This window comes from Streptomyces endophyticus (genome assembly GCF_035798155.1).
Taxonomy (GTDB): domain Bacteria; phylum Actinomycetota; class Actinomycetes; order Streptomycetales; family Streptomycetaceae; genus Streptomyces; species Streptomyces endophyticus.
In genome coordinates this window covers 1-224,648 of sequence record NZ_JAOZYC010000149.1, presented here as the reverse complement: position 1 = coordinate 224,648, position 224,648 = coordinate 1, and the positions used below count along the sequence as shown (strand labels likewise).

The following is a 224,648-nucleotide window of genomic DNA, read 5'->3' as shown; positions in this document are numbered from 1 at the left end:
GCTGCGCGTAGTCGATGACCGTGACGCCCGGCTCCGGCTTCGTGGGCACACCGAGCCGGTCCGTGTCGGCGGCGCGCGCCGCGAGCGTCTCGGTGATCGCCCTGTCGGTGACCGTCACGTTCAGGAAACCGGGGCCCGAGACCTCGACGTCGGCGATCAGCCCACCGTTCGCGATCTTCTCGACGACCTGCGTGGCCAGCTCCCGCGGGTTCGCCTTCGCCTTCTTGGCGAGGGCCAGGATCCCGTTGGCCTGGTAGTCGGCCCGGTCGCTACGTCGCAGCAGCGGGTCCGCGCCGCCGGCCTCCGGCAGGGCGGAGGTCAGGGCGTCGGCGAGGCGTGCGTTGACGGAAGCGGTGATGGACGGGACCGGGGCCATGGGTAAGGGCTGCCGTTCTGGTCGGGGCTGGGTTGAAACAGTCCCGGCCAGTATCCCACGGGGCCGCAAAGCGATTTTTCGGCGCGTACCCGCCCCGCCGATACCCCGCTGATAACGCGTTTTTCCCCAGCAGCCAGTAGCTGGGACAATGGCAGCGCGCGGAAACCAGCCGCGCGTACCCGAAGCAGGAGAGAAGGACGAGCCGACAGTGGCCCAGAGCACCGGAGCGGAGACCCCAGAGAACGCGGACTGGGTCTCCCGATACGCGGACGATGTCATCGCCGAGTCCGAGCGGCGTGCTCCGGGCAAACCCGTTGTCGTCGCCTCCGGCCTCTCCCCGTCAGGACCGATCCACCTCGGCAACCTCCGCGAGGTCATGACCCCGCACCTGGTCGCCGACGAGATCCGCCGCCGCGGATACACCGTGCGACACCTCATCTCCTGGGACGACTACGACCGCTACCGCAAGGTCCCGGCCGGCGTCCCCGGCACCGACGAGTCCTGGGCCGAGCACATCGGCAAGCCGCTCACCTCCGTCCCGGCCCCCGCCGGATCGGAGTACCCGAACTGGGCGGAGCACTTCAAGGCCGCCATGGTCCAGGCCCTCGCCGACCTCGGCGTCGAGTTCGACGGCATCAGCCAGACCGAGCAGTACCAGGCCGGTACGTACCGCGAGCAGATCCTGCACGCGATGAAGCACCGCGGCGACATCGACGCGATCCTCGACCAGTACCGCACCAAGAAGGACCCCGCCAAGAAGCAGCAGAAGCCTCTCGACGAGGCCGAGCTGGAAGCGGCCGAGGGCTCCGGCGCCGCGTCCGAGGACGACGGCAGCGGCGGCGCGGGCGGCTACTACCCGTACAAGCCGTTCTGTGGCCAGTGCGGCAAGGACCTCACCACCGTCACGTCGTACGACGACGAGACCACCGAGCTGTCCTACACCTGCACGCTCGACGGCTTCACCGAGACGGTCCGCCTCTCCGAGTTCAACCGCGGCAAGCTGGTCTGGAAGGTCGACTGGCCGATGCGCTGGGCCTACGAAGGCGTCATCTTCGAGCCCTCCGGCGTCGACCACTCGTCCCCGGGCTCGTCGTTCCAGGTCGGCGGCCAGATCGTCGACCAGATCTTCGGCGGCAAGCAGCCCATCGGCCCGATGTACGCCTTCGTCGGCATCTCCGGCATGGCCAAGATGTCGTCGAGCAAGGGCGGGGTCCCGACCCCCGGCGACGCGCTCCAGATCATGGAGCCCCAGCTGCTGCGCTGGCTGTACGCCCGCCGCAGGCCCAACCAGTCGTTCAAGATCGCCTTCGACCAGGAGATCCAGCGGCTCTACGACGAGTGGGACAAGCTGAGCGCCAAGGTCGCCGACGGCACCGCGCTGCCCGCCGACGCCGCCGCGTACAGCCGCGCCGTCGGCGTCGCGGGACGCGAACTCCCGCGCACCCCGCGCCCGCTGCCGTACCGCACACTCGCCTCCGTCGCCGACGTCACCGCCGGGGACGAGGAGCAGACCCAGCGGATCCTCTCCGAGCTCGACCCGGCGAACCCGGTCACGGACCTGGACACCGTCCGCCCCCGGCTCGACAAGGCCGAGGCCTGGATCACCAAGTACGTACCCGCCGAGTCCCGCACCATCGTGCGCACCGAGCCCGACACCGAGGCGCTCGCCGCACTCGACGAGCAGGGCCGCGAGTCCATCCGCCTGCTCCTCGAAGGACTCGACGACCACTGGTCGCTCGACGGCCTGACCCACCACGTGTACGGCGTTCCCAAGGTGCAGGCCGGCTTCCCCGCCGACGCCACCGCCAAGGAACTCCCCGCCGAGATCAAGGTCGCCCAGCGCTCGTTCTTCGCGCTGCTCTACCACCTGCTCGTCGGCCGCGACACCGGGCCGCGACTGCCCACGCTGCTCCTCGCCGTCGGCGCGGACCGCGTGCGCAAGCTGCTCGGGGCGTAACGGGTCACCGGACACACGTGAGGGGCGGCACCGAACGGTGCCGCCCCTCACGCATGCCTCCAGGGCACTACGCCTCGCTCATCATGTCCTGCTCGAAGCGGACCGCGAACTGGTTCATGTACCGGCTCACGTCCTCCGAGGCCATCCGCTGCCCGTACTGCGCCTCCACGTTCGCCGCGAAGGCCTTCGGCGTCGGCAGCCCCTCACCCTCTATCGAGCCACGGAACACCACATACAGCTCGTCGTCCGTCGGCTCGATGTCCGGGACGCCCTCACCCATCGGCCGCGTCCCTCCCGCCCCGTTGGGCACCGGGAACTGCGGCTCCTGGAACTGCGGTTCCTGATACCGCGGTTCCTGATACCGCGGTTCCTGATACTGCGGTTCCGGCTCGGGCTCCGGGGCACGGGGAACCGGCACCGGCACCTGGGCCTGCGGCGACCGCTCCTCGTACCGGCCCTGGTGCTCCGGCTCCGGAACGGACACCGGCGGCTCGAAGTTCGGGTCGTAGTCGCCCCGGTACTCCTTCCGCGGCTGCCCGTTGAACGCCGGCGGGACATAGCCCACGTTCTCGGAGGGCGGCTCGGGCCGCGGCTGCGCCGACGTGAGCTGCGCCGACGTGAGCTGGGCCGGCGCCTCGCGCGGAACGGGCGCGACAGGCGGAGCCGGCGGCAGCAACTGCGGGTCGATGCCCGCCGCCGCGAGACCCTCCGGCGCGGTCTGCGCCAGCGGCACCCCGTACCGCGCGAGCCGCAACGGCATCAGCGACTCCACCGGAGCCTTCCGCCGCCACGCCCGCCCGAACCGCGAACGCAGCCGCGCCCGATAGACCAGCCGCTCCTGCTCCAACTTGATGACCTCGTCGTACGAACGCAGCTCCCACAGCTTCATCCGCCGCCACAACAAGAACGTAGGCAGCGGAGACAGCAGCCAGCGCGTGATCCGCACACCCTCCATGTGCTTGTCCGCGGTGATGTCCGCGATCCGCCCGATCGCGTGCCGGGCCGCCTCGACGGCCACCACGAACAGGATCGGGATCACCGCGTGCATGCCGGTACCCAGCGGATCCGGCCAGGCCGCCGCGCCGTTGAAGGCGATCGTGGCCGCCGTCAGCAGCCACGCCGTCTGACGCAGCAACGGGAACGGAATCCGGATCCACGTCAGCAGCAGATCAAGCGCCAGCAGCACACAAATACCGGCGTCGATACCGATCGGGAAGACGTACGAGAAGTTCCCGAAGCCCTTTTCCAGGGCCAACTCCCGCACAGCGGCGTACGAACCGGCGAAACCGATGGCGGCGATGACCACCGCCCCGGCGATGACCACCCCCACGAGTATCCGGTGCGTCCGTGTCAGCTTCAGTGGCGCGGCCACTCCACTTCCCCTCCAAGTTCCGGCTGTTGCGGCCAACAGACTGGCACATGCGTGCGCGGGGGCGCGGGCCGGTACGCGCGGAAGCCCGGCCCTCCAAGGGGGACCGGGCTTCCGTCAGGAGGTCAGCGGGCCGCGATCACGCGCCCTTCTTCGACTCCTCGGGCTTCTTCGACTCCTCGGACTTCTTGGAGTCCTTCGAGTCCTTGGACTCCTTGGCGGGGGCCGACGGCTTCGCCGAACCGGCGGCGTCGCCGCCCTTGGCGGACTCGATGACCTTGGCCACCGCTTCCTTCGCCGCCTTCTGCGCGTCCTTCGACAGCGAGCTCGCGGTGGGGGCGGCATCGCCCGCCAGACCCGAACCGTTGTAGTCGACCGTCACCACGACGTTGTCCACGCGCGAGACGATCGTCTGCTGCTTGGACGTGACGGTGTCCTTCTTGTCCTTGTACTTACGGTCGTAGCTGATCTGCGTCGCCGCGTCGCCCGTCTTGGACACGGACGCCGTCTTGACGTCCTTCGCGCCCTTGGTCGCCTTGGCGTCCTTGATCTGCTTCGCGTAGTAGGTCTCGGCCAGCTTGTCGCCGCTGCCCCGGTTCACATCCGAGTCGAAACGGACCAACGACACATTGAGCCAGCGGAACTGCGAGCCGTCCACGCCGTTGTTGTCCAGGCTGGACCAGGAGCAGTTCGCGCGCGTCGACTCGTCGTCGGACGCGCCGGCCTTGCTCTCGGCCTTCGGAACCAGGTCGCCCAGCGTGTTCTTCGAGAACGCCGAGCACGCCTGCGGCAGCTCCTTGTACGTCGCGGGCGCGACCTTCTTCGCCTTGGCGCCCGAGGTCGAGGCCGAGGCCTTCGCCTGCGAGTCGTCCTTCGCGCTGTCGGAACCGGAACCGGACGAGCAGCCGGCTACGACGAGAACCGCAGGCACGGCGGCCGCGCAGACAAGGGTGCGGGTGAGTCGCTTGGTCGGACGGTGCATGGTTCCTTCACTAGGACGCTGACAGGGCCACGGACCCGCCACGTGATGACCATTCGACCTTCACGAGTGGGGTCCGATGGGTCACCGTACGCCGTGGCCGACGCACGCGTCTCGCCTTCACCATGCCGACGGGCTGTGCCCGAATGCCCCTAATCGCCGAACCTGCCGACCAGGTTTCCGGCCAGGTTCCGCGCTGTGTCCTGCATTTCCTTGCTGTCCGGCACCTTCGCGGCGGTCGCCGACTGCACCTCGTACTGGACGGTCACCAACACATTCGACGTGCGGAACGCCACAGTCACCGTGCGGTGCCGACCGGTCGTCGGACCCGCCAGCACGTCGTCCACGAACGCCTCGTCGCCGAGGTCGTCGAGCAGCCGCGGCTGAAGATCATCGGCGGTCCCGGAGGAACTGGGGGAGCCGGAGGCGGAGGCGTCACCGGACGGCTCGTCCGAAGCGGAGGGAGACGCGGAGTCCGCCTTCGACGCGGACTCCGAAGCCTTCCCGGAGGCCTTCTCGGAGGTCTTCCCGGAGGCCGCATCTGAGGCAGTCTCGGAGGCCTTCCCGGAGGCCTTCCCGGAGGCCTTCTCCGAGGCCAGAGCTTCGGACGACGCCGGATCCGGCAGCTGCGCCGCGTCCGCCTTCGACGCGAACACCGACGTCGCACGGTCGTCGTCGCTCACCGCCGTGTCGTACGACACCACCCGCTCGAAGTCGAGGCTCAGGCGATGCGTGCCACCCCGGGCCGAATCGTCCTTCCACCGGCACCCGACCCGGCGATCCGTGTCGTACGTGACCGTGGCCACGCCCTCGTACGCCTTCTCCCGCTGCTCCGCGTCCGGGAGCTTCTTGATGCCGGGCAGCATCTCGTCCAGCGTGTCCTGGCCTGGCTGGCTGCACGGCTCGGGCAGCGTCCGGTACTTGCCCGGCTCCGCGGTCGACGCGGTCGCGGTCGGCCCACCGGGCTTCGAGTCGTCGGCCCCGCCGCCGTCATCGGAACCACCGGTGCAGCCGGCGAGCACAGCCGCAAGGAGTGCGGCGACACCCGGTACGAACGCGTACGACTTCCGCTGCACCCTGAGGCTCCTCTCGGCGTCCTGCGCCTGGTTAATCGGTTGCCGCGACGGGGCGGCCAATGGGCACCATGTCTATCGCACGCGCCGCCGTGAACGCCGGTCCGGCATCCGATTTGCCGTGCTGGCGGCGGTATTTGCGCTACATCCATTTCCGATGCTTCAGCTCGAAGTTGACCAACTGTTCCGATTTCCGGGGGATTTCATGTCGTACGTAGAGGTTCCGGGCGCCAAGGTCCCGATCCGCATGTGGGCCGACCCGGCCACGGTGGACCCGGGCGCGCTGCAGCAGCTCCAGAACGTGTCGACGCTCCCCTGGATCAAGGGCCTGGCCGTCATGCCGGACGTCCACTACGGAAAGGGCGCCACGGTCGGCTCGGTGATCGCGATGCAGGGCGCGGTCTGCCCGGCGGCGGTCGGCGTCGACATCGGCTGCGGCATGAGCGCGGTGAAGACGTCCCTGACGGCGAACGACCTGCCGGGTGACCTTTCTCGCCTCCGCTCGAAGATCGAGCAGGCGATTCCGGTGGGCCGCGGAATGCACGACGAGCCGGTGGATCCGGGGCGGCTGCATGGTTTCGGTACAGCGGGGTGGGAGGACTTCTGGGGGCGGTTCGACGGGGTGGCGGATGCGGTGAAGTTCCGGGAGGGGCGGGCCGTGAAGCAGATGGGAACCCTCGGCTCCGGGAACCACTTTGTGGAGCTTTGTGTAGATATGTCCGATTCGGTCTGGCTCATGCTGCACTCCGGTTCCCGGAACATCGGCAAGGAGCTGGCGGACCATCACATCGGCGTCGCGCAGGGCCTGTCGCACAACCAGAACCTCGTCGACCGCGACCTCGCCGTCTTCATCGCGGAGACCCCGCAGATGGCGGCGTACCGCAACGACCTGTTCTGGGCGCAGGAGTACGCCAAGTACAACCGCACGATCATGATGGCGCTCTTCAAGGACGTGATCCGCAAGGAGTTCAAGAAGGCGAAGCCGATGTTCGATCCGGAGATCAGTGCTCACCACAATTACATCAGCGAGGAGCGGTACGACGGCATGGACCTCCTGGTTACCCGCAAGGGAGCGATCCGCGCGGGCTCCGGCGAGTACGGGATCATCCCCGGCTCCATGGGCACCGGCTCGTACATCGTGAAGGGCCTCGGCAACGCGGCGTCCTTCAACTCCGCGTCGCACGGCGCGGGCCGGAAGATGAGCCGGAACGCCGCGAAGAAGCGCTTCTCGACGCGTGACCTGGAAGAGCAGACGCGGGGTGTGGAGTGCCGCAAGGACTCCGGCGTCGTGGACGAGATCCCGGGCGCGTACAAGCCGATCGAGCAGGTCATCGATCAGCAGCGGGACCTCGTGGAGGTCGTGGCCAAGCTCAAGCAGGTCGTCTGTGTGAAGGGCTGACCCGTTCGGGCCGCGCGTACCCTGGGATTCGTTTCAGTGGATCGTCGCCGAAAGGTAGGGCTAGACCATGGCTCCCGCCCCCGCATCCCGTATTGCCGTCGTCACGGGCGCGAGCAGTGGCATTGGTGCCGCTACCGCGCGGCAGCTGGCGGCCGAGGGGTATCGCGTGGTGCTCACGGCTCGCCGGGAGGACCGTATCGAGGCGGTCGCCAAGGAGATCACGGCTGCTGGGCACGATGCCGTCGCGTACGCGTTGGACGTGACCGATCGCGCCGCCGTTGATGAGTTCGCTTCGGCGTTCAAGACCATCGGTGTGCTGGTGAACAACGCTGGTGGCGCGCTCGGTGCCGATCCCGTGGCCACCGGCGATCCGGACCACTGGCGGCAGATGTACGAGACGAACGTCATCGGCACGCTCAATGTCACGCAGGCGCTGCTGCCCGCGCTCACCGCGAGCGGGGACGGGACCGTGGTTGTGCTGTCGTCGACCGCTGGGCATGGGACCTATGAGGGTGGGGGCGGGTACGTCGCCGCCAAGCATGGGGAGCATGTGCTCGCGGAGACGTTGCGGCTGGAGATCGTCGGGACGCCGGTGCGGGTCATCGAGGTCGCGCCGGGGATGGTGAAGACCGATGAGTTCGCGCTGACCCGGTTCGGAGGGGACGAGGCGAAGGCCGCGAAGGTGTATCAGGGCGTGGCCGAGCCGCTGAGCGCGGATGACGTGGCGGACACGATCAGCTGGGCCGTGACGCGGCCGCCGCACGTGAACATCGATCTGCTGGTGGTGCGGCCGCGGGCTCAGGCGTCCAACACCAAGGTGCATCGTGAGCAGTCCTGATCATTCCGGCCTGCCCGATCCGCTGGACGTGCTTCAGCAGGAGTACGACGACCGGCGTCGTGCGGAGGAGAAGCGCGGCGAGCGGTACATGTGGTGGTACCTGGGGTACTTCCTGTTCGGGATTCATATCGTCGCGTTCGTGATGATCTTCGCGATCAAGCACGCCAACTAGGGCCGCTGGGCTCAGCCCGCGTACGCCGTCGGTGGCACGCCCACCGTCGCCGTGAAGTCCCGTACGAGGTGGGCCTGGTCCGCGTAGCCGAGGTCGGCGGCGAGGGCGGCCCAGTCGATGTCGCCGCCGGCCGCGGCGGTCTCCACCGCTTCGTGGATGCGGAAGCGCAGGATGCACCACTTGGGGCTGACGCCCACGTACGCGTGGAAGAGGCGCTGCAACGTCCGGACCGTCATGCCTTCGGCCTGCGCGAAGTCGGCGACGCGGCGGACCCCGCGGTCGGCCCTTATGCGGTCGACCAGGCCGATCGCGAGGTCGGCCTGCGGGTCGGGTTCGGCGGGGGCCAGTGGCAGCAGGTACGCGTCGAGGGCGGCGATCCGGGCGGTGTCGTCGACGCTGTCGGTGTTGTCGGTGGGGGAGAGGATGGTCGCGGGGTCCGTGGTCGGGAAGACCTCTTCGTAGGGCAGGACCCGGCCCGTCCACCGCGAGACCGGCGCGTCCGGTGCGAACGGCCGGAACGCCCCCGGCCGGAACTTCACGCCGCACACCTTTCCCCGCCCGTGGATCTTGCGGGCGTAGAGGCCTGGCGCGGTGACGCCGGTCAGCTCCCCGTACGGCGGCTGGTCGATGTCGTCCTGCTGGAAGGTGAGGTGCACGGACGGGTGGGGCAGCACGTTCGACGCGTAGGGCTCCGGCAGGTCCCAGTCGATGAACCAGTAGTGCTCGACGTGCCGGCGCAGCGGCTCGGCGGGCTCGTGGTGGCGCAGCCGCACGCGCGTGAGCAGTGCGGCCGGGTCGACGATCCCGCGGGTGTCGGGGCGCTCCGGTGACATGGGGAGAGCTTGAAGTGTTCTCCTCCCCTCGCACAAGCGTAGGAAGGAGATTCCTGCCTACCTTGCGGTGGTGGGTTTGACGCCGCTGGTGGCGCGCCTGACGACTGCCCTTCCGGCAGCCGGGACGAGCGCGTGGCCCGTCCGGTATCGGTTAAGCACCGTGCGGGCGGCGTTGTGGTCGGCGTTGCCGTCCCAGCCGCAGGCGGGGTTGTTGCACACGAACTGCGCCTGACTGCGGCGGCTGCCCTCGGTGACGGTGTGGCACTGCGAGCATTCCAGGGAGGTGCCCGGGGCGGGGACCTCGACCAGGGTGCCGCCCCGGTCGGCGACCTTGTAGGCCAGCAGCTCGACTGTCCGCCCCCATGCCTCGCCCAGGACGGACCGGTTCAGCCCGGCCTTCTGCGCCACGTGTTGGCCGGGTTGTTTGAGGGTGCCCTTGGCGGAGCGGGTCATGTTCGTGATCCGCAGTGCTTCGACGACCACCGTGCCGTACGTGTTCGCGATGGCGGTGGTGGCCTGGTGCTGCCAGTCGTCGCGTCGGCGCTTGGCTGTCGCGCGGATACGAGCGATCTGGTCATAGGTGTGCTGCAGGCGATGGCTGGTGCTCTCGCCCTTCTTACGGTGCGCCTTACGGCGCGCGGCCCGCCGCTCGTAGTGCAGCAGCCGGGCCTCCTCCTTCTTGCTGAGCCACTGGCCGTGCTCGACACTCGTGCCGTCGGACAGGGCCAGGGGGATGGTGATCCCGGCGTCGATGCCGACCTCGGGCCCCGGGTGCACGGCGGGTTTTGGGGTGAGGGTGGTGATGCGGAAGGCGATGTGCCAGCCGAAGGCGTCCTTGACGAGACGGGCGCCGGTGATGCGGTGGTCCTTGTCCGCCCGTTTGCCGACCGGGAGGCCCTTGGTCCAGCGGAACTTCACGCGGCCGACCTTGGGAATGTTGACCATGCCCCAACGTCGGTGAACGCGTTGTACACGCAGGTCGCGGCCCTGCGGGATGTCGATGCTCATCTTCGTGCGCAGGCGGGACTTGAACTCCGGCGCCGACGCGCGGCCCTCCCAGCAGTTCTTCCACGCCTGGAAATAGCACTTGAGCACCGCCTGGGCAGCCTGCGCGGGCAGTACACCGAGCCAGTCCAGCTCGGCACGGCCCTGACGGATGATGGCGTCGGCCGCGGCCAGGGTCCGCTGCGCCTTGGGCAGCATGGTCCACCAGTCGTGCAGCAGGTTCCATATGGTGCGGGCCGCATGCCCCTGCCCCTCCAGGACCGCCGCCTGATCAGCCGTGAGCGCCAACCGGGCGCGATGCCCGAACTGCCGCTTGACCGGTCCAGGTTGGCCTTCCCGCCGCCTCATGGGAAAGGACGCTAACAACGGCCCATGCCCCTGGCATGCGCATGAACCGAATGTGCCGGAATTGATCGCACTGCACCCCAGAAGTTTCGGATTCATGCGGCTTCGATGGCCGCATGCGCAGCTCTTTCCCCGTTCGACAAGTCCGGGGAAACCGTCGACGGCAGCGACATACGGCCCGAGCGGGCATGGTCCCGCTCCGCCAGAACACCACCCCGGCGCTCCGCGTCGGCTGTCCAAGCCCACCGCTCGCTGCAGCGCTCCGCGCCGCCACCACCAGATCGGCTTCCCCAGTGGAGTCGTGAACGGCGGAGCACTACCGATGAACACGGTAGAGCGGGGCACTGACATTGATGCTGATGCTCAGGTTCCGGCGGTCGTGGCTCGGGCACTGACTGACAGCAGCGCGTTTGCGTGGCGTCGTGTTTCTTCAAGCAGGGCGGGCCGTGCCCTCGTAGCGTCGAGGTATGAACGCGAACGAGAAGCAGATGCACACGAAGCCGCTGGGCGCGCTGCTGGCCGCGGCCGCCTCCCGTGCCGTTCCCGTCGTCGCCGGCATCGAGGACAAGGCCCTCGACGCCCCCACGCCGTGCGCGGACTACGACGTGCGGGCCCTGGCCAACCACCTTCTCCACGTGGTCGTCGAGTTCCAGAAGCTCGCGGTGAAGCGGGACTCCGACTTCTCCTCGCCGCCGGACTACGTGGCGGAGGCCGGCTGGCGGGAGCGGTTCGCGCGTGAGGCGGAGGCGCTGGTCGAGGCGTGGTCGACGCCCGGGGCTGAGGAGGGGACGACCGGGTCGCTGAAGATGCCGGCGCGGATCGTGGGCGGGATGGCGCTGCTGGATCTGACGGCGCACGCGTGGGATCTGGCGCGGGCGACCGGCCAGGAGTACGGGGCCGATCCTGCGGTGGTGACGGAGCTCGCGGAGGTGGTGGAGGGGCTTGCGCCGACGGGCCGGGAGATGGGGGCGTTCGGGGCGGCGGTGCCGGTGGGCGCGGACGCGGATCCGCTCGCGCGGCTGCTCGCCGCGACAGGGCGGGATCCGTATCGGGCGTAGGGCGGCCCTCGGCCCCAGGCCCCCCGGCCCTCGACCGCGTCCCCCGGTCACGGGAATACCTGGTGGCGGCCCACCGTTCCGGAGGTATAGTTGAAGCATCAACAACCTGCGGAAGGTGAGCAGCATGCAGTTCGGGATCTTCACCGTCGGTGACGTCACGACCGACCCGACGACCGGACGCGCGCCGAGTGAGCACGAGCGCATCAAGGCGATGCTCGCCATCGCGCAGAAGGCGGAAGAGGTCGGCCTCGACGTCTTCGCCACCGGTGAGCACCACAACCCGCCGTTCGTCCCGTCCTCGCCGACGACGATGCTCGGCCACATCGCCGCGCGCACCGAGAACCTGATCCTCTCCACCTCCACGACGCTGATCACCACGAACGACCCGGTGAAGATCGCCGAGGACTTCGCGATGCTCCAGCACGTCGCGGACGGCCGGGTCGACCTGATGATGGGCCGCGGCAACACCGGCCCGGTCTACCCGTGGTTCGGCAAGGACATCCGGGACGGCATCGACCTCGCCATCGAGAACTACGCGCTGCTGCGCCGCCTCTGGGACGAGGACGTGGTGACGTGGAAGGGCAAGTTCCGTACGCCGCTCCAGTCGTTCACCTCGACCCCGCGTCCGATGGACGGCGTCGCGCCCTTCGTGTGGCACGGCTCCATCCGCTCGCCGGAGATCGCCGAGCAGGCCGCGTACTACGGCGACGGCTTCTTCCACAACCACATCTTCTGGCCCGCCAGCCACACCAAGCAGATGGTGAACCTGTACCGGCAGCGCTACGCCCACTACGGGCACGGCACCCCCGAGCAGGCCATCGTCGGCCTCGGCGGCCAGGTGTTCATGCGCAAGAACTCGCAGGACGCGGTGCGCGAGTTCCGCCCGTACTTCGACAACGCGCCCGTGTACGGCCACGGCCCGTCCCTGGAGGAGTTCACCTCGCAGACGCCGCTGACCGTGGGCTCTCCGCAGGAGGTCATCGAGCGGACGCTTTCGTTCCGTGACTACGTGGGTGACTACCAGCGCCAGCTGTTCCTCATGGACCACGCGGGCCTGCCGCTGAAGACGGTCCTGGAGCAGCTCGACCTCCTCGGTGAGGAAGTCGTGCCGGTACTGCGCAAGGAGTTCGCGAACAAGCGTCCTGCGAACGTGCCGGACGCGCCCACCCACGCCGCCCGCGTCGCCGCGAAGGGGGTCGACCAGGCATGAAGCTCGTCGTCGTCTCGGCGGGGCTGAGCGCCCCGTCGTCCACCCGGCTGCTGGCCGACCGGCTGGCCGCCGCGACCACGGAGAGCGTGGACGCCGAGGTCGAGGTGCTCGAACTGCGTGACTACGCCACGGAGATCGCGCAGCACTTCGTCACCGGGTTCCCGCCCGCACGGCTCGCCGCCGCGCTCGACGCGGTGGCGGCCGCGGACGGCCTGATCGCGGTCACCCCGGTGTTCTCGGCGTCGTACAGCGGACTGTTCAAGTCGTTCTTCGACCTGATCGACAAGGACGCGCTGACCGGGAAGCCGGTGCTCGTCGGCGCGACGGGTGGCACCGCGCGGCACTCCCTGGTCACCGAGCACGCGCTGCGCCCGCTGTTCACGTATCTGCGGGCGGTCGTCCTTCCTACGGCCGTGTACGCGGCGTCGGAGGACTGGGGCGAGGAGGGCCTCGCGGCCCGGATCGCGCGGGCGGGCGGGGAGTTGGCGCGGTCGCTGGCACCGGTCGGCGGCGCCGCGTCCCCCGACGTGGACACGGCCGCGGCGATCGCGCCCCGCTCCCTGCACGGCGCGGTCACCTCGGTCGACCCGGACGACGGCTTCACGGTGATCCCCTTCGCGGAACGCCTCGCCGCGCTGCGGGAGGCGTGAGGGGAGAGCCGGTGCCGGCTAGTCGGCGACGCTTCGATAGACGACGACCTGAGGCCTGCGGATCCAGTGGCCGTCCTCGCGGTAACCGGCGAGGTCGGTGGAGGCGACCGTTCGGTTCCGGTCGGGGTCCTTCACCGGCAGGCGGTCCACGGCGTCGAACTCGGCGGGGTCGAATTGCTCGCCGTCGGGGATGACCGTCTCGACGCCCGCGTCGGTGAGCGCGTTCGTCATGCGTTCCCACAGGGCCTCGTTGTGATCACGGACCAGGTCGGCCGTTCCGATGCACGCCCTGACGAGTACGTCGCGGCTGCGGCGGACGTCGTCCGGAGCCGTGAGGTCCTCGTCGGGATGAGGTTCGGGGTCGGGGTCGGGGCGGGGGCGGATCAGGCGCGCCATGGGCGAGGTGGCCAGGCCCAGTACGAAGCCGATCAGTCCCCAGCCGGCCCCCTGGAATCCGTAGTCGAACGACATGTCCCACTCCTTCTCCTCAGTCGGTCCAGTCGCTGAGTGCCTGCCGCGCGATCGCCACCGCCTCGGTGCTGCCGTCCGTGTGCTGGTCGTAGTCGCGCACGACGTCGCGCATCAGTGACACGGCCTCCGGTTTCCGCCCGAGCTCGTAGAGGCTCTGAGCAATGAGGCTGCGGACCACGAGCGTCTCGGGGTGGTACTTGCCGTTGATCCGCTCACGGTCCTTCAGGACGGCGCGGAACTGGTCGACAGCCGTCTCCCAGTCGCCGACGCGGCCCGTCATGGTGGCGATGTTGTGGCGCGCCATCAGCGTGATGGGTGCATCCGCCCCGGGTACGCGCACCAGGTCGGGCAGCAGAGCCTCCAGGAGACGGAGGCTCTCGGCCGGATCCGCTGTGCCCACGGCGATGTTGTTCCTGATGGCGAGTGTCCATTGATGGTCCGCGCCCATGGCGTGAATCGTCCTGGGGAGCAGTTCCTCGTAGAGGCGCAGAGCCGCATCCTCGTCCAGCTCGCTGACGACCGAAGCCCGCATGAGTTCCATGGCGAGCGTGTCGGAGTGGTCGGGGCCGTTGACCCGGCTGATCTCCCCGTGCAGGTGGAGCAACTGCGCGGCCGCTTCCTCGGGCTGGCCTGACATCCCTTTGTACGCCCACCAGAGAAAGCGGACGCTGAGCGTGTCCGGATGGTTCTCACCGCTGGTCCTGGTGAGATCGTCGATGAGGGACGTCAGTTGGTCCAGCGCCTGGCGGTACCTCCCCGTCGAGGCCGTGTAGCCCGCCAGCAGCACCCGGGTCTCCAGGACGATCATGTCGTCGGGATCCAGGACACGCCGCTGGTCGTCGAGGAGCGCGGTGAGCAGGGCCACTGCCCCGGAGTCGTCCCCGGCGTCGCCGGTGTACTCGCCGACCCTGCGGCGCGTGGTCAGGGTGTCGGGGTGGTCAGGGCCGAGGTCGCGGGTCTGTTCGGTCAGCAATTTCTGGTAACCGGCCAGCGCCTCCGAGGCGTTGGAGGCAACCCGGGGCGGGTGCAGCGCCCAGTGCGCGGCGCCGATGACGACGACACTCTTTGGGTCGTGGTGCAACTGCGGGTTCACGCCCAGACGTTCGGCGACGGCGTCGTGCACCAGGGGTATCCGGCTGGAGCCGCCGGTCAGGTAGACGGCGGCCAGTTGGTGCGGTGCCGTGCCGGACTTGTCGAGCGTGTCGGTCAAGGTGCCCAGAGCCCGGCCCATGATGTCCGACATGCTCTGGTCGAGTTGCTGGCGTGTGATGCGGAAGCTCTTCCTGAAGCCGGGCAGATAGACGGTCGTGGTCAGCTGGTCCGAGAGGTCGTGCTTCGCGTCGATCGCGGACTGGCGGGTCTGGGCCCGGTCCCGTCGGTTCCTTGGGTTTGTCTCACCCTTGAAGATCGCCTCCCAGGCATCCGGGTCGGCCTCCCGGGCAGTCCGGTCGAGCAGGCCGTGCAGCTGCTCGTCCACGTCCTCACCGCCGAGGAGAGCGTCGCCGCCCGGCGGGCCGACCAGGAAGTATCCGTTGTGCGTGCGGCGCAGGACGGCGGTGTCCAGGGTGCCTCCGCCGAAGTCGAACACGACTATCACGTCGCCGAGTTCGGCGGTCCGGCTCTCGTTTGCGTACCAAAGGGCGGCGGCGACGGGCTCCGGGACGAATTCGGGGGTGGGCAGTCCGGCGAGCTCGGCGGCTTCCGTCAGGGCCCGGAGGTACTCGTGCTCCCGCTGTACGGGGTGGGTGAGGACGAGCCGGTCCGGAGGGGAGCCTGCCCGCTGCACTGCCTTCTTGGCGACCGTCGAGAGGGCCGCCGCGATCAGCTGGACGACGCGGAACGGACGGCCGTCGAGTAGCAGTTCGTCGCTGTGCAGCACGGCTCGCTTGGGGACGCGTTCGGCGCATTCCGGCATGGCCATGGCCAGAGAGAAGGCGGTCCGCCCTGTGACCAGGTGGTCCTCGTCCAGACACACCAGGGATGGCATGTAGCGGTCGTCGTCGATCAGGAGCTGGTTGATGGTGTCGTTTTCCGCGAGGGCCGCGGTGGTGCGCGAGGTGCCGTAGTCGATGACGAGTGCCCATCCCATGGGACGTGCCCCCTCTCTTCGCTTTCTGACTCCGCTCGGGTTGCCTCAGCCGCCGACCCGTTCGCGGAGCCCGTCCGTCTCCGAACGGAGCGTCTCGATGGCGATGCGCTGCCGCCGTGCCTCCACGAGGAGCGGCGCGAGGGCGTTCTCCTGGGCGGCGCGCTGCCGCTCCGCTTCGGTGATCGCGGCGTCGGTGTCCCGGAGCCGTTCCTGGAGCGTCTCGGTGGCGGTCGTGGCCAGGGTCTGTGAGAAGTGCCGCAGGGCGGTGGCGAGCAGAGCGGGGAACTCGTCCCTACCCCTCTCGATCACCGTGTCGACGCGGGCTTCGACCTCGGCGCGACGCCTGGCCGCGGTGGAGCGCCTGACCAGGAACACCGCCGCGGCCGCCGCCACGACGGTCGCACCGGCCGTGGCCACGGCGCCGAGTGCGGCGAAGACCACCGGGACCGTGCCGCCGACCGCGCTTCCCACGGCCTGGCCGACCGCTCCGTCGCCGAGGACCTGTTGGAGCCAGCCGCCACCACCGGGCGTCGTACCAGGTTCGGGGTCAGGGGTGGGCGCCGGTACCGGCGCTGTCGGGGCGCCGGTGCCTTGAGGCGTATCGAGGCGGTGTGTACCGAAGCGCAGTTCGGCCGGTGTGACCTGGATCCCCGCCGTCTCGAAGTCGGCGCAGAGATCCTGGCAGAGAGCGGAGAGCCCCTCGAACAGCTCGGTGTCGAAGGCGACCTTGAGTCCCCGCAGGCTGTCACTCAGGTCGCGCTCCACCTGAGTCGGCATGGTGCGGCCCCCTTGGGCGAGGGCGCTCAGTTGCGCGGTCCGCAGGGAGACCAGTCGCTCGTCGACAGCCTCCAGCAGACGGCCGCGCAGGTCCTCGACGCGCTCGCCCAGGCGGGACCGCCAGCGAGCGTCCTGGCGCATGGCGTCGGCGATGTGCTCGCGGCGCTGCGCCAATTCGGCACCGAGGGTCTCGTCCTGCCGCAGTACGCGGTCCTGCTCGGTGCGCCGCCGCTCGGCCCGCGCGAGGTATTGCGCGCACAGGTCGAGCACCGCACGCAGGCGGCCCGCCTGCACTCTGCGCCCCAGATCGTCGCGCAGGGCCTGGGCCAGCGCCTCGCAGCGGCTGCGGCGCAGCAGGTCCTGTGCGAAGTCCGGGTCGGTGACGGCGTACTGGTCCGACTGGGTCTTGAACCTGCTGCTCACGGCGTACCAGGGGCATTGCGCGTATTCGGGCGCGTGCTCCCGCAGCAGGTGCATATTGCGTTCGAGGGTGTCGTGCCAGTGCAGATTGCGGTCGATGGCGTTGAGGACGAAGAGGGTGTGACGGGTCCTGCGGGTCGCCCGGCGCAGGAATTCCAGTTCCGAACTGCTCAGCTCCATCGACTCGTTGAGCACGAACAGCAGGGCGTCCGCGTGCTCCAACGCGCCGAGAGTGATGTCCGCGTGCCCGGCCAGCAGCCCGCCGACGCCGGGTGTGTCCACCAGGGTGAGGCCGGCCGTCAGGATGTCGGCGGGTATCTCGACCGTCAGGCCGATGATCTCGGGGTGCCGGTCGAGCCCGGTCTCCGGGTCGACGGAACTGTACTCGGCGAGCTCGTCGATCGTGACCTCCCGCGCGATGTCACCGATGAGGAGTACGCGGTCCTTGGCGCCGTGGGACACGCTCAGGAACGCGGCTGTGGCTACGTCGACGTCGACCGGCAGGAGTCCTGGCCGGCCGACCAGGGCGTTGATCAGGGAGCTCTTGCCGCGTTTCTGTTCGCCGACCACGACAACGGTCAGCCCGCGCTCGCTCAACCACGCGCTGCGCAGGCGCAGTTCCTCGACGGTCCCCTGGTCCTCGTCGGCGGGCGCAAGGGCCTGGACGCGCGCGCAGAGCCGGATGACGTCGTCTGTTGCGGGGTGCAGTGACATCGGCGTCGTTCCTCCCGTTCAGCGGCTGTCGAGGGCGGTGCGGTGGAGGTGCTCGTAGTAGACCCGGACCGTCACGATGTGGGGTTCGGCGGCGCGTGGCGCGTCCAGCTCCCTGGCGCGCCAGCGGGTCGCTCTGCGCAGTGCCTCCGCGGCGATCGCCGCTGCCTCGGTCCCTTCCGCGAGGCCGAGGCGGGTAGCCGGGGTGGTGCCCGTCAGCAGGTCCTGTACCTGGGTGCTGTCCGTCTCGTCGTTACCGAGCACTCCTGCCCGTATTGCGTGGGCCACGGCGACCAGCTCGGTCTCCCGCAGTTCCGGGCGGAGTTGCCAGCGGCGTGCGAGGTCCCGGATGCGGGCGCGGCCCTGGGCGTCGCCGGTGCCTGCCGCCAGTGTCACCAGGCGGCTCAGCGCCGATGTGGTGCGCAGCACGTCGGTGCGCCGGACGAAGCGCTGGTCGATGGCCTCCAGCAACCGTCCGATGCCCGAGGCCTGCTCCAGTTCGTGGACGATGCCCTCGAGGTCCGGCGTTCCCTCGCGTATCGCGGTCAGGGCGAGCCGCAGTCCGTGGAGGTCCAACAGGGCGAGGAGCCGGGAGCACAGGTCGTCCGGCAGTACGGCGCCGGCGAGTGCGACGAAGTCCTCCTGAGAGAACAGCATCCGGTGTGCCGGTGGGCCGTCCCGTGCGAGCCCGTTCAGCGCCTTGACGTGGCCCTCCGTGAAGTCCTGGCCGCGCGCGGTCTCCGCCACCAGGCCGCACACCGGTATCACGTCCGCGATCAGCGGTGCGAGGCGCCGCTGCGCACTGGCTGCCAACCGGGCCGCGACTGTGCCGAGTTCGGCCGTGTCGTCGACGGCCAGGCGGTCGATCCGGCTCAGTACACCGATGACGTTGGACGCCGACAGGGGAGCGCCGTGGACGCGCCCGGTGTACTCCTCCAGCGCCTCTCGTTCGCCGGTCCCCGGCATGGGCATCACCAGCAGCAACGCGTCCGACTCGGCAATCGCTGCCATGGCGACGTCGTCGAGTCCGCTCAGGGAGTCCCGGCCTGGGGTGTCGACGAACTCATGGGCCTGTTCGAGCCGGCGGTTGGGTGAGCGCACGGTGAGGTGTCGTATCTCGGCGCGTTCCAGAGGGAGCTGGTCCGGAACGCCGCCGCCTGCCCGGCCTGCGATGGTGCGCTCGGTCCCGTCGGTCAGGTGGAGGACAACCTGGTTGGCCGGCCCGTAGCGGAACGAGGCCGGGATCAGCGTGCACTCGTTGCGGTGCGTGGGGGCGAGGCGTTGCCCCAGTATCGCGTTCAGCAGGGTCGACTTCCCCGACTTGAGGCGGCCGCCGATGGCGATCCGCAGGACGGGGTCGGCCAGGCGGGAGACGATCGCCTCCAGCTCGGAGCGCAAGGTCCCCGGCGCCAGGGACGTACACACTTGTTCACTGTCTCGACGCAGCGCGTCAGCGAGTCCTGTCTCCATCCTGTTCCCCCACCAGCATGGCCGACCCGGCTGTCCCGGATGCCGAACATACCGCGCCAGGAAGATGGTTCGGAAGGACTGGGGAGGCGGGTGCCGGTACCGAGCCGGGGTGTTTGCCAACCCTGGGCAACGTCGGCCCCGGGGGCCCGTCAGGGCCCGGCAGCCGCAGCTTGTACGGCACCGGTGTCTTACGCGCCGTGCAGCCGCGGATGTGCGGCAGTTCGTGATGGCCCTGGGCCTGTGCCGAGGCGTGGGGTCGTCTCACCGGGTCGGATGGCGGAGCCGGGCGTGGAGTTTCTGCCACGCGCGGCGCCGCCGGCTCGCCGCCAGGTCCGTGAAGAGGGACTCGTACCGCGCCACGATCGGCTCCGGGTCGTAGCGGTGCGCGGAGGCGAGTGCCGCCGCGCCCATCTTCCGGCGGGCCGGTTCGTCCTCGATGAGGTCGATGACCGACTCGGCGAGCGCGCCCGCGTTCCCCACGGGGACGAGCCGCCCGTCGACGCCGTCCGTGATGATCTCGGCGGGGCCGAGCGGCGCGTCCGTGGAGACGACGGGGACGCCGCAGCGCATCGCCTCGACCAGCGTCATTCCGAAGGATTCCGCGTCCGAGGCGCTCACCACGATCGACGCCCGCGCGAACTCCGGCTCGATCGGTGACACCGTCCCCATGAGGCGGGCCCGGCCGCGCAGCCCGAGCTCGTCCACGAGGGCCCGCAGGCGCGGTTCCTGTGCGCCGCCTCCGTAGATCCGCAGTTCCCAGTCCGGGTGCTTCGCCGACACCGCGGTGAAGGCCTCCAGGAGCAGGTCGTAGCGCTTGCCGGGGGCGAGCCGGCCGGCCGCGGCGATGATCTTCGAGCTGCCGTCGGAGGGCGGCACGGCGAACGGCGGCACGATGTTCGGCACGGACAGGATCCGCACGCCGGGCAGCCGCATCCTGGCCCGGTACACCTCCGCGTCCTCCTCCGTGACCGTGACCAGCGCGTCCAGCGTCCGGTAGCGCCGGGCGACGGTCCTGAGCAGCGCGTCGCTGTGCGCGTCGTGCCGCAGGTGTTCCTGCGCGATCCGCAGCGCCCGCTTCGGCCCCCACTGGGCGAGGTAGGCATTGAGCCCGGGCCGCGTCCCGATGACGACGTCGGCCTCGCAGCGCTCCTCCAGGTAGGCGCGTACGCGCATGTCGTGCAGGAGCGCGTACTGATGGTGGCGCTTGTCGGCGACGGGGTAGGCCCGTGCCGGCTTTCCGTACGCGGGGTGGAGCGTGTCGGGCGTCCCGGCGCGCAGGTCCACCAGGGGTACGAGGGTGATCCGCGGGTCGACCGGGAACCGGGGGGCCTCCCGGTGCCGGGAGAGCGACACGATCTCCACCTCGTGGCCGCCGTGCTCGATGAGCGCGGCGGCGAGGTTGAGCGTGGTGCGCACCGTGCCGCCGACGGCGTACACGTTGTGCAGCAGGAACGCGATCTTCATGTGCACATGCCTTCCCCGGAAGGCGCGCGCCGCGGGTGAGAGCCGGGGAAGAAGCCCTTCGGCCGCCCACCGATCAGGCGATCCGCCGATCCCTCGCCCCCGGCTTGGCGCTCGCCAGGGATGACGCGCGGCGCCCTGTCGGGCAGGCGCCAGGGCCGACATCATGGCGGCATGCGCTTCTCGGTCAACATCCCGAACTTCGGTGACTTCGCCGACGCCCACACCGTCGCCCGTACGGCCGCCGCGGCCGAACAGGCGGGCTGGGACGCCCTGTTGTTGTGGGACCACGTCGTGCACGACAAGAAGGTGCAGCGCGGCAAGCCCTTCGGTGACCCCTGGATGCTGCTCACGGCGGCGGCCCTGGCCACGTCCCGGATCAAGGTGGGCACGCTCGTCGCGGCCGTGCCCCGCTACCGCCCCGAGCAACTCGCCCGCCAGGTCGCCACGTTGGACGCGCTCAGTGGTGGCCGTGTCGTGTTCGGTGCCGGTCTGGGCGGCCCCGCCGACGACGAGTACGGCGGCTTCGGTGACACCGTCGACCGGGTCGTGCACGCCGAACGACTCGACGAGGGCCTGGATTTGCTCGCCCGGTACTGGTCGGGCGGGACGGTGGACCACGACGGCGCCCACTTCCGCGTACAGGAGACGCAGCTGCTGCCCGCGACCGTGCAGCGGCCCCGCCCACCCGTCTGGATCGGTGGCTTCTGGCCGGCCCGGCGGCCGATGCGTCGCGCGGCCCGCTGGGACGGCGCGGCCCCCTTGTTCGCCGACGCGCTGCACGGTGTGCCGCCGCGCCCGGACCGCTTCGCGGACGTCGTCCGGTATGTGAACGAGCACCGGGAGTCGGTCGAGGGCCCCTTCGAGTTCGTCGTCGGCGGGCTCACGCCGCCCGGCAAGGCCGCCGCGCTCGACGTCGTAGGACCGCTGGCCGACGCGGGCGCGACGTGGTGGGACGAGCGGCAGTTGCAGACGGGCGGGTCGATCGACTCGTACGAGGCGGTGCTGCGCAGGATCGAGGCGGGGCCGCCCGTGCTGTAGCGCCCGGCTAGGGCCAGACCAGGCAGTACGCCTGATGTCCCGCGTCGTGCAGGCGGTGGCTGAAGTCCTGCCATTCGTGCAGCAGTTGGTAGACGTTGAACGCGTCGCGCGGGCCGCCGCGGTCGGGGACCGTGGACCAGATGAACGCCGCGGCGCCGACGGACTCCTCGCCGACGCCGCGCAGCGGGTCGACGACCGTCATGGGGAGCTTGACCACCGCGTAGTCGGGGTGGAGGACGACGAGCTCCAGGGGCGGGACCTTGTGCAGGGGTATGCCCTCGATGCCGGTGAGGACCATCGCGGCCATCGTCTCCGGCTTGATCTTGGTGAACATGCCGCCCATGCCCAGCTCGTCACCGCCGAGCTCCTCGGGGCGCATGGAGATCGGGACGCGGGCGGCCGTCGCGCCGTCGGGCGCGCCGAAGTATTTGTAGGTCACCCCCACCCGGCCACCATTCCCGATGTCCCCGTCCCTGATCTCCCCGTCCCTGACGTCTCCGACGTCCCTGACCTCTTCGCCCTCGTCGCGCCGGTGCTTCCCCCGCCGGGCACGCCGGGGACCGAGGTCGCCGGTCCCCTCGCCCAGTCCGCCACCGCGATGCATATCTCCACCCGACTGCTGTTTCCCCGGGCCGCGCAAGCCCTTTTGTAGGCCGCGCGACCGCCTACGCGCAACCCGATGATCGTGTCAGTGACCTCCCCCACGGTCCTCCGCCGAAACGTGTCGGCGAGGTGTGGCGCGAGCCAGAGTCTAGGTTGCCCGCGGGTCCGCGCGCTGGGGCGCGAGAGGGTGGGCCGTACGCTGAGAGGTATGGCAGAGGCGAACAACACTCCCTATCCCTATGAGGCACCCGCGTCGCAGGGGCTTTTCGACCGTGCGGAAGCGGTCACGCCCGGTGGCGTGAACTCGCCCGTGCGCGCGTTCCGCGCGGTGGGCGGAACGCCCCGGTTCATGGTGTCCGGTAACGGTCCGTATCTCACCGATGCCGACGGGCGCGAGTATGTCGACCTCGTGTGCTCGTGGGGGCCGATGATCCTCGGCCATTCCCACCCCGAGGTCATCGCGGCCGTGCAGGAGGCCGTCTCGCGCGGCACCTCCTTCGGCACGCCGGGCGCGGGCGAGGTCGAGCTGGCCGAGGAGATCGTCGGGCGGATCGACCCCGTCGAGCAGGTGCGGCTCGTGTCCTCCGGTACCGAGGCGACCATGTCCGCGATCCGGCTCGCCCGTGGGTTCACCGGCCGGGCGAAGGTCATCAAGTTCGCCGGCTGCTACCACGGGCACGTGGACGCGCTGCTCGCCGCCGCCGGGTCCGGCGTCGCCACGCTGGGCCTGCCGGACACCCCGGGTGTCACGGGTGCGCAGGCCGGCGACACGATCGTGCTGCCGTACAACGACATCGAGGCCGTGCGTGCAGCGTTCGCCGCGCACCCCGGCCAGATCGCCTGTGTCATCACGGAGGCCTCGCCCGGCAACATGGGCGTCGTGCCGCCGAAGGCGGGCTTCAACCAGGGGCTCAAGGACGTGTGCGCCGAGAACGGTGCGCTGTTCGTCTCCGACGAGGTGATGACCGGGTTCCGTACGTCGAAGGCCGGCTGGTTCGGGATCGACGGTGTCGTCCCCGACCTGATGACGTTCGGCAAGGTCATGGGCGGTGGCTTCCCCGCCGCCGCGTTCGGTGGCCGCGCCGACGTGATGGCGCACCTCGCCCCGGCGGGCCCCGTCTACCAGGCGGGCACGCTGTCCGGTAACCCCGTCGCCACCGCCGCGGGCGTCGCCCAGCTGCGGCTGCTCGACGACGCGGCGTACGACAAGGTGAACGCGACCAGTGAGCAGCTGCGTTCGCTGGTCTCGGAGGCGCTCACCAAGGAGGGCGTCGCGCACCGCGTGCAGAACGCGTCCAACATGTTCACCGTGTTCTTCACGGAGAACGAGGTGGTGAACTACGAGGACGCGAAGGGGCAGGACGCCTTCCGCTTCGGCCCGTTCTTCCACTCGATGCTGGAGCAGGGCGTGTACCTGCCGCCGTCGGCCTTCGAGTCCTGGTTCGTGTCGACCGCCCACGACGAGCGGGCGATCGAGCGCATCGCGGCGGCCCTTCCGGCCGCCGCCCGCGCCGCCGCGGAGGCCACGGCATGAGCGCCCCGAAGTCGGGCGACGACATCACCGTCGTCCATCTGATGCGCCACGGCGAGGTGCACAACCCGGACGGGATCCTTTACGGGCGCCTGCCCGACTACCACCTCTCCGACCTCGGCCGGCGGATGGCCGACCGGGTCGCCGAGCACCTCTCCGCGCGCGACGTCACGCACGTCGTGGCGTCCCCGCTGGACCGGGCGCAGGAGACGGCGACGCCGATCGCGAAGACGCACGGCCTCGACCTGGACAGCGACGAGCGGCTCATCGAGGCGGGCAACGTCTTCCAGGGCAAGACCTTCGGCGTCGGCGACGGTGCGCTGAAGAACCCGGAGAACTGGAAGCACCTGGTCAACCCGTTCAAGCCGTCCTGGGGCGAGCCGTACATCGACCAGGTCGTACGGATGATGGGCGCGCTCGACGCGGCGAAGGACGCGGCGCGCGGGCACGAGGCGGTGTGCGTCAGCCACCAGCTGCCCATCTGGATCGTGCGGTCGTACGTCGAGAAGCGGCGCCTGTGGCACGACCCGCGCAAGCGGCAGTGCACGCTCGCCTCGCTGACGACGTTCACGTACCAGGGCGACAAGATCGTGTCCGTGGGCTACACCGAGCCCGCCCGCGACCTCGTCCCCGCGCATCTCTTGGCGGGCGCCAAGCCCGTGAAGGGGAAGGACAAGGCGTTCGGGGCCTGACCGCCTGACCGCCTGACCGCCTGGCCGCCTGATCGCTTGGTCCCGGGCAACGACTCCAGTGAAAGGCCGCCGTCAACCCGGCGGCCTTTCGCGTACCTCTTCAAATCGCCGCAAAACCGGACCGTTTACCGGAACCCGCGTGTTCCTCGTGCCCTCTTCCTGGACGCCCCTGTGAATGGGGCAGCGTGAGGAATGGGGACGACGGTATGCGGGACGTGAGTCGCAGGGGACTGCTCGGGCTCGGTGCGGGTGCGGCGACAGGGGCGCTGCTCACCGGGTGCGGTACGGGCGGTGCCCCGACGGTCACTTCGGAGCGGCCCGGCAGGCCGGGCCCGCCCGATTCGGCCCGGCTCCGGCCCATCGGCGACGGCTCGACGGCGTACACCGGGAGGCAGCCCCACCAGCCGGGCAGGCCCGAGCGGCTCGAACCCGGCCAGAAGCCACCGCAGTTCGTGGTCTTCTCCTGGGACGGCGCGGGCGAGGTGGGCAACGGCCTCTTCCCGCGCTTCCTGAAGCTCGCCGAGGAGCACGGCGCGCACATGACCTTCTTCCTGTCGGGGCTCTACCTCCTGCCCGAGTCGAAGCAGCGGCTGTACCGGCCGCCGAACAACCCGGTCGGCGCCTCCGACATCGGCTATCTCACCGACGCCCACATCAAGGAGACCCTGAAGTACGTCCGCCGGGCCTGGCTCGAAGGGCACGAGATCGGCACGCACTTCAACGGGCACTTCTGCGCCGGCCCCGGCTCCGTCGCCGACTGGACGCCCGCGCAGTGGCGCGACGAGATCGACCAGGCGACGACCTTCGTCAAGAAGTGGCGTACGCACACGGGCTGGAAGGACCTGCCCGCGCTGCCCTTCGACTACGACAAGGAACTCGTGGGCGGCCGTACGCCCTGTCTGCTCGGCCAGAACGGACTGCTGCCCACCGCCCGCGAACTCGGCTGGCGCTACGACGCCTCCTCGCCCGGCGGCGTGCAGCGCTGGCCGGACAAGCGGCTCGGGATCTGGGACCTGCCGTTGCAGGCCGTCCCGTTCCCCGGCCGGAGCTTCGAGGTCCTGTCGATGGACTACAACATGCTGGCCAACCAGTCCCTCAACTCCACGCGCGCGCCCGCCGCCAACTACCCGGGCTGGCGCAAGCAGTCCGCGCAGGCGTACATCCAGGGATTCAAGCGGGCATACGAGACGAACCGGGCGCCGTTCTTCATCGGCAACCACTTCGAGGAGTGGAACGGCGGCATCTACATGGACGCCGTCGAGGACGCGCTGAAGCACATCGCGGCCACCGCCGAGAAGCACCGTGACGTGCGGCTCGTCTCCTTCCGGCAGTTCACCGACTGGCTCGACGCCCAGGACCCGAAAACGCTGACGAAGCTGCGTACGCTCGATGTGGGACAGCAGCCTTCCGAGGGCTGGCGCAAGTTCCTCGCAAACCCCTCCTGAAGTGGGCTTTTCCCACCGCGAGGGGGGTGCGGAAGATCCCCTAAACAGACATGCGAAACTTTTCACATGAGTGCCGCCTCCCGCACCCCCCGCACCACCGCGACGAAGCGCCGCGCCGCCGAGCTGACCGTAGGAGCCGCCGTGGCGGCCCTCGCGCTGACGGCCTGCGGCTCCGGCGGTACGTCGGGCGGCGGCAACAACACCAACTTCGTCAGCGGTTCCGGCGGCATCGCCACGGTCAAGAAGGGCGAGCGACACGACGCTCCCGCCCTGTGGGGCAAGGACCTGGAGGGCAAGAAGCTCGACATGTCCGCCTACAAGGGCAAGGTCGTCGTCCTCAACGTCTGGGGCTCCTGGTGCCCGCCGTGCCGCGCCGAGGCACCGAACTTCGTGAAGGTCGCCAAGGACACCGAGAAGCAGGACGTCCAGTTCCTCGGCATCAACACCCGGGACCCCAGCACCAACCCGGCCCAGAAGTTCGAGGAGGCCTACGGGGTCCCGTACCCGAGCTTCTACGACCCGACCGGCCGGCTGCTCCTCAAGTTCGAGAAGGGCACGCTCAACCCGCAGGCCATCCCCTCGACGATCGTCGTCGACCGCGAGGGAAAGATCGCCGCGCGCTCGCTCAAGCCGCTCAGCGAGAAGGCCCTGCGCAAGATGGTCGCGCCCGTCATCGCGGAGAAGTGAGCGAAGGTGAGTTCCTCCCTCGTCACACTCGCCGCGGGTGACACCGTCACGGACGGCGCGCTCCTGCTGGCCGTGCCGGTCGCCCTCCTCGGCGGCCTGGTCTCCTTCTTCTCGCCGTGCGTGCTGCCCCTCGTACCCGGCTATCTGTCGTACGTGACCGGCATCACCGGCACCGACCTGATGGAACAGCGGCGGGGCCGGATGGCGGCGGGCGCCAGCCTGTTCGTCCTCGGGTTCACCGCCGTCTTCGTCTCCGGCGGCGCGCTGTTCGGCTTCTTCGGCCAGACGCTCCAGGAGTACCAAGGGGTGCTGAGCAAGGTGCTCGGCGGCCTCATGATCGCCATGGGCGTCTTCTTCATGGGCTTCATGCCCTGGATGACGCAGCGGGAGTTCCGCTTCCACAAGAAGCCCGCCGCCGGTCTGGCCGGAGCCCCGGTCCTCGGCGCGCTGTTCGGCATCGGCTGGACCCCCTGCATCGGCCCGACCCTCGCCTCCGTGATCGGCCTCTCCTCGGTGCAGAGCACCGCCGGCCGCGGGGCCATACTGACCATCGCGTACTGCCTCGGCCTCGGCTTGCCCTTCGTGCTCGCCGCGATCGCCTTCCGCAAGGCGCTCGGCGCGTTCGGCTGGGTCAAGCAGCACTACACGTGGGTGATGCGCATCGGCGGCATCATGATGATCCTGACCGGGGTTCTGCTGCTCACGGGTGCGTGGGACGCCCTCGTGGGGCAGATGCGGACCTGGTCCACCGGCTTCCAGGTGGGAATCTGATCCATGAGCAAGACAACCGACGACGTGCAGAGCGGTGGCGACCCCACCGACCTCGAAGCCGCGTCCTCCCAGCTGAGCACGGCCCCCCAGGAGGACCGTTCGCCCAACCTGCCCAAGCTCGGTGTCATCGGCTGGGTCCGCTGGTTCTGGCGGCAGCTCACCTCGATGCGGGTCGCCCTGATCCTGCTGTTCCTGCTCTCCCTCGGCGCCATCCCCGGCTCGCTGATCCCGCAGCAGGGCACGGACCCGACCAAGGTCGACACCTTCCGCAAGGCGCACGACACGCTCGCGTCGGTCTACGACAAGATCGGCTTCTTCCACGTCTACAGCTCGGTGTGGTTCTCCGCGATCTACCTGCTGCTGTTCATCTCCCTCATCGGCTGCATCGTGCCGCGCACCTGGCAGTTCGTCGGGCAGCTGCGCGGCCGCCCGCCGGGCGCGCCCAAGCGGCTCACCCGGCTGCCCGCGTACGCGACATGGCGCACCGAGGCGGACCCCGAGCAGGTGCGCACCGCGGCCCTCGCGATGATGAAGAAGCGCCGCTACCGCGCGCACGTTGCCGGGAGCGCGGTCGCGGCCGAGAAGGGCTATCTGCGTGAGGTCGGCAACCTCGCCTTCCACATCGCGCTGATCGTGATGCTGGTCTCCTTCGCCTGGGGGCAGCTCTTCAAGTTCGAGGGCGGCAAGCTCGTCACCGAGGGCGACGGGTTCGCCAACACGCTCACCCAGTACGACGACTTCAAGTCGGGCAACCTCTTCGACAGCGACCACGACCTGTCGCCGTTCAGCTTCACCCTCGACAAGTTCACGGCCACGTACGAGCGCACGGGCCCCGAGAAGGGCACCCCGCGCACGTTCCGTGCGAACGTCAGCTACACCGAGGGCTCGGGCGACAAGAGGAAGCAAGCCAAGATCGAGTCCAACAAGCCGCTGGACATCGACGGCACCAAGATCTTCCTCAACGGGCACGGCTACGCGGTCCCCGTCACGGTCCGCGACGGCAAGGGCAAGGTCGTCTCCCAGCAGGCCGTGCCGATGCTGCCGATCGACTCCAACATCTCCTCGCAGGGCGCCATCAAGGTGATGGACGGCTACCGCGACGCCAAGGGCAAGAAGGAACAGCTGGGCTTCGCCGCCTGGTTCGTGCCGACGTTCGCGGGCGCGGGCAAGGGCACGATGCTGTCCCAGTTCCCCGGGCTCGACTTCCCCGTCCTCGCGCTGAACGCGACGCACGGCGACCTCGGCGTGGACGCGGGCCTTCCGCAGAACGTGTACCAGCTGGACACCTCGCACATGAAGGCCTTCAAGGACTCCAAGGGCAAGGCGCTCAAGCAGCGGTTGCTGCCCGGCGAGACGATGAAGCTGCCGAACGGGGCGGGCTCCATCACGTTCGACAAGGACATCAAGGAATGGGTCACCTTCCAGATCTCCCACCAGCCCGGTGACACCTGGGCACTCGGTGGCGCCATCGCCGCGATCTTCGGCCTGGCCGGCTCCCTGTTCATACAGCGCCGCCGTGTCTGGGTGCGCGCCGTCGAGGGCCCCGACGGGGTGACCGTCGTCGAACTGGCGGGCCTCGGCCGCAGCGAGTCCGCGAAGCTGCCGGAGGAGCTGGGCTCCCTGGTCGAGCAGTTGCACAGCGAGGTGCCGAGCGCGCCCGAATCCACCGAAACCACCGAACCCTCCGAATCACCCACTGCTGTTCCTGCCGCCGAAGGGGCTGAGAAGTGACTCTCGCCGCCGCAGTCAACGAGAACCTGGCTCACACCAGTAACGTCCTCATCTACTCGTCGATGGCCGTGTACCTGCTCGCGTTCTTCGCGAGCATGGCCGAGTGGATCTTCGGTAGCCGCAGCAAGGTCGGCCGAACCGCCGCCGCGCTGACCGGCAAGGCCGAGGCGAAGGCCGCCGCGCCTGCGGTCACCGTCCAGAAGGAGGGCGGCACCGCTGTTCTGGAGCGGCCGAAGGTGGTCACCCGGGCCGCGGCCGGCGCGCGTGACGTGCCGGACGGGCCCGGCGCGGCCGCCGGTGACGTACAGGGCGACATGTACGGGCGCATCGCCATCTCCCTCACGGCGCTCGGCTTCATCATCGAGTTCGCCGGTGTGGTCGCCCGCGCGCTCTCGGTGGAGCGGGCCCCGTGGGGCAACATGTACGAGTTCAGCATCACCTTCTCCACCGTCGCCGTGGCCATCTACCTCGTGCTGCTCGCGCTGAAGAAGAACGTGCGCTGGCTCGGCCTGCCGCTGGTCATCACGGTCCTGCTCGACCTCGGCCTCGCCACCACCGTGCTGTACACGTCCAGCGACCAGCTGGTGCCGGCGCTGCACTCGTACTGGCTGTACATCCACGTCTCGACGGCGATCTTCTGCGGCGCGGTCTTCTACGTCGGCGCGGTCGGCACGATCCTGTACCTCTTCAAGGACTCGTACGAGAACAAGCTCGCGAGCGGCGGCACCCCCGGCAAGTTCGCGACCTCCGTCATGGAGCGGCTGCCCGCCTCGCAGTCCCTGGACAAGTTCTCCTACCGCGTGAACGCGGCCGTCTTCCCGCTGTGGACGTTCACGATCATCGCGGGCGCGATCTGGGCGGGCGACGCGTGGGGCCGCTACTGGGGCTGGGACCCCAAGGAGACCTGGTCGTTCATCACCTGGGTCGCCTACGCGGCGTACCTGCACGCCCGCGCGACCGCCGGCTGGAAGGGCCGCAAGGCCGCCTACCTGGCGCTGATCGCCTTCGGCTGCTGGATCTTCAACTACTACGGCGTGAACATCTTCGTCACGGGCAAGCACTCGTACGCCGGGGTGTAACTCCTCACTGCTGTCGTGAAAGGCCGGTCCCGCGGGGCCGGCCTTTCACGCGTTTAGGGCTTCAGCGAGCGCCAGATCCGCTCCGGCAGGACGCGCGCGGCGTGCTCGAGGTCGGTCTCGTGCGCCCCGGAGAGCCAGCCGCGTGCGAGACCGATGACCGGGCCGAGTACCAGGGCCTCGATGAGCGGCGTGGGCAGCGGGGCGATCGCGCCGGAGTCGACGTGCTGCCGCATCCACTCGGTGAGCGGGGAGAGCCGTGCCTCCTGCGCGTCGCGCAACTGGCGGGCGTGCGCCATCCCCAGCCGGTCGGCGTACGAGGAGTGCAACAGGCGGGAGGCGTCGGGGTGTTCCTGGATGAAGCGCAGATACGTTTCGACCACCGCACGGATCCCGGAGCGCGGCGTGCGGGAGCGTTCGAGGGCCGCGGTGAGTTCGTCGAGGAGCCGGCCGAGCCAGCGCAGCAACAGCGCCTGCATCAGCCCGTCGACGCTGCCGAAGTGGTGGTACAGGCTGCCGGGGCTGGCCCCGCCCGTGCGCGTCAGGGAGCTGACGGTGATGCCCTGCTCGCCCGCGTCCGCGTACACGCGCAGCGCGGCATCGAGGAGGCGGTCGACGGTTTCCGCGCCGCGCAGTTGCTTGGGGCTCATGACGACGACCAGCCTAAGGCACCGCCCCAGGGCTGTGTTTCTATAGTGAATTTCTAGAAAGCCACTCCAGTTCAGTAGGGTGCTGAGCCACACTGATCCCCGGGGTGGACAACGGGGTGGAGTCATCCACGGAGTGCGTCCCAGGGATCACCCTGGCCGGGGCCGTCGAGCGGCACAGGGGACCGCTCGACGGCCCCGGAGCGGGGCTCAGGTGCCGGTGGGGTTCACCCGCAGCAGCAGCTTGCCGGTGCTGGTGCGGGAGCCCATCAGGCGGTGTGCGTCTGGTGCTTCGGTGAGGGGGAACTCCGCTGTCACCGGGAGCTCCACCCCCGCCACCGCGAAGGCCTGTTCGGCGAGTGCTCGTAGTTCGGTGGGGGCGGTCCGGGCCAGGCCGAGGATGGAGAAGCCGGCCACGGAGAGGCCCGTCGGATACAGCTCGGGCTGACCGACCTGCCACGCGGGCGCGGACGACGCGTTGCCGAAGGACACGAGCCGCCCGAACACCGCGAGCGCCTCCCGCGTCTCCCGGAGCGTCTCCCCGCCCACCGGGTCGAGCGCCAGATCGACCCCGCGCCCGCCCGTCAACTCCCGTACCGCGGCGCCGAATCCATCGGCGAGGACCACATCGTCGTACCCGTACCGCTTCGCGTACGCGGCCTTCGCCTCGCTCGACACGACACCGATCACCCGGCCCGCGCCCGCGGCCCGTGCCAACTGCCCGGCCACCGTGCCGACCCCGCCCGCCGCGCCCTGCACGAGCACGCTCTCGCCGGAGCGCAGGCGCCCCACCGAGTGCAGCAGCGCGTACGCCGTCGGCAGCACGGTCGGCAGCGTCGCGGCCGTGCGCAGGGACAGGCCGTCGGGGATCGGGAAGGTGGTGACGGCGTCGGCGACGGCCACCTCGGCGTACCCGCCGGAGGTGGTGAGCGCGGCCACCTCCTGGCCGACCGCGAGCCCCTCGACCCCCGCCCCCAGGGCGCGTACGCGGCCCGAGACCTCAAGGCCGGGGGCGTACGGCAGCGCGTCCACCCGGTAGCCCTCCGCGCGGGCCTTGAGGTCGGCGAAGTTCACCCCGGCGTACGCGACGTCGATGCTCACTAGGCCGGGCCCCGGCTCCGGCGCCGCCACGTCCTGCGTCACCTGCAGGACCTCGGGGCCGCCGTACTCCTCGAACCGCACCGCTCGCATGACACACGCCTTCCGTCGTCCGAGAAGAACCGACAGGTGTTCGTCGCGTGGCGAACACCAACCACTCAGACTGTACGACGTGCGACGAACACTCGGCAAGGGCGTGCGTGGCTCATTCGCCGATGTCCTCGTTCCACAACTCCGGCTTCGCCGCGATGAAGTCCTCCATCATGCCCACGCACTCGGGGTCGTCCAGCAGCACGATCTCCACGCCGTGCTCGGCGAGCCAGTCGTGCCCGCCGTGGAAGGTGCGCGCCTCGCCGACGATCACCCGCGAGATGCCGAACTGCCGCACCAGGCCCGAGCAGTACCAGCAGGGGCTGAGCGTGGTCACCATCGTGGTGCCCTTGTAGGTGCGCTGCCGCCCGGCGTTGCGGAACGCGTCGGTCTCCCCGTGCGAGGACGGATCGGCGTTCTGCACGCGCCGGTTGTGGCCGCGGCCGAGGAGCTTGCCGTCGGCGGAGTACAGGGCGCCGCCGATCGGGATGCCGCCCTCGGCGAGACCGGTCTTCGCCTCCTCCACGGCGGTGGCGAGCCAGGTGCGGGCGAGGTCGAGATCCATGGTCGTACGGGCCTTTCTACGCAGGGGTGTTGAGGGTGTCGCGCCGCCTGAGCAGCACGTAGAGGAGGGCGCCGATCGCGAAGCCGACCGGGCAGGTCAGGTCGCCGACGCCGGGCCAGGTGGCGGGCACCAGGCCGACATAGATCGTCTGGTTGGAGAACAGCGGCACCGACACGGCGACGCCCACGAGCAGCGCGATCAGGCCCGCCGGGTTGGTGAACGTGCGGTCCTGGAGCCGCTCGGCGAGCGCGTTCCCGGGCAGGGTGCGCAGCGCGTGCTCCATCAGCACGACGCCGAGCCAGGGCGCGATCCAGTACGCGATGACCAGCAGGAAGTTCTCGAACGCGGCGCCCGCGTCGGCGAGCGAGGCCCAGCCGGCGACCGTGCCGATCGCGCCGACGAGCGCGACGAGCGCGGCGCGGCCCAGCCAGCTCGGCAGCGGCAGCGCGAGCGAGGAGATGGAGACGGCCGCCGAGTAGACGTTCAGGGTGGACGCCGCCATCGCCCCGAGGATGATCGCGACGAGCGTGAGGTTTCCGAGCCAGCCCGGCAGATGGCTGGTGAACGCGTCGGTGGGGCTGGCCCCCGCGGGCGCGGCGAGCGTGCCGGAGGCCGCGCCGATCACCGAGACGACCGCGATCGACACGAACAGGCCGAGGCCGGAGTAGCGGGCGGTGACGCGCGGCGGGGTACCGGCGGGCAGATAGCGCGCGTAGTCGGACGCGCACGGGTTCCAGCCCGCCGTGAACCCGAAGCAGGCGCTGAACGCGAGCATGAACCCGCCGAATCCGCCGCCCGTACCCGAGCCCGCGATATCGGCGCCCTTGAACATCCACACCCCGGCGATCAGGAAGATCACGCAGAGCACGGGGAACGCGTACCGCTCGAAGCGGTGCACCAGGTCGTGCCCGACGTAGCCGATGACGATCTCGAGCACGACGAGGATCAGCAGGCTCGGCAGCGGCGGCAGGCCGGTGAGCGAGTTGAGCGCGAAGGCGCCGCCGACGCTGTTCACGGCGAACCAGCCGATGCCGGAGACCAGCGCGTTGACCGCGGAAGGCACCGCGTTGCCCGCGTGCCCGAAGGAGAGCCGGCCGATCACCATCTGCGGGACGCCGAACCGCGGCCCGTCGGTCGAGAGCACGCCGTGCGCGAGCGAGCCGAGCCCCGCGCCGAGCACCAGCGCGGCGGCGGCCTGCCAGAAGCTCAGGCCGAACGCGGAGACCGACAGCACGCCGATGAACAGGGTCGCGAACCCGACCTGCGGCGAGGCCCACGTCCACAGGAGCTGGCGCGGGCTGCCGTGCCGCTTGTCGTGCGGGACGGGCTCGGCCCCGTGCTCCTCGACGGCGATGAGCTTCTCGGGTCCGGTGACGACATCGGGGGCGGCGGAGTCGTGCGGGTGCTGCGGTCCGGAGCTGGACATGGTCCTCAGTCGTCGTTCTTCTTGTCGTCGTTCTTTTTGTCGTCGTCCCTCAGGGACCGCAGGAACTCGGGGTTGTCATCGGGCGCGACGAACCGCGTGCGGCCGCCGCCCGCGGGGGCGCGGCGCGGCCTGCCCACCACCAGCCAGGCGATCGGGCCCAGCAGGACCTCGCCGAACAGCAGGATGATGATGACCCAGACCACCTTGGGCAGCTTGCGCACCTCTTTCTCCGGCGTGTTCAGACAGTCGATGAACGTGTAGATCCAGAGCGCAAGGACCAGCAGGAACGGCAAGTAGCGCAGCATGGTGTCGCGGTCCCCCAAGGAACGGAACGGGGCGTACTGGGCCCCGGTGGCCGGGCCAGCGTAGCCGGTGCCCGATACTGGAACGCATGGCTTACGACGATCTTCGCTCCCTGCTCAGGGCTCTGGAGCGCGAAGGCGACCTGAAGCGCATCAAGGCCGAGGTCGACCCGTACTTGGAGGTCGGTGAGATCGTCGACCGGGTGAACAAGGCCGGCGGCCCCGCGCTCCTCTTCGAGAACGTGAAGGGCGCGTCGATGCCCCTCGCGATGAACGTGTACGGCACCGACCGCCGGCTGCTCAAGGCGCTCGGCCTCAAGTCGTACAACGACATCAGCGACAAGATCGGCGGCCTGCTGAAGCCGGAGCTGCCGCAGGGGTTCGTCGGCATCCGCGAGGCGTTCGGCAAGCTCGGCGCGATGACGCACGTACCGCCGAAGAAGGTGAAGTCGGACGCCGCCCCCGTGCAGGAGGTGGTGCTGCGGGGCGAGGACGTCGATCTCGACCAGCTGCCGGCGCTGTTCACCTGGCCCGAGGACGGCGGCTCCTTCTTCAACCTGGGGCTCACGCACACCAAGGACCCGGAGTCCGGCGTGCGCAACCTCGGCCTGTACCGCCTCCAGCGCCACGACAAGCGCACCATCGGCATGCACTGGCAGATCCACAAGGACAGCCGGAACCACTACCAGGTGGCCGCCCGCAAGGGCGAGAAGCTCCCGGTCGCGATCGCCTTCGGCTGCCCGCCCGCGGTCACGTACGCGTCGTCGGCGCCGCTGCCCGGCGACATGGACGAGTACATGCTCGCCGGGTTCATCCAGGGCAAGCGCGTCGAGATGGTCGACTGCAAGACGGTGCCGCTCCAGGTCCCGGCCAACGCGGAAGTGGTCATCGAGGGCTGGCTGGAGCCGGGCGAGATGCTCCCGGAGGGGCCCTTCGGCGACCACACCGGTTTCTACACCCCGCAGGAGCCGTTCCCCGCGCTGAAGATCGACTGCGTGACGATGCGGAAGCGCCCGCTGCTCCAGTCGATCGTGGTGGGCCGCCCGCCGACGGAGGACGGCCCGCTGGGCCGCGCCACCGAGCGCTTCTTCCTGCCGCTGCTCAAGGTGATCGTCCCGGACATCGTCGACTACCACCTCCCCGAGTCCGGCGGCTTCCACAACTGCGCGATCGTCTCGATCGACAAGAAGTACCCGAAGCACGCCCAGAAGGTGATGAGCGCGATCTGGGGCGCGCACATGATGTCGCTGACGAAGCTCATCGTCGTCGTCGACTCCGATTGCGACGTCCACGATCTTCATGAAGTCTCGTGGCGCGCGCTCGGGAACACGGACTACGCCCGTGACCTGACGGTGGCCGAGGGGCCCGTCGACCACCTCGACCACGCCTCGTACCAGCAGTTCTGGGGCGGCAAGGCGGGCATCGACGCGACGAAGAAGTGGCCCGAGGAGGGCTACACGAGGGACGGAGGCTGGCCCGAGATGGTCGTCTCCGACCCCCGTACGGCGGCCCTGGTGGACCGCCGTTGGAAGGAGTACGGACTCTAGTGACCAGCGCTTCAGCAGCAATCCCGCAGCAGCCGGGCCGGACCAAGGCGTTTCTGCGCCTGGTCATGATCGAGCACTCGGTCTTCGCGCTGCCCTTCGCCTACATCGCCGCCCTGACGGCGATGTTCGAGTGGGACGGGAACATCCACTGGGGCCGGCTGCTCCTGGTGACCATCTGCATGGTCGGCCTGCGGACGTTCGCGATGGCGGCGAACCGGATCATCGACCGCGAGATCGACGCCCGCAATCCGCGCACCGCGCACCGTGAACTGGTGACGGGCGCGGTGTCGGTGAAGTCGGCGTGGACCGGCGCGCTGATCGCCCTGGTCGTCTTCCTGGCCTCGGCTGCGCTCCTGAACCCGCTCTGCCTGGCGCTCGCGCCCATCGCGGTGATCCCGATGGTGGTCTACCCGTACGGCAAGCGGTTCACGAACTTCCCGCAGGCGATCCTGGGTCTCGCCCAGGCGATGGGCCCGATCGGCGCGTGGATCGCGATCACCGGGGAGTGGTCCTGGACCGCGGTGATCCTCGGCCTCGCCGTCGGCATCTGGATCGGCGGCTTCGACCTGATCTACGCCTGTCAGGACGTGGAGACGGACCGCGAGGTCGGCGTGAAGTCGGTCCCGGCGCGCTTCGGCATCCCCGGGGCGATCTGGGGCGCGCGCGTCTGCCACACCCTCACGACGGCCCTGTTCGTCTGGTACGCCCTGGCCACCGACGCGGGCACCTTCTTCTGGGTCGGCCTCGTGATCGTCGCGGGTGCCTTCCTCTACGAGCACTCGATCGTGAAGCCCCACGACCTGTCCCGCCTGAACCGGGCGTTCTTCCAGGTCAACGGCTTCATCGGAATCGCGCTCTTCGTGTGCGCGCTGCTGGATCTGCTGGTGCGCGGGCTGACGGTCTAGGGCTCTAGGGCTCTAGGCCGATGGGCGGCGGCGGAAGACGAACGCCGCCGCCACTCCCGCGGCCAGGCCGATCAGGTGGCCCTGCCAGCTCACCCCGTCGTTGGTGGGGGAGAGGCCCGCGAGGAACGACGTGCCCCAGTACGCGGCTATGAGGATGCCGACGACGATGCCGAGCGGGCGGCGTTCCACGAAGCCGGACAGGACGACGAAGGCGAACAGGCCGAATATCAGGCCCGAGGCGCCCGCCGTGTTCGTGTGGGCCGGAGCCACCAGCCACACTCCGAGGCCGTCCGCGACGACGATCAGGGCGCAGGCCAGGAAGAAGCGGCGCAGCCCGCCGAGCGCCGCGACGAAGCCGAGGACCAGCAGGGGTATCGAGTTCGCCGCGACGTGGGCGAAGCCGAAGTGGATGAAGGACGCCGGGACGACGTCGATCAGCTCGGAGGCCTCGCGCGGCTGAATGCCGAAGGTGTCCAGAGCGTTGCCCGAGGCCGCGTCGACCACTTCGAGGAGCCAGAGCAGAGCCACCCAGGCGAGCATCACCTTTCCCGCCGCCAGCGCCCGCTCGCGCGTCGGCCGGCGCCGCGGCGCCGCCCGGCCCGCTCCGACCAGTCCGTCCTCGTACGTCATCCCAGCCCCCGCCCGTCATGGAAACAACGTCGGCCGCCCCTGCTCAAGTTCCCCCGCGGGGCCGCCGGATAGGCTCGTGGTGTGGAGCACGTCAAAGCAAACAGCCGCAGGCCATGGGTGGTCGGGGTGTCCGGCGCGTCAGGAACCCCGTACGCCGCTTCCGTGCTGCGCGCCCTGCTCGCGGCGGGCGAAGCCGTCGACCTCGTCGTCTCGCGGGCCTCGCGGCTCACGCTGCTCGACGAGACGGGGATCCCCCTGCGGGACGCGCACTGGCGCGAGGACCTGGAGGAGTGGCTGGCGCGCGGCGCCGACGGCAAGCCGGACACGTTCGGTGGCATCGGGCTCGACGATGTGCGGTACTGGCCCGCCGGTGATCTCGCGGCCGGGCCGTCCTCCGGCTCGTACCCGGTCAAGGGCATGATCATCGTGCCCGCCTCGACGGCGTGCGTGGCCGGTGTCGCGCTCGGGCTCTCGAAGGATCTGCTGCAGCGCGCGGCGAGTGTGACGCTCAAGGAGCGGCGGCCGCTGATCGTCGCCGTACGGGAGACGCCGCTGAACGGGCAGACCCTCAAGCACCTGGTGACGCTCGATGAGGCGGGCGCCGTGGTGCTGCCCGCCTCACCGGCGTTCTACGCGGGAGCGACGCACATCCAGGATCTCGTGGACTTCGTCGCCGGGCGGACGCTGGACGCGGCGGGGGTGCCGCACACGCTGTACCGCCGCTGGGAGGGAGAGCTCGGGGGAGGCTCCCGTGAATCGGGGTGACGCGGCGGAGCTCAGCGCTTCTTGGCGGGGCGGGCTGCGTGCCGGCCCTTCGCGCGACGCGCGGGGGCGGGCTGCTCGGCACGCGAACGATTGGCCTCGGCCTGCATCTCGCGCATGCGGGCGTACGCCATCTCGATCGTGAACACGCTGACACTCTCCTGGGGGTTCGATATCCGATGGATCTTCGCTGATCCAAGGGATGGACTTTAGATTTCGCGGGGATAAACCCTAGCGCGCCTTCGATCGTACACATAAGCTCGCGTCAACGCTGAACAATGAAAGGCATTGGACCTTATGGACGCCGTGGACAGGCAGCTCATCCAGGCCCTGCGCGAGAACGGCCGCGCCTCGTATGCGGAGTTGGGCCGGCTCGTCGGCCTGTCCGGACCCAGCGTCACGGACCGCATCAACCGCCTTGAGGCGGCCGGCGTCATCACCGGCTACCGCGCCACCGTCGACTCCGCCTCGCTCGGCCTCGGTGTCACCGCCCTCATCGGCATCTCGCTCTCCGACGCGGCCGACCACGAGGACGTGGCGCACCGCCTGCGCGACCTGCACGAGATCGAGGACTGCTGGTTCATCGCGGGCGACGACTCGTACATGCTGAAGGTGCGCGCGGGCGACGTGGACAGCCTGGAGCGGACGATCCGGCGCCTCAGCGGCACGAAGGGCGTGTCCCGGACACGTACCACGATCATCCTCTCCACGAAGTGGGAGAACCGGGTGGGGGAGCTCCCCGAAGAGGTGTGACGAGCCGCCCGGGCCCCGGGCCCTGCCAGGGGACTGTCGGCGCGGCGGCGTACGGTGGGGACCGGTCGTTGAGCGAGGAGAGGTACGGGCACATGGACGCAGGGCTCAAGCGCGAGCTGGAGCAGAAGGTCAGAGACGGTGAGCGGCTGTCCCGCGAGGACGGCATCGCGCTCTACGAGTCGGACGACCTGGCCTGGCTCGGCGGCCTCGCCCATGAGGTACGGACAAGGAAGAACGGCGACGTCGTTCACTTCAATGTCAATCGTCACCTCAACATGACGAACGTGTGCACCGCGTCGTGCGCCTACTGCTCCTTCCAGCGCAAGCCCGGCGAGAAGGACGCCTACACGATGCGCATCGAGGAGGCCGTCAAGCTCGCCCAGGAGATGGAGTCGGAGAACCTGACGGAACTCCACATCGTCAACGGGCTGCACCCGAACCTTCCGTGGCGCTACTACCCGCGCTCGCTCAAGGCGCTCAAGGAGGCCCTGCCCGACGTCGGGCTGAAGGCCTTCACGGCGACGGAGATCCATCACTTCGAGAAGATCTCCGGGATGAGCGCCAGTGAGATTCTTGATGAGCTGATCGAGGCGGGTCTGGAGTCGCTCACCGGCGGTGGCGCCGAGATCTTCGACTGGGAGATCCGGCAGCACATCGTCGACCACGACACCCACTGGGAGGACTGGTCGCGGATCCACCGCCTCGCGCACGAGAAGGGCCTCAAGACGCCCAGCACGATGCTGTACGGGCACATCGAGGAGCCCCGGCACCGTGTCGACCACGTGCTGCGACTGCGTGAACTGCAGGACGAGACCGGCGGGTTCCAGGTCTTCATCCCGCTGCGCTACCAGCACGACTTCGTCGACATGAAGGACGGCAAGGTCCGCAACAAGCTGCAGGCGCGGACGACCATGGCCACGGGCGCCGAGGCGCTGAAGACCTTCGCGGTCTCCCGGCTGCTGTTCGACAACGTGCCGCACGTGAAGTGCTTCTGGGTCATGCACGGGCTGCACACCACGCAGCTCGCGTTGCAGCACGGGGCGGACGACATGGACGGCTCGGTCGTCGAGTACAAGATCACGCATGACGCGGACAACTACGGCACGCCGAACAAGATGACGCGTGAGGATCTGCTCGACCTGATCCGGGACGCGGGGTTCCGGCCGGTGGAGCGGAATACGCGGTACGAGATCATTCGGGAGTACGAGGGGGCGGATCCGGGGCGGCGGGATGCGCCGCAGCCGATGCGGATTTGATTTTGGCGGGTCCCGGTTGTTGCCGGGGCCCGTTCTTGTTGCGGTCGTCGTCCTCCTGGGTCGCGGGGCGCTGCCCCGGACCCCGCTGCTCAATCGCCGCAGGGGCTCTAGAAGAGCGGCAGCATCATGTGGATGTCGTCGCGGTCGTCGCCTGGGGCCACGCGGATGGCGCCCGGGACGCGGCCGACTTCCTTGTAGTCGCACGCCGCGTAGAAGGCGTCCGCGCCGGTGCCGCCGCGGCAGGTGAGGCGGAGGGCCTCGATGCCGTCGAAGGTGCGGGCCACCTCGGCGGCGGCCGACATCAGGGCGCGGCCGTAGCCCTTGCCCTGGTGCTCGGGGTGGACCATCACCGTGTAGAGCCACAAGTGGTGCTTCATCAGGCGGTGTTGGTTGTACGCGAGGAAGGCCGACGCCGCGACCCTGCCCTGCTCGTCGCGGCCCACGAGGAGCCGGGTCCCGCCCCCGGCGAGGTCGGCGAGGCGCTTGACCAGCTCGGGGCGTATGTCCTCTGGCGTGACCGGCGGGACGAAGCCGACCGCGCCGCCGGCGTTCGTGACGTCCGACCACAGGGTGAGGAGCCCGTCGCGCAGATCGGGGTCGACGGCCGGGTCGAGTTCGAAGGTGAGGGGAGATGTGGTGCGCATGGGTCCGAGCGTAACCAGGGGTGAGGTGGTGACGTTCGGCTGTCCGGATCGGGACCTTTGGCCGTAGGGGCGGGCTAAGCACCGGGCGTAGCTTGTGAATGTATTCACGAGCGGATCGCACCGCAGGGTGCACAAGGAAGAAGGCAACGGCCATGGCCCTCCACGCATCGGACAGTCCCGCCCGACACGGCGCCACGGGCGCCCCGCGCCGGAGTGCGGGCAGCCAGGACGACGTCGTCGTCCGCGCGCCCGCCGCCCGCGGCATCCTCGCCGCGTCCCGCGTGCTCGTCGGCTTCTACTTCCTGTGGGCCTTCCTCGACAAGACCTTCGGCTTCGGGAAGGCGACGCCCTCCAGTGGAAGCTGGCTGAACGGCGGCAGCCCCACCGAGGGCTTCCTGCTGCACGGCACGACCGGCCCCTTCGCCCACATGTTTGACTCCGTGGCCGGCGCCTGGTGGCTCGACCTGGTCTTCATGCTCGGCCTGTTCGGCGTCGGCCTCGCCATGATCCTCGGCATCGGCACCCGGATCGCGGCCGCCGCGGGCACGCTGATGATGGCCTCCATGTGGCTCGTCACGCTGTGGCCCGACAGCAACCCGTTCATGGACGACCACTGGATGATCACCCTCGTCCTGCTGATCACCGCGGCGACCGGCGCCGGCCGGTACTACGGCCTCGGCGCGGTATGGGCCCAACTGCCCGCCGTCCGCAAGAACCGGTGGCTGATCTGACGCCGCGAGCCCCCGCTGGAATCGAGCGCCCCTCCCCGTGCTTCACTGGAGGGGCGCTCGTCCTGTAAGGGCACCATTTCGGAACGGAAGAGTGGATTGACATGCTCCGCTACACGCTGATGCGGCTCGGGGTCTTCGTGGGCTGCTTCCTCGTCGTCTGGGGCCTCGTCGCCACCGGCATCGTGCCCGCTGGCATCGGTGGCTCCTACTGGCTCTGGATCGCGCTGCTCGGCCTGGTGGTGTCCGCACCCATCAGCTACATCGCGCTGCGCGGTGAGCGCGACCGCGCCTCCAAGAAGGTCGTCGACCGCGTGGACCGCGCCAAGGCGAACATGGCGGCCAGCCGCTCCATGGAGGACGAGGCGGACGACGCCGCCCGCACCCGCGCCCACACGCAGGAGGCGTAGGGGCCGCGTAAGCTTCCTCACAGTCAGCACGACCCCGGCACCGGATCAGGTGCCGGGGTCGCCTGCATTTTCAAGGTAAATGCCGCTTTGAGTCCGTACGGGCACCTCATCTGCCCCAAAGAAGCCCTTTGATGTTCTCAAAGTTGCGGTGTTAACGTTCCTGTCATGAAGACATCAGTTGCGCCTCGAACCGCCATGAGCGTCGCGCTCGTGGAGCGCCTGCATGTCGATCTCTGCCGCTGCATGTCCGCGGCCTGTCGTGCCTGATCGAGAAGTTCCGACTTCCCTGGCCGAAGCGATGCAGCGGCGTCGTTGACCCGTCTCACGGTTGCCGCTCCTGTACGCCCCTGACTTGTCCCCGCGTGTCATCACTGGAGTGCCTCCGTGTCCGCGAACACCCCCGCAGCCGAACAGAAGTCCGGCTTCCGAATACCCAAGATCCCGTTCTGGGCGCAGATCCTGGGCGGCCTCGTCCTGGGTGTGCTGCTCGGCTGGCTGGCCCGCAGCCAGGACGTCTCCTGGCTCGTCACCACCCTGCAGAAGGTCGGCGACACCTTCATCCAGCTCCTGAAGCTGGCCGTCGCCCCGCTGGTCTTCTTCGCGATTCTGGTGTCCATCACCAACCTTCGTAAGGTCAACAACGCCGCCCGGCTCGCCTCGCGCACGCTGCTCTGGTTCATGGTCACGTCGCTGATCGCGGTCGTCATCGGCCTCGCCATCGGGCTGCTCACCAACCCGGGCGCCGGCACGGGCCTGACCCCGAAGGACGGCGCCAAGCCGGAAGAGGCCGGTTCCTGGCTCGACTTCCTCACCGGCATCATTCCGACGGACGTCATCACGCCGTTCACCGAGCTGAACGTGCTGCAGATCGTCTTCATGGCCGCCGTCGCCGGCATCGCCATCCTGAAGGTCGGCGAGAAGGCCCAGCCGATCCTCACCCTCTCCGAGTCGGTCCTGGAACTCCTCCAGAAGGCCCTGTGGTGGGTCATCAAGCTCGCCCCGATCGGCACCATCGGCCTCATCGGCAACGCCATCGCCACGTACGGCTGGAACCTGATCAGCAAGTACGCGACGTTCACCATCGACATCTACGTCGGTTGCGCCCTGGTCCTCTTCGGCGTCTACCCGCTGCTGCTCGCCACGGTCGCCAAGCTCAGCCCGCTGCAGTTCTTCAAGGGCGCCTGGCCCGCGATCCAGCTGGCCTTCGTCTCGCGTTCGTCGGTCGGCACGATGCCCCTGACCCAGCGGGTCACCGAGCGCCTCGGCGTCCCGAAGGAGTACGCCTCCTTCTCCGTGCCGTTCGGCTCGACGACCAAGATGGACGGCTGCGCCTCGATCTACCCGGCGATCGCCGCGATCTTCGTCGCGCAGATCTTCGGCATCGACCTCAACGTCGGTGACTACCTCCTCATCGCCTTCGTCTCGGTGATCGGTTCCGCCGCCACCGCCGGTCTGACGGGCGCGACGGTCATGCTGACGCTGACCCTGTCGACGCTCGGCCTCCCGATGGAGGGCGTCGGCCTGCTCCTCGCGATCGACCCGATCCTGGACATGATGAGGACGGCGACGAACGTTGCAGGCCAGGCCCTCGTCCCGGTGATCGTCTCCGCCCGCGAGAAGATCCTCGACCGCGACGCCTACAACAGTGCGACGTCCTCCCCGGTGGACGAGCCGCAGGAGGTGGCCGTGACGGCCGCCGCCTGACGTCCCCCGGCTCGCCCCACACACGAAGTCCCGCTCTCCGGTCCCCGGGGGGCGGGACTTCGCGCGTCCGCGGTTGACGGGGGTTGGGGGTGGGGGTGGGGCCGGGGTCCTTGTTGCGCGGCATCGCGGAGTCTGGGCTGCGCCGGGGGCCGTCCTGCTCACCCTGCCGACCAAGGCGGTGGCGGCCGACCGGTACGGAGTGGGCGGGTGATATCCAGCCTCTGCGGCGTTTGAGCAGCGGGGTCCGGGGCGGAGCCCCGGGGGCGTAGGGACGGTTGGGCGTGATGATGGCGGGGTTCCGGGCGGAGCCCGTGCGTGGCCGAGATGCCGGTGGAGCTCCGGGTGGCCGCGGCGGGGACTGCGTACGCTGGAGCGGGCAGAGTGGGCGAGGGAAGGCGGCTGGGGTGGGCGGCGACGGGGTGGTGCGGCAGAAGAGAATGCCGCGGGCCGAGCGGGAGCGGCAGATGCTGGACGCCGCGGTGCGGGTGTTCGGGAAGCGGGGGTACCGCGCCGCGTCGATGGACGAGATCGCCGAACTGGCGGGCGTGTCCAAGCCGTTGGTGTACCTGTATCTGAACTCGAAGGAAGAGCTGTTCAGCGCCTGCATCCGGCGGGAGGCGCAGGCGCTGGTCGCCGCGATCCGGGCAGGTGTGCGCACGGACGTGACCGCGGACCGGCAGCTCTGGGAGGGCCTGACCGCCTTCTTCGCGCACACCGCCGAGCGCCCCGACGGGTGGGCGGTGCTGCACAGCCAGGCGCGTTCGGGCGGCGACCCGTTCGTCGCGGAGGTCGTCGCGATGCGCGAGGAGATCGTGGCGTTCGTGACCCACCTGATCGCGGAGGCCGCGCGGGAGGCACACGACAACCCGGAGCTCGTCGAGCGGGAGGTCGCGGGCCTCGCCCAGGCCCTGGTCGGCGCGGCGGAGGCGCTGGCCGGCTGGGCGAACGGCGACGCGTCGGTGTCCGCGAAGGAGGCCGCCACGACGATGATGAACTTCGCCTGGTCGGGCCTCGGCAACCTGATGGTCGGGGAGCGCTGGTCGGACCGTTAGGGCCCTGGGACCCTAGTCCGCCAACCCGTGCACCTCGCCGGTGACGTGGGTGCGGGAGCCGTCCGCCGAGCGGAGTTCGAAGGCCGGGCCCTGCGCCCCGTACACCACCTCGCCCGGCAGCAGCACCGGCGCCTTGAAGCGGGCCTGTACGTGGACCGGGCCGTGTGCCTTGTGCTCCGCCAGGCAGCGGGCCACCGTCCACATGCCGTGCGCGATGGCGCGCGGGAAGCCGAAGAGGCGGGCCGTGAGCGGGTGCAGGTGGATGGGGTTGCGGTCGCCGGACGCGGCGGCGTAGCGGCGACCGAGGTCCTCGCCGAGGCGCCAGCGGGCGAGTTCGGGGAGCGGTTGGGCGGGGGAGTCCTGTTGCGGCTGCTCGGCGGTGGGCGCGGACGTCTTGTGCCGCGCGAGGTACGTACTGGTCGACTGCCAGACCGGTGCCCCCTCGGCGTGCAGCTCGGTGACGACGACGGCCTCCGTGCCGCGGCGGTGCGGCTGCAACTCATGGACGTGGACGCCCAGTTCGTACGTTTCAGCCGGTGACAGGTCGCGCTGCTGCGTGATCGAGATCGACGTGTGGACGAGGCCGAGCACCGGCAGCGGGAACGCGCGCTCCGACATCAGCCGCATGGCCAGCGGGAAGCCCAGAACGTGCGGATAGGTGACAGGCAGCTCGTGCCGCTCGGTCGCGAACCCGCAGGCGCGTTCGTACGCGGTGAGGTGGTTCTGCGTGATGCGGAGGCCGGGGACGGTGAGCCGGGTGTCGGGCAGCGGCGCGTCCTGGCGCGGCCGCTTGAACGGGGACAGCACGGCGCCGCGCAGCATGAGCGGAAGGAGGGACGGGGCGGCGTCGAGGGCGACGACGGTGCGGGTCATGAGAGACGTCCTAGCAAAACGACGGATGAGCATTTCAAGCCCCGAATCAAGCCCCTGCGGCGATTGAGCAGCGGGGTCCGGGGCGGAGCCCCGAGGCCGGGGGACGGTGCGGGCGTACCGGCCACCGGGAGCGGCCGGCCGTACCCGCCCGCCCCCGGTGGGCCCGGAGGGCTTACGCGCCGAGGAGTGACTGCCCGCACACCCGCACCACCTGACCGTTCACCGCCCCCGATCCCGGGGACGCGAACCAGGACGTCGTCTCCGCCACGTCCACCGGAAGCCCGCCCTGCGCAAGGGAGTTCATGCGCCGCCCGGCCTCCCGGATGAACAGGGGGACGGCCGCCGTCATCTTGGTCTCGATGAATCCGGGTGCCACCGCGTTCACCGTCACCCCGTGCTCGGCGGCAGCGTGCGGCGCCAGGGACCGTACGAGGCCGGCAATGCCCGCCTTGCTGGCCGCGTAGTTGGTCTGCCCGGCGTTGCCCGCGATCCCGGCGATGGAGGCGGTCGCGACGATCGACCCGCCGCGGCGCACGGCGCCGGCCTTGAGCAGCGCGTCCGTCGTCCGCAGCACGCTCGCGAGGTTGACCTCCAGGACCGAACTCCAGCGCTCAGCGGGCATGTTGGCCAGGCGCCGGTCGCGGGTGATGCCCGCGTTGTGCACGAGTACGTCCAGGCCGTCGGGTACGAACTCCGCGATCCGCTCGCCGGCGTCGTCCGCCGTGATGTCCAGGGGCAGCGCGCGTCCGCCGAGCCGCTCCGCCACCTTCGCGAGGTCGGCCTCGGCGGACGGCACGTCGAGCAGGACGACCTCGGCCCCGTCCCGTACGAGGGTCTCGGCGACGGCCTCGCCGATGCCGCGGGCGGCGCCGGTGACGAGCGCGGTGCGCCCGGCGAGCGGCCGGTCCCAGTTCTCGGGGATCGTCAACTCACCGCCCGTAGACCCTACTTGGATCACCTGGCCGCTGACGTACGCCGACTTCGGCGACAGCAGGAAGCGCAGGGTCGACTCGGCGCAGGACACCGGGCCCGCGACGCGCACCAGGTTCACGGTGCGGCCGCGCCCGATCTCCTTGCCGAGCGAGCGCACGAAGCCTTCGAGGGCCTGCTGCACGGCCGCCTGGTGGTGGTCGTCGGGCGACGGCGGTGTGCCGAGGACGACCACGCGCCCGCCGGGTGCGAGGGAGCGGACGACCGGGTGCAGCGCTGCGTGCACATCGGCGAGGGAGTCGAGGCCGGTCACGGCGGTGGCGTCCACGACGACGACGGCGGGCCGCTCGGCGGAAGAGGCGGAGGACGCGACGGCGAGGCCGGTGTCGGCGAGCAGCTTCCCGAGCTCCTCGCGGTGCGTGGACCCGCCCGCCGTGAGGTGCAGCAACTGCCCTTCCAGGCGCGGGTGTTCGGGGGTATAGCGATGCAGCGGTGCGGGCTGCGGCAGGCCGAGGCGGCGGGTCAGGAAGCGGCCCGGGGCCGTGCCGGTGAAGTTCAGATAGCGGTCGGCCATTGTCCAGCTCCCAGCTCGGTCGTAAGTTTACTAGAGAGTAAGGTTACTCAATGGTCAGTACTTGTCGAGAGCTCAGGAGCTGCCGAACATGGCGCGAACCCCGAAGGGCCCCGCTGCCCCCGTCCTAGGAAACGCCCCGCGTCGTGTCGCCGTCGTCGCCGGCAGCCGCATCCCGTTCGCGCGCTCCGACGGCCCGTACGCGACCGCGTCCAACCAGGACATGCTGACCGCCGCGCTCGACGGCCTCGTGGGGCGGATGAAGCTCCACGAGCCGGGCGCCGTCGGCGAGTTCGTCGCGGGCGCCGTGCTCAAGCACAGCCGCGACTTCAACCTGGCGCGCGAGACCGTGCTCGGGTCGATGCTGGACGCGCGCACGCCCGCGTACGACATCCAGCAGGCCTGCGGCACCGGTCTGCAGGCCGTGATCGCCGCCGCCAACAAGATCGCGCTCGGTCAGACCGAGAGTGCGATCGCGGGCGGCTCCGACACCGCGAGCGACGCCCCGCTCGGCGTCAACGACGCGCTGCGCAAGATCCTCCTTGAGGCCCGCCGCGCCACGTCGGCGGGCGCCAGGATCAAGGCGCTCGCCAAGGTCAGGCCGGGCCACCTGATCCCCGACATCCCGCGCAACGCCGAACCGCGAACCCGCCTGTCCATGGGTGAGCACGCCGCCGTCACCGCGCGTGCGTGGGGCATCGCGCGCGAGGCCCAGGACGAGCTGGCCGCCACCAGCCATCAGCGGCTGGCGGCGGCGTACGAGCGCGGCCTCCTGGACGAACTCGTGGTCCCGTACAGGGGACTTGAACGCGACCAGAATCTGCGGCCGGGATCGACGGTCGAGAAACTCGGCACGCTGAAGCCGGTGTTCGGGGCCAAGGGTGAGAACCCGACCATGACGGCCGGGAATTCGACGCCGCTGACGGACGGCGCGGCGGTGGTGCTGCTCGCGAGCGAGGAGTGGGCGGCGGCGCGAGGCCTTGAGCCGCTCGCGTATCTGACCGCGTACGAGACCGCGGCGGTGGACTTCGTCGGGGGTGACGTCACGGGTGGCGAAGGCGATGGGCTGCTCATGGCGCCCGCGTACGCCGTGCCGCGGATGCTGGAGCGGGCCGGGCTCGGGGTCGAGGACTTCGACCTGTTCGAGGTCCACGAGGCGTTCGCCTCGCAGGTGCTGGCGACGCTCGCCGCGTGGGAGAAGGCGGGGCTCGCGCCGGTCGACCGGGACCGGTTGAACGTGGCGGGGTCGTCCCTCGCGACCGGGCATCCGTTCGCGGCGACGGGGGCGAGGATCGTGGCGACGCTTGCCAAGTTGTTGGCCGAGAGGGGTGGTTCGGGCCGCGGCTTGATCTCGATCTGCGCCGCGGGCGGGCAGGGGGTTACCGCCGTCCTTGAACGGGCCTGAACACATCAAGCCCCGCCGGCGATTGAGGCGAGCGGCGCCGTGGTCACGGCCGCGGGGCTCTGCCCCGGACCCCGCTGCTCAATCGCCGCAGGGGTTTGAAAGTTCAGGGCGAGGAAGCCGGGTCCAGCTTCAGCACCGCCGCCTCGTCCGCCGACCCCGCAGGCGCCTGGTAGACGACCATGCGCTGCCCACCCGTACGCGCCAACTGCATCACCTCGAAGGTGAGCGTCATCGCGCCGACCTTCGGATGGTCGAACGACTTCGCGCCGCCGCTGCGCTCATGGACGTCGTACCGGTTCCAGATGCGGGCGAAGTCGGGTGACTTCAGGAGGAGTTCGCCGACCAGCGCCGCCATCCTCGGGTCGTCCGCCTCGGTGCCGCCGATGGCCCGCAGGTGGGCGACCGACGCGGTCACCGTCTCCTCCCACGGCACGTACAGGGCCCGCCCGACCGGATGCAGGAAGAGGTAGCGGGTGATGTTGCGCTGCTCGGCGGGCAGGTCCCACAGGCCGGGCAGCAGGCGCCGGCCCGCCGGGTTCGCCGCGAGCACGTAGTTGAAGCGGCTGACCACGTACGCGGGCAGCGGCCGCAGCGCCTCCAGCATCCGGAGCACGGACTCGCGCACCGTGTCGTCGGTGGTGGGGCGGGGTTCGGTGTGCCGGCCCGACGCCATCTCGGCCAGGTCGTGCAGGCGCTCGTGGGCGTCGCCGCGCAGCCGCAGCGCGTGGGCGATGGCGTCGATCACGGCGGGGGAGGGGTTGGTCTCGCGGCCCCGCTCCAGGCGCGTGTAGTAGTCGACGCTCACTCCGGAGAGCGTCGCCAGCTCCTCGCGGCGCAGGCCGGGTGTGCGCCGCAGGCCCGTGCCCGCGGGCAGGCCCGCGTCGGCCGGTGTCACCTGCCCCCTGCGGGCCCGCAGGTAGCGGCCCAATTCCGTGGTCTCAGCCATACGTGCATTCTGCATCGTCGTCGAGCGCGGTGGGGGGCCGTCTCAGGGCCAGGAACGCGGCACCCCGGTGGAACGCGGCCTGCCACCTTTCGCCGCGCGGCCGCAGAGTTGTCCTCGCTGCGGGTGGCCGGCAGGCAAGGGCCCCACTGACGGATCGGTCAGCAGGGCCCGCGGGCCCAGGGAGTGCATGTCACAGGGCCGCGGCCCGTGCCTGCCGCCCACCCGCACCTCGACACCCTTCCCAGGAGGACAGCGTGACCACCGTCGCCCCCAGAGTCCGTACGCAACCGGTGCACGAGGCCCCGGCCCCCCGCACCGGCCGGACCCCCGCCCTCCTCGCCGCGCTGCTCGGCTTCGCCGTGATCACCATCGACGTGTCGGCCGTGAACATCGCCCTGCCCGGCATCCGCGACGATCTGCACGGCGGCATGACCGGGCTGCAGTGGGTGGCGGACGCGTACACGCTGATGTTCGCCGGCCTGATGCTGTCGGCGGGGGCGCTCTCCGACCGCACGGGCGCCCGCCGCGCCTACGTCATCGGCACCGCCCTGTTCACCCTCGCCTCGCTGGCCTGCGCCGTCGCCCCCGGGCTCGGCGCGCTGATCGCGGCCCGCGTCGTCCAGGGCGGGGCAGCCGCCGTGCTGATGCCCGCGTCGCTCGCGCTGATCCGGGAGGCGTACGACGACGCGCGGCGGCGGGCGCGGGCGATCGCCCTGTGGACGGTCGGCGGCTCGGTGTCGATGGCGGCGGGCCCAGTGCTCGGCGGCGTACTGACCGAACACGTCGGCTGGCGCGCGGTGTTCTTCCTCAACCTGCCCGTCGGCGCGGCCATCCTGGCCCTCCTGACGAAGGTCGCCCCCTCGCCCCGCCGCCCGGCGCCGCTCGACATCCCCGGCCAGATCACCGCGGTCCTCACGCTCGCGGGCCTGACCTTCGCGGTGATCGAGGGCGGCCGCGCGGGCCTCGCGGCGTTCGCCGTGGCGGTCGTCTCCGCGCTCACCTTCTACGTGACGGAGAAGCGCCACCGCGCCCCGATGGTCCCGCTGACCATGCTGCGCGACCGCACGGTCTCGGTGTCCCTCGCGGTCGGCTTCGCCATCAACGTCGGCTTCTACGGTGTGGTGTTCCTGCTCGGCCTCTACCTGCAGCAGCTGCGGGGCATGTCCGCGACGGAGGCGGGCCTGGTCTTCGTCCCGCTGGCCGTACTGATCACCGGTACGAACCTGATCTCGCCGCGTGCGGCGGAACGCTTCGGCCGCCGTCCGGTCGTCGTCATCGGCCAACTCGTCCTGGCCCTCGCGATGTTCGCGCTGCTGCCCCTGACCGCGCACACGCCGACCTGGCTGCTTCTGACGCTGCTCGTCCCGACGGGTCTCGGCGGCGCGTTCGCGGTCCCCGCGGTGACGGCGATGCTGATGGACGCGGTCCCGGGCCCGCGCGTGGGCACGGCCTCCGGCCTCCTCAACGCCCTGCGCCAGACCGGCGGCGCACTCGCGGTGGCCGTATTCGGCTCCCTCCTCGCGTCCAACGGCGAGGGAACGTTCTCCGTGGACGGGATGCGGTGGAGCCTGGTGACGGCGGGTTCCCTGCTGGTGGCAACGGCGGTCCTGAGCGGGGCACTGCTGTCGCGCAAGGCGACCAACTCAAGCCCCGCCGGCGGCATTTCAAGCCCCTGCGGCGATTGAGCAGCGGGGTCCGGGGCAGCGCCCCGATCTTTCCAGCCCCGCCGGCGATTGAGGCGCGGGGTCCGGGGCAGCGCCCCGCGACGTCAACCCCGGCCAGCCGCAACCTCACCGGCCACGCGCATAGCGCCCCGGCGGCACCCCCACCACCCGCTTGAAACACCGCGTCAAATGCGACTGGTCATAAAACCCACAGGCCTCCGCCACCTCCGCGGGGGCCTGCCCGCCGAGCAGCAGCCCCCGCGCCCGGTCCACCCGCCGCGCCATCAGGTACTGATGCGGAGCGATCCCGTACGCGGCCCCGAAGGACCGCACCAGATGCGCCGGATGGGCATGCACCACCCCCGCGGCCTCCTTCAGATCGACCCCCTCGGTCACCCGCGCGTCGAGCAACTCCCGCAGCGAGGCCGCGACCCGGCGGTCCGGCGGCGGCTTGAGGGATTCGGCGAGGGCCGGCCGCAACCGCTCCCGGAGCCGCTCCCCGACGAGCGTGAGCCGGGCCGCGGCCTCCAGCTCGTCGCCGGGGTGCGCGAGCGCGGCGTGCAGTTGTCCGATGCGCTGTCGCAGCAGCGGATCCACCAGGTCGGGCTGGTCCACGGCGGCCCCGATGAACGAGGCGTCGAGGGGACCGTCGCCCGCCGCGTCCAGATACAGCACCCGCTTACGGAATCCGTCGGGTGTGGCGGCCTGACCGTTGTGCGGAACCTGCGGCGGCAGCAGCGAGACGGTGCCGAGCGGCGTCCCGTGCTCGTGCCGCTCCAGGTCGTAGCGGACGGCGCCCTCGTCGACGATGAGCAGCGTCCAGGTGTCGTGCACGTGCATCGGGTAGGCGTGCCGCGTGAAGTGGGCGTGGAAGACCTCCGTGACGCCCGGTACGCGGGGCCGCCACGCGGTGATCTCCTCGCCGCCGGTGGGCATGCAAAAAACGTACAAGACCGGCCGGGAGGGCGGACGGCAGTCTCAATCCATGAGCACCGAGAACACCGCCCCCGCCGCCGCCCCGGCCCCCGTCCGCTTCGACACCAAGATCGCCGTCCTGCTCCGGGACGACCTGGAGACCTGGCAGCGCCTGAACGTGACGGCGTTCCTGGTCAGCGGCCTCGGCACGCAGCTCCCCGAGGTGATCGGCGAACCGTACGAGGACGCGGACGGCACCCCGTACCTGCCGATGCTCCGGCAGCCGGTGCTGGTCTTCGAGGGCGGCAAGGACCTCCTGAAGGCCGCCCACGAACGCGCCCTGCGCCGTGCCCTGCCCCGCGCCGTCTTCACGTCCGACCTCTTCACCACCGGCAACGACACCGACAACAGGGCAGCCGTACGAGCCGTCGCCACAGCCGAACTGGATCTGGTGGGCCTTGCGATGTACGGCCCGAAGAACGCGGTGGACAAGGCACTGAAGGGCGCCCGTATGCACCGGTGAGGTGAGGCCAGGTGAAGTGAGGTGTCTACGGCACCCCGGCCAGCCGCAGCAGCCCGGTGACCGCCGCCGCTCCCACGACCACCACCGCGAACGGCGCCCGGCGCCACGCAAGCACCCCGCCCACCAGCACCCCGGCGGGCCGCGCCCAGCCGGCGAACTCCTGGCCCGCCATGAGGGCCCCGGTGGCGAGCAACGCGACGAGCAGCACGGTCGCGCCGTCGGTGAGCAGCTCCTGTACGCGTACGGGGAGATGGACCCGGCCGTGCAACAACGGCCCGGCCAGCCGGAAGACGTAGGTGCCCGCTGCGAGCGCGAGCACGGCGATGAGTTGGCTGTTCACGCGGGCCTCCGGGAGAAGAGCAGCCCGGCGAGGGCGAGCAGCACGGGCACGCCCGCGGGCAGGAACGGTGTGGCGGCGACCGCGATCACGGCGCCCGCCGCCGCGGCCCGCCGCGCCCCGTGGCCGTCCCGCAGCGCGGGCAGCACCAGGGCGAGCAGCACCGCGGGGAACGCCGCGTCGAGCCCGAACCGGTCGGTGTCCCCGAGCGCTGCTCCGGCGAGCGCCCCGGCGAGGACGCTCACGTTCCAGGCGACGAAGAGGCCGACGCCCGAGACCCAGAAGGCGGTGCGCCGACGGGCCGGGTCCTGCTCCGCCATCACGAACGCGGCCGTCTCGTCGGTGACGAGATGCGCGCCGACGAGCCGCGCGGGCCAAGACGTGCCGAGCGCGTCGGACACGGCCAGGCTGAAGGCGGCAGTGCGGGTGTTGAGCAGCAGCCCGGTCGCGGCCGCGGCGAAGGGCCCGCCCCCGGCGGCGAACACTCCCACGGCGCTGAACTGCGCGGACCCCGCGAACACGAGCAGCGACATCGCGACCGGCACCCACATCGGCAGTCCGCTCGCGACCGAGACGGCACCGAAGGAGAGGCCGACGACCCCGTCGGCGAGCCAGACGAGGGCGCAGTCGCGGAGCAGGCGGGGGTCCACGGCGGATATCCGGCGTGTTCGGTCTGACGGGACGACCGTTCGGTCTGACGAACGCATGCAAGGAGGATGCGCGCACCCCTGCGCGTTCGTCAAGCCGAACGGTAGGCTCGCTACAGCGAACGCTGTGACGCAACGGGAGAGCACATGGATGAGTCGCACGATCAAGCCCCGCTCTCGGACGAGAGCCCGCGGGGTCCGGGGCAGCGCCCCGCCACGTCACCCCCGGCCCCGACCCGCCTCCCCCTCGACCGCATCGCGGCAGCGCTCCGTCGCGAACGCACCCGCGCAGGGCTCTCCCTCTCCGAGCTGGCCAAGCGGGCCGGCATCGCGAAATCCACGCTGTCCCAGCTGGAGGCCGCGCACGGCAAGCCGGGCCTGGAGACCATGTGGGCGCTGAGCGTCGCCCTGGACGTTCCGCCGAGCGTCCTCCTCGACCCGCCGCGCACCGCCGTCCACGTCATCCGCGCGGGCCAGGGCCCGGCCGTCCCCTCCGAGGTGGCCGACTACGCCGCGACGCTGCTCTCCGCGAGCCCGCCCGGTGCCCGCCGCGACCTGTACTTCCTCCAGGTCGAGCCGGGCAGCCCGCGCGACTCGGACGCGCACCAGTCCGGCACCACGGAGCACCTGATCGTCGCGGCGGGCCGGGTCCTCGCGGGCCCGACGGAGGACCCGGTCGAGCTCGCCCCCGGCGACTACCTCTCGTACCCCGGCGACGCGCCCCACACGTGCCGGGCGCTGGAGCCGGGGACCACTTGTGTGCTGGTGATGCAACACACGTAAGCAGCACACGTAAGCGGCACACGTAAGCCGTCGTGGGGCCTACTTCCTCCGGTGGTTGAGCAACTGCTCCCGCAGCACCGTGAGTTGGTGCGAGGTCTCGACGGCGCGTCCCTCGTCCAAGGTCGTCATCGCCAGCAGCAGCGCGTCCGCCACCACCAGCGCCGTCAGTGCCTCCGTGGTGATCCCCGTGGGTGTGTGCGGGGCGGTGAGCACCGCGTCGGCCCGCTCCCCGTACCGTTCGGCCAGCTCGTCCGTCACCAGGACGACCCGTGCGCCCACCGTCCGCGCCCGGTCGATCAGCACCGTCAACTCGGGCAGGTCGCGGCCCGGTTGGAAGATCACGACCGCGTCGCCCTGGCGCAGCCGCAGCAGATGATCCGCGAGCGCGAAGCCCGTGGCTCCGACGTACTGCGCCCGGCGCCCGACCCTGCCGAGCGCCAACGCCAGGTGGCGCGCGGCGAGTTCGGAGGCCGCGACCCCGTAGCAGTGGATCTCGCCGGCCTCGGCCAGGGCCGCCACGGCGGCACGCAGGGCCTCGCCCGGCGTCAGGCGCCGGGCGTGCTCGATGCGCTCGGCGGCCTCGTCGAACACCTCGCCCCAGATGGCGTCCAGGTCGCGGCCGACATGGTCGATGCGCTGCTTGAGCCGCACCTCGGGGGCGACCGCGGACGTGAGGTCCGAGGCCAACTCCCGCTTGAGCGCGGGCAGTCCCGCATACCCGAGCCGTTGCAGTGTCCGCACCACGCTCGCGTTGCTGGTGCCGCTCGCCGTCCCCAGCTCCTGCGCGGAGGCGAACAGCAGGGATTCGGCGGGCGCGCTCACCAGGTACTGGGCCACGGCCCGCTCGGACGCGGACAGCTCGTCCCAGTGCTCGCGCACGGCGCCTCGTAGCCGGGCGACCCCGTCGGTAATTTCCATTACAGCTATTGACTCTCGTGTGACGGCCGTTACTCTCCTGGGCAACGCATTCCAACTGGAGAGCATCTCGTAATCGACGTTACAGGATGGTTGCGGCGACCTCTCCGTCGCGAGGAGAACAATGGCATCCCGGACCCTTCCGGTCATCGACATCAGCGGCGCTCCCCTCGATCGCGGCCGCCAGTACGGCGAGGCCGTCCGGCCTCAACTGCACGCCGCCATCGGCTACTACGAGCAGGCCTTCGGCCAGTCCGCAGGACTCACCTGGGACCAGGTCACGGCCCGCGCCGCCCGCTGGCTGGAGCCGGTGCGCGACTACGCCCCCGAACTCCTCGACGAGATGCGGGGCATCGCCGACGGCGCGGGCGTCGACGTCCTGGACGTCCTCGCGCTCAACGCCCGCGGCGAGGTCATCTACGACCGCTCCTTCAAGGACATGGCCACCCCCGAAGAGCCGGAGGAGCCCGCAGAGGGCTGCACCTCCTTCGCCGCCTTCGGCGAGGCCAGCGGCGACGGCCACGTCTGGGCGGGCCAGAACTGGGACTGGCGGGCGGGCGTCGCCGACACCGTCGTCATGATCCGGATCGAGCAGCCGCCCAAGCCCACCGTGATCATGCAGGTGGAGGCGGGCCAGATCGGCCGCCAGGGCGCCAACTCCGCCGGAATCGCCCTCAACGCCAACGGTCTCGGCGGCCGCTTCAACGACGCGATCGGCCTCCCGCAGACCGTCATCCGGCGCAGCGTCCTCGACACGCACACCGTCACCGACGCCCTCGACGTGCTGTGCCGCACCCGCGCCCACATCGCCAGCAACGCCCTGCTGACCTGCCGGGAGGGCTACGCGATCGACCTGGAGACGACGCCCGCCGGCATCGGCTGGCTGCACCCGACGGACGGCCTGCTCGTGCACGGCAACCACTACCAGGCGGGCGTCCCCGCGGCCCTCGCCGCCGACTACCGGCCGATGTCCTCGGACTCGCTCGTCCGCGTGCCCCGCGCCGAACAGGGCCTCGCCGCCCTCCGTAACGCCACAGGACCCGACGAGTCCCGCAAGCTGATCAAGCAGGCGATGTCGGACCACCTGGGCCTGCCCGAGTCCCTGTGCACCCACCCCGACGCCCGTAAGCCCGAGGTCAAGCACTGGATGACGCTCGTCTCCTCCTGCGTGGACCTGACCAGCGGCGACTACCACGTCACCGCCGGCACCCCCTGCGACCGCGACTACCAGCACCTGCCCTGGAACCTCTACGACGGCCCGTACGGAGACGCAGGATGAGCACACGGAGAGCCACGGTCGCCGCCCTCGTCGCGGTCACCCTTCTCGCGGCCTCGGGTTGCGCCGGCGCCGACCGCCCCGAGGGCGGCGCCGCCCCGGTCGACGCCTCGAAGCTGAAGCTGGACGCGACGACCCCGAAGGCCAAGGGCACGCTCGCCAAAGCGAACTGGCTGATGGAGAACGAGCCGGACTCCCTCGACCTCGACACCCAGGGCTCCAGCTCCGGCCGTATCGTCCTCACCAACGTCTGCGAGCGTCTCTACCAGCTTCAGCCGGACATGACGACAGAGCCGTTCCTCGCCCGCGAGGCCAAGACCTCCGACGGCGGCCGCACCCTCACCCTCACCCTCCGCGACGACGTCACCTTCCACGACGGCACGAGGATGACGGCGGACGACGTGCTGTGGTCGCTCAAGCGGCACGCCTCCAAGGACATGGAGCAGTCCGACGAGTTCGGCAACGTCACGTCGATGAAGAAGACGGCGGACCGCACGGTGACCGTCACCTTCAAGACCCCCGACGCGATGTTCCTCAAGGCGCTCGCAGGCGACGCCGGCATCGTGTGGAACAAGAGGCAAGTCCTGAAGTCCGGCGACGAGTTCGGAACCCCCGGGCAGCCCGACGCCTGCTCGGGACCGTACGAACTGGCCTCCTGGAAGTCCGGTGACTCGATCACCATCCGCGCCGCGAAGAACTACTGGGGCAAGCAGCCCCTCACCCGCCGCGTCGACTTCCACTGGGCCTCCGACAGCGCCTTCGTCAACGCGCTCAAGACCGGCGCGGCCGATGGCGCGTACGCCGAGTCCCCAGGCACGGCCGCGGCCCTGCGCGACGCCAAGGGCCTCAAGCAGTACTACGGTCCGTCGACCGCGTCCCTCGTCCTCATACCGACCGACCGCGGCGGCCTCACCGACCCGCGGATCCGCCGCGCGCTGTCGCTGGCCATCGACCGCAAGGGCATCGCCGAGTCCGGCTACGGCGGGCTGGTCCAGCCGTGGTCCTCACCGGTCGGCTCCGGGTCCTGGGGGTACGAGAGCGGCCGATTCGAGGCCGCACAGAGCAAGTTGAAGGAGCTCGCCCCCGACTCGCCCACCTCCGCGTCGCTCGCCGAGGCCCGCAAACTGGTCAAGGAGGCCGGCGCGCCCAGCGACCCCGTCGTCATCGGCGCCGACGCCAGCCAGGGCCGTACCGTCATCGCCAACGCCACCCGCGCCGCCCTGCAGAGCATCGGCATCCGCGCGGAGATCAAGACGGTGCCCCCGTCCCAGTTCGAGGAGTTCTACAGCGACCCCACCGCCCGCGCCGAGATCGACGTCCTCACCGGCGACTGGTACATCTCCAAGGCCGACCCGATGGGCTTCTACGACAACGGCCTCTCCGACTCCTCCAACAACTGGGTCCGCTTCAAGAGCAAGACGTACGACGCCCAGGTCGGCGAGGCCCTGTCCACCCTCGACGACACCAAGCGGGCCGAGCTGGCCACCCGTATCCAGCGCACCTTTGTCGAGCAGGCCGTCTGGATCCCGCTCGCCCAGACGCCCACGATCCTCGTCCTGGACAAGAAGCTGACCGGGCCGACCGCCTCCCAGGCCTACCTGTACTACCCGTGGGCCGCCGAACTCGGCGCGAAGAAGGGCCAGTCATGAACCCGAGCGCCGTCGTCCGCCGACTCACCCGTCGCGTCACCGGCCTGGTCGCGACCCTCGTCGCCGCGTCGTTCGTCATCTTCGCCGCCGTGTACGCGGCCCCCGGCGACCCCGCCGTCTTCCTCGCGGGCGGCCGCGACAAGCTCACCCCCGAACGGCTCGCGCAGGTCCGCGCCCAGTACCACCTCGACGAACCGCTGGTCGAGCAGTACGGGCGCTGGCTCTGGGACACCGTCCACCTCGACCTCGGCCGCTCCTTCAAATACAGCGACCAGGTCGTCGACCTGCTCGCCTCCCGCCTGCCCAGCACCCTCCAACTCGTCGCGTACGCCACGCTGTTGTACGTGGTGCTCGGCGTCGGCGCCGGGATCCTCGCGTCCGTGAAGCGCTCCACGTGGGTCGACTCGGCGGTCGTCGGCGGCACCACCCTCTTCGCCTCCGTGCCGTCCTTCGTCGCGGCGATCGCGCTCGTCTCGTTCTTCGGCGTGCGGCTCGGCTGGTTCCCTGTGACGGGCTCGGGCGAGGGCCTCACCGGAACCCTCCACCACCTCACCCTGCCCGCACTCTCCCTCGCCCTCGGCGCGCTCGCCATCATCAGCCGCGTCACCCGGCAGGCCATGGCGGACGCCGCCGCGTCCGACCACGTCGAGGCGGCCCGCGCCTCCGGCGTCCCGGAACGCGAGATCGTCCGCCGGCACGTCCTGCGCAACGCGCTGGGCCCCATCGTCACCATGTGCGGCCTCGTCATGGCGGGCATGCTCGCCGGCACGGTCGTCGTCGAGACGGCGTTCGGCATCAGCGGCATCGGCTCCCTGCTCGTCAATGCGATCAACACCCACGACTTCCCGGTCGCCCAGGCCGTCCTTCTCCTGATGGTCACCGGATACGTGGTCGTGACGACGCTCGTCGACCTGCTGCACCCCCTCCTGGACCCGACAGTGAAGGAGGCCCACGCATGACGGCGGCCCTCAGCCTGACCCCGGTCAGGACCACACGGCGCCCCCTCGGCGTCACGCTCGCCGGAGCGGTGCTCGCGCTCGTGGTGCTCGCGGCGCTCGCCGCGCCCCTGCTCGCGCCCTACGCTCCTGACGCCATCGACCTCTCCGCCTCCCTCGTCGGCACCGGCTCCGACCATCTCCTCGGCACCGACTCCTCCGGCCAGGACCTGCTCTCCCGCGTGCTCTACGGCGCCCGGTCCAGCCTCGTCGCCCCGGTCGCGCTGCTCGCGGTGGCCGCGGTCCTCGGCGTCACGCTCGGGGTGCTCGCCGCCTGGCGCGGCGGCTGGGTCGACACGCTCGTCTCCCGCCTCACCGACGTGATGTACGCGTTCCCCGGCCTGCTCTTCACGGTTCTGATCATCGCGGTGTTCGGCGCGGGCATGACGACGTCGGTGCTGGCCCTGGGGCTGGCCTTCACCCCGACGATCGCCAAGTACACCCGCTCCCTCGCCCTGTCCGAGGCCCGCAAGCCGTACGTCGACGCGTACCGCGTCCAGGGCATGGGCGGCGCCCGGATCTGCGCACTGCACCTGGTCCCGAACCTGGGCCGGTCGATCCTCGGCTACCTGGTCGTCCTCTTCGGCGAGGCCCTCATGTCCCTCGCGACCCTCTCCTACCTGGGCTTCGGCGCCCAACCGCCGTCCTCCGACTGGGGACTGATGGTCCAGGAGGGCCAGGCCGCGATCGTCCAGGGCGCGCTCCTGCCCGCCCTCGTCCCCGGCACGGCCATCGCCCTGGTCGTCGTGTCCTTCAACGTCGTCGGGGTGTGGGCCGCCGACCGCCTCGGAAAGCAGGACCGATGACGAAACCGACGATGCTGCTCTCGATCGAGGACCTCACGGTCACGGTCCCCGGCGCCGCCCGCCCGCTCCTCGAATCGGTCTCCCTGAACGTCGCCGAGGGCGAGGTCGTCGGCCTGGTGGGGGAGTCGGGCTCGGGCAAGTCGACGACGGCGAAGGCGGCGCTCGGCCTGCTGCCGACCGGAGCCACGACCAAGGGAACGGTCCGGGTCGACGGCTCGGACGTCCTGGCCCTGCGCGGCGAACAGTTGCGGCAGCACAGGGCGGCCACGGTCGCGATGATCCACCAGGACCCGCGCGCCGCCCTCAACCCGGTCCGCCGCATCGGCGACTTCCTGACGGAACGCGGCGCGACGAAGGACGAGGCGCTCGACCTGCTCGCCGCGGTCGGCCTGCCCGACCCCGCCCGGCACCTGCGCCAACGCCCGCACGAACTCTCCGGCGGAATGCTCCAACGCGTCGTCATCGCGGGGGCCTTGGCGTCCCGCCCCCGGCTCCTCCTCGCCGACGAGGCGACCAGCGCGCTCGACGTGACGACCCAGGCGGAGATCCTCACGCAGCTCCGCGAGGCCCGCGAATCCCGGGGCGCAGGACTCCTCTTCATCACGCACGACCTGCACCTGGCGGCGGCCTACTGCGACCGGGTCCACGTCATGTACGCGGGCCGCGTCGTCGAACACCGCACGGCGAACGCCCTGTTCACAGCCCCGGCCCACCCCTACACCCGCGGCCTCCTCGCCTGCTCCCCCACACTGGGCGAATCCCACCCCCTCGCCCCGATCCCGGGCAAACCACCGTCCCTGTCGGACACGTTCACCGGCTGCCCGTTCGTGGAGCGGTGCGGGGACGCGGAGGCCGACTGTCACACCTGGCAACCAAAGGCATACGCATCAGAGGGCGCAACGGTGGAGTGCCGCCGAGTCGCCTTGGGCAATCTGCCGCCTTGGGCGGCAGGGTGGGCAAGGCGGCCCCCGGTGCCGCGCAACGAGAAAGAGGGGGCAGGCCCCAAGTGACCACGCAACCACCACTCCTGGAAGCCACGGACCTCCGCAAGACCTACCCCCTCCCCGGCGGCGGCAGCCACACCGCCGCGGACGCCGTCACCTTCACCCTCACCCCCGGCGGAGCCCTCGGTATCGTCGGCGAATCCGGCTCCGGCAAGACCACCGTGGCCCGCATGCTCGTCGGCCTCGTCCGCCCCGACCACGGCACGATCAACGTCGACGGCACCCCGAGACCCGCGAAACCCCCACGCGGCAAGGCCCCCCGCCTGGCCAGGGCCCGCCAGATCCAAATGGTGTTCCAGGACCCGTACGTCTCCCTCGACCCCCGCCTCACCGCCGAGCAGTGCCTGCGTTCCGCGCTGCGTCTGCACGGCCGCGAGGAATCCACCGCGCCCGCGCTCCTCGACCAGGTGGGCCTCGGTGCGCGAGAGGCCACGGCCCGCCCCCGCCACCTCTCCGGCGGCCAGCGCCAACGCCTGGCCATCGCCCGCGCCCTCGCCGTCGACCCCCGCGTCCTGGTCCTCGACGAGGCGGTCGCCGCGCTCGACGTCTCCATCCAGGCGCAGATCCTGCGGCTCCTCGACGAGATCCGCCGGGACACCGGAGTCGCCCTGGTCTTCGTCAGCCACGACCTGGCGGTCGTCCAGCACGTCACGGACGAGGTCCTGGTGATGCGGCGGGGCAAGGTGGTCGAGCGGGGACCCACGCACCGCGTCCTGAGCGAGCCCACCGACCCGTACACACGGCTGCTGCTCGCCTCGGTGCCGGGCCGGGGCTGGGATCCGGCGGACGCGGTCGCGGCCCGCGCCGCACTCACGTAGAACGCGGCAGAACGCACGGAAAAAGGCAGGAGCCCCGCTGCCATAAGGCGCGGGGCTCCTTGGGTACTGCGCTAGGTTCCGGATCAGAACACGGCAACTACCACCGTGTGATCGCGAACGATCAGACGGGGGTGACGTTCTCCGCCTGCGGGCCCTTCGGACCCTGCGTGACGTCGAAGCTCACGGCCTGGTTCTCCTCGAGGGAGCGGAAGCCGCTTGCGTTGATCGCGGAGTAGTGGACGAAAACGTCCGGGCCGCCGCCTTCCTGGGCAATGAAGCCAAAGCCCTTTTCAGCGTTGAACCACTTCACGGTTCCGGTAGCCATAAGCCCTCCTATGGGCCATAGGGTCGCCCTGCTCCAGAACCTGCAAATGCACTTGCGAACAACTGCAAAAGTCTGAAAACGACGAGAGCCCGCGGTCACATGCTCCGCAGGCTCTGTACTGCAAGGGAAACCAAACTGCAACTTGCGGCGAGCCTAGCACGCAGGCAGCCGAAAGCAATAGAGGGCAAGATCACGTCACCCGCAGGTTTGACAGGGTCTCTGTGGGGGTTGACCCGAGGCGGTGCCGGACCCGGATCCTGCACCGTACCGCATGGGGTTTAGTGTCGCGATGTGGACAATTCTCCCGAGATCCTGAAGGTCGCGCGCCGCACCCGTCCGCGGGTGGGCCACATCCAGTTCCTGAACTGCATGCCTCTGTACTGGGGACTCGCCAGGACGGGCTCGCTCCTCGACTTCGAGCTGACGAAGGACACGCCGGAGAAGCTGAGCGAGCAGCTGGTGAACGGCGACCTCGACATCGGTCCCATCACCCTCGTCGAGTTCCTCAAGGCGGCCGACGACCTCGTCGCTTTCCCGAATCTCGCCGTGGGCTGCGACGGCCCCGTGATGTCCTGCGTGATCGTCTCGCAGGTCCCCCTCGACCAGCTCGACGGCCGGCGCGTGGCCCTCGGGTCCACCTCCCGTACGTCGGTCAGGCTGGCGCAGTTGCTGCTGGCGGAGCGCTTCGGCGTACAGCCCGACTACTACACGTGCCCGCCCGACCTGGGCCTGATGATGCAGGACGCGGAGGCGGCCGTGCTCATCGGGGACGCAGCGCTGCGGGCCAACCTGCACGACGCCCCGCGGCTCGGCCTCGAGGTGCACGACCTGGGTGCGCTGTGGAAGGAGTGGACGGGGCTGCCGTTCGTCTTCGCGGTGTGGGCGGCGCGCAAGGAGTACGTGGAGCGCGAGCCGGAGATCACTCAGAAGGTGCACGAGGCGTTCCTGGCCTCGCGCGACCTCTCTCTGGAGGAGGTCGCCAAGGTCTCCGAGCAGGCGGCGCGCTGGGAGGTCTTCGACGAGAAGGTCCTGGAGGAGTACTTCACGACGCTCGACTTCCGCTTCGGGCCCGCACAACTGGAAGGTGTCACGGAGTTCGCGCGACGGGTCGGCCCGACGACGGGATTCCCCGCGGATGTACGGGTCGAGTTGCTGATGTCGTGAATTCCTCCTGAGTGCGTTCTCGGTTAGGCGTACTTCGGCGTTCTCCGACGCGGGATTCTCGGATCCTTTTACGGGGATTCCGCGCCGGTGGGTGAATTCGCCAAGAATTCACGGTGATCCACCCTGTACTCCCGATGTGTTCCGGATGTGTTCCAGATGCGGTCCGGAGCGTTCGAGAGGCGTGTGTGCGGGCTATGTGCGGGGCTACGCTGCCGGTGCGTGCGCGCACATTGGGGGAGGTCCGCATCATGCAGCCGCTTCAGACCGGCGAACCCACGGCGGTGGGGCCCTATCGCTTGCTCGGCAGGATCGGTTCGGGCGGCATGGGCCGGGTCTATCTGGGTCGCAGCGCCGGAGGGCGCACCGTCGCGGTCAAGATCGTGCACCCGCACTTCGCGCTCGACGACGAATTCCGGGCGCGCTTCAAGCGTGAGGTGCAGGCGGCCCGCCGGGTCGGCGGGGCCTGGACGGCGCCGGTGCTCGACGCCGACCCGGACGCCGAGGTGCCGTGGGTGGCGACGGGATACGTCGCGGGCCCCTCGCTCACCCAGGCCGCGGGCGACGGCGCGGGCCTGCCCGAGCATTCCGTACGGGTCCTGGGGGCCGGCCTCGCCGAGGCGCTCGCGGCCGTGCACGGCCTGGGGCTCGTGCACCGCGACGTAAAGCCCTCGAACGTGCTGCTCACTCTGGACGGGCCGCGGCTCATCGACTTCGGCATCGCCCGCGCCACCGACGGCACGGCCTCGCTCACCTCCACGGGCGTCTCCATCGGCTCGCCCGGCTACATGTCGCCCGAGCAGATCCTCGGCAAGGGCGTCACGGGCGCCGCGGACGTCTTCTCGCTCGGCGCGGTCCTCGTGTACGCGGCGGTGGGGTCGTCCCCCTTCACCGGTGACTCGTCGGCCGCGCTGCTCTACAAGGTCGTCCATGAGGAGCCCGAACTGGGCTCGCTGACCGGGGAGCTGCGCGAGGTCGCCGCGGCCTGCCTTTCGAAGGATCCTGCCGCGCGCCCCACTCCCGATGAGGTCGCACGGCGCCTCGCACCGCAGGGCGCGGCGCGTCTCGTGCAGGCGGGGTGGCTGCCGGGCCCGATGGTGGAGGAGGTCTCGCGCGGCGCGGTGCGGCTCCTGGACCTGGAGGGCGCCCCCGCCGACGTCCCGCATTCGGGGCCCACGGAGTTCAGCAGCCCTGCCGTCTCCGGGAGTTCGCGGCCCGCGGGCGTCTTCGGGCCGCCGGATCCCGCGTACGCGCGCGTGCCCACGCCGCGTACGGAGGGGCCGTCCACCGAGGGGTCCGCACAGGACGCCGTACCGGACGCCGTACCGGGGCGTCTGTCGATGTCCGTGACGGCGAGCTCGACCCCCGACAAGCCGAACGGCCGGGGCCGCCGGGTCAGTTGCACGCTGGCGCTCGCCGTGGCGGGCTCGCTGGCGGCGGTGACCGTCGGCGGAGTGGTCCTCCTCAACGTGCTGCCGGGCGACGGCGGCGGCGACCAGGGCAGCGCGAGCGATGCCGGGCCCACCCCGTCCGCCGCGTCGAAGGCACCGGGCGTGCCGAAGTTCTACGTGGGGTCGTGGGACGGGCCCGCGAAGCAGGCGGGGATCTCCTTCGGTACGTTCCGCGTCGACCTGAAGCGGGCCGGGGTCGGCAAGCAGGTCGGCAAGGTGACGTCGACGGACCCGCTGGGCATCCAGTGCGTCGACGTACTGACCCTCAAGTCCGCCGACGGCAGGGCGCTGGTGGCCGCGGGCAGGGCCGCGGCCGGCAACCCGGGCACCTGCGCGACGGGACCGCACACCGTGCGCCTCACCCGGGACGGCGCCTCCCTCAAGTACACGTCGCACTACCCGGCCGCCGGGAATCCCACGGCGGACCTCGACCGGGTCAAGAGCGGCTGAGGCAGGTACGGGGCACGTGATGCGGGGAGACGTGGTGCAGGGCGACGTACTGATCGCCGCCGAGGCCGGTATGCCGGTCGTGATGGTCGTGCTCGCCGCGGTGTGGGGGGCGGCCTGCGGGCTGCTCCTGCCGCGGCCCGCGTACCGGTTCTCCGTCGAGCCGGGGGAGCCGTGGCGCCCGGCCCGTGGCTGGCTGGGGGCCCGACCGGGGCCCCGTGCCGCCGGGCTCGCCGCCGTCACCGCGCTCGTCTGCGCGCTGCTCGCCGCCGCCACCGACACCCGGCCCGAGCTCGGCGTCTGGCTGCTGCTCGCGCCGCTCGGCGTGCTCCTGGCCACCGTCGACTTCGCCGTGAAGCGGCTGCCGGACGTGCTCACGCTGCCGCTCGCCGGGCTCGTCCTGCTCGGGCTCGGCGGGGCGGCGCTGCTGCCGGAGGCCGGCGGGGAGTGGAGCGGCGCGCTGTGGGGCGCGCTCGGTCTCGGCGGCGGATATCTGCTGCTTCTGCTCGCCTATCCGAAGGGGATGGGCTTCGGGGACGTGAAGCTGGCGGTGGGGCTCGGCGCGGCGCTCGGCTGGTACGGGTGGGGCGTGCTGTTCGTGGGGGCGTTCGCCGGGGTGCTGTTCAACGGCCTGTACGCCCTGGTGCTCGTCGTCGCGCGGCGGGCGGGACGGGGGAGCGAGATCCCCTTCGGCCCCTTCATGATTCTGGGCGCCCTCGCGGGGGTTCTGCTGGGCGGCCTGGGTGCCTGACGTACGCTGAGATTTCAGCTCAGACTCGTCGAGATTCCAGCTCGGACTCGGCAGAATCCTCCGAAAGGGGCTCGCCCGGTGACCGAGAAGGCCGCGCTTCAGTCCGTCCTCGACCGCGCCGCCGACGGTGGGCGGATCACCCCCGAGGAGGCCGTCGCCCTGTACCGCGACGCCCCGCTGCACGCGCTCGGCGCCGCCGCCGACGCGATCCGCCGCCGCAAGTACGCCGGCATCGAGCACATCGCGACGTACATCATCGAGCGGAACATCAACTACACGAACGTGTGCGTCACGGCGTGCAAGTTCTGCGCCTTCTACGCGGCCCCCAAGGACACCAAGAAGGGCTGGTCGCGCGACCTCGACGACATCCTGCGGCGCTGCCAGGAGACCGTCGAACTGGGCGGCACGCAGATCATGTTCCAGGGCGGGCACCACCCGGACTACGGCGTCGAGTACTACGAGAAGCACTTCGGCGCGATCAAGAAGGAGTTCCCGCAGCTCGTCATCCACAGCCTGGGGGCCTCGGAGATCGAGCACATGGCGCGGATCTCCAAGGTGTCGGTCGAGGAGGCGATCCAGCGGATCCACACCGCGGGGCTCGACTCCTTCGCGGGCGCCGGCGCCGAGCTGCTTCCCGCGCGTCCGCGCAAGGCGATCGCGCCGCTGAAGGAGTCCGGCGAGCGCTGGCTGGAGATCATGGAGGCGGCGCACAACCTGGGCGTCGAGTCCACGTCCACGATGCTGATGGGCACGGGCGAGACCAACGCCGAGCGCATCGAGCACCTCAGCATGATCCGCGACGTACAGGACCGCACGGGCGGCTTCCGCGCCTTCATCCCGTACACGTACCAGCCGGAGAACAACCACCTGAAGGGCCGCACGCAGGCGACGCTCTTCGAGTACCTGCGGATGATCGCGATCGCCCGGATCTTCCTGGACAACGTCCAGCACATCCAGGGCTCGTGGCTGACGACGGGCAAGGAGGTCGGCCAGCTGTCGCTCCACTACGGCGCCGACGACCTCGGTTCGATCATGCTGGAGGAGAACGTCGTCTCGTCGGCCGGTGCCAAGCACCGCTCCAACCGCATGGAGATCATCGAGCTGATCCGGAAGGCCGGTCGCGTCCCCGCGCAGCGTGCCACGACCTACGAGCACCTCGTCGTGCACGACGACCCGGCGAACGACCCGGTCGACGACCGGGTCAGCTCGCACATCTCGTCGACGGCGATCGAGGGCGGGACGGCTCACCCGGAGCTGAAGCTCGTCTCCACCAACTGAGCGCGTCTTGACGACACTTCACGTCACCGAGGCCGACGGGGCGGCCGTCCTCGTCGAGGGCGAGACCATCAAGGCGCTCGGACCGTACGAGGAGCTGGCCGCCGCGCACCCGCAGGCGCGGGTGCGCCGCTGGCCCGGCATCCTCACCCCGGGCCTCCTCAACCCGTACGGTCCCGAGATCCTGGAGCACACGTACCACCCGGATCCGCGTGAGGCGGACACGTACGGGACGGTGCCGATCGGTGGCGGGCGGGCACGGGAGATCTTCCGCGCGGACCCGTCCCGGCTGGGCGCGAGTGCCCGGCGGGGCGTGCAGCGGCTGTTCGCGCACGGGACGGTGGCCCTGGCGGGGGAATTGCGCGCCAAGCCGGTCCTTGAGGTGGCGCAGCGCTCGGGCCTCGTCTTCGGCGGCCGCCCCGAGCGGTTGCAGGGGCCCGTGTCCCTCTCCCCGAAGCCGCTGGTGCTGTTGCCGGGGCTGACGGTGGGCGGCCCGGCCCGCTTCGTGGTGTTCGACGTCGCGGACCGCGCCGAACTGGTCGCCAAGGGGTCGTCCACGTGTGTGGCGACGGTGATCGGCGGCCGCCTGGTGTACCGGAGGCGGTGACCGGGCCACGGGCTTGAGATGCGGGACCGGCGTTGCGGCCACGGGCTTGAGTCGCGGGACCGGCGTTGCGGCCTCGGGGCTTGAGTCGCGGGACCGGTGTTACGGCCGCGGGGCTTGAGGTGCGGCACCGGCGTTACGGCCTCGGGGCTCCGCCCCGGACCCCGCTGCTCAATCGCCGCAGGGGCTCTAGATGGCTGCACCGGCGCTACGGCCACGCGGTTCCGCTGGCTCTTGTCCCGGAGCGGGGCTCGATTTTGCCCACCCGCCCGCAGGGGGACTTGCTCCCGCCTCCCCGCGGGTAATCGCCTGCCGCCGCCCATCTCCCACCACCCGCCCCCTCCGGGGGCGTCGGTCGCACGGGGTGTCGCCGCTCCGACTTGGGCAATCTGCCGCCTTGGGCGGCAGGGTGGGCAAGGCGGCGCCCGGTGCCGCGTAACCAGAGCGACAGGCGTCGGCCCCGGTGCCGTCCGCCGGTGGTCGGGGGGCGCCTGCCACAATGGCCGGGTGACCCGTGCATCCCTGGACAAGCAGCCCCACGAAGTCGCCTCGATGTTCGACGACGTGGCGGAGAAGTACGACCTCACCAACGACGTGCTGTCCCTGGGACAGACCCGGCTGTGGCGCAAGGAGGTCGCCAGGGCCGTCGACGCGCGCCCCGCGCAGAAGGTCCTCGACCTCGCCGCCGGCACCGCCACCTCCTCGCAGCCCTTCGTTCAGGCGGGCGCCTATGTCGTCCCCTGCGACTTCTCCCTCGGCATGCTGCGCGTGGGCAAGGAGCGCCACCCGTGGATGCCGTTCACGGCGGGCGACGGCACGAAACTGCCGTTCAAGGACGACACGTTCGACGCCGTGACCATCTCCTTCGGGCTGCGCAACATCCAGGAGACCGAGGTCGCGCTGAGCGAGATGCACCGCGTCACCAAGCCGGGCGGCCGCGTCGTCATCTGCGAGTTCAGCCACCCGACATGGGCGCCCTTCCGCACCGTCTACACCGAGTACCTGATGCGCGCCCTGCCGCCGGTCGCGCGCGCGGTGTCCTCGAACCCGGACGCGTACGTCTATCTCGCCGAGTCCATCCGCGCCTGGCCCACGCAGCCCGAGCTGGCCACGCTGATGCAGAACGTCGGCTGGCAGCAGGTGGCCTGGCGGGACCTCACCGGCGGCATCGTCACCCTGCACCGGGGCTACAAGAAGGCGTGACGGCCACAGCCACAGTCACGGCCACAGCCCCGGCCACGGCCCGTGTCATGGGCACGGGCTGAACGACCCGCTGCGCGTGGGCGGCAGCTCCGGTTCGCCGAGCTCCCGGCGCATGCCGCCGCCCCGCGGCCCCGGCGCCCGCGGCACGCGCACGCCCGCGCCGCCACCGCCCTCGCCCTCACCGAGGTCGAACCAGATCGTGACGACGGCGTCCCGCGGCACCTCGACGCCGGGCAGCGGGTACTGGCGCACCACGTACTCCACCGCCACCCGTTCGAAGTCGTCCCGGTCCGCCGCCACGATCAGCACGCCGTGCTCACGGGCCGCCTGCCGCGCGTCGACCGCCATCAGGCCGACGAGCTTCGGCACGGGAACGTCCGGCGGCCCGGCATCCGGCACCTTGGGCGTCTTGGGTGTCTTCACCACAGATGTCACCCCCAGGAGGTACCGGAAGGGTAGCCCTTGGGGCGTGGTGTCCGGAAGGTCCGGTCGCGGCTCCGGGCTCAGAGCTCCAGGCGGAAGCAGTGGCCCTGCTTCCCGTTCGGCGTCACGAACGTCTCGGCCAGCTCCATGCCCAGGCGCCGCGTCACCGAGATCGAGCGCTCGTTGCGGGCATCGACCATCGCGACGACGCTCCGCAGGCCCGCCGCCCGCACCTGCTCCAGCGTCAGACGCGCGGCCGCCGTCGCGTACCCCTGCCCCCAGTACGCGCGCCCGAGCCGCCAGCCGATCTCGATCTCGCCGACCGGCCCCCAGGTGCCCGGCCAGGGCTGCGCGCCCGTGAACCCGATGACGTGCCCCGTGTCATCGGTCATCGTCCACAGGCAGAATCCGTGCTCCGCCTCGTGCCTGCGCTGCCGCGCGGTCAGCTCCTCGTACACGGAGAGCTCCGCCGACGCGCCTCCGTGGAACTCCATGACATCGGGGTGGTCGAACACCCTGTGCCACGCGAGCGCGTCCTCATGGGTGGGGACACGCAGATCCACGGCGGGCAGAACTCGGCTCATGGGCTGACCCTTCGGCTGGGCGATCTCTGTCGCTGCTGCATTCTCCCGGGGGACAACCCCCGGACCCCCGGCCGGACAAGCAGGCCGTCGGGGGCGAGGACCGACCAAGGATCGGCGACCTGCGGTGAATAGACTGCCCATGTCCGTGCCGGACGGCACACCGTTTTCGAGTCTGGGGAGAACCAGCCGTGACCGAGCAGCCCAAGCCCCTCTCCGAACACAGCGCGGACGTGATCGTCGTCGGGGCCGGACCCGCCGGTTCGACGACCGCCTACTACCTCGCCAAGGCCGGCCTCGACGTCCTGCTGCTGGAGAAGACGGCCTTTCCGCGCGAGAAGGTGTGCGGCGACGGCCTCACCCCGCGCGCCACGAAGCAGCTCGTCTCCATGGGCATCGACATCTCCGAGGAGGCCGGCTGGCTGCGCAACAAGGGCCTGCGCATCATCGGTGGCGGCGTCCGCCTCCAGCTCGACTGGCCCGACCTCGCCTCGTACCCGGACTACGGTCTCGTTCGCAAGCGCGACGACTTCGACGAGCAGCTCGCGCGGCAGGCCCAGAAGGGCGGCGCCCGCCTGTACGAGCGGTGCAACGTCGGCGCCCCGATCATCGACGAGCGCACGGGCCACATCACGGGCGTGCACGCGAAGCTGGGCGAAGAGAAGACCCCGGTGACGTTCCACGCCCCGCTGGTGGTCGCCGCCGACGGCAACTCCACGCGTCTGTCGCTCGCGATGGGCCTGCACCGCCGCGAGGACCGCCCCATGGGCGTCGCCGTCCGTACGTACTTCACGTCGCCCCGCCACGACGACGACTACCTGGAGTCCTGGCTGGAGCTGTGGGACCGGCGCGGCGCCGAGGACCGGCTGCTGCCCGGCTACGGCTGGATCTTCGGCATGGGCGACGGCACGTCCAACGTCGGCCTCGGCATCCTCAACTCCTCGAAGGCCTTCCGTGAGTTGGACTGGCGCGAGGTCCTCAAGGCCTGGTGCGCGTCGATGCCCGAGGACTGGGGGTACACCCCGGACAACATGACGATGCCGATCCGCGGGGCCGCCCTCCCCATGGCCTTCAACCGCCAGCCGCACTACACCAAGGGCCTGCTCCTGGTCGGCGACGCGGGCGGCCTGGTCAACCCGTTCAACGGCGAGGGCATCGCGTACGCCATGGAGTCAGGCCAGATCGCGGCCGACGTCATCGTGCAGGCCCACGCGCGCGCCACCGTCGCCCAGCGCGAACTGGCCCTCCAGCGCTACCCGAAGGTCCTCAAGGACACCTACGGCGGCTACTACACGATGGGCCGCGCCTTCGTGAAGCTCATCGGCAACCCGAAGGTCATGAAGATCGCGACGCAGCGCGGTCTGACCCACCCGATGCTGATGAAGTTCACGCTGAAGATGCTCGCGAACCTGACGGACCCGACGGGCGGCGACGCGATGGACCGGGTCATCAACGGGCTGACCAAGGTCGCGCCGAAGTCCTGACCAGGGCCTGACCTGCGCGGCGCCCGGCCCGACTTTGCCGGGCCGGGCGGCTCGGGGCAGGGTGGACCCATGATTTTCATCGCCGTGAAGTTCACCGTCCGCCCCGAGCACGCCGGCTCGTGGCTGGAGAAGACCGCCGCGTTCACCGCGGCCACCCGCGCCGAGGAGGGCAACCTCTTCTTCGACTGGTCCCGCAGCGTCGAGGACCCGAACCAGTTCGTGCTCCTGGAGGGCTTCCGGGACGGCGACGCCGGCGCCGCGCACGTCGGCTCCGACCACTTCAAGGCGGGCCTGGACGCCATGGCCCCGCTCATCGCCGCCACCCCGGAGATCATCAACGCCGATATCCCGAACGAGGGTTGGGGCGAGATGGGCGAGCTCGCCCCGCAGTCCTGAGCCGCGGTTCCGAGGCAGCGCTGTCCCGGTTTTTCCGTATAAACACCGAAGGCCGCCGCACCCCGTGAGGGGAGCGGCGGCCTTTCGGCTTGCGCACTGTGGAGTCGCCGTGAAGGCCCTGGGGGGCTTCAGGCGGCTGTGTGCGGCCTGTGGGGGCCGCAGGGATCCCCGAGGGCCCGGCAGTTCGCCGGGGCCCTCAGAGAGGCATTCAGGGAGGCGCTCAGAGAACGCGAACGGCGCCGGTCGGCTGGTCGTAGGAGAGCGGCTGCTCGACGACACCGGTCGAGGAGTTCTGCGCGCCGACGAACTTGCCGCCGCCCACGTAGATCGCGACGTGGTAGGCGCTGCCGGAGCCACCCCAGTAGAGGATGTCGCCGGCCTGCAGGTTGTCCAGGCCGACCTGGGTGCCCTGGGTCGACTGGTCCTGCGAGACGCGCGGCAGGTCGACACCGGCCTGCTTGTACGCGGCCTGCACCAGGCCCGAGCAGTCCCAGGAGCTGGGACCCGTGCCACCGGACACGTAGGCGTCGCCGATGTGCGACTTGACGAACGAGACCACGGCGGCGGCGGAGCCGCTGGCCGGCGCGGGGGCCTCGTCGGAGGAGGACGCCGTGGTCGCCTGGAGCGTGGTGCGCTCGCTGGAGCGGGAGGCGGCGGCCTTCTCGGCGGCCTCACGCTTGGCGGCGGCCTCGGCCTTCGCCTTGGCTTCGGCCTTCTTCTTGGCCTCCGCCTTCTTCTCGGCGGCGACCTGGTCCTTCTTCGCCTGGTCCGCGGCCTTGTCGAAGGCGGCGTCGCGCTCGGCCTGGACCTGGTAGTTGGCCGCGGCCTGCTGGGTGGCGTCCGCGGACTGGGCGACCTGAGAGGAGAGGTCGGTGGTGAGCGTGGGCATCTCGATGGTCTGCGTCACCGGCTCGGCGGCATTGGCCGAACCAGCCGCACCAGCGACTGCCAGGGTGCTGAGGACGCCACCGGTAACTCCGGCGCGCAGGGCCATCTTCGAGGCGCTGCGACGGGGCTTCCGGTGGCTGGGTATGTGAGCGGTGTGGGACATGAGACCAACCGGTATCAGGGCCTCCCCGATCCCTTCAAGAAACGTGTGGTGCGCCACAGTTGTGAAGCAGGGGGTCGAAACCCGTGTCCGACAGGCTTTATTGACGCCGTAACGGGCAAAGCGGACAGCCTTCCGTGCGGCCCTGAGCATGGGGTTTCTGCAATACGCCCGAATTGCCCGACGCTTACCACCCGTTGAGGCACTTGGCCAAGCCCGGTTTCTGACGGTGTGGTAGACGCGTGACACAGGTCACATGTGGACCCCTAGGGGATGCGGTGCACACCCGATGGACACATCTCGCGTCCACTTCCATTCACACCCGTCCCTCCAAGGTGTGAACGACGTCCACTATCAGCCAACCGCGTCCAGCACCAATTTGCCTGCACTCTCCGCGTCTTGATAGTGGGCGCACCTCTCCGACCAGGGGTGACGCGGCAAGATGTCACCACTGGTGATCACTCAGGTGCTTCGCGTGTGAAGATCACCGCTCATCCGACTTCATGATCCTTCGTCAGGTGGTGGAGATCACAAAGTAGTTGGCGCACCCCGTGTCGCAGATCACAGAGTTGCAGGCATAGGATGCGGGGCAAGTTGGGCTTGTGACCCGCTTCACATGTAGGCGATCTTCGACTGTTCGCGGGACGTGGGGGCGGGGTGCGAACTCATGCAACCGCCAGCAGCAGTCAGTGCCGACTGAGAGGAGCGAGGAGCGGTGAACGCTTATGCGCCCATCCTCGTACTGGGAGCCCTCGGGGCAGGCTTTGCGATCTTCTCCGTGGTCATGGCCACGCTTATCGGTCCAAAGCGGTACAACCGGGCCAAGCTAGAGGCCTATGAGTGCGGGATCGAGCCGACCCCCACGCCGGCCGGTGGCGGGCGCTTCCCCATCAAGTACTACCTGACGGCGATGCTCTTCATCGTCTTCGACATCGAGATCGTCTTTCTCTACCCCTGGGCCGTCACCTTCGACGCCCTAGGGGTGTTCGGGCTCGTAGAGATGCTGCTCTTCGTGCTCACCGTCTTCGTCGCGTACGCGTACGTATGGCGGCGCGGCGGCCTGGAATGGGACTGAGCCCCGTATAGGGGAGACCAGGAGCCACAGACCAATGGGACTCGAAGAAAAGCTGCCGAGCGGATTCCTGCTGACCACCGTCGAGCAGGCCGCGGGCTGGGTGCGCAAGTCGTCCGTCTTTCCCGCCACGTTCGGGCTCGCTTGTTGCGCCATCGAAATGATGACGACGGGCGCGGGCCGCTACGACCTGGCGCGGTTCGGCATGGAGGTCTTCCGCGGATCGCCTCGCCAGGCGGACCTGATGATCGTGGCCGGGCGGGTGAGCCAGAAGATGGCGCCCGTCCTTCGCCAGGTCTATGACCAGATGCCGAACCCCAAGTGGGTCATCTCCATGGGTGTCTGCGCATCCTCCGGCGGGATGTTCAACAACTACGCGATCGTGCAGGGCGTCGACCATGTCGTCCCGGTCGACATCTATCTGCCCGGTTGCCCGCCCCGGCCCGAGATGCTGGTGGACGCGATTCTCAAGCTCCATCAGAAGATCCAGACCTCCAAGCTCGGCGTGAACGCCGAGGAGGCGGCCCGCGAGGCGGAGGAAGCGGCGCTCAAGGCGCTCCCGACGATCGAGATGAAGGGGCTGCTGCGGTGAGCGACGCACACAGCAACGGGGTCAACCCCGAAAAGGGCCGTGATTCGTCAAGCGCCTCCAACCTCCCAGGGCAGCGCGGGGATCAGGGCGAGGAGATCCGCGTCCAGCGCGGCATGTTCGGCGCCAACAACGGCGGCGACACCTCCGGCTACGGCGGCCTCGTCCGCTCGGTCCGGCTGCCCGGCGAAACCTCCCGCCCCTACGGCGGCTGGTTCGACGAGGTGGCGGACGAGCTGGAGGGCGCCCTGGAGGAACAGGGCCTCGTCCCCGAGAACGCCATCGACAAGACGGTCGTCGACCGCGACGAGCTCACCTTCCACATCGAGCGCGAGCACCTGGTCCGCGTCGCCCGCACCCTGCGCGACGACCCGGCCCTGCGCTTCGAGCTGTGCACGGGGGTCTCGGCGGTGCACTACCCCGAGGACAAGGGCCGCGAGCTGCACGCCGTCTACCACCTGCGCTCGATCACCCACAACCGGTTGATCCGCATCGAGGTCTCCGCGCCCGACGCGGACCCGCACGTCCCGTCCCTGGTCCCGGTGTATCCGACGAACGACTGGCACGAGCGCGAGGCGTACGACTTCTTCGGGCTCGTCTTCGACGGCCACCCGGCGCTGACGCGAATCATGATGCCGGACGACTGGCAGGGCTTCCCGCAGCGCAAGGACTATCCCCTCGGCGGCATCCCCGTCGAGTACAAGGGCGCCCAGATCCCGGCTCCGGACCAGCGGAGGTCGTACTCGTGACCACTCCTTCTGCAGCTTCCGCGTCTCCCCGCGAGACCACCGAAGGCACCGTCTACACGGTCACCGGAGGTGACTGGGACGAGGTCGCCCAGGCGGCGGCCAAGTCCGACGACGAGCGCATCATCGTCAACATGGGGCCGCAACACCCGTCCACACACGGTGTGTTGCGTCTGATCCTGGAGATCGACGGCGAGACGGTCACCGAGGCCCGCTGCGGCATCGGCTACCTCCACACCGGCATCGAGAAGAACCTCGAGTACCGCACGTGGACCCAGGGCACCACGTTCGTGACGCGCATGGACTACCTCACGCCGTTCTACAACGAGACGGCGTACTGCCTCGCCGTCGAGAAGCTCCTCGGCATCGAGGACGAGGTCCCGGACCGCGCCAGCATCATCCGCGTGCTCCTCATGGAGCTGAACCGGTTGTCCTCGCACCTGGTGGCCATCGCCACCGGCGGCATGGAGCTCGGTGCGACCACGATCATGATCTACGGATTCCGCGATCGTGAACTCGTTCTCGACATCTACGAGTTGATCACCGGCCTGCGGATGAACCACGCGTACATCCGGCCCGGCGGGCTCGCCCAGGACCTGCCGCCCGGCGCGGTGGACCAGCTCCGCGAGTTCGTGAAGAAGATGAAGAAGAACCTTCCCGAGTACGACAAGCTCGCCACCGGGAACCCCATCTTCAAGGCCCGTATGCAGGACGTCGGCTACCTCGACCTCGCGGGCTGCATGGCCCTCGGCGCCACAGGACCGGTCCTGCGCTCCGCCGGCCTGCCGCACGACCTGCGCAAGGCGCAGCCGTACTGCGGCTACGAGAACTACGAGTTCGACATCCCGACCGCCGACACCTGCGACTCCTACGGGCGCTTCCTGATCCGCCTGGAGGAGATGCGCCAGTCGCTGCGCATCGTCGAGCAGTGCCTGGACCGCCTGGAGCCGGGTCCGGTCATGGTCGGCGACAAGAAGATCGCCTGGCCCGCCCAACTGGCCCTCGGCCCGGACGGTCTCGGCAACTCGCTCGACCACATCAAGAACATCATGGGCACCTCCATGGAGGCCCTCATCCACCACTTCAAGCTGGTGACCGAGGGCTTCCGCGTCCCGCCGGGACAGGCCTACACGGCCGTGGAGTCGCCCAAGGGCGAGCTGGGTGTGCACGCCGTGTCCGATGGCGGCACCCGCCCGTTCAGGGTCCACTACCGCGACCCGTCCTTCACCAACCTTCAGGCCATGGCGGCGATGTGCGAGGGCGGCCAGGTCGCCGACGTCATCGTCGCCGTCGCGTCCATCGACCCCGTGATGGGAGGCGTCGACCGGTGACCACCAGTTCTTCGGAGCAGGGCGTGAGTCTGGGCATGCCACAGCTGCCCGCGCCCGCGTACCCGGACGACGTCCGAACCCGCCTGGAGGCCGACGCGAAGGAGATCGTCTCCCGCTATCCCGGCTCCCGCTCGGCGCTGCTTCCGCTGCTGCACCTCGTGCAGTCGGAGGAGGGGCATGTGACGCGCACCGGAATGCAGTTCTGCGCGGACACGCTCGGCCTGACCACCGCCGAGGTCACGGCCGTCGCGACCTTCTACACGATGTACCGCAGGAAGCCGAGCGGCGACTATCAAGTGGGCGTCTGCACCAACACGTTGTGCGCCGTTATGGGCGGCGACGCCATCTTCGAGTCGCTCCAGGAGCACCTCGGTGTCGGCAACAACGGCACCACGGACGACGGCAAGATCACGCTGGAGCACATCGAGTGCAACGCCGCTTGTGATTTCGCTCCCGTAGTGATGGTCAACTGGGAGTTCTTCGACAACCAGACGCCCGAGACCGCCAAGCGGCTCGTCGACGACCTGCGCACGGACGCCGAGGTGTCACCCACGCGCGGAGCTCCCTTGTGCACCTTCAAGGAGACCGCGCGCATCCTGGCCGGTTTCCCCGACGAGCGGGCCGGAGCCGTCGAGGCCGGTGGCAGCGCGGGGCCCGCCTCGCTGATCGGGCTCCGCCTGGCCAAGGGTGAGGCGCCGCCCGCGCGCGTGGTCCACCCGCGCGGCGAGAACGTCGAGGGCGAGCCGCCCCACGACCCGTCGCCCACCGAGCACTTGAGCTCGCACGACGCGCCGCAGGACACATCGGCGTCCGACCCGCAGCACCCAGCTGGACCGACCGCCGAGGAGGGGGAGTGATGACCTTGGCAGCCGAGATCGAGAACAACGACACCAGCCCGGAGAAGCTGCTCTCTCCGGTCCTGTCGGCCTTCTGGGACCAGGACAAGTCCTGGTCTTTGGATGTGTACCGCCGGCACGAGGGATACGAGGGACTGCGCAAGGCCCTCGCCATGGCGCCGGACGACCTGATCGCGTATGTGAAGGACTCGGGGCTCCGCGGGCGTGGTGGTGCCGGGTTCCCGACCGGGATGAAGTGGCAGTTCATCCCGCAGGGAGACGGCAAACCGCACTATCTAGTTGTCAACGCCGACGAATCGGAGCCGGGGACCTGCAAGGACATCCCGCTCCTCTTCGCGAACCCGCACAGCCTCATCGAGGGCATCGTGATCGCTTGTTACGCGATCCGTTCCGAGCACGCGTTCATCTACTTGCGCGGTGAAGTGGTCCCCGTACTGCGGCGCTTGCACGAGGCCGTGCGCGAGGCCTACGCCGCGGGGTATCTCGGGCAGAACGTCCTGGGCAGCGGTCTCAACCTCGAACTCACCGTGCACGCCGGCGCGGGCGCGTACATCTGTGGTGAGGAGACCGCACTCCTGGACTCGCTCGAAGGCCGCCGTGGTCAGCCGCGACTCCGTCCCCCCTTCCCCGCCGTCGCCGGCCTCTACGCCTGCCCCACTGTGGTGAACAACGTCGAGTCCATCGCGTCGGTTCCCGCAATCATCAATCGGGGGAAGGACTGGTTCAAATCGATGGGGAGCGAGAAGTCGCCCGGCTTCACGCTCTACTCGCTCAGCGGCCACGTCGCGGGCCCCGGCCAGTACGAGGCCCCGCTCGGCATCACGCTGCGCCAGCTGCTCGACATGAGCGGCGGCATGCGGCCGGGACACCGGCTCAAGTTCTGGACCCCGGGCGGCAGTTCGACCCCGATGTTCACCGAGGAGCACCTCGACGTGCCCCTCGACTACGAGGGTGTCGGCGCCGCCGGATCGATGCTCGGCACCAAGGCGTTGCAGTGCTTCGACGAGACGACCTGCGTCGTGCGCGCGGTCACGAGGTGGACCGAGTTCTACGCCCACGAGTCCTGCGGCAAGTGCACGCCGTGCCGTGAAGGAACGTACTGGCTCGTGCAGTTGCTGCGGGACATCGAGGCCGGCAAGGGCACGATGTCCGACCTCGACAAGCTGAACGACATCGCCGACAACATCAACGGCAAGTCGTTCTGCGCCCTCGGCGACGGCGCCGCCTCGCCGATCTTCTCCTCGCTCAAGTACTTCCGCGAGGAGTACGAGCAGCACATCACGGGCAAGGCCTGCCCCTTCGACCCGGCCAGGTCCACGCTGTGGGCCGGCCGGGGCGACAAGCACCGCACGGAGGTGAACGCATGACTGTGACCACTAGCGCTCCCTCCGGGGGCGGCGAGGCGGCGGTCCCGCCCGAAGACCTCGTGTCGTTGACGATCGACGGGATCGAGATCAGCGTCCCCAAGGGGACCCTGGTCATCCGGGCCGCCGAGATGCTCGGCATCGAGATCCCGCGCTTCTGCGACCACCCGCTGCTCGACCCGGCTGGCGCCTGCCGGCAGTGCATCGTGGAGGTGGAGGGCCAGCGCAAGCCGATGGCGTCCTGCACCATCACCTGCACCGACGGCATGGTGGTCAAGAGCCAGCTCTCCTCCCCGGTCGCCGAGAAGGCGCAGAAGGGGGTCATGGAGCTGCTGCTCATCAACCACCCCCTCGACTGCCCGGTCTGCGACAAGGGCGGCGAGTGTCCGCTGCAGAACCAGGCGATGTCGCACGGGCAGTCCGACTCGCGCTTCGAGGGGAAGAAGCGCACCTACGAGAAGCCGGTCCCGATCTCGAAGCAGGTGCTGCTCGACCGCGAGCGGTGCGTACTGTGCGCGCGCTGCACCCGGTTCTCCAACCAGATCGCGGGCGACCCGATGATCGAGCTGATCGAGCGCGGCGCGCTCCAGCAGGTCGGCACGGGTGAGGGTGACCCCTTCGAGTCGTACTTCTCCGGGAACACCATCCAGATCTGCCCGGTCGGCGCGCTGACCTCGGCGGCGTACCGGTTCCGCTCCCGCCCCTTCGACCTCGTGTCGTCGCCGTCGGTGTGCGAGCACTGCGCGGGCGGCTGTGCGACCCGCACCGACCACCGGCGCGGCAAGGTCATGCGCCGCCTCGCGGCCGACGACCCCGAGGTCAACGAGGAGTGGATCTGCGACAAGGGCCGCTTCGGCTTCCGCTACGCGCAGAAGCCCGACCGGCTCACCCACCCCCTCGTACGGGACGCGGAGAGCGGTGAACTGCGGCCCGCTTCCTGGCCGGAGGCGCTGGAGACCGCCGCGCGCGGGCTCGCCGCCGCCCGTGGCCGGGCCGGCGTGCTCACCGGTGGCCGCCTCACCGTCGAGGACGCCTACGCGTACAGCAAGTTCGCGCGCATCGCCCTCGACACGAACGACATCGATTTCCGCGCGCGCGTGCACAGCAGCGAGGAAGCCGACTTCCTGGCGGCACGCGTCGCCGGTCGCGGCCGCGACCTGGACGGCAGCGGGGTCACGTACAAGGCGCTGGAGAAGGCGCCCGCCGTCCTCCTCGTCGGGTTCGAGTCGGAGGAGGAGGCGCCCGGCGTCTTCCTCAAGCTCCGCAAGGCGTGGCGGGGACACGGACAGAAGGTCTACTCGCTTTCTACGTATGCGACGCGCGGCCTGGAGAAGGCGGGTGGCACGCTGCTGCCCGCCGCTCCCGGCACCGAGCCCGAGTGGCTCGACGCGCTCGCCTCCGGTGTTGACCTCGAAGGCGGGGGAGCGGACGCCGCGCAGGCGCTGCGCGGCGAAGGCGCCGTGATCGTCGTCGGCGAGCGGGTCGCGGCCGTGGCAGGCGGTCTCACCGCCGCCGTACGGGCCGCGTCCGCGACCGGGGCCGAACTGGTGTGGATCCCGCGCCGGGCCGGTGAGCGCGGCGCCGTCGAGGCGGGCGCGCTGCCGTCGCTGCTGCCGGGCGGCAGGCCCGTGACCGACCCGCGCGCGCGGGACCAGGTCGCCGCCGCCTGGGGTGTGGCCGAACTGCCGCACCGCTTCGGGCGGGACACCGGGCAGATCGTGGAGGCCGCGGCCACCGGTGAACTGCACGCCCTTGTGGTGGCCGGGGTAGAGGTCGCCGACCTGCCCGCTCCGGCACGCGCGCGTGAAGCGCTTCACGAGGTGGGTTTCCTGATCTCCCTGGAGCAGCGGCCCAGTGAGGTCACCGACCACGCCGACGTCGTCCTTCCGGTGGCCGCGGTCGCCGAGAAGGCGGGCACGTTCCTCAACTGGGAGGGGCGCGCCCGGATGTTCGAGGCCGCGCTGAAGCCCGACCAGATGACGCGTCGCGTCGCGCCCACGGACGCGCGCGTGCTGCAGATGGTGGCGGACGCCATGGACGTCCACCTGGGGCTCCCCGATCTGCGTTCGCTGCGCGGCGAGTTGGACCGTCTGGGCAACTGGGACGGACCGCACGCGACCGAGCCCCAGGAGACGACAGGCCAGCTGCCGCGCCCCTCCTCCGGAGAGGCCGTCCTCGCCGGACACCGGCTGCTGCTCGACCTGGGCCGCCTCCAGGAGGGCGACGACGCTCTTGCCGGGACCCGGCACGCCGCCCACGCGCGCGTGTCCGCCGCGACCGCCGCGGAGGCGGGCGTGAAGGACGGCGACGTACTGACGGTCACCGGGGCACTGGGCAGCGTCGCGTTCCCGCTCCAGGTCACCGAGATGCCCGACCGCGTCGTGTGGCTGCCGCTCAACTCCGAGGGCGGCGGCGTCGCTTCGGACACAGGGGCCGTCCCCGGCGACCTGGTGAAGATCGGCCCGGCCGTCGCCGCCGGAGCCCCGGAGGTGCAGTCATGAACGCGCTCGCTCTGGAAGACCTCTCCATGTTCGGCCGCGACCCCTGGTGGCTCGTCGTCGTCAAGGCCGTCTTCTGCTTCGCCTTCCTGATGTTGACCGTGCTGTTCTCCATCGTGTGGGAGCGCAAGGTCGTCGCCTGGATGCAGCTGCGCATCGGCCCGAACCGGCACGGCCCCTGGGGCATGCTCCAGTCGCTCGCCGACGGCATGAAGCTGATGCTCAAGGAAGACGTGGTCGTCAAGCGCGCGGACAAGGTGGTCTACATCCTCGCGCCGGTCATCGCGGCGATCCCCGCCTTCATGGCGATCGCCGTGATCCCGTTCGGCCCGGCGGGCAACGAGGTCTCGATCTTCGGCCAGCGCACGACGATGCAGCTCACCGACCTGCCGATCGCGATGCTCTACATCCTCGCGGTCGCCTCCGTCGGCATCTACGGCATCGTCCTCGCGGGCTGGTCGTCCGGGTCGACGTATCCGCTGCTCGGTGGTCTGCGCTCCTGCGCGCAGATGATCTCGTACGAGATCGCGATGGGCGCGGCCTTCGCGTCGGTGTTCCTCTACTCGGGCTCGATGTCGACCTCGGAGATCGTCGCCCAGCAGCACGACCGCTGGTACATCGTGCTGCTGCCGGTGTCGTTCCTGATCTACATCGTGACGATGGTCGGCGAGACGAACCGTGCGCCGTTCGACATGCCGGAGTCCGAGGGTGACCTCGTCGGCGGCTTCAACACCGAGTACTCGTCCATCAAGTTCGCGATGTTCATGCTCGCCGAGTATGTGAACATGGTGACGGTCTCGGCGGTGTCCGTGACGCTCTTCCTGGGCGGCTGGCGCGCACCATGGCCGATCTCCACGTTCTGGGAGGGCGCGAACCACGGCTGGTGGCCGATGCTCTGGTTCGTCATCAAGGTCCAGCTGCTGCTGTTCTTCTTCATCTGGCTGCGCGGCACGCTGCCCCGCGTCCGCTACGACCAGCTGATGAAGCTCGGCTGGAAGGTCCTCATCCCGGTCTCCGTGGTGTGGCTGATGCTGGTGGCGACCGTGCGGACGCTGCGCAACGAGAACTACGACTTCGCCTCCATCGCCCTGTACGTCGGCGCCGCGATCCTTGTGGTCCTGATCCTTTCGTTCGTCGTGGACATCTTCCGCGACCGCGGGGCCAAGCAGCGCGAGGCCGCCGAAGAGCCCGTCGCCTTCGACCCGATGGCGGGCGGGTTCCCCGTGCCGCCGCTGCCCGGACAGACACTGCCGCCCGTGCCACGCAGGAGCCCCCGCCGGGAGCGGGAGCTGATTGTCAGTGGTGGCCCCGATACTCAGAGTGACGAGTCGCTTGGCGGATCTCGCGAAGGAAAGGAGGCGTCCGATGGCTGACGAGACCAACTCCGGCCAGCAGAAGGACACCGAGCCGGGGTTCCAGAATCCCGTCGCCGGCTTCGGCGTGACCTTCAAGGCCATGTTCAAGAAGCGGCTGACCGAGCAGTACCCGGAGCAACCGAAGACCACTGCTCCCCGCTTTCACGGCAGGCACCAGCTCAACCGCCATCCGGACGGCCTGGAGAAGTGCATCGGCTGCGAGCTGTGCGCCTGGGCCTGCCCGGCGGACGCGATCTACGTGGAGGGCGCGGACAACACGGAGGAGGAGCGCTACTCGCCGGGTGAGCGCTACGGCCGCGTCTACCAGATCAACTACGCCCGCTGCATTCTGTGCGGACTGTGCATCGAGGCGTGCCCCACGCGCGCGCTGACGATGACGAACGAGTTCGAGCTGGCCGACAGCAGCCGCGCCAACCTCATCTACACCAAGGAGCAGCTGCTGTCCGGGCTCGACGAGGGCATGGTCGACAGCCCGCACTCGATCTTCCCCGGCACGGACGAGCAGGACTACTACCGGGGTCTCGTCACCGAGGCGGCGCCCGGCACGGAGCGCCAAGTGGCCGTCTCCAAGGGCGAGAAGCCCTCCGAGGACGCGGAGGGGGTGGACGTATGAGCGCGCAACTCACCGCGACAGCCACGCTCGCCGCGGGCACCTCCACCGGTGAGGCCTTCCAGTTCTGGATCCTCGGCACGGTCGCCGTCATCGGCGCCCTGTGCACGATCCTGATGAAGAAGGCCGTGCACAGCGCCCTGTGCCTGGCGGGCACCATGATCATCCTGGCGATCTTCTACCTGGCCAACGGGGCGTACTTCCTGGGCATCGTGCAGATCGTCGTCTACACGGGCGCGATCATGATGCTGTTCCTCTTCGTGGTGATGCTCGTCGGCGTCACCGCGGCCGACTCCCTGACGGAGACCATCAAGGGGCAGCGCTGGCTCGCCGCCCTGTGCGGGCTCGGCTTCGGGGTGCTGCTCATCGCGGGGATCGGCCAGGCCTCGCTGAAGCAGTTCAACGGCCTCGGCAAGGCGAACGCCGGGGGGAACGTGGAGGGCCTCGCGTCCCTCATCTTCACCAAGTACGTCTTCGCCTTCGAGATCACCGGCGCCCTGCTGATCACGGCCACCGTCGGCGCGATGGTGCTCACGCACCGCGAGCGCACCGAACGGGCCAAGACACAGCGCGAGTTGGCGGAGGAGCGGGTGCGCGAGGGCAAGCACCTCCCGCCGCTGCCCGCCCCGGGCGTCTACGCCCGGCACAACGCGGTGGACATCGCCGGCCTGCTGCCCGACGGCACCCCCTCGGAGCTCACGGTCATGCAGACGCTGCGCGAGCGCGGTCAGATCCGGGATGTCTCCGGTGAGGCGATGAGTGATCTGAAGGCTCTGGAGCAGCGGTCGTCCGACCGCCTGGAGCGCTCGGACCGCGACCGGGCCGAGGAGGCGTCGAAGTGAATCCGGTCAACTACCTGTATCTCGCCGCCCTGTTGTTCACGATCGGCGCCACCGGCGTGCTCATCAGGCGGAACGCGATCGTCGTGTTCATGTGCATCGAGCTGATGCTGAACGCGTGCAACCTCGCGTTCGTCACGTTCTCCCGTATGCACGGCAATCTCGACGGCCAGATCATCGCGTTCTTCACGATGGTCGTCGCCGCCGCCGAGGTCGTGGTCGGGCTCGCGATCATCGTGTCGCTGTTCCGTTCCCGCCACTCGGCCTCGGTCGACGACGCCAGCCTGATGAAGCTGTAAGGGGTCGCTGAACCGCTATGAACGCAGAGAACCTGATTGCGCTGCTCGTCGCAGCGCCACTGCTCGGAGCGGCTGTACTGCTGTGCGGTGGGCGGGCGTTGGACCGGGTGGGTCATCTGCTCGGCACGCTGCTCGCGGCCGTCTCCTTCGTGATCGCCGTCGTGCTCTTCACCGACATGCTCGGCAAGGGCCCGGAGGACCGCACGCTCAGTCAGCACCTGTTCAGCTGGATCCCCGTCGAGGGCTTCCAGGCGGACGTCGCCTTCCAGCTGGACCAGCTGTCGATGACGTTCGTCCTGCTGATCTCCGGTGTGGGCACGCTGATCCACCTGTACTCGATCGGGTACATGGAGCACGACGAGCGGCGCCGCCGCTTCTTCGGCTACCTGAACCTGTTCGTCGCGGCGATGCTCCTCCTGGTCATCGCCGACAACTACCTGCTCCTGTACGTCGGCTGGGAGGGCGTGGGACTCGCCTCGTACCTGCTCATCGGCTTCTGGCAGCACAAGCCGAGCGCGGCCACCGCCGCGAAGAAGGCGTTCCTGGTCAACCGCGTCGGCGACATGGGTCTGTCGATCGCGATCATGCTGATGTTCACGACGTTCGGAACGTTCGCCTTCAAGCCGGTGCTCGACAGCGTCGGTGACACCGGCGAGGGCAAGCTGACCGCGATCGGCCTGATGCTGCTGCTCGCCGCGTGCGGCAAGTCGGCCCAGGTGCCGCTGCAGTCCTGGCTCGGGGACGCGATGGAGGGCCCGACCCCGGTCTCGGCCCTCATCCACGCCGCGACCATGGTGACCGCGGGCGTCTACCTGATCGTCCGTTCCGGCGCGATCTTCAACGGGGCGCCGGACGCGCAGCTCGTCGTCACCATCGTCGGCGCGGTCACGCTGCTGTTCGGTGCGATCGTCGGTTGCGCGAAGGACGACATCAAGAAGGCGCTCGCCGGTTCGACGATGTCGCAGATCGGCTACATGATCCTCGCCGCGGGCCTCGGCCCCATCGGCTATGTGTTCGCGATCATGCACCTGGTCACGCACGGCTTCTTCAAGGCGGGTCTGTTCCTCGGTGCCGGTTCGGTCATGCACGGCATGAACGACGAGGTGGACATGCGGAAGTACGGCGCGCTGCGCAAGTACATGCCGGTCACCTTCGTGACGTTCGGCCTCGGGTATCTGGCGATCATCGGTTTCCCGGGTCTGTCCGGCTTCTTCTCCAAGGACAAGATCATCGAGGCGGCGTTCGCCAAGGGCGGCACCGAGGGCTGGATCCTCGGCTCCGTGGCTCTCCTTGGCGCGGCGATCACCGCGTTCTACATGACCCGCGTGATGATCATGACCTTCTTCGGGGAGAAGCGCTGGCAGCCCGATGCGGAGGGTCACGAGCCGCACCCGCACGAGTCCCCGTCCTCCATGACGATCCCGATGATCGTGCTCGCGGTCGGCTCGGTCTTCGCCGGTGGCTTCTTCTCCATCGGGGACCGCTTCCTGCACTGGCTGGAGCCCATCACCGGGCACGACCACGGGCACGCGCCCATCAGCGCGGGCGTGGTCACCGGAGCCACCATGGTGTGCCTGGTGATCGGTGTGGGTCTCGCCTGGGTCCAGTACGGGCGCCGAGAGGTCCCGGTGGTCGCCCCGCGCGGCTCGCTGCTCACCCGCGCCGCGCGGCGTGACCTGCTCCAGGACGACTTCAACCACGTCGTCCTGGTGCGCGGCGGCGAGCACCTGACGCGCTCCCTCGTGTACGTCGACCACACCTTGGTCGACGGGGTGGTCAACGGGACGGCGGCCTCGGTCGGCGGCCTCTCCGGTCGGCTGCGCAAACTCCAGAACGGCTACGTGCGCTCGTACGCCGTCTCGATGTTCGGCGGCGCGGCGGTCATTGCCGCGGTGACCCTGCTGATGAGGGCGGTCTGATACCGATGTCTTTTCCTTTGCTGACAGCGACGGCGGTACTGCCAGCCGTGGGCGCGATCGCCACGGCCGCCGTGCCGGCGAAGCAGCGCACCGCGGCCAAGTGGCTCGCGCTGCTGTTCTCGCTCGCCACCCTGGTGCTCGCGGCGGTGGTCGCGGTCCGCTTCGACCCGGGCGGCGGACGCTTCCAGCTCACCGAATCCCACGCGTGGATCGCGGACTTCGGGGTCCGCTACGAAGTGGGCGTGGACGGCATCGGGGTGGCGCTCATCGCGCTGACCGCGCTGCTGATCCCGTTCGTGATCCTCGCGGGCTGGCACGACGCCGACCCGCAGGAGACCGGTAACACGAGGTGGCGGCCGACGCAGGGCTTCTTCGCCCTGATCCTCCTCGTCGAGGCGATGGTGGTCATCTCCTTCGCGGCCACCGACGTCTTCCTGTTCTACATCTTCTTCGAAGCCATGCTCATCCCGATGTACTTCCTCATCGGCGGCTTCGGGGACCGGGCGGGCCCGCACGGCGAGAAGGAGGCCGCGACCCAACGCTCGTACGCGGCCGTGAAGTTCCTCCTCTACAACCTCGTCGGCGGCCTCATCATGCTGGCGGCCGTCATCGGCCTCTACGTAGTGGCGGGGAACTTCTCGCTCCAGGAGATCGCCGCCGCGCGGGCCAATGGCTCGCTCGACATGGCGACCAACACCGAGCGGTTGCTCTTCCTGGGCTTCTTCTTCGCCTTCGCGGTGAAGGCCCCGCTGTGGCCGCTGCACACCTGGCTGCCGAACGCGATGGGGGAGGCCACCACCCCGGTCGCCGTACTCATCACGGCAGTCGTCGACAAGGTCGGCACGTTCGCGATGCTCCGCTTCTGCCTCCAGCTCTTCCCGGAGGCGAGCAAGTGGGCGACGCCGGCGATCCTGGTGCTCGCCCTGATCAGCATCGTCTACGGGGCGTTGCTCGCGGTCGGCCAGCGCGACATCAAGCGTCTGATCGCCTACGCGTCGATCTCGCACTTCGGCTTCATCATCATGGGCATCTTCGCGATGACCAGCCAGGGCCAGTCCGGCGCGACGCTCTACATGGTCAACCACGGTATTTCGACCGCCGCGTTGATGCTGGTCGCCGGGTTCCTGATCTCGCGGCGCGGCTCGCGGCTCATCGCGGACTACGGGGGCGTGCAGAAGGTCGCCCCGGTGCTCGCCGGTACGTTCCTGATCGGCGGCCTCGCCACGCTCTCGCTGCCGGGCCTCGCGCCCTTCGTGAGTGAATTCCTGGTCCTGGTCGGCACGTTCACGCGCTACCCGGTGATCGGCATCATCGCCACCTTCGGCATCGTGCTCGCCGCGCTCTACACGCTGGTCCTCTACCAGCGCACCATGACGGGCCCGGTGAAGCCGTCGACCGAGGGCATCGCGGATCTGCGGGTGCGTGAGCTCGCGGTCGTGGTCCCGCTGATCGGCGTACTGATCTTCCTGGGCGTCTACCCGAAGCCGCTCACCGAGCTGGTGAACCCGGCGGTCAAGCACACCCTGTCCGACGTCCACAAGAAGGACCCGAAGCCGGAAGTGGAGGCGGCTCACAAATGAGTGCGCTGGTGAGTGCTTCTTCCGTCCACAGCCTGTGGACAACGGCAGCTGCTGGGCCTATTCAAGAAGGGATCTCCAAGATCGACGCACCGAAGATCGAGTACGCGCAATTGTCGCCGACCTTGATCGTCATTGGTGCCGCCGTCGTGGGGATCCTGGTCGAGGCCCTGGTGCCGCGCCGTTCCCGCTACTACGTGCAGGTGTTCCTCGCCGTCGTCGCGCTCGCGGCCGCCTTCGCGGCGGTCGTGGGGCTCGCGGCCGGCGGCTACGGGACGACGAAGGCGCACATCGCGGCCATGGGTGCGATCGCCGTCGACGGCCCGGCGCTGTTCCTCCAAGGGACCATCCTGCTGTCCGGCCTCGTCGCGATCTTCACGTTCGCCGAGCGGCGGCTCGACCCGGAGGCGCACGGCAACCGCGTCGACTCGTTCGCCGCGCAGGCCGCCTCCGTGCCCGGCAGTGACAGCGAAAAGGCGGCCATAAAGGCCGGGTTCACCACCACCGAGGTGTTTCCGCTGGCGCTCTTCGCGATCGGCGGCATGCTGGTCTTCCCCTCGGCGAACGACCTGTTGACGCTGTTCATCGCCCTGGAAGTCTTCTCGCTCCCGCTGTACCTGCTGTGCGCAGTGGCCCGCCGCAAGCGGCTCATGTCGCAGGAGGCCGCGGTCAAGTACTTCCTGCTCGGCGCCTTCGCGTCCGCCTTCACCCTGTTCGGCATCGCGCTCCTGTACGGCTACGCGGGCTCCGTCTCGTACGCCACGATCGCGAGCGTCGTCGACGGCTCGATCCAGAACGTGGACCCGGCCCTCGCCGACACCATGGGCAACGACGCGCTGCTGCTCATCGGCATGGCGCTGGTCGGCATGGGCCTGCTGTTCAAGGTCGGCGCCGTCCCGTTCCACATGTGGACGCCGGACGTGTACCAGGGCGCGCCGACGCCGGTGACCGGGTTCATGGCGGCGGCCACGAAGGTTGCGGCCTTCGGCGCGCTGCTGCGACTGCTGTACGTCGTCCTGCCGGGGATGCGCTGGGACTGGCGTCCTGTCATGTGGGCCGTCGCCATCGTCACGATGCTGGGTGGCGCGATCGTGGCGATCACGCAGACCGACATCAAGCGGCTGCTCGCGTACTCGTCGATCGCGCACGCCGGCTTCATCCTGGCCGGTGTCATCGCGACGACGCCCGACGGGGTCTCGTCGGTCCTCTTCTACCTGGCCGCGTACTCCTTCGTGACCATCGGCGCCTTCGCCGTGGTGACGCTGGTGCGCGACGCGGGGGGCGAGGCGACGCACCTGTCGAAGTGGGCTGGGCTCGGGCGCAGGTCCCCACTGGTGGCGGCGGTCTTCGCGGTGTTCCTGCTGGCCTTCGCCGGTATCCCGCTCACCTCCGGGTTCGCGGGCAAGTTCGCCGTGTTCAAGGCGGCGGCCGAGGGCGGCGCGGGCGTGCTCGTCGTGGTCGGTGTCGTGTCCTCGGCGATCGCCGCGTTCTTCTACATCCGCGTGATCGTCCTCATGTTCTTCAGCGAGCCGAAGACGGACGGCCCGACCGTGGCCGTGCCGTCGCCGCTGACCATGACGACGATCGGGGTGGGCGTCGCGGTCACGATCGTGCTGGGCGTCGCGCCGCAGTACTTCCTGGACCTGGCAGGTCAGGCCGGGGTGTTCGTGCGGTAGCGATACCGCCGTCGCGCGCAGTGGAAGCCCGGTCCCCCAAGGGGACCGGGCTTCCCTGTGTGCGGGGCGCACCCCCAACCTGTGGATAACTTTTCGGGGTGTCAGTCCGGACCCCTATCGTTACTGGAGAAGTCGAGACGAGCTGGACGCACGGGGACAGGGCGATGGACGGGACACAGGGTATGAGCGAGGTGACCGGGAGCGAGGCGCTAGCCACGCTCCACCGGGTCTTCGGGTACGACGCTTTCCGCGGTGAGCAGGAAGCGATCATCGAGCACGTGGTGGGCGGTGGGGACGCCGTCGTACTCATGCCGACCGGTGGCGGCAAATCGCTGTGCTACCAGATCCCGGCGATGGTCAGAGCCGGTACGGGGATCGTCGTCTCGCCCCTGATCGCCCTGATGCAGGACCAGGTGGACGCGCTGCGGGCGGTCGGAGTGCGCGCCGGGTTCATGAACTCGACGCAGGACTTCGAGGAGCGCCGCCTCGTGGAGGCCGAGTTCCTCGCGGGCGAGCTCGACCTGCTCTATCTGGCGCCGGAGCGGCTGCGCCTCGACTCCACGCTCGGGCTGCTGTCGCGCGGCAAGATCTCCGTCTTCGCGATCGACGAGGCGCACTGCGTCGCGCAATGGGGCCACGACTTCCGTCCCGACTATCTGACCCTGTCCGTGCTCGGCCAGAACTGGCCCGACGTGCCGCGCATCGCCCTCACCGCGACGGCGACGCACGCCACGCACCAGGAGATCACCCAGCGCCTCGGCATGCCGGACGCCAAGCACTTCGTGGCGAGCTTCGACCGGCCCAACATCCAGTACCGCATCGTCGGCAAGGCCGACCCGAAGAAGCAGCTGCTCGGCTTCCTCAAGCAGGAGCACGAGGGCGACGCCGGCATCGTCTACTGCCTGTCCCGCAAGTCCGTGGAGGCGACGGCCGAGTTCCTCAGTCGCAACGGGATCGAGGCGGTGCCGTACCACGCGGGCCTGGACGCGGGCACGCGTGCGAGGCACCAGTCGCGGTTCCTGCGCGAGGAGGGCCTGGTCGTCTGCGCGACCATCGCGTTCGGCATGGGCATCGACAAGCCGGACGTACGGTTCGTCGCCCACCTCGACCTGCCGAAGTCCGTCGAGGGCTACTACCAGGAGACCGGCCGCGCCGGGCGTGACGGCCTGCCGTCGACGGCGTGGATGGCGTACGGGCTGCAGGACGTGGTCCAGCAGCGGAAGCTGATCAACATGGGGGAGGGGGACGAGGCGTTCCGGCGCCGGGCCTCCGCCCACCTCGACTCGATGCTGGCGCTGTGCGAGACGGCGCGGTGCCGCCGGTCCCAACTGCTCACGTACTTCGGGCAGGAAGGCGCCGAGGCCTGCGGCAACTGCGACACGTGCCTGTCGCCGCCCGAGACGTGGGACGGCACGGTCGCCGCGCAGAAGATCCTCTCCACCGTGGTGCGGCTGGAGAGAGAGCGGCGACAGAAGTTCGGCGCGGGCCAGATCATCGACATCCTGCTCGGCAAGCGGAGCGCCAAGGTCATCCAGTTCGACCACGACCAGCTCTCCGTCTTCGGTATCGGTGAGGAGCTCGCCGAGGCCGAATGGCGGGGCGTGGTGCGGCAGTTGCTGGCGCAGGGGCTCATCGCGGTCGAGGGGGAGTACGGGACGCTGGTGCTCACCGAGGAGAGCGGCACCGTGCTGGGGCGGCAGCGGGAGGTGCGGCTGCGCAAGGAGCCGAAGCCGGCGCCTCGTGCGGCGGCGGCCCGAGAGCGGAAGGCGAAGTCGCCCGCGGTCGAGCTGCCGGCGGAGGTGGCGCCGGTCTTCGAGGCGCTGCGGGCCTGGCGCGGGGCGCAGGCGAAGGAGAACGGGGTGCCGGCGTACGTCATCTTCCAGAACGCGACGCTCAGCGAGATCGCGCTGCAACAGCCGACGTCGCTTGCCCAGTTGGGGGCGATCGGCGGCGTCGGCGAGAAGAAGCTGGCGACGTGGGGGGAAGGTGTGCTGGGGGTTTTGGCGGGTCTGAGAGGTGAGGCGGCGCCGTCCGGTGTGGCGGGGTCCTCCGGGGCGGGCCGGGACGACGACCCCTGGCCCGACTATGTGGGCCAGGAGCCGCCGCCGGAGGATGAGCCGGTGCCGGAGGACGTCGACTGGTAGCACGGGGTGGGCGCCACGGGGCTCCGCCCCGGACCCCGCTGCTCAATCGCCGGCGGGGCTTGAATTGCCCGGACCCCGCTGGCTCTCGTCCCGGAGCGGGCTTGATGTTGCCCACTCGCCGCCCCCGCCTTGGGCAATCTGCCGCCTTGGGCGGCAGGGTGGGCAAGGCGGCCCCCGGTGCAGCGCAACGGTCAACGGCGGCGCCCGGCCCCGGTGTCGCTCAGGTGGTGGGCACGATGCGGCCCGTGACCTCGCCCAGGTGGACTCTCGCGCCGTCCGGGCCGGGGGCCCAGGCGGAGAGGGTGACCACGTCGCCGTCCTCCAGGAAGCCGCGCTTGCCGTCGGGGAGGTCGAGCGGCTGCTGCCCGTTCCAGGTGATCTCGATCAGGGAGCCGCGTTCGTTGTCCTCCGTGCCGCTGATCGTGCCTGAGCCGTAGAGGTCGCCGGTGCGCAGGGAGGCGCCGTTGACCGTCATATGGGCGAGCATCTGGGCGCCCGTCCAGTACATGCCGGAGAAGGGGGGTTCGGAGATGACCTGGCCGTTGAGGGTGACCGTGATGCGCAGGTCGTAGCCGGCGGGGTCGGCGGCCGCCTCGGGGCCGCTGTCGTCCAGGTACGGCAGCAGCGGCACCGACCGCTCCGGCGGGCCCACGCGGGCCGCTTCCAGGGCGTCGAGCGGGGTGATCCACGCGGAGATCGACGTCGCGAACGACTTGCCGAGGTGCGGGCCGAGCGGCACCGTCTCCCAGTTCTGGATGTCGCGCGCCGACCAGTCGTTGAGGAGGCAGAGGCCGAAGACGTGGTCCCGGTAGGAGGAGAGCGGGACCGGTGTGCCCTGCCGCGACGGGACGCCGACCACGTAGCCGACCTCCGTTTCGATGTCGAGGCGGACGGACGGGCCGAAGACAGGGGCCGGGTCGGCCGGGGCCTTGCGCTGGCCCGAGGGGCGCACCACGTCCGTGCCGGAGACGACGACCGTGCCGGAGCGGCCGTGGTAACCCACCGGAAGGTGCTTCCAGTTGGGCTTCAGGGGCTCCTCGTCGGGACGGAAGAGGCGGCCGAGGTTCGAGGCGTGGTTCTCGGACGCGTAGAAGTCGACGTAGTCCGCGACCTCGAACGGGAGGTGCAGGGTGACCGAGGAGAGGGGGTGCAGGAAGGGGCGGACGACCTCGCGGTGGGCCGGGACCGTGACCCAGGCCGTCAGGGCGCGGCGCACGTCCGACCAGGTCGTACGGCCTGCGGCCAGCAGGGAGTTGAGGCTCGGGCGGGCCAGGACCGAGACGTAGGGGGAGCCGAGGGCCGCGGCGGCGGCGCCCGCGTCCAGGACGTGGTCCCCTACCCGGACGCCCACCGAGCGCTCGCCGTCACCCGAGCCGTCTTCGGTGAGGGAGAAGACTCCGTACGGAAGGTTGTGCGGGCCGAAGGGGTGGCCTTCGGGAAGGTCGAGTGGGTCGAGACGGTCGAGCGGGGTGGGCTCGGACGCGGACTCTGAGGTGGCTGCGGGTGCCATGCCTGCGGGCCTCACTTTCCATTCGGGTGCGCCACACGTTACGTGGGAGGTACCGGTTTGCGGCAGTGCCTAAAGAGTTCGCAATGTCCGAATGACCCGTTGATGGAGTGGTGGGTTCCGGCTTAGCGTGATTGTCCGGTGGGCACGGACGGGGCTGGACTGCCCTGTATTCAGGGTCCGGGTATTCAGGGTCCGGGTCCGAGGGGGGACACGTGGGGGGACCCGTGGCCGGGAGCGCCGGGAGTGCCAGCAGCGCTGGAAGCGTGTCGTTGGCCGTGGACCGTGATGTCCCGGGCCTGATTGTCAAGTTCGGCGACTATCCGCTCCATCACGGAGGGGTGGGCGCGATCCGCAGTCTGGGGCGCCTCGGCGTGCCCATGTACGCGATCACCGAGGACCGCTACACGCCCGCGGCGGCCTCGCGCTATCTGTGCCGGTCCTTTCCCTGGCGTACGACGGGGACGGAGGGGCCGGAGCGGCTCGTCGACGGCCTGCTGCGCGTCGCCCGCCGGATCGGCCGGCCGACGGTGCTGATCCCGACTGACGAGGAGGCGGCGGTCCTCATCGCCGAACATCAGGACCCGCTCGCCGGCGCGGGCCTGCTCTTCCCGCGCGTGGAGCGGGAGTTGCCGCGCCGCCTCGCGAGCAAGCAGGGCCTGCACGAACTGTGCGTGGAGCACGGCATCCCGTCGCCGACGACCGCGTTCCCGGCGTCGTACGCGGACATCGAGGAGTTCGCGGTGCGGACCCGGTTTCCGGTCGTGGCGAAGAACCGGGAGGCGTTCACGCGGCGCTCGCAGCCCGCCGTCAACGGGACCACGAAGATCGCGTCACCGGAGGGACTGCGTCAACTCGCCCTCGACTGGGGCGAGAAGCCCGGCGTGATCCTCCAGGAGTATCTGCCGCGCGAGGACGCCGAGGACTGGATCGTGCACGCCTACTTCGACCAGGACTCCACGCCGCTCGCGATGTTCACCGGGGTCAAGGTCCGCTCCTGGCCACCGCACGCGGGCATGACGGCGAACGCGTATGTCGTCGACAATCCGGAACTCGCGGACGTCGCCGCACGTTTCATCAAACAGATCGGTTTCACCGGAATCATCGACCTCGACCTGCGCTTCGACCGGCGCGACGGACAGTACAAGCTGCTCGACTTCAATCCGCGGATGGGCGCCCAGTTCCGCCTCTTCGAGAACGAGGCGGGCGTCGACGTCGTCCGTGCCATGCACCTCGCACTCACCGGCCGCACCGTTCCGGAGGGGGAACAGCGGGCGGGACACCGCTACGTCGTCGAGAACATCGACCTGCCGGCCCTGCTGGCATACCGGCGCAGCGGCTATACGACCCCGCACGCCCCGTCCCGCGCGAGCGGCACGGAGCTGGCGTGGTGGGCGGCCGACGATCCGCGGCCGTTCTTCACGATGCTCGCCCGGCTCGTACGGCCGGGGGCCAAGCATCTGTACCAGCTGTGGCGGACCAACCGCCGCGGCGCCAGCACCGGTTCGGGCGCCTGACGCGGCGGCCGGACCGGAACGAAGTGAACGAAGTAGGTGACGCTACGTCGTCCTGGGGAGGGGCTTCGTGAATCATCCGGTAGCAGTCATAGGTGCAGGTCCCTACGGCCTGTCCACCGCGGCGCACTTGAGGGCGCGCGGGATACCCGTCAGGGTCTTCGGGGAACCCATGGTGAGCTGGCGCTCGCACATGCCCGAAGGCATGATCCTCAAGTCGGTGCCGTCCGCGTCGAACATCGACGCGCCGCAGCGCGGACACAAGCTGGTCGACTACTGCGATGCGGCAGGGATCAAGCGGCTCGTCACGGACGAGGACCTGATATCCGCCGACACGTTCGTGGAGTACGGCGACTGGTTCCAGAAGAAGTTGGTGCCCGACCTGGAGCAGGTGCGGGTCGTCTCCGTGGACCGGCGCGAGCGCGAGGGCTTCGAGCTGAAGCTGGACTCGGGCGAGCAGTTCACGGCGCGGGCGGTGGTCGTCGCCACCGGCCTGTCCGGCCTTGAGCACCTGCCGGGGGAGTTCGCCGCCGCCGTGCCGGACGGACCCACCCCCACGGGCCCGGTCTCGCACAGCGCGCAGCACCACGACCTGTCCCGGTTCGCCGGCAAGGAGCTGACCGTCGTCGGTGCGGGCCAGTCCGCCCTGGAGACGGCGGCGCTCGCGGCGGAGGCGGGCGCGAGCGTGACGGTGGTCGCGCGCGGCAAGGGCCGGGTCCGCTTCGGGGCGCCACCGTGGCACCAGCCGAGGTTCCGCCCGGAGACCCCGTTCGGCAACGCGTGGTCGCTCTACGCGCTCACGTACTACCCGCATCCGTACCGCCATCTCCCGCCGCAGGCACGGCACTTCCTGGTCAGGCGGGTGCTCGGGCCGCTGGGCGCGTGGTGGCTGAAGGATCGGTTCGAGGGCAAGGTCGCGGTCCGCGACGTCGCGGGGATCGAGCGGGTGACGGTGTCGCAGGGCGCGCCGGTCCTGAGCGTGCGGACGCTCGGCGGCCGCGCCGACGAGCTGTCCGCCGACCATGTCATCGCGGCGACGGGGTACCGGGTGGACCTGGCGGCGATGCCGTTCCTGGGGGAGGGGCTGCGCACGCGGCTCGCCACCAGCCGGGGCACGCCGCGGCTCGGCGCCGGCTATGTGTCGTCGGTCCCCGGCCTGTACTTCACGGGCATGCTGGGCGGGTCCTCGTACGGGCCTGTCATGCGCTTCGTCTGTGGCACGGAGTTCGCCTCGCCGCGGCTCGCCGGGCATCTGGCGTCGGCGCACGGTTGACCGGTGGCACCGACAACTACCGTGATGGTCACACCGGTTGACCCTGTCGGGGGTACCCCGAACAGATGACACGACCACGTCGTGACCGGCCGTACCTCGCCAGGGCGGCCGGTACTCGACGGGTCGGGGGCACGGCCGGTCCGTATTCTTCGGATCATGCCCGCACCCGCATATGCACTCATCGCCACGGACCTGGACGGCACGCTGCTGCGCGGCGACGACACGGTCTCCGACCGGACCCGCGGCGCCCTGGCGGCGGCCGTCGCCGCGGGCGCCCGGCACATCGTGGTGACGGGGCGGCCCGCGCCCCGCGTGAAGCCGATCCTCGACGACCTCGGCGGGAGCGGGCTCGCCGTGTGCGCGCAGGGGGCGCAGCTGTACGACGGCGTACGGGACCGGCTGCTGTGGTCGCTGACGATCGACCGGGATCTCGCCGAGCAGGCCCTGGGGAAGATCGAGGCCGAGGTCGGACAGGTGTACGCGGCCGTCGACCAGGACGGGGTGGAGGGCCTCACGCTCATCGAGCCCGGCTACCTCATGCCGCATCCGACGCTGCCCGCCGTACGGGTCCGTGGGCGCGCCGCGCTCTGGGAGCGGCCCATCAGCAAGGTGCTGCTGCGCCACCCGTCCCTGTCCGACGACGAGTTGGCGACGGTGGCGAGAGCCGCGGTGGGGCCGCTCGCCACCGTCACCATGTCGGGGCCCGGGACGGTCGAGCTGCAGCCGCGCGGCGTGACCAAGGCGACCGGGCTCAGCCTCGCGGCGGAGCGGATCGGGGTGGGGGCCGCCGACACGATTGCCTTCGGCGATATGCCGAATGATGTGCCGATGTTCGCGTGGGCGGGGCGGGGGGTTGCCGTGGCCAATGCGCATCCGGAGCTCAAGGGGGTGGCCGACGAGGTGACTTCGTCGAACGAGGAGGACGGGGTTGCGGTGGTGCTGGACCGTCTCTTCCGGTGACCCGTCCTCACGCCACGGGGCTCCGCCCCGGACCCCGCTGCTCAATCGCCGCAGGGGCTTGATTTGCTCACCCGTCGCGAGGGCCTGATGTGGCCCGCTCGGTCAACCCGCCGTCCTCGGGATCCGCTGTTCCCATGTTCGGTGGAAGACCACCTCGGCGCCGTCGCGGCACACCACCTCGCTCGACGTGAGGAACTCGGTCGCCGTGCAGGTGATTTCGGAGCGGGTCTCCACGTGGGCGTCCCAGCCCAGGTCCGGGCGGTGCAGGCGGATCGTCCAGTCGGAGCGGGTGCGGGCGGACAGGGGGTCGGACTCGTTGATGACGTAGGTCTCCAGCGCGTCCTCGGTGAACTCCAGGCCGTCCGGGTACAGGCGCGTGCCGCCGTAGCGCGGGTCGACCTCCATGCGCCATTCGCCCTTGGCCACGTCGCGGACGATGAGGCGCTCGGGGCGCGGCCCCTCCAGCGTCTCCGGGTAGACCACGCCGAGCGGCTCCGACTGTTCCGGGGCGTCGAAGGTGATGTCCCCACCCGGCTCCCCACCGCGCACCGGCAGTTCCAGCGAGCTGCCCACCGGGTCGAGCGTGAACCCGGCCTCCGAACCCGGCTGCGGCCAGATCCACGGCCAGTACGCGGACGAGACCGCGAGCCGGATGCGGTGGCCGGCCGGGAAGGCGTGGCCGATGCCGTTCAGTTCGAAGGTGACGTCCTCCGTGGTGTCCGGGTCCCACGGCACGTTCTCTGAACGGCCGTGTCGGGAGGACAGGTTGAGCACGCCCCGCGTCACGAGCGTCGAGGAGCCGTCCGGCGCCACGTCGCACACCCGCGCCACGACCTGCCCGCGCTCCACCGGGCACGTCAGCCGCAGCGTCACGCGCGGCCGGCCGAGCACCCGTACCTCCTGCGGCACCTCGAACTCGAAGCACGCCGACTTCGCGTCCTCCTCGCGCTGGTCCGGCGGCAGGTCCGCATCGTTCCCGAACGGGAAGAAGCGGCCCGCGTCCAGGCCCGTGTGCTGCGGCGAACGCACGATCTGGGGCGGGCCCTGGAGCGCGTACGAGAGGGGGGAGACGTTCGGCGACGGCCACGACGCGTCGCCGACCCAGCGGCCGGGCAGCTGGTCGTAGACGGTGGCCGGGGGGTGCGAGTCGCTGATCCAGGAGCGGAGCTTCGGCTCGGCCATCACACCTGTGTCGTCGCCCTTCAGCCAGTGGTCCCACCAGCGCAGCGTCTCCTGGAGGAAGCCGATGGCCGGGCCCGGCGGCAGGCCGCGGTCCGGGTACTGGTGCGACCAGGGGCCGATGATGCCGCGCATCTGCTCGTCGGGGAGGTGCTCGGCGAGCCGCAGCACCGTGTCCCGGTACGGGTCGTGCCAGCCGCCGACCGCGAGCACGCCCGCCTTGATCGCGGAGTAGTCCTCGCAGACGCTGCCGTGCCGCCAGTAGTCGTCGCGGGTCTGGTGGTCGAGCCATGTGTGGATGAACGGGTCGACGGCGTCGAGGCGCTTCGTCCACATGTCCTTCCAGCCGTCGCCCACGAACTGCGGGTCCGGCGGCCGCGACACGAACGCCAGCATCGTCGCCGCCCACGCGTGCATGTCCACGGCGAGCACGGAGCCGCCCATGTAGTGCACGTCGTTGTCGTAGCGGTCGTCCGCCGAGCAGACGGTCACGATCGCCTTCAGCGGCTCGGGGGCCAGGGCCGCGATCTGGAGGGAGTTGAAGCCGCCCCAGGAGATGCCGAACATGCCGACCTTGCCGGACGACCAGGGCCGCGCGGCGAGCCAGTTCACGACCTCGACGCCGTCGGCGAGCTCCTGCTCGTCGTACTCGTCGCCCGGCATGCCCTCGGAGTTGCCGTGTCCGCGCACGTCCACGCGTACGGAGGCGTAGCCATGACCGGCGTACCAGGGGTGCCGCTGCCAGTCGCGCGGCGCCGTCCAGTCGGAGAGCCGGTAGGGGAGGTATTCGAGGAGGACGGGCACCGGTTCCTCGGTCACCGGGCGCCAGACGCGGGCGAAGAGCGTCGTGCCGTCGGACAGGGGTACGCGGATGTCCTCGCGGACCGTTCCGAACGGGAACTCGGTCCGGGTCGTCGGCGCATTCGGCAGGGGGGTCGTGGAAGTCATGGAAGAACCTCAGTGAACGGGGTGCATGGTTCGGCGCAGCCACGGCGCCAGGGCGAGCACGGCGATACCGACCGCGACCGCGATCGCGCCGTTGACGCCGAAGTAGGCAGGGTTGGAGACCTCGCCGTAGAGCTTGACGACCTGGGCCTGGATTCCGTTCGCAAGTGCGAGCGAGAGGAACCACAGGGCCATGGTCTGGCTGGCGAAGGCCTGGGGGGCGAGCTTGGTCGTCGCGGACATGCCGGACGTCTCCAGGAGGATGTCGCCGAGCCCGAGCAGCAGATACGAGCCGACGATCCACCAGGCGGCCATCTTGTACGTGTCGCCGCTGTGGCCCGACGTCGGAATCACCATCAGCAGGAACGACAGGCCACCCAGGATCACGCCGATCGCGATCTTGTTGGAGGCGTGCGGCTGGCGCGGGCCCATCCGTGCCCATACGGCGGCCACGACGGGCGCGAGGGCCACCTCGAAGGCGCCGAGCGCGGAGGCGTACCAGCTGGCGGGGAACTCGAAGCCGAGGATGGTCGTCTCGGCGTTCGACGCGGCCAGCAGCATCATCGTCGAGTACGCCTGGAACAGGATGAAGTTGAAGGCGACCGAGGCGATGAAGAGGACCAGGTAGGGCTTGAGGCGGCCGCGCTCCTCCGCCGTGACCCGCGGGCTCCTGAACATCACCACGAAGTACACGATCGGCGCGATCACCGAGATGTACGTGAGGACGTCGACGAAGCGGCCCATGGTCAGCCACCCGGCCAGGGCCAGGGCCACCGCGACGGCGGCCACCACGACCGCGCCCACGATCATCAGCCGCACCGCCCGGCGCATCCCCTCGGGCGGCAGCGCGTACTCGGCGGCGTCCGTGCGCCCGGCCAGGTGACGGCGGCCCGCCACGTACTGGATCAGACCGAACGTCATGCCGATGGCGGCGGCGGAGAAGCCCCAGTGCCAGCCCTTGTGGTCACCGAGCCAGCCGGTGATCAGCGGGCCCGCGAACGCGCCGATGTTGATGCCCATGTAGTAGAGCGCGAAGCCGGCGTCGCGGCGCTCGTCGTCGGTCCGGTACAGCTTGCCGACCATCGAGGCGACGTTCGGCTTGAGCAGGCCGGTACCGGCGCTGATCAGGCCGAGCCCGACCCACGTCATCGTGGGTGTCGGTACCGCCATCGAGTAATGTCCGCAGGCGATGAGGATGCCGCCCCACAGGACGGCGCGGTACGAGCCGAGGATCCGGTCGGCGAGCCAGCCGCCCGCGACCGAGACGAGGTAGACGAGCGTGCCGTACGCCGCCGAGACCGAGGCCGCGTTGCCGGGGTCCATGCCCATGCCGCCGTGCGCGACGGTGTCGGCGAAGTACAGGACGAGGATGGCCTGCATGCCGAGGAACGAGAATCGTTCCCAGACCTCAAGGCCGGAGAGGGTGAGCAGGCCCCTCGGCTGGCCGAAGAAGGCCGTGTCGTCACCAGGGGGCGGTGCGCTGCCCGTGTCGTTCTCGGTGCGGGACAAAGTGCGTACTCCAGGTCGTCTGTGCTGATCAAGAACATACCGGTGGTGTCGCGGAGCCGCCTGGTCCAGGGTGTTCGGGCGGGCGCCACCTGTGATCGAAACGCGACCGGATACGCTGACTTGAGTGATGGCAGCGACACATCGACAAACCGTGTCATCGACCGAATGATCGACCGAGTTCGCCATGTGATCGTCAGCAGACAGGAGACCCACTCGTGACCGTCGTCGGGACTTTCGGTCTTAGCGTGCGGGACCAGGCTCTCGAAGCCGATGTCCAGGCCGGCCTTGTGGCTGTCGAGGAGGGACTGCTCGAAGCCACCAAGAGCGAGGTTCCCTTCATCACGGAGGCCGCCCAGCACCTGGTGCGCGCCGGGGGCAAGCGGTTCAGGCCGCTGCTCCTGACCCTCGCGGCCCAGTTCGGCGACCCGTATGCGCCGGGCATCGTGCCCTCCGCCGTCGTCGTCGAGCTGACGCACCTCGCGACGCTCTACCACGACGACGTGATGGACGAGGCGGACGTGCGGCGCGGGGTGTCCAGCGCCAACCAGCGCTGGGGCAATTCGGTGGCCGTGCTGACCGGTGACTTCCTGTTCGCGCGTGCCTCGCACATCCTCGCCGACCTCGGCCCGGACGCCGTCCGGATCCAGGCGGAGGCGTTCGAGCGGCTGGTCACCGGCCAGATCCTGGAGACGGCGGGCCCGGCCGACGGCCGCGACCCCGTCGACCACTACCTCGACGTGCTCAGCGGCAAGACCGGCTCGCTCATCGCCGTGGCGTGCCGCTTCGGCGCGATGATGTCCGGCGCGGACGAGTCCGTGGTGGACGTGCTGACCCAGTACGGGGAGCGGCTCGGCGTCGCCTTCCAGCTCGCCGACGACGTCCTCGACATCGCATCCGACTCGCACGAGTCCGGCAAGACGCCCGGCACCGACCTGCGCGAGGGCATCGCCACGCTGCCGGTCCTGCGGCTGCGGGAGCGGGCCGAGCGGCTCGGTCTCGCCGAGGACAAGGAACTGGTCGAGCTCCTCGACTCGGACCTCGGCGACGACGAGCGGCTCGCCGAGGCGGTCGCGCGGCTGAGGGATCACCCGGCGCTCGAACAGGCGCGGCGCGACACGGTGCGCTACGCGGAGGAGGCGCGGGCGGCGTTGGCTCCGCTTCCGGAGTGCGAGGCGAAGCGGGCGATGGTGGAGCTGTGCGATGCGGTGGTGCATCGGGCGGGGTGATCCGCCGGTCGCGGGGGGCTTGATTTGGTTGAGCGTGAGCCGGGCCCCGGCCGTATTACCCCCCGAAGGCCGACGCAGGGGGCGTTGGCCCGGTAGGGGGAGAGCTGAACATGGGCACACTGGGTACACGTGTGATCGCGGTTGCCGCGGCCGTCGGGGCCGCGGCAGTCACCGGGCTCGCCGCACCGCAGGCATTCGCCGCGGAACCGGGGGCCACCGGGACCGTCCTCGCCACCAGCCTCAACGGTGCCAACGAGGTACCTGCCGGGGACAAGGACGGCGCTGCCCTGGAGTTCGTCCAGGTCAAGGGCGATCAGGTGGCCGTCGCCGTGAAGTGGCGGGGCGTCGGGAAGCCGACCGCTCTGCACCTCCACGAGGCCGCCAAGGGAGCGAACGGCGACGTACGGGTCGACTTCACCAAGGTGCTCGCGGGCGCCAAGGGCCACCGCGTCACGGGCACCGTCACCGTCAAGGACAGCGCGCTGCTGCACCGGCTCACCACCGACCCCGGTGCCTTCTACGCCAATCTGCACACGGCCGCGTTCCCCAAGGGCGCGGTCCGCGGTCAGCTCCACCGGGTCACCGAACCGACCGACTTCGGCCGCGCCCTCGACAACTTCCAGGCGTCCGTGGTGCGCGGCCGGCAGATCTACGAGTGCAAGACGGACCCCGCCACCGGCAAGGCGGCCTTCGCGCAGCGTGATGTGAGCGCGGTGCTCGCCGGGCACATCCGGCACTCGTTCACCGCGCCGGGCTCCGGTGTGCCGCAGTGGGTGGCGCCCGACGGAAGTGCCGTGACCGGTGCGGTCGTCTCCCGCACGCCGAACGGTGCGGCCAACATCGCCGAACTGGACCTCAAGGCCACCCAGTCAGGGAAACCGCGCGGACTGCTCGCGGACACCACCGAGATCCTGCGCCTCAACACCGTGGGCGGAGTGGCCCCTTCGGGCAGCTGTGACCTCGGGGCGATCGTGGGTGTGCCCTACAAGGCGGACTACGTGTTCGTGAACGGCTGAGCACGCCCGATCCACGTACCGCGGTCGGCGGCGTCTCCCCCTACGGGTCGGGGAGGGGCCGCCGCGTCGTGTCATCCCGTAGGCGTACGCGGAGTTGATCCCGGGGTCTGACGCTTCCTTGTGGCCGGTTTGGTCAGATTGGGTACACCACTCCAGACCAATTCGGGTGAGAATGGCGGCTCGGGGTGGACGCAGACTGGACGAGTGCACAGGACGGTAAGCCGCCGCCGATCACGGAGGTAGGGCAAGAACATGGCACCGTACGCATCCGAAGACAGCGAGGGCGGCGCGCGCCGCCGCAAGGCCGTGCGCTACGCGGTCCCCGTGGCCGTGGTGGGGGTGGCCGCGGCGACGATCGGACTCGTTCCGGCGCTCGCCAGCTCGGGCGACCCGGATCTTCCGGACATCACCGCGCGACAGCTCATCGAGAAGATCGCCAAGTCGGACACCGAGCAGCTCTCCGGCACCGTGAAGATCCAGACGGATCTGGGCCTGCCCTCGCTCGGCGGCGCCGCGGGCGGCGGCCTCATGGGCGGCGGGGAGCAAGGGGGCGGCGGTTCCTCGGCCGACCCGCAGTCGAAGCTGACCGAGCTGGCCACCGGCTCGCACACGCTGCGCGTCGCGGCGGACGGCGCGGACCGGCAGAAGCTGTCGGTCCTCGACGACGCGTCCGAGTACAGCGTGATCCACAACGGCGACGACGTGTGGGCCTACGACAGCAAGTCGGACGAGGCGTACCACGCGAAGCAGAAGCAGGGCGCGGACGCAGGCGGCTCGGGCGGCTCGGGCGACCACGCGAAGAAGGCCCCGAAGGGCGTTCCGGCGACGCCGAAGGAGCTCACGGACGAGATCCTCAAGGCCGGCGGCGACACCACGTCGTTCTCGGTCGACGGCACCTCGCAGGTCGCGGGCCGGGACGCGTACCGGCTGCAGATCAAGCCGAAGCAGTCCGGTTCGACGGTCGGCGCGGTCACCGTGTCCGTGGACGCGAAGACCGGTACGCCGCTCAAGTTCAGCCTGACCCCGGCGGGTGGCGGCGCGGCCGTGGTCGACGCGGGCTTCACCAAGGTCGACTTCGCGAAGCCGGCCGCCTCCACCTTCGACTTCAAGCCGTCGAAGGGCACGAAGGTCACCGAGGCGGACGAGCTGAAGAAGGCGCCGCGGCACGAGGGCGCGGGCAGGCCCGAGAGCCTCAAGGCCGGTGGCCTCGACGACCTGAACGTCATCGGCAAGGGCTGGACCTCGATCGCCGAACTGAAGCTGCCGAAGGAGGCCAGTGGCCTGGCCGCGGGCAAGGGCTCGGCCGAGATGCCGCCCGACGCACAGAAGTTCCTGAGCTCCCTGGGCGATCAGGTCAAGGGCGAGTTCGGCTCCGGCACCGTCTACTCGACCCGTCTCGTGAACGTACTGATCACCGAGGACGGGAAGGCCTACGCCGGAGCGGTCACCAAGGGCGCGCTGGTGAAGGCGGCGAACGCGGGCTGAATCAGCGGTAGTTGACGGTGAGGGGGCGGTGCGCACCGCCCCCTCACCCGTATGCGGAGGAGGGGCATGGAGGAGCAGCCGGTCATCGAGACACGGGAGCTCAGCAAGCGGTACCGCGGCGGGCAGCTCGCCGTCGACGGACTCAGTCTGAGTGTCCCGCGGGGCGCCGTCTTCGGCTTCCTCGGGCCGAACGGCTCCGGCAAGACCACCACCATCCGGATGCTGATGGGCCTGATCGAGCCGACCTCGGGTTCCGCCCGGGTCCTTGACCATGCCATGCCCCGCGCGGTGCGGACCGTGCTGCCGCAGGTGGGCGCGCTGATCGAGGGGCCCGCCCTGTACGGCTTCCTCACCGGCAGGGACAACCTGCTGCGCTACGACTCCGCCGATCCGACCGCCGACCCCCGTACCCGCAAGGAGCGGGTCGGGCAGGCGCTCGACCGGGTGGGCCTGACGGCCGCGGCGGGCAAGAAGGCGAAGGCGTACTCCCTCGGCATGAAGCAGCGGCTCGGCCTCGCCGCCGCGCTGCTGACACCGCGCCGGCTGCTCGTCCTCGACGAGCCGACGAACGGCCTCGACCCGCAGGGCATGCGGGAGATCAGAAGCCTGGTGCGGGAACTGGCCTCCGACGGCACCACCGTCTTCCTCTCCTCCCACCTCCTCGACGAGATCGAGCAGGTCTGCACGCACGCCGCGGTGATGGCAAAGGGCCGCCTCCTCACCCAGGGCCCTGTCGCCGACCTGGCCGCGGGGGTGCGGGGAAAGCTCGCCGTCACCACCCCGGACCCGACCGACGCCGCCCGCGTCCTCAAGGAGAACGGGCTGACCGTCCTCGACACGGAGGAAGAGCGGGTCACGGCCGAACCGCCGCCTCCGGATACGGACCTGGCGGATCTGAACACGGCACTGGTCGCCGCGGGAGTGCGCGTGCGCGGCTTCGGCGTCGAGCGGGCCTCGCTGGAGGACGCGTTCGTCGCGCTGACGGGGGAGGGCTTCGATGTCGCGGGCTGAAACGATGGACGCGGGACCGACGGCGGGCGCGGGACCGACGATGGGCGCGGCACCGGCGAACCCGCTGTGGACCCTCGGGCTGCTGCGCAGCGAGCTGACCGTGACCCTGCGCCGCTGGCGCACGCTCGCGCTGCTCGCGGTCCTCGCCGGCGTGCCCATCCTGATCGGGGTGGCCGTGAAGATCGAGACGAGCGGGGACGGGGCGGCCGGCGGGGGCGGCGGCCCCGCGTTCATCGCGCAGATCACGAACAACGGTCTGTTCCTGGTGTTCACGGCACTCGCCGCGACGCTCCCGTTCTTCCTGCCGATGTCGGTCGGCGTCGTCGCGGGCGACGCCGTGGCGGGCGAGGCGAACGCCGGGACGCTGCGCTATCTGCTGGTCGCCCCCGCGGGCCGGACCCGCCTGCTGCTCACCAAGTACGCGACCGTGCTCGCCTTCTGCCTGCTGGCGACGCTGGTGGTGGCGGTCTCCGCGCTCCTCACCGGGGCGCTGCTGTTCCCGCTCGGCGACGTGGTCACCATCTCCGGCACGCGGATCGGCTTCGGCGAAGGGCTGTGGCGGGCGTTCCTGATCGCGCTCGTGGTCGCGGCGTCCCTGGTCGGCATCGCGGCCGTCGGGCTGTTCGTCTCGACGCTCACCGGCAGCGGTATCGCGGCGATGGCGACGACGGTGGGCCTGCTGATCACCGTCCAGATCCTCGACCAGATCCCGCAACTGCACGCGATCCAGCCCTATTTGTTCTCCCACCAGTGGCTGTCGTTCGCCGACCTGATGCGGGCACCGGTGTACTGGGACGACGTGGTCAAGAACCTTGAACTGCAGGCCTTGTACGCGGCGGTGTTCGGCTCCGCGGCGTGGGCGCGGTTCACGGCGAAGGACATCACCTCGTGAACCGCGCCGGGGGCACCGGTCAGCCGGCCCTGGTGGGGAACGGGGTCTCGGCCTGGGCCTGGGGCACTGCGGCGCCCCGCGTGGGGCGGTCGCCGCGCCGTGGCCGGGCGAGGAGGAAGCCGACGGGGGCGCCGATCAGCACCGAGGAGTGGAACGGCCAGTAGTTCCAGTCCAGGTCGGGGAAGAGCGCGTACGGGGTGCCCGACACCGAGGGGGAGAAGAAGGTGACGATCAGGATCGCCGCCGTGCTCCCGTAGACGCAGCGCTTCATGGCCGCCGCGGACATCGGGCGGTCGCTGCGCAGCCCGTGGATGACGAGCGGGAGCACCGACGAGGTCGTCACCGTGTAGGACACGATCAGCCAGAACTGCGGGCTGACATCGGGGGTGAGGGCGGCGAGCAGAATGCTCACACCGCCGATGGTGACCATGATGAGGCGGGCGCGGCCCGCGCTGACGCTCGTCGTGCCGTCGGACTTGCGTCCCTCCGGCTTGGCCACTGCGCCGCCCGAACTGAGGTCGCGGACGATGGAGGCGGCCGCGGAGAGCAGGAGGACGGAGGTAGCGGCGAGGACCATCAGGAAGGTGGCGCAGAGCACGAACAGCAGCCACTTGCCGAGTCCGTCCTCGCCTCCGTCCAGGGCGATGGCGAGGCGGGCGATGATGTTTCCGCCGAACTGCCCCTGCGCGACCAGCTTCTCGTGGGGCACGAGGGCCGCCGCGCCGAAGCCGATGAGGGCGGCCGCGGCGCACATGGGGGCGATGACGGCGAAGCCGACGCCCGCGACGCGGCGTGCGTCGGCGGGCTTCGGGGCGTCGGTGAAGCGCGCGATGAGGTACGGCATGAAGGCCGCGCCGGTCAGGACGCAGAGGCAGAACGCGGCGAGATCGACGAACCCGACGGGGCCGTTGCCGAAGAGCTGGCCCAGCTCCAGATAGCTGCCGGAGCCGGCCGAGCCGGACCGCTGCCGGTCGGCGGCGTCGAAGATCGAGCCGAAGTTCCCGCCGAACCTGATCAGGACCAGCAGGCCGAGGAGCGGGGCGATGAGCACCAGACCGGCCATCTTGGCCATTTGCAGCACGGTCGCGCCGCGGGTGGCGCCGATCGCCGCGCAGGAGACGATCAGCGCGCCCATGAGCACGATGAGCAGTTGCCGGGTCTCGAGGTCGGTGATGCCGACCATCTGGGCCGTGTCGCCGAGGGGCTGGAACTGGGCGGTCACCAGCGGCACCGTCGCGGCCAGCAGGGCGAAACCGGCGGCGCGGCGGCCGGGCCCCGGCGGCAGATGGCGGGCGACGGTCTCACCGAACGAGCGTCCGCCCGCCCCCGCGAGACGCTTCGCCAGCCACTGCCGCATCAGCAGTGGCGACAGCGCCGCGGCCAGGGCGACGAACAGGCCGTCCCCGCCGGCCACGGCGACGACCCCGACGAGGTACATGACGGCGGCGGCGTTCGCGATGTCGCCGGAGTAGGCGAACCCGGTCATGCGGGTGCTGAGCCGCTTGTCCTCGCTGACGCGGAAGAACTCGTCCCCGACGCGGAGGTCGGGGCTGGCCCACATCGACAGGAACAGGCAGGCGCCGATGAAGAGCAGGAACAGCAGCAGGGCGATCACGAGTCCGCCGGTGAAGTCCCCCATCACGAACCGCCCCTGTGATCCGGGCACGGTGCGGTGCAGGCGCCCAGGAGGCGTGCGTAGGTCAAGGCTCCTCCAGGAGCAGAACGAGTGGCGAAGGCGCGCGGGCGGGACGCGACTCGGCATCGACCGCCCGGACGGTCGAACACACGTTACCGACGGTTAGGAGAAGGCTGTGAGGTGAACAGGGTGGATTCAGCGAAGAGTTGGTGACCGCCCGCCCGCCGGGTCGACGGGCCGCGCCGGATCACTGGACGCAGAACTCGTTCCCCTCGGGATCGGCCATCACCAGCCACTCCCCGCCCTGCGACTTCACCTCGTTCAGCACGCGCGCGCCGAGGCCGGTGAGCCGCTCGGCCTCGGCCGCCCGCTGCCCGGCCTCGGCGTGTACGTCGATGTGCAGCCGGTTCTTGCCGTTCTTGACCTCGGGCACCCGCTGGAACAGGATCCGGCGGCCGAGCCCGGTGCCGGTGTCCGCGGCCACCGGGTCGTCGGGGTGGCGCACGGCGACCAGGTCACGGAAGGACCGGCGCCCCCACCGCGTCACGGTGTCCGCCTCGCTCACCGCGCCGAACCCGAGGAGGCGTTCGATCAGCGCGGCGTTGTCCTCGATCTCGTAGCCGAGGGTGGCCGCCCAGAACTCGGCCTGTGCGTGCGGGTCGGCGGCGTCGACGACGAGCTTCCAGTGCAGGGTCATGCACCAGTTATAGGCCGAACTTCCTCCGCGGGGGCGGAAGTTGCCGCCTGGCGCGCCGCTTCCGCCGCCGCTTCGGCCAGCCGGGTCCGGTTGATCCGCGCCGTACGCAGCGCATCCCAGGTCAGCACAATGAGCGCCAGCCACACCAGGGAGAACCCGGCCCACCGCTCGGCGGGCATCGCCTCGTGGAAGTACCAGATCCCGAGCAGGAACTGGAAGACGGGCGTCAGGTACTGCAGGAGTCCCAGCGTCGACAGCGGCACCCGGATCGCCGCCGCCCCGAAGCACACCAGCGGCAGGGCCGTGATGAGCCCGGACGACGCGAGCAGCGCGGCGTGCCCCACGCCCTCCGTACCGAAGGTCGACCGCCCCTGGGCCGTCAGCCACAGCAGATAGGCGAGCGCGGGCAGGAACTGCACGGTGGTCTCGGCGGCGAGCGACTCCAGGCCGCTCATGTTCACCTTCTTCTTCACGAGCCCGTACGTGCCGAACGAGAACGCGAGCACCAGCGAGATCCACGGCGGCTGCCCGTATCCGACGGCGAGCACGAGGACGGCGACGACGCCCGTCCCGACGGCCGCCCACTGCGCGGGCCGCAGCCGCTCCTTCAGGAGCAGGACGCCGAGCGCGATCGAGACGAGCGGGTTGATGAAGTACCCGAGCGAGGCCTCGACGACATGGCCGGAGTTCACGGCCCAGATGTAGACGCCCCAGTTGACCGTGATGACGGCCGCGGCGATCGTGACGAGCCCCAGCCGCTTCGGCTGCCGGATCAGCTCGCGCGCCCAGCCCCACTTCCGTACGAAGAGCAGCGCGAGGCCCACGACGACCAGCGCCCACACCATCCGGTGGGCCAGCACCTCCACGGCGCCCGCGGGCTTGAGCAGGGGCCAGAACAGGGGGACGAGGCCCCACATCCCGTACGCGGCGAACCCGTTGAGGAGACCGGTGCGCCCCTCGTTCCGGGTCTCGCCCCGCCCGTCCGGTTCCGCGCCCGCTCCGTCCTGCATGGACCCTCCCTCGTGACACAGGCAGCCCCGCGGCGGCCCCCACGAAGGTAGCGCCGCCGGGCCCCGCCCGTCATGCCCGTATCGCCATACGGTCCTGACGCCTGTGCCGGGGGTGGGTACGGCTAGCGCAGTGCGTCGGCGATGGCGTCGGCGATCGGGGTGGTGGGCCGGCCGATGAGCCGCGCGAGGTCGCCGTTCTGCCGCGCGAGCAGCCCCTTCTCGACCGCGGTGTCCACGCCCACGAGGATGTCGGCGAACGGAGCGGGCAGGCCCGCGCCGAGCAGGATCTCCCGGTTCTGCTCGGGCGTGACGGACCGGTAGACGATCTCCTTGCCGGACTGCCGCGCGACCTCGGCGGCGTACTCGGCGAGCGACCACGCGACGTCGCCGCTCAGCTCGTACGCCTTGTTCTCGTGGCCCTCGCCGGTGAGTACGGCGACGGCGGCCGCGGCGAAGTCGGCGCGGGAGGCGGAGGCGTACCGGCCTTCGCCCGCGTTGGCCACGACCGCGCCGTGCTCCAGGACCGGGGCCAGGTTCCCGGTGAAGTTCTCGTGGTACCAGCCGTTGCGCAGGAACGTGTACGGCAGGCCGGAGTCGAGGATCGCCTGCTCGGTGACCTTGTGCTCGGCGGCGAGCGCGAAGTCGGCGTCCGGGCCGCCGAGCACACCGGTGTACGCGAGCAGGGCGACGCCGGCCTTCTTCGCCGCGTCGATCACGGCCTGGTGCTGCGCGACGCGCTGCCCGACCTCGCTGCCGGAGACCAGCAGTACGCGGTCGCCCGCGCGGAAGGCGCCGTCGAGCGTCTCGGGCGCGCTGTAGTCGGCGACGCGCAGCTCGACCCCGCGGCCCGCGAGGTCGGCGGCCTTGTCCTTGTCCCGCACGACGGCGGCGATCCCGGCGGCGGGGACGCCCGCGTCGAGCAGTTGCGTGACGACCAGACGGCCGAGGTGGCCGGTGGCACCGGTGACGACGAAGCTCATGTCTGAAATCTCCTTGATGAGGCGGTTCTCCTCCACCGTAGTTCCAGCACTAAGAATTCGTAAGTACCCACTTTGAAGTAAGGTACTGGTGTGACAGTGAGCAGGGTGCGGGAGTGGACGACGACCGAAGCGGGCATGTGCCCGCAGCGACTGGTCCTGGAGCACGTCACCAGCCGGTGGGGGGTCCTCGTGCTGATGGCGCTGGAGGAGCGCTCGTACCGGTTCAGCGAGCTGCGCCGGGAGATCGGCGGGGTCAGCGAGAAGATGCTCGCGCAGACACTGCAGACCCTGGAGCGCGACGGAGTCGTCCATCGCGACGCCAAGCCCGTGATCCCGCCCCGCGTCGACTACTCGCTCACCGGACTCGGCCGCGAGGCCGCCGCACAGGTCCGCGCGCTCGCGGACTGGACGGACCGGCGGCTGCCCGAGGTGAAGGCGGCGCGCCAGGCGTACGACGAGGTCAGGGCCCCCGAGGGTCCGTGAGGAAGCTCTGAAACGCGCGAGGGCCTGGCGCGGAACTCCGCGCCAGGCCCTCGTCGTACACCCGCGGGGCGCTCAGCCCACGACGGTCCAGGTGTCGCCGCCTGCGAGCAGCGCACCCAGTTCGCCCTTGCCGTCCCGCTCGATCGCGGCGTCGAGCTGATCGCTCATCTGCACGTCGTAGACGGGCCGTTCGACATCGCGCAGGACGCCGATCGGGGTGTGGTGCAGGGTGTCGGGGTCGGCGAGCCGGGAGAGCGCGAAGGCCGTGGTCGGGGACGTCGCGTGGGCGTCGTGGACCAGGATGTCCGCCTTGTTGTCCTCCGTGACCGGCACGATCCTGAGGTCGCCGGTGGCCGTGTCGCGCACGACCCCCTTCGAGGCGTCGGAGCCGAAGGTGATCGGCTGCCCGTGTTCGAGGCGGATGACCGCCTCCTCGGCCTGCTGCTTGTCCTTGAGGACCTCGAAGGCGCCGTCGTTGAAGATGTTGCAGTTCTGGTAGATCTCGACGAGCGCCGTGCCCTGGTGGTCGGCCGCCGCCCGCAGCACCGACGTGAGGTGCTTGCGGTCGGAGTCGACGGTGCGGGCCACGAAGGACGCCTCCGCGCCGATCGCCAGCGACACCGGGTTGAAGGGCGCGTCGAGCGAGCCCATGGGCGTCGACTTGGTGATCTTGCCGACCTCGGAGGTCGGGCTGTACTGGCCCTTGGTGAGTCCGTAGATCCGGTTGTTGAACAGCAGGATCTTCAGGTTCACATTGCGGCGCAGGGCGTGGATGAGGTGGTTGCCGCCGATGGACAGCGCGTCGCCGTCACCGGTCACGACCCACACGCTCAAGTCCCGCCGCGAGGAGGCGAGTCCGGTCGCGATGGCCGGGGCGCGGCCGTGGATGGAGTGCATCCCGTACGTGTTCATGTAGTACGGGAAGCGGGACGAGCAGCCGATGCCGGAGACGAAGACGATGTTCTCCTTCGCCAGGCCGAGCTCGGGCATGAAGCCCTGCACGGCGGCGAGGACCGCGTAGTCGCCGCAGCCGGGGCACCAGCGCACTTCCTGATCGGACTTGAAGTCCTTCATGGACTGCTTGGCCTCGGCCTTGGGGACCAGCGACAGAAGCGTCTCCGCGCCGTCCCCGGCCTCCCCCGGAGCCTCTTCCGTGGCCTGGCCGCCGGCCTCCCGGGACTCCCTGGTCTGGCTGGTCTGGGTGTCAGCCATCGATGGCCTCCTTGAGAGCGGTGGCGAGCTGCTCAGCCTTGAACGGCATTCCGTTGACCTGGTTGTAGCTGTTGGCGTCCACCAGGTACTTCGCCCGTACGAGCGTGGCGAGCTGACCGAGGTTCATCTCGGGGATCACCACCTTGTCGTAACGCTTCAGGACCTCGCCCAGATTCCGCGGGAACGGGTTGAGGTGGCGCAGATGGGCCTGCGCGATGTGCTCACCGGCCGTGCGCAGGCGGCGCACCGCGGCCGTGATCGGGCCGTACGTCGAGCCCCAGCCGAGGACGAGCGTGCGGGCCTCGCCGGTGGCGTCGTCGACCTCGACGTCGGGCACCTCGATGCCGTCGATCTTCGACTGCCGGGTGCGGACCATGAAGTCGTGGTTGGCCGGGTCGTACGAGATGTTGCCCGAGCCGTCCTGCTTCTCGATGCCGCCGATCCGGTGCTCAAGACCGGGTGTGCCGGGGATCGCCCAGGGGCGCGCGAGGGTCTGTGGGTCGCGCTTGTACGGCCAGTAGACCTCGGTGCCGTCCTCGGTGGTGTGGTTCGGGCCGGACGCGAACTGGACGCGCAGGTCCGGGAGTCCGTCGACCTCGGGGATGCGCCACGGCTCCGAGCCGTTGGCCAGGTAGCCGTCCGAGAGCAGCATCACCGGGGTGCGGTAGGTGACCGCGATCCGGGCCGCCTCCAGCGCCGCGTCGAAGCAGTCGGCGGGTGTGCGGGGGGCGACGATCGGGATCGGTGCCTCGCCGTTGCGCCCGTACATGGCCTGGAGCAGGTCCGCCTGCTCGGTCTTGGTCGGCAGGCCCGTGGAGGGGCCGCCGCGCTGGATGTCGATGACGAGCAGCGGCAGTTCGAGGCTCACGGCGAGGCCGATGGTCTCGGACTTGAGCGCGACACCGGGGCCACTCGTCGTGGTGACGCCCAGGGAGCCGCCGAAGGCCGCGCCGAGCGCGGCGCCGATCCCGGCGATCTCGTCCTCGGCCTGGAAGGTGCGCACACCGAAGTTCTTGTGCTTGCTCAGCTCGTGGAGGATGTCGCTCGCCGGAGTGATCGGGTACGAGCCCAGGTACAGCGGCAGGTCCGCCTGCCGGGACGCGGCGATCAGTCCGTAGGACAGGGCCAGGTTCCCGGAGATGTTGCGGTAGGTGCCGGTCGGGAAGGCGGTGGAGGCGGGGGCGACCTCGTAGGAGACCGCGAAGTCCTCGGTCGTCTCACCGAAGTTCCAGCCCGCGTGGAACGCCGCCAGGTTGGCCTTCATGATCTCGGGCTTCTTGGCGAACTTGGCCTTGAGGAACTTCTCCGTGCCCTCGGTCGGCCGGTGGTACATCCACGACAGCAGCCCCAGCGCGAACATGTTCTTGGAGCGCCCCGCGTCCTTGCGCGAGAGCTCGAACTCCTTCAGCGCCTCGACGGTCAGCGTCGTCAGCGGCACCGGGTGCACGTGGTACCCGTCGAGCGAACCGTCCTCCAGGGGACTTTCCGCGTAGCCCACCTTCTGCATCGCCCGCTTGGTGAACTCGTCGGTGTTGACGATGACTTCGGCGCCGCGCGGCACGTCCCCGATGTTCGCCTTGAGGGCGGCCGGGTTCATCGCCACCAGCACGTTCGGCGCGTCGCCCGGCGTGAGGATGTCGTGGTCGGCGAAGTGGAGCTGGAAGGAGGACACGCCCGGCAGCGTCCCTGCGGGGGCGCGGATCTCGGCCGGGAAGTTCGGCAGCGTGGAGAGATCGTTGCCGAACGACGCGGTCTCCGAAGTGAAGCGGTCCCCGGTGAGTTGCATGCCGTCACCGGAGTCACCCGCGAACCGGATGATCACCCGGTCCACACGCCGTACGTCCTTGCTCGATTGTCCTGCCGACGTGCGCTGCCCGCCGACAACAGCGCTGTCGGTCCCGTCGGCCTGCTCGGTGGTGCTACTGACCTGGCTGGTCACTGAACTGGACCTCCCTCGAGGCGGCTGTGCGGGCACGGCCGTCCCACCGGCCCTCCCACGGCCCCACCCTACGTCTGTAAGGGTCGCCTTCCTGAGGCGATTCGCATGGTGGACCGCCAAATGAGACGGCGGGTCGCCCCGATTTGTACGGTGATTCCCCTGTGGAGGACGCGCTCGGCCGGTCGATGGTTCTTCGGTGCACTTCGGTGCCTGCAGTATCTGACAGGGTGTCAGATACTCAGGAATTGAGGTAGGTCAGGACCGCCAGTACGCGGCGGTGATCCCCGTCACTCTGGGACAGTCCCAGCTTCAGGAAGATGTTGCTGACGTGCTTCTCGACCGCGCCGTCGCTCACCACGAGCTGCCGGGCGACCGCCGAGTTCGTACGCCCCTCCGCCATCAGACCGAGCACCTCGCGCTCGCGCGGCGTGAGGTTCGCCAGCACGTCCTGCTTGCGGCTGCGCCCGAGCAGCTGCGCGACCACCTCGGGGTCGAGCGCCGTGCCGCCCTCGGCGACGCGCACCACCGCGTCCACGAACTCCCGCACCTCGGCGACCCGGTCCTTGAGCAGGTACCCGACGCCGCGGCTCGAACCGGCGAGCAGCTCGGTGGCGTACTGCTCCTCCACGTACTGCGACAGCACCAGCACCCCGAGGTCGGGGAACCGGGCCCGCAAGCGCACGGCGGCGCGCACGCCCTCGTCCGTGTGCGTGGGCGGCATCCGTACGTCCGCGACGACCACGTCCGGCAGCTGTCCCTGATCCCCCAGCTCGGTGATGGTCTTGACCAGCGCTTCCCCGTCCCCGACACCGGCGACGACCTCGTGCCCGCGGTCCGTGAGCAACCGGGTCAGGCCCTCCCTGAGCAGCACTGAATCCTCGGCGATGACGACCCGCACCTTGTCCTCCACGTTCTTAGGCCCCCCAGCGCACGAGCGTCCCGACACGGTGCGCGCCGGGATCGATCGATCCTGATGCCCCCAGCATTCCAGGATCGGGGGGTGTACGCGGGGGGGTTCCTCGGGTGGGTGGGGGTGTCGCGTGGCGGTCGGCCGCAATCGCCTTGGGCGATCTGCCGCCGAGTCCGGCTCCCCACCCGTGGCGGTCGGCCGCAACAGCCTTGGGCAATCTGCCGCCTTGGGCGGCAGGGTGGGCAAGGCGGCGCACGGTGCGGCGTAACGGGGGCCATGGGGCCGGGCCACGATTCGGTGGGCGCACGGTGCCGCGCAACGGGAACGGAGCCCCGGCCACGGGTGGGCCGAGGTACCCCGGTGCGGCGCAACGATCCCCCGGTCAACCCCGTGTCACGCCCGCCGCCACGGCAACTCCGCCGTCACCCGCGTCGGCCCACCCGCCGGCGACTCGACCACCAGGATCCCGTCGACCGCGTCGAGCCGCCCGGCCAGCGCCGCCAACCCGGACCCGCCGGAGGCCACCGCCCCGCCGCCCCCGTTGTCGTACACCTGCACCATCAACCGGTCCCGCGCCCGCCACACATCGACCTCCGCCCGCGTCGCCCGGCTGTGCTCGCTCACGTTCTGCAGGAGCTCCGACACGGTGAAGTAGGCGATGCCCTCGATGGCCGGCGCAGGACGCTCCGCCAGGTCGACCTCCACCTGAACCGGCACCGCGCACCGCGACGCCACCGCCGACAACGCCGCGTCGAGCCCCCGGTCGGTCAGCACCGCCGGATGGATCCCGCGCGCCAGGTCCCGCAACTCCTGCAGCGCCGTCTTCACCTCGCCGTGCGCCTCGTCCACCATCCGCGCCGCCGTCGCCGGGTCCTCGCCGAGCTTCTCCTTGGCCACCCCGAGATCCATGGCCAGGCTGACCAGCCGGGCCTGCGCCCCGTCGTGCAGATCCCGCTCGATGCGCCGCAGGTCGGCCGCCGCCGTGTCGGCCACGACGCCCCGGTCCGACTCCAGCTCCACCACGCGCGACGCGAGCCGCGAGGGGCCGAGCAGCCCCACCACCATCAGCCGGTCCACCGTCGTCAGCGCCCGGATCACCCACGGCGTGGCCAGCGTGACGAGCAGCCCGAGCCCCGCGGTCACCGCGATCTCGAAGGGGTTGTCCAGGTACACGGCGTGGCCGGCGTCCCCGTACAACTGAATGCCGTCCTGTCCCACCCACGTGGGGAACACCCAGCGCCACAGCGGATACGTGAACATCGTCCAGCCGGTCACCCAGAAGCTCAGCCCCACGGCGAACCCGAACACCGCCCACGGCATGTGCAGCACCCCGTACAGCAGATGCCGCCACGAGACGCCGCTCTTGAGCGTCGCCCCGATCCATCCCATCGGCCCGCCCGTACGCGGCCGCAGCGGCTCCGGCGTACCGACCTCGACGCCGAGCAGCCCGCGCGCCCGCACCCGCTCCAACGCCCCGAGCCCGCGCGCCCCGGCGAGCGCCGCCGCGAGCACCGGAACCCCGATGAACGTGATCAGCAGGCCCACACCGAGCGACGTCATCGTCACGGCCCACACGAACCCGATGATGCTGAGCGGCAGGCTGAGCAGCAGATACCCGAACTCCCGCCACGCCCGCCCCTCGATCGGCGCCCGCAGCCCGGCCGGCAGCCTCCGCAGACCCCGGCGGGGACCCGAACCGGCGCCGTGACCGTGGCTGGTGTCGCGGTCCTCGTCGTACGGGTACGCGTCGCGCTGCCCGCGAAATCCGTAGTCACTCGTGGCCATCGGTGTCCGTCCGTTCCGCTCAGATGTGCCGAGGGAGCCGTTCTCCGGCTCTGTCCCAAGCCTCCTCGTGGGAGCGGCCCACGCCCATGGGGCGGGTCGGCGTCTTCGGCCGGGGGTTTTCCCTACCGTTCCTATGGACTGTGCACGAGTGGTACGTGCTCAGCCGAACACCCCGAACGGTCTTGGGCGTTCTGGTCCACCGCGTTCGCCACGCTGTCGGGCGGCACGCATCGTGTGCGTGGTCCGGGGAGGGTGGGGCGGTTTCCCTCACGTCCTGGATGTCCGGTGAGGCCTGGACGGTCCGATGCCCGGCACGATCTCTCTGGTCGTGTCGGGGCGGTGTCGTCCGTCGCCGGATCGGGTGTCCCAGGGCGCGTCGTCCGATCGCCACAGCGGCCGCCTGATGGCCGGTCGGTGTGCGTGTGGTGCTGGTGAGGGGCTTCTTCCAGTGCTGGGCGCCCCAGCGGCTGGTGTAGGCAGGATCGACGGCGATGAGGGGGATGCCGAGTTCGGCGGCCATCGACACCAGCCGTGCCCGCAACCGGGAGGTGGGCATCCCGGAGATCAGTTTCCTGAAGCGCTTGCGGCGTCCGTGCATCTCGCGGCTCGTGCCGTCGGCGAAGTCCAGGTCCTCGACGGCGATCGCAAGATCGTGGCGGTCGGCTACATGCAGCAGCCGGGTCAGCGCATGGCGTACCTGCGCGTCCCGATGCGCAGCGCTGCCGGACAGGTCATAGTCGAACCGCAGCGGCGCACCCACCGGATTGCCGTGCGGGTCGAGGCGCCAGGCGGCCAGGTGATCGGCGTTCATGTCCACGCCCAGCACACCCCGGGCCCTCGCTGCCTCCAGCGGCAGCGTCTGCACCGGCGGCCGGGTCCAGGAGGCGGTGAGGTACCAGCGGCCCCGGCTCACGTCCTCGTGGATGCGGTAGGCCACCGCCCGATTCGCACTGATCCGGTCGAGCCACTGTTCGCCCTGGTGCGCGAACGCCACCCGCCCCGAGAGCACGTAGCGGCCGTGCGGGGCGTTGGCCAGCTGCGCCAGCGGCGCGGGCAGCCTGATCGACACCTCGCCGTCGGGGGTGACACGGATGGTCTCGTTGCCGAACCGCTTCCCGGACTCCCCGTCGGCCTGCAGGAACCGGCGCCCTGCCTCCCACTGCCGTCGCCACGCCTCTTCGGTGAATCTGGCAGCGTCCAAATGGTGGCGGGTGTTCAGCAGCTTGGCGCCGCCGCGCACCACGTGCACCCGGCCGGCCTTCCAATCCGCCCGGGCGGCCTCCAGCCGGTCGCCCAGCGCGTGCAGGCGACGGGACTTGGCAAACCACTCCTTGCGGCTGCCATACCCGCCCGGCGCATGCTTGCTCCCCTTGGCGCCGAGCGGCAGCGCCAGCCGGTGCGTGATCGCGGCCACCCCGGCCTCCAGGGACCGGAGGTGGACGAGCTGGCTGCGCCGGGCGAGCGCCCACTGGTCGTGGGTGGCCTTCGTGATCGACCCCGCCCAGCGGGCCTTGAGATCACCGGCGGCCAAGCCGCCGAGATGGTCACCGACGCTGCTCAGGACGTGCTCGTCGGCCGTACTCAGGTGCTTGAGCCGGTCCCGGATGGCCACCCCGGACGAGCCGGGCACCACAAATGACTCCGCCAACTCCCGTAACCCCGCCATCCGATGCCCCCGTTCTGCCCGCACGCCGGTGTGTTTTTCTGCCCGGATCAACGACGTCAACCGGACAAGGCCACGCATGCGAAGGAAGAACTCCCGTTCCCCATCCCTCCTGGCGCCACCCTCCCGATCGGACCACCCACTCATGCACGCTTATGCACACCCAATCGTCATCAGTGGGCAGCAGTTCCGGGCCCCCGCCGTATCGGCTCGGTGGTCCTGTCGCGCCACGGCAGCTCCGCCGTGATCATGGTCGGGCCGCCGTCCGGCGAGTCCACGACGAACAGACCGTCGACCGCGTCGAGCCGCTCCGCGAGGCCCGACATGCCGGTCCCCTTGTCCAGGCTCGCGCCGCCCCGCCCGTCGTCCCACACCTGTATGAGCAGCCGGTCCTGCGAGCGCCACACGTCCACGGAGGCGGACCGCGCGCCGCTGTGCTTGCTCACGTTCTGGAGCAGCTCGGAGACCGTGAAGTACGCGATGCCCTCGATGGCCTCCGCGGGGCGGCCCGGCAGCTCGGCCGTCACCTTCACCGGCACCGTGCAGCGCGAGGCCACGGAGGACAGCGCCGCGTCGAGCCCGCGGTCGGTGAGGACCGCCGGGTGGATGCCGCGCGCCAGGTCCCGCAGCTCCTGCAGCGCGAGCTTGACCTCGCCGTGCGCCTCGTCGACCATCGCCGCCACCGCATCGTCGGCCTGGCCCTCCAGGAGCTTCTCCTTCGCGAGACCGAGGCCCATGGCCAGGTTGACCAGCCGGGCCTGCGCCCCGTCGTGCAGATCGCGCTCGATGCGCCGCAGGTCGGCGGCGGCCGTGTCGACGACGACGCCCCGGTCCGACTCGAGCTCCTCGATCCGCCGCTCCAACTCGTCGGAGGGGGAGAGCAGCGCCCGCACCATCGCCCGGTCCGCGTTGCCCAGACCGCGCGCGATGAAAGGCAGCACCGGCCACAGCACGAAAAGACCGACCAGCGTCAGGGTGAACGTCAGCACGGCCCACGGCAACCGGATCACTTCGTACAGCACCGTGCGCCAGCCCACCGGGTCCTTGAGCCCGGTCCACAGCCAGCCGAAGAAGCCGCCCCCGCGCCGCACCGGCAGCGGGCTCGGCTCCTCGATGCGCACGCCGAGCAGCGCCCGCGCCCGCCCGCGCTCCGCCTTGCCGAGCAGTCGCGCGCCGCTGAGCCCGGCGGCGATCAGTGGAAGCCCGATCACCGTGACCGTGAGCCCCGCGCCGAGGGCCACCATCGTGACGGCGTAGACGAATCCGAAGATGGACAGCGGGAAGCTGCTCAGGAGATAGGCGATCTCCTTCCACGTGGCGCTGTCGTACCCGAGTCGTGGCGGGGGCAGCACCGGATGGTCTTCGGGAGTGTCGAGTGGCTCGGTCATAACGGCAAGAGTGCCCTGGCCCGGGGCGGGGCACCATGAGGACGGCCGCCAAGTTGAGCGGGGGTTAACCCCACCACGCGCCACCTCTCGCCCAAGTCCCTCGGCCCCGGGCTGCTTACCGTCCCTTTAACAGGGCCTAGACTCCCGTGCGTACAGATCGTCGAACACAACGAACTCGCGAGGGGCGCAGGTACGTGACGGGATCGGACGTGACCGTCATTGCGGCGGACTACTTCCAGTCGTACTCGGTCGTCGGGCTGCTCGCCGTCGTCGGCGTGCTCTTCGTCGCCGTCGCCTTCGGCTCGGGGAAGCTGCTGCGCCCGGTGGTTCCCACCAGGGAAAAGTTCCTCACGTACGAATGCGGCGTCGACCCCGTCGGGGACGGCTGGGCCCACACCCAGGTCCGCTACTACGTGTACGCCTTCCTCTACGTGATCTTCGCGGTCGACTCGATCTTCCTCTTCCCCTGGGCCACGGTCTTCGCCGCGCCGGGATACGGCGCGACGACCCTCGTCGAGATGTTCATCTTCCTCGGCTTCCTCACCGTGGGCCTGCTGTACGCATACAAGAAGGGCGTCCTTACGTGGACGTGAGTGCCGTGACTCCTGCTCCCGAGACCCCTGCCCCCGTGACTCCTGTCCCCGTGACTCCTGCTCCCGTGGATCTGCCGGACCCCATCGGGCCGAAGAAGCTGGGCGTGCTCTCGCGGCTCGCCCCCGAGCCGATGAAGGTGGTCCTCAACTGGGGCCGCCGCTACAGCTTGTGGGTCTTCAACTTCGGCCTCGCCTGCTGCGCCATCGAGTTCATCGCCGCCTCCATGGCGCGCCACGACTTCATCCGGCTGGGCGTGATCCCGTTCGCACCGGGCCCGCGCCAGGCCGACCTGATGGTGGTCTCGGGCACGGTGACCGACAAGATGGCGCCCGCCGTGAAGCGGCTGTACGAGCAGATGCCCGAGCCGAAGTACGTCATCTCGTTCGGCGCCTGCTCCAACTGTGGCGGCCCGTACTGGGATTCGTACTCGGTGACCAAGGGCGTCGACCAGATCATCCCCGTCGATGTGTACGTACCCGGCTGCCCGCCCCGTCCCGAGGCGCTGCTCCAGGGCATCCTCAAGCTCCAGGAGAAGATCGCCCGCGAGTCGCTCGGCGAGCGGTACGCGTCCGCCGACGCGGCGGCGGGTCGGCCTTCTGCGGCCGCGCTGGGCAGCGGTCTCGTGCAGCCGCCGAAGCCGGGGGGTGCGGCATGAGCGCGGGCTGGCTGCCGAGCCCCGTCGAGGAGCTGTTCGGCGCCGACGCCACGGTCGAGGAGGCGTACGACCTGCTGACCGTCGACGTTCCGGCGGCCGAGTGGATCACAGCTCTGACGACGGCCCGTACGACGCTGGAGTGCACGTATTTCGACTGGCTGAGCGCCGTCGACGAGCCGGAGGTCGGCTTCCGCGTGTGCGCGCACGTCGCCGCCGTGGCACCCGGGTCCGTACGCCGCCTGCTGCTGCGCACGACCGTTCCGCACGCGGCACCGGTGCTCGCGTCGGCGGTCGACGTGTACGCGGGCGCGGCCTGGCACGAGCGCGAGACGCACGAGATGTTCGGCGTCGACTTCACCGACCACCCGGGCCTCGACCCGCTCCTCCTGCCCGACGGCTTCGAGGGCCATCCGCTGCGCAAGGACTTCGTGCTCGCGGCCCGCGTCGCGAAGGCGTGGCCCGGCGCGAAGGAGCCGGGGGAGTCCGAGCACGGCGGCCCCAAGCGACGCCAGATGCTGCCACCCGGCGTCCCCGACCCGAACGAATGGGGGCCGCAGAAGGGGCAGTTGCCGCCTGCACCGGCCCGGCCCGCGCGGGGTGCGCGCGCCGCGGGCGCCGAGCGCCCCGCGCGGCGTACGCGGTCCGTGAGTCAGGGCTCGGCGAGTCAGGCGGCCGCACCTGCGGACGGTCCCGCGAAGGCCCCGGAGCCCGCGCCGGCACCCCGCCCCAGCGACGCGCCCTGGCACCACGCCAAGCCGGCCTTCGACGAGGAGTCGGCGAAGCCGGAAGCCACTCCGGAAGCCACTCAGGAAGTCGCTCCGAAAGCCACTCCGGACGAGAATCCGACGGACAACAACGGAGGCAACGAGTGAACGACGCTCTCGACGTCGCCCTGCGCCTCGCCGTCGTCTTCGTCGCCTTCCTGGTGCTGCCCCTGGTCGTCGGCCAGACCGAACACAAGGTCATGGCCCACATGCAGGGCCGCCTCGGCCCCATGTACGCGGGTGGTTTCCACGGCTGGGCCCAACTGGTCGCCGACGGCGTCAAGTTCGCACAGAAGGAGGACGTGGTCCCGGCCGATGCCGACCGCCGCGTCTTCCAACTCGCCCCCGCGGTGGCCCTCCTCCCGTATCTCCTCGTGCTGCTCGCCATCCCGGTCGGCCCCGGCGACGGCGCGGTCGGCGCCGTCATCGACGCGGGCATCTTCTTCGTTCTCGCGGTCATGGGCGTCGGCGTCCTCGGCTCGCTGATGGCGGGCTGGGCGAGCGCCAACAAGTTCTCCCTCCTGGGCGGCCTGCGCACGGCCGCCCAACTCCTGGCGTACGAACTCCCGATGCTGCTCGCGGCGGCCTCCGTGGCGATGGCCGCGGGAACGGTCTCCCTCCCCGGCATCCTCGACGCCTTCGAGTGGTGGTGGCTGCCCTGGCAGATCGTCGGCGCCCTCGTCTTCTTCGTGGCGGGTCTGGCGGAGCTGCAACGGCCGCCGTTCGACATGCCGGTCGCCGACTCCGAGATCATCTTCGGTGCGTACACCGAGTACACGGGCCTGCGCTTCGCCCTGTTCCTGCTCGCCGAGTACGCGGGCATCGTGGTGCTCTGCGGACTGACCACCGTGCTGTTCCTGGGCGGCTGGCACGGGCCGTGGGGCGCCGAAGGGCTGGGCTGGGTGTGGACCCTGCTCAAGACCGCCGTCCTGGCCTTCGTCGTCATCTGGCTCCGCGTCACGTACCCCCGCCTGCGCGAGGACCAGTTGCAGAAGCTCGCCTGGACCACCCTCGTCCCCCTCGCCCTCGCGCAGATCGCGCTCACCGGAATCGTGAAGGTGGCGATCAACTAGTGCCCCCGATCCCTGGCAGCGGCCTGGCCAAGGGCCTCGCCGTCACCCTCCGCACGATGACGCGCAAGACCGTCACCGAGCAGTACCCCGACGCCCAGCCCGAACTCCCGCCCCGTACCCGTGGCGTGATCGGTCTGTTCGAGGAGAACTGCACGGTCTGCATGCTGTGCGCCCGCGAGTGCCCCGACTGGTGCATCTACATCGACTCCCACAAGGAGACGGTGCCACCGGCCGTCGAGGGCGGCCGCGAGCGCAGCCACAACGTCCTCGACCGTTTCGCCATCGACTTCTCCCTCTGCATGTACTGCGGTATCTGCATCGAGGTGTGCCCTTTCGACGCGCTGTTCTGGTCCCCGGAGTTCGAGTACGCCGAGACCGACATCCGCGAGCTCACCCACGAACGCGACAAGCTCCGCGAGTGGATGTGGACGGTCCCGTCCCCGCCCGCCCTCGACCCCGCGGCCGAGGACCCCAAGGAACTGACGGCAGCCCGCAAAACCGCGGACAAACTGTCAGCAGCCCAGGAAACGGCAGCCCAGGAGGCAGCGGCCCAGGCGGCGGCGACCCAGGAGCCCCCGGCCGGCGGTCCCGCGGCCGGAGACCCCTCGGCCCCGGCCCCCGGCCCGAAGGCCACCCCCGATGCCCCTGGAAACGGCCCTGGAAACGGCCCCGGAAACGGCCCCGGAAACGGCCCTGGAAACAGCCCCGGAAATGACCCCGGAGAGGAGCCCACCGCATGACCCTCGCCGCATCGGCGGCCGTCGCCACGGCAGCCGACAGTCCCGGGTTCCTCTCCCCGTCGGGCGTCGAGATCGCCTTCGTGCTCGTGGGCCTCGTGACCTTCGCCGCGGCGATCGTCACCGTCACCACGAAGCAACTGGTGCACGCCGCCCTGTGGCTGGTCGTCGCCCTCGGCGGGCTCGCCGTCGAGTACCTCCTGCTCACAGCCGAGTTCATCGCCTGGGTGCAGGTCCTCATCTACGTCGGTTCCGTCGTGGTCCTCCTCCTGTTCGGCCTGATGCTGACCCGCGCCCCCATCGGCCGCTCACCGGACGCGGACAGCCCCAACCGCTGGGCCGCCCTGACCGTGGCCATCGCCTCCGCCGCCGCCCTGATCTGGGTCGTCGTCGACGCGTTCCGGACGACCTGGATCGACCTCGGCGGCCCTGTCCAGGGCAGCACGGACGTGACCGGCTCGATCCTCTTCAAGCACTGGGTCCTGCCGTTCGAGGCGCTCTCGGTCCTGCTCCTCGCCGCCCTGGTCGGCGCGATCGTCCTGTCCCGCAAGAAGAACGCCGACACCGCCCCGGCAGCCGAAGGCGAGGGAACCCGCTGATGCACCTCGCCTACCCCGCCGTCCTCTCCTCCCTCCTCTTCTGCACGGGCCTGTACGGCGTGCTGGCCCGCCGCAACGCGATCCTGGTCCTGATGTCGGTCGAGCTGATGCTCAACGCCGTCAACCTGAACCTCGTCGCCTTCGACGTCTGGCTGCGCGACACCCTCCACGCGGGCCAGGCCCTGACCCTGTTCACCATCGCCATCGCCGCCGCCGAGATCGGCATCGGCCTGGCGATCGTCCTGGCCGTCCACCGCAACCGCGGCACGTCGGACATCGACAAGCTGCGCGACTCCGCCGAGCCCCGCGACCCGGACGACGACCCGCACGACCCGTCCGGGACACCGGCGGCCACCACCGCCGACACCACGGACGAGAAGGCCGAGGCCACCACGTGACCACGACGAACCTCGCCGTACTCGTCCCCCTCCTGCCGTTCCTCGGCGCCGTCGCCGGCCTGCTCCTCGGCCGCACAGCTCCGGGCTTCGCCCGCCCGCTGGCCGTCCTGCCGACGCTGGCCGCGCTGGCCCTCGCCGCTGTTGTCGCCCTCGACCAGGGCGGCGGCACGGGCAACGGCACCGCTGCCCTCGACGCGCACACCCAGCTCGCCCCGACCGGCTCCGTGCCGATCGAACTCGCCCTGCACATCGACGGCTTCGCCGCCCTCGTCGCCCTCCTCGTCGGCCTGGTCGCGACCTGCGTGCAGATCTACTCGACGGGCTATCTGCGCGACGACCCGCGCTACCCCTCGTACGCCGCGCTCGTCTCGCTCTTCACCTCCGCGATGCTCCTGGTCGTCTACTCGGGCGACCTGATGGTCCTGCTCGTCGGCTGGGAAGTCATGGGCATCTGCTCGTACTTCCTCGTCGGCCACTACTGGGAGACCCCCGAGGCACGGGCCGCCTCCCTCAAGGCGTTCCTGGTCACGAAGCTCGGCGACGTCCCCTTCCTCATCGGCCTGTTCGCGCTCGCCGTGGACGCGGGCTCGTTCCGCATCACGACGATCCTGGGCAAGGTCACGAGCGAGGCGGGCCTCGACCACCCGACCCTGATCGCCCTTCTGCTCCTGGCCGGTGTGGCGGGCAAGTCCGCGCAGTTCCCGCTGCACACCTGGCTGCCCGACGCGATGGCGGGCCCCACGCCCGTCTCCGCGCTGATCCATGCCGCGACGATGGTCGCCGCCGGCGTCTACTTTGTCGCCCGTCTCCTCCCGGTCTTCGCCGCCTCGCAGGCAGCGCTGATCGTCCTCGCGGTCATGGCCGCGACGACCATGGTCGGGTCGGCCCTCGCCGCGCTCGCCCAGGACGACATCAAGCGCGTCCTCGCGTACTCGACGGTCGGCCAACTCGGCTACATGACCGGCGCCCTCGCCGTCGGCAGCCGTGACGCCGCCGTCTTCCACCTCCTCTCGCACGGCGCCTTCAAGGCGCTGCTGTTCCTCGGGGCGGGCGTGATCATCCACGCCGCCGGCACCAACTCGCTGGCCGCGATGTCCCGCATGAAGGGCCTGCGCGACCGCGTGCCGGACGCCTTCTGGACGATGACCGTGGCGCTGCTCGCGCTCGCCGCGATCCCGCCGTTCAGCGGCTTCTTCTCCAAGGAGGCCGTCCTCGGCGCCGCCGAGCACACCGCCACCGGCCAGGAGAACGGCGCCCTGACCGCGCCGACCGCGGCCGGCTGGATCGTCCTCGTGGCGGGCCTGATCACGGCCCTGCTCACCGCCGCCTACGCGACCCGGCTCTGGCTCCTCGCGTTCAAGGGCAGCGGCACGGAGGCCCCCGACCACGGCAAGCAACCGGTCACGATGAACGTCGTCCTGTGGGTCCTGGCGATCCCCTCCCTCGGCTTCGGACTGCTCGCGGGTGTGCTCCCCGACTGGTTCGACGGCACGTCCCTCACCCCGACGCTGACCACCTCCGTCCTCGGCACCGGCTTCGCCCTCGTCGGCGGCCTGGTCACCTATGCGGCTTGGCGCCACACCACCGCGCTGGCGGCCCGCCGCACCCCGATCGGCGCCGTCGCGGTCGATACGGAGTCCGGCGACGCGGGCCTGGTCGAGGCCGAGGCCATCGCGACACACACCCCCGCGTACGGCGACATCGCGAGCGCCCCGGACCCGGCCGACCCCGGCCGTCTGCTGCTCGGCCCGCTGCACCGCCACGCCGCCGTCGGCTTCCACCTCGACGCCGTCTACGCGGCGCTCTTCGTCCGCCCGGTGCAGGCCGGCGCCGCACTGGTCCGCTACCTCGACCGCGCCGTCGTCGACACCTACGTACGTGGGGCGGCCGAAGCGCCGAAGGCGCTGGGCTGGGCCGTGCGCAGGGCCCAGACCGGAAACGTGCAGACCTACCTCAGCGCACTGCTCGCAGGCACCGTCGTCCTGGTGGTCGCCGTCGTCCTCGTCGCCACCGCCGGAGCGTGAGCAGCCGTGATCGATATCAGCGAATCCGTGATGCAGTTCCTTCTCGCATTGATCGTCGTCGGCCCGCTCATCGGTGCCGTTCTCGCCCTTCTCCCGGCCCCGCCAGGGCTGAAGGGGAACTCCCCGGACCAGGCCGTGCTCCGCCACGGCGTGACCGTGACCGGCGTGATCCTCATCGCCGCGATCGCCCTCGCGCTCGGCTTCGACCACGACCAGCCGTCGAGAATGCAGGCGACGACCGACATCAGCTGGATCCCCGCGCTCGACGTGCGTATCCACCTCGGCATCGACGGCATCTCCCTCCCCCTCCTCGTGCTCACGGCGCTGCTGACGTTCCTGTGCGCGCTGTACTCCTACTTCCACATGCCGACCGGGCCGTCCCCCAAGGCGTTCGTCGCCCTGATCCTCGTCCTGGAATCGGGGACGCTCGCGACCTTCGCCGTCCTGGACCTCCTCCTCTTCTTCCTCGCGTTCGAGATGGTTCTCATCCCGATGTACTTCCTCATCGCCCGCTGGGGCGGCGAGCAACGGGCGCAGGCAGCCTGGAAGTTCATCCTCTTCACGCTGCTCGGCTCGGTCGTGATGCTGCTCGGACTCCTCCTTATCGGCGTTAAGTCGGGCACGTTCGACATGATGGCACTCGCCACTGACAACGGCCGGGGCCTGACCACATCCGTGCAGGTCATCGCCGTTCTGGCGATCGGAATCGGGCTCGCCGTGAAGACCCCGATGTGGCCGCTGCACAGCTGGCTGCCCGACGCCCACACCGCCGCCCCGACCGTCGGCTCCGTCCTCCTCGCCGGCGTCCTGCTGAAGATGGGTACGTACGGGTTCGTCCGGATCCTGCTCCCCATCGCGCCCGACGGAATGCGGACCTTCGCGCCGTACCTCGCCGCGCTTGCCGTCGTCGGGATCATCTACGGGTCACTGGCCTGCCTGAACCTGGCCAAGCAGGGCGCGCAGGGCGACCTCAAGCGCCTCATCGCGTACTCCTCCGTCGGCCACATGGGCTTCGTACTGCTCGGCATCTCGACGATGAGCCCGACCGGCGTGAACGGCGCGCTGTTCGCCAACATCGCCCACGGCCTCATCACCGGCCTCCTCTTCTTCCTCGTCGGCGCGCTCAAGGACCGGACCGGCACCAGCGACCTCGACGCCCTCTCCGAGCAGGGCGGTATGGCCCTGTACGGCAAGGCGCCGCGCCTCGGCGGCCTCCTCGCCTTCGCCGCCGTCGCCTCGCTCGGGCTGCCGGGGCTCGCCGGTTTCTGGGGCGAAATGCTCGCGCTGTTCGGCGCGTTCAAGCCCGCCGACGAGCTCAGCCGCCCGGCCTTCCTCGTCTTCATGGCGATCGCGGCCTTCGGCACGCTGCTCACCGCCGCGTACATGCTCATCGTGGTCCGCCGCGTCTGCATGGGCCCGCGCCCCAAGGAGGCCCTGGCGGCTCCGGAGGCGCCCGTGCTCGCCGACGTACGCGGCTACGAGTTCGCCACCTGGACCCCGCTCGTCGCCCTCACCGTGCTCGCGGGTCTGTGGCCCGCCGCCCTGCTCGGCCTCACGAACCCCGCCGTGCAGAAGCTCCTCGCAGGAGGCCTCCAGTGATCGCCGTCGCCGCGCCCTCCGTGGCGTCCCTCGTCCAGTCCGTCGACTGGGTCGCCATCGCGCCGCCCACGATCGCGGCGGTCGTGGCCCTCGTCGTGCTGGTCGCCGACCTGTTCGTGGCCGAGCGCCGCAAGCCGGTCCTGGGCTGGATCTCCATCGCGGGCCTGGCGGCCGCGGCACTCGCGCTGCTGCCGCTGATCGGGGACGAGCGCTCCACGTTCTGCCTCAAGGGTGTGTCGTACGACGCCTGCAGTTACACGGCGGACCGCTTCACGCTCGTCATCCAGTTCCTGGTCCTGGCCGGTGCCCTGCTCACCGCGCTGCTCTCGGTCAGCTCCCTGAAGGACGCCAAGAACGCGGGCAGGCCCCTCCCCGAAGGGGAGTTCTGGTTCCTCCTCCTGTCCTCCGCCGCGGGCGCGGCCCTGCTGCCCGCGTCCCGCGACCTGGCCACGCTCGTCGTCGCCCTGGAAGTCGCCTCGCTCCCCGCCTTCGCCCTCGTGGGCCTCAAGCACGGCGACAAGCGCTCCTCCGACGCGGCCCTGAAGTTCTTTCTCTCCTCGGTCACCGCGACCGCCGTCACCCTGCTCGGCGTGAGCTTCGTGTACGCCTCCACGGGCACCCTGCACCTCACGCGGGTCGCCACCGAACTCACCCACGTGGACGGGCAGTTCCACACCCTGGCCCAGACCGGCGTCGCGCTCACCCTCGTGGGCTTCGCCTTCAAGACGGCCGCCGTACCCTTCCACTTCTGGGTACCCGACACCTACGTAGGCGCGCCGTTGCCGATCGCCGCCTACTTGTCGGTCATCGGCAAGGCCGTCGGCTTCTCCGGCCTCATCCTCGTCACGGTCGTCGCGTTCCCCTCGTACGCCGACGTGTGGGGTCCGGCCCTCGCCGCGCTCGCCGCGCTGACCATGACCGTCGGAAACGTGGCCGCCATCCGGCAGCAGGCCACGCGCGCGTACAGCGCCGTCCGCCTGCTCGCCTGGTCCTCCGTCGGCCAGGCCGGCTACCTCCTGGTGCCGATCGCCGCGGCCGCCTACTCCGACGACCCCCAGAAGTCGATCGGCTCCACCCTCGCGTACGCCCTCATGTACGCCGCGGTGAACCTCGGTGCCTTCGCCGTGGCCGCTCTGGTCGCCCGTACGAAGCCGCTGAACCGCATCAGCGACTACCGGGGCCTGTACGCCTCGCACCCGCTCGCCGCGCTCGTCCTGGGCTTCTTCCTGCTGTGTCTCGCGGGGCTGCCGCCGGGCATCATCGGCCTGTTCGCGAAGGTCACGGTCTTCTCGGCGGCCGTCGACGCGGGGCTCGGCTGGCTCGCCGTCGTCATGGCCGTGAACGTCGTGATCGCGCTCTTCTACTACCTCCAGTGGACCGCGACGCTCTTCCGCGCACCTGAAGGCGAACCTGCCGTCCACCGCGCGTCCAGGCCGCTCACAGCGGCGATCGCCGTCACCGCCGTCATCGGAGTGGCCCTCTCCGGCGCACCCCAATTGGTCCTGCGTTTTGCCTCGACGGGCCTCTTCTAGGCACCCTCGTACGGCACCACACGTGGCACTACACGTACGGGCCGCCTCCCGGCCCACACCAATGACCACAGCCCCCACATCAAGGAGACAGGCGTCGTGCTGAGCGGGTTCAAGGACTTCATCCTTCGCGGAAACATCATCACGATGGCCATCGGCCTCGCGGTCGGAACCGCGTTCACGGCTGTGGTCACCGCACTCAGTACGGCTTTCATCGCGCCGCTCATCGGCGTCGCCACGAAGTCCACCGGCGACTTCGGTGAGGCGCACTTCACGGTCGAGGGCACCGACTTCCCGTACGGCAAGTTCGTCAGCGCGATCATCGCCTTCCTGATCACCGCCGCGGTGCTCTACTTCTGCATCGTCGTCCCGATGATGAAGCTCCAGGCGCGCCTGGACCGCGGCAAGCCCGTCGACATCAAGGCGGCCCTGCGCGACTGCCCGCGCTGCTACACCCAGATCCCCGGCGTCGCCACCCGCTGCGCGCACTGCACGAGCGAGATCGAGCCGGACCCGGAGGCCCTGGAACTGGCGGGTCTGCCGCAGCAGCGCTGACCCGGTCGGCCTACAGGCCCGCACGGCCCGTCCCGAGCGGACAAGGGAACTCGTCCTCCTCGTCTGGCGTTGACCAGTCAGGGAGGGTCCACTGGACGTGGAAGCACGCACAGGCTTCAGACCCAGTGGAAGCAGCAGACAAGCAAGCAGTGGGTTCCCCTGCCGCACCATCAGGAGGACGTACCGTGCACCGCCGGCACAACGGGTTGAAGACCGCCGTACTCCTTGGAGGCCTGTCCGCCCTCATCCTCGTCATCGGCAGCTTCTTCGGCCGTACGGGGCTCATCGTCGGGCTCGTCATCGCTCTGGGGACGAACGCGTACGCGTACTGGAACAGCGACAAGCTGGCCCTGCGCGCGATGCGCGCCCGCCCGGTGAGCGAATTCGAGGCGCCCGCGCTGTACCGGATGGTGCGCGAGCTCTCCACGCAGGCGCGTCAGCCCATGCCGCGGCTGTACATCTCTCCCACGGAGGCGCCGAACGCGTTCGCGACGGGCCGCAACCCGCGCAACGCCGCGGTGTGCTGCACCGAGGGAATCCTGCGCATCCTGGACGAGCGAGAGCTGCGCGGTGTCATCGGGCACGAGCTGAGCCATGTCTACAACCGCGACATCCTGATCTCCTCCGTCGCCGGAGCCCTCGCCTCCGTGATCATGTTCCTGGTCAACTTCGCGTGGCTGATCCCGGTCGGCCGCTCGAACGACGACGACGGCCCCGGCATCTTCGGAATGCTCCTGATCATGATCCTGGGGCCACTTGCGGCGTCCCTGATCCAGCTCGCCATCAGCCGCTCCCGCGAGTACGAGGCCGATGCCTCGGGGGCCCAGCTGACCGGTGACCCGCTGGCCCTGGCGAGCGCCCTGCGCAAGCTCGAGGCGGGCACGAAGCAGCTGCCCCTGCCGCCCGAGCCGCGCATCGAGACGGCGAGCCACATGATGATCGCCAACCCCTTCCGCCCCGGCCAGGGAATGTCGAAGATGTTCTCCACGCACCCGCCGATGGCGGAGCGCATCTCCCGGCTCGAGCAGATGGCAGGTCGCCAACAGTGAAGACAATCCTCAACGTCATCTGGCTGATCCTGAGCGGCTTCTGGCTGTTCCTCGGCTACGTTCTGGCCGGCGTCCTGCTGTGCATCACCATCATCGGTATCCCGTTCGGCATCGCCGCCTTCAGGATCGGCGTCTACGCCCTGTGGCCCTTCGGGAAGACGACGGTCGAGCGCAGGGACGCGGGCGCGCCCTCCTGCGTCGGCAACGTCCTGTGGCTGATCCTCGCGGGCTGGTGGCTGGCCCTGGCGCACATCGTCACGGGCCTCGCCCTGTGTGTGACGATCATCGGCATCCCGTTCGGCATCGCCAACTTCAAGATGATCCCGATCTCGCTGCTGCCGCTCGGCCGCGAGATCGTGCCCACGGACCAGCCGTTCGCGACGCGCTGAGGTGCCGCTGAGGCGCTGAGCCGGGCCGCCACCGGCATCGCGCGCGTACCGCCGAGGCCCGCACGCCAAAGGGCTCGTGCAACCACACCATGCCTATCTGTCGTCCTTCTGGGCAGCAGGGGGCCAGGGCGACGACGTCCACGGCGCCCCGGCGAGAATGACGTAACAAGGCGCCGTAGCAAGGCAGTAGGCGCCACAGCACTACAGAGGGGCAGAACGCGGCATGGGCATCATCGGCTGGATCATCCTTGGACTGCTGGCCGGTGCCATCGCCAAGTTCCTGTTGCCCGGCCGGGACCCGGGCGGCTTGGTCGGCACCATCCTCATCGGCGTCGCGGGTTCCTTCATCGGCGGCTGGATATCGTCCCGTTGGCTGGACCGCCCCATATCCACGGACTTCTACGACGGCGCGACCTGGGTCGCCGCGATCGGTGGCGCCCTCGTCCTCCTGATCGCCTACCGCATCTTCTTCGGCGACTCGCGCAGTCGCCGCTGAGCTGCAGCCGGCAGCAAGGAGGGGCGGCACCCGTCGGGTGCCGCCCCTTCGCTTACGTAGGACGCTGTGAAGCATCCCTGTAGGCAGTCCGGTCCTACCGGTAGTTCACGTACTGCAGCGCGAAGTCGAAGTCCTTGCCCTTGAGCAACTGCTGGACGGTCTGCAGGTCGTCACGGCTCTTCGAGCTGACGCGCAGCTCGTCGCCCTGCACCTGCGCCTTGACGCCCTTCGGGCCCTCGTCGCGGATCGTCTTCGCGACCTTCTTGGCGTTCTCCTGGGAGATGCCCTCCTCGATGGAGGCGAAGATCTTGTACTCCTTGCCGGAAAGCTGCGGCTCGCCCGCGTCCAGCGACTTCAGCGAGATCCCGCGCTTGACCAGCTTGGTCTGGAAGATGTCGAGGATGGCCAAGACCCGCTCCTCGCCATTGGCCTCCATCAGGATCTTCTCGCCGGACCAGGAGATGGATGCGCCCACGTTCTTGAAGTCGTAGCGCTGCGAGATCTCCTTGGCGGCCTGGTTGAGCGCGTTGTCGACCTCCTGCCGCTCGACCTTCGAGACGATGTCGAAACTGGAGTCGGCCATGTCCTGTGGCTCCTTGTATCGGGGGTTGATCGGGTACTGGTCGGGTTCCGACCGGGTTCTGCTCTGGCTGCGCGCCGGGGAAGTCGCGCCAGGAGCAGCCTAGCCACCGTGTCGCGCCCGGCCGCCGATCAATTGGGTGGCGAAGCACCCCTGTGCATCAGGTATTGTTTACGTCGTTGCCAGCGAGCACCGCCGCAAGGCGGGACCCGAGGCAGCAAACCCAAGGCGGTGTGCCCGAGCGGCCAAAGGGAGCAGACTGTAAATCTGCCGGCTCAGCCTTCCCAGGTTCGAATCCTGGCGCCGCCACACTTGGGGGAAGCCCCCTCTGAACTGCGTAAATGCAGTCCAGAGGGGGCTTCGTCGTGTTCGGGGTGACCTTTCGGGTGAAATCGAAATATGGTGACCTACGTCACATCGACCGGACATGAGGGGATCTCTGCGGCCCGCCCGCATGCCCTTGTGTGACGGGTGGGACGCCCATAGGGTGAGCCGGCTTGTGGCGGCAAGAAGAGGCGGGGCGGCATGCGCGTTGGGCTGGTGACCATGCCCTGGCACGCGATCGACCTGCCCTCCCTCCAGGTGGGTCTGCTGCACCAGCTGCTGCGGGAGGTCCGCCCGGCCGACGAGGTGCGCGAGTTCCACGGCTCGCTGCGCTGGGCGGAGCTGCTTCTCGAACGCTCGGGCGGCCGCCTGAGCCCCAGCGACTACGAGGCGATCGGCAGCGACTCGATCTTCCACGGGATCGGCGACTGGGTGTTCTCCGGAGTCCTCTACGACGACGAGGACTGGGGCGCCGCACAGCTGCGGTCGTACGCACGCGAGCGCGGTGTGCAGGCCGAGACCCTGGACACGGCCTTCGAGATGCGCCGCCATGCCGCCACGTACATCGAGCGCTGCGCGACCGAGGTGCTGGCGCACGAGCCCGACGTCGTCGGTTTCACGAGTACGTTCATGCAGAACGTGGCGTCCCTCGCCCTCGCCAAGGAACTCAAGCGCCGTCACCCGAAGTTGACCGTCGTCTTCGGAGGAAGCAACTGCGAAGGCCCCATGGGGCACGCCCTGCACCGCAACCACCCCTACGTGGACCATGTCGTGCGCGGCGAAGGGGAGTACGCCTTCCCGGCCCTCCTCGCCCACCTGGACGCGGGCACGCCCCCCGACGACGTTCCGGGGCTCTGCTGGTGGGACGACGGAGTCTCCCGGGCCGGCACCGAACCCCAGCGCACTGTGGCTCCGGCCCACATACCGTCGCCCGACTACGACCAGTGGCAGGCGGAGATCGAGGCGTCGTCGGTCCTCGAGTACGTGTATCCCAAGCTGGTCGTCGAGGGCGCCCGCGGCTGCTGGTGGGGCGAGAAGCACCACTGCACCTTCTGCGGACTCAACGGCAGCACCATGGCGTTCCGCGCCAAGCCCGGCGAGCGGCTGTGGAGCGAGATCGAACGCCTCGTGCGCCGCCACCGCATCCTCGACATCGTCACCGTCGACAACATCATCGACATGGCGTACTTCAAGGACTTCCTGCCGCTCGCCACCGACAGCGGCTGGGACCTGCGGATCCACTACGAAGTGAAGTCCAACCTCAACCGGGAGCAGATCGGCCAACTCGGCGCCGCGGGCGTCGTGCTGATCCAGCCCGGCATCGAAAGCCTCAGCAACCGCGTCCTCGACCTGATGGACAAGGGCGTCACCGGCGCCCGCAACATCCGCACGCTGCGCGAGTTCGACAACCACGAGATCACCTGCACCTGGAACTACCTCTACGGGTTCCCCGGCGAGACGGTGCGGGACTACGCGCGCGTGCTCGACCAGATGCCCGCCCTCGTGCACCTCCAGCCGCCGAGCGGCGCCTTCCGTATCCAACTGGAGCGCTTCAGCCCGCACTTCACCGACCCCACCCTGGGGTTCGCCAAGCGGCGCCCGGCCGACATGTACCAGCACGTGTACGAGCTCCCGGAGTCCGAACTCGCCGACCTGGTCTATCTGTTCGACACCGAGGACGCCGGCATCGGCGGCGACACGGAGGACCGGCTGCTGCGTGCCGTGGCGCAGTGGCGTGCGCAGTACGCCACGTCGACCCTCGTCATGGAGCAGGCGGGCGAGGACGAGAACACGCTCCTCGTACGGGACCGCCGCGAGGGCTGGCCGCGCCGCACCTACTGGTTCAACGGCTGGGAGGCGGCCGCCCTGCGCATCCTGGAGGAGGGCGCGAGTGAAACCGGCCTGCAGCGCAGACTCGCCGCCGAAGGCCACGACGTACCGGCCGAAGAGCTGGGGGGGTGGGTCGCACAGGCCGTCACGTTCGGCCTCCTCTTCCGCGACACCGGCACCTACGTGTCCCTGCCCACCCGCGCCGCGCCGATCCGCATCGGGAACGAACCCTCCGGCCCCACCGCCCGGGCGGTCGCCGGATGACCGCGCTCCCCGCTCTCGTCCCGCACCGTGTCATCGGCACCCGCGTCCGCGTGACCGAGCCGCTGCCCCTGCACGGCGACGGCCGCACCACCACTCGGGCGGTCCAGTTCCTGCGCGAGTGTCAGGCGTCCGGGCTGAGCACCCACTGGGAGACGGCCGCCGTCCCCCGTCATACGTATGACGGATCCGAGGCTCCCGGGGATGCGGCAGGTGTTACGTATGACGGTCCCGCCCCCGCGGACCGTGTCACGTATGACCTCCGCACCCTGCACCACCTCCCACCGCCGGCCCAACAGCCCGACGAGCCGGGCGCGTTGACCGCCTGGCGCACCAAGCACGCCTACGGGATGCTCTACCACCGTCGCGGCCCGGGGTTCGTCACGGTCATGGACCGCCGCGAGCGCCCCGCCTCGGCGCGGTTCACGCTCGACCACCCCGACCTGCTCACCGCGTTCGACACGCTGAGCGACGCCACAAGGCTCGACACGCTCGCCCCCGCCCACCAGGAGGCGGCCCTCCACCTGGCTGAGGAAGGGCTCGCGTTGATCGTGGACGGGTGGGCGGTGGCGCTGCCACCACGCATGCGCCGCTGGCCCGTGCCGTGCATGGGGATCTGACGCCGCGTCGCAGTACAAGCAACCCCCTCAGGAGCCTTCCTGAGGGGGTTTCACCGTGTGTCCGCGGCGATCACGACGCAGACTGAACCCATGCCGATGACATCCCGCCGCCGACACTGCCCCGAATGCCGCCGTGAGATCGCGGTCGTGGCGGGCCGCTTCGCCCGCCACGACCCTCCCGGCACCCGCGCCGCCGGAGAGCTGGTCTCCTGCCCCGGTTCGCGCCGACCCGCCCAGCTCGGCGCTGTCCAGGACGCGCTCGACGGGTACGTGGTCCCGCACGTGCCGGGCCAGATGCCGCTGTTCTGAACGCCGCTGAACGCTGCTGCTTTGAACGCCGCTGAACGCTGCTGCTTTGAACGCCGCTGCTCTGGATGTCGCTGCTCCGAGGCGTACGCGCGGCCGGGCCGCACGCGCGCGTAGCGCGACTCAGTTGCCCGCGACCGACTTCACCGCCACCGTGACCGGCGTTGAGCCGGAGATCAGTTCCAGCGTCAGCCCCGCCGTGGCGGGCGTGTCCACCAGCTCCGCGAGGACGGCTGCCACGTCGTCGCGCGGCACGGGCCCGCGCCCGGTCGAGGCCTCCAGACGGACGAGCCCGGACCCCGCGTCGTTCGTCAGCTGACCGGGCCGCAGGATCGTCCAGTCGAGCCCGGTACGGCGCCGTACGTCGTCGTCGGCCGCGCCCTTGGCCCGCAGGTACACGTCGAAGATGTCGTCGCCCTGGTGCGCGGCGTCCGCCGCCATCGCCGACACCACGATGTAGCGGCGCACCTTGGCCCGCTCCGCGGCATCCGCGAACAGCACGGCGGCGTCCCGGTCCACGGTGTCCTTCCGGCCGGCGCCGCTGCCCGGACCCGCGCCCGCCGCGAAAACGGCCGCGTCCGCACCCTGCAGATGCGCCGCGACCTCCTCCACGGACGCCGACTCCAGGTCGCACAGAACGGGTTCCGCGCCGGCGGACCGCAGGGCGTCACCCTGCTCCGACCTGCGGATGATCCCCGCCACTTCGTCCCCGCGCGCGGAGAGCAGCCGCTCGAGCCGCAGCGCGATCTGACCATGACCCCCAGCGATGACAATGCGCATGCCTTCGACGGTACGCCCGAGACGGACGGTTCACCGTGCAACCATGCGCGCACCGGCCCCGTACGGGTGTTCAAGCGGGGCCCCCACCGCCGTACTTGGCCGCCCGCCCCTGCCGCGGCAGATCGAGGGCGACCGCGGCGGCCGAGTCGCAGTACTCCCGTACCGCGCTGGTCCGCGCCACGACGCGCCCCCGGTGCACGACGATCCGGCTGTACGCGAGGGAGAGCGCCCCCGCGAGCCGCTCGCCCCGCACCGCGAGCAGCTCCGCGGGAAACCCCGCCTCCACGCGCACCTCCGGCAGGCCGAGGGCCGCCCTGGCCGTCGAACTCACCGCTTCGTAGGCGTCCTCCGGGCGCATCCCGTAGCGCGATGCCAACAAGTAGGCGGCCTCCAGCGGGTCGCCGCGCCCCACAGGGTTGGACACGTCGCGCAGCGCCCCGCTGCCCGCCGCGATCGGCACCCCGGCCGCCCGCAGCAGCCGCACCGGCGCGACGGCCCGCTCGTCCACCCCCGCGCACCCTCCCTGCGGCAGGCACGTCACGGTCACCCCGGCGGCCGCGAGCCGGTCCACAGCGGGCCGTGCCGCTTCCTCCGGCAGCCGGGAGAGCCCGCCCAGCGGTCCGACGGTGACGCCCGTGCGCAGCCCGCCTACCGCCGCCGCGAGCCGCCCGAGCCGCACCGGATCGGCCCCGTCCGTGTGCAGGTCGACCGGGCACCCGTGTTCGGCGGCGACCTCAAGCACCGCCTCTACGTAGCCCGTTGGATCGGGGTCCAGGTCGGGGCAACCGCCTACTACGGAGGCGCCCATTTTCACGGCGTCCCGCAGCACGGCGAGCCCTTCGGCCCCGGCGAGCCCGGTCAGCAGCCGGGGCATCGCCACCGTTCGCAGATCCGCGAGCCCCACCAGCGAACGCCGCGCCTGGAGCACCGCCTCCATCGAAGCGAGCCCCTCCATGTCACCGATCCGCACATGGGAGCGCAGGGCGGTGGCCCCATGGCCGAGCTGCAGCAGGGCGCCCTCGGTGGCCCGGCGCTGGACGTCTTCGGGGTCGTACGGGACAGGGCCCTCGCAGTCGGCCGAAAGGGCCGTGTCCCCGTGCGCGTGCGGCTCGACGGGGGCGGGGAGCAGCAGGCAGCCGGTGAGGTCCAGGCGCGAGCCGTGCGCGGTGAGGCTGCCGACCGTGCCGACCGCCTCGATGCGCCCGCCGGCGAGTCGCACGTCCACGGTCCTGCCGTCGGTGAGCCGGGCGCCGCTCAGCAGCAGTCCGGAGCCCTCGGGCACGCCGGGTGACGGTGGCTGCTGTGAGGGACTGTGGGGCATCGCGCTCCTGAGGGCTCGGCGAGGACGCGTATCGCGTTACAAGATCACGCAAGGTGGGTCGAGCCTAGGGCCCTTCTGACGGATCTTGCTGGAGTCGCGGGGTCTGGCACGCACTCCCCCAAGCTCTTAAGGAGCAGGGGGGACCCCCTCGGCGTTGTCGTCGGTTGCCAACGCTCCGCGTTGACGCCCTCCTCCGCCTTGCAGCTGCACGCCCCAGACCCCGCTCGCCGGAACCGCAAGTGGCCGGCCGTCCGCATCCAGCCTGATCCGTCAGAAGGACCCTAGGACCGTCACAGGGGCGCTTCGAGGAAGCTCGCAATAGTCGTACTGATGAGGCCCGAGGGGCCCAAGTGCCGGTCGTGGAAACGCGTCAGCGTTCCCGGCAGCTGGGGGCGCGAAACGGATTTGGGCGATCGGCGCGCGACCGTGTAATGTCTTCATCGCTCGCCCCAATAGCTCAGTCGGTAGAGCGTCTCCATGGTAAGGAGAAGGTCTGCGGTTCGATTCCGCATTGGGGCTCTGGTGTGAAGTTCCCTCACCTTCGGGTGAGGGGTCATCGCATCACAGCGGTGTAGCTCAGTCGGTAGAGCAAGCGGCTCATAATCGCTGTGTCACCGGTTCAAGTCCGGTCACCGCTACAGACAGTAGCCGATTGTGGGGTCGGTCCTTCGATCGGCTACTCTTTTATGCGTTAAACCTTTGTCCCATCCGTTCGTCAAGGAGTGCACTCACGTGGCTGCCACCGACGTCCGCCCGAAGATCACGCTGGCCTGCGTGGAGTGCAAGGAGCGGAACTACATCACCAAGAAGAACCGGCGTAACAACCCGGACCGACTTGAGATGAAGAAGCACTGCCCGCGTTGCAACGCGCACACCGCGCACCGCGAGACGCGATAAATCAGGCTCGTACACGAGGCCGTCCCCACTTCGGGGGCGGCCTCGTGTCGTTTCGTAGATCAGGCAGATCGAGAACACATCCAGGAGGTACCGAGCCCATGGCGCTCGACCAGTCCTTCGTAGGGCGGACCTATCCGCCCACCGGCGCGTACGAGGTCGGCCGGGAGAAGATCCGTGAGTTCGCGGAGGCGGTGGGGGACACGAACCCCGCGTACGTCGACCGTGCCGCCGCCGAGGAGCTCGGGCACCCCGACGTGATCGCCCCGCCGACTTTTGTGTTTGCGATCACTTTCAAGGCCGCGGGTGACGTCATCCACGACCCGGAGCTGGGACTCGACTACAGCCGTGTCGTGCACGGGGACCAGAAGTTCGCTTACACGCGCCCCGTGTGTGCCGGCGACAAGCTGACCGTGACCTCGACCATCGAGGGCATCAAGTCGCTCGCGGGCAACGACATCATCGACGTGCGGGGCGAGGTGCACGACGAGGCCGGTGAGCACGTCGTGACCGCCTGGACCAAGCTCGTCTCGCGCGCCGCTGAGGAGGCCTGATCGCCATGGCGACGAACATCAAGTACGCCGATGTCGAGGTCGGCACCGAGCTGCCCGCGCAGTCGTTCCCTGTGACGCGTGCCACGCTCGTGCAGTACGCGGGCGCCTCCGGTGACTTCAATCCGATCCACTGGAACGAGAAGTTCGCGGTCGAGGTCGGCCTGCCGGACGTGATCGCGCACGGCATGTTCACGATGGCCGAGGCGATCCGTGTCGTCACCGACTGGACCGGCGACCCGGCCGCCGTCGTCGAGTACGGCGTCCGCTTCACCAAGCCGGTCGTCGTGCCGAACGACGACAAGGGCGCCGAGATCGAGGTCAGCGGCAAGGTCGCGGCCAAGCTCGACGACAGCCGCGTACGGGTCGACCTGGTCGCCATGAGTGCGGGGCAGAAGGTGCTCGGGATGTCGCGGGCGGTCGTTCAGCTGGCCTGATCGCTGCCTACGTAGCTGTGGGTAAGGGGCGTTCTCCATGGGGAGGCGCCCCTTACGCATATCGGTCCGCGGAAGGATTGACGTAGATAGTGATTGGCCACTAACTTTGTCGCATGGTCAGGATGAGTGCGGAGGAGCGGCGCGAGAGCGTCATCCGCGCGGCGATCACGGAGTTCTCCCGCGGCGGCTACAACGGCACATCCACAGAGGCGATCGCCAAGCGCGTGGGTGTCTCGCAGCCGTATCTCTTCCGGCTCTTCCCGGGCAAGCAGGCCATCTTCCTCGCGGCCGCCCAGCGTTGCTGTCAGGACATCACCAAGGTCTTCCAGCGGGCGTCCGAGGGTGCCGAGGGGGAGGAGGCGGTGCAGTGCATGGGGGATGCGTACCAGGCGCTGATCGCCGAGGATCCCGAGAAGCTGCTCATGCAGATGCAGATCTACGTCGCCGTGGCCGCCGCCGAGGCGGTGGGGGACCGGGAGTTCGGGGAGTCGCTGCGGGCCGCCTGGATGGAGATGTACGACGTGGTCGGCCTGGCGACGGGGGCGGACGCCGGGGAGACGACGTGGTTCCTCGCCTACGGGATGCTGATCAACGTTCTGGTGTCCATGGGCTTCAAGCAGGATCACCGGGTCTGGGTCGGCTTCCATGAGGCGACGCAGTCCCAGGAGGCCGACAAGGAGTGAGTCCGCGTGGCACAGGGGTGTCTTTATGCCCACGAAAGTTAGTCATCAATAACTAAACGCGTGATCGCTGGGGGAAGCAATGGCACGGACAGCAGCACCGACAGCAGCACCGACACAGCGCGGAGGAGCCCTCTGGGCCCTCGTCATCACCAGCGTCGCCGGATTCATGGCGGCCCTCGACAACCTCGTCGTCACCACGGCCCTGCCGTCCATCCGCCAGGACCTCGGCGGTGCGCTCGACGACCTGGAGTGGACGGTCAGCGCCTACACGCTCACCTTCGCCGTCCTGCTGATGTTCGGCGCGGCGCTGGGGGACCGGTTCGGGCGCAGGCGGCTCTTCCTGGTCGGGATCACGGTCTTCACCGTGGCCTCGGCCGCCGCGGCCATGGCACCCGGCATCGACTCGCTGATCGCGGCCCGCGCCGTGCAGGGCGTCGGCGCCGCGATCATGATGCCGCTCACCCTGACCCTGCTCACCGCGGCCGTCCCGGTGGCCAAGCGCGGCCTGGCGTTCGGGATCTGGGGCGCGGTCAACGGCCTCGCGGTCGCCTCAGGGCCGCTCATCGGCGGCAGCCTCACCGAGCACATCTCCTGGCACTGGATCTTCTGGCTGAACGTTCCGCTGGGCGTCGCCCTGCTGCCGCTCGCCCGGCTGCGCCTGAAGGAGTCGTACGGCTCCGGCGCCCGGCTCGACATCAGGGGCACCCTGCTCGCCAGCGGCGGACTGTTCGGCATCGTGTACGGACTGGTGCGCGCGCCCGTCGTCGGGTGGACCGACACCCTCGTCCTGATCGGCCTGTTCGCGGGAACGGCGCTGCTCGCCGGGTTTGTGCACCACGGAATCCGCAACGAGAACTCGATGCTGCCCATGCGGCTCTTCCGCTCCCGGGCCTTCTTCGGGATCAACGCCGCGAGCCTGCTGATGTTCCTCGGGATGTTCGGCTCGATCTTCCTGCTCAGCCAGTTCCTGCAGGGTGTGCTCGGCTACTCGCCGACCGAGGCCGGGCTCAGGATGCTGCCCTGGACCGGCATGCCGATGCTCGTCGCGCCGATCGCCGGAATCCTCTCGGACCGCATCGGAGGCCGGCCCGTCGTCGCGGCGGGGCTCTTCCTCCAGGCCGTCGGACTCGGCTGGTTCGCCGCCGTGGTCTCCGCCGACGTCTCGTACGCCGCCCAGCTGCCGGCCCTCATCGTCAGCGGCGTCGGCATGGCCCTCTACTTCGCCCCGGCCGCCAACCTGGTCATGTCCAGCGTCCTGCCGCAGGAGCAGGGCATCGCCTCCGGCGCCAACAACGCGCTGCGCGAGGTCGGCGGTGCACTCGGCATCGCGGTCATGTCGTCGGTCTTCTCGGCTCAGGGCGGCTACGACACCGCGCAGCACTTCGTGAACGGGATCGAGCCCGCACTGTGGGTGGGCGCCGGGATCGTCGCCGTCGCCGGTGTCGCCGCCCTGTTCATCCCACGGGCGGGGCGGGCTACGCCCGTCGCGCGGGACCCTGAGCCTGCCCCGGCCCTGGAAAATGCCTGACTGTGCCTGACTACTTCCCATGAGCCCGGTCACGGCAGCGGCGGCCCCGTCCGAGCGGCGGGACCGTTCTCGTACCCTTGAGCGCGTGCAGGAACTCCACGACGCCCCTCTCGCCCCCCTGACCACCTTCCGGCTCGGCGGTCCCGCCACCCGGCTGCTCACCGCGACCACCGACGCCGAGGTGATCGACGCGGTGCGCGAGGCCGACGCCGCGGGCACGCCGCTGCTGATCATCGGCGGCGGCAGCAACCTCGTCATCGGCGACAAGGGCTTCGCGGGCACCGCCCTGCGCATCGCCACCAAGGGCTTCGAACTCGACGGTACGAAGCTGGAACTGGCGGCCGGTGAGGTCTGGACCGACGCCGTCGAGCGCACCGTCGCGGCCGGACTCGCGGGCGTCGAGTGCCTCGCCGGGATCCCCGGCTCCGCGGGCGCGACGCCGATCCAGAACGTCGGGGCGTACGGCCAGGAGGTCTCCTCCACGATCACCGAGGTGATCGCCTATGACCGCACGACAGGCGACACCGTCACGATCCCGAACGCCGAGTGCGCCTTCTCGTACCGGCACAGCCGCTTCAAGGCCGAACCCGATCGCTACGTAGTGCTGCGTGTGCGGTTCGAGCTGGAGGACGCGGACGGCCTCAGCGCACCCCTGAAGTACCCGGAGACCGCGCGCACCCTCGGCGTCGAGGCGGGCGAGCGCGTGTCCGCCGTCCTCGCGCGCGAGACCGTCCTGAAGCTGCGCGGCGGCAAGGGCATGGTGCTCGACCCGGAGGACCACGACACATGGTCGGCGGGCTCGTTCTTCACCAACCCGATCCTTACGGATGCGGAGTTCGCGGCTTTCCACGCGCGCGTGGTCGAGCGTCTGGGGGCGGACGGGAAGGCCCCCGCGTTCCCCGCGGGGGAGGGCCTCACCAAGACCTCGGCGGCCTGGCTCATCGACAAGGCGGGCTTCACCAAGGGCTACGGGACCGGCCCCGCCCGCATCTCCACGAAGCACACGCTCGCCCTGACCAACCGCGGCGACGCCACCACGGAGGACCTGCTCGCGCTCGCCCGCGAGGTCGTCGCCGGGGTCAGGGACGTCTTCGGCGTGACGCTGGTCAACGAGCCGGTGACGGTCGGCGTCAGCCTCTGAGCCGCCCCCGGCCGGAGAGCACCTAGTAGGCGACCCCGACGCCCTGCTTCACCGTCGCCGGGTTGTCCACCATCGCCAGCATCGCGTGCGCCACGTCCGCGCGGCCGGCGAAGTGCCCCGCGCGCGGGAAGCCGCCGACGACCGTGCGGTACGAACCGGTGACCGGCTTGTCCTGGAGGCGGGGCGGCCGCACCGAGGTCCAGTCAGTGGCGCTGCGTGCCAACTCGGCCTCCATGGCGGTCAGATCGACGTAGATGTCCTTCAGGACCGCACCGACGATCTTGCGCGCGATGCGGTCGGAGAGCGGCGGGTTCTCCGGCAGTGGGCCCACAGGCGCCGCGCTGACCACCACCAGCCTGCGCACGCCCTCCGCCTCCAGCGCCTTCAGGACCGACCGCGTGAGCTCGGTGGCGATGCCCGCGTCCGCGCGCCTGCGGGCGCCCAGGCCGGACAGCACGGCGTCCCGGCCCGCGACCGCCGGGCGCAGCGACTCGGGGTCCTTCAGGTCGGCACGGGCCACCTCCAGGCGCTCGCCGGTCACCGTGAGCCTCGCGGGGTCGCGGACCACCGCCGTCACCTCGTGCCCGGCCTCCAGGGCTTGTTTGACGATCTCCTGTCCGATCCCGCCCGTCGCACCGAAAACCGTGAGCTTCATGGCGTACCTCCAGGTGTGCGTCACACGGTGGGTGAGTACTCACTCACCCCCTTTTACCTTTAGAGTGAGTGAGTACTCACCCCGCGTCAAGCTTGGTTGGAGCCTGCATGGACCAGAAGCCGGCCCGTGTCCGCATCGTCGACGCGGCCCACGAACTCATGCTGAGCATCGGTCTCGCCCGGACGACCACCAAGGAGATCGCCAAAGCGGCGGGCTGCTCAGAAGCGGCGCTCTACAAGTACTTCGCCAACAAGGAGGAGCTCTTCGTGACGGTGCTGGGAGAGCGCCTTCCGAAGCTGGGCTCTCTTCTCGGCCGACTGCTCACGGAGGGCGCGGGAGACCCCGGCCGCACGGTCGAGCAGAACCTCACGGAGATCGCCCACGAAGCGGCGCTCTTCTACGAGCAGACGTTCCCGATGGCCGCGTCCCTGTATGCGGAGCCCAAGCTCAAGCGCCGCCACGAAGAGGTGATGCGGGAGCTGGGAACGGGTCCGCACAAGCCGATCCAGGGCCTTGACGCCTACTTGCGGGCCGAACAGAAGTCCGGTCGCATCAGCGCCGAAGCCGACACTCATGCGGCCGCCTCGCTCCTCCTGGGAGCGTGCTCCCAGCGCGCCTTCGCCTACGAGATGGCCCCGGACGGCAAGCCGCCGCAGCCGGTGGACGAGTTCGCGGCCCGTATCGCGCGCACCCTGCTGAGCGGGATCGCCTGAGCCGGGTCGGCCCGCCTCAGGCCGCGAGCCACTCGTCCACGCCGCTCAGAAGCTTCTGCCTGATGTCCTCGGGGGCCGCCGAGCCACGCACCGACTGCCGGGCGAGCTCGGCCAGTTCGGCGTCCGAGAAGCCGTGATGGCGCCTCACGAGCTCGTACTGGGCAGCCAGCCGCGAGCCGAACAGGAGGGGGTCGTCGGCCCCCAGCGCCATCGGCACCCCGGCCTCGTACAGCGTGCGCAGCGGCACGTCCTCGGGCTTCTCGTAGACGCCGAGGGCGACGTTCGAGGCCGGGCACACCTCGCAGGTCACGCCCCTGTCCGCGAGGCGCCGCAGCAGCCGCGGATCCTCGGCGGCCCGCACGCCGTGGCCGACCCGCGTGGCGTCCAGGTCGTCGAGGCAGTCGCGCACGGACGAGGGCCCGGTCAGCTCGCCCCCGTGCGGCGCCGAGAGCAGCCCGCCCTCGCGCGCGATGTGGAAGGCCCGGTCGAAGTCCCGCGCCATGCCCCGCCGTTCGTCGTTGGAGAGCCCGAAACCGACGATGCCCCGGTCCGCGTACCGCACCGCGAGCCGCGCCAGCGTGCGGGCGTCCAGCGGGTGTTTCATGCGGTTCGCGGCCACGAGGACGCGCATGCCGAGACCGGTCTCGCGCTGGGCGCTGTCAACGGCGTCGAGGATGACCTCCAGGGCGGGAATCAGGCCCCCGAGGCGGGGCGCGTACGACGTCGGGTCGACCTGGATCTCCAGCCACCCGGACCCGTCCGCGATGTCCTCCTCCGCGGCCTCCCGCACCAGACGCTGAATGTCCTCGGGGGCCCGCAGACAGGAGCGCGCCGCATCGTAGAGCCGCTGGAAGCGGAACCAGCCGCGCTCGTCCGTCGCCCGCAGCTTTGGCGGCTCGGCCCCGGTCAGCGCCTCGGGGAGCCGCACCCCGTACTTGTCGGCGAGTTCCAACAGGGTCGTGGGCCGCATCGACCCGGTGAAGTGCAGATGCAGGTGGGCCTTGGGCAACTGACGTACATCACGTCCTACACGCTCCATCCCAAGATCCTGCCGTACACACCGGTCGTACCGGTAGCGCCTTTCCCCCTTCGGGGACCCGTCCGAACGAACAAGCGGGCCGCCTCCGTAGGGAGACGGCCCGCTTGCACGCACTTATGTAGAAGCTCAGTCGCGCGCCTCGGCGAGCAGCTTCTGGACGCGGGAGACGCCCTCGACGAGGTCCTCGTCGCCGAGCGCGTACGAGAGCCGAAGGTAACCCGGCGTACCGAAGGCCTCGCCCGGCACCACCGCGACCTCGGCCTCCTCCAGGATGAGCGCGGCGAGCTCGACGGAGGTCTGCGGGCGTTTGCCGCGGATCTCCTTGCCGAGCAGCCCCTTCACCGACGGGTACGCGTAGAAGGCGCCCTCGGGCTCCGGGCAGACGAAGCCGTCGATCTCGTTGAGCATCCGCACGATCGTCTTACGACGCCGGTCGAAGGCCTCGCGCATCTTCTCCACGGCCGTCAGGTCGCCTGACACGGCGGCGAGCGCGGCCGCCTGCGCCACGTTGGAGACGTTCGAAGTGGCGTGCGACTGAAGGTTCGTCGCGGCCTTCACCACGTCCTTCGGGCCGACGATCCACCCCACGCGCCAGCCGGTCATCGCGTACGTCTTCGCGACACCGTTGACCACGATGCACTTGTCACGCAGCTCCGGAAGGATCGCCGGCAGCGACGTGAACTTCGCGTCTCCGTAGACGAGGTGCTCGTAGATCTCGTCCGTCATCACCCACAGGCCGTGCTCCACGGCCCAGCGGCCGATGGCCTCCGCGTCGGCCTCGCTGTACACGGCGCCCGTCGGGTTCGAGGGCGACACGAACAGCACGACCTTCGTGCGCTCGGTGCGCGCGGCCTCCAGCTGCTCCACGGAGACGCGGTAGCCGGTCGTCTCGTCGGCGACGACCTCCACCGGCACACCGCCCGCGAGGCGGATCGACTCCGGGTACGTGGTCCAGTACGGGGCCGGGACGATGACCTCGTCGCCCGGGTCGAGGATCGCGGCGAACGCCTCGTAGATGGCCTGCTTGCCGCCGTTCGTCACCAGGATCTGCGAGGCGTCGACCTCGTAGCCGGAGTCGCGCAGCGTCTTCGCGGCGATCGCGGCCTTCAGCTCGGGCAGACCGCCGGCCGGGGTGTAGCGGTGGAACTTCGGGTTCTTGCAGGCCTCGATGGCCGCCTCGACCACGTAGTCCGGCGTCGGGAAGTCGGGTTCACCGGCGCCGAAGCCGATCACCGGGCGTCCGGCGGCCTTGAGGGCCTTGGCCTTGGCGTCGACGGCGAGGGTCGCGGACTCGGAGATCGAGCCGACCCGGGCCGACACCCGACGCTCGGTGGGAGAGGAACCTGCGGACGGAGAAGGAGTTGCAGCGCTCATGGCCCCATCGTTCCAGACCGGAAACCCGCCCGGCACACGGGTTTCGAAGACCATGGAATCCACCCTTGATCCACTTGGGGATGTTGCTCGTTCGACGGGGGGCTCCGGAACACGTACACTCACTGCTCGTTGGCCTTCACCGGCCGCACCTACCGACTGCACTCCGTGCGTCCGGGCGGATGCGGTACGTTGGGGGAGACAAAGGGTCGTAGCTCAATTGGTAGAGCACTGGTCTCCAAAACCAGCGGTTGGGGGTTCAAGTCCCTCCGGCCCTGCTACACACTCCTTCGCCAGGATGTGTGCGCATGTACGTACTGCATTGCACCGCCGTGCGGCTCCACCGGGCGCGGCACGGCCACGACCCGGAATCAGGTGAGGACGAGTGACGGACGCCGTGGGCTCCATCGACAAGCCTGATGCCCAGGACGAAGCGCTGGAGTCCAAGAAGGCCCGCAAGGGTGGCAAGCGCGGAAAGAAGGGCCCCTTCGGCCGTCTCGCGCTCTTCTACCGCCAGATCGTCGCGGAACTCCGCAAGGTCGTCTGGCCGACTCGCAGTCAGCTCTCGACGTACACCACAGTGGTGATTGTGTTCGTCGTCATCATGATCGGTCTTGTCACCGTGATTGACTATGGCTTCAACCACCTTGTCAAGTACGTATTCGGCTGAGCCGAAAAGCGGAGGGCGCCGAGTCCGGCGCCCCTTTCGCGCGTTCCACCCCTATGTATCCAGGAAGAAGCAGCCACAGTGTCTGACCCGAACCTGAACGAGGCGATCGAGCCGGTCGAGTCCGCTGAGGACGAGCTCGACATCGTCGAGGCGGCGGACGCCGAGGACCCGGACCAGGCAGAGGCTGCCGACATCGCCGCCGGCGAGCCCGCCGAGGAAGCCGCGGTCGAGACCGTGGTGGACACCGAGGCCGAGGCCGAGGAAGCCCAGGCGGAGGAAGAGTCGGTCGAGGCCGAGGAGGCCGAGGAGGCCGTCGAGGCCGTCGAGGAGGAGCCGGTCGACCCGATCGCCGCGCTCCGCGACGAGCTGCGCGGCCTGCCCGGCGAGTGGTACGTGATCCACACCTACGCGGGCTACGAGAAGCGCGTGAAGGCCAACCTCGAACAGCGTGCCGTCTCGCTGAACGTCGAGGAGTTCATCTACCAGGCCGAGGTCCCCGAGGAAGAGATCGTCCAGATCAAGAACGGCGAGCGCAAGAACGTCCGGCAGAACAAGCTGCCCGGTTACGTTCTCGTCCGCATGGATCTGACGAACGAGTCCTGGGGCGTCGTCCGCAACACCCCCGGTGTCACCGGCTTCGTGGGCAACGCCTACGACCCGTACCCGCTGACCCTGGACGAGATCGTCAAGATGCTCGCCCCGGAGGCCGAGGAGAAGGCCGCCCGCGAGGCGGCCGAGTCCGAGGGCAAGCCGGCGCCGCAGCGCAAGGTCGAGGTCCAGGTCCTGGACTTCGAGGTCGGCGACTCGGTCACCGTCACCGACGGTCCGTTCGCGACGCTGCAGGCGACGATCAACGAGATCAACGCCGACTCGAAGAAGGTCAAGGGCCTCGTCGAGATCTTCGGTCGCGAGACCCCGGTCGAGCTGAGCTTCGACCAGATCCAGAAGAACTAGCCCTTCCGGCGCCTTCTGGGCACACGCTTCCGAACAGGTCAGACGGGCTGCAAAGCACGTCTGACCTGCTCGGTTTTTAGCCGCGCATGGATACCCGTTATCGTTGTGCGGTATGCCTCCATCCGGATGATCTGGACGATCATCGATCAGGATGGTGGCTGAACACTCTCACTAAGACCCGGAGAGAGAGCACATGCCTCCCAAGAAGAAGAAGGTCACGGGGCTTATCAAGCTCCAGATCCAGGCCGGCGCCGCCAACCCGGCCCCGCCTGTCGGTCCCGCGCTGGGCCAGCACGGCGTGAACATCATGGAGTTCTGCAAGGCCTACAACGCCGCGACCGAGTCGCAGCGCGGTTGGGTCATCCCGGTGGAGATCACGGTCTACGAGGACCGTTCCTTCACCTTCATCACCAAGACCCCGCCGGCCGCGAAGATGATCCTCAAGGCCGCTGGTGTCGAGAAGGGCTCTGGCGAGCCGCACAAGACCAAGGTCGCCAAGATCACCGAGGCGCAGGTCCGCGAGATCGCCACCACCAAGATGCCCGACCTCAACGCCAATGACCTGGACGCCGCGTCCAAGATCATCGCCGGCACCGCCCGCTCCATGGGCGTCACGGTCGAGGGCTGACCTCCACCTCGTAGATCCATCCGTGGCAGGACCTGCTCGGTCCGCACCACGACTCCTCTAGAACTCAGGAGAAGCAAGTGAGCAAGCGCAGCAAGTCTCTCCGCGCTGCGGACGCCAAGATCGACGGGGCCAAGCTCTACGCCCCGCTCGAGGCCGTCCGTCTCGCCAAGGAGACCTCCACGTCGAAGTTCGACGGCACCGTCGAGGTCGCCTTCCGCCTGGGCGTTGACCCTCGCAAGGCCGACCAGATGGTCCGTGGCACCGTGAACCTGCCGCACGGCACCGGTAAGACCGCCCGGGTCCTGGTCTTCGCGACCGGTGACCGTGCTGCGGCCGCGGAAGCCGCGGGCGCCGACATCGTCGGCTCCGACGAGCTCATCGCCGAGATCGCCAAGGGCGACCGCCTGAACGAGTTCGACGCCGTTGTCGCCACCCCGGACCTCATGGGCAAGGTCGGCCGCCTCGGCCGCGTGCTCGGTCCGCGTGGCCTCATGCCGAACCCGAAGACCGGCACCGTGACCCCGGACGTGGTCAAGGCCGTGAACGAGATCAAGGGCGGCAAGATCGAGTTCCGCGTCGACAAGCACGCGAACCTGCACTTCATCATCGGCAAGGTGTCCTTCGACGACGCCAAGCTGGTGGAGAACTACGGCGCGGCCCTGGACGAGATCCTTCGTCTGAAGCCGTCCGCCGCCAAGGGTCGCTACATCAAGCGTGCCGCCATCAGCACCACGATGGGCCCCGGCATTCAGCTCGACTCCAACCGCACCCGGAACCTCCTCGTCGAGGAGGACCCGGCCGCGGTCTGAGCCCTCAAGGCTCGCTGAAGTCGGCTACGGGCCCCGCACCTTTCGAGGTGCGGGGCCCGTTCCGCTTTTCCGGTCCGTACGGTGCCGTGGCTGCGCTAGTTTCGCGGTGACCGACTGGGGGAGTGGATGCTGCGGTACGCGCGCGTGGTGACTCTGGCCGCCGTGGGCATCCTGCTGACCGCCTGCGCCGGGACACAGGAGCACGGGGCCGACGAGGCGCGCGAGGTGCTGCGCGCGGCCCGGCAGAAGGTCGTCGCGGCGGGCTCGGCGCGCGTCGACGCGACGATGGCCACCGGCAAGCGACTGACCTCGCGCAGCACGGGCGCGCTCGACTGGTCGGACGGCGTGGAGGGCACCCTGACCGTGCGGATCACGGGCGGCGAACTGGCCGCCTCCACGCGCGCGTTGGGTGGCGACCCGTCCCAGACGTGCTTCCTTCCGGACGCCCAGTACACGCGCATGAGCGACCGGTTCGCCAAGCTCAAGGACGGCCGGCACTGGATCCGCCGCCCGTACGACACCCGCAGCGACCTCACCCCGGCCGACACGCTCAAGGCCCTCAGCGGGGCCGAGGACGTCCACAAGGTGGGGCGGGAGACCGTGCGCGGCACGCGGGCCACTCATTACCGGGGGACCTCCGGCAGCCGGCACATCGACGTATGGCTCGATGCCCGGCATCTCCTGGTGCGGCGCACGCAGCACGTGGGCGACTTCACGGGGACCGTCCACTACCGCGACTACGGCGCCCCGGCCGCGGCCGAACGGCCCGCCGCACGGGACACCGTCGACTTCGGGGACGTCACGGGCGCCGGATGAAGCTGTGGGCGGTCTGTCCGAGGCGTCCGCTATCGTGCGGGCAGATCAAGACGCACCAAGGGGTGGGATTCAAGATGACTGTTTCCGTACGACGTGTGGTCGGCGCCGCCGCCACCACCGCGCTGCTGTGTTCGGCCGTCGCCGCCTGTGGTGGCGGGGACGACAAGGGCGGCGAGAAGAAGGCCTCCGGGACGGGGTCCCAGTCGGTCGCGCAGGCCGTCACGGCCGCGTACAAGAAGACCTCCGCGGCCAAGTCAGCCAAGGTCGACATGACCATGAAGATGCCGACGGCGGCCCAGGGCGGCGGCGACATGAAGATGTCCGGCACCATGGGCTGGGACCCGACCGTCATGGATATGACGATGTCGGGCTCCGCGTTCTCGGCCGGCGGCCCTGACGCGCCCAAGAACATCCGCATGCTCATGCAGGACAACGTGATGTACATGGACATGGGCGCCAATGCCGCCAAGTCCATGGACGGCAAGCGCTGGATGAAGATGGACCTCGCCGCGATGGCGAAGAAGTCCGGCGACGAGAAGATGGCGAGCCAGATGACCGGCAGCCTGGACAGCATGAACCAGGACCCGGCCCAGCAGATCGCCGTCCTGCTGGACTCTCCGAACCTGAAGCACCTCGGCTCGGCCACGGTGGACGGTGCCGAGACGGAGCACTACAAGGGCAAGCTGACGGTCGACGAGATGCTGGCGAAGAACGACTCGCTGAAGGTCCTCAGCAAGTCCGAGCGCGACCAGCTGCTCAAGAACGTCAAGAAGGCCGGTATCAAGAACTACGACACCGAGCTGTGGATCAACAAGGACGACCTGCCGGTCCGGCTCGACGTCACGATGGACAGCTCGCAGGGCGCCATCCAGATGTCGGAGAAGTTCTCCGACTACGGCGCCGCGGTGAAGGCCTCCGTGCCGCCCGCGAGCCAGACCTTCGACATGATGCAGATGCTCAAGGAGCTCGGCGGGGCCTCCGGCGCCGGGAGCAGCGCCGGTTCCTCCGGTCTTGACAGCGGCGTCTGAGCGGATTTGCTCGGCACGCCCCCTTTCACGTAATCTTCCAAAGAAGCCAAAGACCGCTGGTCGTTGCCGTGCGCTCGCAAGAGGGTTCGGTGGCCGAAGGATCCGCTGAAACTGCGGACGACCCGCGCAGGTGACCGTGGATGTGCTCCTGGAACCCCTTCGGGGATTCTGGTTGAGCTCACGCCCCGTGCGCCTGCGCCGGGGCGTTTCGTTTTCCCAGCCTCCTTGCGAGCGGTCCTCATCACCCGGAAGGAGGCTGACGCTCTATGCCGACGCCCGACAAGGCTGCCGCGGTAGCCGAGCTCACGGACAAGTTCCGCAGCTCGAACGCCGCTGTGCTGACCGAGTACCGGGGTCTCACCGTGGCCCAGCTCAAGCAGCTGCGCCGTTCGCTCGGTGAGAACTCCGAGTACGCCGTGGTGAAGAACACGCTGACCAAGATCGCGGCCAACGAGGCCGGGATCAACACGCTGGACGACCTGTTCAACGGTCCGACGGCAGTTGCCTTCGTCACCGGTGACCCGGTGGTGTCGGCGAAGGGTCTTCGTGACTTCGCCAAGGACAACCCCAACCTCGTCATCAAGGGCGGTGTCCTTGATGGCAAGGTGCTGTCCGCCGACGAGATCAAGAAGCTTGCGGACCTCGAGTCCCGCGAGGTTCTGCTGTCCAAGCTGGCCGGTGCGTTCAAGGCGAAGCAGTCGCAGGCTGCCTCCGTCTTCAACGCGCTGCCGACGAAGCTCGTCCGCACCGTGGACGCGCTCCGTGCCAAGCAGGACGAGCAGGGCGGTGCCGAGTAACTCGGCTCGCTTTCTGATCCTCGCCGCCTGAGACGGCGGCAGGGATCGCAGCGGGCCCGAACGTCTACGCAGTAATGCCGCTAGGCATACGCCCGCCTCACCCAGTACACCCGGCACCTGCCGATTTAGTGGAAGGACCGCCATCATGGCGAAGCTCACCCAGGACGAGCTGCTTGCGCAGTTCGAGGAGATGACCCTCATCGAGCTCTCCGAGTTCGTGAAGGCCTTCGAGGACAAGTTCGACGTCGAGGCTGCCGCTGCCGCCCCGGTCGTCGTGGCCGGTGCCGCTGGTGGCGCCGCTGCCGAGGCCGTCGAGGAGCAGGACGAGTTCGACGTCGTCCTCACCGGCGCCGGCGACAAGAAGATCCAGGTCATCAAGGTCGTGCGCGAGCTCACCTCCCTGGGCCTCAAGGAGGCCAAGGACCTCGTCGACGGCACCCCGAAGCCGGTCCTCGAGAAGGTCGCCAAGGACGCTGCCGCGAAGGCCAAGGAGCAGCTCGAGGCTGCCGGTGCGGCCGTCGAGGTCAAGTGACCTTGCGAGTCGACTGACTCTTCTTCGGTGAAACTGCTCCCTCGGGAGCTGTAACGCCGAGGTACCGAAGGGCGATCACCCAACTGGGTGGTCGCCCTTCGGCGTTGTCCGGATCGCAGGTCCAGGGTGCCTTGCACTGTCGGGCGTGCAGAGTATGGTGATCTTCGTTGTGCCTGGCGCCACCCCTGTTCGGCCAAGAGGGGGCCTTGACGAACAGCACGCAGCGCGCAATTCTCAGGACGCGTCGTCACAACGATCCGGATCCGAGGCATGGATCGACGGCGAAGAGGGCAGTAAGGATGTGCGCTCAGCGCACAGGGAACTCGGCAGACGGTGAACGGTTGAGAACAACGAGGGTCTCAAAAAACCCGCACTGGACATCAGTGGGCCTTCTGGCTACACTGTCCCTTTGCGCTGCCTGTTAGCTGCTCCCTGCCCGTCACCAGGGGCATGCCCTCGCCTCAGCACCGTGGATTGAACCGGCTCTGACCTGGCTTACTGCTAGATCAGGGGCTCTCTCCCGTGTATGGCTTGGGACCGGTACGCGCGTAGTGAGTCCGAGCCCTCGGAAGGACCCCCTCTTGGCCGCCTCGCGCAACGCCTCGATCGCGAATACGAACAACGGCGCCAGCACCGCCCCGCTGCGCATCTCCTTTGCAAAGATCAGGGAGCCCCTCGAGGTCCCGAACCTGCTCGCGCTGCAAACCGAGAGCTTTGACTGGCTGCTCGGCAACACCGCTTGGCAGAGTCGGGTCGAGGCGGCTCTCGAGTCGGGTCAGGACGTCCCCAGGAAGTCAGGTCTGGAGGAGATCTTCGAGGAGATCTCCCCGATCGAGGACTTCTCCGGGTCGATGTCGCTGACTTTCCGCGACCACCGTTTCGAACCGCCGAAGAACTCGATCGACGAGTGCAAGGACCGCGACTTCACGTACGCGGCCCCGCTCTTCGTCACCGCAGAGTTCACCAACAACGAGACCGGCGAGATCAAGTCCCAGACGGTCTTCATGGGCGACTTCCCGCTCATGACGAACAAGGGCACCTTCGTCATCAACGGCACCGAGCGTGTCGTTGTCTCCCAGCTGGTCCGCTCGCCGGGTGTTTACTTCGACTCCTCCATCGACAAGACGTCCGACAAGGACATCTTCTCCGCCAAGATCATCCCGTCCCGGGGTGCCTGGCTGGAGATGGAGATCGACAAGCGCGACATGGTCGGTGTGCGCATCGACCGCAAGCGCAAGCAGTCCGTCACCGTTCTCCTGAAGGCTCTCGGTTGGACGACCGAGCAGATCCTCGAGGAGTTCGGCCAGTACGAGTCCATGCGCGCCACCCTGGAGAAGGACCACACCCAGGGCCAGGACGACGCGCTGCTCGACATCTACCGCAAGCTGCGTCCGGGCGAGCCGCCCACGCGTGAGGCCGCGCAGACGCTGCTCGAGAACCTCTACTTCAACCCGAAGCGCTACGACCTCGCGAAGGTCGGCCGCTACAAGGTGAACAAGAAGCTCGGTGCCGAGGAGCCGCTGGACGCCGGCGTGCTCACGACCGACGACATCATCGCCTCCATCAAGTACCTCGTGAAGCTTCACGCGGGCGAGACCGAGACGGTGGGCGAGTCGGGCCGGGAGATCGTCGTCGAGACCGACGACATCGACCACTTCGGCAACCGTCGTATCCGTAACGTCGGCGAGCTGATCCAGAACCAGGTCCGTACGGGTCTCGCCCGTATGGAGCGCGTCGTGCGTGAGCGCATGACGACCCAGGACGTCGAGGCGATCACGCCGCAGACCCTGATCAACATTCGCCCGGTCGTGGCGTCGATCAAGGAGTTCTTCGGTACCTCGCAGCTGTCCCAGTTCATGGACCAGAACAACCCGCTGTCGGGGCTGACGCACAAGCGTCGTCTGAACGCCCTCGGCCCGGGTGGTCTGTCCCGTGAGCGGGCGGGCTTCGAGGTCCGAGACGTGCACCCCTCGCACTACGGCCGCATGTGCCCGATTGAGACCCCTGAAGGTCCCAACATCGGTCTCATCGGTTCGCTCGCCTCGTACGGCCGGATCAACCCCTTCGGCTTCATCGAGACGCCGTACCGCAAGGTCATCGAGGGCGTCGTCACCGACGACGTCGACTACCTGACGGCCGACGAGGAGGACCGCTTCGTCATCGCGCAGGCCAACGCGCCGCTGACTGAAGAGCTCACCTTCGCCGAGGCCCGCGTCCTGGTCCGCCGTCGTGGCGGCGAGGTCGACTACGTGCCCGGCACGGACGTCGACTACATGGACGTCTCGCCGCGCCAGATGGTGTCGGTCGCGACCGCGATGATTCCGTTCCTCGAGCACGACGACGCCAACCGTGCCCTCATGGGCGCGAACATGATGCGTCAGGCCGTGCCGCTCATCAAGTCCGAGGCGCCGCTCGTCGGCACCGGCATGGAGTACCGCTGCGCCACCGACGCCGGCGACGTGCTCAAGGCCGAGAAGGACGGTGTGGTCCAGGAGGTCTCCGCGGACTACATCACCACCGCCAACGACGACGGCACGTACAGCACGTACCGCCTGCACAAGTTCTCCCGCTCGAACCAGGGCACTTCTGTGAACCAGAAGGTCGTCGTGGACGAGGGCGCGCGGATCATCACCGGCCAGGTCCTGGCCGACGGTCCCGCGACCGAAGAGGGCGAGATGGCCCTCGGTAAGAACCTGCTCGTGGCGTTCATGCCGTGGGAGGGTCACAACTACGAGGACGCGATCATCCTGTCGCAGCGCCTCGTGCAGGACGACGTCCTCTCCTCGATCCACATCGAGGAGCACGAGGTCGACGCCCGTGACACCAAGCTCGGCCCGGAGGAGATCACCCGGGACATCCCGAACGTCTCCGAGGAGGTCCTCGCCGACCTCGACGAGCGCGGCATCATCCGTATCGGTGCCGAGGTCGTCGCCGGCGACATCCTCGTCGGCAAGGTCACGCCCAAGGGTGAGACCGAGCTGACGCCGGAGGAGCGCCTGCTCCGCGCGATCTTCGGTGAGAAGGCGCGCGAGGTGCGCGACACCTCGCTGAAGGTGCCGCACGGTGAGATCGGCAAGGTCATCGGCGTCCGCGTCTTCGACCGCGAAGAGGGCGACGAGCTGCCGCCGGGCGTGAACCAGCTGGTTCGTGTCTACGTGGCCCAGAAGCGCAAGATCACCGATGGTGACAAGCTCGCCGGCCGTCACGGCAACAAGGGCGTCATCTCGAAGATCAACCCGATCGAGGACATGCCGTTCCTGGAGGACGGCACCCCGGTCGACATCATCCTGAACCCCCTGGGTGTGCCGTCCCGAATGAACCCGGGACAGGTCCTGGAGATCCACCTCGGCTGGCTCGCCAGCCAGGGCTGGGACGTCTCCGGCCTGAGCGACCAGTGGGCCCAGAGCCTGCAGTCGATCGGTGCCGACCAGGTCGAGCCGCGTACGAACGTCGCGACCCCGGTCTTCGACGGTGCGCGTGAGGACGAGCTCGCGGGTCTGCTCGAGAACGCCCGGCCGAACCGTGACGGCGACCGCATGGTCCTCCCGTCCGGCAAGGCGCACCTGTTCGACGGCCGCTCCGGCGAGCCGTTCCCGGAGCCGATCTCGGTCGGCTACATGTACATCCTCAAGCTGCACCACCTGGTCGACGACAAGCTTCACGCTCGTTCGACCGGTCCGTACTCCATGATCACCCAGCAGCCGCTGGGTGGTAAGGCTCAGTTCGGTGGTCAGCGCTTCGGTGAGATGGAGGTGTGGGCGCTTGAGGCTTATGGCGCCGCTTACGCCCTCCAGGAGCTGCTGACGATCAAGTCCGACGACGTGACCGGCCGCGTGAAGGTCTACGAGGCCATCGTCAAGGGCGAGAACATCCCCGAGCCCGGCATTCCCGAGTCCTTCAAGGTGCTCATCAAGGAAATGCAGTCCCTGTGCCTCAACGTGGAGGTGCTGTCCTCGGACGGCATGTCCATCGAGATGCGTGACACCGACGAGGACGTCTTCCGCGCAGCGGAGGAGCTCGGCATCGACCTGTCCCGGCGTGAGCCGAGCAGCGTCGAAGAGGTCTGACGGGAGTCCGGTAGGGGCCCGGAAACGGGCCCCCGCCGACCCCTCGACCCCCGTTTCAGACCACAGACTTACAACCCTGAGAGGGATTGACGCATAGTGCTCGACGTCAACTTCTTCGATGAGCTCCGGATCGGTCTGGCCACCGCTGACGACATCCGTCAGTGGAGCCACGGCGAGGTCAAGAAGCCCGAGACCATCAACTACCGCACGCTCAAGCCGGAAAAGGACGGGCTCTTCTGCGAGAAGATCTTCGGTCCGACCCGGGACTGGGAGTGCTACTGCGGTAAGTACAAGCGCGTCCGCTTCAAGGGCATCATCTGCGAGCGCTGCGGCGTGGAGGTCACGCGCGCCAAGGTGCGTCGTGAGCGGATGGGGCACATCGAGCTGGCCGCTCCTGTCACTCACATCTGGTACTTCAAGGGTGTTCCGTCACGCCTTGGCTACCTGCTCGACCTCGCCCCGAAGGACCTCGAGAAGGTCATCTACTTCGCGGCGTACATGATCACGTTCGTCGACGAAGAGCGCCGTACCCGCGACCTGCCCTCCCTCGAGGCGCATGTCCAGGTCGAGCGTCAGCAGGTCGAGAACCGTCGCGACTCCGACCTGGAGGCTCGCGCCAAGAAGCTCGAGACCGACCTGGCCGAGCTTGAGGCCGAGGGCGCCAAGGCCGACGTGCGCCGCAAGGTGCGCGAGGGTGCCGAGCGCGAGATGAAGCAGCTGCGTGACCGTGCGCAGCGCGAGATCGACCGTCTGGACGAGGTCTGGTCGCGCTTCAAGAACCTCAAGGTCCAGGACCTCGAGGGCGACGAGCTCCTCTACCGCGAGCTGCGTGACCGCTTCGGCACGTACTTCGACGGCTCGATGGGTGCCGCGGCGCTTCAGAAGCGTCTCGAGACCTTCGACCTCGAGGAGGAGGCCGAGCGTCTCCGCGAGATCATCCGTACCGGCAAGGGCCAGAAGAAGACCCGTGCGCTCAAGCGCCTCAAGGTCGTCTCCGCGTTCCTGCAGACGAGCAACAGCCCCAAGGGCATGGTGCTCGACTGCGTGCCGGTCATCCCGCCGGACCTGCGTCCGATGGTGCAGCTGGACGGTGGCCGCTTCGCGACCTCCGACCTGAACGACCTGTACCGCCGCGTCATCAACCGCAACAACCGCCTGAAGCGGCTTCTCGACCTCGGTGCTCCCGAGATCATCGTGAACAACGAGAAGCGCATGCTCCAGGAGGCCGTGGACGCCCTCTTCGACAACGGTCGTCGTGGTCGCCCGGTGACCGGTCCCGGTAACCGCCCGCTGAAGTCCCTGAGCGACATGCTCAAGGGCAAGCAGGGTCGTTTCCGTCAGAACCTTCTCGGTAAGCGTGTGGACTACTCCGCGCGTTCCGTGATCGTCGTCGGTCCGCAGCTGAAGCTGCACCAGTGTGGTCTGCCGAAGGCCATGGCTCTGGAGCTCTTCAAGCCGTTCGTGATGAAGCGCCTGGTTGACCTCAACCACGCGCAGAACATCAAGAGCGCCAAGCGCATGGTCGAGCGCGGCCGCACGGTCGTGTACGACGTCCTGGAAGAGGTCATCGCCGAGCACCCGGTTCTCCTGAACCGTGCGCCGACGCTGCACCGCCTCGGCATCCAGGCCTTCGAGCCGCAGCTGGTCGAGGGCAAGGCCATTCAGATCCACCCGCTCGTCTGCACCGCGTTCAACGCGGACTTCGACGGTGACCAGATGGCCGTGCACCTGCCGCTCTCCGCGGAGGCGCAGGCCGAGGCCCGCATCCTGATGCTGTCCTCGAACAACATCCTCAAGCCCGCCGACGGCCGTCCGGTGACGATGCCGACCCAGGACATGGTCCTCGGTCTGTTCTTCCTCACCACCGACGGTGAGCTCCGTGACGTCAAGGGCGAGGGCCGCGCGTTCGGCTCCACGGCCGAGGCGACCATGGCGTTCGACGCCGGCGAGCTGGCGCTCCAGTCGGCCGTGGACATCCGCTTCCCGGTGGGCACCATGCCGCCGCGCGGCTGGACCCCGCCGCCCGTCGAGGAGGGCGAGCCCGAGTACCAGCCGGGTGACAGCTTCCGGCTGCGGACGACCCTGGGCCGCGCGCTCTTCAACGAGCTGCTGCCCGAGGACTACCCGTTCGTCGACTACTCGGTGGGCAAGAAGCAGCTCGGCGAGATCGTCAACGACCTCGCGGAGCGCTACCCCAAGGTCATCGTGGCGGCGACGCTCGACAACCTGAAGGCGGCCGGCTTCTACTGGGGTACCCGTTCCGGTGTCACCGTGGCCATCTCCGACGTCGTCGTTCCCGAGGCGAAGAAGGAAATCGTCGCGGGCTACGAGGCGCAGGACGAGAAGGTCCAGAAGCAGTACGAGCGCGGTCTCATCACGAAGGAAGAGCGCACTCAGGAGCTCATCGCGATCTGGACCAAGGCGACCAATGAGGTCTCCGAGGCGATGAACGCGAACTTCCCGAAGACCAACCCCATCTTCATGATGGTTGACTCGGGTGCCCGAGGAAACATGATGCAGATGCGTCAGATCGCGGGTATGCGTGGTCTGGTGTCGAACGCCAAGAACGAGACGATCCCGCGCCCGATTAAGGCCTCCTTCCGCGAAGGCCTGTCGGTGCTCGAGTACTTCATCTCGACTCACGGTGCTCGTAAGGGTCTGGCGGACACCGCCCTGCGTACCGCCGACTCGGGTTACCTGACCCGTCGTCTGGTGGACGTCTCGCAGGACGTCATCATTCGCGAGGAGGACTGCGGCACCGACCGTGGCCTCAAGCTCCAGATCGCGGAGCGTGGCGCCGACGGCGTGCTGCGCAAGACCGAAGACGTCGAGACCAGCGTGTATGCCCGCATGCTCGCCGAGGACATCGTCGTCGACGGCAAGGTCATCGCGCCGGCCAACGTCGACCTGGGTGACGTGCTCATCGACGCCCTCGTCGCCCACGGCGTCGAGATCGTCAAGACCCGCTCGGTGCTCACCTGTGAGTCCGCGGTCGGCACCTGTGCCTTCTGCTACGGCCGCTCGCTGGCCACCGGCAAGCTGGTCGACATCGGTGAGGCGGTCGGCATCATCGCCGCCCAGTCCATCGGTGAGCCCGGTACCCAGCTGACGATGCGTACCTTCCACACCGGTGGTGTGGCTGGTGACGACATCACCCAGGGTCTGCCCCGTGTCGTCGAGCTCTTCGAGGCTCGTACGCCGAAGGGTGTCGCCCCGATCTCCGAGTCCGCGGGCCGTGTCCGCATCGAGGAGACCGAGAAGACCAAGAAGCTCGTCGTCACCCCCGACGACGGCAGCGACGAGATCCCCTTCCCGATCTCCAAGCGTGCCCGTCTGCTCGTGGGCGAGGGCGACCACGTCGAGGTCGGCCAGAAGCTGACCGTGGGTGCCACCAACCCGCACGACGTGCTGCGCATTCTGGGCCAGCGTGCCGTCCAGGTCCACCTGGTCGGCGAGGTCCAGAAGGTCTACAACTCGCAGGGTGTGTCGATCCACGACAAGCACATCGAGATCATCATCCGGCAGATGCTGCGCCGCGTGACGATCATCGAGTCCGGCGACGCCGAGCTGCTGCCCGGCGAGCTGGTCGAGCGCTCGAAGTTCGAGGGCGAGAACCGTCGTGTGGTCACCGAGGGCGGTCACCCCGCCTCCGGCCGTCCGCAGCTGATGGGTATCACCAAGGCCTCGCTGGCGACGGAATCCTGGCTGTCGGCCGCCTCCTTCCAGGAGACGACCCGAGTCCTGACGGATGCGGCGATCAACGCCAAGTCCGACAGCCTCATCGGCCTCAAGGAGAACGTCATCATCGGTAAGCTCATCCCGGCCGGTACGGGTCTGTCCCGCTACCGCAACATCCGGGTGGAGCCCACCGAGGAGGCCAAGGCCGCGATGTACTCGGCCGTCGGCTACGACGACATCGACTACTCGCCGTTCGGCACCGGCTCCGGCCAGGCCGTTCCGCTGGAGGACTACGACTACGGTCCGTACAACCAGTAGGCGAGAAGCTGCTTGAAACCGCAGGGCGGTCACCCCGGGTAGAACCGGGGTGGCCGCCCTGCGGCGTATTGACGCATGATGGACGCCACAACATGTCCGGGTCCCGGGGGAGTGGTCTCGTGTCGAATCCGTCCTGGCAGCCGGTCCCGTGGCCGGGCCAGCAGGGTCATCAGCCGTCCATGCTGGCCGCGCATGCGGACCGCGAGCGCGCGGTCGACGTGCTGCGCGCGGGCTTCGCCGAGGGGCGGCTGCAGCAGAGCGAGTACGAGCGGCGGATCGAGCGGGCGTATCAGGCGCGCACCGTGGGGGAGCTGACCATGCTCGTCGCCGATCTGCCGCAGGGGCCGGCGCCCCAGCAGCAGCAGATGATGGGCGTGCCCCGGACGTTCCTGCCGCCGCCCCCGCCGACCAACGGGAAGGCGATCGGGGCGCTGGTGTGCGGTGTGGGCACGTTCTTCAGCGCGGGGGCCTCGGCGATCCCCGCCGTGATCCTGGGCCACATGGCGCGCAAGGAGATCCGTGAGCGGGGCGAGTCCGGTGACGGGATGGCGGTCGGCGGGCTGGTGCTCGGGTGGCTTTCCGTGGCGTTCTGGGCCCTGCTCATCGTCGCGATCGTCGTCGCGGGGGCCAGCAACCCGTAGCAGCGCGCCCGGCGTGTCCTGGCTCCGGGGTATTTGTTTTGACCACAGCGTATGAGATAGGTACGCTCAGACCTTGTGCCTGGGGTGTGCCTGGGCTCGTGTGCGTGTCATCAGCCGCATGACGAGTCCGATCAGGGCCGCCGCAATCTGTCGCCTTCCCACCTTCGGTGGGGGTCTGCAGTATTCGACACACCCGACCGCGTGGGTCGGTGACGTTCCAGGTTAGCTTTACCATTCGGCACACAGAAACCGGAGAAGTAGTGCCTACGATCCAGCAGCTGGTCCGGAAGGGCCGGCAAGACAAGGTCGAGAAGAACAAGACGCCCGCGCTCGAGGGTTCGCCCCAGCGTCGTGGCGTCTGCACGCGTGTGTTCACGACCACCCCGAAGAAGCCGAACTCGGCCCTCCGTAAGGTCGCGCGTGTGCGTCTGACCAGCGGCATCGAGGTCACGGCCTACATTCCGGGTGAGGGACACAACCTGCAGGAGCACTCCATCGTGCTCGTGCGTGGCGGCCGTGTGAAGGACCTGCCCGGTGTTCGTTACAAGATCATCCGCGGTTCGCTTGACACCCAGGGTGTCAAGAACCGCAAGCAGGCCCGCAGCCGCTACGGCGCCAAGAAGGAGAAGTAGAAATGCCTCGTAAGGGCCCCGCCCCGAAGCGCCCGGTCATCATCGACCCGGTCTACGGTTCTCCTCTGGTGACCTCCCTCATCAACAAGGTGCTGCTGAACGGCAAGCGCTCCACCGCCGAGCGCATCGTGTACGGCGCCATGGAGGGCCTGCGCGAGAAGACCAGCAACGACCCGGTCATCACGCTGAAGCGCGCGCTTGAGAACATCAAGCCGACCCTCGAGGTCAAGTCCCGCCGTGTCGGTGGCGCGACCTACCAGGTTCCGATCGAGGTCAAGCCCGGCCGCGCCAACACCCTCGCGCTCCGCTGGCTCGTCGGCTACTCGCGTGCCCGTCGCGAGAAGACGATGACCGAGCGTCTGACGAACGAGCTGCTCGACGCCTCGAACGGCCTCGGTGCTGCCGTCAAGAAGCGCGAGGACACGCACAAGATGGCCGAGTCCAACAAGGCCTTCGCGCACTACCGCTGGTAGTCGCAACCCACATCGAGACCGAGAGAAGACTGAAGCCTTATGGCTACCACTTCACTTGACCTGGCCAAGGTCCGAAACATCGGCATCATGGCCCACATCGACGCGGGCAAGACGACCACCACTGAGCGGATCCTGTTCTACACCGGCGTCTCGTACAAGATCGGTGAGGTCCACGACGGCGCCGCCACGATGGACTGGATGGAGCAGGAGCAGGAGCGTGGCATCACGATCACGTCTGCTGCCACCACTTGCCACTGGCCGCTCGAGGACAACGACTACACGATCAACATCATCGACACCCCTGGGCACGTCGACTTCACCGTTGAGGTGGAGCGCTCCCTGCGTGTGCTCGATGGTGCCGTGACCGTGTTCGACGGTGTCGCCGGTGTCGAGCCGCAGTCCGAGACGGTGTGGCGTCAGGCCGACCGTTACGGCGTGCCGCGCATCTGCTTCGTCAACAAGCTGGACCGTACCGGCGCCGAGTTCCACCGCTGCGTGGACATGATCTCGGACCGCCTGGGCGCCCAGCCGCTCGTCATGCAGCTCCCCATCGGGGCCGAGGCCGACTTCCAGGGTGTTGTCGACCTCGTCACGATGAAGGCGTACGTCTGGTCGGCCGAGGCCGCCAAGGGCGAGGCCTACGACACCGTCGAGATCCCCGACACGCACAAGGAGGCTGCGGACGAGTACCGCGGCAAGCTCCTTGAGGCCGTCGCGGAGAACGACGAAGAGATCATGGAGCTGTACCTGGAGGGCCAGGAGCCCTCTGTGGAGCAGATGTACGCCGCGATCCGTCGTATCACCATCGCGTCCGGCAAGTCCGACGGCACCACGGTCACCCCGGTGTTCTGTGGCACCGCGTTCAAGAACAAGGGCGTTCAGCCCCTGCTCGACGCGGTCGTGCGCTACCTGCCGACTCCGCTTGACGTCGACTCCATCGAGGGTCACGACGTCAAGGACCCGGAGAAGGTCGTCGCGCGCAAGCCGTCCGAGGACGAGCCGCTGTCGGCCCTCGCCTTCAAGATCGCGAGCGACCCGCACCTGGGCAAGCTCACCTTCATCCGGGTTTACTCGGGTCGCCTGGAGGCCGGCACCGCGGTGCTGAACTCCGTCAAGGGCAAGAAGGAGCGCATCGGCAAGATCTACCGTATGCACGCGAACAAGCGTGAGGAGATCGCGTCGGTGGGCGCCGGTGACATCGTCGCCGTCATGGGCCTGAAGCAGACCACCACCGGTGAGACGCTGTCCGACGACAAGAACCCGGTCATCCTGGAGTCCATGGACTTCCCGGCGCCGGTCATTCAGGTCGCCATCGAGCCCAAGTCCAAGGGTGACCAGGAGAAGCTGGGTGTTGCCATCCAGCGTCTCGCGGAGGAGGACCCCTCCTTCCAGGTGCACTCGGACGAGGAGACCGGCCAGACCATCATCGGTGGTATGGGCGAGCTTCACCTCGACGTCCTTGTCGACCGCATGCGTCGCGAGTTCCGCGTCGAGGCGAACGTCGGCAAGCCGCAGGTCGCGTACCGCGAGACCATCCGCAAGACGGTGGACAAGGTCGACTTCACGCACAAGAAGCAGACTGGTGGTACTGGCCAGTTCGCGAAGGTGCAGATCTCGATCGAGCCGATCGAGGGTGGCGACGCGAGCTACGAGTTCGTGAACAAGGTCACCGGTGGTCGTATCCCGAAGGAGTACATCCCTTCGGTCGACGCCGGCTGCCAGGAGGCCATGCAGTTCGGCATCCTCGCCGGTTACGAGATGACCGGTGTCCGCATCACGCTGCTCGACGGTGCCTTCCACGAGGTCGACTCCTCGGAGCTCGCCTTCAAGATCGCCGGTTCGCAGGCGTTCAAGGAGGCCGCTCGTAGGGCCGGTCCCGTGCTTCTCGAGCCGATGATGGCCGTTGAGGTCATCACGCCCGAGGACTACATGGGCGAGGTCATCGGCGACGTCAACTCCCGTCGTGGCCAGATCCAGGCCATGGAGGAGCGGATGGGCGCCCGGGTCGTCAAGGGCCTGGTTCCGCTGTCGGAGATGTTCGGCTACGTCGGCGACCTCCGCAGCAAGACGTCGGGTCGCGCGAGCTACTCGATGCAGTTCGACTCCTACGCCGAGGTTCCGCGGAACGTCGCCGAGGAAATCATCGCGAAGGCCAAGGGCGAGTAACTCACTCGAGTTCACGCTTTAGGCTTGACACCGGAGCTCTTGGGGCATTTCCCGGCAACAGCCGCGAAATGCCCCGGGAGACCGGCTTTCCAGCAAAGATCACCTGGCGCCGATGAAGCAAGGCGTACAGAACCACTCCGCAGGAGGATTCAGTGGCGAAGGCAAAGTTCGAGCGGACTAAGCCGCACGTCAACATCGGCACCATCGGTCACATTGACCACGGTAAGACGACCCTCACGGCCGCCATTACCAAGGTGCTGCACGACGCGTACCCCGACCTGAACGAGGCCTCGGCCTTCGACCAGATCGACAAGGCTCCTGAGGAGCGCCAGCGCGGTATCACGATCTCGATCGCGCACGTCGAGTACCAGACCGAGGCGCGTCACTACGCCCACGTCGACTGCCCGGGTCACGCGGACTACATCAAGAACATGATCACGGGTGCCGCGCAGATGGACGGCGCCATCCTCGTGGTCGCCGCCACCGACGGCCCGATGCCGCAGACCAAGGAGCACGTGCTCCTGGCCCGCCAGGTCGGCGTTCCGTACATCGTTGTCGCCCTGAACAAGGCCGACATGGTGGACGACGAGGAGATCCTGGAGCTCGTCGAGCTCGAGGTTCGTGAGCTCCTCTCCGAGTACGAGTTCCCGGGCGACGACCTTCCGGTCATCAAGGTCTCGGCGCTCAAGGCGCTCGAGGGTGACAAGGAGTGGGGCGAGTCCGTCCTCAACCTGATGAAGGCCGTCGACGAGGCCATCCCGGCCCCCGAGCGTGACGTCGACAAGCCGTTCCTGATGCCGATCGAGGACGTCTTCACGATCACCGGTCGTGGCACCGTCGTCACCGGCCGCATCGAGCGTGGTGTCCTCAAGGTCAACGAGACCGTCGACATCATCGGCATCAAGACCGAGAAGACCACCACCACGGTCACCGGCATCGAGATGTTCCGCAAGCTGCTCGACGAGGGCCAGGCCGGTGAGAACGTCGGTCTGCTCCTCCGTGGCATCAAGCGCGAGGACGTCGAGCGCGGCCAGGTCATCATCAAGCCCGGTTCGGTCACGCCGCACACCGAGTTCGAGGCCCAGGCCTACATCCTGTCCAAGGACGAGGGTGGCCGCCACACGCCGTTCTTCAACAACTACCGTCCGCAGTTCTACTTCCGTACGACGGACGTGACGGGCGTTGTGACCCTCCCCGAGGGCACCGAGATGGTCATGCCGGGCGACAACACCGAGATGTCCGTCTCGCTGATCCAGCCCGTGGCCATGGAAGAGGGCCTGAAGTTCGCCATCCGTGAGGGTGGCCGGACCGTGGGCGCCGGCCAGGTCACCAAGATCAACAAGTAAGTCTCACTTACCTGTTGGGCTTGATGCCTGCCAGCTCTTTCGAGCTCTGAGAGGGCCCGTACGACTTCGGTCGTACGGGCCCTTTCTGCTGCCCGGGCTCAGGCGCGCGCCTGCGTGGGCCGCCACAGCCACGGCCGGGCGTCGGGGGAGAGGCCCGCCGCGGCCGGGCCGCGGGAGGTCAGGGCCAGGGCCGGGCCGTCCAGGGTGGCCGGCGCCGCGCTCGGGCGGATGGTGCGGCCGGCGTGGTGCAGCCGGACGTTGCCTTCGGTGTCACGGCCGAGGAGGTACGCGCCCGCTGCCGCCACCGGCCCGTAGCCGGGGAAGTCGACGCGCGGGCCGCCGGTGGACAGCAGCTCGGCGGACGCGGGCGGACGGTAGTAGAGCCGGTCGCCGGACGCGGCGACGGCGTCGGCGGGGGTGGGCAGGCCGGACAGGGGCGCGGGGCCCCGCGGTGTCCAGTGGTGGACGGTGTCGCGGCCCGCGGCGTAGACGTGCACCTCGCCGTCGTCGCCGACGACCGCGGTGAGCCCGTCCTGGACCGGGCCGCCGCCGAGCTCGCGCCACGGGGACCAGTCCCCGGCCCCGTCGCGCACCCGCGTGCTGATGCCCTGCCCCGCATTGCGTACGAAGAGGTGGACGCGGCCGTCCGGGGCGGCGGCCGCCACCGGGACGCCGATGCGGCGGCCGCGGTCGGGATCGCTCTCGGGGTTGCCGAGGCCCTTCCACGCCTGTCGTTCCAGGGCCACGATCTCGCGTACGTCGGCGCCGTCCTGGACGGACGCGAGGCGCAGGCCGATGACGAGGTGGCCTCCGTCGGGGAGCGCGACCGCCGTGAGGACCGGGGCGAGCGGGCCCCCGCCGAGGTCGGCCGGGGCGCCGAACTCACCGTCCTTCTCGGTGTAGCGGACGGCACGCAGCCCCAGCACGCCGTACGCGGTGAGCCGTCCGTCGGCGTTCGGGGCGAGGGCGAGCCGGGGTCCCGGATAGCGGTAGTGCGTGGCGCGGACCCAGCCCTTGCGGTTGGTGAGGGGGCGGTCGCCGCCGACGTTGTAGTCGCCGCAGCCCGAGGGGTTGCCGCAGTTCCAGTCGGGGGCGGCGCCGTACGGGACGAGCTGGGCGGCCTTCTCCTCGAGGACCCGCGGCGGCAGGTTCTTCGGCCAGTGGTTGTTGTAGTAGCCGCGGAAGGCGGTCGCGGCGAACGCGGGCGGCCCGCCCTTGGCCCGCTGCGCCCAGCGGATCAGCGCGGCCCAGCTGAAGCAGGCGACGGCCGTGTGGTCGGCGTGGTCGGAGTAGCCGGGCTGCTCGCTGTCCCGGATCCGCGTGAGCCGGTCGCTCTGCTGGATGTCGGGGTCCGGGTCGAGGGTGTGCACGAGGGTGGGGCGATAGCGCTCGAAGAGCGCCACGAGCACGTCGACCAGGGATTCACGGCCGTACGTCTGGACGGCGCGCAGCGGGGAGCCCACGGGGACGAGGGTGCGCAGCAGGAGTCCGGGTTCGCGCCAGAGCGCGGGGACGCCCATCTGGCCCGCGGGGGTGTGCATGGCGAGGTTGAGATGCACCAACTCGACGCTGTGGCCCCGGTGTTGGAGCGAGTCGACCTCGACCCGGAAGCCGCCGGGCAGCTGGACGGCGCTCGTGGTCCAGCGGGTGAACGCGGGCAGCCCGAGCTGGGTCGCGTACGCCTGGCGCAGGCCCTGGTGGCGGGCGGAGGAGTACGCCGCCTTGTCGGGGGCCGGGGCGCGGTCGGCCGGCGTCTTGTTGCGGCCGTCGGCCTCGCCCGCGGTGACGTACACGCAGACGACCGGGGTGCCCGCGTCGAGGGCGTGCCGGGTGTCCGGGTTCATGAAGTACAGGTCGTCGTCGGGGTGGGCGAGGACCTGGAGCAGCAGGGCGCGCTCGGCCTGCGCGGCGGTGCGTCCTGTGGCGGGGGAGGGGACGGTGGCTCGGGGCGGCGGCGCGGGGGTGGTGCGGGAGCAGGCGGAGAGGGCGCCGGCGGTGGCGAGCGCGGCGACGCCGAGGAGGGCGCTGCGGCGGGCGGTGCCGCGCCCAACGGGTATGTACGGATGGGGTGTTGAAGGTCTTTCCCGCACGGTGGCGCGCACTCCGTTCGCTGCCGAGGCAGCGTTCGGGGGAGGGGCGCTCGCCTCTGTTCAGGTGATCCACCTCAACAGAGGGGCAACGGGATGCCCGGGTTCCGGTGACCTTGGTCTCTGTCGCCACCGGCCGATCGGTGCTTCGCGCGCGCGGGACACGAGCACCCCTGGTTTGACCTTCGTCACTGAGGGGGTACGCTCTTCGGCTCGATTGGCCCCAGGCGTGCCCTGTATGGCAAACTGTCGGGGTTGCTCGGTTGAGTGCCGATGCTGCGCGCCTCCCGCCGGGAGGACCGGAAGCGAGTCCCACAGTACTCGTCGGCTGTATCTACCCCCTGGGGTAGCAATAGGCCGGACGTACGGGAATCTTTCGGGAAGTGTCAGCGAGGTGTCTCGACCAGGCGCTCGGTGGGTTTCTTCCCCCGTGTACACGCGGTCTTGGCCGCAGACCCCTTAGCAGGGAAATCCATGCGGAGATTTCTGTGAGCGGGACTGCGACACGCCCGACCGCGTGGGGCGGAGGAAGTGTGAAACAGGGCCCCTCGAGTTCCAGGGCGTTACGAGAGACAGGACTACTAGGTAGCCATGGCGGGACAGAAGATCCGCATCCGGCTCAAGGCCTACGACCACGAGGTCATCGACTCCTCGGCGAAGAAGATCGTCGAGACGGTGACGCGCACTGGTGCGTCGGTCGCGGGCCCGGTGCCGCTGCCCACAGAGAAGAACGTGTACTGCGTCATCAAGTCGCCGCACAAGTACAAGGATTCGCGCGAGCACTTCGAGATGCGCACGCACAAGCGCCTGATCGACATCCTCGACCCGACTCCGAAGACCGTTGACTCCCTGATGCGACTCGACCTCCCGGCCGGTGTCGACATCGAGATCAAGCTCTGAGGGTCGGTGAACTGAGAATGGCTAAGCCGATCAAGGGCATCCTGGGCGAGAAGCTCGGCATGACGCAGGTGTGGGACGAGAACAACCGTGTTGTTCCGGTCACCGTCGTCAAGGCCGGACCTAACGTCATCACCCAGGTCCGTACGAACGACGTCGACGGTTACGACTCCGTCCAGCTCGCCTTCGGCGAGATTGACCCGCGCAAGGTGAACAAGCCCCTCAAGGGCCACTTCGCCAAGGCCGATGTCACCCCCCGTCGCCACCTCGTCGAGGTCCGTACCGCTGACGCCAGCGAGTACACCCTCGGCCAGGAGATCACCGCTGAGGTGTTCGATGGCGGCGTGAAGGTCGATGTCACCGGCCAGAGCAAGGGCAAGGGCTTCGCCGGCGGCATGAAGCGCCACAACTTCAAGGGTGGCAAGGCATCTCACGGTGCCCACCGCGTGCACCGCAAGCCGGGTTCCATCGGCGGTTGCGCCACCCCCGGTCGTGTGTTCAAGGGCACCCGCATGGCGGGCCGCATGGGCAACGAGCGGGTCACCACCCAGAACCTGACCGTTCACGCCGTTGACGCGGAGAAGGGCCTGCTCCTCATCAAGGGCGCAGTTCCCGGTCCGAACGGTGGCCTCGTCCTGGTCCGTACCGCGGCCAAGGGGGTTTGAGGAACCGATGAGCACCATTGACATCCTTTCGCCGGCAGGCGACAAGACCGGGTCCGTCGAGCTCCCTGCGGAGATCTTCGACGTAGAGAAGATCAGCGTTCCGCTGCTTCACCAGGTCGTCGTCGCTCAGCTGGCTGCTGCCCGTCAGGGCACGCACAAGACCAAGCGCCGCGGTGAAGTCCGCGGTGGTGGTAAGAAGCCTTACCGCCAGAAGGGCACCGGCCGCGCGCGCCAGGGTTCGACCCGTGCGCCGCAGTTCGCCGGCGGTGGCGTCGTCCACGGCCCGCAGCCGCGTGACTACTCCCAGCGGACCCCGAAGAAGATGAAGGCTGCCGCGCTGCGTCACGCCCTCACCGACCGGGCCCGCAACGCTCGCATCCACGTCGTCTCCGGCGTGGTCGAGGGCGAGGTCTCCACGAAGGCCGCCAAGACGCTGTTCGGCAAGATCTCGGAGCGCAAGAACCTGCTCCTGGTCGTCGACCGCGCCGACGAGGCCGCGTGGCTCTCCGCCCGCAACCTGCCCCAGATCCACATTCTGGAGCCGGGCCAGCTGAACACGTACGACGTTCTCGTCTCGGACGACGTGGTCTTCACCCAGGCCGCTTTCGAGTCCTTCGTGTCTGGCCCCAAGGCCGCTGACACCGAAGGGAGCGAAGCCTGATGGCTATTCGTCACCAGAGCATCGCGTCCAAGGCTGCGAAGGCCGCCAAGGCCGCGCGCGTCGCCAAGGCGAAGCGCATCGCGACCGAGGGCAAGATCGCCGTTGAGCCCACCCCGCTGAGCAAGTCCTTCTCGGACCCGCGCGACGTCCTCGTCAAGCCGGTTGTCTCGGAGAAGTCGTACGCGCTCCTCGATGAGGGCAAGTACACGTTCGTCGTGGCCCCGGGCGCCAACAAGACCCAGATCAAGCAGGCCGTCGAGGCGGTCTTCTCGGTCAAGGTCACCGGCGTCAACACGATCAACCGTCAGGGCAAGCGGAAGCGTACGCGCACCGGGTTCGGCAAGCGTGCCGACACCAAGCGCGCCATCGTGACCCTCGCTGAGGGCGACCGTATCGACATCTTCGGCCAGGCCTCCTAACGGAGACCCTGGTCCGAATATCGGACGAGGACTGAGAAATGGGAATCCGCAAGTACAAGCCGACGACGCCGGGCCGCCGTGGCTCCTCCGTCGCCGACTTCGTCGAGGTAACGCGGTCCACGCCGGAGAAGTCGCTGGTTCGCCCGCTGCACAGCAAGGGCGGCCGTAACAACGCCGGTCGGATCACTGTTCGCCACCAGGGTGGTGGACACAAGCGCGCCTTCCGCGTGATCGACTTCCGTCGTCACGACAAGGACGGCGTGCCGGCGAAGGTCGCTCACATCGAGTACGACCCGAACCGCACTGCGCGCATCGCGCTTCTGCACTACGCGGACGGCGAGAAGCGCTACATCCTGGCCCCGCGCGGTCTCGCGCAGGGCGCCAAGGTGGAGAACGGCCCCGCTGCCGACATCAAGCCCGGTAACAACCTGGCGCTCCGCAACATCCCGGTCGGTACCACGATCCACGCGATCGAGCTCCGTCCCGGTGGCGGCGCCAAGTTCGCGCGTTCCGCTGGTGCCTCCGTGCAGCTGCTCGCGAAGGAGGGCTCGATGGCCCACCTTCGTATGCCCTCCGGCGAGATCCGCCTGGTCGACGTGCGCTGCCGCGCCACCGTCGGCGAGGTCGGCAACGCCGAGCAGAGCAACATCAACTGGGGCAAGGCCGGCCGCATGCGCTGGAAGGGCGTCCGCCCGACCGTGCGTGGTGTCGTCATGAACCCGGTTGACCACCCGCACGGTGGTGGTGAAGGCAAGACCTCCGGTGGTCGCCACCCGGTCTCGCCGTGGGGCCAGAAGGAGGGTCGTACTCGTGATCGCAGCAAGGCGAGCAACAAGTACATCGTCCGCCGCCGCAAGTCGAACAAGAAGCGCTAGGAGCGGGTTTAGATGCCGCGCAGTCTCAAGAAGGGACCCTTCGTCGACGGCCACCTCGTAAAGAAGGTGGACGCTCAGAACGAAGCCGGTTCCAAGAACGTCATCAAGACCTGGTCCCGCCGCTCGATGATCGTTCCCAGCATGCTGGGTCACACGATCGCGGTGCACAACGGCAAGACCCACATCCCGGTGTTCGTCACCGAGTCGATGGTCGGCCACAAGCTCGGCGAGTTCTCGCCGACGCGCACCTTCCGGGGTCACGTCAAGGACGACCGGAAGTCGAAGCGCCGCTAAGGCGGGGTGGAATCGACTATGACTAACACCGAAGGGACAACCATGGAAGCCAGGGCCCAGGCGCGGTACATCCGCGTCACGCCCATGAAGGCCCGCCGCGTGGTGGACCTCATCCGTGGCATGGATGCCACGGAGGCTCAGGCGGTCCTGCGATTCGCCCCGCAGGCCGCGAGCCAGCCGGTGGGCAAGGTGCTCGACAGCGCCATCGCCAACGCCGCGCACAACTACGACCACCCTGACGCCTCTTCGCTGGTCATCAGCGAGGCGTACGTGGACGAGGGTCCGACCCTGAAGCGGTTCCGTCCGCGTGCTCAGGGCCGGGCCTACCGGATCCGTAAGCGGACCAGCCACATCACCGTGGTCGTCAGCAGCAAGGAAGGAACCCGGTAATGGGCCAGAAGGTAAACCCGCACGGGTTCCGGCTCGGTGTCACGACCGACTTCAAGTCGCGTTGGTACGCCGACAAGCTGTACAAGGACTACGTCAAGGAAGACGTCGCCATCCGTCGGATGATGACGTCCGGCATGGAGCGCGCCGGCATCTCGAAGGTTGAGATCGAGCGCACCCGTGACCGCGTGCGGGTGGACATCCACACCGCTCGTCCCGGCATCGTCATCGGCCGCCGTGGCGCCGAGGCCGACCGCATCCGCGGTGACCTCGAGAAGCTCACGGGCAAGCAGGTCCAGCTGAACATCCTCGAGGTCAAGAGCCCCGAGACGGACGCTCAGCTGGTTGCTCAGGCCGTTGCCGAGCAGCTGTCCTCCCGCGTCTCCTTCCGTCGCGCCATGCGTAAGAGCATGCAGGGCACGATGAAGGCCGGCGCCAAGGGCATCAAGATCCAGTGTGGCGGTCGTCTCGGCGGTGCCGAGATGTCCCGTTCGGAGTTCTACCGCGAGGGCCGCGTGCCCCTGCACACGCTCCGCGCCAACGTGGACTACGGCTTCTTCGAGGCCAAGACGACCTTCGGCCGCATCGGCGTGAAGGTCTGGATCTACAAGGGCGACGTCAAGAACATCGCCGAGGTTCGCGCCGAGAACGCCGCGGCCCGCGCCGGTAACCGTCCGGCCCGTGGCGGTAACGACCGCCCGGCCCGTGGTGGTGGCCGTGGCGGCGAGCGTGGCGGTCGCGGTCGCAAGCCGCAGCAGCAGCAGGCTCCGGCCGCCGAGGCCCCCAAGGCCGACGCGCCCGCCGCTGCCGCTCCGGCTGAGAGCACCGGAACGGAGGCCTGACCGAAATGCTGATCCCCCGTAGGGTCAAGCACCGCAAGCAGCACCACCCGAAGCGCAGCGGCATGTCCAAGGGTGGCACGCAGGTTGCGTTCGGTGAGTACGGCATCCAGGCCCTCACCCCGGCGTACGTGACGAACCGTCAGATCGAGGCCGCTCGTATCGCCATGACGCGTCACATCAAGCGTGGCGGCAAGGTCTGGATCAACATTTACCCGGACCGCCCCCTCACCAAGAAGCCTGCCGAGACCCGCATGGGTTCCGGTAAGGGTTCCCCGGAGTGGTGGGTCGCCAACGTCAAGCCCGGACGTGTCATGTTCGAGCTGTCGTACCCCAACGAGAAGACCGCGCGCGAGGCGCTGACTCGTGCGGCTCACAAGCTGCCGATGAAGTGCAAGATCGTCAAGCGCGAGGCAGGTGAAGCGTGATGTCGGCCGGAACCAAGGCGTCTGAGCTGCGCGAGCTGGGCAACGAGGAGCTCCTCAACAAGCTCCGCGAGGCCAAGGAAGAGCTGTTCAACCTCCGCTTCCAGGCGGCGACGGGTCAGCTCGAGAACCACGGCCGGCTCAAGGCCGTCCGCAAGGACATCGCGCGGATCTACACCCTCATGCGTGAGCGCGAGCTGGGCATCGAGACGGTGGAGAGCGCCTGATGAGCGAGAAGACTGTGACTGAAGAGACTGCCGCCCGCGGCTTCCGCAAGACCCGTGAGGGCCTTGTTGTCAGCGACAAGATGGACAAGACCGTCGTCGTCGCTGTCGAGGACCGTGTCAAGCACGCGCTGTACGGCAAGGTCATCCGCCGTACGAACAAGCTCAAGGCGCACGACGAGCAGAACGCTGCCGGCGTCGGCGACCGCGTCCTCCTGATGGAGACGCGTCCGCTGTCGGCGAGCAAGCGCTGGCGCATCGTCGAGATCCTCGAGAAGGCCAAGTAATTCTCTGAGGCATCCCTCAGAGTTCGTTCCGCCAGGCTCGGCAGGGGCCCTCTCGTAAGAGAGAAGCCCCTGCCGGGAACCGGCAGACAAACAGGAGATAGACGTGATCCAGCAGGAGTCGCGACTGCGCGTCGCCGACAACACGGGTGCGAAGGAAATTCTCACCATCCGTGTTCTCGGTGGCTCGGGTCGCCGCTACGCGGGCATCGGTGACGTCATCGTTGCCACCGTCAAGGACGCGATCCCCGGTGGCAACGTGAAGAAGGGTGACGTCGTCAAGGCGGTCATCGTTCGCACCGTCAAGGAGCGCCGCCGTCCGGACGGCTCGTACATCCGCTTCGACGAGAACGCCGCCGTCATTCTGAAGAACGACGGCGACCCTCGCGGCACCCGTATCTTCGGCCCGGTGGGCCGTGAGCTGCGCGAGAAGAAGTTCATGAAGATCATCTCGCTCGCGCCGGAGGTGCTGTAAGCATGAAGATCAAGAAGGGCGACCTGGTCCAGGTCATCACCGGTAAGGACCGCGGCAAGCAGGGCAAGGTCATTGCGGCCTTCCCCCGCGAGGACCGTGTCCTGGTCGAGGGTGTCAACCGGGTCAAGAAGCACACGAAGGCCGGCCCCACCGCCAGCGGTTCGCAGGCCGGCGGCATCGTCACGACCGAGGCGCCTGTCCACGTCTCCAACGTCCAGCTGGTCGTTGAGAAGGACGGCAACAAGGTCGTCACGCGTGTCGGTTTCCGCTTCGACGAGGACGGCAACAAGATCCGCGTTGCCAAGCGGACGGGTGAGGACATCTGATGACTACCACCACCAATCCGCGTCTGAAGACGAAGTACCGCGAGGAGATCACGGCGAAGCTGCAGGAGGAGTTCTCGTACGAGAACGTCATGCAGATTCCCGGTCTCGTGAAGGTCGTCGTGAACATGGGTGTCGGCGACGCCGCCCGTGACTCGAAGCTCATGGACGGTGCCGTCCGTGACCTGACGACGATCACCGGTCAGAAGCCGGCCATCACCAAGGCTCGCAAGTCCATCGCGCAGTTCAAGCTGCGTGAGGGTCAGCCCATCGGTGCCCACGTCACGCTTCGTGGCGACCGCATGTGGGAGTTCCTGGACCGCACCCTGTCGCTCGCGCTGCCGCGCATCCGCGACTTCCGTGGTCTGTCCCCCAAGCAGTTCGACGGCCGTGGCAACTACACCTTCGGTCTCACGGAGCAGGTCATGTTCCACGAGATCGACCAGGACAAGATCGACCGCGTCCGGGGTATGGACATCACCGTGGTCACCACGGCGACCAACGACGACGAGGGCCGTGCCCTTCTGCGTCACCTCGGCTTCCCGTTCAAGGAGGCGTAAGCGAGATGGCGAAGAAGGCTCTTATTGCCAAGGCTGCTCGTAAGCCGAAGTTCGGTGTTCGTGGCTACACGCGCTGCCAGCGCTGCGGCCGCCCGCACTCCGTGTACCGCAAGTTCGGCCTCTGCCGCGTGTGCCTTCGTGAGATGGCTCACCGTGGCGAGCTGCCGGGCGTGACCAAGAGCTCCTGGTAGTCCCTTAGTTGGGATTGCCCGGATCTCTCGGTAAGTAGAGGGTCGGCAGAGCACCTGCCTCACATGGCTTAGGCTTGTGTGGTTGGGCTCTGCTGCCCTGACCGACTTACTACGCCGTAGGTCCCCGCGCCGCACCCGTCCCGCCCCTGTGTGGGGAGAGGGATGGCGCATACAGGAAACCCCGGCGAGAGAGGCCGAAGGCCAATTCATGACCATGACTGATCCGATCGCAGACATGCTTACGCGTCTGCGGAACGCGAACTCGGCGTACCACGACACCGTGGCTATGCCGCACAGCAAGATCAAGTCGCACATCGCCGAGATCCTCCAGCAGGAGGGTTTCATCACCGGCTGGAAGGTCGAGGACGCCGAGGTCGGCAAGTCCCTCGTCCTGGAGCTGAAGTTCGGCCCGAACCGTGAGCGTTCGATCGCCGGCATCAAGCGCATCTCCAAGCCGGGTCTGCGCGTTTACGCGAAGTCCACCAACCTGCCGAAGGTTCTCGGCGGCCTGGGCGTGGCGGTCATCTCCACGTCGCACGGCCTCCTGACCGGCCAGCAGGCAGGCAAGAAGGGCGTGGGTGGGGAAGTCCTCGCCTACGTCTGGTAGCGGAAGGAATCGGAGGAAACAGCTATGTCGCGTATTGGCAAGCTCCCCATCACGGTTCCCGCCGGCGTGGACGTCACCATCGACGGCCAGACGGTCGCGGTGAAGGGCCCCAAGGGTTCCCTGAGCCACACCGTTGCGGCGCCGATCGAGATCGCCAAGGGTGAGGACGGCATTCTGGCCGTCACCCGCCCGAACGACGAGCGTCAGAACAAGGCCCTGCACGGCCTGTCCCGCACGCTGGTGGCGAACATGATCACCGGCGTGACCACGGGTTACGTGAAGAAGCTCGAAATCAGCGGTGTCGGTTACCGCGTCCTGGCGAAGGGCTCCAACCTGGAGTTCTCGCTCGGCTACAGCCACCCGATCCTGATCGAGGCGCCCGAGGGCATCTCCTTCAAGGTCGAATCGGCGACCAAGTTCTCGGTCGAGGGCATCGACAAGCAGAAGGTCGGCGAGGTTGCGGCCAACATCCGCAAGCTGCGCAAGCCCGACCCGTACAAGGCCAAGGGCGTCAAGTACGAAGGCGAAGTCATCCGCCGCAAGGTCGGAAAGGCGGGTAAGTAAGCCATGGCATACGGTCAGAAGATCGCTAAGGGCGACGCTTACAAGCGTGCGGCCATCAAGCGCCGCCACATCCGTATCCGCAAGAACATGTCGGGTACGGCCGAGCGTCCGCGCCTGGTCGTGACACGCTCGAACCGGAACATCGTGGCGCAGGTCATCGACGACGTTAAGGGTCACACCCTCGCGTCGGCGTCGACCCTGGACACGTCGATCCGCGGCGGCGAGGGCGACAAGTCCGCGCAGGCCAAGTCGGTCGGCGCCCTGGTCGCCGAGCGCGCCAAGGCCGCCGGTGTCGAGGCTGTCGTGTTCGACCGTGGTGGTAACCAGTACGCCGGGCGCATTGCTGCCCTGGCGGACGCCGCCCGCGAAGCCGGACTCAAGTTCTGAGTCCTGGTTCCGTAGCTAGCGGAAACAGAGAGAGGTAATTCCAATGGCTGGACCCCAGCGCCGCGGTGGCGGTGCCGGTGGCGGCGAGCGGCGGGACCGGAAGGGTCGCGACGGTGGCAACGCCGCCGAGAAGACCGCGTACGTTGAGCGCGTTGTCGCGATCAACCGCGTCGCCAAGGTTGTGAAGGGTGGTCGTCGCTTCAGCTTCACTGCGCTCGTCGTAGTGGGCGACGGTGACGGCACCGTGGGTGTCGGTTACGGCAAGGCCAAGGAGGTGCCGGCCGCCATCGCCAAGGGTGTTGAGGAGGCCAAGAAGCACTTCTTCAAGGTCCCCCGTATCCAGGGCACCATCCCGCACCCGATCACGGGCGAGAAGGCTGCGGGCGTCGTCCTGCTCAAGCCTGCTTCCCCCGGTACCGGTGTTATCGCCGGTGGCCCGGTGCGTGCCGTGCTCGAGTGCGCGGGCGTGCACGACATCCTGTCGAAGTCGCTCGGTTCGTCGAACGCGATCAACATCGTGCACGCCACGGTGGAGGCCCTGCGTGGTCTGCAGCGTCCCGAGGAGATCGCGGCTCGCCGTGGTCTGCCCCTCGAGGACGTCGCTCCCGCGGCCCTGCTGCGTGCGCGTGCCGGGGCCGGTGCTGCGTAATGGCACAGCTCAAGATCACGCAGACGAAGTCGTACATCGGCAGCAAGCAGAACCACCGTGACACCCTGCGTTCCCTTGGTCTCAAGGGGATCAACACGCAGGTCGTCAAGGAGGACCGCCCCGAGTTCCGCGGCATGGTGCAGACCGTCCGCCACCTCGTGACGGTTGAGGAGGTCTGATCATGGCGGAGAACAACCCGCTCAAGATCCACAACCTCCGTCCGGCCCCCGGCGCCAAGACCGCCAAGACCCGTGTCGGTCGTGGTGAGGCGTCGAAGGGTAAGACGGCCGGTCGTGGTACCAAGGGCACCAAGGCCCGTTACCAGGTTCCGGAGCGCTTCGAGGGTGGCCAGATGCCCCTCCACATGCGTCTCCCGAAGCTCAAGGGCTTCCGGAACCCCTTCAAGGTCGAGTTCCAGGTCGTGAACCTGGACAAGCTCGCCTCGCTGTACCCCGAGGGTGGCGAAGTCACCGTCGAGGGTCTGGTGGAGAAGGGTGCTGTCCGTAAGAACAGCCTCGTCAAGGTCCTGGGCCAGGGCGAGATCACCGTGGCGCTGCAGGTGACGGTCGATTCCGTCTCCGGCTCCGCCAAGGAGAAGATCACCGCCGCTGGCGGTACGGTCACCGAGCTCGTCTGAGTCCATCAGGCGTCTCGATGACGTGAACGTCCCTACCGGGGATGCCCCACATATGGGGCATCCCCGGTTGGTCGTTCCAAGGGGGGCAGTTACGCCGGTAAGGTGGCGTCGGCTGTTAAGTTCCGGGCTTAGTGTGCCCCCGGCACCTATCCCGACTCTTGGCCGTTAGACCGTTTACGTATTTGTCGAATCCTCAAGACCGTCACCTCTGACGCACGCGCGCGGGGGTCGCAGGAGGCACCGTGCTCACCGCGTTCGCCCGGGCGTTCAAGACGCCCGACCTGCGCAAGAAACTGCTCTTCACGCTGGGCATCGTCGTGATCTACCGGCTCGGCGCGCATGTGCCGATCCCAGGGGTCGATTACTCGAACGTCCAGACGTGTATGGACGTCGCCAACTCCAGCTCCGGCCTGTTCGGTCTGGTCAACATGTTCAGCGGTGGCGCGCTGTTGCAGATCACGGTCTTCGCGCTCGGCATCATGCCGTACATCACCGCGAGCATCATTCTGCAGCTGCTCACCGTGGTGATCCCGCGTCTGGAAGCCCTCAAGAAGGAGGGCTCGGCCGGCACAGCGAAGATCACGCAGTACACGCGTTACCTGACCGTGGCGCTCGCCATTCTTCAGGGCACGGGCCTCGTCGCCACCGCCCGTACCGGTGCGCTCTTCCAGGGCTGCCCCGTCGCCAGCGAGATCGTGCCGGACCAGTCGATCTTCGTGACCGTCACGATGGTCCTCGTGATGACCGCCGGTACCTGCGTGATGATGTGGCTCGGCGAGCTCATCACCGACCGCGGCATCGGCAACGGCATGTCGATCCTGATGTTCATCTCGATCGCCGCCACCTTCCCGTCCGCCCTGTGGGCCATCAAGAAGCAGGGCTCGCTGGCCGACGGCTGGATCGAGTTCGGCACCGTCATCCTCGTCGGCCTGGTCATGGTCGCCCTGGTGGTCTTCGTCGAGCAGGCTCAGCGCCGTATCCCCGTGCAGTACGCGAAGCGCATGATCGGCCGCCGTTCCTACGGCGGTACGTCCACGTACATTCCGCTGAAGGTGAATCAGGCCGGTGTGATCCCGGTCATCTTCGCCTCGTCACTGCTCTACATTCCGGCACTGGTCGCCCAGTTCGCCGGGGGTGATTCGCAGTGGAAGGTCTGGATCGATGACCACCTGACCAAGGGAAATCACCCGATTTACATCGTCACGTACTTCCTCTTGATCGTGTTCTTCGCCTTCTTCTACGTGGCGATCTCGTTCAACCCCGAGGAAGTCGCCGACAACATGAAGAAGTATGGTGGCTTCATCCCGGGCATCCGGGCTGGCCGACCGACCGCTGAGTACCTTTCGTACGTGCTCAACCGGATCACCTGGCCGGGTTCGCTGTATTTGGGCCTGATCGCTCTCGTGCCGACGATGGCGTTGGTTGGTTTCGGGGCAAACCAGAACTTCCCGTTCGGTGGCACGAGCATCCTGATCATCGTGGGTGTCGGCCTGGAGACGGTGAAGCAGATCGAGAGCCAGCTCCAGCAGCGCAATTACGAAGGGTTCCTCCGCTGATGCGTATCGTCCTCGTCGGGCCGCCCGGTGCTGGCAAGGGAACGCAGGCCGCGTTCCTGGCCAAGAACCTGTCGATTCCGCACATCTCCACGGGCGACCTCTTCCGTGCCAACATCAGCCAGGGCACGGAGCTGGGCAAGAAGGCCAAGTCCTACATGGACGCCGGCCAGCTGGTCCCTGACGAGGTCACCATCGGGATGGCGAAGGACCGCATGGAGCAGGCGGATGCCGTGAACGGCTTCCTGCTCGATGGCTTCCCGCGCAACGTCTCGCAGGCCGAGGCGCTCGACGTCGCCCTCAAGGCCGACGACGTCACGCTGGACGCGGTTCTCGACCTGGAGGTCCCCGAGGACGAGGTGGTCAAGCGCATCGCCGGCCGCCGCATCTGCCGTAACGACTCGGCACACGTCTTCCACGTCACGTACAAGCAGCCGAAGGCCGAGGGTGTCTGCGACACCTGCGGCGGTGAGCTGTACCAGCGTGACGACGACAAGGAAGAGACCGTGCGCAAGCGGCTCGAGGTCTACCACACGCAGACCGAGCCGATCATCGACTACTACCGGGAGCAGGGGCTCGTCGTGACGATCTCCGCCCTGGGCAAGGTCGAGGAAGTCACGGCGCGGGCCATGGAGGCCCTGGAGCGCTGAGCGCTCCCGTGTTACGTGCCCTGAGGCCGCGGTTCCCCGTCGGGGGGATCGCGGCCTTAGTGTTGGTCGGGACTGGACGTACGTAACCCTCGTACCGGATGACGGAGAGCGCAGGCCCCCATGGTGCAGATCAAGACCCCCGACCAGATTCGCAAGATGCGGGAGGCGGGGCTTGTCGTCGCGGCGATCCACGCGGCGACCCGTGAGGCGGCCGTGCCGGGCGCGACCACCAAGGATCTGGACGAGGTCGCCCGCAAGGTGCTCGCCGAGCACGGGGCGAAGTCGAACTTCCTCGGGTACGGGGGGTTCCCCGCGACCATCTGCACCTCGAAGAACGAGGTCGTGGTGCACGGCATCCCGAGCGACGAGGTCGTCCTCGAGGACGGCGACATCATCTCGATCGACTGCGGTGCGATCGTCGACGGGTGGCACGGCGACGCCGCGTACACCGCCTTCGTCGGGTCCGGGCACTCCGCTGAGCTGATCGAGCTGTCGCGGGTGACGGAGGAGTCGATGTGGGCCGGGCTCGCCGCGATGAAGTCCGGTAACCGGCTGGTCGACATCTCCCGTGCCATCGAGACGTACATCCGCCGGCAGCCGAAGCCGGGCGGCGGGAAGTACGGGATCGTCGAGGACTACGGCGGTCACGGCATCGGGACCGAGATGCACATGGACCCGCACCTGCTGAACTACGTCGAGCGGCGGCGGGGGAAGGGGCCGAAGCTGGTCCCCGGCTTCTGCCTCGCGATCGAGCCGATGGTCTCCCTCGGTACGCCGAGGACGGAGACGCTGGCGGACGACTGGACCGTCATCACGACGGACGGGACCTGGTCCTCGCACTGGGAGCACTCCGTGGCCCTCACGGAGGACGGCCCGCTGGTCCTCACATCACCCGACGGCGGCAAGGCGAAGCTCGCGGAGCTGGGCGTGACGGCGGCGCCGGATCCGCTGGGCTGAGACCGGGCCTGGGTTGTGGCCGTCGGCCGGAGGCCGGCGCAGCCGCTCGAAGCTTGTGAGGCGCCCTGGCGCCGATCCCGCGAGGGCGGCGTTCGGGAGTGGGTCGGCCGCGCCGGATCCGTTGGGCTGAGAACGCCGCGACGAGGACCTTAGGCGGGTCGGGTGCTTATTGATCTTCCGGGTAGGGCAGAATCACGAGATTCGTCTTTCCGGGGGTCCTGACGTAGACTGACTCGTCGGCTCTCGTGTATGCGCATGTCTCCATGCGGGCACGAAAGTCGATCAAGGTAGTCGATTCGAAGGGCGAAGCGTGGCCAAGAAGCAAGGTGCCATCGAGATCGAGGGCACTGTCGTCGAGTCTCTGCCGAACGCCATGTTCAAGGTCGAGCTCCAGAACGGTCACCAGGTCCTGGCACACATCAGTGGCAAGATGCGCATGCACTACATCCGCATCCTCCCTGACGACCGGGTCGTGGTGGAGCTGTCTCCGTACGACCTGACGCGTGGCCGGATCGTCTACCGGTACAAGTAGATCTTGCCCTAGTCCCGCCTCTGCGGGCCGCCGGCAACTGACCCGGAGAACCTCACCCATGAAGGTCAAGCCGAGCGTCAAGAAGATCTGCGACAAGTGCAGGGTGATCCGCCGTCACGGTCGGGTCATGGTTATCTGCGACAACCCGCGCCACAAGCAGCGCCAGGGCTGACGCAGACCCTTTTAACTGCAGTTCGTTCGCAGAGTTCGCGCGACGCAGCACATCGAGTACATATGCAGGGCCCGCCGGCGACGATTTCGTCGTGGCGACACCTTCGGTCGGAGGCCGAGGACTCAGTTCGTACCAACTCTTTGAACCGAAGAGGACGGCGGCTGGGAGTGGTTCTGCTACAGACCTCCGAACTATCAACAGGAGCCATGAATGGCACGCGTTGAAGGTGTTGACCTCCCGCGCGAGAAGCGCATTGAGGTCGCCCTCACCTACGTGTTCGGCATTGGCCGCACGCGCGCCCAGCAGACGCTGGACGCCGTCGGTGTCGACCGTAACGTCCGCGTTCGGGACATCACCGAGGAAGACCTCGTGAAGATCCGCGAGTACGTGGACCAGGCCTTCCAGACCGAGGGTGACCTCCGTCGCGAGATCCAGGCCGACATCCGCCGCAAGGTCGAGATCGGCTGCTACCAGGGTCTGCGCCACCGTCGCGGCCTGCCGGTCCACGGCCAGCGCACCAGCACGAACGCGCGTACCCGCAAGGGCCCGCGTCGCGCGATCGCCGGCAAGAAGAAGCCGGGCAAGAAGTAGTCCTCAGCGGACGCTCACAAGCGGTCTTCGCTGTAGGACCGACCACCTCCCTGTAGGAGAACGACATGCCCCCCAAGGGTCGTCAGGGCGCTGCCAAGAAGGTGCGCCGCAAGGAAAAGAAGAACGTCGCTCACGGCCACGCGCACATCAAGAGCACGTTCAACAACACGATCGTGTCCATCACGGACCCGACCGGCAACGTGATCTCGTGGGCCTCCGCCGGCCACGTCGGCTTCAAGGGCTCGCGCAAGTCCACGCCGTTCGCCGCGCAGATGGCCGCCGAGTCGGCTGCCCGTCGCGCGCAGGAGCACGGCATGCGCAAGGTCGACGTCTTCGTCAAGGGTCCCGGCTCCGGCCGTGAGACCGCGATCCGCTCCCTCCAGGCCACTGGCCTCGAGGTCGGCTCGATCCAGGACGTGACGCCCACGCCGCACAACGGCTGCCGTCCGCCCAAGCGCCGCCGCGTCTGACGCACGGTTGTCTTAGGTTTCGGGCGGTACGGCTCCTCGGAGGCGTGCCGCCCGTACCCTTGTAGTACTCAAGGGCATCAAATAGTGGGTGCCCATGACTGAAGGATTCACTTCATGCTGATTGCTCAGCGTCCCTCGTTGACCGAAGAGGTCGTCGACGAATTCCGCTCCCGGTTCGTGATCGAGCCGCTGGAGCCGGGCTTCGGCTACACCCTCGGCAACTCCCTCCGCCGCACCCTCCTCTCGTCGATCCCCGGCGCTGCTGTCACCAGCATCCGCATCGACGGTGTCCTGCACGAGTTCACCACCGTGCCGGGCGTCAAGGAGGACGTCACCGACCTCATCCTGAACATCAAGCAGCTGGTCGTCTCCTCGGAGCACGACGAGCCGGTCGTGATGTACCTGCGCAAGCAGGGCCCGGGTCTGGTCACCGCCGCCGACATCGCGCCCCCGGCCGGTGTCGAGGTGCACAACCCCGACCTCGTCCTCGCCACGCTCAACGGCAAGGGCAAGCTGGAGATGGAGCTGACCGTCGAGCGCGGTCGCGGCTACGTCTCCGCCGTGCAGAACAAGCAGGTCGGTCAGGAGATCGGGCGCATCCCGGTCGACTCGATCTACTCGCCGGTTCTCAAGGTCACGTACAAGGTCGAGGCCACGCGTGTCGAGCAGCGCACCGACTTCGACAAGCTGATCGTCGACGTCGAGACCAAGCAGGCGATGCGTCCCCGTGACGCCATGGCCTCCGCCGGTAAGACGCTGGTCGAGCTGTTCGGTCTCGCCCGCGAGCTGAACATCGACGCCGAGGGCATCGACATGGGCCCGTCCCCCACGGACGCCGCTCTTGCCGCTGATCTCGCCCTGCCGATCGAGGAGCTCGAGCTCACCGTTCGGTCGTACAACTGCCTCAAGCGCGAGGGCATCCACTCCGTGGGTGAGCTCGTCGCCCGCTCCGAGGCCGACCTGCTCGACATCCGCAACTTCGGTGCGAAGTCGATCGACGAGGTCAAGGCGAAGCTGGCCGGCATGGGCCTGGCCCTCAAGGACAGCCCGCCCGGATTCGACCCGACCGCCGCCGCCGACGCCTTCGGCGCCGACGACGACGCGGACGCGGGTTTCGTGGAGACCGAGCAGTACTGATCGGTCTTACCTCCGGGGACGCCTTGTGCGTCCCCGGATCTCCGACAGGCGACCGCCTGCTCGGATACTGACCTTGGTACCTAGTACGGCCAGGGCAGACACCTAGGAGAAACATCATGCCGAAGCCCGCCAAGGGTGCCCGTCTGGGCGGCAGCGCTGCGCACGAGAAGCTGCTCCTCGCGAACCTCGCGAAGTCGCTCTTCGAGCACGGCAAGATCACGACGACCGAGGCCAAGGCCCGTCGTCTGCGTCCGTACGCGGAGCGTCTGGTCACCAAGGCGAAGAACGGCGACCTGCACAACCGCCGTCAGGTGCTCCAGGTCATCACGGACAAGAGCATCGTCCACACGCTCTTCACCGAGATCGGCCCGCGCTACGAGAACCGCCCGGGTGGTTACACCCGTATCACCAAGATCGGTAACCGTCGTGGCGACAACGCGCCCATGGCTGTCATCGAGCTGGTCGAGGCCCTGACGGTCGCGCAGCAGGCCACCGGTGAGGCCGAGGCCGCCACCAAGCGTTCCGCCAAGGACGCCGAGGCCGCCGAGGCGCAGACCGAGGCTCCGGCCGAGGCCGCTGCCGAGGAGTCGAAGGACGCCTGAGGCTGACGCCTTGTGTGTGAGCGGGTCCGCCCTTCCGGGGCGGGCCCGCTTTCCGTTTCTCCCTAAGGACTGTTTGTTGTGAGTGATGAGGTGGCCGACGGCTTCGTGCGGCTGCGGCTCGATGTGAGTTACGACGGCAAGGACTTCTCCGGCTGGGCCAAGCAGGCCTCCGGGCGGCGGACCGTGCAGGGGGAGATCGAGGACGCGCTGCGTACGGTGACGCGGTCCTCGCGGACGTACGACCTGACGGTCGCCGGGCGGACCGACGCGGGGGTGCACGCGCGGGGCCAGGTCGCGCACGTGGACCTGCCGGTGGAGCTGTGGGGCGAGCACCGGGAGAAGCTGCTGAAGCGGCTCGCGGGGCGGCTGCCGAGGGATGTGCGGGTGTGGTCGGTGGCCGAGGCGCCCAGCGGCTTCAACGCGCGGTTCTCGGCGATCTGGCGGCGGTACGCGTACCGGGTGACGGATCAGCCGGGCGGCGTCGATCCGCTGCTGCGGGGCCATGTGCTGTGGCACGACTGGCCGTTGGACGTCGACGCCATGAACGAGGCCGCGGAGCGGCTGCTCGGCGAGCACGACTTCGCCGCCTACTGCAAGCGGCGTGAGGGCGCGACGACCATTCGTACGCTGCAGGGGCTCAGCCTCGTGCGCGGTGACGACGGGATCGTCACCGCGACCGTGCGGGCCGATGCCTTCTGCCACAACATGGTGCGGTCCCTGATCGGGGCGCTGCTGTTCGTGGGCGACGGGCACCGGCCGGCCGACTGGCCGGGCAAGGTGCTCGCCGCGGGCGTGCGGGACTCCGCCGTGCACGTGGTGCGGCCGCACGGGCTGACGCTGGAGGAAGTCGGTTACCCCGCCGACGAGTTGCTCGCCGCGCGCAACAAGGAGGCGCGCAACAAGCGGACGCTCCCGGGCGCCGGGTGTTGCTGAGGGTGGCGCCCGGGTGGCCTGCGGTCAGCCCGAAGTCGCCGCCGCGGAGGCCTGGACCTCGCCGCGCCGCTTGATCTGCTGGAACGTGAATTCCTGGAGGTCGTCGCCGAGGGAGAACATCACGGTGTCCTTCTTCGTGGCGTCCTGGCCGTTGGTGAGGCCGCCGTTGGTGAAGTACGTGTAGCGGCCCACCGAGTTCGCCGTCATGCGGCACCTCGTGGTGCGGCAGAACGTGGGCACGCCGGAGCCCGGCAGCGAGACGACCGTGCCGTCGAAGTTGTACTGGTCCTTGGCCTTCGCCGCCTGCGCCCTCGTCTTGAAGACCGCGACGCCAATGGTGACCGCGGAATCGCCCTTGTAGTACGTGGCGCGGATCACCTGGGCACAGTTGTTGCTGCTCAGCAGGCCTTGCAGGCCCTTCGTCGCGACCGACGAGCAGTTGGTGGTGCGGGCCGTGGCGCCCTTCGTGTAGACCCGGTCGCCGGCGGTGAACTGCTTGCCGGGGAAGAGGCTGTCCGCGTTGAGCGGGGCCCTGTCCTTGGCGGCGCTGTTGATGAAGTCGTTCGGGTCGAGCGGGGGCGGCGGGGTCGTCGCGTCGAAGGACGGCCCTCCCGACTTGCCCTCGCTGGGGATGTCCGCCGTGCTCGGCAGCTGGTCGGCCGGTTTGTTCGCGTTCTCGTTGCTCTTGTTCGTCGAGACGATGCCCCACGCGACCGCCGAGCCGACGGCGAGCGTGGCCACGATCGCACCGCTGATCACCATCCAGCGCTTCTTGCGCGCGCGTGCCTCTGATGCCTCCGCGAGCGACGCCCAGTCCGGGGTCGACCCGCCGTCATTGGGCCCCCACGGGGATCCCCCTTGCCCGAAACTCATGGGGCGCATCTTAGAGGTAAGGCCTGGTGTGGCATTGCCCTCGTCCCGTGGTGGAGGTGTGAGGGCTTTCGGCGCGTTACCGTGGAGGGCACACGACGAAGCGGAACACCCGGTCTCCGGGAGCTCCGGAGGCCCCGCGTTTTGACCCGTACAGGGCAGCGCAGGTAGTCTCGGTCGTTGTTATACGTATCGGCTTGGTCGTTCTCACGCGAAGGGCCCTTACGTAGGTTCCCTGGAGCAGTTACCAGTGGCTTGCATACGGGTCAGCGTCCCCGGCACTGTGAGCCCCAGCTGCATGTCGCTTCAGTGGTGCCGTGTGTCAGGACCCCATTCACTGAAGAATCGAAGGCTACGAACCGTGCGTACGTACAGCCCCAAGCCCGGCGACGTGTCTCGCCAGTGGCACGTCATTGACGCTCAGGACATCGTCCTGGGCCGTCTGGCGACCACCGCTGCCATCCTTCTGCGCGGCAAGCACAAGCCGACCTATGCCCCGCACATGGACATGGGCGACTTCGTCGTCATCGTCAACGCCGACAAGGTTCACCTGTCCGGCAACAAGAAGACCCAGAAGATGGCGTACCGCCACTCCGGTTACCCGGGTGGTCTGCGCTCCGTCCGTTACGACGAGCTTCTGGAGAAGAACCCCGAGAAGGCCGTCGAGAAGGCCATCAAGGGCATGCTCCCCAAGAACACGCTCGGCCGTCAGATGCTCTCGAAGCTGAAGGTCTACTCGGGCGACACGCACCCGCACGCTGCCCAGCAGCCGGTGCCGTTCGAGATCACTCAGGTCGCGCAGTAGTTCCGGCCACACCCCCTAAGACAGAAAAGAATCTGAGGAGAATCGTGGCCGAGACCACTGCCGAGACGCCGGTCGAAGAGACCGAGATCGCCGACGTCGAGAGCTACACCACCGAGTCCGACGCGCCCGTCGAGGGCGAGTACACCTCGGAGTCCAACCCGGCCCGCTTCGGTGACCCGCAGCCGGCCGCCGGCCTGGGCCGTCGCAAGAACGCCATCGCGCGCGTTCGCATCGTGCCCGGCACCGGCAAGTGGAAGGTCAACGGGCGCACGCTCGAGGACTACTTCCCGAACAAGGTGCACCAGCAGGAAGTCAACGAGCCCTTCAAGGTGCTCGAGCTCGACGGCCGCTACGACGTCATCGCCCGCATCTCGGGTGGCGGCGTCTCCGGTCAGGCCGGTGCCCTGCGCCTCGGCGTGGCCCGCGCGCTGAACGAGGCCGACGCGGACAACAACCGCGGCGCCCTCAAGAAGGCCGGCTACCTCCGTCGCGACGACCGTGCGGTCGAGCGCAAGAAGGCCGGTCTCAAGAAGGCCCGCAAGGCCCCGCAGTACAGCAAGCGCTAAATTCCGCTGCCTGCTTGTTTTCCCGTTCGCCCCGGCGGCACGTATCGTGCCGCCGGGGCGTTCGGCTTATGACGATGTGTTGGTTCGGAGGACATCAAGGTGGGACGACTCTTCGGCACGGACGGCGTGCGCGGCGTCGCCAATGCGGATCTGACGGCGGAGCTCGCGCTCGGTCTGTCGGTCGCGGCGGCACATGTTCTGGGCGAGGCAGGCAGTTTTGAGGGCCATCGTCCGGTGGCCGTGGTCGGCCGTGATCCGCGCGCCTCGGGCGAGTTTCTGGAGGCCGCGGTCGTCGCGGGCCTGGCCAGCGCCGGAGTCGATGTGCTGCGTGTGGGCGTGCTGCCCACGCCCGCGGTCGCCTACCTCACGGGCGCGCTGGGCGCCGACCTCGGTGTGATGCTCTCCGCGAGCCACAACGCCATGCCGGACAACGGCATCAAGTTCCTCGCCCGCGGCGGCCACAAGCTGGACGACGCCCTGGAGGACCGCATCGAGGCGATCTACGAGCGGCACAGCACCGGTGCCCCGTGGAACCGCCCGACGGGCGCGGGCGTCGGCCGTGTGAAGTCGTACGGCGAGGGCCTCGACCAGTACATCGCGCATCTCGTGGGCGTGCTGCCGAACCGGCTCGAAGGCCTGAAGGTCGTCCTCGACGAGGCGCACGGCGCGGCCTCGCGGGTCTCCCCGGAGGCCTTCACCCGTGTCGGTGCCGAAGTCGTCACGATCGGCGCCGAGCCCAACGGGCTGAACATCAACGACGGGTGCGGTTCGACCCACCTGGACCTGCTGAAGGCCGCCGTCATCGAGCACGGGGCCGACTTCGGCATCGCGCACGACGGGGACGCGGACCGCTGCCTGGCCGTGGACCACACCGGGTCCGAGGTCGACGGCGACCAGATCATGGCGGTGCTCGCGCTCGACATGAAGGCGCGCGGCGTGCTGCGGGACGACACGCTGGTCGCGACCGTCATGTCGAACCTGGGCCTGAAGCTGGCGATGGAGCGCGAGGGCATCGACCTCGTACAGACCGGCGTCGGCGACCGGTACGTCCTGGAGAACATGAAGGAGAACGGGTTCGCGCTCGGCGGCGAGCAGTCCGGGCACGTCATCGTTCTCGACCACGCGACGACCGGTGACGGCACGCTGACGGGCCTGCTGCTCGCGGCGCGTGTCGCCCAGACCGGGCGGACGCTGAAGGACCTGGCGAGCGTCATGGAGCGGCTGCCGCAGGTGCTCATCAACGTGCCGGACGTGGACAAGTCCCGCGTCACCACGTCCGCCGAGCTGCAGTCGGCGGTGGCGGACGCGGAGCGTGAACTCGGTGCGACCGGGCGGGTGTTGCTGCGCTCGTCGGGTACGGAGCCGCTGGTGCGGGTGATGGTCGAGGCCGCGGACATCGCGCAGGCCCGGTCCGTCGCGGAGCGCCTGGCCGACGTCGTGAAGTCGGCGCTCGGCTAGGAGTGTCTAGCTCTTCGTGAGCTTTCTGGCGGTGCGTTCGCGTTGCTTGGCCCAGAGGTACTTCTGGGCGAGGAGCGTGACCGTACCGGCCAGGACGATTCCCAGCAGGTTCAGCAGGAGTTGCTGGGTCGAGCCCCACATCTGGCCCGCGTCGCCGTAGCTCAGCGCCACCGCGGCGTTCGCCGCCGCCGGGACCGTGGTCACCGAGATGGCGACGCCCACCAGGGCGCCGGACTTCGCCGAGGTGAGCGACAGGGTGCCGGCCGCGCCCGCGAGGACGGCCACCACGAACGAGAACCAGTCGGGCGCGTAGATGAACCCGGTGTTCGGCCGGTCCGCCTCCAACTGGCCCTCGCTGAACAGGTTCACGGCGTCCATGAAGTAGCTGAAGCCCACCGTCACCGCCATCGCCACCGCGAAGCCGACGAGCAGGGCGACCAGGGAACGCCACGCCAGGCGCGGTGACTTGCGCACCAGGGCCGTACAGAACCCGGCGAGCGGGCCGAACTCCGGGCCCACCGCCATGGCGCCCACGATCAGGATCGCGTTGTCGAGCACGACACCGCAGGCCGCGATCATCGTCGCGATGACCAGGAACGCCACGTACGTGATCGTGAGCGTGGACTCCTCGTGCGTGGCGTCCGAGAGCTGCTCCCACAGGACCGCGTCCGCGCCCTCGCCCGGCGCGTCCTCCTCGGCCTTGTCGGCGCGCAGGGACAGTGACAGGTCGATGTTCTCGACGGAGATCGAGCCCGACCGGTCGATGCCCAACTCCCGCAGGCCGCCGATGAGTTCGTCGCCGGCCTCGCGGGCGACGTCGCACATGACGACATCGCCCGACGGGTTGCGGGCGGCGCCCGGAAGTACCACCAGGTGTGTGGTGCCGGTCGTCCGCCCGATGAGGCGCACCACGTCGTCCGTCGTGTCGGAAGGCGTGATCAGGCGCAGATGCAGCATGGGGTCTTTCTAACAGCTGCCGCTACAGCTTGCGCAGCCGCAGCCGCTGCACCTTGTGGTCGGGGCCCTTGCGGATGACGAGTCCCGCGCGGCCGCGGGTGGGGGCCACGTTCTCCAGCAGGTTGACCTTGTTGACGGTGCGCCAGGTGCTGCGCGCGTAGTCCAGGGCCTCCTCCTCGGAGACCTGGGTGTACTTCCTGAAGTACGAGGACGGGTCCTGGAAGGCCGTCGCGCGCAGCTTGCGGAAGCGGTTGAGGTACCAGGCCTCGATGTCCTCGGCCCGCGCGTCGACGTACACGCTGAAGTCGAAGTAGTCGGCGAGACCGACGCGGGTGCGGCCGTCCTTGCCGGGCAGGGCGGGCTGCAGCACGTTCAGGCCCTCGACGATGAGGATGTCGGGGCGGCGTACGACGAGCTTCTCGCCGGGCACGATGTCGTAGATCAGGTGCGAGTAGACCGGGGCGGTCACCTCGTCCTTGCCCGCCTTGATGTCGGCGACGAAGCGGGTCAGGGCGCGCCGGTCGTACGACTCGGGGAAGCCCTTGCGGGACATCAGGCCGCGGGCCTCCAGCTCCTTGGTGGGGAGCAGGAACCCGTCGGTGGTGACCCGCTCGACGCGCGGGTGCTCGGGCCAGCGGGAGAGCAGGGCCTGGAGGAGGCGGGCGACGGTCGACTTGCCGACCGCCACGGATCCCGCGACTCCTATGACGAAGGGCGTGCCGGACTGGGCGGCCTTCTTGTTCGTCTCGCCGAGGAACGTGTTGAGCGCCCCGCGCAGGCCGTCGGTCGCGCCCACGTACAGATTCAGCAGGCGGGACAGCGGCAGATAGATGTCGCGGACCTCGTCCAGGTCGATCACGTCACCCAGGCCGCGCAGCCGCTCCAGCTCGTCCGCGGTCAGCGGCAGTGGGGTCTTGTCGCGCAGTGCGCTCCATTCGGTGCGGGTGAGGTCGACGTAGGGAGTCACCTCCGGCTTCTGCCGGTGGGTGCTCCGGGAGGTCGCTTGTGGCTTGGACTCGGAGACCGGAGAGATCACAGTCCATTGTTACGGCAGTGTGGCCCGCGGCGGCAGGTGGGGTGTGTCACGTCAGGGGATGTGGGAACCCCGTTCGTCACAGGTTCGCCACAGGTATGGGCAGGTATGGCCCCTGCGTGGAGGTGGCGATACATTCCGTGCACCCGTGGGACGTGACGCTGTTCGCGGGGCGGGAGGGGAAGCATGATGGCCGCGCTTCGTGTGCCGAATTTTGTCCGTCGCAGGTCGGCGGGTGCCGATGTCATGGACGACTGGGCGAGTCACGTCCGCAGTGAACTCGCGCTGGAGCTGCCCGACGAGGACATCGGCGAGGACCTGGACGACTGCCTCGACTTCTACCGTCTCGGCAGCAAGCCGCGCTGCGAGGAGATCGAGTACCTGGCGCTCGTGCGGGACGCGCGGGACCGGATCGACCGAGGGTGGACCGCCTGAGGCCGGATGCCTGAGCCCGGATGCCGGGCCCGGCGACCGTAAGGTCTGCTGCATGAGCATCATCGGGGTCGGTATCGACGTGGCCGAGATCGAGCGGTTCGCGGCGTCGCTGGAGCGTACGCCGAGCATGGCCGAGCGCCTCTTCCTGGACGACGAGCTGCTGCTGCCCAGCGGGGAGCGGCGCGGGGTCGCCTCGCTCGCCGCCCGGTTCGCGGCCAAGGAGGCCGTCGCCAAGGCGCTCGGCGCGCCGGCCGGGCTGCGCTGGACCGACGCGGAGGTGTGGGTCGAGGAGAGCGGGCAGCCGCGGCTCCGGGTGACCGGGACGGTGGCCGCGCGGGCGGCGGAGCTGGGCGTGCGGGGGTTCCATGTGTCGCTGAGCCATGACGCGGGGGTCGCGTCCGCGGTGGTGGTGGCCGAGGGGTAGGACCGCTGCCGCTGCCCCTAGGCCCGGTGGCGGAACACGATCCGGCCCCGCGTCAGGTCGTACGGCGTGAGCTCCACCTGGACCCGGTCCGCCAGCAGGATCTTGATGTAGTTCTCGCGCCTTTCGTGGCGCCGGTCATCGGACCAGCTCCAGTGCGCGGTTCACGCGCCGCGCGCCGATGCCGTCGAAGAGGCCCTTCGCCGCTCCGTTCGCCTCGTCCACCTCGGCCGACACCGTCCGCACGCCGGAGCGGTGCAGGGTGTTCAGTACGTCGGCCAGGAGGGCCCGCGCGATGCCGCGGCGCCGTGCGTCGGTACGGACCGCGAGCAGGCCGATACGGGGGCGCCGGGTGGCCGTCGCCAGGCGCAGGAGGCCCAGGTAGGCGCCGTCCGGGTCCTCGGCCACGGTGTACTTCGCCGGGTCGACGACCGTGACCCCTGGTGGCAGCGGCCGCACCTCGGCCGGCATGGTGTGCCAGCCGACCGTGGCCCCGATCTCGGCCCGGACCGTACGGTCGAGGGCGCGCAACCGCGTCTCGTCCGCCGCGCCGGCCGGGACGACGGTGACGTCCGTGGGCGGGCGCACCGCGCCGAGTCCCGTGACGGCGGGGTCGGTGGGCACCGCGTACTCCCACTCGCCGCGGCCGACCGCGAACCCGAACTCCCGCCATTTCGACGTCAGTTCGGTGTCGTTCTCGTCGACGACGGTGTGCAGCGGGCCCGGCAGGTCCGCGAGCAGCGTCTCGGTCAGGGCCGCGAACGCGGTGTCGTGCCAGGCGTCGACGCTGATGAAGAGCCGGCCGTCGGGCCGGTGCGCGGCGTGGCCGCGGCCGATCACCTCGTCGTCCTCCAGGGCATGCCACTGGTGGTCCGCTACGCGGGTGACGACGACCGGATCGGGATGGCGGGTGCTTCGTGTGTGCGCGTGTGAATTCATCGGTGTCTCCTCTCGGGAGGCCCTCGATCTCAGGATCTTGGAGCGCTCCCGGCGACACCTGCTGTCAGCCGCCGGACCGTGACGAGCTGAGGGAGCACCCATGGGTGACTGCGTTCACAGGTCTCACCTCCCAGCTCTGACTGCACGGCCGTGGATGACGGTAGCAAGGGGTAGGCGTCAGGCGAAGAGGTTTTCCGTGACGTCCTGCCAGGCGCTCCGCAGCGCTCCCGCCACGTCCTGCGCCGAGATCGGTGCCCCGTCCGCCGCGTGCCGCGCCGCGAGCCCGTGCAGATGGGCGCCGACCGAGGCCGCGTCCAGCGGGGCGAGGCCCGCCGCGAGCAGGGAGCCGGTCAGTCCGGAGAGGACGTCGCCGCTGCCGGCCGTGGCGAGCCAGGGGCTGCCGGTGGGGTTCACGCGGGCCGGGCGGGTCTCGTCCGGCGGCGAGATCAGGGTCGTCGAGCCCTTCAGGAGGACCGTGGCGTCATAGCGGGCCGCCAACTCCCGTACGGAGGCCAGGCGTTCGGTCTCCACCTGCTCGCGCGTCACGCCGAGGAGCGCGGCCGCCTCCCCGGCGTGCGGGGTCAGTACGGTGGGCGCCGCGCGGTCGCGGACCGTCGCCGGGTCCGCGAGGCGCAGCCCGTCCGCGTCGATCAGGACCGGGACGTCGGAGGCCAGGACGTCGTGCAGGCCCGAGGGGTCGTCGCCGAGGCCGGGGCCGATCACCCACGACTGGACCCGCCCCGCCTTCGCCGGCGGCCCGGCCGAGACGAGCGCCTCCGGGAAGCGGGCGAGCACCGCGTCCGCGGCCGGGCCCACATAGCGCACCGCGCCGGCCCCGCCGTGCAGCGCGCCCGCCACCGCCAGGACCGCCGCGCCGGGGTAGCGGGCCGAACCCGCGACGATGCCGACGACGCCGCGCCGGTACTTGTCGCTCTCGCCGGTCGGCCGGGGGAGCAGCGCCGCCACGTCCGCGTACTGGAGCGCCTCCAACCCCGTTTCGGCTGGGGCGAGTTCGAGGCCGATGTCGACGAGGCGGAGGGCGCCCGCGTACTCCCGCGCCGGGTCGATGAGGAGGCCCGGCTTGTACGTTCCGAAGGTGACGGTCGCGTCCGCCCGTACCGCCGCGCCGCGCACCTCGCCGGTGTCGGCGTCCACGCCGCTCGGGAGGTCGACGGCGACGACGGTTCCCCGTGCCGCGTCGGCCAGTTCGGCCGCGCGGGGGCGCAGGCCGCCCTTGCCGCCGATGCCCACGATGCCGTCGACGACGAGGTCGGCGCGGCCCACGCGCTCCGTGGCGTTCCTGTCCTGCGCGTCGAGGACCGTGCCGCCTGCCGCGCGCAGCGCCGCGAGGCCCCCGGCGTGCGCCCGGTCCGGGGAGAGCAGCAGCGCCGTGACGCCCGCGCCGCGCCGTGCCAGGCGGGCGCCCGCGTACAGGGCGTCGCCGCCGTTGTCCCCCGAGCCGACGAGGAGGGTGACGCGGGAGCCGTACACCTTGCCGAGCAGGTCGGCGCAGGCGGTGGCGAGGCCGGCCGCGGCGCGTTGCATCAGCGCGCCCTCGGGCAGCCGCGCCATGAGGGCGCGCTCGGCGGACCTGACCGTCTCTACGTCGTGGGCGAGTCGCATGCCATCGAGTGTCCCTCAGGGCCGCCGCCCCGGCTGAAGTGTTTTGTGCCGGATTGGCCAACGGATCGGGTGTCGGACCCCTCTGAGACACTGACCTCACCATGAACGAGAACGTGACTGCCCCGCTCCGCGCCCGCGCCGAGATCGATCTGGCCGCGCTCAAGGCCAATGTGAGGGCTCTGCGCGCGCACGCGCCCGGGGCCGCGTTCATGGCGGTCGTGAAGGCGGACGCGTACGGGCACGGCATGCTCCCGGTCGCGCGGGCCGCCAAGGAGGCGGGGGCCGAGTGGCTGGGGGCCGCCACCGCCGAGGAGGCGCTGGAGCTGCGGGCCGCAGGGCTGCCGGGACGCATCATGTGCTGGCTGTGGGTGCCGGGCGGGCCCTGGCGGGAGGGCATCGAGGCCGATCTCGACATGTCGGTGAGTGGCATGTGGGCGTTGCGGGAGGTCGTCGACGCCGCGCGCGCGATGGGCCGGGTCGCCCGTATCCAGCTCAAGGCCGACACCGGACTCGGGCGGAACGGGTGTCTGCCCGGTGACTGGCCCGAGCTCGTGCGGGAGGCGCTGAAGGCGCAGCGGGCCGGGTTCGTGAACGTCACCGGGCTCTGGTCGCACTTCGCGTGCGCCGACGAGCCGGGGCATCCGTCCATCGCCGCCCAGCTGACGGGCTTCCGGGAGATGGTCGGGTACGCGGAGGGCGAGGGCGTCACCCCGGAGGTCCGGCACATCGCCAACTCGCCGGGGACGCTGACCCTTCCCGAGACGCACTTCGACCTCGTGCGCCCCGGCATCGCGATGTACGGGATCTCGCCGAGCGCAGAGGTCGGCGCGCCCGGCGACTTCGGTCTTCGCCCCGTGATGACGCTGAAGGCGAATCTCGCGCTCGTGAAGCACGCGCCGGGTGGACTCGGCGTCAGTTACGGGCATCACTACGTCACACCGGGCGAGACGACGCTCGGCCTCGTCCCGTTGGGCTACGCGGACGGCATCCCGCGGCACGCGTCCGGCACGGCTCCGCTCCTGATCGGCGGCAAGCGGCGCACGATCGCGGGCCGGGTGGCCATGGACCAGTTCGTCGTCGACCTCGGCGGCGACGAGCCGACCGCGGGGGACGAGGCGGTGCTCTTCGGTCCCGGTGACGGCGGCGAGCCGACCGCCGAGGACTGGGCGGTCGCGTCGGGCACCATCGCGTACGAGATCGTCACGCGCATCGGATCCCGCGTACCGCGCGTCTACGTAGGTGAAGAAGGCGGCAGCACGCGCGCGTGACCGGCGTCACGGCTTGAAGGTCCACCGACATGGCCGTCCGAGCCGCCACCATGTGAAGCAGCAACGGAACGGGTAACCCGACACCGACGGCAGGCAGGACGCGGAGCAGGGAGCGGCACGTGAGCGAGAGCAGCGCAGCGGCCACGGCGGCCGTCGTCGAAGCGGCGGAGAGGGCCGCGTCGGGGACCTGGCGGCGGGCCGGCCTCGCGGGCGCCGCCATAGGCGTGGTCGCGGCCGGGGCAGCCGCGGGCGTCGCCATCGAGCGGCTGACCGTGGGGCGCGGGATGCGCAAGAAGGCGCGGCTCGCCCTCGACGCGTCGGGGCCCTATGGAGCACTGCGCGGCCTGCCGGGAAAGGCGTACGCGGAGGACGGCACGGAGCTGTACTACGAGGTCGACGAGGCGGACCCGGAGGCCGGTGGTACGACGCCGCGCAGACGCCGCCTGTTCGGCCGCAAGGCCCCGGCGCCCGTCACCGTCGTCTTCAGCCACGGCTACTGCCTGGGCCAGGACTCCTGGCACTTCCAGCGCGCGGCCCTGCGCGGCGTCGTCCGCTGCGTGTACTGGGACCAGCGCAGCCACGGGCGTTCGGGGCGGGGCGTCGAGCAGGTCGAGGACGGGGTGCCCGTCTCCATCGACCGGCTCGGCGGCGACCTGTCGGCCGTCATCGACGCGGCCGCGCCCGAGGGGCCGCTCGTCCTCGTCGGCCACTCCATGGGCGGCATGACCGTGATGGCGCTCGCCGACCGGTGTCCCGAGCTGATCCGGGACCGGGTCGTGGGCGTCGCCCTCATCGGTACGTCGTCGGGGAAGCTCGGCGAGGTGAACTACGGGCTTCCGATGGCCGGGGTGAACGCGGTGCGGCGGGTGCTGCCCGGCGTACTGAAGGCGCTGGGGCAGCGCGCCGAACTGGTGGAGAAGGGGCGCCGCGCGACGGCCGACCTGTTCGCCGGGATCATCAAGCGGTACTCGTTCGCCTCGCGGGACGTCGACCCCGCCGTCGCCCGGTTCGCCGAGCGGATGATCGAGGGGACCCCGATCGACGTGGTCGCCGAGTTCTACCCGGCGTTCGAGGAGCACGACAAGGCGGACGCCCTGGAGCACTTCGCGGACCTGCCCGTGCTGGTCCTCGCGGGGGAGCACGACCTGGTCACGCCGAGCGACCACAGCGAGACGATCGCGGGGCAGCTGCCGGACGCCGAGTACGTGCTCGTGCCGGACGCCGGGCACCTCGTGATGCTGGAGCACCCCGAGGTCGTGACGGACCGGCTCGCGGACCTTTTGGTGCGTGCGGGAGCCGTGCCGACAGCCGCTACCGTGGGGATTTATGGAGACACCGGCAACACCGCACAGCCCGGCGGCTGAGCCCGCCACCCCCGTCAGCACGGTCACCGTCACCGTCAACTCCCCGGACGAGATGCGGGAGTTGGGGCTCGCCCTGGCCAAACAGCTGCGCCCCGGCGACCTCGTGATGCTCACCGGCGAGCTGGGCGCGGGCAAGACGACGATGACCCGCGGGCTCGGCGCGGGCATGGGCGTACGCGGCGCGGTGACCTCGCCGACCTTCGTGATCGCCCGCGTGCATCCGCCGCTCGGTGACGGGCCGGCCCTCGTGCACGTCGACGCGTACCGGCTCGGCGGCGGGCTCGACGAGATGGAGGACCTCGACCTCGACGTGTCCCTGCCGGACTCGGTGGTCGTCGTGGAGTGGGGCGACGGCAAGGTCGAGGAGCTGTCCGACGACCGCCTTCACGTGATCATCGACCGGGCCACGGGCGACACCACGGACGAGGTCCGGGTCGTGACGTTCAACGGGATCGGCGAGCGGTGGACCGAGGCGGACCTGGGGTCGCTCGCGGGCTGACCCCTCGCATCCCGTACGTATCCCGTCCCGTACGTATCCCGACAGGGCGTCGGCAAATTCTTGCGCGGCGTGCCTTCGGCGTGTTCACATGGAGGTCGGTGCTGGTTAGGTCTACCTAACCAGGCCCCCTCGACCGCCGCCAGGAGGCATTCATGTCGACTTCGGAACGTGAAGGTGTGCGCGCAGTGTCGATGCGGGATCTGTTGGCGTCGTGTGCGGCGGCGCGAGCTGTTTCTACGCCGCCGAATCCGCCGCGGCGGGTCGATTCGTCGTTGCGGCGCGACGGGGTTGACGACTCGGGGCGCTGCCCCGGACCCCGCGCCTCAAACTCCCCCAGCTAACGCTGGGAGGTGCCCCCTGCGGGGCTTGAGATACCGACTACTTGACGACGACGACCTTGGCGCCGATCGTCGCGAACTGCCACATCTCGTCGGCGTCCTTGCGGGACTCGCGGATGCCGCCGGTCTGCTTGCCGGGGTCGGGGGCGGCCGTCGAACCGTTGACCGCGGCGCTGAAGCCGACCGCCACGCCGTTCGTGGTGGCGAAGCGGACCACGTGCTCGATCGGGACGCCGTCGGTGCCGGTGACGGAGCCGGAGCGGGAGGTCACCGCGTACGAGCCGGGCGCCGGGTCCACCGTGCCGGGCGTCACCCGGAACGTCGACTCCGTCTTGTTGCCCGCGCCGACCAGCCAGACCCGGTCCTCGCCCAGCGCGTACACGACACGCTCGCCCTTACCGGAGCCCGCGGGCAGCGCCTTCGGGTCCGTCTTCTTCTTGGGTGTCTTCGACGCCGAGGCGGAGGGCGAGGAGCCCTCCTTCTTCTCGGCGAGATCGGCGGGCGCGCTCGCCGACGCCTGGTAGGCGAGGAAGCCGACCACGACGAGTGATCCCGCCGTGAGCGCGGTCACGAATCCGGTGCTGCTCCGTGCCACCAGGTGCCTGCCTCTCAAGTACGAACCTCTGGGTGACGGTAGCAGTCGAGGCCCCGCGGCCCGGCCTTGCGGGAAGTACGGACGTGTCCGCCTTCCGGTGGTCGTAGGCTGTTCGCGTGCTGTTGCTCGCGCTGGATACCGCCACCCCCGCCGTCACCGTCGCCCTGCACGACGGGACCTCCGTCGTAGCCGAGTCGAGTCAGGTGGACGCTCGTAGACACGGGGAACTGCTGCTGCCCGCCGTCGACCGGGTGCTCACCGAGGCCGGCCTGCGGCTCGACGCCGTCACCGGGATCGTCGTGGGCGTGGGCCCGGGACCGTACACCGGCCTGCGTGTCGGCCTGATGACCGCCGACACGTTCGGGCTCGCGCTCGGCGTGCCGGTGCACGGCGTGTGCACGCTCGACGCCCTCGCGTACGAGGCGCGGGACGCCTTGGACGGGGCGGGGCCCTTCGTCGTCGCCACCGACGCGCGGCGCAAGGAGGTGTACTGGGCGCGCTACGAGGACGCGCGGACCCGGGTCACCGAGGCCGCCGTCGACCGGCCCGCGGACATCGCCTCCCTCGTGGAGGGCCTGCCCGCCATCGGCGCCGGGGCGCGGCTCTACCCGGACACCTTCCTGGACGCGCGCGGGCCCGAGAACGTGTCGGCCGCCGCCCTCGCAGCGCTCGCCGCCGAGAAGCTGGCCGCGGGCGAGGAACTCCTCGAACCGCGCCCCCTCTACCTGCGCCGCCCCGACGCGCAGGTCCCCAAGAACTACAAGGTGGTCACCCCCAAGTGACAGCCGTGGACGTATCGCTGCGCGAGATGCGCTGGTGGGACATCGATCCCGTGCTCGCCCTGGAGAAGGACCTCTTCCCGGACGACGCCTGGTCGCGCGGCATGTTCTGGTCCGAGCTCGCGCACGCCCGCGGCGTCGGTTCCACGCGGCGCTACGTGGTCGCGTACGAGGGCGAGAAGCTCGTCGGGTACGGGGGCGTCGCCATCTCCGGCACCGAGTCCGACGGCGGCTCCGCCGAGGGCGCCGACATCCAGACCATCGCCGCCGCCCGCGACCACTGGGGCACCGGGCTCGGCGCCCGGCTGCTCACCGAACTCCTGCGGCACGCCACCGCCTTCGAGGTCGACCAGGTGATGCTCGAAGTGCGCGTCGACAACACGCGGGCGCAGAAGCTGTACGAGCGCTTCGGCTTCGAGCCGATCGGCTTCCGGCGCGGCTACTACCAGCCCGGCAACGTAGATGCGCTCGTGATGCGCCTGGACACCCATACCGTGAGTGAAGAGAAGAACCATGGCTGACGAACCGCTCGTCCTCGGCATCGAGACCTCCTGCGACGAGACCGGCGTCGGCATCGTCCGCGGCACCACCCTGCTCGCCGACGCCGTCGCCTCCAGCGTCGACGAACACGCCCGCTTCGGCGGCGTCGTCCCCGAGGTCGCCTCCCGCGCGCACCTGGAGGCGATGGTCCCCACGATCCAGCGCGCCCTGAAGGACGCGGGCGTCACGGCGAAGGACCTCGACGGCATCTCCGTCACCGCCGGTCCTGGCCTCGCGGGCGCCCTCTTGGTCGGGGTGTCGGCCGCCAAGGCGTACGCGTACGCGCTCGACAAGCCGCTCTACGGCGTCAACCACCTCGCCTCGCACATCTGCGTCGACCAGCTGGAGCACGGCACGCTGCCCGAGCCGACGATGGCGCTGCTGGTGTCGGGCGGGCACTCGTCGCTCCTCCTCTCCACCGACATCACGTCCGACGTGCGTCCCCTCGGCGCCACCATCGACGACGCCGCCGGCGAGGCCTTCGACAAGATCGCCCGGGTGCTGAACCTCGGCTTCCCGGGCGGGCCCGTCATCGACCGGTACGCGAAGGAGGGCGACCCGAACGCGATCGCCTTCCCGCGCGGGCTCACCGGGCCGCGCGACCCCGCGTACGACTTCTCCTTCTCCGGCCTGAAGACCGCCGTGGCCCGCTGGATCGAGGCCAAGCGGGCGGCGGGCGAGGACGTGCCGGTGCGCGACGTGTCGGCGTCCTTCCAGGAGGCCGTGGTGGACGTGCTGACGCGCAAGGCCGTGCGGGCCTGCAAGGACCAGGGCGTCGACCACCTCATGATCGGCGGTGGCGTCGCCGCCAACTCGCGGCTGCGCGCCCTCGCCGAGGAGCGGTGCGAGCGGGCCGGGATCCGGCTGCGGGTGCCGCGCCCCAAGCTGTGCACGGACAACGGCGCGATGGTCGCCGCGCTCGGCGCGGAGATGGTGGCGCGGAACCGGCTGCCCTCGTCGTGGGACCTGTCCGCGGACTCCTCGCTCCCGGTGACGGAGCCGCACGTTCCCGGCCACCACGGGGGGCACGATCACGACCACGTGCACGAGGTCAGCAAGGAGAACCTGTACTCATGACCGTCGCGCTGATGTGGGAGGCCCGCGCCGTCGAGGGGCGCGGCGAGGAGTTGCTGGCCTGGGCGAAGGCGCGGGTCCTGGAGCGGGAGCCGGAACGCCGCGAGACGTTCCGCGCCCCGCAGGACCGGGTCCTCGTCATTACGTGGTGGGACGCGGAGTACGACGCGAAGCTGCCCGAACTCCCGGAACCAGGCGACGAGTTGGTGACCCGTACGGTCCACCGGTGGCGGTTCGAGGCCGCCTAGGTCCTGCCTAGCGGTCCGCGGTGTACGTCAACAGGTAGCGCCAGAACAGCAGTTGACGCACCTCGCTGCCGGGCAGCAGCCGCGCCGCCTCCCGGCGGATCTCCGCAAGCCGCATCTCCGGCTGCCGCACCGGCGGCTCCGGCGGGGGAGCGCCGGCGCCGCGGGCGCGCTCACCCGCGTACACGGCGAGCCGCGCCACCGCGTTCGCCGGGGACGCGACCAGGTCCCACGGCGTCACACCGTCGTAGCAACCGAGCACGAGCAGCCTGCCACCGGGCGCGAGCGCTTCGCGGAAGCGGGTGAGCGTCTGGCCCGTGCGACGTCGGCGACACGGTAGCGGGGCCCACCCCCGGCCGCCTCCGGCCGACGGGCAACTGGCGCAGCAGCAGCGGGTGGTAGTGGTCGTTGTGGTCGAACGGCATGCTCAGCCTCCCCGGGGCCCCGGCCTGTCGTGTCGGTGCGCGGCACCGGGGGCCGCCTTGCCCACCCTGCCGCCCAAGGCGGCAGATCGCCCAAGGCGGGTGGGCACATCAAGCCCCTGCGGCGATTGAGCAGCGGGGTCCGGGGCGGAGCCCCGAGGCGTCAACTCACCGGGGCGCCGACAAGCATCGTGGGCGCACCCGCCACCCGGGTCAGAATCACCGTCACCGCCCGCTTCCCGAAGGGCTTCGGCATCACCTTCCGCCGCAACTCCTCCGGCTCGACCGCCGACCCCCGCTTCTTCACCGTCAGCACACCGACCTCCCGCTGCCGCAGCAACGCCTTCAACTTCTTCACGTTGAACGGGAGTTGGTCGGTGATCTCGTACGCCGCGGCGTAGGACGTGGGATGCAGCTCGTCGGCCGTCACGTACGCGATCGTCTCGTCGATGAGACCGCCGCCGACCTCCTCGGCCACCTCGGCGACCAGGTGCGCCCGGATGACGGCGCCATCGGGCTCGTACAAGTACCGCCCGACAGGCCGCACTTCGGGATCGGGAAGCCCCTTGCTCACCAGCGCCCGCGGCCCCGGCAGCAGCGTCGCCCGCATCCGCCCGGGTGCGGTCCCGAACCACAGCACGGCCTCCTTCACATCGCCCCCGTCCGAGATCCACTCGGCGTCGGCCTCCGCGGGGATCGCCTCGTGCGGGATGCCGGGGGCGATCTTCAGCGCGGCGCGCGGCGCCTTGAGCGCGGCGGAAACGGCCCAGGACAGCGGAGGGGAGTAGGCCTCGGGGTCGAAGATGCGGCCCCGGCCGCCACGCCGCGCCGGATCCACGAACACGGCGTCGTACGCGGACGTGTCCACCTCGGTGACGTCCGCCTCGCGCACCTCGATGAGCCCGGCGAGACCGAGCGCCTCGGCGTTCGCCCGCGCCACCGCGCACGTCAGCGGGTCCCGGTCGACGGCAAGGACCCGGATCCCCGCGCGGGCGAGCGCGATCGCGTCGCCGCCGATGCCGCAGCACAGGTCGGCCACGGAGCGCACGCCGAGCCGTTCGAAGGCGCCGGCCCGGTACGCCGCCACGCTCGTCCGCGTCGCCTGCTCGACCCCGTTCGCCGTGAAGTACATCCGGGCCGCGTCCTCGGCCCCGAACTTCGCCACCGCCCGCTGCCGCAGCCGCGCCTGGGCGAGCGCGGCCGAGACGAGCTCGGCCGGGTGGTCGCGGCGCAGCTTCGTGGCGAGCGCGAGCTCCTGGGCCGGATCGTGATCGCGGAGTTCGTCGAGCAGGGCCAGGCCCTCGGGGGCCAGGAGGGATGAGAAGGCGGCGGGCGAAAGGGAGGAACTCACCCGGCCCATTGTGGGCCAGGCGGGCGACGGTGCGCGCCAGGCGGCGGTGTCGGCTCCGGAACGGGCCCATGAGCTGCCAGGATCCGGCGCCATGCAACTAGTACGACAAAACGAAGAAAGCGTCAGAAAGTTGGTCAGAAGGAGACGTGGTGTCCGCCTCCTGGGCGGGCTGCTCGCCGCCTCCGCCCTCGCCACAGGATGCGCGGCCGGCGGCGACGCCGAGCAGGTGAGACCGGCCCCCGGCCAACAGGCGCGGAAGGGCCTCCAGGCCGCCCCCGCCCGGGCCCTCGACTCGTACGCGACGAAGCTGCGCACCCAGCGGGCCGCGCTCGTCGCGGCGAGCAAGCGCTGGGGCCTCGCCGACGTGCCGCTCACCGCCCCGCGCCCTCCGGCGAGGAAGCCGGTCATCGAGGCGCGGGCGGGCTTCGAGGTCGACGGCCAGAAGGAACTCGGCCTGCCGCCCGTGTTCACGACGGTCCCGACCAAGGACAAGGTCGTCTTCCTCACCATCGACGACGGGGCCGAGAAGGACCCGCGGTTCCTGAAGATGATGAGCGAGCTGCGGATCCCGTACACGGCCTTCCTGACCGACGCCGAGGTCAGGCCGGAGTACGGCTACTTCAAGGAGATGCAGGCCCGCGGCGTCACCCTCAACAACCACACGCTCCACCACCCGTTCCTGCCCGGCCTTTCGTACGTGCGGCAGAAGCGGGAGATCTGCGGGATGCAGGACGTCATCGAGAAGAAGTACGGCAAGCGGCCCACGCTCTTCCGCCCGCCCTTCGGCGACTACAACCAGGACACCCTGCGCGCGGCCAAGGCCTGCGGCATCGAGTACGCCCCGATCTGGAACGCCGAGGCGTTCGTGGACCGCATGGACTACCGCGAGTGGGACCGCGGCATCCATCCGGGCGACATCCTGCTCACGCACTTCAGGGGCCGCAAGGACTGGAACGGCGCGATGCCCGACATGATCCGGAACCTCATGAAGTACCTCACCGACAGGGGCTACTCGGTGGCGCGCCTGGAGGACTACCTGTGACACAGCGCGGGCAGTGGGCACGGCTGCTCGGCTGCGCCCTGGCCGCCGCCCTGCTCGCCGGGTGCGCGCGGGAGGCCGCCCCGCCCCGGCGGCCGGCGGCGGGCGCGGAGGCGGCGGTCCCGCCGGTCGTCTCCCGCGTCGCCACCCGCGACAAGGTGGTCTTCCTCGCGTACGAGGACGGGGCCGGGCTCGATCCCCGGTTCCGCGACCTGGTCCGCGACCGGCGCCTCCCGGTCTCGCTGTTCCTCGCGGGCGCGGGCGCGGGCCGCCTCGGCGAACTGAGCGCCCTGGGCGCCCACGTGCAGAACCGCACCCTCACGCGTGCCCTCCTGCCGGGCCTCGGGTACGTGGAGCAGCACGCCGAGATCTGCGGCCAGCGCGACCGCGTCGAGGCCCGCTTCGGCGCGGCCCCGCGCCTGTTCCACCCGCCCCGGGGCGCGTACGACGCGAACACGCTCCAGGCGGCGGCCGAGTGCGGCGTCGACGCGATCGTCCTGTGGCGCGAGCCGGAGGGGCGGCTGCGGCCCGGCGACATCCTCGGGGCCCGGGCGGGGACGACCCCGGATCTCCTGCGCCGCATCGAGGCCGAGGGGTACGAGGTGGCTGCTCTGGAGGACTATCTGTGAGAGGCGATTAGCAGTCCGCTTGACCGAGTGCTAATCGCAGTCATAGTCTCGGCTCTGGCACTCACCAGTGGAGAGTGCCAACAGCGACGGGCAGGTCCGGCACCCGCGACGACGGATCCACCTGGTCGCCACCCCAGACTGTTAACCCCGTAGATCTCCGAAGGGGGAGACCGGATCGTGACGACCACCAGCTCCAAGGTTGCCATTAAGCCGCTCGAGGACCGCATTGTGGTCCAGCCGCTCGATGCCGAGCAGACCACGGCCTCCGGCCTGGTCATTCCGGACACCGCGAAGGAGAAGCCCCAGGAGGGTGCTGTCCTCGCCGTGGGCCCGGGCCGCTTCGAGAACGGCGAGCGCCTTCCGCTCGACGTCAAGGTCGGCGACGTCGTGCTGTACAGCAAGTACGGCGGCACCGAGGTGAAGTACAACGGCGACGAGTACCTCGTCCTCTCGGCTCGCGACGTGCTCGCGATCGTCGAGAAGTAATTCACCTGCTTCACCAGTTTTGCTTTTGAGTTGCGCCCCTGGTCACCCCGCTGCTGATTGCCGGGCGGCGAGGGGCGCAGTTCGTTAAACCCGAGTTTTCGAGAGGGCTGAACCGCTCCTATGGCGAAGATCCTGAAGTTCGACGAGGACGCCCGTCGCGCCCTCGAGCGCGGCGTCAACAAGCTTGCCGACACGGTCAAGGTGACGATCGGCCCCAAGGGCCGCAACGTCGTCATCGACAAGAAGTTCGGCGCTCCCACCATCACCAACGACGGCGTCACGATCGCCCGTGAGGTCGAGGTCGAGGACCCGTACGAGAACCTCGGCGCGCAGCTGGTGAAGGAGGTGGCGACCAAGACCAACGACATCGCGGGTGACGGTACGACCACCGCCACCGTGCTCGCCCAGGCCCTGGTCAAGGAAGGCCTGCGCAACGTTGCCGCCGGCGCCTCCCCGGCCGCCCTGAAGAAGGGCATCGACGCCGCGGTCAAGGCCGTGTCCGAGGATCTCCTCGCGACCGCCCGCCCGATCGACGACAAGTCCGACATCGCGGCCGTCGCCGGTCTGTCCGCCCAGGACAACCAGGTCGGCGAGCTCATCGCCGAGGCGATGGACAAGGTCGGCAAGGACGGTGTCATCACCGTCGAGGAGTCCAACACCTTCGGTCTGGACCTTGAGTTCACCGAGGGCATGGCCTTCGACAAGGGCTACCTGTCCCCGTACTTCGTCACCGACCAGGAGCGTATGGAGGCCGTCCTCGACGACCCGTACATCCTGATCCACCAGGGCAAGATCGGCTCGATCCAGGACATGCTCCCGCTCCTGGAGAAGGTCATCCAGAACGGTGGCTCCAAGCCGCTCCTGATCATCGCCGAGGACGTCGAGGGCGAGGCCCTGTCGACCCTGGTCGTGAACAAGATCCGCGGCACGTTCAACGCCGTCGCCGTGAAGGCCCCCGGCTTCGGTGACCGCCGCAAGGCGATGCTGCAGGACATGGCCACCCTCACCGGTGCCACCGTCATCGCCGAGGAGGTCGGCCTCAAGCTCGACCAGGCCGGTCTCGAGGTGCTCGGTTCCGCGCGCCGCGTGACCATCACCAAGGACGACACGACCATCGTCGACGGCGCCGGCAAGTCCGACGACGTCAAGGGCCGCGTCAACCAGATCAAGGCCGAGATCGAGAACACGGACTCGGACTGGGACCGCGAGAAGCTGCAGGAGCGCCTGGCCAAGCTGGCCGGCGGCGTCTGCGTCATCCGCGTCGGCGCGGCCACCGAGGTCGAGCTCAAGGAGAAGAAGCACCGTCTGGAGGACGCCATCTCCGCGACCCGCGCCGCGGTCGAGGAGGGCATCGTCTCCGGTGGTGGCTCCGCTCTGGTGCACGCCTCCAAGGTCCTCGACGACTCGCTCGGCAAGGTCGGCGACGAGGCCACCGGTGTCGCCGTGGTCCGCCGCGCCGTCGTCGAGCCGCTCCGCTGGATCGGCGAGAACGCCGGCCAGGAGGGCTACGTGATCGTCTCCAAGGTCAAGGAGCTCGACAAGGGCCACGGCTACAACGCCGCGACCGGAGAGTACGTCGACCTGGTCAAGGCCGGCGTCATCGACCCGGTCAAGGTCACGCGCTCCGCCCTGGAGAACGCCGCCTCCATCGCGTCCCTGCTGCTCACGACCGAGACCCTGGTCGTCGAGAAGCCGGCCGACGAGGAGCCCGAGGCCGGTGGCCACGGGCACGGTCACTCGCACTGACCCGCTGCGCTCCGCTTGACCCGACCGAGGCCCGGCCCCCGTACGACACGGGAGCCGGGCCTCGGCCTTTTCCGTGATCGGCGCCGGTCGTGATGGGTGCGCTGCACCGGGGGCCGCCTTGCCCACCCTGCCGCCCAAGGCGGCAGATTGCCCAAGGCGGTGGGGCATCGGGCGGTGCCGGTAAATCAAGCCCCTGCGGCGATTGAGCAGCGGGGTCCGGGGCGGAGCCCCGTGGCGTGGGGACGGACGACCGTTACTGGGGGCCGTACTTGCGGCCCGTCCGGGACGTGATGCCGCCCAGGATGGCTCGCGGCGTCACCTTCACCACGCCCATCAGAGCCTTGTACCGGGGGTCCGGGATCGACAGGGACTTGCCGCGGGCGAGGTCCGCGAGCGCCGCCGCCACCAACTTGTCCGCGTCGAGCCACATCCACTTCGGGATGTTGCCCGTGCCCATGCCGGCGCGCTCGTGGAACTCCGTACGGACGAAGCCGGGGCACAGCGCCATCAGCCGCACCCCGCTGCCCGCGAGGTCCTTCGCCGCGCCCTGCGTGAACTGCACGACCCACGCCTTCGAGGCGCCGTACGTGCCGCGGGGCACGAAGGCCGCCACCGACGCCACGTTCACGACACCGCCGCGGCCCCGCTCGCGCATCGCCCCCGTGGCCGCCGACGTCAGCCGCAGCACCGCCTCGCAGTGCACCTTCAGCATCGTCAGCTCGTCGGCCATCGGGACTTCCAGGTAGTGCCCCTTGTTGCCGAACCCCGCGTTGTTCACGAGCAGGTCGACCGCCGCCCTACGGTCCGTCAGCCGCGCCTCGACCGCCGCGATTCCGTCGTCCGTGGCCAGGTCGGCGGTGAGCACCTCGGCCTCGATGCCGTGCCGGTCGTGCAGTTCTGTCGCCTGCTCGTGCAGCCGCTTGGTGTCGCGCGCGACGAGCACCAGGTTGTGTCCGTCGGCGGCGAGCTGCCGTGCGAAAGCGGCGCCGATGCCCGCGGTGGATCCGGTGATCAGGGCGGTAGTCATACGCCAAGGTTAATGACGGTTCAGTGGTGCTCGTGATCACCGGGGTCCTTCGCGGCCGCCCGCTGCCCCTTGTCGACCACCACGAACTGGCCCATCATGCCCTGGTCCTCGTGGGAGAGCAGATGGCAGTGGAACATGTAAGGGGTCCGCGGGTCGGCGAACTCGGGGCCGCCGTCGAACCGCAGCGCCAGCTTCATCGTCGTGCCGCTCGGTATGAACACCGTGTCCTTGCGACCGCGCAACTGGGCGGGCGGCCGCTCCCCGTTCACCGACACCACCCTGAACTGCACGTCGTGGATATGGAAGTTGTGCGGCATCCCGTTGCCGTTGCGCACCGTCCACACCTCGGTGGTGCCCCGGGTGACCGTCTCGTCGACGCGGCCCATCGCCATCTTGCGCCCGTTGATCCCGCTTATCTTCAGGTCGAAGTGCCGTGCGCGCACGGCGTTCCCGGGAGCGGGGAGCTCCAACTCGCCCAGCCGGGACGGGACGGCGGGGGAGGGGCGCAGCCGGTCCGCTGCCCGCAGCTGCAGCACGTCGAACGTGTCGTCCCCGCCGCTGAACCGGCGATGCCAGGAACTCCCGTAATTGTCCTGCGGATAGCTGCGCAGCACGCTCCGCTCCCCGGGCTTCATCCGTACGACGACCTCGGCCCGCTCGCCCGGCGACAGCTGGATCCGGTCCATCGTGGCAGGACGGTCGAGCAGCCCGCCGTCCGTCCCGACGAGCGCGAACTTCTGCCCGTCGGTGAAGCCGAAGTCGTACGTCCGCGCGGTCGAGGCGTTCAGCAGCCGCAGCCGTACGCGCTCGTCGTGCACGATCTTGTACGGGTCGAGGGTGCCGTTGACCATCGTGCGGTCACCGAGGAAGCCCACGTCCTGCATCATCTTGTGCCCGGAGTCGAGCTCGGCCCCGTCGAACCGCACGTCCTGCACGATCACCGGTAGATCGTCGACCCCGTACCGCTTCGGCAGTGCGAGCCTTTCGCTCCGGTCGTCGTCGACCAGGAACATCCCGGCCAGGCCGCGCCGTACATGCTGCTCGGTCTCCCCGTGCGGATGCGGGTGGTACCAGAGGGTGGCGGCGGGCTGGTCGACGGTCCAGTGCGGTGCCCAGTTCTTGCCCGGCGCGACCATCTGGTGCGGGCCGCCGTCCATCCGGGCGGGCAGATGCATGCCGTGCCAGTGCACGGTGGACGCCTCGTCGAGCCCGTTGCGGATCCGCACCTCGACCTTCTCGCCGCGCTTCGCGCGCAGCGTCGGCCCGAGATAGCTGCCGTCGAAGCCCCAGGTCGGTGTCTTCTGTCCGGGCCTGAACTCCGTCTCCCCGCTCTGCATCCGCAGGTCGAAGACGCGGCGCCCGGTCTTCTCGTCGACGTGCGACGCGGCGAGCGGCGGCACGGACAGCTTGTTGCGGAACTCGCCCGTGCCCGCGGTGCTCACCTTCGCTCCGCTCCACAGCCACAGGGCTCCGCCGCCGATCGCGAGGGCGAGGACGGCAACGACCGAGCCGAGCACGACGAGGACGCGCTTCAGGCGGGACTTGCGGGGTTTCGAGGTCATGCACCGAGCGTCCCGCCGACCCGTGGGGCCCCACATCGGGGACGGCCCCCGAACCGTCCCCGACCTCAACCCTCATACCCAGCAAGGGTTTTCCCGGGGGTCGGCCCGGGAGCCACTACGAGCCGTACTTCTCCACGTACTCCCGCGCGGAGCGCCGCGCCTCGGGATGCAACGCGTCCCCGGCGGCCAGCAGCCGCGGCAGCAACGTCCGCTCCGTCGTCACCGCCCGGAACTGAAGCGCCACCGTCACCTCGTGGTCCGGCCGGTGCACGATCTCGATGGGATCGCCCGCCCGGATCTCGCCCGGTTCGATCACCCGGAGATACGCCCCCGGCGTCCCCTCCTGCGTGAACCGCTTGACCCAGCCCCGCTCGCCCAGGTGCCCCTGGAACGTCCGGCACGGGATGCGACCCGAGGTGACCTCCAGGAGGACTTCGGGGCCGACGCGCCAGCGCTCGCCGATCCGCGCGCCCGATACGTCGACCCCCTCCGTCGTGAGGTTCTCGCCAAACGTGCCGCTGGGCAGCGAACGGCCCAGCTCCTTGCTCCACGCGTCCAGGTCCTCACGCGCGTACGCGTACACGGCCTGGTGGTCCCCGCCGTGGTGCCGCAGGTCGCACACCGCGTCCCCGGCGAGCCCGCTCGCGCCGGTCCCCTTGGTGCCGGGCGCCGATACCCGCACGGGTCCTGTGACCGGTCGCTTGTCGATGCCCGTGACGCCCTCGGGCTGGTCCGTGTACTCGGCGGGCTCGGGCCGCCCCAGATTCAGCGACAGAAGCTTCATGCGCGGAACGCTACGGGACCGGCACCCAAAGCCGCCACGCATTATTCGGCACTCTCCCTAAGAGTCGCTTATGCTTGAGGGGTGATCGAGGCCCGTCATCTCCGTGTCCTGCGCGCCGTCGCCGCCACCGGCTCCTTCTCCGCGGCGGCCCGCGAGCTGGGCTGCACCCAGCCCGCCGTGAGCCAGCAGATGAAGGCCCTGGAGTCCTCGGCCGGCACCCCGCTGCTCATCCGCACCGGCCGCGAGATGCGCCTGACGCAGGCCGGCGAGGCCCTCGTGCGGCACGCGTCGGGCATCCTCGCCGGGCTCACCGCCGCCGAGGAGGAGATCGCCGCGATCGCGGGCCTGCGGGCCGGTCGGGTCCGGCTGGTCTCGTTCCCGAGCGGCAGCTCGACGCTCGTCCCCACCGCCCTCGCCGCCCTGCGCGCCGAGCACCCCGGTACGCGCGTGTCGTTGGTCGAGGCCGAGCCGCCCCGCTCCGTGGAGATGCTGCGCGAAGGAGACTGCGACGTCGCGCTCGCGTTCCGGTACGAGGGGGCGCACGCCGGCGAGGACTGGGACGACCTCGTCGTGCGGACGCTGTTCGCGGACCGGCTCGTGGGCCTCGTCCCCGAGGGACACGCGCTGGCCGGAGCCGGCTCGGTCACCATCGACGCGTTCGCGGACGAGCCGTGGATCGCGGGCTGCCCGCGCTGCCGCCGCCAGCTGGTCGAGGTGTGCAGGGGCGCGGGGTTCGCGCCGCGCATCGACTTCGCGACGGACGACTATCCGGCGGTGGTCGGGCTCGTGAGTGCCGGGCTCGGCGTGGCGGTCCTCCCCGAACTGGCCATCGAGTCTGTTCGCCCCAAGGGTGCACGCACAGTAACCGTCGAGCCCGCCGTGCGCCGCGAGATCGTCGCACTCACCCTGCCCGATCTGGCCCAGGTGCCCGCGGTCGGCGCGACCCTCGACCACCTCGCGAAGGCCGCGACACGCTGAACGCGGAGGCGGGCGCGGCTCGGCGCGCCGGCCCCCGCAGGTCGTTCAGATGCGTGCAGAAACGTTCCTTCAGTTGTGTGCGCCGCTCGTGGCGGCCTGTCCTCCACTCGGGGCCGACGCCGTGACGAGCCGATTGCGGGCCCGCCCCATCAGCTCTTCGCGCTCATCCTCTGTGAGGCCGCCCCACACGCCGTACGGCTCGCGCACCTGTAGGGCGTGAGCAGCGCACTCCGCGCGCACCGGGCACCTCATGCAGACCTCCTTGGCCGAGTTCTCGCGGGCGCTGCGTGCCGCCCCGCGTTCGCCCTCCGGGTGGAAGAAGAGCGAGCTGTCCACCCCGCGGCAGGCCGCGAGGAGCTGCCAGTCCCACAGATCGGCGTTCGGTCCGGGAAGGCGGGAGAAATCTGCCATTGCTGTGTCCCCTTGTAGCCGTTCAGACGCGGATACGGTGCCCATGACCGTACATCTACTGTCTAAGGAGATGAAAATATGACTCATTGCGAATCTAGCTACAGACACCAGTAAAAGGAAGGAAAACCTTCCAAATGGGGCATAGCTTGTGATGAAACGTTGTGGGTATGTCGCGCTGTCCGCACCGTGTTCGCGCCCTCACGTAGAGTGCCGAAGGAGGTCGTCCGACCCGTAACTCTTTCGAGTGACCGTCGTTGAGAAGTGCGGAGGCGGTTGAATGAACAAGCGCTCGGGCAGGTGTCCGATTGCCTTGTTGAGTGTCGACCGCACAGGTGACGATTCGTACACAGCCTGGAGGCTCAAGGTGACGCGCATCAGCTGCGGAGGACGGTCATGACATCCGTCCTCGTCTGCGACGACTCCCCGCTTGCCCGAGAGGCGCTGCGCCGCGCGGTCGCGACCGTGCCCGGCGTCGAGCGCGTGACGACCGCGGCCAACGGCGAGGAAGTACTCCGCCGCTGGGGCGCCGACCGCTCGGACCTGATTTTGATGGACGTACGCATGCCCGGTCTGGGCGGCGTCGAGACAGTGCGGCGGCTGCTCTCCGCCGATCCCGGTGCGCGCATCATCATGCTCACCGTGGCCGAGGATCTGGACGGCGTGGCCCTCGCGGTCGCCGCCGGCGCCCGCGGGTATCTGCACAAGGACGCCTCGCGCGCCGAGCTGCGGGCCACGGTGACGCAGGCGCTCGCCGACCCGACCTGGCGGCTCGCCCCGCGCAGACTGCGCTCGGCCGAGATGGGGGCCGCCCCCACGCTCACCGCGCGCGAGATCCAGGTGCTCGAGGGCATGAGTCACGGACGGTCCAATGCCGAGATCGGGCGTGAGCTGTTCCTCTCCGAGGACACGGTCAAGACGCACGCGCGTCGCCTGTTCAAGAAGCTCGGCGCCTCGGACCGTGCGCACGCCGTGGCGCTCGGCTTCCGCTGGGGTCTGGTTCGCTGACGAGCCGCTGATCGGCACACCCCCGCGCCCTCCGGGGCGCGGTGGACCGGCCGTGAGGGACGCCGCTCCGGCCCGTCGCGCAGCGACTTTTCGACGCTTCGCGCGCGATGCCGCATCCTTGGGGGTGTGGAGTTCCTCGGGGACGAGTCGGGCGAGCAGGGTCAGCGAGAGGGGAGGGCGCAGGAGATGAGTTCCGGCGCACCTGCTCATAACGCTTCGGTGCACAACTACGGGCACGGTGTCACGGACCGGAAGGTGTCGGGGCACCATGGACCGATGCGTGACGACGAGGCAGCGACTCCCCAGGGGGTCATCGGTACGCTCGTCGGCCGCGCCGTGGACGGCGACGAGCAGGCCACGCACGATCTGCTCGCGCATGTCCATCCCCTCGCGATCCGTTACTGCCGCACGCGTCTTTCCCGGCTTCCGGGCGACGCGCGGCACTTCGTGGAGGATCTCGCCCAGGAGGTCTGCGTCGCGGTGCTGCTCGCGCTGCCGCGCTACAAGGACACCGGGCGGCCCTTCGAGGCGTTCGTCTTCGCCATCGCCGCGCACAAGGTCGCCGATCTCCAGCGGGCGGCCATGCGCGGGCCCGGATCCACGGCCGTGCCGTCCGACGAGATGCCGGAGCGGCCGGACGACTCCCTCGGTCCGGAGGAGCGGGCGCTGTTGAACAGCGACGCCGCGTGGGCGAAGAAGCTGCTCGCCAACCTTCCGCAGAACCAGCGGGAGCTGCTCCTGCTGCGCATCGCCGTCGGGCTCACCGCCGAGGAGACCGGGCAGATGTTGGGCATGTCACCCGGCGCCGTGCGCGTCGCGCAGCACCGGGCGCTGAGTCGGCTGCGGGCGCTCGCCGAGCAGTAGCGCAGAGCCTCGGCGACGCACGTGTGAACGTCCAAAGAATGCCGATGATCTTGATCGTGGAATGAGACGCCCTTGCGGGCCGTTAGCATGGACATCCGCACCGATCAAGGCCATTTGGGGAAGGTGTCATGACTGCAAACGTCGACGGAGTGCCCGAGAAATTCGCGACACTCGGGCTGACCTACGACGACGTACTGCTGCTGCCGGGCTCGTCGGACATGGCGCCCGACCAGATCGACACCGCCTCGTACGTCTCGAAGAACGTGCGGGTGAACATCCCGCTGCTGTCCGCCGCGATGGACAAGGTCACCGAGTCCCGCATGGCGATCGCCATGGCGCGTCAGGGTGGCGTGGGTGTCCTGCACCGCAACCTGTCGATCGCCGACCAGGCGAACCAGGTGGACCTCGTGAAGCGCTCCGAGTCCGGCATGGTCACCGACCCGATCACGGTGCACCCGGACGCGACGCTCGCCGAGGCCGACGCGATCTGTGCCAAGTTCCGCATCTCCGGTGTCCCGGTGACCGACCCGGCGGGCAAGCTGCTCGGCATCGTCACCAACCGCGACATCGCCTTCGAGAACGACCGCAGCCGTCAGGTCCGCGAGGTCATGACACCGATGCCGCTCGTCACGGGCAAGGTCGGCATCTCCGGCGTCGACGCCATGGAGCTGCTGCGCCGCCACAAGATCGAGAAGCTTCCGCTGGTCGACGACGCGGGCACCCTCAAGGGCCTCATCACGGTCAAGGACTTCAAGAAGGCCGAGCAGTACCCGAGCGCCGCGAAGGACTCCGAGGGCCGGCTGCTCGTCGGTGCCGCGGTCGGCGTCGCCGGTGACTCCTACGAGCGCGCGCAGGCGCTGATCGAGGCGGGCGCCGACTTCATCGTCGTCGACACCGCGCACGGCCACTCGCGGCTCGTCGGTGACATGGTCGCCAAGATCAAGTCCAACTCCGGCGGTGTCGACGTCATCGGCGGCAACATCGCCACCCGTGACGGCGCCAAGGCGCTCATCGACTCCGGCGTGGACGGCATCAAGGTCGGTGTCGGACCGGGCTCGATCTGCACCACGCGCGTGGTCGCCGGTATCGGTGTCCCGCAGGTCACCGCCATTTACGAGGCGTCGCTCGCCGCCAGGGAGGCCGGTGTCCCGGTCATCGGCGACGGCGGTCTGCAGTACTCCGGTGACATCGCCAAGGCGCTCGTCGCCGGCGCCGACACCGTGATGCTCGGCTCGCTGCTCGCGGGCTGCGAGGAGTCGCCGGGCGAGCTGCTCTTCATCAACGGCAAGCAGTTCAAGTCGTACCGCGGCATGGGCTCGCTCGGTGCCATGCAGACGCGTGGTGACCAGAAGTCCTTCTCCAAGGACCGGTACTTCCAGGAGGGCGTCGCCTCCGACGAGAAGCTCGTGCCCGAGGGCATCGAGGGCCAGGTGCCCTACCGCGGCCCGCTGTCGGCCGTCGTGCACCAGCTCACCGGCGGCCTTCGCCAGTCGATGTTCTACGTCGGCGGGCGCACGGTTCCGGAGCTGCAGTCCAACGGCAAGTTCGTCCGGATCACCTCGGCGGGCCTCAAGGAGAGCCACCCGCACGACATCCAGATGACGGTCGAGGCGCCGAACTACAGCCGCAATAAGTAACAGCAGGTCAGGCGTGGTGGGGCGGCCTCGGGATCACCGGGGCCGCCCCACACGTGTGTGTCAGGGATACTGGACAGGCAAGGCCCAAGTGGGACCCAGATGTGAAAGGCGCCCCCCAACGTGACTGAGATCGAGATCGGGCGCGGCAAGCGCGGCCGCCGCGCGTACGCCTTCGACGACATCGCCGTCGTTCCGAGCCGGCGCACCCGCGACCCGAAGGAGGTCTCGATCGCATGGCAGATCGATGCCTACCGCTTCGAGCTGCCGTTCCTGGCCGCGCCCATGGACTCCGTCGTCTCGCCGGCGACCGCGATCCGCATCGGTGAGCTGGGCGGGCTCGGCGTGCTGAACCTCGAGGGCCTGTGGACCCGTTACGAGGACCCGCAGCCGCTGCTCGACGAGATCGCCGAGCTGACGCCCGAGGCCGCGACCCGCCGCCTCCAGGAGATCTACTCCGCGCCCATCCAGGCCGACCTGATCGGGCAGCGCATCAAGGAGGTGCGCGACTCCGGTGTCGTCACCGCCGCCGCGCTCTCCCCGCAGCGCACCGCCGAGTTCTCCAAGGCGGTCGTGGACGCGGGCGTGGACATCTTCGTGATCCGCGGGACCACGGTCTCCGCCGAGCACGTCTCCGGTGCCGCCGAGCCGCTGAACCTGAAGCAGTTCATCTACGAGCTGGATGTCCCGGTCATCGTGGGCGGCTGCGCCACGTACACGGCCGCGCTGCACCTCATGCGGACCGGCGCGGCGGGTGTGCTCGTCGGCTTCGGTGGCGGCGCCGCCCACACGACGCGCAATGTGCTCGGTATCCAGGTGCCGATGGCCACCGCGGTGGCCGATGTCGCCGCCGCGCGCCGCGACTACATGGACGAGTCCGGTGGCCGCTACGTGCACGTCATCGCCGACGGTGGCGTGGGCTGGTCCGGCGACCTGCCCAAGGCCATCGCCTGCGGCGCCGACTCCGTGATGATGGGCTCGCCGCTCGCGCGCGCCACGGACGCGCCCGGCCGCGGTCACCACTGGGGCATGGAGGCCGTCCACGAGGACGTGCCGCGCGGCAAGAAGGTCGACCTCGGCACGGTCGGTACGACCGAGGAGGTCCTGACCGGCCCCTCGCACACGCCCGACGGGTCGATGAACTTCTTCGGCGCGCTGAAGCGGGCCATGGCGACGACCGGCTACAGCGAGCTCAAGGAGTTCCAGCGGGTCGAGGTCACGGTCGCGGACGCCACGCACAAGCGGTAGCGCTGGCGCTGTGCCGTAGCGGGAATCGGGTGGGCCCCACTGGAGAGGTGGGGCCCACCCGCTTTTTTGCGCAGTTCCCCGCGCCCCCAAACAGATCAGTTGCCCGCGGCCCTAGGCGGAGGCTCGTTTTGTTGCGCCGAAGGAGGCGATGGCGGCGAGGGCGAAGAAGAGGAAGGTCATGGCGTCCGAGTCCGTCTTCCAGGCCTCGTGGACCCAGTCGAAGTGCTGGAAGAGCAGTTCGGGCACGGAGAACGGCAGCACCTTCGAGCCGATGACGGACTCGCCGAGCAGCTGACCGAGGTAGACGCCCACCAGCGACAGGATCGGGCTGACGACGAGGACCACCGGGTTGTTGCCGCCGACCTTGCCCGCCACGAAGCCGACCACGACACCGACGGCCACGGCCGCGTAGCCGATCTCGCGCTCGATCGCGCCGACGAGGCCGCCGTAGGCGCCTGCGATGACCAGCATCGCCACGAAGCCGGCGAGGATGCCGAGCCCTGCGTTGCCGCGCGCGGGGGCGGGCGGCGGCACGGGGTGGAAGCCGCCCTGCATGCCTTGCATGCCCTGCTGCTGGGGGAACGGGGCGTACGGCTGCTGCTGCGGGTAGCCGTACTGGGGCTGCTGTGGCGGCTGCTGCGGCTGCTTGGCGTACGGGTTGCCGTCGGGTATGTGAGGCGGCTGGGTCATGCGGTCCCCCCGGGATGTGAGCCCTGGCACTGGTGTGCTCAGAGTGGCCGCACATTAGCAGTCAGAGGCGGTGTGCGGCCCCCGCCGGAGTCGCTCCCCTTGTGTCCAGGAGGAGTTGGGCCTTTACGGACAGGCCCTGGAGGTCGTACGTGCGGTGCTGTTGCAGCAGGATCGTCAGGTCGGCGTCGGCCGCCGCCTCGTAGAGGGAGTCGGCGCGCGGGACCGGGCGGTCCAGGACGTTCCAGGACGGGACGTACGGGTCGTGGTAGCTGACGGCGGCGCCGAGTTGCATGAGGCGGGTGGCGATCTCCTCGGCGGGGGCGGCCTGTTGGTCGGCGAGGTCGGGCTTGTAGGTGACGCCGAGGAGCAGGACGCGGGCGCCGCGGGCCGATTTGCCGTGCTCGTTGAGGAGCGTGGCCGCGCGCTGGACCACGTACGACGGCATGTGGTGGTTGACCTGGCGGGCCAGTTCGACCATGCGCAGGGGGCGGGTGGGCAGGTGCGGGCCCGTGAGGTCCTGGGCGAGGGCGTGGCCGCCGACGCCGGGGCCCGGGCGGAAGGCCTGGAAGCCGAAGGGCTTGGTTTCCGCGCAGCGGATGACGTCCCACAGGTCCACGCCCAACTCGTGGCAGAGCACCGCCATTTCGTTGACCAGGGCGATGTTGACGTGCCGGTAGTTGGTCTCCAGGAGGTGGACGGTCTCCGCTTCCCGCGGACCACGCGCGCGTACCACCTTGTCGGTGAGGCGGCCGTAGAAGGTGGCCGCCGACTCGGTGCAGGCGGGGGTGTGGCCGCCGATCACCTTGGGGGTCGACGTGTAGGGGTGTAGACGGTTGCCGGGGTCGACGCGGCCGGGGGCGTGGGCGAGGTGGAAGTCGCGTCCCGCGCGCAGGCCCGAGCCCTCTTCGAGGACGGGGAGGAGGAGCGTCTGCGTGGTGCCCGGCGGCACGGGCGACTCGATGATCACCGTGGTGTGCGGACGGAGCCGGGCGGCGAGGGTGCGGGTCGCCTCGACGACCGGGGTGAGCATCGGCGCCCCGTCCGGGCCCTGCGGGGTCGGGGCGCAGATCACGGCGGTGCGGACGCGGGCGAGTTCGGCGGGGTTGGCCGTGGGGCGGAAGCCCGCGGAGAGCATGCGGCGGAGGTCGGCGGCGGTCAGGGCCGCCGCGTCGCCGCCGCCGGGCAGCCGGCCCGCCGCGAGATCCCGGGCACGGGCCGGATCGTGGCCGATGGTCGCGATCCCGGCCGCAACGGCGGTCTGCGCGAGGGGCAGGCCGAGGTGGCCGAGGCCGATGACGGCGAGGTCTGCGGGCATGGCGGTTGCCGTCCTTTCCCGAGGAGCGGACCGGTCATTAACCGGAGCGGGACGAGGGCGCAAGCCCTGTGGACAGGATGAGCGAGCGCCCTGTCAGACTAGGAGTAAATATGACCGATATGCGGCATTGCATAGCGATGGATTTGCGAGTGTTGCGCCGCGAGTCTCCGCAGGTTGTCCACAGGCGCACGCCCGCTGGTGGCCCGAACCGGTCAGTGGGTGAAGAATCGGGGCATGTAGGAAGAGCGCGATGCGTGCTTCGAGGTGCATGAGGCCGGGCACACCACACGCGTGAGCCACGCCGACGACAGCGGGAGGCAGCAGTGAAGGCAGCGACACTGGGACCCGAGCAGCGTGCGGAGGCCTTGGCGGCCATGGCCGAGCGCGAGCTGGACATTCTCGTGGTGGGCGCCGGAGTGGTCGGCGCGGGCACGGCGCTCGACGCGGTCACCCGCGGCCTGTCCACCGGGATCGTCGAGGCGCGGGACTGGGCCTCCGGCACGTCGAGCCGTTCCAGCAAGCTGATCCACGGCGGGCTCAGGTATCTGGAGATGCTGGACTTCGCGCTCGTCCGCGAGGCGCTGAAGGAGCGCGGACTGCTCCTTGAGAGGCTCGCGCCGCACCTCGTGAAGCCGGTGCCCTTCCTGTATCCGCTGCAGCACAAGGCGTGGGAGCGGGTGTACGCCGGATCGGGCGTCGCGCTGTACGACGCGATGTCGATGGCGCGCGGGCACGGGCGCGGCCTCCCGATGCACCGGCACCTGTCGCGCAAGCACGCGTTGCGGGTCGCCCCCTGCCTGAAGAAGGACGCGCTGGTCGGCGCGCTGCAGTACTACGACGCGCAGATGGACGACGCCCGGTATGTGGCGACCCTGGTGCGGACCGCCGCCATGTACGGCGCCAAGGCCGCCAACCGCGCGCGGGTCACCGGGTTCCTGCGGGAGGGCGAGCGGGTTGTCGGCGCGCGGGTGGAGGACGTCGAGGGCGGCGGTGAGTACGAGATCCGCGCCAAGCAGGTCGTGAACGCGACGGGCGTGTGGACCGACGACACGCAGGCCATGGTCGGCGAGCGCGGGCAGTTCCACGTGCGGGCGTCCAAGGGCATCCACCTGGTGGTCCCGAAGGACCGGATCAACTCGACGACCGGGCTCATCCTCCGTACCGAGAAGAGCGTGCTGTTCGTCATTCCGTGGGGGCGGCACTGGATCGTCGGGACCACCGACACCGAATGGGACCTGGACAAGGCGCATCCGGCGGCGTCCAGCGCCGATATCGACTACCTGCTCGAACACGTCAACTCCGTGCTCGGCGTCCCGCTTTCGCGTGATGACGTGCAGGGCGTCTACGCGGGGCTGCGGCCGCTGCTCGCCGGGGAGTCCGACGCCACCAGCAAGCTGTCACGCGAGCACACCGTCGCGCACCCCGCGCCGGGCCTCGTCGTCGTGGCGGGCGGCAAGTACACGACGTACCGGGTCATGGCCAAGGACGCCGTCGACGAGGCCGTGCACGGGCTCGACCAGCGGGTCGCCGAGTGCGTGACCGAGGAGGTGCCGCTGGTGGGCGCCGAGGGGTACCGGGCGCTGTGGAACGCGCGGGCGCGGATCGCGGCGCGCACCGGACTGCACGTGGTGCGCGTCGAGCACCTGCTGAACCGGTTCGGGGCGCTCGCCGAGGAGGTCCTCGAACTGGTCTCCTCCGACCCGGGGTTGGGCGCGCCCCTCACCGGTGCCGATGACTATCTGCGGGCGGAGGTCGTCTACGCGGCCGCGCACGAAGGGGCGCGGCACCTCGACGACGTGCTGACGCGGCGCACCCGGATCTCCATCGAGACCTTCGACCGGGGGGTGCGGTGCGCGCGGGAGGCGGCGGAGTTGATGGCGCCTGTTCTTGGGTGGGACAAGGATCAGGTGGAGCGCGAGGTCGAGCACTATGAGAAGCGGGTGGAGGCGGAGCGGGAGTCGCAGCGGCAGCCGGATGACCTGACGGCGGATGCGGCGAGGTTGGGGGCGCCGGACATCGTTCCGCTTTGACCTCCGGTGGGGCCGGGTGTGGTGCGGGGGCGCCGGGGTTGCGGTCGCGGGGCTCTGTCCCGGGCCCCGCGCCTCAATCGCCGGCGGGGCTTTAGTCGCAGAACTCGGACGTGAGTATCCGGCGCTCGGAGGCCCCGCTGCCCGACAAAGTTGCGTTTGTCGTGCGGTAGGTGACGACCTGTGAGCCGTCTTTTGTTGCCGCCGCGCGGACGTAGGTATGGGCGATGCGGCCGTTGTGGCCCCAGACCGTGGTGCCGCAGGGGAGTTTCTCCGGGTAGAGGCCCATGCCGTAATGGCCGTTTGCGGGGCGGGTGTTGAGCATCGTGCGGAGGGCCTTCGGTGGGAGCAGGTGGCCTTCCAGGAGTGCGGCGTAGAAGCGGTTCAGGTCGGGGAGTGTGGAGATCAGCTCGCCGGACGCCCCCGCCGTGCGTGGGTCGAGGCGGACCGCGTCGGGGCCGTGCGGGCTCGGGACCGTGGTGCGGGTGCCGGGGAACGTGGTGCCGGTGAGGCGGAGCGGGTCGATGATGCGGCGGCGGGCCTCCGTGGCGTAGGAGTGGCCCGTGACCTGATGGATGATCATGCCCAGGAGTACGTAGTTGGTGTTGGAGTACGACCAGGTGCCGCGCCGTGTCGTCCGGGGCTCGGACAGGGAGAGCGCCGCCACCGCCTTCGGGCTCAGCGGGACATGGCCGCGGGTGGCGGTCGTGAAGTCGTAGAGGCCGCTGGTCTGCGTGAGCAGCGAGCGGACGGTGAGCCTGCGGGTGCCCGTGAGGGAGGGGAGGTAGGCGGTGACGCGTGCGGAGAGTTTCAGGCGGTGTTCCGCGGCGAGTTGGAGTACCACCGTCGCGATGAAAGTCTTGGTGATGCTGCCCGCACGCACATGATCGGCGGGTGTGAGACTGGGGCTGGTGGTGGTGAAGTGGCCGGTGGAGCCGACGGTTGCCAGGAGCGCGGCCGACGGGGCCTTGCCTCGCGTCACGAGCAGCGGAAGAGTGTCGTCCGCGGGTGCCGTCGGGCCCGGCACGCTGTTCTGGGTCAGGCACAGCACGGCCAAGGTCAGCGGTATGGCCAGGAGTGTCCGGAGTACGGGCAACGACGGTCCCTTTCGGCGGCGAGGGCCATCATTGTGGGACGTTCTTGTGCGTGTCGGGTGGGGGTGACCCGGCGCGCGGAGTGGTGGTCCGGTGATGGGACAATGAAGGCTCTGTCAGGGCGGGTTGCTAGAGGGGACGCATGTCGGAGGCGGAGCGGGCGGGCGAGGCCCGTGAAGACAAGGGCACTCGTCAGGATTCCACCGGTCGGGACTCTCAGGGGGCTTCCGTGAAGGACCCGGAGGGCCGGCTGCTCGCCGGCCGGTACCGGCTCGGCGACGTGCTCGGCCGTGGCGGCATGGGCACAGTGTGGCGGGCCAAGGACGAGACGCTCGGGCGCACGGTGGCGGTGAAGGAGCTGCGCTTCCCGAACGCCATCGACGAGGACGAGAAGCGCCGCCTGATCACGCGTACGTTGCGTGAGGCGAAGGCGATCGCGCGGATCCGCAACAACGGCGCGGTGACGGTCTTCGACGTGGTCGACGAGGACGACCGGCCGTGGATCGTCATGGAGCTGGTCGAGGGCATGTCCCTCGCCGAGGCCATCCGCGAGGACGGGCTGCTCGGACCCCGGCGGGCCGCCGAGGTCGGGCTCGCCGTGCTCGACGTGCTGCGCGCCGCGCACGCCGAGGGCATCCTGCACCGCGACGTGAAGCCGTCCAACGTGCTGATCTCCGAGGACGGCCGGGTCGTCCTCACCGACTTCGGCATCGCGCAGGTCGAGGGCGACCCGTCGATCACCTCCACCGGCATGCTGGTCGGCGCCCCCTCGTACATCTCGCCGGAGCGCGCCCGCGGCCACAAGCCCGGCCCCGCCGCCGACATGTGGTCGCTCGGCGGTCTGCTGTACGCGGCCGTGGAGGGCGTACCGCCGTACGACAAGGGGTCGGCGATCGCGACGCTGACCGCCGTGATGACCGAGCCGGTGGACCCGCCGAAGAACGCCGGGCCGCTGGAGCCCGTGATCTACGGGTTGCTGGAGAAGGACCCCGACCACCGGCTCGACGACGCGGCGGCGCGGTCGATGCTCAACGACGTCATCCACGCCCCGGAGCCGAAGCCGGCCCCCGAGCCGGAGCCGGTCGAGGCCACGAAGGTGGTGCCGCTGCCGCCCGTTCCCGCGCCGAAGAAGCGCAAGGAGCCCAAGGAGAAGGGCGCTTCGGCGGCCAGGGCGGCTGCCGCCAGGGCCGCTGCCGCCTCGGCCGCGGCCGGTGTCGCGGCCAGGCGCGAAGAGGCCGCGGAGAAGATGCGCGGCGCCCTGACGAACGTACGCAAGGCGGCCGCCGCCGCGACGGCCCCGAAGGCGAAGTCGGAGGAGCCCGCCGCCACCGCGCCCGCGGGTCCCGCC

General features: G+C 69.6%; 225 protein-coding genes, 4 tRNA genes and 2 pseudogenes (1 of these 231 running past the window's edge). 164 read left to right on the top strand and 67 right to left on the bottom strand.

The window, feature by feature from the left end:
* Positions 1-376 carry the beginning of an arginine--tRNA ligase gene (gene argS, locus OKJ99_RS29995; protein WP_326021058.1) on the bottom strand. Its footprint begins 1,385 nt before the window's first position, so 376 of the gene's 1,761 nt are visible here — the first part of the coding sequence; its start codon is at positions 374-376; its stop codon lies beyond the left edge, outside the window.
* Positions 377-524: 148 nt separating this feature from the next.
* On the opposite strand from argS, the gene lysS reads away from it, so the two are divergent.
* Positions 525-2,333: a lysine--tRNA ligase gene (lysS, locus tag OKJ99_RS29990; RefSeq protein WP_326021057.1), complete on the top strand. Its 1,809-nt coding sequence runs from the start codon at positions 525-527 to the stop codon at positions 2,331-2,333.
* A gap of 67 nt (positions 2,334-2,400) precedes the next feature.
* Here lysS and OKJ99_RS29985 read toward each other — a convergent pair whose 3' ends face one another.
* The 3 genes from OKJ99_RS29985 to OKJ99_RS29975 all read right to left on the bottom strand — a co-directional run bounded on the left by OKJ99_RS29985 (position 2,401) and on the right by OKJ99_RS29975 (position 5,757).
* The gene (locus OKJ99_RS29985; protein WP_326021056.1) at positions 2,401-3,705 is read right to left on the bottom strand and encodes a DUF2637 domain-containing protein; all 1,305 of its coding nucleotides are present in this window, start codon (positions 3,703-3,705) and stop codon (positions 2,401-2,403) included.
* 136 nt (positions 3,706-3,841) lie between these two features.
* Complete coding sequence (locus OKJ99_RS29980) at positions 3,842-4,684, bottom strand: DUF3558 domain-containing protein (RefSeq protein ID WP_326021055.1); 843 nt, start codon at positions 4,682-4,684, stop codon at positions 3,842-3,844.
* A gap of 149 nt (positions 4,685-4,833) precedes the next feature.
* On the bottom strand, positions 4,834-5,757 hold the full coding sequence (locus tag OKJ99_RS29975; RefSeq protein ID WP_326021054.1) for a DUF3558 domain-containing protein: 924 nt from the start codon (positions 5,755-5,757) through the stop codon (positions 4,834-4,836).
* 202 nt (positions 5,758-5,959) lie between these two features.
* Here OKJ99_RS29975 and OKJ99_RS29970 point away from each other — a divergent pair, with 202 nt between their 5' ends.
* The 3 genes from OKJ99_RS29970 (at position 5,960) to OKJ99_RS29960 (ending at position 8,163) form a co-directional block, all read left to right on the top strand.
* Positions 5,960-7,153, top strand: a complete 1,194-nt coding sequence (locus OKJ99_RS29970; protein WP_326021053.1) for an RtcB family protein — start codon at positions 5,960-5,962, stop codon at positions 7,151-7,153.
* 67 nt (positions 7,154-7,220) lie between these two features.
* A complete protein-coding gene (locus OKJ99_RS29965) occupies positions 7,221-7,991 on the top strand; it encodes an SDR family NAD(P)-dependent oxidoreductase (protein WP_326021052.1) in 771 nt (256 codons plus the stop codon).
* The gene (locus OKJ99_RS29960; RefSeq protein ID WP_326021078.1) at positions 7,978-8,163 is read left to right on the top strand and encodes a hypothetical protein; all 186 of its coding nucleotides are present in this window, start codon (positions 7,978-7,980) and stop codon (positions 8,161-8,163) included. The genes OKJ99_RS29965 and OKJ99_RS29960 overlap by 14 nt, the downstream gene beginning before the upstream one ends.
* Positions 8,164-8,174: 11 nt before the next feature.
* Here OKJ99_RS29960 and OKJ99_RS29955 read toward each other — a convergent pair whose 3' ends face one another.
* Both OKJ99_RS29955 and OKJ99_RS29950 read right to left on the bottom strand, forming a co-directional pair.
* Positions 8,175-8,996, bottom strand: a complete 822-nt coding sequence (locus OKJ99_RS29955; protein WP_326021051.1) for a helix-turn-helix domain-containing protein — start codon at positions 8,994-8,996, stop codon at positions 8,175-8,177.
* Between the two features lie 57 nt (positions 8,997-9,053).
* A complete protein-coding gene (locus tag OKJ99_RS29950) occupies positions 9,054-10,349 on the bottom strand; it encodes an RNA-guided endonuclease InsQ/TnpB family protein (protein WP_326021050.1) in 1,296 nt (431 codons plus the stop codon).
* 464 nt (positions 10,350-10,813) lie between these two features.
* Here OKJ99_RS29950 and OKJ99_RS29945 point away from each other — a divergent pair, with 464 nt between their 5' ends.
* The 3 genes from OKJ99_RS29945 to OKJ99_RS29935 all read left to right on the top strand — a co-directional run bounded on the left by OKJ99_RS29945 (position 10,814) and on the right by OKJ99_RS29935 (position 13,264).
* Entirely contained in the window at positions 10,814-11,404 is a 591-nt protein-coding gene (locus OKJ99_RS29945; protein ID WP_326021049.1) for a TIGR03086 family metal-binding protein, read from the top strand.
* A 124-nt stretch (positions 11,405-11,528) separates the two neighbouring features.
* Entirely contained in the window at positions 11,529-12,614 is a 1,086-nt protein-coding gene (locus OKJ99_RS29940) for an LLM class flavin-dependent oxidoreductase (RefSeq protein ID WP_326021076.1), read from the top strand.
* Positions 12,611-13,264: a CE1759 family FMN reductase gene (locus OKJ99_RS29935; RefSeq protein ID WP_326021048.1), complete on the top strand. Its 654-nt coding sequence runs from the start codon at positions 12,611-12,613 to the stop codon at positions 13,262-13,264. Before OKJ99_RS29940 ends, OKJ99_RS29935 begins: the two co-directional genes overlap by 4 nt.
* A gap of 18 nt (positions 13,265-13,282) precedes the next feature.
* On the opposite strand, the gene grpE is transcribed toward OKJ99_RS29935, so the two are convergent.
* The 5 genes from grpE to OKJ99_RS29910 form a co-directional block, all read right to left on the bottom strand.
* A complete protein-coding gene (gene grpE, locus OKJ99_RS29930; RefSeq protein ID WP_326021047.1) occupies positions 13,283-13,735 on the bottom strand; it encodes a nucleotide exchange factor GrpE in 453 nt (150 codons plus the stop codon).
* Positions 13,736-13,751: 16 nt separating this feature from the next.
* Positions 13,752-15,824: an Hsp70 family protein gene (locus OKJ99_RS29925; RefSeq protein WP_326021046.1), complete on the bottom strand. Its 2,073-nt coding sequence runs from the start codon at positions 15,822-15,824 to the stop codon at positions 13,752-13,754.
* Positions 15,825-15,869: 45 nt separating this feature from the next.
* Positions 15,870-17,735 (bottom strand): dynamin family protein, encoded by a 1,866-nt coding sequence (locus OKJ99_RS29920; RefSeq protein WP_326021045.1) that lies wholly within the window; start codon positions 17,733-17,735, stop codon positions 15,870-15,872.
* 18 nt (positions 17,736-17,753) lie between these two features.
* Positions 17,754-19,157 carry a dynamin family protein gene (locus OKJ99_RS29915; RefSeq protein ID WP_326021044.1) on the bottom strand — a complete coding sequence of 468 codons (1,404 nt, stop codon included), beginning with the start codon at positions 19,155-19,157 and terminating at the stop codon, positions 17,754-17,756.
* A gap of 306 nt (positions 19,158-19,463) precedes the next feature.
* Positions 19,464-20,666 (bottom strand): glycosyltransferase family 4 protein, encoded by a 1,203-nt coding sequence (locus OKJ99_RS29910; protein ID WP_326021043.1) that lies wholly within the window; start codon positions 20,664-20,666, stop codon positions 19,464-19,466.
* A gap of 171 nt (positions 20,667-20,837) precedes the next feature.
* Here OKJ99_RS29910 and OKJ99_RS29905 point away from each other — a divergent pair, with 171 nt between their 5' ends.
* Positions 20,838-21,704: an LLM class flavin-dependent oxidoreductase gene (locus tag OKJ99_RS29905; RefSeq protein WP_326021042.1), complete on the top strand. Its 867-nt coding sequence runs from the start codon at positions 20,838-20,840 to the stop codon at positions 21,702-21,704.
* 7 nt (positions 21,705-21,711) lie between these two features.
* Here the strand turns inward: OKJ99_RS29905 and OKJ99_RS29900 are convergent, their stop codons facing one another.
* Positions 21,712-22,308, bottom strand: a complete 597-nt coding sequence (locus OKJ99_RS29900) for a hypothetical protein (RefSeq protein ID WP_326021041.1) — start codon at positions 22,306-22,308, stop codon at positions 21,712-21,714.
* Positions 22,309-22,515: 207 nt separating this feature from the next.
* Here OKJ99_RS29900 and hemL point away from each other — a divergent pair, with 207 nt between their 5' ends.
* From hemL to ccsB, 7 genes are all read left to right on the top strand, one after another.
* The gene (hemL, locus tag OKJ99_RS29895) at positions 22,516-23,841 is read left to right on the top strand and encodes a glutamate-1-semialdehyde 2,1-aminomutase (RefSeq protein WP_326021040.1); all 1,326 of its coding nucleotides are present in this window, start codon (positions 22,516-22,518) and stop codon (positions 23,839-23,841) included.
* On the top strand, positions 23,838-24,530 hold the full coding sequence (locus tag OKJ99_RS29890; protein WP_326021039.1) for a histidine phosphatase family protein: 693 nt from the start codon (positions 23,838-23,840) through the stop codon (positions 24,528-24,530). The genes hemL and OKJ99_RS29890 overlap by 4 nt, the downstream gene beginning before the upstream one ends.
* Before the next feature lie 206 nt (positions 24,531-24,736).
* Positions 24,737-25,975, top strand: coding sequence for a polysaccharide deacetylase family protein (locus OKJ99_RS29885; RefSeq protein WP_326021038.1), 1,239 nt, complete (start codon positions 24,737-24,739; stop codon positions 25,973-25,975).
* A 66-nt stretch (positions 25,976-26,041) separates the two neighbouring features.
* A complete protein-coding gene (locus OKJ99_RS29880; protein ID WP_326021037.1) occupies positions 26,042-26,662 on the top strand; it encodes a TlpA family protein disulfide reductase in 621 nt (206 codons plus the stop codon).
* A 6-nt stretch (positions 26,663-26,668) separates the two neighbouring features.
* Entirely contained in the window at positions 26,669-27,433 is a 765-nt protein-coding gene (locus tag OKJ99_RS29875) for a cytochrome c biogenesis CcdA family protein (RefSeq protein WP_326021036.1), read from the top strand.
* 3 nt (positions 27,434-27,436) lie between these two features.
* Positions 27,437-29,164 (top strand): cytochrome c biogenesis protein ResB, encoded by a 1,728-nt coding sequence (resB, locus tag OKJ99_RS29870; RefSeq protein WP_326021035.1) that lies wholly within the window; start codon positions 27,437-27,439, stop codon positions 29,162-29,164.
* Positions 29,161-30,243 (top strand): c-type cytochrome biogenesis protein CcsB, encoded by a 1,083-nt coding sequence (gene ccsB, locus OKJ99_RS29865; protein WP_326021034.1) that lies wholly within the window; start codon positions 29,161-29,163, stop codon positions 30,241-30,243. Before resB ends, ccsB begins: the two co-directional genes overlap by 4 nt.
* A gap of 53 nt (positions 30,244-30,296) precedes the next feature.
* Here ccsB and OKJ99_RS29860 read toward each other — a convergent pair whose 3' ends face one another.
* The 5 genes from OKJ99_RS29860 to OKJ99_RS29840 form a co-directional block, all read right to left on the bottom strand.
* A complete protein-coding gene (locus tag OKJ99_RS29860; protein ID WP_326021033.1) occupies positions 30,297-30,890 on the bottom strand; it encodes a TetR/AcrR family transcriptional regulator in 594 nt (197 codons plus the stop codon).
* Positions 30,891-31,097: 207 nt separating this feature from the next.
* Complete coding sequence (locus OKJ99_RS29855) at positions 31,098-32,078, bottom strand: quinone oxidoreductase family protein (RefSeq protein ID WP_326021032.1); 981 nt, start codon at positions 32,076-32,078, stop codon at positions 31,098-31,100.
* A 112-nt stretch (positions 32,079-32,190) separates the two neighbouring features.
* Complete coding sequence (locus OKJ99_RS29850) at positions 32,191-32,640, bottom strand: nucleoside deaminase (protein WP_326021031.1); 450 nt, start codon at positions 32,638-32,640, stop codon at positions 32,191-32,193.
* A gap of 16 nt (positions 32,641-32,656) precedes the next feature.
* On the bottom strand, positions 32,657-34,066 hold the full coding sequence (locus tag OKJ99_RS29845; protein WP_326021030.1) for a purine-cytosine permease family protein: 1,410 nt from the start codon (positions 34,064-34,066) through the stop codon (positions 32,657-32,659).
* 5 nt (positions 34,067-34,071) lie between these two features.
* A complete protein-coding gene (locus tag OKJ99_RS29840) occupies positions 34,072-34,371 on the bottom strand; it encodes a PLD nuclease N-terminal domain-containing protein (RefSeq protein ID WP_407700790.1) in 300 nt (99 codons plus the stop codon).
* A gap of 86 nt (positions 34,372-34,457) precedes the next feature.
* Between OKJ99_RS29840 and OKJ99_RS29835 the strand changes: the two genes are divergently transcribed.
* Both OKJ99_RS29835 and mqnP read left to right on the top strand, forming a co-directional pair.
* Positions 34,458-35,915 carry a menaquinone biosynthesis decarboxylase gene (locus OKJ99_RS29835; RefSeq protein ID WP_326021029.1) on the top strand — a complete coding sequence of 486 codons (1,458 nt, stop codon included), beginning with the start codon at positions 34,458-34,460 and terminating at the stop codon, positions 35,913-35,915.
* The gene (mqnP, locus tag OKJ99_RS29830; protein ID WP_326021028.1) at positions 35,915-36,820 is read left to right on the top strand and encodes a menaquinone biosynthesis prenyltransferase MqnP; all 906 of its coding nucleotides are present in this window, start codon (positions 35,915-35,917) and stop codon (positions 36,818-36,820) included. The genes OKJ99_RS29835 and mqnP overlap by 1 nt, the downstream gene beginning before the upstream one ends.
* Positions 36,821-36,832: 12 nt before the next feature.
* Here the strand turns inward: mqnP and OKJ99_RS29825 are convergent, their stop codons facing one another.
* Positions 36,833-37,450 (bottom strand): rhomboid family intramembrane serine protease, encoded by a 618-nt coding sequence (locus OKJ99_RS29825; protein ID WP_407700789.1) that lies wholly within the window; start codon positions 37,448-37,450, stop codon positions 36,833-36,835.
* Positions 37,451-37,531: 81 nt separating this feature from the next.
* Here OKJ99_RS29825 and OKJ99_RS29820 point away from each other — a divergent pair, with 81 nt between their 5' ends.
* Positions 37,532-38,215 (top strand): UbiX family flavin prenyltransferase, encoded by a 684-nt coding sequence (locus OKJ99_RS29820; RefSeq protein WP_326021027.1) that lies wholly within the window; start codon positions 37,532-37,534, stop codon positions 38,213-38,215.
* A gap of 11 nt (positions 38,216-38,226) precedes the next feature.
* Here the strand turns inward: OKJ99_RS29820 and OKJ99_RS29815 are convergent, their stop codons facing one another.
* Positions 38,227-38,361 carry a hypothetical protein gene (locus tag OKJ99_RS29815; RefSeq protein ID WP_326021077.1) on the bottom strand — a complete coding sequence of 45 codons (135 nt, stop codon included), beginning with the start codon at positions 38,359-38,361 and terminating at the stop codon, positions 38,227-38,229.
* A gap of 148 nt (positions 38,362-38,509) precedes the next feature.
* Here OKJ99_RS29815 and OKJ99_RS29810 point away from each other — a divergent pair, with 148 nt between their 5' ends.
* Both OKJ99_RS29810 and mqnE read left to right on the top strand, forming a co-directional pair.
* Positions 38,510-38,965 carry an Lrp/AsnC family transcriptional regulator gene (locus OKJ99_RS29810; protein WP_266712846.1) on the top strand — a complete coding sequence of 152 codons (456 nt, stop codon included), beginning with the start codon at positions 38,510-38,512 and terminating at the stop codon, positions 38,963-38,965.
* Positions 38,966-39,057: 92 nt separating this feature from the next.
* On the top strand, positions 39,058-40,221 hold the full coding sequence (mqnE, locus tag OKJ99_RS29805) for an aminofutalosine synthase MqnE (RefSeq protein WP_326021026.1): 1,164 nt from the start codon (positions 39,058-39,060) through the stop codon (positions 40,219-40,221).
* Between the two features lie 107 nt (positions 40,222-40,328).
* On the opposite strand, the gene OKJ99_RS29800 is transcribed toward mqnE, so the two are convergent.
* Complete coding sequence (locus OKJ99_RS29800) at positions 40,329-40,865, bottom strand: GNAT family N-acetyltransferase (protein WP_326021025.1); 537 nt, start codon at positions 40,863-40,865, stop codon at positions 40,329-40,331.
* Between the two features lie 152 nt (positions 40,866-41,017).
* Here OKJ99_RS29800 and OKJ99_RS29795 point away from each other — a divergent pair, with 152 nt between their 5' ends.
* The 4 genes from OKJ99_RS29795 (at position 41,018) to OKJ99_RS29780 (ending at position 44,759) form a co-directional block, all read left to right on the top strand.
* Positions 41,018-41,596 carry a DoxX family protein gene (locus tag OKJ99_RS29795; protein ID WP_326021024.1) on the top strand — a complete coding sequence of 193 codons (579 nt, stop codon included), beginning with the start codon at positions 41,018-41,020 and terminating at the stop codon, positions 41,594-41,596.
* Between the two features lie 101 nt (positions 41,597-41,697).
* Positions 41,698-42,003, top strand: a complete 306-nt coding sequence (locus tag OKJ99_RS29790) for a DUF4229 domain-containing protein (protein ID WP_326021023.1) — start codon at positions 41,698-41,700, stop codon at positions 42,001-42,003.
* 384 nt (positions 42,004-42,387) lie between these two features.
* Positions 42,388-43,707, top strand: a complete 1,320-nt coding sequence (locus tag OKJ99_RS29785) for a dicarboxylate/amino acid:cation symporter (protein ID WP_326021022.1) — start codon at positions 42,388-42,390, stop codon at positions 43,705-43,707.
* A 437-nt stretch (positions 43,708-44,144) separates the two neighbouring features.
* Positions 44,145-44,759: a TetR/AcrR family transcriptional regulator gene (locus OKJ99_RS29780; RefSeq protein WP_326021074.1), complete on the top strand. Its 615-nt coding sequence runs from the start codon at positions 44,145-44,147 to the stop codon at positions 44,757-44,759.
* Positions 44,760-44,771: 12 nt separating this feature from the next.
* Here OKJ99_RS29780 and OKJ99_RS29775 read toward each other — a convergent pair whose 3' ends face one another.
* Together OKJ99_RS29775 and OKJ99_RS29770 are read right to left on the bottom strand one after the other, a co-directional pair.
* Complete coding sequence (locus OKJ99_RS29775; RefSeq protein WP_326021021.1) at positions 44,772-45,632, bottom strand: MaoC family dehydratase; 861 nt, start codon at positions 45,630-45,632, stop codon at positions 44,772-44,774.
* 172 nt (positions 45,633-45,804) lie between these two features.
* The gene (locus tag OKJ99_RS29770; protein ID WP_326021020.1) at positions 45,805-47,136 is read right to left on the bottom strand and encodes a 3-oxoacyl-ACP reductase; all 1,332 of its coding nucleotides are present in this window, start codon (positions 47,134-47,136) and stop codon (positions 45,805-45,807) included.
* Positions 47,137-47,224: 88 nt separating this feature from the next.
* Between OKJ99_RS29770 and OKJ99_RS29765 the strand changes: the two genes are divergently transcribed.
* Entirely contained in the window at positions 47,225-48,538 is a 1,314-nt protein-coding gene (locus OKJ99_RS29765) for an acetyl-CoA C-acetyltransferase (protein WP_326021019.1), read from the top strand.
* Positions 48,539-48,641: 103 nt separating this feature from the next.
* On the opposite strand, the gene OKJ99_RS29760 is transcribed toward OKJ99_RS29765, so the two are convergent.
* Positions 48,642-49,484 (bottom strand): helix-turn-helix domain-containing protein, encoded by an 843-nt coding sequence (locus tag OKJ99_RS29760; protein WP_326021018.1) that lies wholly within the window; start codon positions 49,482-49,484, stop codon positions 48,642-48,644.
* 254 nt (positions 49,485-49,738) lie between these two features.
* Here OKJ99_RS29760 and OKJ99_RS29755 point away from each other — a divergent pair, with 254 nt between their 5' ends.
* Positions 49,739-51,169, top strand: a complete 1,431-nt coding sequence (locus OKJ99_RS29755) for an MFS transporter (RefSeq protein WP_326021017.1) — start codon at positions 49,739-49,741, stop codon at positions 51,167-51,169.
* A 105-nt stretch (positions 51,170-51,274) separates the two neighbouring features.
* Here OKJ99_RS29755 and OKJ99_RS29750 read toward each other — a convergent pair whose 3' ends face one another.
* A complete protein-coding gene (locus OKJ99_RS29750) occupies positions 51,275-52,084 on the bottom strand; it encodes a helix-turn-helix domain-containing protein (protein ID WP_326021016.1) in 810 nt (269 codons plus the stop codon).
* 49 nt (positions 52,085-52,133) lie between these two features.
* On the opposite strand from OKJ99_RS29750, the gene OKJ99_RS29745 reads away from it, so the two are divergent.
* On the top strand, positions 52,134-52,586 hold the full coding sequence (locus OKJ99_RS29745) for a DUF2000 domain-containing protein (RefSeq protein ID WP_326021014.1): 453 nt from the start codon (positions 52,134-52,136) through the stop codon (positions 52,584-52,586).
* Between the two features lie 25 nt (positions 52,587-52,611).
* Here the strand turns inward: OKJ99_RS29745 and OKJ99_RS29740 are convergent, their stop codons facing one another.
* Both OKJ99_RS29740 and OKJ99_RS29735 read right to left on the bottom strand, forming a co-directional pair.
* A complete protein-coding gene (locus OKJ99_RS29740) occupies positions 52,612-52,926 on the bottom strand; it encodes an AzlD domain-containing protein (RefSeq protein ID WP_326021012.1) in 315 nt (104 codons plus the stop codon).
* The gene (locus OKJ99_RS29735) at positions 52,923-53,630 is read right to left on the bottom strand and encodes an AzlC family ABC transporter permease (protein WP_326021010.1); all 708 of its coding nucleotides are present in this window, start codon (positions 53,628-53,630) and stop codon (positions 52,923-52,925) included. Before OKJ99_RS29735 ends, OKJ99_RS29740 begins: the two co-directional genes overlap by 4 nt.
* An 87-nt stretch (positions 53,631-53,717) precedes the next feature.
* Here OKJ99_RS29735 and OKJ99_RS29730 point away from each other — a divergent pair, with 87 nt between their 5' ends.
* Positions 53,718-54,353 (top strand): helix-turn-helix domain-containing protein, encoded by a 636-nt coding sequence (locus OKJ99_RS29730; protein ID WP_326021008.1) that lies wholly within the window; start codon positions 53,718-53,720, stop codon positions 54,351-54,353.
* Between the two features lie 39 nt (positions 54,354-54,392).
* Here the strand turns inward: OKJ99_RS29730 and OKJ99_RS29725 are convergent, their stop codons facing one another.
* Positions 54,393-55,271: a MurR/RpiR family transcriptional regulator gene (locus OKJ99_RS29725; protein ID WP_326021007.1), complete on the bottom strand. Its 879-nt coding sequence runs from the start codon at positions 55,269-55,271 to the stop codon at positions 54,393-54,395.
* Positions 55,272-55,392: 121 nt separating this feature from the next.
* On the opposite strand from OKJ99_RS29725, the gene OKJ99_RS29720 reads away from it, so the two are divergent.
* The 6 genes from OKJ99_RS29720 to OKJ99_RS29695 are packed head-to-tail and all read left to right on the top strand — an operon-like array spanning position 55,393 to position 61,816.
* Positions 55,393-56,547 (top strand): C45 family peptidase, encoded by a 1,155-nt coding sequence (locus OKJ99_RS29720; protein ID WP_326021005.1) that lies wholly within the window; start codon positions 55,393-55,395, stop codon positions 56,545-56,547.
* Positions 56,544-58,193, top strand: a complete 1,650-nt coding sequence (locus OKJ99_RS29715) for an ABC transporter substrate-binding protein (protein ID WP_326021003.1) — start codon at positions 56,544-56,546, stop codon at positions 58,191-58,193. The genes OKJ99_RS29720 and OKJ99_RS29715 overlap by 4 nt, the downstream gene beginning before the upstream one ends.
* Positions 58,190-59,152: an ABC transporter permease gene (locus OKJ99_RS29710; RefSeq protein WP_326021001.1), complete on the top strand. Its 963-nt coding sequence runs from the start codon at positions 58,190-58,192 to the stop codon at positions 59,150-59,152. Before OKJ99_RS29715 ends, OKJ99_RS29710 begins: the two co-directional genes overlap by 4 nt.
* Positions 59,149-59,994 carry an ABC transporter permease gene (locus tag OKJ99_RS29705; protein WP_326020999.1) on the top strand — a complete coding sequence of 282 codons (846 nt, stop codon included), beginning with the start codon at positions 59,149-59,151 and terminating at the stop codon, positions 59,992-59,994. Before OKJ99_RS29710 ends, OKJ99_RS29705 begins: the two co-directional genes overlap by 4 nt.
* Positions 59,995-60,005: 11 nt before the next feature.
* Positions 60,006-61,004 carry an ABC transporter ATP-binding protein gene (locus OKJ99_RS29700; protein ID WP_326021073.1) on the top strand — a complete coding sequence of 333 codons (999 nt, stop codon included), beginning with the start codon at positions 60,006-60,008 and terminating at the stop codon, positions 61,002-61,004.
* On the top strand, positions 61,001-61,816 hold the full coding sequence (locus OKJ99_RS29695) for an ABC transporter ATP-binding protein (RefSeq protein ID WP_326020997.1): 816 nt from the start codon (positions 61,001-61,003) through the stop codon (positions 61,814-61,816). The genes OKJ99_RS29700 and OKJ99_RS29695 overlap by 4 nt, the downstream gene beginning before the upstream one ends.
* Before the next feature lie 121 nt (positions 61,817-61,937).
* On the opposite strand, the gene OKJ99_RS29690 is transcribed toward OKJ99_RS29695, so the two are convergent.
* Positions 61,938-62,141, bottom strand: coding sequence for a cold-shock protein (locus tag OKJ99_RS29690; protein WP_003998944.1), 204 nt, complete (start codon positions 62,139-62,141; stop codon positions 61,938-61,940).
* A 291-nt stretch (positions 62,142-62,432) separates the two neighbouring features.
* On the opposite strand from OKJ99_RS29690, the gene OKJ99_RS29685 reads away from it, so the two are divergent.
* The 6 genes from OKJ99_RS29685 to OKJ99_RS29660 all read left to right on the top strand — a co-directional run bounded on the left by OKJ99_RS29685 (position 62,433) and on the right by OKJ99_RS29660 (position 69,033).
* Complete coding sequence (locus tag OKJ99_RS29685; RefSeq protein ID WP_326020992.1) at positions 62,433-63,305, top strand: menaquinone biosynthetic enzyme MqnA/MqnD family protein; 873 nt, start codon at positions 62,433-62,435, stop codon at positions 63,303-63,305.
* A 248-nt stretch (positions 63,306-63,553) separates the two neighbouring features.
* Positions 63,554-65,203 carry a serine/threonine-protein kinase gene (locus OKJ99_RS29680; protein WP_326020991.1) on the top strand — a complete coding sequence of 550 codons (1,650 nt, stop codon included), beginning with the start codon at positions 63,554-63,556 and terminating at the stop codon, positions 65,201-65,203.
* Between the two features lie 70 nt (positions 65,204-65,273).
* A complete protein-coding gene (locus OKJ99_RS29675) occupies positions 65,274-65,951 on the top strand; it encodes an A24 family peptidase (RefSeq protein ID WP_326021072.1) in 678 nt (225 codons plus the stop codon).
* A 78-nt stretch (positions 65,952-66,029) separates the two neighbouring features.
* Positions 66,030-67,229 (top strand): cyclic dehypoxanthinyl futalosine synthase, encoded by a 1,200-nt coding sequence (gene mqnC, locus OKJ99_RS29670; protein WP_326020990.1) that lies wholly within the window; start codon positions 66,030-66,032, stop codon positions 67,227-67,229.
* Positions 67,230-67,236: 7 nt separating this feature from the next.
* On the top strand, positions 67,237-67,833 hold the full coding sequence (locus OKJ99_RS29665) for an imidazolonepropionase-like domain-containing protein (protein WP_326020989.1): 597 nt from the start codon (positions 67,237-67,239) through the stop codon (positions 67,831-67,833).
* Between the two features lie 504 nt (positions 67,834-68,337).
* The gene (locus tag OKJ99_RS29660) at positions 68,338-69,033 is read left to right on the top strand and encodes a demethylmenaquinone methyltransferase (RefSeq protein WP_326020987.1); all 696 of its coding nucleotides are present in this window, start codon (positions 68,338-68,340) and stop codon (positions 69,031-69,033) included.
* 45 nt (positions 69,034-69,078) lie between these two features.
* Here OKJ99_RS29660 and OKJ99_RS29655 read toward each other — a convergent pair whose 3' ends face one another.
* Entirely contained in the window at positions 69,079-69,381 is a 303-nt protein-coding gene (locus OKJ99_RS29655) for a PASTA domain-containing protein (RefSeq protein ID WP_407700793.1), read from the bottom strand.
* A gap of 155 nt (positions 69,382-69,536) precedes the next feature.
* Entirely contained in the window at positions 69,537-70,040 is a 504-nt protein-coding gene (locus tag OKJ99_RS29650; RefSeq protein WP_326020984.1) for a GNAT family N-acetyltransferase, read from the bottom strand.
* 188 nt (positions 70,041-70,228) lie between these two features.
* On the opposite strand from OKJ99_RS29650, the gene OKJ99_RS29645 reads away from it, so the two are divergent.
* Together OKJ99_RS29645 and OKJ99_RS29640 are read left to right on the top strand one after the other, a co-directional pair.
* Positions 70,229-71,521, top strand: a complete 1,293-nt coding sequence (locus OKJ99_RS29645; RefSeq protein WP_326020983.1) for a geranylgeranyl reductase family protein — start codon at positions 70,229-70,231, stop codon at positions 71,519-71,521.
* 69 nt (positions 71,522-71,590) lie between these two features.
* The gene (locus tag OKJ99_RS29640; protein WP_326020981.1) at positions 71,591-71,917 is read left to right on the top strand and encodes a putative quinol monooxygenase; all 327 of its coding nucleotides are present in this window, start codon (positions 71,591-71,593) and stop codon (positions 71,915-71,917) included.
* 220 nt (positions 71,918-72,137) lie between these two features.
* Here the strand turns inward: OKJ99_RS29640 and OKJ99_RS29635 are convergent, their stop codons facing one another.
* Positions 72,138-72,968, bottom strand: a complete 831-nt coding sequence (locus OKJ99_RS29635) for a C40 family peptidase (RefSeq protein WP_326020979.1) — start codon at positions 72,966-72,968, stop codon at positions 72,138-72,140.
* 712 nt (positions 72,969-73,680) lie between these two features.
* On the opposite strand from OKJ99_RS29635, the gene OKJ99_RS29630 reads away from it, so the two are divergent.
* The 15 genes from OKJ99_RS29630 (at position 73,681) to recQ (ending at position 91,862) form a co-directional block, all read left to right on the top strand.
* Positions 73,681-74,040 carry an NADH-quinone oxidoreductase subunit A gene (locus tag OKJ99_RS29630; RefSeq protein WP_007383963.1) on the top strand — a complete coding sequence of 120 codons (360 nt, stop codon included), beginning with the start codon at positions 73,681-73,683 and terminating at the stop codon, positions 74,038-74,040.
* A 34-nt stretch (positions 74,041-74,074) separates the two neighbouring features.
* On the top strand, positions 74,075-74,629 hold the full coding sequence (locus tag OKJ99_RS29625; protein WP_326020977.1) for a NuoB/complex I 20 kDa subunit family protein: 555 nt from the start codon (positions 74,075-74,077) through the stop codon (positions 74,627-74,629).
* A complete protein-coding gene (locus tag OKJ99_RS29620; protein ID WP_326020975.1) occupies positions 74,626-75,375 on the top strand; it encodes an NADH-quinone oxidoreductase subunit C in 750 nt (249 codons plus the stop codon). Before OKJ99_RS29625 ends, OKJ99_RS29620 begins: the two co-directional genes overlap by 4 nt.
* Positions 75,372-76,703: an NADH-quinone oxidoreductase subunit D gene (locus OKJ99_RS29615; protein ID WP_326020974.1), complete on the top strand. Its 1,332-nt coding sequence runs from the start codon at positions 75,372-75,374 to the stop codon at positions 76,701-76,703. The genes OKJ99_RS29620 and OKJ99_RS29615 overlap by 4 nt, the downstream gene beginning before the upstream one ends.
* A complete protein-coding gene (gene nuoE, locus OKJ99_RS29610) occupies positions 76,700-77,560 on the top strand; it encodes an NADH-quinone oxidoreductase subunit NuoE (protein ID WP_326020973.1) in 861 nt (286 codons plus the stop codon). The genes OKJ99_RS29615 and nuoE overlap by 4 nt, the downstream gene beginning before the upstream one ends.
* The gene (gene nuoF, locus OKJ99_RS29605) at positions 77,557-78,927 is read left to right on the top strand and encodes an NADH-quinone oxidoreductase subunit NuoF (protein ID WP_326020972.1); all 1,371 of its coding nucleotides are present in this window, start codon (positions 77,557-77,559) and stop codon (positions 78,925-78,927) included. The genes nuoE and nuoF overlap by 4 nt, the downstream gene beginning before the upstream one ends.
* Positions 78,924-81,425: an NADH-quinone oxidoreductase subunit G gene (locus tag OKJ99_RS29600; RefSeq protein WP_326020971.1), complete on the top strand. Its 2,502-nt coding sequence runs from the start codon at positions 78,924-78,926 to the stop codon at positions 81,423-81,425. Before nuoF ends, OKJ99_RS29600 begins: the two co-directional genes overlap by 4 nt.
* On the top strand, positions 81,422-82,795 hold the full coding sequence (gene nuoH, locus OKJ99_RS29595; protein ID WP_326020969.1) for an NADH-quinone oxidoreductase subunit NuoH: 1,374 nt from the start codon (positions 81,422-81,424) through the stop codon (positions 82,793-82,795). The genes OKJ99_RS29600 and nuoH overlap by 4 nt, the downstream gene beginning before the upstream one ends.
* Positions 82,788-83,411: an NADH-quinone oxidoreductase subunit NuoI gene (gene nuoI, locus OKJ99_RS29590; protein ID WP_326020968.1), complete on the top strand. Its 624-nt coding sequence runs from the start codon at positions 82,788-82,790 to the stop codon at positions 83,409-83,411. The genes nuoH and nuoI overlap by 8 nt, the downstream gene beginning before the upstream one ends.
* Entirely contained in the window at positions 83,408-84,250 is an 843-nt protein-coding gene (locus tag OKJ99_RS29585) for an NADH-quinone oxidoreductase subunit J (RefSeq protein ID WP_326020966.1), read from the top strand. The genes nuoI and OKJ99_RS29585 overlap by 4 nt, the downstream gene beginning before the upstream one ends.
* On the top strand, positions 84,247-84,546 hold the full coding sequence (gene nuoK, locus OKJ99_RS29580; protein ID WP_020130147.1) for an NADH-quinone oxidoreductase subunit NuoK: 300 nt from the start codon (positions 84,247-84,249) through the stop codon (positions 84,544-84,546). The genes OKJ99_RS29585 and nuoK (OKJ99_RS29580) overlap by 4 nt, the downstream gene beginning before the upstream one ends.
* A gap of 17 nt (positions 84,547-84,563) precedes the next feature.
* Complete coding sequence (gene nuoL / locus OKJ99_RS29575; RefSeq protein ID WP_326020964.1) at positions 84,564-86,465, top strand: NADH-quinone oxidoreductase subunit L; 1,902 nt, start codon at positions 84,564-84,566, stop codon at positions 86,463-86,465.
* A 5-nt stretch (positions 86,466-86,470) separates the two neighbouring features.
* Positions 86,471-88,045: an NADH-quinone oxidoreductase subunit M gene (locus OKJ99_RS29570; protein WP_326020963.1), complete on the top strand. Its 1,575-nt coding sequence runs from the start codon at positions 86,471-86,473 to the stop codon at positions 88,043-88,045.
* A gap of 8 nt (positions 88,046-88,053) precedes the next feature.
* Entirely contained in the window at positions 88,054-89,718 is a 1,665-nt protein-coding gene (gene nuoN, locus OKJ99_RS29565) for an NADH-quinone oxidoreductase subunit NuoN (protein ID WP_326020961.1), read from the top strand.
* A 182-nt stretch (positions 89,719-89,900) separates the two neighbouring features.
* A complete protein-coding gene (gene recQ, locus OKJ99_RS29560; protein WP_407700788.1) occupies positions 89,901-91,862 on the top strand; it encodes a DNA helicase RecQ in 1,962 nt (653 codons plus the stop codon).
* 220 nt (positions 91,863-92,082) lie between these two features.
* Here the strand turns inward: recQ and fahA are convergent, their stop codons facing one another.
* Complete coding sequence (fahA, locus tag OKJ99_RS29555) at positions 92,083-93,372, bottom strand: fumarylacetoacetase (RefSeq protein ID WP_326020959.1); 1,290 nt, start codon at positions 93,370-93,372, stop codon at positions 92,083-92,085.
* Between the two features lie 263 nt (positions 93,373-93,635).
* On the opposite strand from fahA, the gene OKJ99_RS29550 reads away from it, so the two are divergent.
* The 3 genes from OKJ99_RS29550 to OKJ99_RS29540 all read left to right on the top strand — a co-directional run bounded on the left by OKJ99_RS29550 (position 93,636) and on the right by OKJ99_RS29540 (position 97,116).
* Positions 93,636-94,886, top strand: coding sequence for a carboxylate--amine ligase (locus tag OKJ99_RS29550; RefSeq protein WP_407700787.1), 1,251 nt, complete (start codon positions 93,636-93,638; stop codon positions 94,884-94,886).
* A gap of 67 nt (positions 94,887-94,953) precedes the next feature.
* Positions 94,954-96,156: an FAD-dependent oxidoreductase gene (locus OKJ99_RS29545; protein ID WP_326020955.1), complete on the top strand. Its 1,203-nt coding sequence runs from the start codon at positions 94,954-94,956 to the stop codon at positions 96,154-96,156.
* A gap of 156 nt (positions 96,157-96,312) precedes the next feature.
* Complete coding sequence (locus OKJ99_RS29540) at positions 96,313-97,116, top strand: HAD family hydrolase (protein WP_326020953.1); 804 nt, start codon at positions 96,313-96,315, stop codon at positions 97,114-97,116.
* A 102-nt stretch (positions 97,117-97,218) separates the two neighbouring features.
* On the opposite strand, the gene OKJ99_RS29535 is transcribed toward OKJ99_RS29540, so the two are convergent.
* Both OKJ99_RS29535 and OKJ99_RS29530 read right to left on the bottom strand, forming a co-directional pair.
* Positions 97,219-99,243: a CocE/NonD family hydrolase gene (locus OKJ99_RS29535; RefSeq protein WP_326020952.1), complete on the bottom strand. Its 2,025-nt coding sequence runs from the start codon at positions 99,241-99,243 to the stop codon at positions 97,219-97,221.
* Positions 99,244-99,252: 9 nt separating this feature from the next.
* Positions 99,253-100,749 carry a peptide MFS transporter gene (locus OKJ99_RS29530; RefSeq protein WP_326020951.1) on the bottom strand — a complete coding sequence of 499 codons (1,497 nt, stop codon included), beginning with the start codon at positions 100,747-100,749 and terminating at the stop codon, positions 99,253-99,255.
* Between the two features lie 215 nt (positions 100,750-100,964).
* Between OKJ99_RS29530 and OKJ99_RS29525 the strand changes: the two genes are divergently transcribed.
* The 5 genes from OKJ99_RS29525 to OKJ99_RS29505 all read left to right on the top strand — a co-directional run bounded on the left by OKJ99_RS29525 (position 100,965) and on the right by OKJ99_RS29505 (position 106,379).
* Positions 100,965-101,975: a polyprenyl synthetase family protein gene (locus OKJ99_RS29525; RefSeq protein ID WP_326020949.1), complete on the top strand. Its 1,011-nt coding sequence runs from the start codon at positions 100,965-100,967 to the stop codon at positions 101,973-101,975.
* 110 nt (positions 101,976-102,085) lie between these two features.
* A complete protein-coding gene (locus OKJ99_RS29520) occupies positions 102,086-102,991 on the top strand; it encodes a CHRD domain-containing protein (RefSeq protein WP_326020948.1) in 906 nt (301 codons plus the stop codon).
* A gap of 252 nt (positions 102,992-103,243) precedes the next feature.
* Positions 103,244-104,476: a LolA family protein gene (locus tag OKJ99_RS29515; RefSeq protein WP_326020947.1), complete on the top strand. Its 1,233-nt coding sequence runs from the start codon at positions 103,244-103,246 to the stop codon at positions 104,474-104,476.
* A gap of 66 nt (positions 104,477-104,542) precedes the next feature.
* Complete coding sequence (locus OKJ99_RS29510) at positions 104,543-105,487, top strand: ABC transporter ATP-binding protein (RefSeq protein ID WP_326020946.1); 945 nt, start codon at positions 104,543-104,545, stop codon at positions 105,485-105,487.
* Complete coding sequence (locus OKJ99_RS29505; RefSeq protein ID WP_326020944.1) at positions 105,474-106,379, top strand: ABC transporter permease; 906 nt, start codon at positions 105,474-105,476, stop codon at positions 106,377-106,379. Before OKJ99_RS29510 ends, OKJ99_RS29505 begins: the two co-directional genes overlap by 14 nt.
* 19 nt (positions 106,380-106,398) lie before the next feature.
* On the opposite strand, the gene OKJ99_RS29500 is transcribed toward OKJ99_RS29505, so the two are convergent.
* The 4 genes from OKJ99_RS29500 to OKJ99_RS29485 form a co-directional block, all read right to left on the bottom strand.
* Complete coding sequence (locus tag OKJ99_RS29500; protein ID WP_326020942.1) at positions 106,399-108,018, bottom strand: SLC5/6 family protein; 1,620 nt, start codon at positions 108,016-108,018, stop codon at positions 106,399-106,401.
* Positions 108,019-108,262: 244 nt separating this feature from the next.
* Positions 108,263-108,712: a VOC family protein gene (locus OKJ99_RS29495; protein WP_326020941.1), complete on the bottom strand. Its 450-nt coding sequence runs from the start codon at positions 108,710-108,712 to the stop codon at positions 108,263-108,265.
* Positions 108,709-109,722 carry an EamA family transporter RarD gene (rarD, locus tag OKJ99_RS29490; RefSeq protein WP_326020939.1) on the bottom strand — a complete coding sequence of 338 codons (1,014 nt, stop codon included), beginning with the start codon at positions 109,720-109,722 and terminating at the stop codon, positions 108,709-108,711. Before rarD ends, OKJ99_RS29495 begins: the two co-directional genes overlap by 4 nt.
* Before the next feature lie 122 nt (positions 109,723-109,844).
* The gene (locus tag OKJ99_RS29485) at positions 109,845-110,702 is read right to left on the bottom strand and encodes an SDR family oxidoreductase (RefSeq protein WP_326020938.1); all 858 of its coding nucleotides are present in this window, start codon (positions 110,700-110,702) and stop codon (positions 109,845-109,847) included.
* 135 nt (positions 110,703-110,837) lie between these two features.
* On the opposite strand from OKJ99_RS29485, the gene OKJ99_RS29480 reads away from it, so the two are divergent.
* Positions 110,838-111,185, top strand: a complete 348-nt coding sequence (locus OKJ99_RS29480) for a winged helix-turn-helix transcriptional regulator (protein ID WP_326021071.1) — start codon at positions 110,838-110,840, stop codon at positions 111,183-111,185.
* Between the two features lie 72 nt (positions 111,186-111,257).
* On the opposite strand, the gene OKJ99_RS29475 is transcribed toward OKJ99_RS29480, so the two are convergent.
* From OKJ99_RS29475 to OKJ99_RS29450, 6 genes and pseudogenes are all read right to left on the bottom strand, one after another.
* Entirely contained in the window at positions 111,258-112,259 is a 1,002-nt protein-coding gene (locus tag OKJ99_RS29475) for a 2-oxoacid:ferredoxin oxidoreductase subunit beta (RefSeq protein ID WP_326021070.1), read from the bottom strand.
* Positions 112,260-112,389: 130 nt separating this feature from the next.
* The gene (locus tag OKJ99_RS29470; RefSeq protein ID WP_326020937.1) at positions 112,390-114,336 is read right to left on the bottom strand and encodes a 2-oxoacid:acceptor oxidoreductase subunit alpha; all 1,947 of its coding nucleotides are present in this window, start codon (positions 114,334-114,336) and stop codon (positions 112,390-112,392) included.
* Positions 114,337-114,574: 238 nt separating this feature from the next.
* Entirely contained in the window at positions 114,575-115,234 is a 660-nt protein-coding gene (locus OKJ99_RS29465; RefSeq protein WP_326021069.1) for a response regulator transcription factor, read from the bottom strand.
* A gap of 405 nt (positions 115,235-115,639) precedes the next feature.
* A complete protein-coding gene (locus OKJ99_RS29460; RefSeq protein ID WP_326020935.1) occupies positions 115,640-117,031 on the bottom strand; it encodes a sensor histidine kinase in 1,392 nt (463 codons plus the stop codon).
* A gap of 163 nt (positions 117,032-117,194) precedes the next feature.
* A pseudogene (locus OKJ99_RS29455) lies at positions 117,195-118,697 on the bottom strand (IS200/IS605 family accessory protein TnpB-related protein); the annotation flags it as partial.
* A 170-nt stretch (positions 118,698-118,867) separates the two neighbouring features.
* A complete protein-coding gene (locus OKJ99_RS29450; RefSeq protein WP_326020933.1) occupies positions 118,868-120,082 on the bottom strand; it encodes a sensor histidine kinase in 1,215 nt (404 codons plus the stop codon).
* A gap of 194 nt (positions 120,083-120,276) precedes the next feature.
* Here OKJ99_RS29450 and OKJ99_RS29445 point away from each other — a divergent pair, with 194 nt between their 5' ends.
* From OKJ99_RS29445 to OKJ99_RS29380, 14 genes are all read left to right on the top strand, one after another.
* Complete coding sequence (locus OKJ99_RS29445; protein WP_326020931.1) at positions 120,277-120,675, top strand: NADH-quinone oxidoreductase subunit A; 399 nt, start codon at positions 120,277-120,279, stop codon at positions 120,673-120,675.
* Positions 120,676-120,710: 35 nt separating this feature from the next.
* Complete coding sequence (locus tag OKJ99_RS29440) at positions 120,711-121,331, top strand: NADH-quinone oxidoreductase subunit B family protein (RefSeq protein ID WP_326020930.1); 621 nt, start codon at positions 120,711-120,713, stop codon at positions 121,329-121,331.
* Positions 121,328-122,203 (top strand): NADH-quinone oxidoreductase subunit C, encoded by an 876-nt coding sequence (locus tag OKJ99_RS29435; RefSeq protein WP_326020929.1) that lies wholly within the window; start codon positions 121,328-121,330, stop codon positions 122,201-122,203. Before OKJ99_RS29440 ends, OKJ99_RS29435 begins: the two co-directional genes overlap by 4 nt.
* Positions 122,200-123,168 (top strand): complex I subunit 1/NuoH family protein, encoded by a 969-nt coding sequence (locus OKJ99_RS29430; protein WP_326020927.1) that lies wholly within the window; start codon positions 122,200-122,202, stop codon positions 123,166-123,168. The genes OKJ99_RS29435 and OKJ99_RS29430 overlap by 4 nt, the downstream gene beginning before the upstream one ends.
* On the top strand, positions 123,168-123,908 hold the full coding sequence (locus tag OKJ99_RS29425; RefSeq protein ID WP_326020925.1) for a NuoI/complex I 23 kDa subunit family protein: 741 nt from the start codon (positions 123,168-123,170) through the stop codon (positions 123,906-123,908). The genes OKJ99_RS29430 and OKJ99_RS29425 overlap by 1 nt, the downstream gene beginning before the upstream one ends.
* Positions 123,905-124,504 (top strand): NADH-quinone oxidoreductase subunit J family protein, encoded by a 600-nt coding sequence (locus tag OKJ99_RS29420; protein WP_326020923.1) that lies wholly within the window; start codon positions 123,905-123,907, stop codon positions 124,502-124,504. Before OKJ99_RS29425 ends, OKJ99_RS29420 begins: the two co-directional genes overlap by 4 nt.
* Positions 124,504-124,902 carry an NADH-quinone oxidoreductase subunit NuoK gene (gene nuoK, locus OKJ99_RS29415; protein ID WP_326020922.1) on the top strand — a complete coding sequence of 133 codons (399 nt, stop codon included), beginning with the start codon at positions 124,504-124,506 and terminating at the stop codon, positions 124,900-124,902. Before OKJ99_RS29420 ends, nuoK (OKJ99_RS29415) begins: the two co-directional genes overlap by 1 nt.
* Positions 124,899-126,926 (top strand): NADH-quinone oxidoreductase subunit 5 family protein, encoded by a 2,028-nt coding sequence (locus OKJ99_RS29410; RefSeq protein ID WP_326020920.1) that lies wholly within the window; start codon positions 124,899-124,901, stop codon positions 126,924-126,926. The genes nuoK (OKJ99_RS29415) and OKJ99_RS29410 overlap by 4 nt, the downstream gene beginning before the upstream one ends.
* 6 nt (positions 126,927-126,932) lie before the next feature.
* Positions 126,933-128,525: an NADH-quinone oxidoreductase subunit M gene (locus OKJ99_RS29405; protein ID WP_326020918.1), complete on the top strand. Its 1,593-nt coding sequence runs from the start codon at positions 126,933-126,935 to the stop codon at positions 128,523-128,525.
* Positions 128,522-130,057: an NADH-quinone oxidoreductase subunit N gene (locus OKJ99_RS29400; protein WP_326020917.1), complete on the top strand. Its 1,536-nt coding sequence runs from the start codon at positions 128,522-128,524 to the stop codon at positions 130,055-130,057. The genes OKJ99_RS29405 and OKJ99_RS29400 overlap by 4 nt, the downstream gene beginning before the upstream one ends.
* Positions 130,058-130,153: 96 nt before the next feature.
* Entirely contained in the window at positions 130,154-130,609 is a 456-nt protein-coding gene (locus OKJ99_RS29395) for a large conductance mechanosensitive channel protein MscL (RefSeq protein WP_326020916.1), read from the top strand.
* A 185-nt stretch (positions 130,610-130,794) separates the two neighbouring features.
* On the top strand, positions 130,795-131,658 hold the full coding sequence (gene htpX, locus OKJ99_RS29390; RefSeq protein WP_326020914.1) for a zinc metalloprotease HtpX: 864 nt from the start codon (positions 130,795-130,797) through the stop codon (positions 131,656-131,658).
* Entirely contained in the window at positions 131,655-132,047 is a 393-nt protein-coding gene (locus OKJ99_RS29385; RefSeq protein ID WP_326020912.1) for a YccF domain-containing protein, read from the top strand. The genes htpX and OKJ99_RS29385 overlap by 4 nt, the downstream gene beginning before the upstream one ends.
* 223 nt (positions 132,048-132,270) lie before the next feature.
* Positions 132,271-132,543 carry a GlsB/YeaQ/YmgE family stress response membrane protein gene (locus OKJ99_RS29380; protein WP_326020910.1) on the top strand — a complete coding sequence of 91 codons (273 nt, stop codon included), beginning with the start codon at positions 132,271-132,273 and terminating at the stop codon, positions 132,541-132,543.
* Between the two features lie 94 nt (positions 132,544-132,637).
* On the opposite strand, the gene OKJ99_RS29375 is transcribed toward OKJ99_RS29380, so the two are convergent.
* Entirely contained in the window at positions 132,638-133,126 is a 489-nt protein-coding gene (locus OKJ99_RS29375; protein WP_326020908.1) for a YajQ family cyclic di-GMP-binding protein, read from the bottom strand.
* 224 nt (positions 133,127-133,350) lie between these two features.
* Here OKJ99_RS29375 and OKJ99_RS29370 point away from each other — a divergent pair.
* From OKJ99_RS29370 to OKJ99_RS29355, 4 genes are all read left to right on the top strand, one after another.
* Positions 133,351-133,432 (top strand) — tRNA-Tyr (locus OKJ99_RS29370).
* A 216-nt stretch (positions 133,433-133,648) separates the two neighbouring features.
* Entirely contained in the window at positions 133,649-135,541 is a 1,893-nt protein-coding gene (locus tag OKJ99_RS29365) for a RiPP maturation radical SAM C-methyltransferase (protein WP_326020907.1), read from the top strand.
* The gene (locus OKJ99_RS29360; RefSeq protein ID WP_326020905.1) at positions 135,538-136,158 is read left to right on the top strand and encodes a DUF5825 family protein; all 621 of its coding nucleotides are present in this window, start codon (positions 135,538-135,540) and stop codon (positions 136,156-136,158) included. Before OKJ99_RS29365 ends, OKJ99_RS29360 begins: the two co-directional genes overlap by 4 nt.
* A gap of 96 nt (positions 136,159-136,254) precedes the next feature.
* Positions 136,255-136,467: a hypothetical protein gene (locus OKJ99_RS29355; RefSeq protein WP_326021068.1), complete on the top strand. Its 213-nt coding sequence runs from the start codon at positions 136,255-136,257 to the stop codon at positions 136,465-136,467.
* Positions 136,468-136,587: 120 nt separating this feature from the next.
* Here OKJ99_RS29355 and OKJ99_RS29350 read toward each other — a convergent pair whose 3' ends face one another.
* Together OKJ99_RS29350 and OKJ99_RS29345 are read right to left on the bottom strand one after the other, a co-directional pair.
* Positions 136,588-137,244 carry an SDR family oxidoreductase gene (locus OKJ99_RS29350; RefSeq protein WP_326020904.1) on the bottom strand — a complete coding sequence of 219 codons (657 nt, stop codon included), beginning with the start codon at positions 137,242-137,244 and terminating at the stop codon, positions 136,588-136,590.
* A 70-nt stretch (positions 137,245-137,314) separates the two neighbouring features.
* Complete coding sequence (locus tag OKJ99_RS29345) at positions 137,315-138,565, bottom strand: amidohydrolase family protein (protein WP_326020902.1); 1,251 nt, start codon at positions 138,563-138,565, stop codon at positions 137,315-137,317.
* Between the two features lie 446 nt (positions 138,566-139,011).
* On the opposite strand from OKJ99_RS29345, the gene OKJ99_RS29340 reads away from it, so the two are divergent.
* The 8 genes from OKJ99_RS29340 to OKJ99_RS29305 all read left to right on the top strand — a co-directional run bounded on the left by OKJ99_RS29340 (position 139,012) and on the right by OKJ99_RS29305 (position 143,799).
* Positions 139,012-139,084: transfer RNA gene (locus tag OKJ99_RS29340), tRNA-Thr, on the top strand.
* 46 nt (positions 139,085-139,130) lie between these two features.
* Positions 139,131-139,203: transfer RNA gene (locus OKJ99_RS29335), tRNA-Met, on the top strand.
* Positions 139,204-139,297: 94 nt separating this feature from the next.
* A complete protein-coding gene (gene rpmG / locus OKJ99_RS29330) occupies positions 139,298-139,462 on the top strand; it encodes a 50S ribosomal protein L33 (protein ID WP_003948671.1) in 165 nt (54 codons plus the stop codon).
* A 98-nt stretch (positions 139,463-139,560) separates the two neighbouring features.
* Positions 139,561-140,013, top strand: coding sequence for a MaoC family dehydratase N-terminal domain-containing protein (locus OKJ99_RS29325; RefSeq protein WP_326020900.1), 453 nt, complete (start codon positions 139,561-139,563; stop codon positions 140,011-140,013).
* 5 nt (positions 140,014-140,018) lie between these two features.
* Positions 140,019-140,447 carry a MaoC family dehydratase gene (locus OKJ99_RS29320; protein ID WP_326020899.1) on the top strand — a complete coding sequence of 143 codons (429 nt, stop codon included), beginning with the start codon at positions 140,019-140,021 and terminating at the stop codon, positions 140,445-140,447.
* Between the two features lie 113 nt (positions 140,448-140,560).
* Positions 140,561-141,130, top strand: coding sequence for a TetR/AcrR family transcriptional regulator (locus OKJ99_RS29315; protein WP_326020897.1), 570 nt, complete (start codon positions 140,561-140,563; stop codon positions 141,128-141,130).
* Positions 141,131-141,209: 79 nt separating this feature from the next.
* Positions 141,210-142,658, top strand: a complete 1,449-nt coding sequence (locus OKJ99_RS29310; RefSeq protein ID WP_326020895.1) for a DHA2 family efflux MFS transporter permease subunit — start codon at positions 141,210-141,212, stop codon at positions 142,656-142,658.
* Positions 142,659-142,743: 85 nt separating this feature from the next.
* A complete protein-coding gene (locus OKJ99_RS29305) occupies positions 142,744-143,799 on the top strand; it encodes a UDP-N-acetylmuramate dehydrogenase (protein ID WP_407700786.1) in 1,056 nt (351 codons plus the stop codon).
* Positions 143,800-143,821: 22 nt separating this feature from the next.
* On the opposite strand, the gene OKJ99_RS29300 is transcribed toward OKJ99_RS29305, so the two are convergent.
* Positions 143,822-144,454, bottom strand: a complete 633-nt coding sequence (locus OKJ99_RS29300; RefSeq protein WP_326020891.1) for an NAD(P)-dependent oxidoreductase — start codon at positions 144,452-144,454, stop codon at positions 143,822-143,824.
* Positions 144,455-144,561: 107 nt separating this feature from the next.
* Here OKJ99_RS29300 and OKJ99_RS29295 point away from each other — a divergent pair, with 107 nt between their 5' ends.
* Positions 144,562-145,167, top strand: a complete 606-nt coding sequence (locus tag OKJ99_RS29295; RefSeq protein ID WP_326020890.1) for a TetR/AcrR family transcriptional regulator — start codon at positions 144,562-144,564, stop codon at positions 145,165-145,167.
* 16 nt (positions 145,168-145,183) lie between these two features.
* On the opposite strand, the gene OKJ99_RS29290 is transcribed toward OKJ99_RS29295, so the two are convergent.
* Positions 145,184-146,206: an adenosine deaminase gene (locus OKJ99_RS29290; RefSeq protein WP_326020888.1), complete on the bottom strand. Its 1,023-nt coding sequence runs from the start codon at positions 146,204-146,206 to the stop codon at positions 145,184-145,186.
* A 126-nt stretch (positions 146,207-146,332) separates the two neighbouring features.
* On the bottom strand, positions 146,333-147,580 hold the full coding sequence (locus OKJ99_RS29285) for a pyridoxal phosphate-dependent aminotransferase (RefSeq protein ID WP_326020886.1): 1,248 nt from the start codon (positions 147,578-147,580) through the stop codon (positions 146,333-146,335).
* 202 nt (positions 147,581-147,782) lie between these two features.
* On the opposite strand from OKJ99_RS29285, the gene OKJ99_RS29280 reads away from it, so the two are divergent.
* The 16 genes from OKJ99_RS29280 (at position 147,783) to tuf (ending at position 167,132) form a co-directional block, all read left to right on the top strand.
* A tRNA-Trp gene (locus OKJ99_RS29280) sits at positions 147,783-147,855 on the top strand.
* Between the two features lie 107 nt (positions 147,856-147,962).
* The gene (gene secE, locus OKJ99_RS29275; RefSeq protein ID WP_326020884.1) at positions 147,963-148,247 is read left to right on the top strand and encodes a preprotein translocase subunit SecE; all 285 of its coding nucleotides are present in this window, start codon (positions 147,963-147,965) and stop codon (positions 148,245-148,247) included.
* 78 nt (positions 148,248-148,325) lie between these two features.
* Positions 148,326-149,201, top strand: a complete 876-nt coding sequence (gene nusG, locus OKJ99_RS29270) for a transcription termination/antitermination protein NusG (RefSeq protein WP_326020883.1) — start codon at positions 148,326-148,328, stop codon at positions 149,199-149,201.
* Between the two features lie 193 nt (positions 149,202-149,394).
* Positions 149,395-149,829, top strand: coding sequence for a 50S ribosomal protein L11 (gene rplK, locus OKJ99_RS29265; protein WP_040252631.1), 435 nt, complete (start codon positions 149,395-149,397; stop codon positions 149,827-149,829).
* A gap of 77 nt (positions 149,830-149,906) precedes the next feature.
* Complete coding sequence (rplA, locus tag OKJ99_RS29260) at positions 149,907-150,638, top strand: 50S ribosomal protein L1 (protein WP_326020881.1); 732 nt, start codon at positions 149,907-149,909, stop codon at positions 150,636-150,638.
* Positions 150,639-150,764: 126 nt separating this feature from the next.
* Complete coding sequence (locus tag OKJ99_RS29255; protein ID WP_326020880.1) at positions 150,765-151,454, top strand: LolA-like protein; 690 nt, start codon at positions 150,765-150,767, stop codon at positions 151,452-151,454.
* Between the two features lie 74 nt (positions 151,455-151,528).
* The gene (locus OKJ99_RS29250; RefSeq protein WP_326020878.1) at positions 151,529-152,482 is read left to right on the top strand and encodes a hypothetical protein; all 954 of its coding nucleotides are present in this window, start codon (positions 151,529-151,531) and stop codon (positions 152,480-152,482) included.
* A gap of 266 nt (positions 152,483-152,748) precedes the next feature.
* On the top strand, positions 152,749-153,279 hold the full coding sequence (rplJ, locus tag OKJ99_RS29245; protein WP_326020876.1) for a 50S ribosomal protein L10: 531 nt from the start codon (positions 152,749-152,751) through the stop codon (positions 153,277-153,279).
* Between the two features lie 145 nt (positions 153,280-153,424).
* On the top strand, positions 153,425-153,811 hold the full coding sequence (gene rplL, locus OKJ99_RS29240; protein WP_326020874.1) for a 50S ribosomal protein L7/L12: 387 nt from the start codon (positions 153,425-153,427) through the stop codon (positions 153,809-153,811).
* A gap of 581 nt (positions 153,812-154,392) precedes the next feature.
* Positions 154,393-157,878: a DNA-directed RNA polymerase subunit beta gene (rpoB, locus tag OKJ99_RS29235; RefSeq protein ID WP_326020872.1), complete on the top strand. Its 3,486-nt coding sequence runs from the start codon at positions 154,393-154,395 to the stop codon at positions 157,876-157,878.
* Between the two features lie 96 nt (positions 157,879-157,974).
* On the top strand, positions 157,975-161,874 hold the full coding sequence (locus tag OKJ99_RS29230; protein ID WP_266713056.1) for a DNA-directed RNA polymerase subunit beta': 3,900 nt from the start codon (positions 157,975-157,977) through the stop codon (positions 161,872-161,874).
* A 119-nt stretch (positions 161,875-161,993) separates the two neighbouring features.
* Positions 161,994-162,515 carry a DUF1707 and DUF4190 domain-containing protein gene (locus OKJ99_RS29225; RefSeq protein WP_326020870.1) on the top strand — a complete coding sequence of 174 codons (522 nt, stop codon included), beginning with the start codon at positions 161,994-161,996 and terminating at the stop codon, positions 162,513-162,515.
* A gap of 260 nt (positions 162,516-162,775) precedes the next feature.
* Positions 162,776-163,147, top strand: a complete 372-nt coding sequence (rpsL, locus tag OKJ99_RS29220; protein WP_003948652.1) for a 30S ribosomal protein S12 — start codon at positions 162,776-162,778, stop codon at positions 163,145-163,147.
* A 2-nt stretch (positions 163,148-163,149) separates the two neighbouring features.
* A complete protein-coding gene (gene rpsG, locus OKJ99_RS29215; RefSeq protein WP_266713060.1) occupies positions 163,150-163,620 on the top strand; it encodes a 30S ribosomal protein S7 in 471 nt (156 codons plus the stop codon).
* A gap of 39 nt (positions 163,621-163,659) precedes the next feature.
* Positions 163,660-165,786 carry an elongation factor G gene (gene fusA / locus OKJ99_RS29210; protein WP_326020868.1) on the top strand — a complete coding sequence of 709 codons (2,127 nt, stop codon included), beginning with the start codon at positions 163,660-163,662 and terminating at the stop codon, positions 165,784-165,786.
* Between the two features lie 152 nt (positions 165,787-165,938).
* On the top strand, positions 165,939-167,132 hold the full coding sequence (gene tuf / locus OKJ99_RS29205) for an elongation factor Tu (protein ID WP_266713064.1): 1,194 nt from the start codon (positions 165,939-165,941) through the stop codon (positions 167,130-167,132).
* A gap of 98 nt (positions 167,133-167,230) precedes the next feature.
* Here tuf and OKJ99_RS29200 read toward each other — a convergent pair whose 3' ends face one another.
* Positions 167,231-169,222 carry a PIG-L family deacetylase gene (locus tag OKJ99_RS29200; RefSeq protein ID WP_326020867.1) on the bottom strand — a complete coding sequence of 664 codons (1,992 nt, stop codon included), beginning with the start codon at positions 169,220-169,222 and terminating at the stop codon, positions 167,231-167,233.
* 588 nt (positions 169,223-169,810) lie between these two features.
* Here OKJ99_RS29200 and rpsJ point away from each other — a divergent pair.
* The 31 genes from rpsJ (at position 169,811) to truA (ending at position 187,179) form a co-directional block, all read left to right on the top strand.
* Entirely contained in the window at positions 169,811-170,119 is a 309-nt protein-coding gene (gene rpsJ, locus OKJ99_RS29195) for a 30S ribosomal protein S10 (RefSeq protein WP_003948644.1), read from the top strand.
* Between the two features lie 17 nt (positions 170,120-170,136).
* Positions 170,137-170,781, top strand: coding sequence for a 50S ribosomal protein L3 (gene rplC / locus OKJ99_RS29190; RefSeq protein WP_326020865.1), 645 nt, complete (start codon positions 170,137-170,139; stop codon positions 170,779-170,781).
* A 7-nt stretch (positions 170,782-170,788) separates the two neighbouring features.
* On the top strand, positions 170,789-171,442 hold the full coding sequence (gene rplD, locus OKJ99_RS29185) for a 50S ribosomal protein L4 (protein ID WP_326020863.1): 654 nt from the start codon (positions 170,789-170,791) through the stop codon (positions 171,440-171,442).
* The gene (rplW, locus tag OKJ99_RS29180; protein ID WP_326020861.1) at positions 171,442-171,861 is read left to right on the top strand and encodes a 50S ribosomal protein L23; all 420 of its coding nucleotides are present in this window, start codon (positions 171,442-171,444) and stop codon (positions 171,859-171,861) included. The genes rplD and rplW overlap by 1 nt, the downstream gene beginning before the upstream one ends.
* 38 nt (positions 171,862-171,899) lie before the next feature.
* Positions 171,900-172,736, top strand: coding sequence for a 50S ribosomal protein L2 (gene rplB, locus OKJ99_RS29175; protein WP_326020860.1), 837 nt, complete (start codon positions 171,900-171,902; stop codon positions 172,734-172,736).
* 12 nt (positions 172,737-172,748) lie between these two features.
* Complete coding sequence (gene rpsS, locus OKJ99_RS29170) at positions 172,749-173,030, top strand: 30S ribosomal protein S19 (protein ID WP_326020859.1); 282 nt, start codon at positions 172,749-172,751, stop codon at positions 173,028-173,030.
* A gap of 42 nt (positions 173,031-173,072) precedes the next feature.
* Positions 173,073-173,420 (top strand): 50S ribosomal protein L22, encoded by a 348-nt coding sequence (gene rplV, locus OKJ99_RS29165; RefSeq protein ID WP_266713079.1) that lies wholly within the window; start codon positions 173,073-173,075, stop codon positions 173,418-173,420.
* Positions 173,420-174,259, top strand: coding sequence for a 30S ribosomal protein S3 (rpsC, locus tag OKJ99_RS29160; protein WP_326020857.1), 840 nt, complete (start codon positions 173,420-173,422; stop codon positions 174,257-174,259). Before rplV ends, rpsC begins: the two co-directional genes overlap by 1 nt.
* Before the next feature lie 5 nt (positions 174,260-174,264).
* On the top strand, positions 174,265-174,684 hold the full coding sequence (gene rplP / locus OKJ99_RS29155) for a 50S ribosomal protein L16 (RefSeq protein WP_018528356.1): 420 nt from the start codon (positions 174,265-174,267) through the stop codon (positions 174,682-174,684).
* Positions 174,684-174,908, top strand: a complete 225-nt coding sequence (gene rpmC, locus OKJ99_RS29150) for a 50S ribosomal protein L29 (RefSeq protein ID WP_010036720.1) — start codon at positions 174,684-174,686, stop codon at positions 174,906-174,908. Before rplP ends, rpmC begins: the two co-directional genes overlap by 1 nt.
* Entirely contained in the window at positions 174,908-175,192 is a 285-nt protein-coding gene (gene rpsQ / locus OKJ99_RS29145; protein WP_266713085.1) for a 30S ribosomal protein S17, read from the top strand. The genes rpmC and rpsQ overlap by 1 nt, the downstream gene beginning before the upstream one ends.
* 103 nt (positions 175,193-175,295) lie before the next feature.
* Entirely contained in the window at positions 175,296-175,664 is a 369-nt protein-coding gene (gene rplN / locus OKJ99_RS29140) for a 50S ribosomal protein L14 (protein WP_003974257.1), read from the top strand.
* Positions 175,665-175,666: 2 nt separating this feature from the next.
* Positions 175,667-175,990, top strand: a complete 324-nt coding sequence (gene rplX / locus OKJ99_RS29135) for a 50S ribosomal protein L24 (RefSeq protein WP_266713087.1) — start codon at positions 175,667-175,669, stop codon at positions 175,988-175,990.
* Positions 175,990-176,547: a 50S ribosomal protein L5 gene (rplE, locus tag OKJ99_RS29130; protein ID WP_326020853.1), complete on the top strand. Its 558-nt coding sequence runs from the start codon at positions 175,990-175,992 to the stop codon at positions 176,545-176,547. The genes rplX and rplE overlap by 1 nt, the downstream gene beginning before the upstream one ends.
* Before the next feature lie 5 nt (positions 176,548-176,552).
* Positions 176,553-176,738 (top strand): type Z 30S ribosomal protein S14, encoded by a 186-nt coding sequence (locus OKJ99_RS29125; RefSeq protein WP_003948630.1) that lies wholly within the window; start codon positions 176,553-176,555, stop codon positions 176,736-176,738.
* 208 nt (positions 176,739-176,946) lie between these two features.
* On the top strand, positions 176,947-177,345 hold the full coding sequence (gene rpsH / locus OKJ99_RS29120) for a 30S ribosomal protein S8 (protein WP_326020850.1): 399 nt from the start codon (positions 176,947-176,949) through the stop codon (positions 177,343-177,345).
* A gap of 24 nt (positions 177,346-177,369) precedes the next feature.
* On the top strand, positions 177,370-177,909 hold the full coding sequence (gene rplF / locus OKJ99_RS29115; RefSeq protein WP_326020849.1) for a 50S ribosomal protein L6: 540 nt from the start codon (positions 177,370-177,372) through the stop codon (positions 177,907-177,909).
* A gap of 3 nt (positions 177,910-177,912) precedes the next feature.
* Entirely contained in the window at positions 177,913-178,296 is a 384-nt protein-coding gene (gene rplR, locus OKJ99_RS29110; RefSeq protein WP_326020847.1) for a 50S ribosomal protein L18, read from the top strand.
* Between the two features lie 43 nt (positions 178,297-178,339).
* Positions 178,340-178,945, top strand: coding sequence for a 30S ribosomal protein S5 (gene rpsE / locus OKJ99_RS29105; RefSeq protein ID WP_266713097.1), 606 nt, complete (start codon positions 178,340-178,342; stop codon positions 178,943-178,945).
* Positions 178,945-179,124: a 50S ribosomal protein L30 gene (gene rpmD / locus OKJ99_RS29100; RefSeq protein ID WP_326020845.1), complete on the top strand. Its 180-nt coding sequence runs from the start codon at positions 178,945-178,947 to the stop codon at positions 179,122-179,124. The genes rpsE and rpmD overlap by 1 nt, the downstream gene beginning before the upstream one ends.
* Before the next feature lie 2 nt (positions 179,125-179,126).
* Positions 179,127-179,582: a 50S ribosomal protein L15 gene (gene rplO / locus OKJ99_RS29095; protein WP_326020843.1), complete on the top strand. Its 456-nt coding sequence runs from the start codon at positions 179,127-179,129 to the stop codon at positions 179,580-179,582.
* 242 nt (positions 179,583-179,824) lie between these two features.
* Entirely contained in the window at positions 179,825-181,138 is a 1,314-nt protein-coding gene (gene secY / locus OKJ99_RS29090) for a preprotein translocase subunit SecY (protein ID WP_326020841.1), read from the top strand.
* Positions 181,138-181,785, top strand: a complete 648-nt coding sequence (locus tag OKJ99_RS29085; protein WP_326020839.1) for an adenylate kinase — start codon at positions 181,138-181,140, stop codon at positions 181,783-181,785. The genes secY and OKJ99_RS29085 overlap by 1 nt, the downstream gene beginning before the upstream one ends.
* Before the next feature lie 120 nt (positions 181,786-181,905).
* Positions 181,906-182,742 carry a type I methionyl aminopeptidase gene (gene map / locus OKJ99_RS29080; RefSeq protein WP_326020837.1) on the top strand — a complete coding sequence of 279 codons (837 nt, stop codon included), beginning with the start codon at positions 181,906-181,908 and terminating at the stop codon, positions 182,740-182,742.
* Positions 182,743-183,052: 310 nt separating this feature from the next.
* Entirely contained in the window at positions 183,053-183,274 is a 222-nt protein-coding gene (gene infA / locus OKJ99_RS29075) for a translation initiation factor IF-1 (RefSeq protein WP_003948620.1), read from the top strand.
* Positions 183,275-183,332: 58 nt separating this feature from the next.
* Positions 183,333-183,446, top strand: coding sequence for a 50S ribosomal protein L36 (gene rpmJ, locus OKJ99_RS29070; protein WP_003974245.1), 114 nt, complete (start codon positions 183,333-183,335; stop codon positions 183,444-183,446).
* Between the two features lie 210 nt (positions 183,447-183,656).
* Positions 183,657-184,037 (top strand): 30S ribosomal protein S13, encoded by a 381-nt coding sequence (gene rpsM / locus OKJ99_RS29065; RefSeq protein ID WP_326020835.1) that lies wholly within the window; start codon positions 183,657-183,659, stop codon positions 184,035-184,037.
* Positions 184,038-184,102: 65 nt separating this feature from the next.
* Positions 184,103-184,507, top strand: a complete 405-nt coding sequence (gene rpsK, locus OKJ99_RS29060) for a 30S ribosomal protein S11 (RefSeq protein ID WP_003948617.1) — start codon at positions 184,103-184,105, stop codon at positions 184,505-184,507.
* 114 nt (positions 184,508-184,621) lie between these two features.
* On the top strand, positions 184,622-185,644 hold the full coding sequence (locus OKJ99_RS29055) for a DNA-directed RNA polymerase subunit alpha (RefSeq protein WP_003966937.1): 1,023 nt from the start codon (positions 184,622-184,624) through the stop codon (positions 185,642-185,644).
* A 116-nt stretch (positions 185,645-185,760) separates the two neighbouring features.
* Positions 185,761-186,246 (top strand): 50S ribosomal protein L17, encoded by a 486-nt coding sequence (gene rplQ / locus OKJ99_RS29050; protein ID WP_326020832.1) that lies wholly within the window; start codon positions 185,761-185,763, stop codon positions 186,244-186,246.
* Between the two features lie 78 nt (positions 186,247-186,324).
* The gene (gene truA / locus OKJ99_RS29045) at positions 186,325-187,179 is read left to right on the top strand and encodes a tRNA pseudouridine(38-40) synthase TruA (RefSeq protein ID WP_326020830.1); all 855 of its coding nucleotides are present in this window, start codon (positions 186,325-186,327) and stop codon (positions 187,177-187,179) included.
* Positions 187,180-187,203: 24 nt separating this feature from the next.
* Here the strand turns inward: truA and OKJ99_RS29040 are convergent, their stop codons facing one another.
* Positions 187,204-188,052, bottom strand: a complete 849-nt coding sequence (locus OKJ99_RS29040) for a hypothetical protein (RefSeq protein WP_326020828.1) — start codon at positions 188,050-188,052, stop codon at positions 187,204-187,206.
* Between the two features lie 358 nt (positions 188,053-188,410).
* On the opposite strand from OKJ99_RS29040, the gene rplM reads away from it, so the two are divergent.
* The 3 genes from rplM to glmM all read left to right on the top strand — a co-directional run bounded on the left by rplM (position 188,411) and on the right by glmM (position 190,878).
* The gene (gene rplM / locus OKJ99_RS29035; RefSeq protein ID WP_326020826.1) at positions 188,411-188,854 is read left to right on the top strand and encodes a 50S ribosomal protein L13; all 444 of its coding nucleotides are present in this window, start codon (positions 188,411-188,413) and stop codon (positions 188,852-188,854) included.
* Positions 188,855-188,898: 44 nt separating this feature from the next.
* Entirely contained in the window at positions 188,899-189,420 is a 522-nt protein-coding gene (gene rpsI / locus OKJ99_RS29030; protein WP_326020825.1) for a 30S ribosomal protein S9, read from the top strand.
* Between the two features lie 99 nt (positions 189,421-189,519).
* Positions 189,520-190,878 (top strand): phosphoglucosamine mutase, encoded by a 1,359-nt coding sequence (gene glmM, locus OKJ99_RS29025; RefSeq protein WP_326020823.1) that lies wholly within the window; start codon positions 189,520-189,522, stop codon positions 190,876-190,878.
* 6 nt (positions 190,879-190,884) lie between these two features.
* On the opposite strand, the gene OKJ99_RS29020 is transcribed toward glmM, so the two are convergent.
* Together OKJ99_RS29020 and coaA are read right to left on the bottom strand one after the other, a co-directional pair.
* Positions 190,885-191,835 carry a DUF389 domain-containing protein gene (locus tag OKJ99_RS29020; RefSeq protein WP_326020821.1) on the bottom strand — a complete coding sequence of 317 codons (951 nt, stop codon included), beginning with the start codon at positions 191,833-191,835 and terminating at the stop codon, positions 190,885-190,887.
* 22 nt (positions 191,836-191,857) lie between these two features.
* A complete protein-coding gene (coaA, locus tag OKJ99_RS29015; protein ID WP_407700785.1) occupies positions 191,858-192,871 on the bottom strand; it encodes a type I pantothenate kinase in 1,014 nt (337 codons plus the stop codon).
* Positions 192,872-193,114: 243 nt separating this feature from the next.
* Here coaA and OKJ99_RS29010 point away from each other — a divergent pair, with 243 nt between their 5' ends.
* Together OKJ99_RS29010 and OKJ99_RS29005 are read left to right on the top strand one after the other, a co-directional pair.
* Positions 193,115-193,303, top strand: a complete 189-nt coding sequence (locus tag OKJ99_RS29010; RefSeq protein WP_326020818.1) for a hypothetical protein — start codon at positions 193,115-193,117, stop codon at positions 193,301-193,303.
* A gap of 52 nt (positions 193,304-193,355) precedes the next feature.
* The gene (locus OKJ99_RS29005) at positions 193,356-193,727 is read left to right on the top strand and encodes a holo-ACP synthase (protein ID WP_326020816.1); all 372 of its coding nucleotides are present in this window, start codon (positions 193,356-193,358) and stop codon (positions 193,725-193,727) included.
* A 17-nt stretch (positions 193,728-193,744) separates the two neighbouring features.
* Here OKJ99_RS29005 and OKJ99_RS29000 read toward each other — a convergent pair.
* The 3 genes and pseudogenes from OKJ99_RS29000 to OKJ99_RS28990 all read right to left on the bottom strand — a co-directional run.
* Positions 193,745-193,846 (bottom strand): annotated as a pseudogene (locus OKJ99_RS29000) (translation initiation factor IF-1); the annotation flags it as partial.
* A 16-nt stretch (positions 193,847-193,862) separates the two neighbouring features.
* Positions 193,863-194,663 (bottom strand): GNAT family N-acetyltransferase, encoded by an 801-nt coding sequence (locus OKJ99_RS28995; protein WP_326020814.1) that lies wholly within the window; start codon positions 194,661-194,663, stop codon positions 193,863-193,865.
* 177 nt (positions 194,664-194,840) lie between these two features.
* Positions 194,841-196,286, bottom strand: a complete 1,446-nt coding sequence (locus tag OKJ99_RS28990; protein WP_326020812.1) for an NAD(P)H-hydrate dehydratase — start codon at positions 196,284-196,286, stop codon at positions 194,841-194,843.
* Between the two features lie 101 nt (positions 196,287-196,387).
* Between OKJ99_RS28990 and alr the strand changes: the two genes are divergently transcribed.
* The 4 genes from alr (at position 196,388) to OKJ99_RS43795 (ending at position 199,758) form a co-directional block, all read left to right on the top strand.
* Positions 196,388-197,554, top strand: a complete 1,167-nt coding sequence (gene alr / locus OKJ99_RS28985; RefSeq protein WP_326020810.1) for an alanine racemase — start codon at positions 196,388-196,390, stop codon at positions 197,552-197,554.
* Between the two features lie 119 nt (positions 197,555-197,673).
* Complete coding sequence (locus OKJ99_RS28980; protein ID WP_326020808.1) at positions 197,674-198,918, top strand: alpha/beta fold hydrolase; 1,245 nt, start codon at positions 197,674-197,676, stop codon at positions 198,916-198,918.
* The gene (gene tsaE / locus OKJ99_RS28975) at positions 198,881-199,417 is read left to right on the top strand and encodes a tRNA (adenosine(37)-N6)-threonylcarbamoyltransferase complex ATPase subunit type 1 TsaE (RefSeq protein ID WP_326020806.1); all 537 of its coding nucleotides are present in this window, start codon (positions 198,881-198,883) and stop codon (positions 199,415-199,417) included. Before OKJ99_RS28980 ends, tsaE begins: the two co-directional genes overlap by 38 nt.
* A 152-nt stretch (positions 199,418-199,569) precedes the next feature.
* Positions 199,570-199,758: a hypothetical protein gene (locus tag OKJ99_RS43795; protein WP_407700784.1), complete on the top strand. Its 189-nt coding sequence runs from the start codon at positions 199,570-199,572 to the stop codon at positions 199,756-199,758.
* Between the two features lie 37 nt (positions 199,759-199,795).
* Here OKJ99_RS43795 and OKJ99_RS28970 read toward each other — a convergent pair whose 3' ends face one another.
* The gene (locus OKJ99_RS28970; RefSeq protein ID WP_326020804.1) at positions 199,796-200,350 is read right to left on the bottom strand and encodes a hypothetical protein; all 555 of its coding nucleotides are present in this window, start codon (positions 200,348-200,350) and stop codon (positions 199,796-199,798) included.
* A 116-nt stretch (positions 200,351-200,466) separates the two neighbouring features.
* Here OKJ99_RS28970 and tsaB point away from each other — a divergent pair, with 116 nt between their 5' ends.
* The 4 genes from tsaB to OKJ99_RS28950 are packed head-to-tail and all read left to right on the top strand — an operon-like array spanning position 200,467 to position 202,991.
* Positions 200,467-201,132, top strand: a complete 666-nt coding sequence (gene tsaB / locus OKJ99_RS28965) for a tRNA (adenosine(37)-N6)-threonylcarbamoyltransferase complex dimerization subunit type 1 TsaB (protein ID WP_326020802.1) — start codon at positions 200,467-200,469, stop codon at positions 201,130-201,132.
* A gap of 26 nt (positions 201,133-201,158) precedes the next feature.
* Complete coding sequence (gene rimI, locus OKJ99_RS28960) at positions 201,159-201,650, top strand: ribosomal protein S18-alanine N-acetyltransferase (RefSeq protein WP_407700791.1); 492 nt, start codon at positions 201,159-201,161, stop codon at positions 201,648-201,650.
* Complete coding sequence (gene tsaD, locus OKJ99_RS28955) at positions 201,643-202,746, top strand: tRNA (adenosine(37)-N6)-threonylcarbamoyltransferase complex transferase subunit TsaD (RefSeq protein WP_326020798.1); 1,104 nt, start codon at positions 201,643-201,645, stop codon at positions 202,744-202,746. Before rimI ends, tsaD begins: the two co-directional genes overlap by 8 nt.
* On the top strand, positions 202,743-202,991 hold the full coding sequence (locus tag OKJ99_RS28950; protein WP_326020796.1) for a hypothetical protein: 249 nt from the start codon (positions 202,743-202,745) through the stop codon (positions 202,989-202,991). Before tsaD ends, OKJ99_RS28950 begins: the two co-directional genes overlap by 4 nt.
* Positions 202,992-202,998: 7 nt before the next feature.
* On the opposite strand, the gene OKJ99_RS28945 is transcribed toward OKJ99_RS28950, so the two are convergent.
* The gene (locus OKJ99_RS28945; protein ID WP_326020794.1) at positions 202,999-203,250 is read right to left on the bottom strand and encodes a hypothetical protein; all 252 of its coding nucleotides are present in this window, start codon (positions 203,248-203,250) and stop codon (positions 202,999-203,001) included.
* A gap of 323 nt (positions 203,251-203,573) precedes the next feature.
* Positions 203,574-204,770, bottom strand: a complete 1,197-nt coding sequence (locus tag OKJ99_RS28940; protein WP_326021067.1) for a THUMP-like domain-containing protein — start codon at positions 204,768-204,770, stop codon at positions 203,574-203,576.
* An 82-nt stretch (positions 204,771-204,852) separates the two neighbouring features.
* Between OKJ99_RS28940 and OKJ99_RS28935 the strand changes: the two genes are divergently transcribed.
* The 4 genes from OKJ99_RS28935 to groL all read left to right on the top strand — a co-directional run bounded on the left by OKJ99_RS28935 (position 204,853) and on the right by groL (position 208,661).
* Positions 204,853-205,803, top strand: a complete 951-nt coding sequence (locus OKJ99_RS28935; protein ID WP_326020793.1) for a polysaccharide deacetylase family protein — start codon at positions 204,853-204,855, stop codon at positions 205,801-205,803.
* Complete coding sequence (locus OKJ99_RS28930) at positions 205,800-206,429, top strand: polysaccharide deacetylase family protein (protein WP_326020791.1); 630 nt, start codon at positions 205,800-205,802, stop codon at positions 206,427-206,429. Before OKJ99_RS28935 ends, OKJ99_RS28930 begins: the two co-directional genes overlap by 4 nt.
* Before the next feature lie 177 nt (positions 206,430-206,606).
* Complete coding sequence (gene groES, locus OKJ99_RS28925; protein WP_018528412.1) at positions 206,607-206,915, top strand: co-chaperone GroES; 309 nt, start codon at positions 206,607-206,609, stop codon at positions 206,913-206,915.
* Between the two features lie 120 nt (positions 206,916-207,035).
* Positions 207,036-208,661: a chaperonin GroEL gene (gene groL / locus OKJ99_RS28920; protein WP_326020788.1), complete on the top strand. Its 1,626-nt coding sequence runs from the start codon at positions 207,036-207,038 to the stop codon at positions 208,659-208,661.
* 253 nt (positions 208,662-208,914) lie between these two features.
* Here the strand turns inward: groL and OKJ99_RS28915 are convergent, their stop codons facing one another.
* From OKJ99_RS28915 to OKJ99_RS28905, 3 genes are all read right to left on the bottom strand, one after another.
* Positions 208,915-209,688, bottom strand: coding sequence for an SDR family NAD(P)-dependent oxidoreductase (locus OKJ99_RS28915; protein WP_326020787.1), 774 nt, complete (start codon positions 209,686-209,688; stop codon positions 208,915-208,917).
* A 20-nt stretch (positions 209,689-209,708) separates the two neighbouring features.
* Positions 209,709-211,250 (bottom strand): multicopper oxidase family protein, encoded by a 1,542-nt coding sequence (locus tag OKJ99_RS28910; protein WP_326020786.1) that lies wholly within the window; start codon positions 211,248-211,250, stop codon positions 209,709-209,711.
* Between the two features lie 115 nt (positions 211,251-211,365).
* Entirely contained in the window at positions 211,366-212,034 is a 669-nt protein-coding gene (locus OKJ99_RS28905; RefSeq protein WP_326020784.1) for an MOSC domain-containing protein, read from the bottom strand.
* Between the two features lie 81 nt (positions 212,035-212,115).
* On the opposite strand from OKJ99_RS28905, the gene OKJ99_RS28900 reads away from it, so the two are divergent.
* On the top strand, positions 212,116-213,012 hold the full coding sequence (locus OKJ99_RS28900) for a LysR family transcriptional regulator (protein WP_326020782.1): 897 nt from the start codon (positions 212,116-212,118) through the stop codon (positions 213,010-213,012).
* Positions 213,013-213,081: 69 nt separating this feature from the next.
* Here OKJ99_RS28900 and OKJ99_RS28895 read toward each other — a convergent pair whose 3' ends face one another.
* The gene (locus OKJ99_RS28895) at positions 213,082-213,423 is read right to left on the bottom strand and encodes a WhiB family transcriptional regulator (RefSeq protein WP_266713167.1); all 342 of its coding nucleotides are present in this window, start codon (positions 213,421-213,423) and stop codon (positions 213,082-213,084) included.
* A 393-nt stretch (positions 213,424-213,816) separates the two neighbouring features.
* On the opposite strand from OKJ99_RS28895, the gene OKJ99_RS28890 reads away from it, so the two are divergent.
* From OKJ99_RS28890 to OKJ99_RS28875, 4 genes are all read left to right on the top strand, one after another.
* Positions 213,817-214,428 carry a response regulator transcription factor gene (locus OKJ99_RS28890; RefSeq protein ID WP_003948568.1) on the top strand — a complete coding sequence of 204 codons (612 nt, stop codon included), beginning with the start codon at positions 213,817-213,819 and terminating at the stop codon, positions 214,426-214,428.
* A gap of 276 nt (positions 214,429-214,704) precedes the next feature.
* Complete coding sequence (locus OKJ99_RS28885; protein ID WP_266713169.1) at positions 214,705-215,292, top strand: sigma-70 family RNA polymerase sigma factor; 588 nt, start codon at positions 214,705-214,707, stop codon at positions 215,290-215,292.
* A gap of 128 nt (positions 215,293-215,420) precedes the next feature.
* Positions 215,421-216,929, top strand: a complete 1,509-nt coding sequence (guaB, locus tag OKJ99_RS28880; protein ID WP_326020777.1) for an IMP dehydrogenase — start codon at positions 215,421-215,423, stop codon at positions 216,927-216,929.
* A gap of 120 nt (positions 216,930-217,049) precedes the next feature.
* Complete coding sequence (locus tag OKJ99_RS28875) at positions 217,050-218,174, top strand: GuaB3 family IMP dehydrogenase-related protein (protein ID WP_326020775.1); 1,125 nt, start codon at positions 217,050-217,052, stop codon at positions 218,172-218,174.
* 111 nt (positions 218,175-218,285) lie between these two features.
* On the opposite strand, the gene OKJ99_RS28870 is transcribed toward OKJ99_RS28875, so the two are convergent.
* Positions 218,286-218,864, bottom strand: coding sequence for a hypothetical protein (locus tag OKJ99_RS28870; RefSeq protein ID WP_326020773.1), 579 nt, complete (start codon positions 218,862-218,864; stop codon positions 218,286-218,288).
* Positions 218,865-218,925: 61 nt separating this feature from the next.
* Positions 218,926-220,179 carry a nucleotide sugar dehydrogenase gene (locus OKJ99_RS28865; RefSeq protein ID WP_326020771.1) on the bottom strand — a complete coding sequence of 418 codons (1,254 nt, stop codon included), beginning with the start codon at positions 220,177-220,179 and terminating at the stop codon, positions 218,926-218,928.
* Positions 220,180-220,502: 323 nt separating this feature from the next.
* On the opposite strand from OKJ99_RS28865, the gene OKJ99_RS28860 reads away from it, so the two are divergent.
* A complete protein-coding gene (locus OKJ99_RS28860; RefSeq protein WP_326020769.1) occupies positions 220,503-222,209 on the top strand; it encodes a glycerol-3-phosphate dehydrogenase/oxidase in 1,707 nt (568 codons plus the stop codon).
* Positions 222,210-222,300: 91 nt separating this feature from the next.
* Here the strand turns inward: OKJ99_RS28860 and OKJ99_RS28855 are convergent, their stop codons facing one another.
* Complete coding sequence (locus tag OKJ99_RS28855; protein WP_326020767.1) at positions 222,301-223,302, bottom strand: serine hydrolase domain-containing protein; 1,002 nt, start codon at positions 223,300-223,302, stop codon at positions 222,301-222,303.
* A gap of 140 nt (positions 223,303-223,442) precedes the next feature.
* Here OKJ99_RS28855 and OKJ99_RS28850 point away from each other — a divergent pair.
* The coding region (locus OKJ99_RS28850; RefSeq protein WP_326020765.1) for a serine/threonine-protein kinase at positions 223,443-224,648 on the top strand (1,206 nt) is incomplete at its 3' end.

Excerpts from the sequence above, each read along its gene's own strand:
- lysS (WP_326021057.1), top strand. The coding sequence starts at position 525 with ATGGCAGCGCGCGGAAACCAGCCGCGCGTACCCGAAGCAGGAGAGAAG.
- OKJ99_RS29980 (WP_326021055.1), bottom strand. The coding sequence starts at position 4,684 with ATGCACCGTCCGACCAAGCGACTCACCCGCACCCTTGTCTGCGCGGCC.
- OKJ99_RS29970 (WP_326021053.1), top strand. The coding sequence starts at position 5,960 with ATGTCGTACGTAGAGGTTCCGGGCGCCAAGGTCCCGATCCGCATGTGG.
- OKJ99_RS29965 (WP_326021052.1), top strand. The coding sequence starts at position 7,221 with ATGGCTCCCGCCCCCGCATCCCGTATTGCCGTCGTCACGGGCGCGAGC.
- OKJ99_RS29955 (WP_326021051.1), bottom strand. The coding sequence starts at position 8,996 with ATGTCACCGGAGCGCCCCGACACCCGCGGGATCGTCGACCCGGCCGCA.
- OKJ99_RS29950 (WP_326021050.1), bottom strand. The coding sequence starts at position 10,349 with ATGAGGCGGCGGGAAGGCCAACCTGGACCGGTCAAGCGGCAGTTCGGG.
- OKJ99_RS29945 (WP_326021049.1), top strand. The coding sequence starts at position 10,814 with ATGAACGCGAACGAGAAGCAGATGCACACGAAGCCGCTGGGCGCGCTG.
- OKJ99_RS29940 (WP_326021076.1), top strand. The coding sequence starts at position 11,529 with ATGCAGTTCGGGATCTTCACCGTCGGTGACGTCACGACCGACCCGACG.
- OKJ99_RS29935 (WP_326021048.1), top strand. The coding sequence starts at position 12,611 with ATGAAGCTCGTCGTCGTCTCGGCGGGGCTGAGCGCCCCGTCGTCCACC.
- grpE (WP_326021047.1), bottom strand. The coding sequence starts at position 13,735 with ATGTCGTTCGACTACGGATTCCAGGGGGCCGGCTGGGGACTGATCGGC.
- OKJ99_RS29925 (WP_326021046.1), bottom strand. The coding sequence starts at position 15,824 with ATGGGATGGGCACTCGTCATCGACTACGGCACCTCGCGCACCACCGCG.
- OKJ99_RS29920 (WP_326021045.1), bottom strand. The coding sequence starts at position 17,735 with ATGTCACTGCACCCCGCAACAGACGACGTCATCCGGCTCTGCGCGCGC.
- OKJ99_RS29910 (WP_326021043.1), bottom strand. The coding sequence starts at position 20,666 with ATGAAGATCGCGTTCCTGCTGCACAACGTGTACGCCGTCGGCGGCACG.
- OKJ99_RS29905 (WP_326021042.1), top strand. The coding sequence starts at position 20,838 with ATGCGCTTCTCGGTCAACATCCCGAACTTCGGTGACTTCGCCGACGCC.
- OKJ99_RS29900 (WP_326021041.1), bottom strand. The coding sequence starts at position 22,308 with ATGCATCGCGGTGGCGGACTGGGCGAGGGGACCGGCGACCTCGGTCCC.
- hemL (WP_326021040.1), top strand. The coding sequence starts at position 22,516 with ATGGCAGAGGCGAACAACACTCCCTATCCCTATGAGGCACCCGCGTCG.
- OKJ99_RS29890 (WP_326021039.1), top strand. The coding sequence starts at position 23,838 with ATGAGCGCCCCGAAGTCGGGCGACGACATCACCGTCGTCCATCTGATG.
- OKJ99_RS29885 (WP_326021038.1), top strand. The coding sequence starts at position 24,737 with ATGCGGGACGTGAGTCGCAGGGGACTGCTCGGGCTCGGTGCGGGTGCG.
- OKJ99_RS29880 (WP_326021037.1), top strand. The coding sequence starts at position 26,042 with ATGAGTGCCGCCTCCCGCACCCCCCGCACCACCGCGACGAAGCGCCGC.
- resB (WP_326021035.1), top strand. The coding sequence starts at position 27,437 with ATGAGCAAGACAACCGACGACGTGCAGAGCGGTGGCGACCCCACCGAC.
- OKJ99_RS29860 (WP_326021033.1), bottom strand. The coding sequence starts at position 30,890 with ATGAGCCCCAAGCAACTGCGCGGCGCGGAAACCGTCGACCGCCTCCTC.
- OKJ99_RS29855 (WP_326021032.1), bottom strand. The coding sequence starts at position 32,078 with ATGCGAGCGGTGCGGTTCGAGGAGTACGGCGGCCCCGAGGTCCTGCAG.
- OKJ99_RS29850 (WP_326021031.1), bottom strand. The coding sequence starts at position 32,640 with ATGGATCTCGACCTCGCCCGCACCTGGCTCGCCACCGCCGTGGAGGAG.
- OKJ99_RS29845 (WP_326021030.1), bottom strand. The coding sequence starts at position 34,066 with ATGTCCAGCTCCGGACCGCAGCACCCGCACGACTCCGCCGCCCCCGAT.
- OKJ99_RS29840 (WP_407700790.1), bottom strand. The coding sequence starts at position 34,371 with ATGCTGCGCTACTTGCCGTTCCTGCTGGTCCTTGCGCTCTGGATCTAC.
- OKJ99_RS29835 (WP_326021029.1), top strand. The coding sequence starts at position 34,458 with ATGGCTTACGACGATCTTCGCTCCCTGCTCAGGGCTCTGGAGCGCGAA.
- OKJ99_RS29825 (WP_407700789.1), bottom strand. The coding sequence starts at position 37,450 with ATGACGTACGAGGACGGACTGGTCGGAGCGGGCCGGGCGGCGCCGCGG.
- OKJ99_RS29810 (WP_266712846.1), top strand. The coding sequence starts at position 38,510 with ATGGACGCCGTGGACAGGCAGCTCATCCAGGCCCTGCGCGAGAACGGC.
- mqnE (WP_326021026.1), top strand. The coding sequence starts at position 39,058 with ATGGACGCAGGGCTCAAGCGCGAGCTGGAGCAGAAGGTCAGAGACGGT.
- OKJ99_RS29800 (WP_326021025.1), bottom strand. The coding sequence starts at position 40,865 with ATGCGCACCACATCTCCCCTCACCTTCGAACTCGACCCGGCCGTCGAC.
- OKJ99_RS29795 (WP_326021024.1), top strand. The coding sequence starts at position 41,018 with ATGGCCCTCCACGCATCGGACAGTCCCGCCCGACACGGCGCCACGGGC.
- OKJ99_RS29790 (WP_326021023.1), top strand. The coding sequence starts at position 41,698 with ATGCTCCGCTACACGCTGATGCGGCTCGGGGTCTTCGTGGGCTGCTTC.
- OKJ99_RS29780 (WP_326021074.1), top strand. The coding sequence starts at position 44,145 with ATGCCGCGGGCCGAGCGGGAGCGGCAGATGCTGGACGCCGCGGTGCGG.
- OKJ99_RS29775 (WP_326021021.1), bottom strand. The coding sequence starts at position 45,632 with ATGACCCGCACCGTCGTCGCCCTCGACGCCGCCCCGTCCCTCCTTCCG.
- OKJ99_RS29770 (WP_326021020.1), bottom strand. The coding sequence starts at position 47,136 with ATGGCCGACCGCTATCTGAACTTCACCGGCACGGCCCCGGGCCGCTTC.
- OKJ99_RS29765 (WP_326021019.1), top strand. The coding sequence starts at position 47,225 with ATGGCGCGAACCCCGAAGGGCCCCGCTGCCCCCGTCCTAGGAAACGCC.
- OKJ99_RS29760 (WP_326021018.1), bottom strand. The coding sequence starts at position 49,484 with ATGGCTGAGACCACGGAATTGGGCCGCTACCTGCGGGCCCGCAGGGGG.
- OKJ99_RS29750 (WP_326021016.1), bottom strand. The coding sequence starts at position 52,084 with ATGCCCACCGGCGGCGAGGAGATCACCGCGTGGCGGCCCCGCGTACCG.
- OKJ99_RS29745 (WP_326021014.1), top strand. The coding sequence starts at position 52,134 with ATGAGCACCGAGAACACCGCCCCCGCCGCCGCCCCGGCCCCCGTCCGC.
- OKJ99_RS29735 (WP_326021010.1), bottom strand. The coding sequence starts at position 53,630 with ATGCGTTCGTCAGACCGAACGGTCGTCCCGTCAGACCGAACACGCCGG.
- OKJ99_RS29730 (WP_326021008.1), top strand. The coding sequence starts at position 53,718 with ATGGATGAGTCGCACGATCAAGCCCCGCTCTCGGACGAGAGCCCGCGG.
- OKJ99_RS29725 (WP_326021007.1), bottom strand. The coding sequence starts at position 55,271 with ATGGAAATTACCGACGGGGTCGCCCGGCTACGAGGCGCCGTGCGCGAG.
- OKJ99_RS29720 (WP_326021005.1), top strand. The coding sequence starts at position 55,393 with ATGGCATCCCGGACCCTTCCGGTCATCGACATCAGCGGCGCTCCCCTC.
- OKJ99_RS29715 (WP_326021003.1), top strand. The coding sequence starts at position 56,544 with ATGAGCACACGGAGAGCCACGGTCGCCGCCCTCGTCGCGGTCACCCTT.
- OKJ99_RS29710 (WP_326021001.1), top strand. The coding sequence starts at position 58,190 with ATGAACCCGAGCGCCGTCGTCCGCCGACTCACCCGTCGCGTCACCGGC.
- OKJ99_RS29705 (WP_326020999.1), top strand. The coding sequence starts at position 59,149 with ATGACGGCGGCCCTCAGCCTGACCCCGGTCAGGACCACACGGCGCCCC.
- OKJ99_RS29700 (WP_326021073.1), top strand. The coding sequence starts at position 60,006 with ATGCTGCTCTCGATCGAGGACCTCACGGTCACGGTCCCCGGCGCCGCC.
- OKJ99_RS29690 (WP_003998944.1), bottom strand. The coding sequence starts at position 62,141 with ATGGCTACCGGAACCGTGAAGTGGTTCAACGCTGAAAAGGGCTTTGGC.
- OKJ99_RS29680 (WP_326020991.1), top strand. The coding sequence starts at position 63,554 with ATGCAGCCGCTTCAGACCGGCGAACCCACGGCGGTGGGGCCCTATCGC.
- OKJ99_RS29675 (WP_326021072.1), top strand. The coding sequence starts at position 65,274 with ATGCCGGTCGTGATGGTCGTGCTCGCCGCGGTGTGGGGGGCGGCCTGC.
- OKJ99_RS29655 (WP_407700793.1), bottom strand. The coding sequence starts at position 69,381 with ATGGCGGTCGACGCGCGGCAGGCGGCCCGTGAGCACGGCGTGCTGATC.
- OKJ99_RS29650 (WP_326020984.1), bottom strand. The coding sequence starts at position 70,040 with ATGAGCCGAGTTCTGCCCGCCGTGGATCTGCGTGTCCCCACCCATGAG.
- OKJ99_RS29640 (WP_326020981.1), top strand. The coding sequence starts at position 71,591 with ATGATTTTCATCGCCGTGAAGTTCACCGTCCGCCCCGAGCACGCCGGC.
- OKJ99_RS29635 (WP_326020979.1), bottom strand. The coding sequence starts at position 72,968 with ATGTCCCACACCGCTCACATACCCAGCCACCGGAAGCCCCGTCGCAGC.
- OKJ99_RS29625 (WP_326020977.1), top strand. The coding sequence starts at position 74,075 with ATGGGACTCGAAGAAAAGCTGCCGAGCGGATTCCTGCTGACCACCGTC.
- OKJ99_RS29600 (WP_326020971.1), top strand. The coding sequence starts at position 78,924 with ATGACTGTGACCACTAGCGCTCCCTCCGGGGGCGGCGAGGCGGCGGTC.
- nuoH (WP_326020969.1), top strand. The coding sequence starts at position 81,422 with ATGAACGCGCTCGCTCTGGAAGACCTCTCCATGTTCGGCCGCGACCCC.
- nuoI (WP_326020968.1), top strand. The coding sequence starts at position 82,788 with ATGGCTGACGAGACCAACTCCGGCCAGCAGAAGGACACCGAGCCGGGG.
- OKJ99_RS29585 (WP_326020966.1), top strand. The coding sequence starts at position 83,408 with ATGAGCGCGCAACTCACCGCGACAGCCACGCTCGCCGCGGGCACCTCC.
- nuoL (WP_326020964.1), top strand. The coding sequence starts at position 84,564 with ATGAACGCAGAGAACCTGATTGCGCTGCTCGTCGCAGCGCCACTGCTC.
- OKJ99_RS29570 (WP_326020963.1), top strand. The coding sequence starts at position 86,471 with ATGTCTTTTCCTTTGCTGACAGCGACGGCGGTACTGCCAGCCGTGGGC.
- recQ (WP_407700788.1), top strand. The coding sequence starts at position 89,901 with ATGAGCGAGGTGACCGGGAGCGAGGCGCTAGCCACGCTCCACCGGGTC.
- fahA (WP_326020959.1), bottom strand. The coding sequence starts at position 93,372 with ATGGCACCCGCAGCCACCTCAGAGTCCGCGTCCGAGCCCACCCCGCTC.
- OKJ99_RS29540 (WP_326020953.1), top strand. The coding sequence starts at position 96,313 with ATGCCCGCACCCGCATATGCACTCATCGCCACGGACCTGGACGGCACG.
- OKJ99_RS29535 (WP_326020952.1), bottom strand. The coding sequence starts at position 99,243 with ATGACTTCCACGACCCCCCTGCCGAATGCGCCGACGACCCGGACCGAG.
- OKJ99_RS29520 (WP_326020948.1), top strand. The coding sequence starts at position 102,086 with ATGGGCACACTGGGTACACGTGTGATCGCGGTTGCCGCGGCCGTCGGG.
- OKJ99_RS29515 (WP_326020947.1), top strand. The coding sequence starts at position 103,244 with ATGGCACCGTACGCATCCGAAGACAGCGAGGGCGGCGCGCGCCGCCGC.
- OKJ99_RS29510 (WP_326020946.1), top strand. The coding sequence starts at position 104,543 with ATGGAGGAGCAGCCGGTCATCGAGACACGGGAGCTCAGCAAGCGGTAC.
- OKJ99_RS29505 (WP_326020944.1), top strand. The coding sequence starts at position 105,474 with ATGTCGCGGGCTGAAACGATGGACGCGGGACCGACGGCGGGCGCGGGA.
- OKJ99_RS29500 (WP_326020942.1), bottom strand. The coding sequence starts at position 108,018 with ATGGGGGACTTCACCGGCGGACTCGTGATCGCCCTGCTGCTGTTCCTG.
- OKJ99_RS29495 (WP_326020941.1), bottom strand. The coding sequence starts at position 108,712 with ATGACCCTGCACTGGAAGCTCGTCGTCGACGCCGCCGACCCGCACGCA.
- rarD (WP_326020939.1), bottom strand. The coding sequence starts at position 109,722 with ATGCAGGACGGAGCGGGCGCGGAACCGGACGGGCGGGGCGAGACCCGG.
- OKJ99_RS29485 (WP_326020938.1), bottom strand. The coding sequence starts at position 110,702 with ATGAGCTTCGTCGTCACCGGTGCCACCGGCCACCTCGGCCGTCTGGTC.
- OKJ99_RS29480 (WP_326021071.1), top strand. The coding sequence starts at position 110,838 with ATGTGCCCGCAGCGACTGGTCCTGGAGCACGTCACCAGCCGGTGGGGG.
- OKJ99_RS29475 (WP_326021070.1), bottom strand. The coding sequence starts at position 112,259 with ATGAAGGACTTCAAGTCCGATCAGGAAGTGCGCTGGTGCCCCGGCTGC.
- OKJ99_RS29460 (WP_326020935.1), bottom strand. The coding sequence starts at position 117,031 with ATGGCCACGAGTGACTACGGATTTCGCGGGCAGCGCGACGCGTACCCG.
- OKJ99_RS29450 (WP_326020933.1), bottom strand. The coding sequence starts at position 120,082 with ATGACCGAGCCACTCGACACTCCCGAAGACCATCCGGTGCTGCCCCCG.
- OKJ99_RS29435 (WP_326020929.1), top strand. The coding sequence starts at position 121,328 with ATGAGCGCGGGCTGGCTGCCGAGCCCCGTCGAGGAGCTGTTCGGCGCC.
- OKJ99_RS29420 (WP_326020923.1), top strand. The coding sequence starts at position 123,905 with ATGACCCTCGCCGCATCGGCGGCCGTCGCCACGGCAGCCGACAGTCCC.
- nuoK (WP_326020922.1), top strand. The coding sequence starts at position 124,504 with ATGCACCTCGCCTACCCCGCCGTCCTCTCCTCCCTCCTCTTCTGCACG.
- OKJ99_RS29380 (WP_326020910.1), top strand. The coding sequence starts at position 132,271 with ATGGGCATCATCGGCTGGATCATCCTTGGACTGCTGGCCGGTGCCATC.
- OKJ99_RS29375 (WP_326020908.1), bottom strand. The coding sequence starts at position 133,126 with ATGGCCGACTCCAGTTTCGACATCGTCTCGAAGGTCGAGCGGCAGGAG.
- OKJ99_RS29365 (WP_326020907.1), top strand. The coding sequence starts at position 133,649 with ATGCGCGTTGGGCTGGTGACCATGCCCTGGCACGCGATCGACCTGCCC.
- OKJ99_RS29360 (WP_326020905.1), top strand. The coding sequence starts at position 135,538 with ATGACCGCGCTCCCCGCTCTCGTCCCGCACCGTGTCATCGGCACCCGC.
- OKJ99_RS29355 (WP_326021068.1), top strand. The coding sequence starts at position 136,255 with ATGACATCCCGCCGCCGACACTGCCCCGAATGCCGCCGTGAGATCGCG.
- OKJ99_RS29350 (WP_326020904.1), bottom strand. The coding sequence starts at position 137,244 with ATGCGCATTGTCATCGCTGGGGGTCATGGTCAGATCGCGCTGCGGCTC.
- OKJ99_RS29345 (WP_326020902.1), bottom strand. The coding sequence starts at position 138,565 with ATGCCCCACAGTCCCTCACAGCAGCCACCGTCACCCGGCGTGCCCGAG.
- OKJ99_RS29325 (WP_326020900.1), top strand. The coding sequence starts at position 139,561 with ATGGCGCTCGACCAGTCCTTCGTAGGGCGGACCTATCCGCCCACCGGC.
- OKJ99_RS29320 (WP_326020899.1), top strand. The coding sequence starts at position 140,019 with ATGGCGACGAACATCAAGTACGCCGATGTCGAGGTCGGCACCGAGCTG.
- OKJ99_RS29315 (WP_326020897.1), top strand. The coding sequence starts at position 140,561 with ATGGTCAGGATGAGTGCGGAGGAGCGGCGCGAGAGCGTCATCCGCGCG.
- OKJ99_RS29310 (WP_326020895.1), top strand. The coding sequence starts at position 141,210 with ATGGCACGGACAGCAGCACCGACAGCAGCACCGACACAGCGCGGAGGA.
- OKJ99_RS29300 (WP_326020891.1), bottom strand. The coding sequence starts at position 144,454 with ATGAAGCTCACGGTTTTCGGTGCGACGGGCGGGATCGGACAGGAGATC.
- OKJ99_RS29295 (WP_326020890.1), top strand. The coding sequence starts at position 144,562 with ATGGACCAGAAGCCGGCCCGTGTCCGCATCGTCGACGCGGCCCACGAA.
- OKJ99_RS29290 (WP_326020888.1), bottom strand. The coding sequence starts at position 146,206 with ATGGAGCGTGTAGGACGTGATGTACGTCAGTTGCCCAAGGCCCACCTG.
- OKJ99_RS29285 (WP_326020886.1), bottom strand. The coding sequence starts at position 147,580 with ATGAGCGCTGCAACTCCTTCTCCGTCCGCAGGTTCCTCTCCCACCGAG.
- rplK (WP_040252631.1), top strand. The coding sequence starts at position 149,395 with ATGCCTCCCAAGAAGAAGAAGGTCACGGGGCTTATCAAGCTCCAGATC.
- OKJ99_RS29255 (WP_326020880.1), top strand. The coding sequence starts at position 150,765 with ATGCTGCGGTACGCGCGCGTGGTGACTCTGGCCGCCGTGGGCATCCTG.
- OKJ99_RS29250 (WP_326020878.1), top strand. The coding sequence starts at position 151,529 with ATGACTGTTTCCGTACGACGTGTGGTCGGCGCCGCCGCCACCACCGCG.
- rplJ (WP_326020876.1), top strand. The coding sequence starts at position 152,749 with ATGCCGACGCCCGACAAGGCTGCCGCGGTAGCCGAGCTCACGGACAAG.
- rplL (WP_326020874.1), top strand. The coding sequence starts at position 153,425 with ATGGCGAAGCTCACCCAGGACGAGCTGCTTGCGCAGTTCGAGGAGATG.
- rpsG (WP_266713060.1), top strand. The coding sequence starts at position 163,150 with ATGCCTCGTAAGGGCCCCGCCCCGAAGCGCCCGGTCATCATCGACCCG.
- fusA (WP_326020868.1), top strand. The coding sequence starts at position 163,660 with ATGGCTACCACTTCACTTGACCTGGCCAAGGTCCGAAACATCGGCATC.
- rpsJ (WP_003948644.1), top strand. The coding sequence starts at position 169,811 with ATGGCGGGACAGAAGATCCGCATCCGGCTCAAGGCCTACGACCACGAG.
- rplC (WP_326020865.1), top strand. The coding sequence starts at position 170,137 with ATGGCTAAGCCGATCAAGGGCATCCTGGGCGAGAAGCTCGGCATGACG.
- rplD (WP_326020863.1), top strand. The coding sequence starts at position 170,789 with ATGAGCACCATTGACATCCTTTCGCCGGCAGGCGACAAGACCGGGTCC.
- rplW (WP_326020861.1), top strand. The coding sequence starts at position 171,442 with ATGGCTATTCGTCACCAGAGCATCGCGTCCAAGGCTGCGAAGGCCGCC.
- rplB (WP_326020860.1), top strand. The coding sequence starts at position 171,900 with ATGGGAATCCGCAAGTACAAGCCGACGACGCCGGGCCGCCGTGGCTCC.
- rpsS (WP_326020859.1), top strand. The coding sequence starts at position 172,749 with ATGCCGCGCAGTCTCAAGAAGGGACCCTTCGTCGACGGCCACCTCGTA.
- rplV (WP_266713079.1), top strand. The coding sequence starts at position 173,073 with ATGGAAGCCAGGGCCCAGGCGCGGTACATCCGCGTCACGCCCATGAAG.
- rpsC (WP_326020857.1), top strand. The coding sequence starts at position 173,420 with ATGGGCCAGAAGGTAAACCCGCACGGGTTCCGGCTCGGTGTCACGACC.
- rplP (WP_018528356.1), top strand. The coding sequence starts at position 174,265 with ATGCTGATCCCCCGTAGGGTCAAGCACCGCAAGCAGCACCACCCGAAG.
- rpmC (WP_010036720.1), top strand. The coding sequence starts at position 174,684 with ATGTCGGCCGGAACCAAGGCGTCTGAGCTGCGCGAGCTGGGCAACGAG.
- rpsQ (WP_266713085.1), top strand. The coding sequence starts at position 174,908 with ATGAGCGAGAAGACTGTGACTGAAGAGACTGCCGCCCGCGGCTTCCGC.
- rplX (WP_266713087.1), top strand. The coding sequence starts at position 175,667 with ATGAAGATCAAGAAGGGCGACCTGGTCCAGGTCATCACCGGTAAGGAC.
- rplE (WP_326020853.1), top strand. The coding sequence starts at position 175,990 with ATGACTACCACCACCAATCCGCGTCTGAAGACGAAGTACCGCGAGGAG.
- OKJ99_RS29125 (WP_003948630.1), top strand. The coding sequence starts at position 176,553 with ATGGCGAAGAAGGCTCTTATTGCCAAGGCTGCTCGTAAGCCGAAGTTC.
- rpsH (WP_326020850.1), top strand. The coding sequence starts at position 176,947 with ATGACCATGACTGATCCGATCGCAGACATGCTTACGCGTCTGCGGAAC.
- rplF (WP_326020849.1), top strand. The coding sequence starts at position 177,370 with ATGTCGCGTATTGGCAAGCTCCCCATCACGGTTCCCGCCGGCGTGGAC.
- rplR (WP_326020847.1), top strand. The coding sequence starts at position 177,913 with ATGGCATACGGTCAGAAGATCGCTAAGGGCGACGCTTACAAGCGTGCG.
- rpsE (WP_266713097.1), top strand. The coding sequence starts at position 178,340 with ATGGCTGGACCCCAGCGCCGCGGTGGCGGTGCCGGTGGCGGCGAGCGG.
- rpmD (WP_326020845.1), top strand. The coding sequence starts at position 178,945 with ATGGCACAGCTCAAGATCACGCAGACGAAGTCGTACATCGGCAGCAAG.
- rplO (WP_326020843.1), top strand. The coding sequence starts at position 179,127 with ATGGCGGAGAACAACCCGCTCAAGATCCACAACCTCCGTCCGGCCCCC.
- OKJ99_RS29085 (WP_326020839.1), top strand. The coding sequence starts at position 181,138 with ATGCGTATCGTCCTCGTCGGGCCGCCCGGTGCTGGCAAGGGAACGCAG.
- map (WP_326020837.1), top strand. The coding sequence starts at position 181,906 with ATGGTGCAGATCAAGACCCCCGACCAGATTCGCAAGATGCGGGAGGCG.
- rpmJ (WP_003974245.1), top strand. The coding sequence starts at position 183,333 with ATGAAGGTCAAGCCGAGCGTCAAGAAGATCTGCGACAAGTGCAGGGTG.
- rpsM (WP_326020835.1), top strand. The coding sequence starts at position 183,657 with ATGGCACGCGTTGAAGGTGTTGACCTCCCGCGCGAGAAGCGCATTGAG.
- rpsK (WP_003948617.1), top strand. The coding sequence starts at position 184,103 with ATGCCCCCCAAGGGTCGTCAGGGCGCTGCCAAGAAGGTGCGCCGCAAG.
- OKJ99_RS29055 (WP_003966937.1), top strand. The coding sequence starts at position 184,622 with ATGCTGATTGCTCAGCGTCCCTCGTTGACCGAAGAGGTCGTCGACGAA.
- rplQ (WP_326020832.1), top strand. The coding sequence starts at position 185,761 with ATGCCGAAGCCCGCCAAGGGTGCCCGTCTGGGCGGCAGCGCTGCGCAC.
- OKJ99_RS29040 (WP_326020828.1), bottom strand. The coding sequence starts at position 188,052 with ATGAGTTTCGGGCAAGGGGGATCCCCGTGGGGGCCCAATGACGGCGGG.
- OKJ99_RS29020 (WP_326020821.1), bottom strand. The coding sequence starts at position 191,835 with ATGCTGCATCTGCGCCTGATCACGCCTTCCGACACGACGGACGACGTG.
- OKJ99_RS29010 (WP_326020818.1), top strand. The coding sequence starts at position 193,115 with ATGGACGACTGGGCGAGTCACGTCCGCAGTGAACTCGCGCTGGAGCTG.
- OKJ99_RS29005 (WP_326020816.1), top strand. The coding sequence starts at position 193,356 with ATGAGCATCATCGGGGTCGGTATCGACGTGGCCGAGATCGAGCGGTTC.
- OKJ99_RS28995 (WP_326020814.1), bottom strand. The coding sequence starts at position 194,663 with ATGAATTCACACGCGCACACACGAAGCACCCGCCATCCCGATCCGGTC.
- OKJ99_RS28990 (WP_326020812.1), bottom strand. The coding sequence starts at position 196,286 with ATGCGACTCGCCCACGACGTAGAGACGGTCAGGTCCGCCGAGCGCGCC.
- alr (WP_326020810.1), top strand. The coding sequence starts at position 196,388 with ATGAACGAGAACGTGACTGCCCCGCTCCGCGCCCGCGCCGAGATCGAT.
- tsaE (WP_326020806.1), top strand. The coding sequence starts at position 198,881 with ATGGAGACACCGGCAACACCGCACAGCCCGGCGGCTGAGCCCGCCACC.
- OKJ99_RS43795 (WP_407700784.1), top strand. The coding sequence starts at position 199,570 with ATGTCGACTTCGGAACGTGAAGGTGTGCGCGCAGTGTCGATGCGGGAT.
- rimI (WP_407700791.1), top strand. The coding sequence starts at position 201,159 with ATGCGCTGGTGGGACATCGATCCCGTGCTCGCCCTGGAGAAGGACCTC.
- tsaD (WP_326020798.1), top strand. The coding sequence starts at position 201,643 with ATGGCTGACGAACCGCTCGTCCTCGGCATCGAGACCTCCTGCGACGAG.
- OKJ99_RS28950 (WP_326020796.1), top strand. The coding sequence starts at position 202,743 with ATGACCGTCGCGCTGATGTGGGAGGCCCGCGCCGTCGAGGGGCGCGGC.
- OKJ99_RS28940 (WP_326021067.1), bottom strand. The coding sequence starts at position 204,770 with ATGGGCCGGGTGAGTTCCTCCCTTTCGCCCGCCGCCTTCTCATCCCTC.
- OKJ99_RS28935 (WP_326020793.1), top strand. The coding sequence starts at position 204,853 with ATGCAACTAGTACGACAAAACGAAGAAAGCGTCAGAAAGTTGGTCAGA.
- groL (WP_326020788.1), top strand. The coding sequence starts at position 207,036 with ATGGCGAAGATCCTGAAGTTCGACGAGGACGCCCGTCGCGCCCTCGAG.
- OKJ99_RS28915 (WP_326020787.1), bottom strand. The coding sequence starts at position 209,688 with ATGACTACCGCCCTGATCACCGGATCCACCGCGGGCATCGGCGCCGCT.
- OKJ99_RS28910 (WP_326020786.1), bottom strand. The coding sequence starts at position 211,250 with ATGACCTCGAAACCCCGCAAGTCCCGCCTGAAGCGCGTCCTCGTCGTG.
- OKJ99_RS28905 (WP_326020784.1), bottom strand. The coding sequence starts at position 212,034 with ATGAAGCTTCTGTCGCTGAATCTGGGGCGGCCCGAGCCCGCCGAGTAC.
- OKJ99_RS28895 (WP_266713167.1), bottom strand. The coding sequence starts at position 213,423 with ATGGCAGATTTCTCCCGCCTTCCCGGACCGAACGCCGATCTGTGGGAC.
- OKJ99_RS28890 (WP_003948568.1), top strand. The coding sequence starts at position 213,817 with ATGACATCCGTCCTCGTCTGCGACGACTCCCCGCTTGCCCGAGAGGCG.
- OKJ99_RS28885 (WP_266713169.1), top strand. The coding sequence starts at position 214,705 with ATGCGTGACGACGAGGCAGCGACTCCCCAGGGGGTCATCGGTACGCTC.
- guaB (WP_326020777.1), top strand. The coding sequence starts at position 215,421 with ATGACTGCAAACGTCGACGGAGTGCCCGAGAAATTCGCGACACTCGGG.
- OKJ99_RS28870 (WP_326020773.1), bottom strand. The coding sequence starts at position 218,864 with ATGACCCAGCCGCCTCACATACCCGACGGCAACCCGTACGCCAAGCAG.
- OKJ99_RS28865 (WP_326020771.1), bottom strand. The coding sequence starts at position 220,179 with ATGCCCGCAGACCTCGCCGTCATCGGCCTCGGCCACCTCGGCCTGCCC.